Consider the following 177,837-nt stretch of genomic DNA (forward strand, 5'->3'; position numbering starts at 1 on the left):
GGACTGGAGGCCGGCCTTGACGGTCGATGCATCCGGAATCGCGGAAAACTTGACGCCGTCCACCAGTGGCCGCTTGGATCCCACCATGCCGTCGGGCTTGCCATCATTGGGCGGCGACACATAGTCGTCAAACTTGATCAAGCGGACGTACTCCCCGCGTTTCCACTCACCCCATTTAAAGGGGCCGGTGCCAATGGGGGCGATGAAGGTGCCATCCGCCGCGATGGATTTCGGACTGATGATGCCGGTGTAGCCGCATTCCGGACGAGCCATGAGGCCCAGGAAAACGGCGGAAGGTGCAGTGATCTTCATGGTCAGCGTGCGGACATCGGTTGCTTCAATACCGGTCACCTTCACCGCCCGGCTGCCGTCAAAATCGGCACGGCAGGTCCATTTGGTGTCTTCCGCCATATAGCGGTTCCAGTTCCAGACCACATCTTCAGCGGTCAGTGCAGCGCCATTGTGGAATTTGACGTTGTCGCGCAGCTTGAATGTGTAAGTGAGCCCGTCTTCCGAGACTGCTACGGACTCGGCGAGGAGCGGCTTGACATCGCCGTTTTCGGTGTAGCCCACGAGACCTTCGACGAGATGAAAGATCACGGAGTCCGTATTGCCGTCACGGTTGACGCCGGGCACATTGCTGCGGATATCGGAGCTCTGCGCGACATTGATCTCACGCGCTTCGGCAATACCGAGAGCCGTCATGACGATCGTTCCTGCGAGAAGTATTTTTTTCATGGTTCCACTCTTCTTGTTTGGTTGTTCGGAATTTCGTCGTCTCGGGGGTCGAGACGCCATTTCAGCGCGACGCCGCCGCTGCCGTTGAGATCGAGCGCCGGAATCGCCGAGAGCAGTTTGCGCGTATAGGCGTTCTTCGGATTGTCGAAGATCGTGTCGCGATCACCCTGTTCAACGATCCGGCCGTCCTGCATGACAATCACGCGGTCGGAGACCTGTTCGACCACGCCAAGATCATGGCTGATGAACAGGCAGGAGAAACCGTAACGCTTCTGCAGATTCGAAAAGAGCTCCAGCACTTGCGCCCGCACGGTGACGTCGAGGGCGGAGACCGGCTCGTCGGCAATCAGGAATTTGGGCCGGCGGGCGATCGCACGGGCGATTGCCACACGCTGGCGCTGGCCTCCGGACAACTGATGCGGATAGCGATCGGCAAAATTACCGCCGAGCCCCACTTCTTCGAGTGTATCGAGCGCGCGCTTCTTCTTTTCCGTGGCGGTAAGATCAGGAACAAGCCGCAAGGCTTCCTCCACGAGCGCGAAGATAGTCATGCGCGGATCAAGCGAGGAATAGGGGTCCTGGAACACCATCTGGCAGTTCATGCGATAGTCGAACCAGTCGCTCTTGCGGCTCTTGCCCTGGAAGAGAATTTCACCGCTGCTTTCCTGCACCAGCCCGGCGATTGTGCGCCCAAGCGTCGTTTTGCCGGAACCCGAGCCGCCAACCAGAGCGACCACTTCGCCGACGTGGATATCGACACTGACGCCATGCAATGCCCGCTTGGCCAAGCCCTTCTTGAACAGGCTTTTGCGTCCGGGAAAATCGACGATGATATCCCGGGCCGAGACCATCGGCGCCTTCACCTTGTCGATGCAACGCACATCGCCGCGGAAAGGCAGGGAAGACAGGAGCTTGCGCGTATAGGGATGTGCGGGCCTGGTGAGGATTTCCCCTGTCGTACCCTGCTCGACGACAACGCCGCGTTCCATCACGACGAAGCGGTTGGTGTAGCGGGCAACCATGGGCAGGTCGTGACTGATCAGCAGAACCGCAGTGCCTTCGGCACGGGTCAGTTCCACCATCAACTCCATGACATCGCGCTGGATTACCGCGTCAAGGGCGGTGGTTGGTTCATCCGCGATCAGCAAGGCTGGCTTCAAAAGCATGACCGACGCCAGCATGATCCGCTGCCGCATGCCGCCCGAAAACTCATGCGGATAGGCGGCCAGCGCACCAGCAGGGTCCTTGAGGCCGACACGGGTCAACATGCGAAGAATGTTCTCCCGGCGCTCGGAGGGGCCCTGCTTCTTGTGGAGGACAAGTCCTTCTTCGAGCTGCCGGCCAATTGTCATCGATGGGTTGAGCGATGTCATCGGCTCCTGGAAGACCACACCGATTTCGCCGCCGCGCAATTGACGCAGCGCTCCATCCTTGGCCTTGAGGACATCCTTTCCCTTGTAGAATATGGAGCCGCCCGCATGACGGATGCCGGGGGGAATGAGGGCAATGATGGCGCGCGTCGCCAGCGTCTTGCCCGAACCGGATTCACCGACGATCCCGACGATTTCACCCGGTGCGACGTCGAAGCTGACGTTCTTGACGACAGAGGTTCCGCTATGGGCGACGCTGAGCGAAAGATCGCGAACGCTGAGGAGCTGCTGCTTTTGATCGCTCATTTCAGACCTTTCATGCGGGGATCGAGCTTGTCACGCAGCGCATCGCCAAGCAGGTTGATGCCGAGGAGGGTCAAGGCAATGCAGAGGCCTGGAAAGAAGCCCAGCCAGGCAGCCTGCTCGATGAACGGCCGGCCCGCGGCAAGCATATTGCCCCATGTCGGCGCAGGAGGTGGTACGCCAAGGCCAAGGAAACTCAGGGCGCTTTCCGACAGGATCGCCCAGCCGAACATGGATGTGCCAAGCACGGTGATCGGCGCGAGGCAGTTGGGCAGGACATGGCGGAACATCGTGTAAAATTCGCTGTTGCCCATGATTTTCGACGCTTCGATGAATTCCTTTTCGCGCAGCGACAGCACGGCACCACGCACGATGCGTGCCATGGAGGGCGTGTAGGCGATGCCCAGTGCGAAGATGATGCCATACTGGTTTGCACCGAAAACTGCGAGAAGACCAAGCGCCAGGAGAATTCCGGGGAAGGCAAGCAGCGCATTGTTGAACGCCATGATGACGCTGTCGATCCAGCCTCGGGCATAGCCGCTGAGCAGGCCGATCAATGTGCCGGCGACAACGGCAAAGCATACCGTGGCCACGCCGATCCATACGCTGGCCCTGGCGCCCACCATGATACGGCTCAAAACGTCACGGCCGAACTCGTCGGTTCCCAGCAGATGCAACCCGCTTGGCGGCGCGAGCCTGGCTGTGAAGCTCAGCGTCATCGGGTCGAACGGCGTCCACAACAGGCCGGTGGCCGCGACCACGAACAGCAGGGCGATGATGGTGCCGCCGATGACACCGTTGAATGTGAAGCGGTTCATTCTGCTGTCACTCGCGGATCGAAGAGTGGATACAGAAGGTCGACCATCAGATTGACCAGTACATAGGCGAAGGCGACAAGCAGCAGGCAGCCTTGAATAACCGGGTAGTCCCGCTGAAAGATGCTGTCGACGAGAAGCCTGCCAAGGCCGGGGATCGAGAACACGGTCTCGATGACCGCGATGCCGCCGAGCAGATTGCCGAGGATCAGGCCGATCATCGTCCAGGTGGGACCAAATGCGTTCTTGAAGGCGTGACGCCACAGCACAGCCTGTTCGGAAAGCCCCTTGGCGCGGGCATGGGTGATATAGTCGAGCCGCAGCACTTCGAGCGTGGAGGCGCGCGCCATGCGAATGAGCACACCCATTTCATGGATGAACAGCGTCGCGACCGGCAGCGCCATGTAGATGAGCCCGGCTTTCCAGTCGGTTGTCACCGAAACATAGCCAAGGACAGGTACCCAGCCGAGCTTCAAACCGAAAAACAGCAATAGCAGCAGGCCGAGCCAGAAGGTTGGAATGGAGAGAAGCACAGTCGCGGTACCGACAAGCGCAAGATCGGTCAGGCTGTTCTGCTTCCAGGCGGCAATGACGCCGGCCGGTACGGCAACAAGGCTGGCGATAAAAACTGCAAGCACGACGATCTGGGCGCTGATTGCGAACCGCGACAGCACGAGATGCAGGACGGGCTCACCCGTGACGATCGACTTGCCGAAATCGCCTGAGAACAGATTGCCGGCCCAGATCATGAACTGGACCGGGATACTCTGATCGAGACCCAATGACGAGCGCAACGCCGCGACCTGCTGCGGCTCCGCCAGGTCACCGAGCATCAGTGCTGCCGGATCACCTGGTATGAGCCGGATAAGTGTGAAAACCGTGATTGCCACGATGACGATTGTCGGCACGGCCATCAGCATTCTGCTGAGAATGAATTTTAACACCGGGTTCCCAATCTGCTCTTTTGAACGGCGCATCTCATTGTCGTGAGCAGCGCCGCCGCTTGGCCTGTTTGAGCCCTATCTATGAGCATATGTGAGAAGATCGCGCAATATTATGAGTAAACGTCATAGGAGTATGCGCGTAGGTTCTGACAAGCGGCGCAGGGAGTGGCATCCCACGGGCCGCGTCTCGCGCCTGCCCTTATCCGTCAGGCGGTATCGTGTTCCATGGAAATCAGCATTTGTTTCAAACGCTTGATCAAAGCATCCGCTGCAATGGAGAGCGGAACACCAGCAGCCTTGGCGAGACCGAACTCCTGTGTCAGGGGCGGGTCAAAGGGCCGGACGACCACTTCAGGGTCCTTGCTGAGATTGGCAAAGAAGCTGCTGATGATCGCAACACCAAGACCATGTGCCGCAAAGGCAAAGGCTGAATTGTTGCTGTGCGTTTCGATCTTCACATTCTGCGGTACGCCCGCACGCCGGAAAACTTCATCCAGTTTCATGCGGTTTGGCCGGTTGCGACCGATAAGGATCAGGGGAACGCCACGCAAATCCTTTGGCGTGATCGTTGCGAGGTCCGCCAGAGCGTGCCATTTGGGAATGACACAGACTTTGCGTCCGCTCGCAATCTTGTCCAGTTCAACCCCGGCGCTTTGCGGACCCTCGTAACGCAGGAAGCCGAAATCGACTGTTCGCTGCTCCACCAGGCGGGTAATGCGCATGGAGGTGTCGAAAAAAGTCTCGATGCGCACCCGCGGAAAAGCCTTGTCGAAGTCGGCGAGCAGTGCCGGCGTCAGATGGTCGGCAAGGCTGTGAGGCAAGGCGATACGCACGGATTCCGGACCGACCGCCCCGCTGCGCAGGTCCTGTGCGAGGTTGCTGAAACGATCGATGCTGGCGAGGACAAGATCGGCATCATAGGCCAGTTTTTCCGCTTCCGGCGTTGGGATGAGCCGGCCCTTGTCCCGCGCGAACAATTGCAGCGACAAATCGGATTCAAGCTGCTGCAGCAGGCGGCTGACACCTGACTGGCTGAGACCCATCGCCCGTGCCGTTGCCGTCGTCGAGCCGGTGACGAGCAGGGTCCGGAGAACTTCGAGTTGTCTGAAATTCATGGGTTTCCTTTTTGATGATTGAATTTCGATCATCCACTGCAGCTTCCGAGAGCTAGCGCATTACCTCGGGAATCGAAATCGATTTTTGCAAAGGATTTTGCGGAAGCTCAAATCGCCGGTACGCTCCAAATCGCGCCCGAAGGCAGCGTCCGGCGTTATATGCGGAAAAGATTGGGCCGGGCTCGACAGTCTCCCGGAAGCAAAATATCTATAAAACATGACCGCAACGAATGAAGATACAATCGCCAGCCGCATCAGCCGCATCCTTGCTGACAGGATCGTAACCGGGCAACTGGAACCGGGGACGAAACTGCGCCAGGATCACATCGCCGAGGAGTTCGGAGCGAGCCATGTGCCCGTCCGCGAGGCGTTCCGCAAGCTTGAAGCGCAAGGGCTGGCGGTCAGCGAACCGCGCCGCGGCGTACGCGTCGCTTCCTTCGACCTGAAGCAAGTGCGGGAAGTTGCGCTCATGCGTGCGGAGCTCGAAGGACTTGCACTAAGACAGGCGGCGCCGCATTTGACGGCGTCGATTCTGGATGAGGCCGAAGAAGCAACTGTTGCCGGGGACAATTCGCGGGATGTGCGCTCCTGGGAGGACGCGAACCGGCGCTTTCACCGGTTGATCCTTGTTCCATGTGCAATGCCGCGTTTGCTTGCGGCGATCGATGATCTGCATTCGGTCAGCGCGCGCTTCCTGTTTTCGGCCTGGCGTTCCGATTGGGAAGTGCGCACGGATCACGACCATCGCGCGATCCTGGGTTTTCTGCGCCAGGGCAATATTGACAATGCCGTCGTAGTGCTCGAACGCCACGTCCAATGGATCGGGCAAAAACCTGTCAAAAGCGCCACAGGATCGACACGGGACGCTTTTGCTATCGTCGGTTGACGGCCGCCTGCGGGTGAGAAGGCCAGGTGCGGGATTATTCGCTACCCGCCCTCGCGCAATTTCCAGCACGAAGCAAGAGCCAGGATGCTGAAATCGTTTTCTTCCCACGGGTGAAAGTAAGGGCCGGCGCTGTCGGCGTCAGCCCGTTTTCCAAAGAACTTGTGCTGGTTTCGGAAAGCCGTTGGTAACACGGTTGCGTTTTCGAACGCGGCAGGTAAAGTTATAGATAATTATGGATTCTATCTATAATTGGTCGCATTCCCCCTGAAGAGCCGAGGAAATCCCCGTATGCCAGAAGCTTCAACGTTGAAATACGATGGTTCAACTCTGTCCGTTTGCGCAGAAGAGCGTTGGAATTTGTCGGATGCGAGAAAAATCTATAATTTGCCTTTCAACGATCTGCTGTTTCAGGCGCACAGCGTCCACCGCGAAGGCTTTGACCCCAACGCCGTGCAATTGAGCCGGCTTTTGTCGATCAAGACAGGGGGGTGCCCGGAGGATTGTGGGTATTGCAGCCAATCCGCGCACAATCCCACCGGCCTTAAAGCTTCCAAATTGATGGAGGTCGAGTGCGTCCTTGCCGAGGCCCGCAAGGCCAAGGAGGGCGGTGCGACACGCTATTGTATGGGTGCCGCCTGGCGCAGCCCGAAAGACCGCGACATGGAGACGATCGTCGCCATGGTCGAGGGCGTCCGGGAGCTTGGAATGGAAACCTGCATGACGCTCGGCATGCTATCGCCGGCGCAGGCGGCAAGGCTCGGCAATGCCGGCCTTGATTACTACAATCACAACATCGACACGTCGGAACGCTTCTACAGCGAAATTATCAGCACACGTACATTCGCGGACCGCCTGGAGACGCTCGCGAATGTGCGGGAGGCGGGAATCAAGGTTTGCGCGGGCGGCATCCTCGGCATGGGCGAAACCACCGATGATCATATCGCCATGCTGGTGACGCTCGCCAATCTGCCGGTTCCTCCTGAAAGCGTGCCGATCAACATGCTGATACCCATCCCCGGATCGAAGCTTGGGAATGCAACGCCGGTTGATCCACTTGAGTTTGTCCGTGCGATAGCGCTCGCTCGCATTCTCATGCCAAGAACCCATGTCCGTCTCTCGGCGGGGCGCACGGAGATGAGCGACGAGATGCAGGCGCTGTGTTTCTTTGCTGGCGCAAATTCAATCTTTGTCGGCGACACGCTGCTGACCGCGGATAACCCCGGCGAAGATCATGACGCCGGGCTGTTTCGCCGTCTCGGTCTGAAGCCGATGGCGCTGGGTGCTGCTGAATGACGACCGAACGTCTTGCCCGCTACGCAAAGACGCTGAGCGGGCTGGAGCGGAAGGGGCGGCGGCGGGCGCTCGCACCACAGGGTGGTATCGATTTCACATCGAACGACTATCTTGGTCTTGCCAACTCACCGCGTATCAATTCGGCAATTGCCGGGGCCTTGGAGCGCGGGGTTGCCGTTGGCTCGGGCGGGTCGCGTCTGTTGCGGGGCAATCACCCGGAACATGAGGCCCTGGAGGCAGATGCAGCCGCTTTTTTCGGAACCGGCCGGGCGCTCTATTTTGGCAGTGGCTATACCGCCAATGCCGCACTTTTTTCAACGCTGCCGCAGCGGGATGATCTCATCGTACACGATGCTCTGATCCACGCCAGTGCGCATGAGGGCATCGCGGCCAGCCGGGCAGGGGCAGTCGCCGCACGGCACAATGATGTTGCTGATTTCGAGGACGCGATCGCAAGGTGGCGCAAAGACGGGGGGAGGGGGCACCCCTGGATCGCCGTCGAGAGCCTCTATTCGATGGATGGTGACCGCGCGCCGCTGGCGGAGCTCCTTGGCCTGGCACAAAGGCATGACGGCTTCCTTGTAATCGACGAGGCGCATGCGACCGGCGTCTTCGGCTCCGGCGGCCGGGGCTTTGCTGCAGGCATCGAGAGCCGGGACAATGTCATCCTGCTCCACACGTGCGGGAAAGCACTTGGCGTTTCCGGTGCGCTTGTTGGCGCCAGCAGCCTGATTTGCGATTACCTCGTAAACCGCGCGCGCTCTTTCATCTACTCCACGGCTCCTTCGCCGCTGATGGCCGCAGGCGTTCGCGAAGCCCTGAAGATCCTGGTCGACGAACCGCGCCGCCGCGCGGATTTCGAGGAACTCTGGACCTTTGCCAATACCCAACTGACTGCCGTGCTTGGTGTCGAAGGCAGCGGATCGCAAATACTGCCGGTGATCATCGGCGACAATGGTCGCGCGATACGCATTGCGGAACGCATGCGTGCGGAAGGTTTCGATATCCGCGCGATTCGCCCTCCCACGGTTCCCGAAGGGACGGCGCGCTTGAGAATTGCCATAACCCTCAATGTCGACAGGCCCGCCATCATCCGCATGTTCGATACGCTCGCATCCATATCCGTCGAGGCGGCAGCATGACGCGCCGTTTTGTCATTACGGGCACAGACACCAATATCGGCAAGACAGTGTTCTCGGCGGCATTGGCCGATGCGCTGGGTGCATGCTACTGGAAGCCCGTCCAATCAGGGCTTGAAGGCGAAACGGACAGTGAGACGGTGTTGCGTCTCGGCCGGATACCATCCTCGCGCGTATTCCGCGAGGCGTGGCGGCTCCATACGCCGGCTTCGCCGCATCTTGCTGCCAGAATCGACGATGTCCGCATCGTTCCGGAAGCGCTGTCTCCGCCGCCGACGCAGTCTCCGCTCATTATCGAGGGGGCGGGCGGTGTGCTGGTCCCCTTGACCGAACGTCAGGTGTTTGCCGATGTCTTTGCCCGCTGGCAGATACCGGTCATCCTCTGCGCCCGTACCGGACTTGGAACCATCAATCATACGCTGCTGTCACTCGAGGCCTTGCGCTGCCGTTCCATTCCGGTTTTCGGTGTCGTTTTCATCGGGGATGAACAAGCGGACACGCAAGGCATCATCGCGGAACTGGGGCAGGTGAATTGTCTCGGCCGTCTGCCGTTGCTTGACCCGCTGACGCCCGGCACCCTCGCCCGGGCCTTCCACGACCATTTCGATATCTCCTGTTTTCAGAAAGCGTCGCAATGACCCGATCGCCCGTCTGGCACCCCTTTACCCAGCATGCGCTGGAACCGGCCATGAGGCGCATTGTAAGGACGGAAGGCGCCTATCTCCTCGATGAACAAGGGCACGCAATCCTCGACGCGATTTCCTCCTGGTGGGTGATCACGCATGGCCATCGGCATCCCTTGATCATGGATGCGATCCGCCGTGCGTCCGGGCTCTATGACCAGATCATCTTTGCCGAATATACCCACGAACCGGCCGAGGAACTGGCGAGAGGGCTGGTCGCCATCGCTCCGGCCGGTCTGGACCATGTATTCTACTCCGACAGCGGGTCGACCTGTGTCGAGGTAGCGCTGAAGATGGCCCTCGGTTTCTTCCACAATTCCGGTGCGCCGCGTTCCCGCATCGTCGTCATGGAGCATGGCTACCACGGCGACACGATCGGTACGATGTCGGCTGGCGAACGGGGGGTCTTCAACGCCGCCTATGAGCCGATGCTTTATGGTGTCGATCGTCTGCCTTTTCCCGTACCGGGACATGAGCAGGACACGCTCGATGCGTTCGAAAGGTTCTGCCGGAGCGGGCAGGTTGCGGCCCTGCTGATTGAACCATTGATCCTTGGGGCGGGAGGTATGCGGATGTATCCCGCGTGGCTTCTGACCGAGCTCAAGGCGATCGCAACAAGGCACGGCAGCCTGATGATCGCCGACGAGGTGATGACCGGCTGGGGCCGCACCGGCACTCTGTTCGCCTGCGAGCAGGCGAACCTCGCTCCGGATATCCTGTGCACTTCCAAGGGGCTGACCGGCGGATCGCTGCCGCTGGCGGCGACTTTGTGTTCGGCCGGGATTTTTGATGCGCATCTGTCTAGCGATCGGAGCCGCACGTTCTTTCATTCAAGCTCCTATACCGCCAATCCGATCGCCTGCGCCGCAGGGCTGGCCAATCTTGCCGTGTGGAAGACGGAGCCGGTGGGGACCCGCATCCATTCGCTTGAAGCCATGCACCGGACACGGCTGGAACGCTTCAGGACGGATCGCCGCTTTGCCAATGTGCGTCAAACAGGAACGATCGTCGCGCTTGACGTGAATGTTCCGGCTGCCGGTTATCTTTCCGAAGCGGGGCCGAAGCTCCGATCGTTCTTTCGCGCAAGGAATCTGCTGATCCGGCCACTTGGCAATGTGATCTATCTGATGACGCCCTATTGCGTGACGGCGGAAGATCTCGACCGGGCCTATGACGCGATCGACGAGGCAGCGAATTTGTTTGCAGGCGATCAATGAGCCGGGTGGCGGCAAGCCGTATCGCCGGGTTCGGCCATTATGCGCCGCAGCGCCGTATCGGCAATGCGCAGATCGAGGGCGAGCTCGGTCTCGAACCGGGCTGGATCGAGCGCCGGACAGGCATCCGATCGCGGCGTTGGGCCCTGGACGGAGAACTGCTTACCGACCTTGCAGCCAAGGCCGGTGCTGCGGCGCTTGAGGATGGCGATATCGACCACGGCGAAATCGCCTTGACTATCCTCGCCACGTCGACGCCGGATCATCTGCTGCCGCCCTCGGCTCCGTTGCTCGCCCATCGTCTTGGCCTGGCAAATTCTGGCGCCATTGATCTCGCCGGTGCCTGTTCAGGATTTATCTATGCCCTGACGCTTGCCGACGGTTTCGTCCGCAGTCAGGGACGGCCTGTTCTCGTGGTGGCTGCCAATATTCTGAGCCGGCGCATCAATCCCGCAGAACGTGCCAGCGCCGTGCTTTTTGCCGATGCGGCGGGCGCCGTCGTTCTGGTCCCGGCAGACAATACGGAACAGGGACTCCTCGGCGTGGATCTCGCGGCCGATGGAAGCCGCTACGACCTGATTTCGATTCCGGCAGGAGGTTCCAAACAACCATTTGCTGCGGGCATGGCGGCGGAGGAATGCCTGATGACCATGCGTGATGGCCGGGAGATGTTTGCCCAGGCCGTGCACATGATGACCCTTTGCGCCAGACGGGCGCTGGCAAGCGCGGAGCTTCAGCCGGCAGACGTGTCGAGGTTTGTGCCGCATCAGGCCAATGCCCGCATCTTCGACGTTGTTGGCGAGCACGTGGGGATTGAGCCCGGAAGGATCATTCGCACCATCGCTGAATACGGCAACTCCTCGGCTGCAACCATTCCGCTCTCACTGTCGCTGGCCCATGATGCACGACCGTTTGTTGCGGGGGAAAAATTGCTGCTGACCGCAGCCGGTGCCGGGTTGACCGGCGGTGCCGTGGTCTGGGGCATTTAATCAGAACTGGCGCGATTTTTGGCTCGAATATCGGGGGATTTGGCCCAAAACCGAGCGAATTTGACCAGAGTTTTTCAACCTACGCACGCATTTCAGATGTGGGCGGTAGTATCCAGGGCCTATCGCACGCAGATTGTGGATCGCGTCAAAAACCTCACTTCCCTTCCGTTATCGAGCGAGAACATGCCGCCTCGTCCCGGGACGACATCGATGATGAGATCGGTGTGCTTCCAGACCTCATGTTGGGATGCGCTCATATATACTGGTGCGCCGCCGATTTCACCCAGGCAAACATCCTGATCTCCAATGATGAAATCCCCTTGGGCGTAACACATCGGGGAAGACCCATCGCAGCAGCCCCCGGATTGGTGGAACAGGATGGGACCATATTCCGACTGCAAGGTTGCGATCAGCTCAAGGGCTGCCGGTGTGGCACTGACTTTGTCTTCCATGATGCTCTCCCTGGAGAATCCATCGATAGCGCTGTGCCGCTATCGATGGTTCGCTACGATCAAGACGTCTTAGAAGAAGCCGAGTTTCCTGGGGCTGTAGCTGACGAGCATATTCTTGGTCTGCTGGTAATGATCCAGCATTTTCAAATGGTTCTCCCGGCCGATACCGGATTGCTTGTAGCCGCCGAACGCAGCATGCGCCGGGTAGGCATGATAGCAATTGGTCCAGACGCGCCCGGCCTGAATTGCGCGGCCGAAGCGGTAGCAGGTATTGGCGTCACGGCTCCAGATCCCAGCGCCCAAGCCATATAGCGTGTCGTTGGCTATCGATAGCGCCTCGTCATTATCCTTGAAGGTCGTCACCGAAACGACTGGTCCGAAAATCTCCTCCTGGAAAATCCGCATGCGATTGTGGCCCTTGAATACTGTCGGCTGGACATAGAAGCCGCCCGCCAGATCGCCGGCAAGAACATTGCGCACACCGCCGGTCAGCACCTCGGCACCCTCCTGTTTGCCAATGTCGATATAGGAGAGGATCTTCTCCAGCTGCTCGCTTGATGCCTGCGCACCGATCATCGTTGCCGGATCCAGCGGATCGCCTTGCACGATCGCCTCAACCCGTTTCAGTGCACGCTCCATGAACCTGTCGTAAATGGCTTCATGGATGAGGGCGCGGCTTGGGCACGTACATACCTCGCCCTGATTTAACGCAAACATAACAAAGCCTTCGATCGCCTTGTCGAAAAAGTCGTCATCTTCGGCGGTCACGTCCTTGAAGAAGATATTGGGCGATTTGCCACCGAGTTCGAGCGTTACCGGTATGAGGTTTTGGCTGGCATATTGCATGATGAGGCGGCCGGTCGTCGTCTCGCCTGTGAAGGCAATCTTGGCAATGCGCGGGCTCGATGCCAGTGGCTTGCCTGCCTCCAGCCCGAAACCGTTGACAATGTTGAGCACACCCGGCGGCAGGATATCTGCGATCAGTTCGGCCAGTACCAGAATCGATGCAGGTGTCTGTTCCGCTGGTTTCAAGACGACGCAGTTGCCGGCAGCCAGCGCCGGCGCCAGTTTCCAAACGGCCATCAGGATCGGGAAATTCCACGGAATGATCTGGCCGACAACGCCAAGCGGCTCGTGAAAATGATAAGCGACCGTGTCATGGTCGATCTCGGAGATTCCACCTTCCTGGGCGCGGATCACGCCAGCGAAATAGCGAAAATGATCGATGGCCAGCGGCAGATCTGCGGCAGTTGTCTCGCGTATCGGTTTGCCATTGTCCCAGGTTTCGGCCTGGGCAAGCACGTCGAGATTGTCTTCCATCACTTGCGCGATCCTGTTGAGAATGACGCTGCGCCCGGCAGGGCTTGTGCGGCCCCAAGCGTCTTTCGCAGCATGCGCCGCATCCAGCGCCGCCTCGACATCGCTAGCGTCGGACCTGGCGATTTCACAAAGGACCTGCCCATTTACCGGCGACGTGTTCTCGAAATAGCGCCCAGCTTTCGGCTCGACGAATTCGCCGCCGATGAAATTGCCATAACGCTTCTTGAAGTTGGGCTTGATTGTTCGGTTGAATTCCACCTTGTTCACGGATTTTCCTCCCTTGCATTGCAACTTGCTCCTGCAAGCCGGCTGCGCTGAAAACACCACCTCCTGCGGTGTCGAAGGTAAGGATTGCGCTCTATGGCTCATGTGTCAGCCCAGCCAGGACAACATCGCCGGTGAACTGTCGCAGTTCTGCGACAGTTGGAAGTAGCAATCGCTGGACGAGATGCCTGATCAGGAGAGGCCAAGCCGTTTCAGTTTGCGATGCAGGGTGGCGCGGCTGATCCCCAGATTGGTCGCGGCAGCCGATACGTTTCCGCCAGTGCGCGCTAAAGCGCGCTGTATGGCGCCTCGCTCGGCGATGGCATAATCGCGCTCGGCATTGGCGTGCTGACCAAGAACATCAGAAGCCGGCACGGGTTTGCTGAGCGATTCATCGGTCAATCCAAGCATATGGCGTGCCGAGCGCGAGGCGCCGATCACAAGGTCATCCTCATCCACAGCAATCAGTGCGTGCATGGCACGTTCGCTTAGGGCGTTTTGCGCGTCTTGCGCCAAAACAATTCGCGCCTTGGGAAATGCCAACCGGAAGTTCTCGGCCTCGACCCGCCGCGCGGCATCAACCACGGCAACGGCAATAAGTTTGACGAAATCCTCGGTCAAGTCGCGGCGGGCTGAGGAAACGTCAATTGCGGCCATCAGACGGCCCCGATGATCGAAAATCGGCGCAACCGTACAGGACAGCGCGGTATTCTTGCTGCGGAAATGCTGCTCGCGGTGGATGGTAAGCGCCCTCTGTTCAGCAAGTGCGGTACCGATCCCATTGGTCCCTTCGCTTTCCTCACTCCATACGGCGCCGGTCCAGAGCCCCATCCGGTAGAAAGTTTCATCGTCAGAAGCGGAACCGCGACGGTCCACCGGAACGCCATCCTTGTCTGCCAGGAGTACACAGCAACCCGCTCCGCCAACGGCTGAATAAAGCCGGTCAAGACTGGCCTGTGCGGTGTGGATCAGGGACCCGAGGCGCTCCCGCGCCTCATTCAACTCGCGTTCGGTCAGGACGTTTGGCGGCGTGCCCTCCCCGGGATTCAAACCGTAGAGCCGCATGGATCGCCGCCATGAGGCGACGAGCGCAGACTGCGCTGCAGCACTCCCTGTCAGCGCCGATTGGATATGGTCGGCATGCAAGCCGTTATGCAGTGTTCCCACGTACTCCTCCCAGAGGCCGGGCGATCAGCCGATCAATGAGCCACCATAAGTCGGTTATGACCGCCGTCAAGCTCGTGTTGACCCTCCACCTTGCATCGCCTGAACGGTCAGCCAGGTATGACGGGTGGTCCGCTCGACTGCCGCAGGATCAATTCGACCGGCCAGACCTCATGAAGGTTTTCGACGGGTTCACCGTCAAGTATCCGGACCAGCATCTCGGCAATGCGCGTGCCCGCAGAACGTATCGACGAGCGTGTTGTCGTCATGGACGGCACCATATTGCTGGCGTTGAGATAAGGAAATACGTCGTCATGGGCGATGATCGAGACTTCCTTGCCAAGCTGATAGCCTTTTGAACGGATGGCGCGGAAGACACCAAGCGCTGTCATCATGGATCCGGCAAGGATGGCCGTCGGATGCGGTGCATAGGACAAAAGCCTTTGCGCTTCACGAAACCCGGTCTCGTCAGAAAATCGTTCATGCACGATGAAACGAGGGTCAATTGGAACGCCCCGCTCGAGAAGCGCCTCGCGATAGCCAAGCTCGCGATGTTCAGAAAATGTATGTCCTTTCAGACCATCGATCATGGCGATATGCCTGTGACCAAGATCAAGGAGGTGGGACGCAGCTTGACGGAAGGCACCGGCATTGTCGATGTCGAGCCATGCATGCGGTGCCTCGATATTTGTTCGCCCGTGCAAGACGAAAGGAAATTTGGCTTCGGTCAGCATGGCAACCCGCTCGTCCATCAGCGTGGGGCCTGTGACGATGATGGCATCCACACGTTTGCTGGAAATGAGCCGCCTATATGCCGAAATTTCATCATTGTTGATGACGGGACTCATCAGCAGGTCCATTTCATCCTGCGAAAGCCGTTCAGCCAACCCGGAAAAGAACTCGCTCGTGTGCGGACCAAAGCGTTCACTCCGGTCGTTCGGCATGAGAATGCCGATCGCACCAATCCGCCCGATGGCAAGGCGGCGGGCGTTGGCGTTGGCACTGTAACCGAATTTGAGCGCGGCTTGGCTTACACGCTCCCGTGTCGCGCTGTTGACCTCAGGATAGCCATTCAGGGCGCGACTGACGGTTGTCTGCGACAGGCCCAATTGTTCAGCCAATTCCTTGAGTTTCATAACCAGCGATCCAATATCCGATACTTTAGAATGTGAGGCCCATGTTTCAGCGACCCCCACGGGGCCAGCAAGGACATATGACTGCAAATGCTGAACATAACTATAGCATAATTTCAAAGCGCTTTGGAATATTTGCGGAAACAAGGTGATGGCGCGGGTCGGCTGCTGCGTTTCCACAATGGCCCAGAGCAGATTCTCGCTTGCGGATGCACCCTTCTAATCTATTGAAACAAAACAATATTATCACCTGCTGCGTGCTGGTCAGCTGCCAGCTCTTTATAGGCAAATAATTTTGCGGCTTGACAGTTGAAAATCGCTTTGCCATTTTCCATCCAAAGCGCTTTGAATTTCACATTCAGAGCCTGCATTCAAAGCGCTTGAGGAGGAGTTTTGAGGGCGGGGATTGCCGTTTACTACGTCAGCGGTGGGTCTGATTCCGTCGGATTTTTGGGAGGAAATCGTGAAGGCAAAATCATTTGTTGTAACCCTTTTGACCACCACTTTGCTGGCTTCCGGGGCATTTGCAGCCAACCTTTCTATCGTCTCCGGCGATACTGGCAATGGGCGGGAATTCCTGCGCAAGCAGCTTGATCGCTTTGAAAAGGAAACGGGCAACAAGGTGTCCATCGTTGCCATGCCTGCGAACAGCTCGGATAATTTCGGCCAGTACCGGTTATGGCTCGCTGCGGGCAATACCGATATCGACGTTTACCGCACGGATGTGATCTGGGCACCGCAATTGGCGGACCAGTTTCTTGATTTGAAAGAAGCCGCCAAGGACGTCATAGGCCAACATATTCCGTCGATCATTGAAAGCCAGACGGTGGGTGGCAAGCTTGTGGCGCTCCCAATGTTTACGGATGCGCCGGCGCTGTATTACCGCAAGGATCTGCTGGAGAAATACAAGAAGCCCGTACCGAAAACCTGGGATGAAATGGCGGCAACCGCCAAGGAAATCCAGGATGCAGAACGCACGGCCGGCAACAAGAGCATGTACGGCTATGTGTTTCAGGCCAACGCCTATGAAGGCCTGACATGCAATGCGCTGGAGTGGGTCAAATCTTCCGGTGGCGGTCAGATCGTCGAGCCCGATGGCACGATCTCGATCAACAATCCCGACGCAGCCACTGCTATCGACCGGGCCAAGGGTTGGGTCGATACGATCTCGCCAAAGGGCGTGCTTGCCTACACGGAAGAGGAAGCCCGCGGCATCTGGCAGACCGGCAACTCAGTGTTCATGCGCAACTGGCCCTATGCATATGCGCTTGGCGGGAGCAATGACAGCACGATCAAGGGCAAGTTTGACGTCGCTCCCTTGCCAAGCGGAAAAGAGGGCCAAAGCTCTGCCGCAACGCTTGGCGGCTGGAATCTGGCCGTTTCCAAATATTCGAAAGCTCCGGAAGAAGCTATAAAGCTGGCCCTGTTTCTTGGTTCACCCGAACAGCAGAAGGAGAGGGCGATCGCCCTGGCGAGCATGCCGACGATCAAGGCGCTATACGACGACAAGGATATTGCCGCGGCACAACCCCTGATTCCTAACTGGAAGCCGGTGTTTGAGAGTTCTGTTCCCCGCCCGTCCGCGCCGACCAAGGTAAAATACAATGAAGTGTCCAACATGTTCTGGAGTGCGGTCCACGATACATTATCGGGCAATGGCACCGCTGCCGACAATCTTGAACTTCTGGAAGCCAAGCTGACGGAACTTCAGGGAGGTAGCTGGTAGGCCCCTGCCAGCGAAGGGCACGGTGCGGATGGTGTTCAGAACCTCCCGGACACCATTCGCACCGCCTGCCTGACCGCATCTCGACCAATCCGGAAACATGATTACGGGCAGGAAACGACCATGACGCCTTCCAGCGCACGTTCAGAGCTTTTGCGCCAGCGCGCCCGTTCAGCGCGGCTATTTCTCTTTCCGATGATCCTTGCCCTGGCCATTGTTGCTGGCTGGCCCTTGCTCCGGACCATCTATTTTTCCTTCACCGATGCTTCGCTGACCAATATGGGCGCCGCGAAATGGGTGGGATTCAAGAATTACCTGTCCTGGATCCAGCTGAAAAGCGGCCGTACGATCTATTCGGGTCTGCTGGTCGATCCGACCTGGTGGAATGCCGTCTGGAATACCGTCCGTTTCAGCATTATCTCCGTGGCACTTGAAGCCTTCTTCGGCATGATCGTAGCCCTCGTCCTGAATGCAGAGTTCAAGGGCAGGGGCATCGTCCGTGCGGCAATCCTGATTCCTTGGGCGATACCGACGATCGTTTCTGCCCGGCTGTGGGGGTGGATGCTCAATGATCAGTTCGGCATCCTCAATGATCTTTTCATGCGTTTGGGCCTTATCAGTCAACCCATCGCATGGACAGCCAGCGCCGATACGGCGATGACAGCCGTGTTGATCGTCGACGTCTGGAAAACCACGCCCTTCATGGCGCTTCTGATCCTTGCTGGTCTGCAGATGGTTCCGAAAGACATCTATGAGGCAGCGCACATTGATGGCGTTCATCCGATCCGGCAATTCTTCCGCATCACACTGCCGCTGATCAAGCCAGCTCTAATGGTTGCAATCATCTTCCGCCTGCTTGATGCAATGCGCATTTTCGATCTGATCTACGTCCTGACGCCGAACAGCTCCCAGACAAAGACCATGTCGGTACTGGCGCGGGAGAATCTGATCGAATTCGACAAATTCGCCTACGGGTCGGCGCAATCGACGCTGCTGTTCCTTGTCATTGCGATGATGACTGTTGCCGCGATCTGGCTTGGGCGCGTGCGGATGGATGGAGGAGACCGCTGATGATCTGGAACCTCACCAAAAATACTGCCTTTTATGCATTGGTTGTTCTGATTGTCATTCTGGCGGTGTTTCCGTTCTACTACGCGATCATCACCAGCTTCAAATCCGGCAGCGCGCTGTTTACCGTTGAATATTGGCCAACCTCGTTCTCGCTGGATAACTACGTTTCGGTTATCAATGCTGGCAGCTTTACACGCAATCTGCTCAATTCGGTTATTGTGTCGACCCTGGTCGTCTTGCTGGCATTGCTGATAGCAGTGACAGCATCCTTCGCGCTCGCACGTGTGCGGTTTCGTGGCCGTTCCATGCTGCTGCTGACAATCCTGTCCGTTTCGATGTTTCCGCAGATTGCGGTGCTGGCAGGATTGTTTGAGGTGGTCCGCTTTCTCGGCCTCTACAATACACTCTGGAGCCTCGTCTTCTCCTATACGATATTTACGCTTCCCTTTACCGTGTGGGTGCTGACAACCTTCATGCGGGATTTGCCCGTCGAAATTGAAGAGGCGGCGATCGTGGACGGGGCAACGCCCTGGGTCATAATCACCAAGGTCTTCTTGCCGTTGATGTGGCCGGCCATGGTGACGACCGGGCTGCTTGCGTTTATCGCAGCGTGGAACGAGTTCCTCTTCGCACTTACCTTTACCTCCTCGACCGAAACGCGGACCGTGCCCGTCACCATCGCGCTGCTGTCGGGGGCAAGCTCGCATGAAATTCCATGGGGCACCATCATGGCTGCGTCCGTCATTGTCACGGTACCGCTCGTTGTTCTCGTCCTGATTTTCCAACGCAAGATCATCTCTGGCCTCACCGCTGGCGGTGTCAAAGGCTAAGGAGCTTACAAATGACGGCAATTCATCTCAACAATGTCCACAAATCCTTTGGCACCTTCGATGTAATCAAGGGTGTCGACCTTGAAATCAGTCCAAGCGAGTTCATGGTTTTCGTTGGCCCTTCCGGCTGCGGAAAATCCACGCTGCTGCGCCTGATCGCCGGGCTTGAGGACATTACCTCCGGCACGCTCGCCTTCGACGACAAGGTGGTCAATAGCCTGACGCCCTCTCAGCGTGGTATCGCCATGGTGTTCCAGTCCTATGCGCTCTATCCGCACATGACTGTTTTCGACAACATGGCTTTCGGTCTGAAACTCGCCAAAGGCGAAGCCGGCGAGATCAAGCGGCGCGTGCATGAAGCTGCGGAAATGCTGCAGATCACAACCTATCTCGATCGTCTGCCGAAACAGCTTTCCGGTGGTCAGCGCCAGCGTGTTGCCATTGGCCGGGCTATCGTTCGCGATCCGAAAGTGTTTCTTTTCGATGAACCTCTGTCCAACCTTGATGCCGCACTACGCGTACAGACTCGCCTCGAGATAGCTAAACTGCACGCGAAAATGCACGAAACGACAATGATTTATGTGACACACGATCAGGTGGAAGCCATGACGCTGGCGGACCGCATCTGTGTGTTGCGCGATGGTATTGTGGAGCAGGTCGGGACTCCGCTGGAGCTTTACGAAAAGCCGCAATCGATCTTTGTTGCAGGTTTCATCGGCTCGCCAAAAATGAACTTTCTGACTGAAAAGCATGCCCACACCTACAAAGCGCATACCCTGGGCGTGCGGCCGGAACATCTTCAAATCAAGGAAAAGGATGGCGCTTGGGACGGCAAGCTGATCCTGTCTGAAAACCTGGGTTCCGAGACATATCTCTACATCGATATCGGCGCGAAAGACCCGCTTGTCGTCAGGCAGGACGGCACGGCACGTCAACAGCCTGGCGAACGGCTCTACATTTCGCCAATCAACGACAATGTCCATCGCTTCGACCAATCCGGCAGGCCGGCGGCGGCACATTAGAAGAATTAGGCAACGAATGAGCCGGTAATTCGTTGCCCTTGAAATCCTCCCAACGGCACATGGAATGAACAGGAACAAAAAATGACTATCCGAACCCTCGTCTGGGGCGAAAATGTTCATGAGCAGATGAACAAGACCGTCGCCGAAATCTATCCCGAAGGCATGCACAATCAGATTGCCAAGCTTCTGGCGGCCGACAGCAATCTTTCCGTCAAGACCACGACCCTGCAGGAACCTGAGCACGGCCTGACCGACAAGGTACTCGAAGAGACGGATGTCCTGATCTGGTGGGGTCACCGCGCCCATGGCGATGTCGCTGATGAAATCGTCGAGCGTGTCGCAAAGCGCGTTTGGGAAGGCATGGGTCTGATCGTCCTGCATTCTGGCCACTTCTCAAAAATCTTCAAGCGTCTGATGGGGTCGCCCTGTGCGCTGCACTGGCGTGAAGCGGGCGAACGCGAACGACTGTGGGTGGTCAATCCCGGTCATCCCATTGCCAAGGACTTGCCTGCATATTTCGAGCTCGAAAACGAGGAAATGTATGGCGAACCGTTCTCGGTTCCGGAGCCGCTCGAGACCATCTTCGTATCGTGGTTTCAGGGCGGCGAGGTGTTTCGATCGGGCCTCACTTACCGCAAGGGCGCGGGCAACGTATTCTATTTCCGTCCCGGCCATGAAACCTACCCGACCTACCATGACCAGACGGTCGGGCTCGTGCTGCGCAATGCCGTGAACTGGGCATACAATGCCAACCGCTATCCTGAGCTGAACACAGCGCCCAACGTGCCGGTCGAGAAGGCAATTGAGCCAATCACCGCACGGGGCGGCAGCCTGCACGAAGCGGGCGAGGAAGGCTTTCGTTAGGCGGCCTTTTGATGCGGCTGGCGCTTGATCCCCGCCCATCAAAACCTGAAAGATCAATGCCACGCTTCGGGAGTTGCGCGGCTCTATTAATCGAGGACTGGACCAATGCGTCTTTTGATCTTGGGCACCGGCCATATGGCCAACTCGCACGCGAGGAATTTCATCGAAGTCGAGGGTGTGACCCTTGCAGGGGCAGTCGATGTCGATCCCGGCCGGGCGGAAGCATTTCGAGAGAAGTACAGCATCGAGCGCGCATTCACCTCTCTAGAGGACGCCTTGACCTGGGGTGATTTCGATGCGGTCGCCAACGTGACGCCAGATAGCGCACATCATGCGACAACGTTGAAATGTCTGATCGCCGGCAAGCATGTCTTTTGCGAAAAACCGCTGGCAACAAACTACCACGATGCCGTCGAAATGGCAGATAGGGCGGAAGCCGCCAATCTGGTCGGTATGGTGAACCTCACCTATCGCAATGTCGCGCAATTGCAGGCTGCCCGTAAACTGGTGACGAGTGGTCAGGTCGGCAAAATCAGGCATGTTGAAGCTTCTTATCTGCAGAGCTGGCTTGTCTCGAAGCAGTGGGGTGACTGGCGCACTGAAAGCCAGTGGTTATGGCGCCTGTCTAAGAAACATGGGTCCAACGGCACGCTCGGCGACGTCGGTGTGCACATTCTTGATTTCGTGGTCTACGGCACGGACACCGAAATTGACGAGGTCTTTTGCCGTCTCAAGGCCTTCGACAAAGCGGAAGGCAATCGCATCGGTGACTATGAACTCGACGCCAATGACAGTTTCACCATGACCGTAAGCTTCACCAATGGCGCGCTTGGCGTTGTCCATTCAAGCCGGTGGGCCACCGGCCATGTCAACGAACTGCGTCTGCGCGTCTACGGTGATAAGGGATCGTTCGAGGTGGTTCATCGCCATGACGGCTCAAAATTGCTGGCGTGCCTCGGGGATGACATTGAAACGGCGACGTGGAGAGAAATCGAGGTGGAGCCGGTTGCCACCAACTACCAGCGATTTGCCGAGGCTGTAGGGCAGGGCAGCACACTGGAACCTTCGTTCCGTCACGCAGCAAAGCTGCAAAAGGCGATTGATCTTGCCAATGTCACGGAAAACGATCGCAAAGAATACCCGCTCGAAGCTTGAGCAGAACGAATGCCTATCCAACCTTGTCAGTCGAGGTTTCGTAGAGGACATTGCCCGTACTTGCCTCGACGCCGACAAGGCTCACATCATAGCCCCAAAGGCGGCGGACATGCCGCAGAGTGGCATCGCGTGTGTTCTCGCCGAGAATAATGCCGTCTCGGACCGTGTGTTGCAGGCGCAATTGACGATTACCCAAAAGATCCACGTCAACCACCTGGATGTTTGGCTGGTTCATCCCGAGATCGTAGCTCCGGGCAAGGGTGCCGCGGACTTTTTCATAGCCGCGCTCATTGTGAATCGAGGCAACGCGGTAGTGGTTTTCCTTGGCATCGTCGACCAGTGCGAACAAGCGCATTTTGCGTATCAGGGCCGGGCTTAAATACTGCAGCAGGAATGACTCATCACGATGATTGGCCCATGCATCGAGCAAGGTCCCGCGCCAATCGCCATTGCCGGCAAATTCGGGAAACCAGTCGCGATCCTCGGACGTAGGCTGCGTACAGATGCGTTCAATATCCTGCATCATGGCAAAACCCAGCGCGTAGGGATTGAGGCCGGAATAGCGCGGATCGTCGAACCCCGGTTGAAAGACGACATTGGAATGGCTGTGCAGCATCTCCAGCAAATGGCCTTCGCTGATCCTGCCTTTGTCGAAAAGCATGTTCATGATCGTGTAATGGACGAACGTGGCACAGCCCTCATTCATCACTTTGGTTTGGCGCTGCGGGTAGAAATATTGCGCGACGATACGGACGATACGAAGAATTTCACGTTGCCACGGTTCGAGTATGAGGCTGGTCTTCTCGAGGAAATAAAGCAGGTTTTCTTCCGGAAGATTGAGAGACTTCTTGCGCTCCAGCGCATCCAGCTCGGCCTCGGTCGAATCTTCGCTTTGCTTGGACTGTGGCAGCGTGCGCCACAAGTCACTGAAAATGCGGTCCTCATATTCCAACCGTTCGCGCACGCGTTCCTGTTCCTTTGCGGACGAAATGCGCGGCGGCCGTCGGTAACGGAATACGGCCTGATCCATCAGGGTGTGAGCTGCATCAAGGATCGATTCAACCTCGGAAAACCCGTACCGCTCTTCGCAACGTGCGACATAACCCTTGGCAAACTCCATGTAATTCAGGATTGCACTGGCATCCGTCCATTGTTTGAACAGATAATTGTTCTTGAAAAAATGGTTGTGTCCGAAGGAAGCGTGCGCCGTCACAAGCGCTTGCAGCGCCATCGTATTCTCTTCCATCAAATAGGTAATACAAGGATTGGAATTGATGACGATTTCATAGGCCAGTCCACGCCGTCCCTTGCGGTAGAGGTAATTCTCGTAGACGAAATGCTTGCCGAAGGACCAGTGCTGATAGATCAACGGCATGCCGTTGGAGGAATAGGCGTCGAGCATTTGCTCGGATGAAATGATTTCGAGCTGGTTTGGATAGACATCGAGGCCAAGATCTCCGAGAGCTATCTCCTTGATTGCGTCATAAGTGCGGGACAGTGTATCGAAGCTCCAGTCGGAGCCATGGAACAGAAGGTCAGACGTACCCGCACCCTTGCTCATCGGTTGTGACCCTCAGCCGTTCTTCGCAGAAGTTGATTGCTTGGCAAAAAGCTGACGGAAGACTGGATAGATATCCCCGGGCTTTGCAATTCGAGTCATCTGGAAATTCCGCCAGTTTTCTCCGACCTGGCGATAGGAACGCCAGAGTGAGGTGCCATTATCTGTCGATCTGAAAATGGCACTTTCACGTTCGTCCAGAATCTCGACATAAGCGTAGTACTGGCAAAGCTTCATCAGTTCCTTGTTCAGCAGATTGACACAATGCTCGGAGTCGCCCGCAAGGTTATCGCCGTCGGATGCCTGAGCTGCATAAATGTTCCAGTCCCGGCTGGGGTAGCGGTCGAATATGATACGCTGCATTTCCTCGAGCGCGGTTGACACGACCGTTCCGCCACTCTGTGTGCTGCGAAAGAACGTCTCTTCATCGACTTCATGAGCCTGATGGGTGTGACGGATGAAGACGATGTCGATGCGGTCGTAGCGCCGTTTGAGAAAGAGATGCAGCAACACAAAGAAGCGCTTGGCGAGATCCTTCTCGCGCTCGCCCATGGAACCAGAAACGTCCATAAGGCAGAACATTACTGCATTTGCGTTCGGCAGGGGCTGCGGTTCGAAGCGATTGAAACGAATATCAACCGGATCAATATAGGCAACGACCTTGCGCCTGCGCTCCAGGATTGCCAGCTCCTCGCGCAACTCCGCAAGATGATTGAAAGCAGCAGTGCCCGGCTTCGGTTCCCTTGCCTCCAGCTTTGCGATCTCCTCCGCCAGAGCGTCCACGTGTGCCTGTTTCGGACGCTGAAGAGCAATGCGACGCCCGAAACTGTTGCGCATGGTCCGCCCAACATTGATATTGGTCGGCGATCCGGCGATCGTGAAGCCGGCCCGGCGTGGCTTGAACGCAACCGCTTCCTTTAAGCTTGACTTGACCATGTCCGGGAGCTCGAGATCTTCAAAAAACAGATCAAGAACCTCTTCGCGTGACAAAACAAACCGGAAATCGTCCTCCATCTCGCCTTCGGACGCTGCCCCCTTGCCGGCACCGGTCCCGCCCCCTTGGCCAGGCTTGGGGAGGCGGTCGCCGGAGATAAATTCCCGGTTGCCCGGCAAGACGTGTTCCCGCCGCCCGCTGCTCCGATCTGGTTGGAAGCTGGGCTCGCTGGTGCCATCTACGGGAAAAGGTACGGAGTGGCCGGCATCGACATCCACGATCTTCCCCGACTTTATTTGTTCGTGGACGGCACGTTTGAGCTCCACGCGCGCACGGCGCAGAAAGCGCTGGCGGTTGCTCAGGCTTTTGTCCTTGGGATTCAGGCGGCGATCGATGAAGCTCGGCATGCACGCACCTCTCTTCGGCGATCAGCCGGCCTTGTTAACCCGCATATACCAATCGACCAATCGACGAACCTGCCTCTCTGTATATCCGCGTTCTACCATGCGCTGGACGAATTCTGTGTGCTGCTTCTCGGTGGCGCCATCCTTTTTCGAGCCAAAGCTGATTACGGGCAACAAATCTTCGACTTGGCCGAACATGCGTTTCTCGATGACCTCACGCAGCTTTTCGTAGCTCGTCCACGAGGGGTTGCGGCCATTGTTCTTGGCCTTCGCCCGCAAGGTGAACTTCACGACCTCATTGCGGAAATCCTTGGGATTGGCAATTCCGGCCGGCTTTTCGATCTGCGACAATTCACTGTCGAGGATGCCACGGTTGAGTATCTGACCGGTATCGGGGTCCTTGTAGTCCTGATCCTCGATCCAGGCATCAGCATAAGCGATGTAGCGATCAAAGAGATTTTGTCCGTATTCACTATAGGATTCCAGGTAGGCCTTCTGAATTTCGTGGCCGATAAATTCGGCGTAACGTGTGGCAAGTTCTGATTTGATGAAGTCGAGATAGTTCGCCTCGACCTCCTGCGGGAACTGCTCGCGCTTGACGGACTGTTCCAGCACATACATCAGATGCACGGGGTCGGCTGCCACCTGCTTGGTGTCGTAGTTGAACGTTTCCGACAAAACCTTGAAAGCAAAGCGGGTGCTGATGCCATTCATGCCCTCATCCACACCGGCGGCATCGCGATATTCCTGCACCGATTTCGCTTTGGGGTCGGACTCGCGCAGGTTTTCGCCGTCGTAGACGCGCATTTTGGTGTAGAGCGGCGAATTCTCATGTTCTGCCAGACGCGTCGATACGGTGAAGCGGCTCAGAATTTCCAGCACTTCCGGTGCGCAAGGATTGTTGAGCAATTCGCTTTCACGCAACAGCTTCTCATAAATCTGCTTTTCTTCCGTGACCCGCAGACAATAGGGAACCTTGACGACCGACATGCGATCGAGGAACGCCTCATTGTTCTTGTTGTTCTTGAACTGCAGCCACTCCGATTCGTTGGAGTGGGCCAGAATAATTCCCTGGAAGGGGAATGCACCGAAGTTCTCGGTTCCGTTGTAATTGCCTTCCTGGGTGGCCGTCAGAAGCGGATGGAGCACTTTGATCGGCGCCTTGAACATCTCGACAAACTCGAGCATGCCTTGCGTTGTACGATTCAAGCCGCCACTGAACGAATAGGCGTCAGGATCGGCCTGACTGAAGTTTTCGAGCTGCCGGATATCGACTTTGCCGACAAGCGAAGAGACGTCCTGGTTGTTTTCATCACCGGGTTCCGTCTTGGCGATGCCGATCTGGCGCAAGCGGGACGGCGTAAGCTTCACCACACTGAATTTCGAAATGTCACCGGCGAATTCATCAAGCCGTTTGGAGGCCCACGGCGAGATCAAACCATTGAGACGGCGGCGCGCAATCCCGTATTTCTCTTCGAGAAGCCCTGACATGCGCTCTGGGTGGAAAAGCCCGAGCGGCGATTCAAATATCGGGCTGATCTGATTACCGGCCTTCAGTGTGTAGATGGGCCTGTGTTCCATAAGCTGCTTCAGCCGCTCGGCCAGTGAGGACTTGCCACCACCAACGGGGCCGAGCAGATAGAGTATCTGCTTTCGCTCTTCCAGGCCCTGAGCCGCATAACGGAAATAACCCACGATCCGCTCGATCGTGTCTTCCATGCCGTAAAAATCGGCAAATGCGGGATAAATCTTGATTGTCCGGTTGAGAAAGATGCGGCCGAGACGTTCATCGGTGCTGGTATCGATGAGCTTCGGCTCACCGATCGCGTCCACCATCCGTTCGGAAGCAGTAGCAAACATGCGCGGATCATTGCGGCAAGCGAGGAGATATTCCTGCAGGCTCATCTCTTCCTGCTTCTCGCTGCTGTAGATTTCAGAGAAGAGACTAAATACGTCAGACGCTTGCGTAGTCATGTCAACCTCCAGCCGCATGCAAATTCAATGAATTTGAGCCGAAGGGGCCGCCCCTCCGCTCAGAAGGATTGCATGCCGAACGCTTACAGTGTCGGGTGAGTCGCTGTACTGCGCAAGACACTGATTGCAGTATTATTGTATAGATGCAATCAAGACACGCAGTTGTGTCCTTTATTAGATGACGATCACCCTTTGTCGCCATGTCCCTCTTCACAGTATGTAGGAACCGTAAATGGCAAAGTGTATGGGTAATCAAAAAAGAATTTGCGCGTCTGGTACCCAGCGGAGCGACGCAATGCAGTTTGTGCTCCCAACTTGCTATCGATCTGTGGCAAGTCAGAAGACCGCGCGACCTATTACCCACACTCCTGCTGCGCATAGTCCAAGGCCAAACAAGCGGGAGACACGGTGGCCGTTCGCAACCAGTTTTTCCGTGAGGATGAAGATCGCGATGGCAGCAATCCACAGGATATTCATTATTCCGCCGACGAAGAGCAAACCCATCAGAGCCCAACAACACCCCACGCAGTAGAGGCCGTGGCGAAATCCAAGGCCAAGCGAGCCAAGCGGGTGACGCCGGAACCCGCCGTGCCGCTGAATGAACACGATCGGCGCCTGGCATTGCTTAAGGCAAACATCCTTAAGCGGCGTCCATTGAAACAGCCCGACAGCGATAAGCAAAATTCCGCTAAAAAATTTGCTCGCGCTCGTCATTGCGGGCGTGAGCAGCAGCATATTCTCCAAGGCCCATTGAGCAAGAGTTGCCACCAAGGAGAAAGAAGCCCAGGCGAGCAGATAGCCACCAAGGAAGAAACCGGTTGCGGCCAACGGCTTGCCCTGTAACGCACTCTGCCGGCCAACTCGCGCGTAAAGCAGGATCATCGGCGATGCAGACGGTGTCATCATACCGATCATCATGATGACCCACATCGAAAACATGACGGCGAACTCGGTCATGGTCCACGAACGCGGCTCGGGTGCCATCACCATATCATGTGAGCCAGCGCCCATTTCCATACCTGACATCGCCATGTCGCCGATATTCATGGAGCGCGCAAGCCACAGGACGTAACACCATGCCATGACCGTCAGTGCAGTCATGCAAGCTGCGATGATGAGCTTATCCTGCCGGAGCACCGCTTCGAGTGAGGTATCGGTCATGGCATTTAGTGTACAACGCCACTTTCAGTAATATGCAATCTGGCAAACTGTGCATGCGAGTCCGGAATGGACAGCTTCAGCGGGCCCCGCGTCTCAGCCCATCCGCGCCCCACTTCACACACGTCGTATTCAAAACCATTTGGCAGGTTGATACGTGCGCGGTGCGTCTCGCCGGTAACAGGATTGAGGATAGGTTCCCCATGCGCCTCGATCCATCCCGGAACGTTCAACCGCGCCGTCCGGCGATGTATGTCGACGTCGAAATCGACCTTTGCGAAAACCGGATCGTGGACTTTCTCGAATGTTGTCGAAAACACTTGAAAGAAAGTTGCACCCGGTTCGGTATCCAGTCCACTCAAGATGCGCAACAGCGCTTCGCGTTGCTCGGGCGAGGCGCGTTCATCGATGATTGGTACAGCCTGCCCCTTCCCTTCATGGATGGCCCCCGGCCACGCCACGATCATGCTGCAATTTAATCCATCAAGTTTAGTGGTGCCATGATGACCTTCTTCAATCGCAATTGCGGCTATGGCGCAGCAATTTCCCTTGGTGGGCAAAGCGTTGAACTGGCAAGGGCAGCCATATGCACAATTGCAATGCACGAATTCACGACCTACCAGTGTCCATTTGACGTCAGGCATTCTCTCCTCCTTAATTGCTTCTAATTTTTACTCCATTCCCCAATGAATATTTTACAGTGTGCTTTGAGGCGCAAATTAGTGCATTACCCTGCCACCTGTGATGCGGCAGACATCAATTCCTGTGGCGTCGGTACGCCGAACATATAGCGGCCTCCTTCGGGAACTTCGGTAAAGCTCCAGCGCACAACGCCGTCCCGGTCCAGCAGGAACTGACCGACCAGCTGACCCTCACCGGTTGCAATCATCTGCTCGTCGGCTTCGGTGACTTCATAGCCATCTGCCTCGGCGAGATAGGTTCCGGCTGCAATGGGGTCCATCGGTTCAGGTAATTCTCCCGGCAGATCGACCCGCATTGACATCACCGCATCCTTGCTGAGCTTGTAGGGCCAGTTTGTTTCAGTTTCGGTGAACTCAATGTTGGGAAGGCCAAACGCGCGGTGTGAGACCCGCTCGGGATCGGACGCTGCCAACAGATTGGGCAACGGGTGGTAACGGAAATATAAGCGGGCACGCTCAATCGGCGTATTCACCACCGTCAGGCTATCAATACCCTTCTCGCGCAATGCGCCTTCAAGTTGCGACATGGCAGCGATTTGGCGCCTGCAGAACGCGCAATGCAAACCACGGAACAGGCCGACTAATACCGGTTTGTGGCCGCGAAAGTCGTCGATCGCCACTTTGCCCTGGCGCGTGATCGCATCAAGCACGACATTGGGCGCCCGGTCACCCGGCTGTAGCGGTCCTTTGATATGAGGCTCCGACATATGTCATCCTCCTCTTGGCTAATCAAGAAACGGCAATACGACAAGCGCTTCGGGATCGAGTCCGTGCCTGGCGCAGATTTCTTGCGCCAGAGCAAAGTACCGTTCCGCCTCGGCCATATCATCGAGGTCGAGATTGAGCGTCGCCAAACCATCATAGCACGGAAACAGCAATTGTGGTTCGCCGGTTTTGCCTGCAACCTCAAGCGCTTCGTTGTAGCAATGGCGCGCCAGTTCCGGCTGGCCATGGCATTGATAGATCTGCCCGAGCACCGTCAACGGTACGGGGAGATGATCACGTTGATCCAATGCACGATCGATCTCGATGGATCTTTTGGCAGCTGGCACCCCCTCATTCGCACAGCGATCCGTGAACGTGCAGCAAGCAACCGCAAGGTTGGCGAGGAGCTGCGCCTGAAACCCGAGGTCGCCGATGCGGCACGCCATTTCAAGCCCCCGCCGGCATGTCTCGATTGCCAATTGCGGATTGACTACGGTGTAGAGCACGCCAAGGTTGGTATAGCCGCGACAGGCAACACTAAGAAGCGCCGCATCTTCCGCGACTTTAACGCTTTGCTCTACCTCGCAGACCGCCTCCCGGTTTCGCCCGAGCCGCGCCAAGGCTACGCCCTTGGTATTGAGTGCCTCAGCAATGGCTCGGGTGGCCTCGATCTCGGCTTCTGCGTCAGCATCAGACACCAGTGACTTTGCGCAGCGCAATGCTTCGTCTGCCCACCTCACGGCACCAGCATGGTCGCCCGTACGAAACGCAAGGTGGCCGCGTTCCTGCAAAAGGTGCGCGCGCTCGATCGGCGAGTCGATGCCCTCAAGCAGTGTGGCTGCTTCAGTGTAGCGTATCTCGGCCTCGTCACGTTTGCCTGAGTCCCAAAGCAGGCGCCCAAGCTTGCGCAGTATCCTTGCTGAAGCCTCGGGGTGACCTGCACTTCGAAAGACTTTCAGTACTTTCTGGTAATACGCGTTGGCCGTGTCACGTTCTCCGGCGGGTCCGCAAAGATCGGCAATTCGTTCGCACAGGAGAAGCCATTCCGTCCCTTGATCGCCAGCATCCGACAAAGCGTCCAGCGCCTGTCGATAGAGACGGATCGCATCGTCATTGGCATATGTTTTGCGGGCCCTGTCACCCGCCGTGGTCAGATAACGTGCGCCTTTCTTCCTCGCTGGGGTTTGGCTGAAATGGTGTCCCAGCAATATCAAATCTTCGAGACGTTCGGGATCGCTGCCGTACAATCGCTCCAAGGTGACACCGACCAGGCTGTGCATCTCGGTGCGCCGTTGCAGCAGCAGATTTTGGTAGATCACATCATGAAGCAACGTCTGCGTGAATCGGTACGTCCGTGACGACACCGGGCCGGCGCTGGTGACTTCCTCAATGATCTCCGCGTCACAAAGAATATCCAGCCCGACTTCCACATTGGCCTGATCACCCGCGATGGATTTCAGCAGGATTGCATCGAAGTGAGGACCGATAACGGCAGCCTCCTGGGCTAATCTGCGTGCCTCTGGCGGTAATCTGTCCATCCGTGCAAGCAACATGGCCTGTATGCTCACAGGAATTTCAACGGTTGCTTCTTTTGCCGCAATTCGCCAACGCGGGCCATCACGTTGTACGGCACCGACTTCAATAAGTCCGCGCAGGATCTCCTCAATAAACAAAGGATTGCCACTTGCACGCTCGAGAATCCGGTTGCACAGATCGGCAGGCAACCCACGCCGGCTGGGGCCAAAAAAAGCGGTGAGCAGTTGTCGGCCTTCACTGGCAGGTAGAGGGGCTAGCCGCAAAGCTGTCAGGCTGGTTCGGCTTGAATCGAGCATGTCCGTATCGAATGCCGGCCGGTGCGTCGTCACAAGCATGAAGCGGCTTCGCTCAAGCCGGTCCATCAAAAAGCGCAATGCCTCAAGTGAAGCAGTGTCAGCCCAATGCAGGTCTTCGACGACAAGCAACAGCGGTGTGCGCGCCAGGCGCCGCTCGAAAATGACACGGATCGCGTAGAAAATCTGTCGCCGCAACTGCTCAGGTTCGACATGCTTCAGCACACCGTCAGGATCGCCAATACCGAGAATGTAGAACAGGAGCGGCATCAGTTGCTCGACGTCTTCAATTGCAAGGCCGAGCCCGTTCAACCCAGTTGCAAGTAACTCCCTGGTCCTTTCGGCCGTTTCGGTCGGTGCGATTTCGTAAGCGCTGCGCAACACGGCGGCGAGTGTGCCGTAGGATTGTTCACCGAGTGGCGAACAGACGGCCCGCCGGACGACGACGTTAGTGAAACGTTCGTCGTTGCCTGCGCGAGCGAGGAACTCGTCAGTCAGGCGCGATTTCCCGATGCCCGCCTCGCCGATCAGCCTTATCAGCTGCGCTGCACCGCCGCACGCAAGATTGAGACAGCTGAGCATGCGGGTTAGTTCGGCATCGCGCCCGATCATCGGTGCACTGAGGCCAAGCGTTTCAAGTCCGCGTGCTGCGCGCGGCGCGTCAAGCGGTCCCACCAATCGATGTACCAGAACGCTGCCGATTTTACCTCGCAACGCGACGTCGCCGATGAGGTCGTATGCAAATGCATGCCGGGTAAGGCGGTAAGTCAGCGGCCCAACGAGTACTTCCCCAGGTTCTGCCATCGACTGCAGTCGCTGAGCGCTGTTGACCGTATCGCCCGTCACCGAATAGGATTTGGCATTACCTGCCCCGAACCCACCGGTAACAACTGGGCCGGTGTTGACCCCCACATGCAATACAAGAGGCACATGAACGCGTGCTTGCCAGCGCTGACCTACATCCGCCGCCCTGTCCACCATATCCAGAGCTGCGCGAAGGGCCCGTTCGGGATCATCTTCGTGTGCAACCGGGGCGCCGAACAATGCGAGCATTGCATCGCCGATGAATTTGTCGACAAATCCTCCAAAGCTCTGCACCGCTACCGTTAGCTCCTCGAACAGTTCGTTCTGAAGAGTTTGCATGACTTCCGGATCGAGCTGCTCGCTCAAAGCAGTGAAGCCGCAAAGGTCGGCAAACAACACGGTGACGGTGCGGCGGTCTGCTTCACTGGTGAGCTTGACAGGACGGAGAGTTCGTTCGGCGTTGGGAGCTGGCTTCAGGTGGCCATCTGTTTGCGGTGCACCAGGGATCCGAGTGCCGCATCTTGGACAAAACGCGAAGTCCGCAGGACACAGATATCCGCAGCCAAGGCAAGCAATCGGCTGTTTCGCGCCGCATTTCGGGCAAAACGCAAAACCGCTTGTAACGTCAAAACCGCAACTGGTGCAGTCCATCGTCAACGACCTCGCAGGAGCCGCGACTTGCGATCGTGTTTCCGGCCATATTCAAATGAGCTTGGTGCTCCGACAAATAATGGACCCGCGACAGTCGACTAGCAAGCGGCGAGGCTTGAAGCGAGATATTGGACACGACGCACGCCCCGGTATTCCACCGTCTAGACGACCGTTTCGCCGCCATCCACCACAAGTGCTTGCCCGGTGATATAGGATGAACGGTCCGAAGCCAGAAAAAGGATCGATTCAGCAATTTCATCGACGCTGGCCCAGCGTCCAAGCGGCACCTGCTGGCGGACATAGGCTTCGATCGCCTCGCGCCCGCCCATTTGGGCGATGAATGGTTCATTGAAGGGCGTATCCACCCAGCCGGGGCACAGAGCGTTCACGCGGATTCCGAACTTCGCATAATCACCGGCCATCTGCCGTGTCATGGCAATGACGGCATGCTTGGTTGTGGTATAGGCGATCATCTCGCGATCATAGAGTACGCCCGACGATGACGACGTGTTGAGAATGACGCCGCGTCCTGCAGCTTTCATCACCGGTATGACGAGACGCGCCGCCATGAAATGCGCCCGAACATTCAAGCTCCACGAGCGGTCGAACCCCTCGATTTCTACCTTCTCAAGATCGCCTGCGACCTGTGCGCCGGCATGATTGTGCAAAATGTCGATACGGCGATGCCGGGTGACGATAGAGGATATGCCCGCTGCAAGCGCACGATCGTCGGTGACATCGACGATCATCGGTTCCCCACTTCCACCTGCCTTCGTGATGTAATCTACCGTGTGCTCCGCACCTTCCGCATTTTGATCGGCGACGATTACATGGGCGCCTTCACGCGCGAGAATGGCGGCGCCGGCCTGGCCTATTCCGGAGCCAGCTCCGGTCACGATAGCAACGCGATCTCTGAGGATCATGGGTGTTTCCTGTATCAGTTTGTTGGTTTTTTCTCACGCATCAGGATGCGTGCAATCAGGATCATCATCAGCGAAGCGACAAGGACCAGCGTGGCGACTGCGTTGATTTCCGGCGTCACGCCCCTGCGGATCGAGGCGAAGACGTAGATCGGCAAGGTTGTCTTCGAGCCCGCAACGAAAAATGCGATGATGAAATCGTCGAAGGAGAAGGTGAAGGAAAGCAGAAAGCCCGCGAGCACCGAAGGAAGGATTTGCGGCAGCACGACGAGCCGGAATGTGGTGAGGGGTGTCGCATAGAGATCGCTGGAGGCCTCGACAATGTCCCTGCCAAGGCTGGCGATACGGGCCTTGACGATCATCGTCACCAGCGCCATCGAAAAGAGGCCGTGGGCGGCAATAATGGATCCATAGCCAAGGCCAAGTTGCGGTGGATTTTCGCCAGGCCATACCGAGGCCAAAACCGGATTCATGAAGGAGAACACTTCAACCAGGGCGACCAGCGTGGCAATGCCGATCACGACACCAGGTACGACGATGGCGGCGGCGAACAGGCCGTCCAGCACCGCTCGGGAGCGAGGGCGCAGCCGCTCCATGCCAAGCGCTGCCATTGTGCCGAATATGGCGGCGAGCGTTGCACTGGTCAGCGCGATGATCAGGCTGTTCTGCAGCGCGGCCACGAGGAAGGTATTACCGAGCGCCTTGCCATACCACATGGTCGAAAAGCCGGTGAACTCGCTGGCATTGCGGCCGGCATTGAAGGAAAACAGCACCACAAGCGCAATAGGTGCATAGAGGAACAGGTAGACGGCTGAAATAAAGGCACGCATCAGACGAGGTCCACCTGTCTTGTTCCGGCGATCTTCCAGGCAATCCGCATGGCGATCAAAAGCACGAAGACCACGACGACCACGAGAGTGACGGCGATCGCCGAGCCGAATGGCCAATTGCGCGATTGCAGGAAGAGATCCACAAGCGCATTGCCTATGAAGAACACCTTGCCGCCGCCAAGCAGCTGCGGGATCAGATATTCGCCGAGCAGGAGAATGGTAACGAGCGCCAGACCGGTCATAACCCCGGGCAGGGAGAGCGGCAGCGTCACGCTGAAAAAGGTGGAGACCGGTTTGGCGCCAAGATCGGCGGAGGCTTCGAGCAGGCGGCGATCCAGTTTTTCGAGGCTGACATAGATCGGCATGATCATTAGCGGCAGATAGCCATAGACGATGCCCAGAAGCACGGCGCCGGGCGTATTGAGAATACGGACGTCCTCGAAGCCGATCATGTCCAGAAGGTGAGGAATGCCGCGGGAGCCGAGGAGATACATCCACGCATAGGTGCGCACCAGCAGGCTTGTCCAGAATGGAACGACGACGAGGGATACGAGGAGCAACCGGTAACGCGGGCTGGCCCTGACCGCCAGATAATATGCGACCGGATAGGCAACGACGAGACAGACCAACGAGCCGACCGGTGCAAGAACAAGAGTGTTCCAGAAGGCAGCGGAGCGGGCCGGAAGATTGGCGAATTGAGCAAAGGTGAAGGCCGGCTGATAGCCGCCTTCAGGAGCTCGCTCGCCGACGGAAAAGACCAGCATTGCGATGAATGGCAGTACAAGAAAGATGAAAAGCCACGCCACGGCCGGCGCGACAAGCGCCGCCGTGACCATCCCTCGTTTTGTGTTTAGTGCCAATGCCATGGGGAGCTCTCTAACGATCGATGCCTTGCCTCCCCTCGCCACACCGGGGGGGAGGGGGCTGGGGTTTTTCGTCAGGCGGACTTGAAGCGCGCCATGACCTCGGCGCGTGCCGGATCGGTGAGGGTGACGGCAGCGCCGAATTCCAGCGGCGTCAGCTCAGCTTCCGGCGGATAGACGATGGTGTTGGATGTGACTTCCTTTGGCAGGAGCGAGAGCACTCGGCTGTCGGTCGTTGGCGCTCCATTGGCGATATGCTCCTTCACGGCATTGGCCGGATCCATCAGATAGTTCAGCAGAGCGTAGCCCGCTGGCTTGTTGGCCGCGCTTTTCGGAATGGCATAGAAATCAGACCAGATCTCGCCGCCATCCTTGCCAAGGACGAATTTGATCTCGGGAACGTCGCGGTTCAACTGTGCACCGTCATTGGTCCAGCACATCGTCATCCAGGCGTCCCCTGCGCGCATCCCCGGCTGGTAGTCACTGTTGATGGCGTAGAGGTGCGGCTTGACCTTGATGAGGAGCTCTTCCGCCTTGGCGAGTTCTTCGGGCTTAACCGAATTGAAGGAATAACCAAGCGAGACGAGCGCATTGCCGATCGTGGTCAGCTGATAGTCGTGTACCATGACGCGCCCGTCAGCCTCCCCCTGGGCAACCTGGAAGAAGTCCTTCCAGCTTGTGACGGGCGTCTTGATCTTCGTGGAGTTGAGAGCGATGCCAGTCGTTCCCCAGTTTTTCGGTACCGCATAGGTCGTACCGTCGACCACGCCTTCGGCGGTGAAGCGCGCCGTTTCCGTCGAGGCGTTGTAGTTGGGCACTTTTGCCATATCGAGCGGGTCGATAAGACCAAGTTTGACATAGGTAGAGATAGTGTAGTTGGTCGGCACGAACAGATCCCAGCCGGTGCCGCCGGCCTGCAGCTTGGCCAGCATTTCCTCGTTGGAACCGAAGACATTGACTTCGACGGCAACGCCGGTCGCTGCGGTGAAGGCTTCGAAGGTCGCGGGGTCATGGTAGTTCGGCCATGTGGCGATCGACATCTGCTTGCCGAGGTCTTCGGCAAAGGCGGGCGTTGAGAAAAGGCTGGTCTCATGCGCCAGTACGGCCGATGCAAGGCCAAGGCCGGTGACGCCGAGAAAATGCCGGCGCGTGACCGATCCGCGTTTGAGGCGCATCAGTTCATTTGTCAGTTGTTCGACGGAAATTGGGGCATTCTCTTTATATGACTTAGACATGAAGATGTTCCCTTTTTTTGGTTGTGTTCAAGCCGGAAAGATATGTGCAGCGCTGGGGTCGAAGTTCAGCACGACCCTTTCATTCGGTTCGACAAGCTCGCCGTCGGCGAGGTCGCTTCGGTCGGCAGTGACGAGGAAATCGCCAAGCCCCTCGACGGCAATGGAATATTCGGCGGATGATCCAAGGAAGATGCGGTGGGTGACGATGCCGGAAAACTTGCCGGACGCCGAGCCATTTTGCCGATGCAGACTGATTGCTTCCGGGCGGAGCGCCAGGATTGCGGAGCCAGGTTTGAGAGCCGATCGGCCAGGTATCGATAGCGCGCTGCCATCGGCAAGGCGCAATGTGGAACCATCTGCTTCGACGGTTGCGGCAATGCGATTGGTCTTGCCAACGAAATCCGCCACGAAGAAGTCCGTTGGGTGATCATATACGTCCCGCGGCGCTGCGAGCTGGACGATACGTCCAGCATTCATCACACAGACGAGATCGCTCATCGACAAAGCTTCCTCCTGGTCATGCGTTACCAGGACGAAGGTAATGCCGAGTTCCCGTTGGAGTGTCTGCAATTCGATCTGCATGGCGGTGCGCAATTTCTTGTCGAGCGCCGCAAGCGGTTCATCGAGGAGCAGGACGGAAGGCTTGTTCACCAGCGCACGCGCCAGCGCCACACGCTGCTGCTGGCCGCCGGACATCTCGTGGATGCGGCGCTTGCCGAAGCCACCGAGCCGGACCATCTCCAGCGCCTCATTGGCGCGTCGGGAAATTTCCCTGGCATTGATCCTGGGGCGCGCTTGCCTCAGCCCATAGGAGACGTTCTGCTCGACGTCAAAATGCGGAAAGAGTGCATATTGCTGGAACACCATATTGACGGGACGGCGATATGCCGGGACACCGTTCATAGGCTGGCCGTTGATCAAGACTTCGCCGGTTGTGGGCTGTTCGAAGCCGCCGATCATCCGCAGGCACGTGGTCTTGCCGCAACCGGATGGGCCAAGCAGCGCAACGAACGCGCCCTTTGGCACCTGAAGGTTGATGTCGGAGACGGCAGTCACAGCGCCATAGGATTTGCTGACCGACCGGAACTCGATGTCGTTCGTTGAAGCGGATATCACGTTGGTCCCCTGCGGCTTGAGTTAACAGAAGCAGTCTTCGCTGCCTTCTTGCCACCGTCGTTCTTGACAGCCTAGTCAACAAGCGGCTGCGCGGTATATACCCCGAAAGAGGTATTTCAACCGGAAAATGCCAATGTAAGGTATATGCCGGAGCGGGAAAAACATGAGCTGCAACGAGGGGGAGTTCAATGAGCGTCGACGTCGAAATGCTGTTCGATGCATTCCGCCAGTTCGTAGGCAAATCGTCGTTGGTGCCGCGGGAATTTGGCCATCTCTTCGGACAGACCATGCATGCGCTGGTGAAGTTCGACTACATCGTGGTGTTTGCCTATCGCGGCAATGAGCGTCCTATTGACCTCTACAGCACTTTTGATCCGGCGGAGCATGTAATTTTCGTTAGCCTGTATCAGGCAGGGCCTTATCTGCTCGATCCATTCTATCACACGGCGCGGGCTCCCAGGCCCGGTGTCTGGCGCATGCGCGAACTTGCGCCTGACCGGTTCTTTTCAAGCGAATATTACCGTACCTATTATGTGCAGACCGGCCTTGCCGAAGAAATCGGCTACTTCGTTCCAGTCGGAAACGACATTACGATCGTGCTGTCATTGATGCGGCGCGGCGAGACGGGACCGTTTCCGGCTCAGGAGTTTTCGCTGCTGCGCAAGGCCGATCCGCTGGTCGCAACGCTTGTGAGGCAATATTGCTCGGACATCGGCCATCTTTTCGATGCCGCCGTGGCAAAGCAAGGCCGAGGCCGGCGCAAGGTCAAGCTGAATGCGGCCGATACGGTCTGGCGCGACCTCAATCTCACCGATCGCGAAGCGGCGATCATTGAACTGGTGCTTCAAGGGCATTCATCGGAATCGATCGGGTTAAGGCTAAGTATTGCGACCGGAACGGTGAAGGTGCATCGGCGCAACGTCTATCGAAAGCTGGGTATTTCATCGCAAACACAGCTTCTATCGATCTACCTGAAACAACTGAACGAGCATTAGCGCTGTAGCACTCAAACAAGAAGCGCGGCCGTCGGATAGTTCAAGCAAGCAGGAGCGGGATGCCGAGGTCGCGGTAAGGGGCGAGCGGTTCGTCAACCATGTCCCTGGCTGCGACGATGCCGGTGAGGTTATCAACGCCCATGATCCGAAAGGGGGAGGCAAGGCCGAATTTTTCTGGCGTCGCGAGTACGTAGGTGCTGGCTGCTTGCTGGGCGATCGCATGTTTCACGGCGGCCTCCTCATAATCGCCCGTGGAAAGGCCATGCACCGGATGGATGGCCGTGATGCCAAGGAAGAAAATATCGACTCTCATCTGCGCGATGGAAGCAATCGCTGCAGCGCCGGTGGCCACCATTGAATGTTTGTAAAGCCTGCCGCCAATCAGGATTACCTCGGCGTCATGACGCTCCAGTTCGCTCGCGATTGTCGGGCTGTGTGTGATCACAGTAATGCGCATTTCCCGCGGCAGCGCTCTGGCGAGATGTGCATTTGTCGTTCCGCCATCGAGAAAGATTATCCGCCCATTCTCCACGAGGTCTGCTGCCCTACGGCCAAGGCTCTGCTTTGTTCCGTCTGAAATCTCCCGCCGCGCCGCTAAATCCGGCAGCGGCGGCGTCAATGGCAGGGCTCCACCATGAACGCGTTGAAGCAGGCCTTCGGCCGCCATCTCCCTTAAATCACGCCGGATTGTGTCTTCGGAGACGCCTAGCTCGTCAGCCAATGGCTTGGCGATGATTTGCCCATCGCGATTGAGGCGCGTGGAGATTAGGGCGCGCCGTTGAATGGTCAGCATTGAATCCTCCTTGACTCTGCACGATAATGCATGAAATATCACGAAAATCCAGAAATTTCTGGATATTTCATGCAAATGGAGGAATTTCATGCTTATTCTCATCGCGGGGCCCTATCGGTCCGGTACGGGCGACGATGCACTGAAAATGAAGGAGAACCTGACGCGGCTCGAGCGGCCGTCTTATGCGCTCTTTAGAGCTGGGCACATTCCGATTATCGGCGAGTGGGTCGCACTGCCCGTATGGAATGCAGGGGGAGGAAAGTGCGTCGGGGATGATCTTTATAACGAGGTTTTTCACCCAGTTGCTGGCCGGCTCTTGCAACTCTGCGACGCGGTGCTGCGACTGCCGGGGGCATCAAAAGGCGCGGATAATGACGTTCGTATCGCCGAGGGACGCGGTATTCCAGTCTACTATCGACTGGAGGACGTGCCTGGTTGCGCGGGGGCCGATATCCCGCTTGACAGGTAAAACGGCGGACGGGACGCCGGGGCGTCGAACGCCCCCGGCACTTCACTGCATTTGCAGCTTGCTTTTATTTTGTTATATTTATTACAAATTGTGGAAGTCTATGGCGGATATCCTCAATCGGGGTTCTGCCCCCTTTTTGGAGAGGATGACATGGTCAGCCGGAAAGCGAAGCGCATTAGGGATCTTTCTGAGGCGCTCACAGAGCGTCGTGTGCTGCATCTAAGGGACGCCGCGCTTTTGCTCAACGTGTCGGAAATGACGGTCCGGCGTGATGTTGCTGAAAATCCAGGCCAGTTTGGTTATCTCGGCGGACATATAGTCCCTGTTGCCGATATCGACGGCGACGTTCCATACGAATTGGCGAGAGCTGCGGACAGCCATGCCTCGGCAAAGCGAGAGGCGTGCGCGCGTGCTGCCAAATACATCCGGCGTGATGAAACAATATTCATCGATTGCGGCACAACGCTTCTCAGTCTGATTGACTATATTCCAGATGATTATTCAATCACTGCTGTATGTTATGCATTAAATGTCGCGGAGAAGCTGACCCGGAGAGCGAACGTCAGTGTCGTGATGCTCGGTGGGCTGTATCATCCGTCATCGGCTTCTTTTTCGGGGGCTTCCGGGCTCGATACCTTGAATTATCTCGGTATTAACACCGCCTTCATTTCCGCAGCTGGGGTAGATTTGAACCGGGGCGCGACATGCGCGCACTTCCATGAAGCTCCAGTGAAGCAGAAGGTTATATCGCTGGCACAGAAGAGCTTTCTGGTGGTGGACCGCAGCAAGCTTGGCAAGATCAAGCCGGCTTTTTTCGCTCCAATAGGAGCATTTCAGGCGGTCATCACCGAAGAGGGTGAAACAGATATTACATATCCACAGTAGCGCATTGCGCACAAAAGTCAGACGCCGGATATTTTTGTACAGACCCTTGACGGTCTGGCGTTTTGATGAAAACATAACAGAAATCTTGGTATAAATATAACAAAAATATTGCCAGTGACCGGAGATTGGCGAGAACCGGGATCCCTGGAGGAGTTTGCGTGGAGAAATTCGGTGTGAGTGCAGTGGCGATACCTGATGATACCCATCTGTTGCCGGCCGATGCCGGCGCAATGCGACGCCAAACTCTGTCAAACGGATGGCCACGCAATCCGGGGATGGAACTAGATCTGTCCTGGGTACTGGACACGCGCATCAATCTTTCTTCCGCGGAGCGGCGCGTCGCCTCCCTACCTGGGCGGCGAACGGTGAAGAAGGACGCACAGGCGGCCTGGCTTCTCAAGGCCGTGACCTGCATTGATCTGACAACCCTCAACGGTGACGATACGCCCGAACGCGTCAAGCGGCTCTGCGCCAAGGCCATGAACCCGGTGCGTCTGGATATTCTGGAAGCGCTTGGTATGAACAGGCGTGCGATTACCACGGGTGCTATCTGCGTATATCACCGCTATGTTACGACAGCCGTTGAAGCGCTTGGTGACTCGGGGATTCCTGTTGCAGCCGTTTCCACCGGTTTCCCGGCGGGCCTCAGCCCACACCATCTCAAGGTGAAAGAAATCGAAGCATCCGTCGCCGACGGTGCGAAAGAGATCGACATCGTCATCACGCGCGAGCATGTGCTTACGGGCGACTGGCTGGCGCTTTACCGGGAAATGCAGGACTATCGGGCGGCCAGCGGCGAGGCCCATGTCAAGGCGATACTTGCGACGGGCGATTTGAAGACGCTGCGCAATGTGGCGCGTGCCTCCCTGGTTTGCATGATGGCGGGTGCTGATTTCATCAAAACGTCCACCGGCAAGGAAGGTGTGAACGCTACGCTTGGCGTAACGCTCGCCATGCTACGGATGATCCGGGCCTATGAGGAGCGCACCGGTTTCAAGGTCGGCTACAAGCCGGCTGGCGGCATCTCAGCGGCTAAAGACATCCTGAACTATCAATTCCTGATGAAGGATGAGCTTGGCCGTGAATGGCTGGAGCCTGACCTTTTCCGCATCGGTGCCTCAAGCCTGCTCGCCGATATTGAACGCCAGCTGGAACACCATGTCACTGGCGCATACTCGGCGCTCAACAGACACCCGATTGGATGATGCAGATGACAGTCGCAGATTATTTTGACGAAATGTCCTATGGACCTGCACCGGAAGCCGATATCGAAGCGCGCACTTGGCTGGCACGACATGCATCGGGTTTTGGCCACTTCATCAACGGCACCTTCGTACCATCGGCATCGGGCAGGAGTTTCGATACTTTCGAGCCCGCCACCGGCAATCTCTTGGCGAGATTGGCTTCTGGCGACAAGGCCGATGTGGATAATGCGGTCGGCGCAGCCCGCAAGGCGCAGACATTGTGGGCGAAGCTGCCGGGCCATGCCCGCGCCCGTCACCTCTACGCACTCGCAAGAACGATCCAGCGGCACGCCCGCCTGATTGCCGTTGTCGAGGCCATCGACAACGGCAAGCCGATTCGCGAGACCCGTGACATTGACGTGCCGCTGGCGGCGCGCCATTTTTATCATCATGCCGGTTGGGCCCAGATTCAGGAAACGGAATTTGCCGATCATCTGCCCGTCGGCGTCGTAGGCCAGATCATTCCATGGAACTTTCCGTTCCTGATGCTCGCCTGGAAAGTGGCACCTGCGCTGGCACTCGGCAATACCGTCGTGTTGAAGCCCGCCGAATTCACTTCGCTGACTGCGCTTCTTTTCGCGGAGCTGGCCGCAACGGCCGGTCTTCCGGCGGGCGTGCTCAACATTGTTACCGGCGAGGGCGAAACCGGCGCGCACATTGTCGAGCACGGCGATGTCGACAAGATTGCCTTTACGGGATCGACGGAAGTTGGTCGGATTATTCGTGAACGGACCGCCGGCAGCGGCAAATCGCTTACGCTGGAACTCGGCGGAAAATCGCCTTTTATCGTCTTTGACGACGCGGATATCGATGGTGCGGTCGAAGGCGTCGTCGACGCAATCTGGTTTAATCAGGGCCAGGTCTGCTGTGCGGGTTCCCGATTGCTCGTGCAGGAAGGTATAGCCGACCTTTTTCACAAGCGGCTGAAACGCCGTATGCAGACGTTGCGCGTCGGGCAACCGCTGGATAAGTGCATCGACATGGGCGCGATCGTTGCTCCGGTGCAACTCGACCGTATTGAAGCGCTCGTTAAACAAGGCGTGGCGGACGGGGCTGCACTGCACCAGGCCAAAATCGAGATGCCCAAAGGTGGAAGTTTCTACCCGCCGACACTGCTCAGCGGCGTCCAGCCGACTTCCATCGTCGCCACTGAAGAGATCTTCGGCCCCGTCGCTGTTTCCATGACGTTCCGCACGCCAGAAGAAGCGATACAGCTCGCCAACCATTCGCGCTACGGGCTGGCGGCCAGTGTTTGGAGCGAAACAATAGGCTTGGCGTTGAACGTCGCGGCAAAACTTGTCGCGGGCGTGGTGTGGGTGAACGCGACCAATCTCTTCGATGCCTCAGCGGGTTTTGGTGGAAAACGCGAATCCGGATTCGGCCGGGAGGGCGGACGCGAAGGATGTTATGAGTATTTGAAGCCGAAAGCCTGGCTCGGGCGTAAGCTCCGCGCGCTGCCAAATCTGCCCGAACTGAAAGCGGTTTCCGGCGATTTTGCCTTATCCACCATCGACCGAACTGCCAAATTGTTTATCGGGGGCAAGCAGGCGCGACCGGACGGCAACTATTCGCGCGCGATTGTCTCGCCTAAGGGTAGGAAGATTGGCGAAGTCGGGGAGGGCAATCGCAAGGACATCCGCAATGCCGTCGCGGCCGCGCAAAGCGCGACCGCCTGGTCGAGCGCAACCGCTCACAATCGGGCGCAGATACTCTACTACATCGCGGAAAACCTGAGCGGCCGCGCGGATGAGTTCGCCGATCGAATTGGTACGATGAGCGGCACCTCGGCAGCCGCTGCAAAAGCGGAAGTTGACGCTTCAATCTCGCGTTTGTTCACCTACGGCGCCTGGGCAGACAAATTCGAGGGTGTGGTTCATACGCCACCGCTTCGGGGGGTCGCTCTCGCAATGCCAGAACCACTCGGCGTAGTGGGCGTTATCTGCCCGCCAGAAGCCCCATTGCTTGGCTTCATCAGTCTGGTGGCACCGCTGATTGCTACCGGCAACCGCGTCGTCGCCGTACCGAGCGAACCTTATCCGCTGGCTGCCACGGATCTCTATTCCATTCTCGAAACCTCGGATGTACCGGCCGGTGTCGTCAACATCGTCACCGGATCGGCAGGTGAACTTGCAAAGACCCTTGCCGCGCACAACGATGTGGATGCACTGTGGGCTTTCGGAACAACGGAGCTTTCGACCATGGTGGAAATGCTGTCGGCCGGCAATCTGAAACGGACTTTTGTTGATTATGGCGCGTTGACGGACTGGATGGACAGGGCGGCAGGGGAAGGCGCATTGTTTCTGCGCCGTGCCGTCGATGTCAAGAATATCTGGATCCCTTACGGCGAATAGGGGGTCTGCGCTCCCGGCCGATAAGGAACGGATGGTGGCGAAGTGGGATAAAAGGCATTTGCCAGCGGGCGACGGCTGGTGGCTTCGAGGATATTTCTCGGTGCGTTTGCCGGGGAAATGACGATCAGGGAGGACTTCTATGCTCAAGAATATTGATCCGGCTCTCAATGCGGATGTCCTGCATGCGCTGCGTTCCATGGGACATGGCGATACGCTTGTCGTATCGGACACCAATTTCCCTTCCGATGCGATCGCGCGGCAGACCCGGCTTGGCAAACTCTTGCGGATCGACAACGTGCCGGCGGCGCGCGCAATCAGGGCCATCCTGTCGGTGATGCCTCTGGATACGCCGCTGCAACCGTCCGCGGGACGCATGGAAATCATGGGCGCTCCGGGTGAAATTCCTCCGGTACAGCGGGAAGTTCAAGTGGAGATCGATGCCGCCGAAGGCAAGTCGGCGCCGATGTACGGCATTGAGCGCTTCGCCTTCTACGAGGAAGCCAAGAATGCTTATTGCGTAATCACCACTGGAGAAACCCGCTTCTATGGCTGCTTCCTGTTCACCAAGGGCGTCATACCGCCGGACTCCATTTGAGCGAGTTGCGGCATGACCCGTAACGATCCCATCAAACATGTCTTCATCTGGCCGGCACTGCTGATCGTGCTGGTTATCTCGATCTTTCCGCTGATCTATTCGCTGACAACGAGCTTTATGAGCCTGCGGCTCGTGCCGCCAATCCCGCCGCGCTTTGTCGGCTTCGGCAACTATATTGAACTCCTGCAGAATCCGCGGTTCTGGCACGTGGCGCGGACGACGTCGATTATTGCCTTTATCGCGGTCGCGTTGCAGTACATCATTGGCTTCGCCATCGCGCTGGCGCTCAACGCCAGGGTTCCCGGTGAAGGCATCTTCCGCGTTGGCTTCTTGCTGCCGATGCTGGTGGCACCGGTGGCCGTGGCTCTCATCGCCCGTCAAATTCTCAATCCGACCATGGGGCCGCTCAACGAACTCATGGCGTTGTTCGGGTTTCCTAACCTCCCGTTCCTAACGCAAACGAAATGGGCCATCGGCGCGATTATTTCTGTCGAGGTGTGGCAATGGACACCCTTCGTCATCCTGATGCTGCTCGCGGGACTTCAAACGCTGCCTGACGATGTCTATGAGGCGGCCGCCTTGGAGAATGCGAGCCCGTGGCAGCAGTTCTGGGGGATCACGTTTCCCATGATGCTGCCAATCTCCGTGGCGGTTGTGTTCATAAGATTGATCGAGAGCTACAAGATCATCGATACGGTCTTTGTCATGACCGGCGGAGGGCCCGGCATTTCCACGGAGACATTAACGCTCTTTGCCTATCAGGAAGGCTTCAAGAAGTTCAATCTTGGCTATACCTCAGCACTTTCCTTTCTGTTCCTCATCGTGATCACGATCATCGGCCTCGTTTATCTCGCCATCCTGAAGCCATATCTGGAGAAGCACAAATGAGCGTGCGCGCACTCAAAGGAAATGGCCGGTGGTGGGCTCTGGCGGGATGCCTGCTTTGGCTGACATTCACGTTCTTCCCGCTCTATTGGGTGGCGATTACATCCTTCAAGACCCCGCTTGGGGTGGTCGGCGGACCCACCTACATTCCGTTTGTCGATTTTGAACCGAGCCTGTCGGCCTGGAGCGAGCTTCTCTCGGGTCAGCGCGGCCAGTTCTACAATACCTTCATCGCATCGACGATCGTCGGCCTGTCTGCCTCACTGCTTGCGACGGTGATTGGATCTATGGCCGCCTATGCGCTGGTACGTTTCACTTTTGAAGTGAAACTGCTGTCCGCTGTGATTTTTGTCGTCATCGCTTTCGGTGGTTATCTGATCGGCTATAATTTTTTGGGCCTTCGTCAAGGACCATCGCTGATCTACGCCTTCGTGGCCGCGCTTTCGCTGGCAGTTGCGTCAAGCCGGCTGAGGCTCCCCGGACCGGTTCTGGGCAACAATGACATCGTTTTCTGGTTCGTGAGCCAACGCATGTTCCCGCCGATCGTGGCTGCCTTTGCCCTGTTCCTGATGTACACGGAAATGGGCAAGATGGGTGTGAAGCTGGTGGATACGTATGTCGGCCTGACCTTCGCCTATGTTGCCTTTTCGCTGCCGATCGTGATCTGGCTGATGCGCGACTTTTTCGAGGCATTGCCAATCGAGGTCGAAGAAGCGGCGATGGTCGACAATGTGCCGTCGTGGAGGATTTTCTTCGGCATCGTGGTGCCCATGTCCAAGCCGGGACTGATCGCTACGTTCATGATCACGCTAGCCTTCGTCTGGAACGAGTTTCTCTTTGCACTCTTCCTTACCAGTTCGAAATGGCAAACCCTTCCCATCCTGGTTGCTGGACAGAACAGCCAGCGCGGCGATGAATGGTGGGCAATATCGGCAGCCGCTTTGGTCGCGATCATACCTATGGTCATCATGGCGGGGATTTTGAGCAGGTTGATGCGGTCTGGCCTGCTTTTGGGAGCAATCAAGTGACCGTCCACGGTACACCATCATCATTTTAATCCAGGGAGGAACAGATGAGGAAATTCTTAATTGGTTCAACAGCCATGGCATTGCTCGCAATGTCCAGCGCCACATCGGCCTTAGCGTGCGATCCGGACTATACCGGCGTGACACTGTCGGCTACCACCCAAACGGGCCCGTATATTGCCTCGGCCCTGCAGCTTGCTGCCAAAGGCTGGGAACAAAAGACCTGCGGCAAGGTGAATGTTGTGGAGTTTCCCTGGTCCGAGCTCTATCCGAAGATCGTCACGACGCTCACCTCGGGCGAGGATACGTTCGACGTGATCGCCTTTGCCCCGGCCTGGGCGCCGGATTTCACCGATTATCTTTCGGAAATGCCCAAAGCCATGCAGTCGGGCCCTGACTGGGAAGACATCGCGCCCGTCTATCGCGAATCGCTGATGGTGTGGAATGGCAAGGTGCTGTCGCAGACCATGGATGGCGATGTGCACACCTATACCTATCGCATCGATCTCTTCGAAAACCCGGATAACCAGAAAGCCTTCAAGGAAAAGTATGGCTATGATCTGGCCCCGGCGAAGACCTGGAAGCAATATCTCGACATTGCCGAATTCTTCCAGCAGCCCGACAAGGGGATCTGGGGTACCGCGGAGGCTTTCCGTCGTGGCGGCCAGCAGTTCTGGTTCTTCTTCAGTCATGCGGCAGGCTATACCAACCACCCCGATCACAAGGGCTCGATGTTCTTTGATCCAGACACAATGGATGCGCAAATCAACAACCCCGGCTGGGTGCGCGGCCTTGAGGAGTATATCCGCTCGTCAAAGCTGGCGCCTCCAAATGCCCTCAACTTCTCCTTCGGCGAAGTAAATGCGGCCTTTGCCGGCGGCCAGGCGGCCGAGTCTATCGGCTGGGGCGATACTGGCGTGATTGCCGCCGATCCGAAACAATCAAAAGTCTCGGGCAATGTCGGGTCGGCCATGCTGCCCGGTTCCGATGAGATCTGGAACTACAAAACCAAGAAGTGGGACAAGTTCGACCACGTCGTCGAATCTCCCTTCATGGCGTTTGGCGGCTGGCAGGCTGCTGTTCCAGCTTCTTCCACGAAGCAGGAAGCCGCCTGGGACTATATCAAGTATCTGACCAGTCCCGAAGTTTCCGGTCAGGCAGCGATCACCGGCGGTACCGGTGTGAACCCCTACCGCATTTCGCACACCACCAATCTCGATCTGTGGTCGAAACTATTCAGCCAGCGCGAGGCCAAAGAATATCTTGGCGCTCAGAAGGATTCTGTGACGGCGAAGAACGTCGCTCTCGATATGCGTCTGCCCGGGTACTTCTCTTACACGGAAATCCTCGAAATCGAGCTTTCCAAGGCGCTTGCCGGTGAATCCACACCGCAACAGGCGCTCGACAGTGTCGCCGAGCAGTGGAACAAGCTGACAGATGAGTTTGGGCGCGACAAGCAGCTGGCAGCTTATCGGGCATCGATGGGCCTTCCACAAAAATAGGCTTCTGACGTCGTCCCGCTCCGGAAGTTTCCGGGGCGGGTCCTCAACTCTCTCGAAAAGGGCAAAGCATGTCCCAAGTGCGTTTGGAACAGGTCACCAAATCTTTTGGTGGCGTTTCGGTCATCCCACCGCTCGATCTGGCAATCGCAGACAAGGAATTCGTGGTTCTGGTTGGCCCCTCCGGCTGCGGCAAGACCACCACCTTGCGGATGATTGCTGGACTGGAGCAGGCCACATCTGGCGAAATCCGTATCGGTGACCGCGACGTTACAGCCCTTCGACCTGGCCTGCGCAATTGCTCCATGGTCTTCCAGAATTATGCACTCTATCCTCATATGACAGTTGCCGAGAATATTGGCTACGGCATGAAAGTACGTGGCACGACCAGGGCCGAAATCGACAAAGCCGTGACGGAGGCTGCCCGTATCCTCAATCTAGGTGCTTATCTTAACCGCAAGCCAAGTGCGCTCTCGGGCGGCCAGCGTCAGCGTGTTGCCATTGGCCGCGCCATTGTCCGTCAACCGGACGTATTCCTCTTCGATGAGCCGCTGTCGAACCTTGATGCCAAGCTGCGTATCGAAATGCGTACAGAAATCAAACTGTTGCATCGCAGGCTGCAGACTACCATCGTCTATGTGACGCATGACCAGGTGGAAGCCATGACCATGGCGGATCGCGTTGTGGTGATGAACCAGGGTCGTATCGAACAGGCGGCAGATCCAATTACGCTCTATGAGTTGCCAAAGAATATTTTCGTGGCGGCTTTTATCGGTGCGCCGAGTATGAATTTCATAGAGGGTTCATTGGAGCGCAGCGGGACTGCCATGGTGTTCCGTACCGCGGGCGATGTGGTGATCCCCATCCCGGAAAACCGGGTGGCCAAGCTGGCGGAAGCTACCGGCAAACCCGTTGTGCTCGGCATTCGCCCCGAGCACACGATGACCGTCGATCCCTCCTTCCCGACGATCCCATTGAAGGTCGCCGATATCGAACCGCTTGGGCCTCATACCCTGGCCATTGGCACGGCCGGCACCGCGCCTTTCACGGCTCAGGTGTCTGCGGGCTCAAGAATCGCCCACGATGATGTCATCAACGTACCGATCGAGCCTGACAAGATGCACTTCTTTCTGAAGAGCACGGGCGAGGCGATTGGCCGGTAATCCGAAGAGACCGGCCAATGGAGAATGATCCTCAGCCTGCCGGCTGTTTGGTCTTGCGCAGATAGGGCAAGACACGCTCGAATCCACCGAAACGTTGCATCGCGTCCTCATCCGAAACAGCAGCGGTAATGATGACATCCTCACCCTGTTTCCACTGGGCAGGGGTTGCGACCTGGTGCTTGGCGGTCAGCTGAATGCTGTCGATGGCACGCAGAATTTCATCGAAATTGCGACCCGTCGTCATCGGATAGGTGATGGTGAGCTTAACCTTCTTGTCGGGACCAATGACGAAAACAGAGCGTACGGTCGCGTTGTCCGCGGGCGTGCGGCCTTCTGAAGTGTCACCTGCCCCGGCCGGCAGCATGTCGTATAGCTTCGCGATTTTCAGGTCTTTGTCACCGATGAGTGGATAATCAACCTCGTGACCTGTCGCCGCCTTGATATCCGCTTTCCATTTGTCATGGCTTTCAACGGGATCAACCGAAATGCCGATGATCTTGGCATTCCGCTTGGCAAATTCTGGTGCGAGCCCAGCCATATAACCGAGTTCGGTGGTGCAGACTGGAGTAAAATTCTTTGGATGGCTGAATAGCACAGCATAGCTATCCTTGATCCAGTCATGAAAATGGATTTCGCCCTGCGTTGTTTCGGCGGTAAAATCCGGGGCAGTGTCATTGATGCGAAGGCCCATCGCTATTCTCCCATCTTTATGTGGAATGGTTGCCGAATCTGAGGGGCACGGGCCAGCTCCGCGAGCGTGGCTCCATGCTGGTCTCAGGCTTTCAGGTTATCACGAGCGTGTGCGAAAGAACATCACTGTCGCCTCAATCCCGCGCACCCAAATCGTGCAGCAAAATTTCAAGCGGTTGGGGGCGATGAAACAGAAATCCCTGGCCAAAGCCAATGCCGAGTGACCGCAAAATGGTGACAGCATCCGCATCTTCAATATGTTCGGCAACAACGTCGACCCCGAGCTCGCGCGCCACACCGCCAATGGACGCGACAACGGCCTGATTCAACCGGCTGTTGGACAATTTTTCGATAAATGCTCCGTCTATCTTGATGCTGTCCACGTTGAAGTGATGCAAGTATCCAAATGAGCTGAGACCGGCCCCAAAGTCATCGAGACTAATACGGCATCCTGCGGCCCGGGCTTTCCTGACAAACTGTTCCGCTACCTCGTAATTATTGACAGCGGTCGTCTCAGTTATCTCAAATATAAGGCGTGACGGGGCGACATTTGTTTGCTCCATTATTGACTGCAAGAATGACCAGAGGGTCGGGTCGCTGATTGTATTTGCCGACAGGTTGATTGCTATGGAGACATTGTCCATCGTCATCAACCGGTGTCCGTATGTCTCCAGCGTATGCTGGATGATCCACCTGTCGATGACCCCCATAAGTCCGAAGCGTTCCGCCGCCGGTATGAATTCGGACGGAAGGATGACGGTCCCATCATTTGTGGTCATTCTCGAAAGAATCTCGATGTATACAACATGGTCTGTTGTATCGGAGATTTCGCGGATCTGTTGACCATAAACCTCCAGCCTGCCTGCTGACAGGGCTTCCAGAATACCCGAAGCAGCCTGGATGCTCGCTAAATTCTGACGCGCCGCGCCAGTGTCGGGATCGTAGATTGCGGTTCGATTGCGACCTTCCGCCTTGGCGGCGTAACAGGCCGCGTCGGCACGCGCTATTATTTCACTGAGAGTAAGTTCCGTATCATCCAGAACAGCGATACCAATGCTGGCGCCTATCTCCTGGATCTTTCCACCCCAATCCAGGCGAATTTCGCGGATTTCGCCGATGAGTTGCGCAGCAACCTGTTCTGCATACTCAAAATCCGAGATGGGGATCAGAGCCGCAAATTCATCACCCCCAAGCCGCCCGAGAATCGCTTCATTGGGAAGAGCATTCTTCATGCTCGAAGTCGCCATTTCAGTAAAGCATCTCCAGCAGCATGACCAAGCGTGTCGTTGACCATCTTGAAGCGATCGAGATCGATGTAGAGCAATGCATGACAGGTGACACCAGGGGCCCGCTCAATCGCCGACGAAGTTGCCAATTCAAACGCCCTGCGATTGAGGAGTCCGGTAAGAGCGTCATGGGTGGCTGCATGCGAAAGTTCCCGCTGCAAATGGCGTGCGGTCGTGACGTCTTGAACGACCAGGACCGAACCGGTGACGGCGCCAGTTGCATTGAAAATGGGCGAGGCGAGGTCTCGTATGGAACGGCGCTCTCCATCGCTTCGCACCAAGAGAGCATTTTCTTCGCGGTCGACGGTCGACCTGCTTTCCATCGCCCGCCTTGTAGCCGAAGTGAGAATGTTCCCGGTCCCTTCGTCAATGAGATTGAGAATGTTGCCCACGGGCAATCCAATCAGCGATGTTGCGTCGCGCAAAAGCAATCTTTCGGCCGCAGGATTGGCGAATGTAACGCGGTCTTCAACATCGGTCGTCAGGACCGCGTCGCCAATGGACTGGAGTGTAACGCGATACAGGTCCTTTTCTCGCGCCAGCGCCTCTGCGTTGAGAACCTGCTCGGTGATGTCCCATATGCTGCCTATCAACATATGAGCGACGCTTTCCTGCCGCACGAGGCGGGCAAGGGCAAAAACATGCCGAATTTCACCGTTCGGCTTGACGATGCGGTAGCTCATCTTCATTGGCGCGCCGGTTTTGAACGTGTCTTCAATTGCCCGTTCCGCCATCGCTGCGTCGTCTGGATGCAACAGTTTGTGCCATGTAACCCTCGGCACTTCCTCCGGACCCGGGCCTATCCCAAATATCTCACGCATCCGCCGATCCCACAGGACGGTCTCGGTTTCTATGTTGAAGTGCCAAAGGCCGACTTGACCGGCATCAAGTGCGAGTTGAACGCGTTCATTCAGCAGAGTCAGATGATGCTCGGCGTTCTTTTGATCGGTAATGTCTGTTTGGACACCAATCATTCTTGTTGGCTTTCCGGCAGCGTCCCATTCGACGACACGTCCGCGGTCCAGCACCCACACCCAGTGCCCATCCTTATGCCGCAATCTGAACTCTGTTTCGATCTGGGGGGTTTCGCCGGAAATATGCCGCTCACCGCTCTCGATCGCCCGCTGCCGATCGTCGGGATGAATCAGTGTCAACCAGAGATCGCCGCGGTCACCAAGTTCATCCTCCCGGTAGCCAAGCATCTTCTTCCAAGTCGATGAATAATAGCATTGCCCGGTCACGAGGTTGGAATCCCAGACGCCAAGCCCGGCCGATTCCAGCGCAAAGCTCCACCGATTAGCCTCAGCTTTGTCGGGTGCCGTATGTGGTCTCGAGTGCAGGCGCATATTGCGAACGTCTGTCATGCCGGGAAGCTACCACGGAAAGCGGCAAAATACAGTTAATGTCTGACCGCCGGCGACCTACATATTGCGATGCAGCATTATATATTGCAATGCAGCAAGAAAGGAGTATCTTTTCAAAGGAGGAGGGACAACTGTTCACATAGGGGTGACGCAATGCTTCAAGTCGTAATTCTGATATGTTCAGCAAATCTTTCGCAGGTCGATTGTCAAACGAACACTGCACTTGATGTGATTATAGGTCCACAGGTGAGCAACGCGATGATGTGTGGGCTGCAAGGTCAAGCCTATGTCGCTAACACAGCCATCGTCGGCCGTTCTTCGAACGAATATGTGAAGATCAGATGTTCGCCTTCAAAGGCCGCAAAAGCGGCACAACGACTATAGAATTACGTCTTTGGGTTCATAGACTGCAACTCTGCAGCTGGGCCGCATAGCTATTGGCCATCTCGGCCGTGCTACGGGCGACTTTCTGCATGTTTGCGTTGCGTTGCCAATCCCCACGGGCAAAGGCAGATTGCCCAAAATAATATGCCAGATACAAATGGTATGCGTCGTCAATCGCAATGCCGTTCTTCAGGTGACTTTGCTGATGATACCAGCCGATAAAGTTCACCGCATCGGCGAAATCGTTGCGATCCGCCCCATATTTGCCTGTTTCTCGCTTGTATTGCGCCCATGTTCCGTCGAGAGCCTGTGAGAAACCATAGGCGCTTGAGGGACGCTTCCACGGAATGAAACCAAATAGTTTGGTGCGGGGAGGGCGGGAGTTTGCTTTGTAGCCGGACTCCTTGCGGATGGTCGCCATCAGGATCGGGACCGGCACTCCATATTCTCTCTCCGTTTGCTTGGCTGCGACGTACCAGTTGTCGAACCAGCCATCTTTTTGCTCAAAGACGGCACAGACGTTATTGATTTGGCCGGGCGCAGAAGCACAGCCTGCAAGAGCCAGCAACACTACGGTTACCGTGGCGAATGTTAGTCGCGTTCGCAGCATGGCCCATCGTATAATGCGCAAAGGTTAAGAGTTTTTTGCCAAATGCGCGCCGCCATCCGTGGTGCTGGTGCTCCAGCTGGATTTCAACTAGCATATTTGAAAATTGTGATACGCGACTGAACACCTGACATCTTCAAGGAAGATCGGAGGCGTGAAGTGGTCCTTTCGTTCGCTGATATTTTCCAGAACGAACTCGATGCCATCAATTACCGGCGCCGCGCAATTCAAAGTGGCGTGCTTGCGCAGACTCGCGCAAGCAATCGCACTGCAAAAGACGTTCCATCAGGCCCAGCGCCCGTCCGTCAGCCGTCTGTCACCCCGCGAAAAGACGTGTCGCTTGAGCAGGGTGTTACCTCAAACCGGGAGACTATCCGTATCTCGGGGGGCAGTGGCCTGATTGGCCTGGCATTGTCAGGCGGGGGAATCCGCTCGGCCTCATTCTCACTTGGCGTATTGCAGGCACTTGATTCACTTTCGAACCACGATGAATCCGAGGTTCTCGATGCAATTGACTACATCTCGGCCGTCTCTGGTGGTGGATATATCGGAACTTCTCTTGTCGCTGGCCTTATGCAGGAAAATGCCACGTTTCCGTTCGACAGCAGGCTCGATGAACAAGAGACTCCAGAGACTCAGCATTTGCGAGATTTTTCAAACTTTCTGGCCCCGAATGGAATGATTGACTACCTGGTGAGCGCTGCGCTCGTGTTGCGGGGCCTCCTCGTCAATGTCGTGATGGTTCTACCGGTTCTGCTTCTCCTTGCTGTCTTTACGATTGCTTCAAATCCCCTGGTAAGCAATCCTGATTTGTATAGACCGTTTCCACAGACCCTCAATCTCATCGTTGTCACAGCGGTGCTGATGTTCGGAAGCGCCATATACACATCGCTGACGTTCCGCACAGGCAGCCTCCGATCTCGAGAAAATCTCGGGCGGGTTCTCGGTTTGATGTTGATTTTGGTCGTGCTGGCTGCCCTGTTCGAAGCACAGCCATTTGTCCTCGCCGGCATGGTGACCGGTACAACCAATGCGGCAAACACCAGCATGGAGCCGGTGTCGGCGGAAAGCCTCCTTTCGCAATTTGCAAAGTTTCTTCCGGCGCTCGCGGCCTTTCTGGCGCCTCTGGCGGCGATCCTCGTCATGGTTGCTCAAAAATTGGCAAATTTGGCAAAGGCTTCATTGGGAGAAGCCACTTGGACCGCAATCGCAAAAAAGTATGCGAGCCGTGTAGCCCTCTATTTTGCAGCGGTGATTGTGCCACTGCTCCTTTGGATCGCTTATATCTATCTGAGCTTTTGGGCCATTCGAGCCGATGCCGGGGTCGGCTGCGGAGTAAAGACCCCCGGCTGGTTGCAAGAGCTGACCATGTGCGATGTGAACTGGTCCTTGCCCTCGTTGCAAGGAATAGGGCCAATAGGCACGTCATATCTCATTGCCGCAATTGTCCTCGTGGCACTAACGCTGCTGATTGGGCCGAACTCGAACTCGCTTCACCGGCTCTACCGCGATCGCCTTAGTCGAGCCTTCCTGTTCGAGCGAGCCATGATTGGTTCGCGAAACGCCGCCAGCGCCGTAGACACTTGGAAATTCTCATCGTTGAAACCTCAGGATAGCGAGACGGGCGCCTGGTTGCCCGCCACGGCCTTCGCACCTTACCTCCTCACGAATACGGCAATTAATCTTGAGGGTTCGGAGGAGTTGAACAAGCGCGGGCGGAACGCGGATACCTTCATCTTCAGTCCCCTTCATGTGGGGAGCCGCTGGACGGGCTATGTGCCGATAAGAAAGATGGAGGCGGTCGTCCCGGATCTTAGCCTGGCGACAGCAATGGCTGTATCCGGTGCTGCGGCTTCCGCGAATATGGGGCGGAGCACAATCAAGGTCCTGAGGTTTAGTCTTTCGCTGCTGAATATCCGGCTCGGGTACTGGCTGGCCAATCCGGGCAAGTTGGACGCTTTTCGCCACCGGTTAAATCGTTGGCGCGCAAACATTGGGAGCTGGTTTTTTGCAGTCGAAACGGCGGGCTTGTTGAATGAGAAGAGGCTCAATGTATACCTTACTGACGGAGGGCACATCGAAAACCTCGGCATCTACGAACTCCTTCGACGCCGTTGCAAAGTCATTATTGCCGTCGATGCGGACGCTGACCCGAACATGACATTCCCCTCACTCGTGAATCTGGAAGTGATGGCGCGTATTGACCTCGGGGTCAGAATTGAGCTGCCATGGCAGACCCTCCAGAGCGGCACTCTTGGCGTGACATCTACTGCGCTATATGGACCCGACGGGCCCCCTGGGGCGCACGGTCCGCATGCTGCAATCGGCATCATCAGGTATAATGATGATGAACGCGGCGTTCTTATATATATCAAGTCATCGCTTAGCGGCGACGAGAATGATTACGTTCTCGACTACAAGCGGCGTAACGTTGCTTTTCCGCATGAAACCACCATCGATCAGTTTTTCAGCGAAGAGCAATTTGAGGCCTATCGTTGCCTTGGCTTTCATGCAACGCATCGGCTTCTTGACGGCACCGACGATTTTGCAAAACCGGAATCGCCTCCTCCCGGTTGGAAAGAGGAGGTTACCACGGCGCTGGAATTGCTAAATATCCCACCTGCCATGAGACTTTCGATAATTGCCCATATCTCCACTCCGTCAGAAATTGACGAATGATCAATCTCGGCCTTGGCTGCGTGTCGCGGTAGGGAATCTGTTTATTGGAACCCGCCATCTTGGTTCTAATCCCTTTGGGTTAGGAGTGGCTAGGCTCATCCGAAGAGATTGCAAGTCATTCAAAGAATGTTATGATATTGGACAGTTCAGTCCGTTGTAAGACCGCATTTATTGACAGTCATGCAAGGCAAGATTTACCAGAAATACGATCTGTAATGCATAGCCGCCACCTATAAGCGAGGCTCTCTTGGGTCCGCTGTTGAGTATTTGTTGCGCCGGTGCCAGTACCGCGCGACCGGAGTGCACTTGCGATGAGGATCTACGAGGCGATCGTCAAGGGGTTGGAAAGTGCCGGTGTTGGCGCAGCATTTGGCGGCGCTGGGGAAAATGCCGCTGGTCTGATGCTGGCCCTTAAGCATTCAAAGCAGATCAGGCCAATCATCACACGCAATGAGCAGGCGGCGTCTTTTATGGCGTGTGGCTACGCGATGTATTCTGGCCATCTTGGCGTTTGCTTCGCGACAGCCGGCCCCGGTGCATTCAATCTTTTTTCGGGGTTGGCGGTCGCAATGTCCGATTCCTATCCCGTGTTGGCGATCTCCGGTTTTTCGTCACTCAATTGGAAGGGCAAGGGCGCGTTGAACGAAACATCCGGCCTCAGGCGCACGCCTGATTCCCAGACGATGTTTGCCGCGACGACAAAGAAGTCGTATCTCCTCGATGACGCTTCCGAGGTTTGCTATGTTCTGGAAGAAGCCGTCAATCTGGCTTTTGAGGGACGCCCAGGCCCTGTCCATATCCATGTTCCCGAGAACCTGACCGACCGGAGCGTTTCGGTACACAACTACCGGGATATAGACCTTCACATCAAAGCCGTGCTTCCCGAACTTGCGAGAGTCGAGGAGGTAAGCTCTCGGTTGATCAAGGCACTGTCCAAAGGCAAAAGGGTGCTGGCCCTTATTGGCTTCGGAGCAATACGCAGCAATGCGGGGCCGCAATTGCAGGCTCTTCTGGAACGCTACCAGATTCCCTTCGTCACCACACTGGACGGCAAGGGCATCATCGCGGAGCGCCATCCGCTTTCGATTGGCGTATTTTGCGACAGTGGTCACAAGGCCGCCCGGAAAGCCTTCCAGGAGGCCGATGTCATCCTTGCGGTTGGGAATTCCTTCGCCCAGCATGCAACATTCAATTTTCGCGAAGATCTTCTTAACGACAAGCAACTCATTCACATCAACATCGATGCGGGCGAGATTGATAAAGTCTACAAGTCGGATGCGGCTATCATAGCGGATGCGAGACTTGCCATAGAGGCGCTGCTGGACAGGATGTCTCCCTCACTCGATCCGCTGCCGCCGCGCGCGTTCAAGCGTTATGACTACAGCAAAGACAAAATTGTCGATCTGATCGGCAAGATCCACCCTGGCCAGATGGCGCAGGCGATCTCCAGGCGGCTCCCCGAGAATGCTATCGTGCTCGCCGATGCAGGCGCCCACTTGGCATGGCTCGGATATTATCTTGAGCTCACGCCAGATCAGCATTTCCGCAAGCCTGGCGGCTTTGGCCCCATGGCTGGCAGTGTCAATGGCGCACTTGGCGTCAAATGTGCTCATCCCGATAAACCCGTCATCGTTGGGTGCGGCGACGGGTGTTACCTGTTATCGGGTTTTGAACTCCTGACTGCCGTGCAATACGGCCTTCCCATTATCTGGATTATCTTCAACGACGGTGAGTTTAAACTCATCAAGATATATCAGATCGCGACGTATCGTGAATCCGGTCTGGTGGAGTTCAATAATCCTGACTATGTCGCTTACGCCAAAGCATGCGGTGCGATGGGTTTTCGCGTGGAGACGCTTAAGGAATTCGAGGCGGCTTTCGAGGCGGCGCTTGTCCTTAACAAACCCGTCATTATCGACGCCCATATCTCTCGCCTGGAGCTCCCCCACTACAGTTCATCGCCCGAGGGGGTGCTGGCAGGTTTGGTCGAAAGATTGGGCGAGAGGATCCATCGTGATTGAAGAGACTGTGTAGCCCGGTTCCAACCGATCGGGAGAGTTTTGATTTATGCCGGGACTACGCATTTTCAGGTCGTTGCGTAATGCAAGGGGGAAAGTGAGACAATGTCGACGTGGCGTGAAGAGTATCAAGGTGATCCCGAGGCCGAACGGGTGATGTTCGAGCGCTTGGCCCAGGACATGATGGGCGTCCAGCTCAAGACCAAGAAATACAGCAGTGCTCCCACAATTCAGCGGGCATTTCATAGCAAGGCGATCTTTGCCGCAATCGATGCCAAGCTGAAATTCCTGGAGGATCTTCCAGCCGATTTGTGTGCCGGATTCGTGAAGCCGGGGCAGTCCTATACGACCATTGTCCGTTTCTCGAATGCCAACGGATTTGGGCAAGCGGACTACAAGCCGGATATGCGTGGTGTCGCGCTTCGAATTCAGGTCTCTGAAAATGAACAGCATGATTTGCTGGCGACTAATTTCCCGGTTTCTCATGCGCGCAATGCGGAACAATTCGTGGCATTTGCGAAGGCAACAGCGGGCGGCATCTTGAGCAAAGTTGCCGGACTGGTGTGCCTGCTGTTCAAGTTCGGACCCTCCGAGGTCATACGCATGCTCCGCAACGTCACCGCGGCCCGCAAGCGCAAAGTCTCCAGTTTGGCCCTTGAGACGTATTGGAGCAGAGGGGCCATTCGCTGGGGCGAGACGCTCGCTGTGCGCTATTTGTTGCGGCCCGCTCCTGATGCGCCATCCGCACCCGAGCCATCGGACAAAGACCCCGGCTATCTGTCGAACGAATTCGCCCGTCGCCTCGATCGTGGCGATGTTCATTTCGAGCTATGCATTCAGCCCTATGTCGATCCTACCAAGACCCCGATAGAAGATACTGCCATTGAATGGACGACCACTGCCTCGCCTCCGGTCAAGGTCGCGGATCTCATGATATCGAAGCCAGGCGCAGGGATTGCTGAAGCTTTCACCGACGCGAGGCTGATTGACGAGCTCTCCTTCAATCCCTGGAATACAACCGACGAGTTCCGCCCGCTAGGCAATCTCAACCGGGCAAGGAAGGCGGTCTACGATGCGAGCTCCGCTCATCGCCATATTTATCGCTGGCGGTCCGAGTTGCCACTTCGAAACCGTGTTCTTGGCGGAGCCGCCCGGGCGGCCTTCGCCGTCGTAAATCGCTACGTTGAATGGCACAGACTGTCGTTGCGGCTTAGCCTGCTTAACCTCGACGCTTTTCGCCATGTTTTGCGCAATAGGAACCTGATCGACACCGAAATTGGTGAAGCGCCGCCGGCGGCTCGGCCCGTCCCGCCAACAGACGCCGGAGAGGACGTTCGTCAGGCGCGGACCTATGACGGCAGCTTCAACGATCTGTCACAGCCGAAGATGGGAGCGATCGGCTCGGCGTTTGGTAGAAACCTGAAACCAGACTTTGCGCCGGACCTGTTTGACACACCCAATCCTGTGACGGTGGCCCGGGAACTTCTTCATCGTGACACATTCATTCCAGCTCGTTCACTGAATATCCTTGCTGCCGCATGGATCCAGTTCCAGGTCCACGATTGGGTCAACCATGCGCGAAATCCGCTGGGCAAAGACGACGTTGTTGTCCCGTTGCCAAAAGGCATGACCTGGAAAAATTACGTTGGAGGGCCCGCCGAAGACGTCATGCGTATTGCGAGTAATGTGGCTGGGCGCGAACAGGGAGCTAATCGGCCGCCCATCTATTTCGGCAACAATGCCTCGCAATGGTGGGATGGGTCCGAGGTCTACGGCCCTGACAGTGTGAAAGCCGGATTGCTGCGCGATGGTCCAAAGCTCAAGCTGGTCGACGGGCACTTACCCGTCGACCTTAAAGGATTCGAGGTCACAGGCTTCAACGAGAGCTGGTGGTTGGGCCTCGGCGCGTTGCATACGCTATTCGCACGCGAGCACAATCTTCTGTGTGACGAACTCAGATCGAGATATCGCACCTGGGACGACGAACGCATCTACCAGACTGCGCGCCTTATTGTTTCCGCGCTTATCGCCAAGATTCACACGGTTGAATGGACGCCGGCGATTCTTGCGACGAGGGCAATAGACGTTGGTCTTTCGAGTAATTGGAATGGTCCTCCGGCGAATGACTGGCTGACAAAACTGGGCATCTGGCTGATTGACGCCCATGCCTTGACAGGAATTCCCAAGACATTGCCTGACCATCACGGAGCGCCGTACTCACTGACAGAAGACTTTGTCACCGTGTACCGCATGCATCCGCTGCTGCCGGACGACTATTGCTTTTATGACCACACAACCGGGACCAAGATCGCGGAAAGAGGTTTTCTGGATATCCAGGGTGCGGCTGCAGATGACTGCATGAGGGCGTTCGGTCTTCGGAATGCACTATATTCGTTTGGGATTGCTCATCCCGGTGCCATCACACTCCATAATTTTCCGCGTTCGCTCCTTGCGCTCGAACGCGACAACGAGATCATCGACCTTTCCGTTGTTGACCTGGTGCGAACGCGGCGCCGCGGCGTACCGCGTTACAATGACTTCCGCACCGGACTGCATCGGCCCAGGATCAAAAGCTGGGAAGAACTTACGACGAGCCCCGAAGACGTCCGCCTGCTGAAGGAGATTTATGGCAGCATCGATCGCGTCGATACGGTCGTCGGATTGTTCGCTGAGCCAGCCCCCGCCGGTTTCGGCTTTAGCGACACCGCCTTCCGCATCTTTATCCTGATGGCGTCGCGGCGGCTGCAAAGCGACCGGTTCCTGACTGTTGATTTCCGGCCCGAAATCTATTCACCGTTCGGAATGGACTGGATCGCGAGTAACAGCATGACCAGCGTCATCCTGCGTCATTGCCCCGACCTCGTCTCGGTTCTGCCCCGTACGGGCAGTGCTTTCGCGCCCTGGCGCCCGATCTTTCCGAGCAGCAAGGGAGTTCCTCCAGAAAGACCATCATGACTGACACACATGAAACTGAGGCTGCATCGGCCAACGGCTCTTCGGCAGCTTCCACCGGACACCCTGGGCTTGATGCCTTCCTTAAAAGGCCGCTGATCGATACGATCTGGCGACGTCGAACCCATCGTGTCAGCCAGGGAAGTTCGGTTTTGGCTGGCACAATGTCCTATGCGTCAATCCGGCCCCGCGAACCGCTATCAGAGTTGGAAGAGGCAGTTCTGATCGCCATGACAGGTTGCACCGGTCTGACAATGCCGGACCGCCCGTTCGAGGATCCGGAGACGCATCAGCCGATCATGGCCAAGCCGAACCTGAACATGTACGGGCGCACGGCGGGCAGCCCCGACAATGCACAAGGTACGCATTTCTTCCTGATAAACGATACCGGCACCTATTTTCTTCGCAACCTGCCTCCCCCGCAAGACGGTGAGACTGCTTTCAGTAAAGAACGGCTCATGCGGCGAGCTGGTGAAGCCAAGGTCCGAATCCTGGATCGCCGGCTGGATGTAGCTCAAGGCAAGCGCGATTTCCCGGCATATCTTGATTCCAATCGCTTCTTGTCGAACTTGCCGGGCACCACCGTGCTCCTTCCGGTGGTGGATCTGTCGCGGCAATATATCAACGGGCTGATGTACCTTCTGACTCAACCGGATGGCGCGAGGCCGGCGATCGTGGACGATCGTAACTTCTACCGTTCGGCGGGCGTGAAACGCTGGGTTAAGAAGGGTTTTCTCAACAAGGATCTGAAGGTCCCACTTGGCGCCATCGGCTCGTTGCGCACACAGATCGAGGCAGACCTTTTGCTTCAGAATCTGTTCTTGGCCGCCGATGCGATGGGGCTTGGGGGCTGGATCCATGCTTCCATCAGCCCACCAGTGCTCATCGGCGATCCCAAGTTCACAAAAGACTATGGTTCGATGCTCGGATTTGACGTTGTCACGCCGCGATGGCGCATCATGGACCTGCTACGCTGGCACGTGCCATTGCCGCGATTTTCAAACGTGCGAAGCAACCCGATTGGCCTGCGATACAAGGGAGAATACCTGATCAAAGGCATGTCACCGCCATATTACGATTCGATGGCAGATGCCGTACAGGCTGTCATCACGGACAAATTTGGAGACAAGGGTCTTTATATGGACAAATCATTGTTCTCCAGGATTTACAAGGGCAGCTACGGTGATCGTTATTTGGCCGAGGCCGCTGTCTATAGCCCGCAAGTGATCGAATGCGTGCAAGACATCTGCACATACATCTATGACACCCATGGCCGGTTCCCGGCCCACTGCGACGCTATTCACATACCTGGTGTTTGGCTGCAGGTTCATCATGTCGATATAGAATATTATGAGCGCTTCTTCCGTAACGGGCTGACGGATGCGCACTATAATCATCACCGGGACTGGCACTAGCAAACGCTATCCCCGAACATCGGATCGGCGGTTCCTGATAGCTCTGGCAAAACAAAGTCGATCAGGTTATGTTTTCATTTGTGCAGGTATAGGTCTCATGGCCCCGCTCTTTGCACGGTGCCACTGGTGCCTTTCCCGCTCCGAACGAGATTGGGAGAATTGTTCATGGCACAATTTCATGTGATAGCTGGTGCAAGTGAAACAAGCGTCTATCCTGACGTGCGCCGAATTAGTGTAGCAGATGTTTTTGCCGCGCTTCGCGAAGGGCTGGACGACTTTTGGGAAAAGCCCTCACATTATGTTTTTCTCTGCCTGATTTATCCAATTGCCGGGCTGGTTCTCGCGCGTTGGACTTCGGGAGCCAATTTATTACCGCTTTTATTTCCATTGATGTCGGGCTTTGCCCTGATAGGGCCTTTCGCTGCGCTCGGCCTTTATGAGATCAGCAGGCGGCGGGAACTCAACCTCGATACGTCGTGGAAACATGCCCTGGAAGTCAGGCAATCGCCGGCTATACCTTCCATCGTGGCCGTTGGCGTAATGCTGTTTGTATTCTTCATTGCGTGGATACTGACCGCTCAAGCACTTTATACCAATCTTTTCGGGCCGCAGGCGCCGGAATCCATCAGCGCCTTCATGGATCAGGTCTTCAACACCCCCGAAGGGCAGAGAATGATCATCCTCGGAAATGCGATTGGCTTCGTCTTCGCTGTCATCGTGCTTTGCACAACCGTCATCGCGTTTCCGCTTCTGCTCGACCGCGACGTCGGGGCGTTGGCGGCGGTCGTCACTTCAATCAAAGCCGTTCTGGTTAATCCTGTCGAAATGGCACTTTGGGGCTTGATCGTTGCTGCACTTCTGCTGGTTGGCTTTCTGACATTGTTCGTCGGTCTGGCTATCTTCATACCAGTGCTGGGACATGCGACATGGCATCTCTATCGCAAGGTTGTTGTACCTCTGCCACGCGAAGCTGCAAACCAGCCCAGGTAACCATTTGCCAGAAGATAGAATCGGCGCGGCTGCAAATGCCGCGCCGTTATGTATCTATGGAGCTGCGCCGAAGGAAGCCAACCGGGTGAAGAGCGTGTAATTCGCCTCCGAAACCATCATTGCCACGAAGACGAGCACCAATATAGGCGGCAGCAGCACGGCGTAAACAAGAGCCAGTCGTTCCCAAGCCATGTGCATGAAAATCGCAACGATTAAGCCTGCCTTCAAGACCATGAAGAGCAGTATCAATGTCCATCTGAGATAGCCCTGCACGTGGAGATAATCTACCAGATATGAAAAAAGGCTAAGAACGAACAGCAACCCCCAGACGACGAGGTAGAGCTTGATCGGATGTTGCTGATGTTCCGTGTGCGTTGCAGTTTGTGCCATAGCGTGACCTCACCACAGGTAGAAGAAAGCGAAGATGAAGACCCAGACCAGGTCGACGAAATGCCAGTAAAGGCCAGTGATTTCCACGATTTCGTAATTGCCCTTTCTGCTCGTGAAAAAGCCGCGCCTCTCCTGGTCGAAATCTCCACGCCAGACCTTGCGGGCAATGATGATCAGGAAAATGACGCCGAACGTCACATGGGTTCCATGGAATCCGGTGATCATGAAAAAGGTCGAGCCGAATTGAGCGGCGCCCCATGGGTTCTCCCAGGGGCGGACACCTTCCGAAATCAGTTTGGTCCACTCGAACGCCTGCATTCCAACGAATGTTGCGCCAAACAGAGCCGTCAACAGCATGAGCGCAGCCGTTTTGCGGCGATCGCGCCTGTAGCCAAAATTGACAGCCATCGCCATCGTCCCGCTGCTGCTGATGAGCACGAAAGTCATGATCGCAATTAGGATAAGTGGCACTTCCTGTCCGCCGATATTTAGCGCGAAGACTTCGCTTGGATTGGGCCAAGGCACCGTCGTGGACATGCGCGCGGTCATATAGGCAAGAAGAAAACATCCAAAGATGAAGGTGTCGCTGAGGAGGAATATCCACATCATGGCTTTGCCCCAGGAAACGTTCTTGAACGTCCGCTGGTCCGAGGCCCAATCTGCGGCAAAGCCACTTAATCCTGATGGCCGCGGGAGGGCAGGGGTGGCACTGGGCTTTGTTTTGGCGGATTCATGCATGGTCACACCCCTACGTTAGCAATTGCCGGCAGATATCGACAAAATCATTCGCCCAACCCGCGAACAGGGCAAAAAGGATCAGCCAGACGAGCAGCATGAAATGCCAATACATGGCACAAAGCTCGACGCTCAAGCGCACGCGGTCCGGCCGGGCGCCTTCCCATGCCTTCAGTGTCGTGCGGCTGAGAGCAACGAGACCGCCCAGAATATGAAGGCCATGCATGCCGGTAATCAGATAGAAGAAACTGTTCGCTGGATTGTCGGCAAGCACATAACCGGCCCGGGTCAATTCGCGCCACGCGAAGACCTGTCCGACGAGAAAAACCACACCTGTCACAAGGCCTGCCAGAAGAGCGATCTTCATGACCCCGGTCTGATTTTTATGGGCTTCTGTTTTCGCCCGCTGCAAAGCGATACTGCTTACCATCAACACGCCCGTATTAACCCAAAGCAGCCCGGGGATGGGAATTGCCCACCAATCCTCGACGCCCATCCGCATGAAATAAGCGCTGATGAAGAGCGTGAACAAAGCGCCGACGACGGCCAGAAAGACGCCAAGACCTATTTTGGCGGTTGCTATGGGAGATCTGTCATAGCGGGGGGCATCGCCAGCATTCCCTACCTCGAGCCAAGGTTTCGAGGTCAGGCGTTGCTGGGCCATCCACCACGTTATGACAACGGCAATCCCGGCCAAGAAAATCAGCATGGCGCTCATGACGCATTTTCCATGGATAGCCGGTCGGGGTTGGGCTGGTTCTGCGGAATGAAATCCTGCGGAGCACCGGGGACACTGTAATCATAGGCCCAGCGATAGACCACCGGAAGTTCCTTGCCCCAGTTGCCATGGGGTGGTGGGGTTGTGGGGGTCTGCCATTCAAGGGTCGTCGCTCGCCATGGATTGCCGCCCGCTTCCTTGCCGTGCCGCAGGCTCCAGACCAGATTAAACAGGAACAGCATTTGCGCTGCACCCACCGTGAGCGCCATTAGCGTGATGAATACATTCAGATCATGAGCCGATGGGGGGTTAACTGCCGACTCGCCCAGTTCATAATAACGCCGGGGTGCTCCGAGCAGACCCAGATAATGCATGGGGAAGAAGATGAGATAAGCACCAAGGAACGTGACCCAGAAATGGATCCGTCCCATGATCTCGTCCAGCATGCGTCCCGTGATCTTGGGATACCAGTGATAGATCGCACCGAATATGACCATAATTGGTGCGACGCCCATCACCATGTGAAAATGCGCGACAACAAACATCGTATCGGAAAGCGGGACGTCGACGACCACGTTGCCGAGAAACAGCCCCGTCAGGCCGCCATTGACGAAGGTAACGATGAAACCAAGGGCAAACAGCATTGGGATGGTGAGATGGATATCGCCGCGCCACAGTGTGAGCACCCAATTATAAACCTTGATAGCGGTTGGAACCGCGATGATCAGTGTCGTGGTTGCGAAGAAGAATCCGAAGTTCGGGTTCATGCCGCTGACATACATGTGATGCGCCCAGACGATGAAACTCAGCGCACCAATGATGACGATCGCCCATACCATCATGCGATAGCCAAAAATATTTTTTCGTGCGTGAGTGCTGATCAGATCGGAGACAATGCCGAAGGCCGGCAGAGCGACGATGTAGACTTCAGGATGGCCGAAGAACCAGAACAGGTGCTGGAAGAGAATTGGGCTGCCACCGCCATGCTGTAGTTGTGTGCCCATTTCAACAATCGCCGGCATGAAAAAGCTGGTACCGAGAACAAGGTCGAAGAGCATCATGACCGAGGCAACAAACAGGGCAGGGAAGGCCAATAGCGCCATGACCGTTGCGGTAAAGATGCCCCAAATCGTCAAGGGCATGCGCATCAGCGTCATCCCGCGCGCACGGCCTTGCAAGACTGTGACCACGTAGTTCAACCCGCCCATGGTAAAGCCGATAATGAACAGAATGAGTGAAACCAGCATCAGGATGATGCCCCCACTCTGACCGCCGGGCGTGCCGGAAAGTATTGCTTGAGGTGGATAGAGCGTCCAGCCGGCGCCTGTCGGGCCGCCTGGCACAAAAAAGCCCGCAGCCAGAACGAGCACTGCAAGGAGATAAAGCCAGTAACTCAGCATGTTTGCATAAGGGAACACCATGTCCCGCGCACCCAGCATCAGCGGGATCAGATAATTGCCGAAACCACCCAGAAACAGTGCAGTCAGCAGGTAAATCACCATGATCATGCCGTGCATGGTAATGAACTGGTAATAGCGGTCAGCGTCGATGAAGGTGAAATAACCAGGGAAACCCAACTGCAATCGCATCAACCATGACAACACAAGCGCCACAAGTCCGATCGATATTGCGGTTAGCGAATACTGGATGGCTATGACCTTTGCGTCCTGACTGAAGACATAGGTCGTCCACCAGCTGTGCGGGTGGTAAAGCTCGACATCTTCGACTTCCGCTGCCGGGACGGTGTCGTCAATGCTGGATGGAATGTTGACCATCAATAGCCTCCCTGTTGTCTCGATCGCTCCTCCTCCCGAGGAACGATGCCACTCAATTCGTCGTCTGCACTTCCCCCGCCATCATTTGCGTGAATGTCTGCTGTTGCTGCAGCCAATTCTGATAGTCGGCTTCCGTGTCGACGACGACGGTTCCGCGCATCTGGGGGTGGCCAACGCCGCATAGTTCTGCGCAAAGAACCTCGAAGGTCCCTGTTCGGGTCGGTGTAAACCAGAAATAGGTGACCATGCCTGGAACCATGTCCATCTTGGCTCGGAATTCAGGTACATAGAAGTCGTGCAACACATCGATGGAGCGCAGCAGCATCTTAACCGGCTTCCCGACCGGTACGTGCAGTTCGCCGCCCGATATGATGATATCATCAAGACCGGCAGCGTCATTCTTGTTCAGTCCCAAAGGATTCTCAGTGCTGACATCGCGGGTCTCTGACGTTCCCAGCTTTCCATTGGCTCCGGGAAGGCGATAGCTCCACAGCCATTGCTGCCCGACCACTTCAACCTCGGTTGCATCGCTGGGAACCGTAACAAACTGGTTCCAAACGAACAGGCCAGGCGCCAGCATGGCGACGACGCCAATGGTGGTTACCGTGGCAAGCCAGAACTCCAGTTTTCTGTTTTCCGGTTCATAATGAGCACGGTTTCCTGGCTTGTGCCGAAAGCGGAAAACACAATAGGCAACAAACAACACCACTGCGGTGAACACAAATCCGGTGATCCAGAATGTAATGATGATTGTGTTATCGATGTAATGCCAGTTTGACGCGATAGGCGTCCACCACCACGGACTCAGCAAATGAAACAGAACTGACGCAAACGCTACTAGAACCAGAATAAGTACGACAGCCATTCCTTGTCCCCTCCCTGCCGCAATCGGCTGTGGACATGAACTTGCAATCTGTAGAAACTCAAGCCTAACATTGCACGAAGAAGAAAAACAGGCAATCGGGCTGGAAGACGCATAGGATCACCTGTTATCCTCTGCAATCATCCGTTTGCAGCGCGTAAGACATCCTCTGACTGGACTTCATGCAAGGCAGTATTTGTTGCTGCTTTCAGGACATCGACAAACGCCCGCAGATTGGCAGGGACCTGCCGGCGGCTGGGATGAAACAGATAGAAGCCGGGAAAAGGAGGTGACCATTCCTGGAGCAGCGGGACAAGCCGCCCGCTCGCAATATCATCCTGCATCCATTCTTCCATCCACAGTGTGATCCCCATGCCGTCGCGCGCGGCACGAAGAGCCACGCCGCAGTCATTGACAGTGAGTGAACCTTTAACCGCAACTTCGAACCATTTTCCGTCTTTCGCGAATTCCCAGTTGTAAAGCGTCTCACGGCCTGGTTGCTTCCAGGTGATGCAAGAATGATGCTGCAAATCGCCGGGTGTCTGCGGCGCGCCATTTCTGCGAAGATAATCTGGAGTCGCGACGGCAACTTGGCGCAAATCGGGGCCGATCCGGATCGCGATCATATCTTTCTCGATATACTCGCCAAGCCTAATACCGGCATCAAACCCACGCGCAAATATGTCATCAATAGCTTCGTCGCTTATGAGCTCAAGGTTGATATCCGGGTGGAGTTCCTGGAAACGAGGCAGGATCGGTTGAATGAGGTAGTTGATGGCCATATGCTGTGCACAGATGCGGAGGGTGCCGAACGGCTTGTCACGCAGGTTACCGATCTCCTCGAGTGCAGCATCAAATTCGTCGAACAACGGCAGGATTCTGTCGAGCAAATGACTGCCGGCTTCAGTCAGTGTCACGCTGCGGGTGGTCCTGTTGAACAGCCGGACCCCGAGCCGCTTCTCGAGATCGCGAATGATCTGACTCAATGCCGATGGCGAGACACCTATATCCCTTGCCGTACCGGAAAAGCTTCGGTGTTTGGCAATCGCCGCAAATGCCTTGAGACTGGAAAACTCGCTGCCGCGCATTCTGCACCTTCTTCTTAAAGACACTTCTGAATTATAATCAATTAATTAAACTATAATCCAACTCAATACTGATAGGAAGAGAACAACGCGGCGCGGCGCGAGCTGGTGAAAAATTTACGTGGGACTATGCTTATCTTTAACGCTAAAAGTCTGTTTCATTTGCCTGGATGTAAACTCTGTGATTAATTTGTATTGGAATACTATAGTTTGTTTGAAATGCAGTGCCGAAATCCAAAGCCGTAAGAATTCGGATTGTGATTCTGGTGTCTGATTGGCGTGTGAGCGTTACTTGAAGCCGCGCGATACAAATATCGCGCCGTTTGTTGGGGGCGGGACATGGCTGAAGCAACAAGCGCACGGCGTGTGCTGGTCAAGACTACGGCAGTGATTGCTGGCCAACGCTTGGCTCCCGGTACCGCAAAAACGGCTTTCACGGCCGAACCACTTTTTAAAAGCATAGGCCATGAGGCTGCTTTGGGTCTCTCGGCCGGTGCGACATGGCACGTCCTTTCAGCACCGGACGATGATGGTACGAATCCTTGGGATATCTGCCATTCCCTGCTTTCCAGCGGACTGGGCGTGACGGGCGGTTCAGTAGAATTCGCTGAGCCGGATCTGCAGCAGCGCTGGTTGATGGGGGATGAGAAAGCCCTGGGCATCGGATTGACGGCGGGATGCGATCGGGCCAGTCCGCAAAGCTCGAACTATCCACGCGACGCAGATAATTTCTGGCTGAAGAAGCGCAGCCATTCCCAGTTTGATGATGCACTTGCAGAGGTGGGGCAGCCTGGCGATCGAAACCGGGTGCGCATCGCCCATTTGGATACCGGATACGATCCGCGGCATCGCAGTCTGCCTGCTCATATGAATTTGCGCCTCCAACGGAATTTTGTCGAGGCAGACCGGCCAAACGATGCGACAGACACCACATCGGAAACGGCCTTATCAAATCCCGGTCATGGAACGGGGACGTTGAGCATCCTTGCAGGCAAGGCTTTTGGCTCGACGTCAACTATCGGATGTGCACCGAACGCAGAGGTGGTGCCTGTGCGCGTGGCCAATAGCGTTGTCCTGTTCTCCAATAGCTCGATCGCCAAGGCAATGGATTACATTCACGGCTTATGTGCCAATCCAGCGACCCGCGTTCACGTCATTACGATGAGCATGGGAGGGCTGGCTTCGCGGGCATGGGCGGACGCCGTCAACGCTCTTTATGAACGCGGCGTGTTCATTGTTGCGGCTGCAGGCAACAACTTTGCAAACTTGCCGACGCGCAACATTGTCTATCCAGCGAGGTTCAATAGGGTCGTTGCAGCCTGTGGTGTGATGGCAAATCATGCGCCTTACGCCGATTTGCCGGCGGCTATCATGGCCGGCAATTACGGACCCGCCTCAAAGATGAAGACCGCCATCGCGGCTTGCACACCGAACACACCCTGGGCTCGAAAAGGCTGTCCCGCCATCGTCGACTTTGATGGAAATGGCACCTCATCGGCCACACCGCAGGTGGCTGCGTCTGCAGCGCTCTGGATTCAGAACAATATGACCAGACTTGCCGCGTATCGTGAGGACTGGATGCGCGCGGAAGCGGTCCGTCAGGCCTTGTTCCTATCGGCCCGGACAGGCGGAGATTTGCGCCGTCTCGGACGCGGTGAACTCCAGGCGCTCGCCGCCTTGGACATTTTGCCAGCGAGAGCATCGGATCTCGTGAAGGCGCCTGTCGATAGTGCCAGTTTCTCCATTTTGAATGTGCTGACCGGAGTGGATTTTGGGGCAACATCCGAGCCGGGCCGTCAAATGCTCGAGCTTGAGGCGCTTCAGCTGTCCCAATCAGCGGGTGTCGAGGCGGTGCTTCCTGATCCCTCCATCGATCCGCAATCGCTTAGCACAAAGGACAAGCTGAATATTGCAGAAGCACTGCTGGCGCAGCCGGGCATCTCGCAAACATTGCGCGAGACACTGGCAGGCGCGATGCGTACCTCGGCACCCGTGACGTCGCTTCCGGTCGCCGAAGATGCAGTAACCCGGTTTCACCTTAAAGCTGCCATGGATCCGGACGTGCCGGCCCCGATGCGCCGCCGCCTGCGAGTCTTTGCCTTCGATCCGTCGCTTGCAACGGACCCGGACACCGTCGCAATAAATCAGGCGACTTTGGACGTTAAGTGGGAGCCGGGCCTGAATCCTGGACCTGTGGGCGAGTATATCGAAGTTATCGATATAGACCCGGCCAGTCGCTGCGCCTACGCCCCCGTGGATCTGAACCACAAGCATCTCTTGCCGCAGGACGGGCTGGCTCCATCGGAAGGAAACCCGCAGTTTCATCAGCAGATGACCTACGCAGTCGCGATGAGGACGATCGAATATTTTGAACGCGCGCTTGGACGATCAGCCCTTTGGTCGCCGCGTTTAACAATAATGGCTGGCAGATTGCATCAGCAATATGTCCAGCGTCTGCGGATCTATCCGCATGCGACCCGCGCTCGGAATGCGTACTACAGCCCGGATCGAAAGGCCCTCCTTCTCGGCTATTTTACCGCCGCAGAGAAAACGGCGGGCCTGGGACTTCCTCACGGGGTTGTTTTCACAGCTCTGTCCCATGACGTTATTGCCCACGAGACGACGCACGCCCTGTTGGATGGTCTACATACCCGTTTTCGCGAACCAACCAATCCGGATGTGTTGGCTTTTCACGAAGCATTCGCGGATATTGTAGCTCTATTCCAGCACTTCACCTTGCCGGAGGCACTGCGTCATCAGATCAGCCGTACCCGAGGTGACCTCAGCCAAGAGAATCTGCTTGCCGAACTTGCCATTGAATTTGGCCAGGCTGTGAGTGGTGGCTACGGGGCGCTCCGGGACGCCATAGGAACACGTGACAAGGACGATAACTGGGTAGCCAGGAAACCCCAGCCCACGGATTATGATGCCAGCAAGGAACCGCACGCCCTTGGGGCGGTGTTGGTGTCTGCGGTCTTCGCTGCTTTCCTCTCGATCTACAAGGCAAGGATGACGGATCTGGTAAGGTTGGCAACACAGGGTGCCGGCGTTTTGCCGCCAGGCGATATCCCAATCGATCTTGCCAACCGCATGGCGGACGAAGCGAGTAAGGTGGCGGGGCAGGTTCTGAAAATGTGCATACGGGCACTGGATTATTGTCCGCCTGTGGACATCACCTTCGGGGATTACCTGCGGGCACTCATAACGGCCGATCGCGACCTCGTGCCAGATGATCCCCGGGGTTATCGCGTTGCCTTTGTGGCGGCCTTCCGGGACCGGGGCATCTATCCGTCCGGCGTCCGGCACCTGTCTCCAGGCAATCTTGTCTGGGAGTCGCCACCGCTTCCTCTGAGAAATCTTTCAGAGATCGTTACGCGAATGAAGCTGACTTGGAATCTGGACAGCGATCGGCGATCCGCCTACGAGGTGTCACAGAAGAATGCTGCAACTTTTCACGCTTGGCTTATTTCTTCCAAGCAGGTTTCAGATGATGAACTTGCAGTGCTCGGACTAGTGCGGCGAAGCCAGCCCATGACGATCGGAAATATCAAAGGCACCATACGGGGCATAGAGGTTCATTCCGTGCGCCCTGCACGGCGCATTGGCCCCGATGGCCAGAGCCGAACGGATCTCGTTGTAGAGATCACCCAGACTTTCAAGCCGGATGCAGACCAAGGCGGACTCTATCGTGGTGGTTGCACGCTTATCATAGATCTTGAGACGAATACTGTCCGCTATTGCATCAGGAAGCGCGTTACGAGTGCCCAGCGATTGAGCCAGCAAGCGGCATTTCGCTTGCAACAAGACTTCGGCCTGAGGCTGCAATACTTCAGTGAGTCTCCAGCGGGCAATGAACCTTTTGCATTGCTGCACGGTGCATTGGGAGGCAAGGGTGGCTAAGAGGAAGAGAATTGCCAAATCCCAAGCGTCCGGCGCGGGTAAGGATCATCGAGCTACGGTCCGCATGTACAGGCAGGGCATGGGTGACTGTTTCCTGATCACAATCCCGCGCAAGAATAAAAAGCCATTCCGAATCCTTATCGATTGCGGTGTCATTCTCGGCACCAGCGATGCGGCCGGGAAAATGATCCAGGTCGCCAAGGATGTCGCCGAGGAAGCCGAAGGGCACATTGATATTCTCCTGGCAACGCACCAGCATTGGGATCACCTCTCCGGGTTTGTCCAAGCTTTTGAAATGTTCGCGACGTTGACGGTAGATGAGGTCTGGGTTGCATGGACCGAGGATCCGGATGACGTTCTCGCCGGCGAACTGCGGCGGGAACGTGTCCAGGCAATTGCGGCTCTCAAATTGAGTGCCGCAGCAATGACGATGGCTGGCGATGAGGCTGGTGCGGGTGAGATTGGCGATCTGCTCGGATTTTTCGGTGCGGCAGGGGGTGCATCCACTCAAGATGCATTGAATGCAGTCATGAAAATGGGAAAAGTGCGCTACTGCCGTGCGACGGACGATCCCGTCCATCTTTCAGATACTGACATCAGGCTTTATATCCTGGGGCCACCCCATGATCCCAAGCAGATACGGAAAACTCTCCCATCGGCGCGCGATCCAGAGACATATGGTGTTGCCGCGCATCAACTTGGCGCAAGCGTGTCGGCGGCGCTCAACCCTGATGACAACAGCACACCGTTCAGTGATATCCGATCAATCCCTCTTTCAATCACAAAGGGAATGGATTTCTTTCGAAAGTGGTATTGGGGACCGGGTGACAGCGCGCTCGACTGGCGCAAGATCGACACGGCATGGCTTGATGGGGCTTCGGAGCTTGCCCTGGCTCTTGACAGTGCAACGAACAACACAAGTCTTGTGCTTGCGATCGAACTTTCGGACGGCGATGTCCTGTTGTTCGTAGCGGACGCGCAAGTTGGGAACTGGCTGTCATGGCGGGAACTCAGTTGGGAGGTGCAAGGCAGGAAAGTCACCGGGCCGGATCTGCTCGCGCGAACCGTTTTCTACAAGGTCGGACACCATGGAAGCCATAATGCGACGCTGCGCGCGGATGGCCTTGAGCTAATGAAGAATTTGTCGATCGCAGCCATTCCGGTCGACCATGCTATGGCTATTAAGAAGCGATGGGGCAAGATACCGCTTCCGGAATTGGTGGCAGCACTTGAACGTGCGGCCAAGGGCGGTGTTATCCGTATCGACGAAACCCCCGATCCGCCACTTCGAAATGTTACGGCGACGGATTTGTACTTCGACATTTCGTTTTGATTGCCCGCCGGAACCTGTATCATTGGCGTGAAACGCCTTGCCACAGCCAGATCGCAAGTGAACCAGCGCGCCCGCGGATGTTCGTTTCCAAGGGGCCGCTGAGCGTACCCGATTGGAATGGCGAGGAGCGGTGTCCGACCGCTTGAAGCATTTCTTCACTCAAAGCGAGTTCGGCCCCGTGACCCGCGGCGACTTCCATCAAGCGGCTCGCGACGTTCACTGTGTCACCAGTGGCTGTAATCTGCTGGCGGCTGCCGCCACCCAGCCTTGACGCTACGACAGTTCCAAAATGCGCGCCTACCTTGAAGCCGATTCGCGGCGAGATCGATGTGGGCAGCGACGCAAGCCAATCCCTGGTACTGTGGCAAAGACCCACGCAACAGCGCGCAGCATTGAAGGCGTCGTCGATGCCCGGCTCCGGTAGGCCGAAGAGGATCATTGCGCCATCGCCCATGAAGCTGGTGATGATCCCTCCGCACGCCGCAACCTCTTCGTCCACGACTTTATAGAAGCCGTTCAATAGCTCGCGTGTCGGGTTCGGCCCCAATGTCTCGCTCAACCCGGTAAATCCGGAGAGATCAATAAATACAACGGCTGCATCCTGTCGGACGGGTTGTGCCAGAAATCCGGGGTTTCGAGCGAGCCATTTGCCAAGGCCGGGCGCTTGAATCTGCTGCAAGAGCGCGCTTTGTCTGGCAAAATGCTGCGCTCGGCGTTTTCCAAGCCACAGCTGAACGGCTCCGAAGATGACCGCTGGCGGGATCGCGGCGGTCATTGGCACTGCTGCACTGAGCCAGATGCCGTTTACAAAGGCGGCCATGTTGATGGCAAGCCAGGCCAGAATGGTACATGCGATCATCACCAGACCGATGACGTTGCGTCGCCAGGCCAACAGTGCGACGAGGACCAGCGGCAGCCCCACAGCCACGCCGGCGTCCACAAGACGAACGCTCCGGTCGCGGACAATCCCGTCGCCATTCATTAAATGCGATATCGCGGTGGAAATGACCTCGACGCCGGGGAGTACCGGATCAAAGGGCGTTGGAAACACATCGCCCCCGGCAGTTACCGTTGTTCCCAGGACAACAATTTGACCCTCGATACTATCGCGGCTCAGTTTCCCGTTCAGGACATCCGCGGCGCTGAACGTCCGAATCGTGCTTCTGGTACCGTAGAAGATCAAAGGCAAGGCCTGACCGGTGTCGGTCCGGATTGTCTGTTCCCCAAGCAAGATGCGGCCCGGCTCGATGGTGGGCTCGACTCCCTTCGCCAAAGAGACAACCCGCAGCGGAAACGACGCTTCTATGTGGTCTCCGCTTTTGAACAGCATCGGAACGAGTCGAGGGGTGCCGTTGCGATCGGTCGAAACATTTACCACGCCAACCGCCGCTGCATCGACGAACGGTTTCGTTGGAAGCAGGAATCGTTGGGCACTTGGGATGCTGCTGAGAGGATCGTCCGGGTTTGTTTCAATCCGCTGTTGGCCCTCGGGAAAGACGGCGGCAGCTGCGAGCACACTGGTGCTTCGGCCGAGTGATAATGCCAACGCGTGGTCGCCGTCCTCCGGTCCTGGATCCACGAGTAGCAAATCGATCCCGATAACCTTCGGATTGAGTTCTGTGATCTTGTCGATCAGCCGGGCGAGTGTGGCCCGCGCGAGCGGATAGCTGCCCTCTTGGCGCACCACCTCGTCGTCTATTGCTACAATGGTCACGGTTCCGGGTGCCGGCTTCTGCCCGCGAATTGCGGTACGAAGATCGGTCATTGTGGCTTCGACCCGGTCGACCAACCACACGTCGCCTTGCATATGCGCAAGGCCGAGACCAGCCCCCCAAAGGCCTGCGAGTATCAATGCGATCAGCGTCTGGAACGCCCGTCGGCTCATTTGCTCTACTGACCGAAGCGCGCCATCAGTGCTGAAACGCGGGCACGCGGCCACCGCTTGACTGTCAGAGCCCCTGTTCCCCCTTCGACGTCAACGCCTTCACCGGGATTGAGCACCACCCCGGTACTCCCCGTGGTCCTCCGGACGGCAACGGCACCCCTGACAACAAACACAGATGTCTTGCCTGCCGCGACGTCCACTGCCCACTTGGTGCCTCGGACAGCGGCAATGGCTTGTGGTGTGCTTACCTGGAAACCGGCGCCAGACGATCCTGCGGAAAAATCCAGCAACAAAGCCTTGCTCTGCAGCCGGGCTGCATCCGCTTTGCCGTCCCTGTTGCGATCTACGAGAGTATAGCGGGCTCGGCTTTCGGCGACGATTGTCAGTCCGCCCTGACAGCGCAGGAGTTGACGGGAGGTGCCGCCTACGGGCTGCAACGCACAGCCGGATCTGGGAGACTGGGCGAAGGCAACGCCCATGCAGAATGCAAATGCCAGTAACGCAAGCGCCACGCCGCGGAAAATTGTGCCCATCAATGCCATGGAGTTGCTCCTTGATCATGCAACGCTTACCGCGAGCCGGTTCAATATAGCCAGATTGCGGCATCGCGTCCGTTATTTTACGGCCGAGGCGGAAGTTCAACGCATTGGGGTGCAAGCTTCAAGTTCCCTATTTGAACTAGGTCAGGACATTCGTGTTGCCTCTGAGCCTTTGCAGGTGACTGGTCCAACGTGCGCAAGGTCGGAAGGCATTTCCACATGGCGCAACTGACCCCTATCGACGTGTGGCGGTAGAATCGGGATAGAGCTTTTCGAAGAATGGCAGGCACTGCGCGCCCTTGCGATTAAGAAAATCCTGGAAAGCGCGCATCGCCGGCGAGAGGACCCGGTCGGTGCGCACGACCGAAAACCACTGCCTGCGGATTGGCATGCCGATCACATCAAGCATCACCAGCTTGCCGACCTCGAGCTCCAGGGCAATTGTGTGGGCCGAGATAAATGCAATGCCAAGCCCCGCCATGACGGCCTGCTTGATGGTTTCATTGGACGACATTTCCGTTCCGAGATCATCGAGGCGCCCCGGCAATTCACTCAGGAAAATCTCCAATGATATGCGTGTTCCGGAACCGGGCTCGCGAACGAGAAAATGCTCCTGGGCGATACGCTCCTTGCTGATGTCCCGGCATTTGGCAAGTGGATGGTCGGGTGCCGCAATCATGACGAGTGGATGATCACCAAAGACGGAAGAGCGAAGCGGAATATCCTTCGGAGGGCGGCCCATCAATGCGATATCAACCTCATGGCTCTTCAAGCTGGCAATCGTCTCGGCCCTGTTGCCGATCGCGAGCTTGATGGCTATGTCCGGATGTTCCTTCCTGAATGTCGCCATCAGTTGCGGGGCAAAATATTTGGCTGTCGAGACAACGCCCAAAGTCAGACTGCCGACGCGCAGCCCTTTGATTGCGTCGATCTCATCATCGAGCAATCGCAGCCGTTCCTCGATCATCTGCGCCGCGTCGAGAAAAGCCAGGCCGGCGACGGTCGGTCGTAGACCCTCGTTCGTTCGATCGAACAGGATGATGTTTGCGTCGTCTTCGATGAGCTTGAGCTGGATCGTTACCGCCGGTGGCGTCAGGCCCAAAGAATTGGCGGCAGCGGCAATCGTACCGTGCTTCATAATGGCCTGGACTGCCCGGAGCTGTTTCAAATTGAGATTGCGCATGGCTTAAGTTAAAATAATTTAGCCTCTCCGTAAATATAATAAATTTTACTTAGCGATCTGCAACTGCTTCCATGCCCTCGAAGTCTGACGCCAAGAGACGAGCAGGCACGGGAGGAATACCATGACAACGGCGACACTAGACGCCTTTCTCGGATCCTATGCAGAAAGCGGTGACGCGCTTCGCACCGCAGTGGCGTCCGTTGTGCGCCACCTCTCGCTAACATCCGTGAAGATCCGCAATACGATCAACCAGGGCGCGCTGGGGAAGGCTTTTTCCAGTGCCCACGGCAGCAGGAATGCCGACGGCGATTCGCAGCGAGATCTCGATGTCTTCGCCGACGATATGTTTCTTGAAGCCATGCGCCACGCGCCGGTTGCGCTTTACGGTTCCGAGGAGCTCGAACATCCAGCCCTGCTCGACCCAAACGCGGCGCTTGCTCTGGCGATTGATCCGCTGGACGGTTCCTCAAATATTGATACCAACGTCTCGATAGGGACGATCTTCTCCATCCTCCCGGTGGTTGGCCACCCGGACAGCGAGCCGAACGCTTCGTTCTTCCAAAAAGGGGAGCGTCAGCTCGCTGCCGGGTTTTTTATCTATGGACCACAACTGGCATTGGTTCTGACTGTCGGCAGTGGCACGCATGTGTTCGTTTTCTCATCGCGCCTTGGCACCTTCGTGCAAGCCTATGAGAGCATCGTCATCGCCGACCGCGCGCATGAATTTGCCATCAATGCGGCAAACTACCGGCATTGGGACGAGGCCGTGCGTCTTTATGTGGACGATTGCCTGAAAGGCACGGAAGGTCCGCGCGAACGGGACTTCAACATGCGCTGGGTCGCCTCTCTGGTGGCCGAAGCCTACCGTGTTCTCGTGCGTAGCGGTGTGTTTCTCTATCCTGGCGACAAGCGAAAAGGTTATGGCGACGGCCGGATTCGACTGGTCTACGAGGCCAATCCCATTGCCTTCATTATCGAGCAGGCGGGCGGAGCGGCAACCGACACGATGAGCCGGATTCTCGAGCTGACGCCCAGGTGCATGCATCAGCGTGTACCGCTGATATTTGGATCATCGAGAGAAGTCGCTCGTATCGGAAGATACCACACAGAACCCAGCAATATTGGTGAGCGCGCGCCGCTCTTCAGCAATCGCGGCCTGTTCAGGGCGTGATGGGAGGAGGATATCATGTCGGCAAAGCACCCCATTATTTCGATTACCGGCTCGTCCGGTGCCGGAACCACCTCGGTCAAGCGCATCTTCGAGCTGATTTTCCGCCGCGAGGAAATCGAAGCCGCCTATATCGAAGGTGATGCATTTCACAAATACGATCGCAATGCCATGAAGGCCAAGGTCGCAGAGGAAGAAAGCAAGGGTAATCCCAACTTTACGCATTTCCATGTCGATGCAAACGAACTCGAGAAGCTGGAAGCGGTCTTTGAGGAATATGGACGCAGGGGAACGGGGCAGACGCGAACCTACATTCACGATGACGCGGAAGCCGAGCTTTACGGCACGCCGGCGGGCACGTTTACCGAATGGCGCGATTTTCCGCCGAGCAGCTTGCTGTTCTATGAAGGGCTGCACGGCTGCGCGGTAGCCGAGGGGGTCAATCTCGCCCGCCACGCCGACTTGAAGATCGGTGTCGTGCCCGTCATCAATCTCGAATGGATCCAGAAGATCCATCGTGACCGCTCGACGCGCGGTTACTCCACCGAGGCGGTGATGGACGTCATCCTGCGCCGTATGCCGGATTATGTCCGCTACATCACGCCACAATTCACGCTGACAGATATCAATTTCCAGCGTGTACCGATTGTCGATACGTCCAATCCTTTCATAGCAAGGTGGATACCGACACCAGACGAATCGATGTTGGTCATTCGTTTTGCCCGGCCGCGCGGGATCGATTTTCCTTACCTGCTTTCGATGATCCACGACTCCTTCATGTCGCGGGCCAATTCGATTGTCGTGCCAGGCAACAAGCTCGACCTTGCCATGCAACTCATCCTGACGCCGCTGATCATGCAGTTGATCGAACGCAAAAACCGAGCCTCGTGAGGAGAAGACGATGAATACACAAGCTTTCCTTCAAGGGAATCCAGGCATCGAAACCGTGTCGGAACGCGATATGGCCAACGCAATTCGAGCGCTCGCGATGGACAGCGTTCAAAAGGCGAACTCCGGCCATCCCGGGATGCCGATGGGCATGGCTGATGTTGCAACAGTCCTCTTCAACCGGTTCGTCAAGCTCGACCCGCTGCACCCGCAATGGCCGGATCGCGATCGTTTTGTGCTCTCGGCCGGTCATGGTTCGATGCTGCAATATGCCCTGCATTATCTGATTGGCTATCCCGATATGCCGGTCGAGGAACTGCAGCGTTTTCGCCAACTCGGCGCGAAGACAGCAGGTCACCCTGAATATGGCCATGCGCAAGGGATTGAGACGACGACCGGACCGCTCGGCCAAGGGATCGCTACGGCCGTGGGCATGGCAATGGCTGAACGGTTGCTGAGGGAGCGTTTCGGCGACCAGATCGTTGATCACCATACTTATGTGATTGCCGGCGATGGCTGTCTGCAGGAGGGCATCAGCCATGAAGCGATCGATCTTGCGGGTCATCTGGGCTTGTCGAAACTTATCGTCTTTTGGGACAACAACGCCATCTCGATTGACGGGCCGACATCGTTATCGACGTCTATGGACCAACTGGCGCGATTCAAGGCGGCAGGTTTCGACGTGCAGGAGATCGACGGCCATGACTTCGAAGCAATCGCCGATAGCATCAGCCGGGCAAGATCGTCGAACCTGCCGTCGCTGATCTCCTGCCGGACGATCATCGGTAAGGGTGCACCAAACCTGCAGGGGTCCGAAAAGACCCACGGGGCGCCACTCGGCGACAGCGAAATCGCGGCAGCGCGGCAGGCCATCGGCTGGCCGCACCGGCCATTCGATGTTCCGGAAGCCATCGTGGAAACATGGCGTAACGTCGCGCGCCGGGGTGCCGACGAACGGCGCGAATGGTGTGTCCGGGTGGGGGCTTCGTCACGCTGCGACGATTTCAAGCAAGCGGTTCACAAGCAATTGCCAGAAGCGCTGTTCGACGAACTCAATGCGTTTCGCCGCGACCACGTTGAGAAGGCGACCAAGGTCGCAACCCGCAAGGCATCGGAAATGGTGCTCGGTGTCGTCAATAGTGCCACCGAGTTGACGATTGGCGGCTCGGCCGACCTAACCCATTCCAACCTGACAATCACGCCCGGAATGAGAGACGTTGCGCCTGGGGATTTTTCTGGTCGCTATATACACTACGGCATTCGTGAACACGCGATGGCCGCTGCCATGAATGGCATCGCGCTGCATGGCGGCTTCGTACCCTATGGCGGAACGTTCCTGGCTTTTGCTGATTATGCCCGGGGAGCCATGCGGCTGTCGGCCTTGATGGGTCAGCAGGTGATCTACGTCATGACCCACGACTCGATCGGGCTTGGCGAAGATGGGCCGACACATCAGCCTATCGAGCACCTGGCGATGCTGCGGGCAACTCCCGGCATAAACGTGTTCCGGCCGGCAGATATTATCGAGACTGCCGAATGCTGGGAACTGGCACTCAAATGTCGCGACCGGCCGAGCGTCCTCGTTCTGTCGCGCCAGAATTTGCCCATGTTGCGCCACGCGCACAGTGATGACAACCGATCGAGCCGCGGTGCCTATGTGTTGCGGGAAACTTCGGAGCCGCGGGCGATAACGCTTCTGGCAACCGGCTCCGAAGTCGAGATCGCATGTACCGCTGCAGACATCCTTCGCGGTCAATACAAAATCGCCGCTGCGGTTGTCTCCATGCCGTCATGGGAGCTGTTCGAAGCGCAGACGCCGGCCTATCGCCGCTCGGTTCTGGCCGCGGCCCCGCGCATTGGTATCGAGGCGGCGGCCCGCCTGGGCTGGGACCGTTGGATCGGCGAGAAAGGTGCTTTCATCGGCATGCAGGGCTTTGGTGCCAGCGCACCGGCTCCGGATCTTTACCGCCATTTCGGCATCACGCCCGAAAACATCGTTGCTACCGCGCGCAAGCTTATCAACTGAACTGAAAGGAGTATTGATCATGGCCCGGATTACCCTGCGACAATTGCTCGATCATGCTGCCGAACACGGCTATGGCGTTCCCGCTTTCAACATCAACAATATGGAACAGGGCCTCGCCGTGATGGAAGCGGCTGCGGCCTGCGATGCGCCAGTCATTCTCCAGGCATCGCGCGGCGCCCGGTCCTATGCCAAAGACCTGATGCTAGCGCGGATGATCGACGCGTTGGTCGATATTTATCCTTCCATCCCGGTCTGCATGCACCAGGATCATGGCAATGACGAAGCCACCTGCATGACGGCAGTACGGCATGGCTTTACTTCGGTTATGATGGACGGGTCGCTTGAAGCCGATGCGGCAACGCCAGCTTCCTATGAATACAACGTCGAGATCACCAGGCGAGTTACCACGATCGCCCATTGGGTTGGGGTCTCTGTCGAAGGGGAACTTGGTGTCCTCGGCTCTCTCGAAAGCGGCGAAGCGGAAGCGGAAGATGGCCATGGAGCAAGCGGCGTATTGAGCCATGACCAACTGCTGACCGATCCCGATCAGGCCGTCGACTTCGTCATGCGTACCAAGGTCGATGCCTTGGCCATTGCCTGCGGCACCTCCCACGGAGCCTACAAGTTCACGCGTGCGCCGGACGGCGACATTCTGGCGATGGGGGTCATCGAGGACATCCATCGCAAGCTGCCGAATACGCATCTGGTGATGCACGGTTCGTCATCCGTTCCGCAAGCCCTGCAGGATGTCATAAACCGGTTTGGCGGCGAGATGCCGCAAACCTATGGGGTTCCGGTCGAAGAGATTGAACGGGGCATTCGCCACGGCGTGCGCAAGGTCAATATCGATACGGACTGCCGCATGGCCATGAGCGGGCAGTTCCGCCGGATAGCCACGGAAAACCCGGCGGAGTTTGATCCGCGCAAATTTCTCAAACCGGCCATGGATGCCATGCGCGACCTTTGCCGCGATCGCTTTGAGCGGTTCGGAACGGCAGGGAACGCCTCAAAGATCAAGGTGATAGGCCTGGATGACATGGCAAGACGCTATGCCGCCGGGAAGCTGGATCCGCAAATCGCCGCAGCCAAGGCTGCCTGACTGAGACTGAAATTAAAGGGAAAGGACCTCACCATGTCAAACAAGTCAGAAACGGTCACAGGAAAGGACCGCTACAGGTCCGGTGTCATGGAATACAAGAAGATGGGCTATTGGGAGCCCGATTATGAGCCGAAGGACACCGATATCATCGCGTTGTTTCGCATCACGCCGCAGGATGGCGTCGATCCGATCGAAGCCGCTGCTGCAGTAGCCGGTGAATCATCGACTGCCACCTGGACGGTGGTCTGGACCGACCGCCTCACCGCAACGGAGAAGTACCGCGCCAAGGCCTATCGCGTCGACCCGGTACCGAATGGCGAGGGCCAGTACTTTGCCTACATCGCCTATGATCTCGATCTGTTCGAGCCAGGCTCCATCTCGAACCTGACAGCATCGATCATCGGCAATGTGTTTGGTTTCAAGCCATTGAAGGCGCTGCGCCTCGAGGATATGCGCCTGCCGGTCGCCTACGTTAAAACCTTCCAGGGCCCGCCAACTGGCATCGTTGTCGAACGCGAACGACTGGACAAGTTCGGCCGTCCTTTGCTGGGCGCAACCGTGAAGCCCAAGCTTGGCCTGTCCGGTCGCAACTATGGCCGCGTGGTCTATGAAGCCCTGAAGGGCGGTCTCGACTTCACCAAGGATGACGAGAACATCAACTCGCAGCCATTCATGCATTGGCGCGAACGCTTCCTTTATTGCATGGAGGCGGTCAACAAGGCGCAGGCCGCAACCGGGGAGATCAAGGGCAGCTATCTTAACGTCACGGCGGCAACGATGGAGGACATGTATGAGCGTGCCGACTTCGCCAAGGAGCTGGGCTCGAACATCGTCATGATCGATCTTGTCATCGGCTACACGGCGATCCAGTCCATGGCCAAGTGGGCGCGGCGCAATGACATGATCCTGCATCTGCATCGGGCCGGTCACTCGACCTATACGCGGCAGAAGTCCCATGGCGTGTCATTTCGCGTCATCGCCAAGTGGATGCGGCTTGCCGGGGTGGATCACATCCATGCGGGTACGGTTGTTGGCAAGCTCGAGGGCGATCCAGCAACAACGCGCGGCTACTACGACATCTGCCGCGAGGATTTCAATCCGACGAAGCTGGAGAACGGTGTCTTCTTCGACCAGCACTGGGCCTCTCTCAACAAGATGATGCCGGTGGCGTCCGGCGGCATTCATGCCGGCCAGATGCACCAGCTTCTGGACCTCCTCGGCGAAGATGTGGTGCTGCAGTTCGGCGGTGGCACAATCGGTCATCCGCTGGGCATCGCTGCCGGTGCGACAGCCAATCGCGTTGCGCTCGAATGCATGGTGCTCGCGCGCAATGAGGGCCGCGATATCGTCAACGAAGGTCCAGAAATCCTGCGCATGGCTGCGCGCAATTGCCAGCCTCTGCAGCAGGCGCTCGAGGTCTGGAAGGACGTCTCCTTCAACTACACCTCAACCGACTCGCCGGATTTCATTCCGACAGCAACAGCAGCCGAATAGGAGAAGAGATATGCGTATTACCCAGGGAGCATTCTCGTTCCTGCCTGATCTGACCGACGAGCAAATCGCCAGGCAGGCACAATATTGCATCGACAAGGGTTGGGCGGTGAGCCTTGAATTCACCGATGATCCGCACCCCCGTAACACCTATTGGGATATGTGGGGCCATCCCATGTTCGACAATCCGGATGCGGCGGCACTGATCATGGAATTGAAGGAATGCCGCAAGGTTTATGGCGATAGCTATATCCGTTTCGTCGCCTTCGACAACAGCCATGGCTGGGAGTCGGTGAAACTCTCATTCCTCGTCAACCGGCCGCCGGAGGAACCGGGATTCCACCTTGCTCGCCAGGAAGGCGAAGGTCGTGTCGTGCGCTATACGACCAGAGCCTACTCCACTGACAAGCCAGCGGGGCAGCGCTATGGCTGACGCCAGCATCACGCAGCTTGTGGATGGCAGCGCGGAGATTCCCGCTGCCATCGACCTGCGCGCCGAATACGTTGAGTCCGGGGTCAAGGATGTTCTCGACGAGCTGGACCGCGACCTGATCGGCCTGAAACCGGTCAAGCAGCGCATCAAGGAAACGGCTGCCCTGCTTCTCGTTGAACGGGCACGCAGGCGGATGGGTTTGGCGCACGAAACGCCGACGCTGCACATGAGTTTCAGCGGCAACCCCGGTACCGGCAAGACCACGGTTGCCTTGCGCATGGCGGACCTCTTGCATCGCCTCGGCTATATTCGCAAAGGTCATCTCGTCTCGGTTACGCGCGATGATCTTGTCGGCCAATATATCGGCCATACGGCGCCAAAGACCAAGGAGATCCTCAAGAAGGCCATGGGAGGTGTCCTGTTCATCGACGAAGCCTACTATCTGCACCGGCAGGAGAACGAGCGGGACTACGGGCAGGAGGCGATCGAAATCCTGCTTCAGGTGATGGAGAACCAGCGCGACGATCTGGTCGTTATCCTGGCCGGTTATGCCGATCGCATGGATAAGTTCTTTGAAAGCAACCCCGGCTTCCGCTCACGCATTGCCCATCACATCGATTTTCCGGACTATAGTTCAGACGAGCTGCTGAGCATTTCCGAAACGATGCTCGCGAAGCAGAATTATAGTTTCGATGCGGAAGGCCGCGCTATTATGGCCGATTATATCGAACGGCGCCGCCAGCAGCCGCACTTTGCCAATGCCCGCTCGATCCGCAATGCGCTGGACAGGGCGAGACTGCGCCACGCGAACCGGCTGTTCGAGGCATCCAATGGCCCGACAGATGCGGCCGAGCTATCCACCATCACCGCGGACGATATCAGGGCCAGCCGGGTATTTGCCGCATCGCCAAGGGAGGAACAAACGCCATGAACAAGAGGACACTCATTGCACCATCCGTTCTTTCGGCCGATTTTTCGCGCCTCGGCCAGGAAGTCGAAGATGTCATGACGGCTGGCGCTGATTGGGTGCATCTCGACGTCATGGACGGGCACTTCGTGCCGAACATCACCTTTGGCCCGCAAGTCATTAAATCCATCCGCAATCGCACCGCTGCGATATTCGATTGCCATTTGATGATCGCACCGACGGATGCCTACCTTGGTGCTTTTGCCGATGCGGGCTGCGATTTCATCACGGTGCATGCGGAAGCCGGCCCGCATCTCGACCGGTCGCTGCAGGCCATTCGCAATTTCGGCAAGAAGGCGGGTGTGTCACTCAACCCTTCGACTCCGGAAAATGTCATCGAATATGTGCTGGACCGGCTCGATCTGGTGCTGTTGATGACCGTCAATCCCGGCTTTGGCGGGCAGGCATTCATACCGTCGGTTGTCGAGAAAGTTCGGCGTGTGAAAGCGATGATCGGCAACCGGCCGATTCATATTGAAATTGATGGCGGCATTACCCCGGACACGGCACCGCTCGTCGCTGCTGCGGGTGCCGATGTGCTTGTGGCGGGTTCCGCCATCTTCAAGGGTAATGGCAAGACAGCCTATGCTGACAATATCGGCGCAATCCGTCATGCTGCCGACCATGCGAGGCATCAGAAAGCGGCGTGACCCAAACCGGAGGGAAGAGAAATGGCGGCGACACCACCAGTATGCGATTTCGGCTGGAAGGCCGTGGACGCCAGTCTGATCGGAACCGATGGTCAGGTTCATTCCATCCTGGCTCAGGCCGGACGCCGGGGCCTGGTGGTTGCCTTCATTTGCAACCACTGTCCCTATGTCAAGGCCGTCATCAAGCGCATTGTGCGCGATGCTCGTGACCTCAGGGAATTTGGCGTCGGTTTTGTCGCTATCAATTCTAACGACGATACTGCCTATCCCGCCGACTCTTACGAAAACATGCAGCGCTTCGCTCGTGAAAACGCGTTTCCCTTTCACTATCTGCACGATGCCGATCAGAGTGTAGCGCGGACCTATGGTGCGGCTTGTACGCCTGATTTCTTCGGCATCAATGGCGGCGGCGAACTGCAATATCGCGGCCGCCTCGATGCATCGCGCAAGGAAGAGGGGTCGCCCGATATGCGCCGTGACCTGTTTGAGGCAATGAAACAGGTCGCCAATGCGGGGCAAGGTCCACGCGAGCAGATCGCTTCAATCGGCTGTTCGATCAAGTGGCGTGAGAGTGCCTAAGGCGAGGTGCCGCCGGCACAATCAGCCGGCGGCAATTTCAGCTATTTGAACTGGTTCAGATAAGCTTCAAGATTGGTGATATCCGTGTCGTCTTTCAGACCGGCGAAGGCCATTTTTGTACCCTTCACCTTTGCCTTTGGATCGTGCAGATAATCGCGCAAACTCGCCGTATCCCAGACAAGACCAGCAGCGCCTGCCGCCTTCATTGCGGGTGAATAGGCAAAGCCTGGATGCGTGCCCGCAGTTCTGCCCATTACTTTAAACAAGGACGGTCCAACTTTGTTTTTGTCGGTATCAGCCACGTGACAAACGGCGCATTTCTTGAATACGGCTTCTCCGGCCTTGGCATCACCGGCCTCTTGGGCGCGGGCTCCAGCAACAGACAGAACCGCCGCCAACATACTTATCAGAACAGTAGAATAACGCATGGCATCTCCTCATTTTCGCCAAGGGTGCCCTGGACGAAGACCGGCGCCAATTTTCCATGCATTGGCGCCACCATCTTTTAGAACGCTTCCAGAAGGTACCGTCGGCTCCTGATAAGTCAATCGTTTGGCCGGTGAAATAACGCCGCAGGATCACGATTGCGTTTTCCTGTTCGTCACGATTGACGTGTTGAGGCGGGATCCGTACCTTAGTGATATATTTCTCATTCGGGCACCTTGAGAAAACCAATAGGACGATTGCTCCTGGAAATACCGCTCTCATTGCTGACGGTATCACAGGCGATCTGGTCGGTAGATTGGAGGTGGCCATTTGGATGTTATTGATCTCGTCCTTACGATCTGTCTTGTGTCGAACCCGTCAAACTGCCGGGAAGAACGACTGCACTTCGAGAACAAGGGCGGTATGCTCAATTGCATGTACCTTGCACCAACTGAAATCGCCAAATGGTCCGAAGAACATCCAAAGGTTCGGGTAGTCCGCTGGAAGTGCGCCTATCCGGCGACGGAGCTGACACTGTAGATCTGAGGTATGCGCAACGATCTGTCTGGGAGGGCATCGTGACAGGAATATATCAACGCCTCTTTCGCTTCTTGTTCTTGTTCATGCTGGCTTTTGGCGGCCTTGGCATCTGCGCGAGCTTTGCTGCTGAAACAATTCGGGTTGGCGTTCTCAAGTTTGGCACTGTGAACTGGGAACTCGACACGATCAAACATCATAAGCTGGATGAGAAACATGGTGTGAACATCGATATCCGTTTCTTCGCCAGTGAGGATGCGACCAACGTCGCGATGATGGCTGGTGACGTCGATATCATTGTGAGCGACTGGCTGTGGGTGTCCCGTCAGCGCGCTTCGGGCGAAGATCTGACGTTCGTCCCGTATTCCAGCTCTGTCGGTGCGTTGATGGTTCGCGACGGGTCTCCGTTGAAAGGGCTTGCCGATCTGAAGGGCAAAAAGATCGGTATTGCCGGCGGACCTCTCGATAAAAGCTGGCTGCTTTTGCAGGGGCTCGCCAAGAAACAGCTTTCAGTTGATCTGGCCACGCAAAACGAGATCGTCTATGGCGCACCGCCGCTGCTTGCCGAAAAGGCGCAGCAGGATGAACTTGATGCGGTTCTGAATTTCTGGAATTTTTGCGCAAGATTGGAGGCCAACGGCTTCCACCGATTGATCGGGACAAACGATGCTGCCAAGGCGCTAGGCGCATCGGGTACCGCATCCGCCATTGGCTATATTTTCCATGAGAAATGGGCAAAAGCGCACCCGCAAGCTATCTCCGGCTTCATCGGCGCCAGCCGGGAGGCGAAGGCGCTGCTCGCACGATCCGATGAGGACTGGCAGCGTCTGTCACCCGTCATCAAAGCTGAGGGTCGCGAACTGGACGTGTTGCGCGACCGCTACCGGGAGGGAATCCCCAAAGGTACTGCCGAGGAAGAAGAGGCTGATGCGGCGAAACTCTATGCGATTCTCGCTGAACTTGGAGGCCAACGGCTTGTCGGCCCCGCCACGACACTTGCTCCCGGCACGTTCTGGAAGGAAGAATAAATGGGGCCAGTGGCCACTGAGACCGGACAGACTCTGAACAACAGCGAGCCCGCAGACGGGGTGCGCCGATGGAATTCATCGCTGATGATCGTGCTGTCTTTTGCAGTGCTCCTCGTCGCCTGGCATGTAGCGGCGACGCTATGGCCAAGCCGGTCTTTTCCGGCACCATTGCTTGTGTTGCAGACTTTCCTCAGCGAAACTGCGAGCGGCGATCTGCCCTATCATCTGGCCATTACCCTGTGGCGTGTTGCAGCCGCCTTTTTCCTGGCAATGATTATTGGTTCGGTGATCGGTGTGCTGCTCGGCAGCCATCGGCGCGCCGATCAGTTCTTCAACCCCTGGCTTATCCTGTTTCTGAATATACCGGCGCTGGTGATTATCGTGCTCGCCTATATTTGGTTCGGCCTGAACGAGGCTGCAGCCATTGGTGCGGTTGCGGTCAACAAGATTCCCAATGTCGTCGTTACGATGCGAGAAGGAACACGAGCGCTTGATGCCCGCTATGCGGAAATGGCAAAAGTCTATCGCTTTGGTGCATTAGACCAATTGCGGCATGTTCTCCTGCCGCAATTGCAGCCATTCATCGCGGCCGCTTCCCGCTCAGGCGTTTCGCTTATCTGGAAGATCGTGCTGGTGGTGGAACTCCTCGGCCGCTCGAATGGCATAGGCTTCCAGATAAATCTGTTTTTCCAGCTTTTCGATGTCGCGGCGATCCTGGCCTATACACTGGCCTTCGTCGCCGTGATGCTTTTCATAGAACTTGTCGTGGTGCAGCCTCTTGAACACACATCCACTCGCTGGCGCCGCCGCGCGGCTTAAGGTCAATATCGAGGAAAAATCGTTTCGCTCGTCCAATGGCGCAACGATCCAGGTATTGCGTCAACTGCGTTTCGAGGTCGAGGAGAATGAATTCGCCTGCATCCTCGGTCCTTCCGGATGCGGCAAGACGACGACGCTGCGCATACTGCTTGGCCTTGATCAGGACTACCGCGGCTCTGTTCAACTGCCGGGCAAGTCGCAGGCGCGTATGGGGACCGTGTTCCAGGAACCGATGCTTCTGCCTTGGCGAACGGTCGAGCAGAATGTGCGGCTGGCGCTGCCCAAGGAATTGCGAGGCGCAAATCTTGATGCGCTCTTCGCGCAGTTGGGCTTGTCCAATATGCGCAGCTTCTACCCGGCGGAGCTCTCGCTTGGCCTTGCACGCCGGGCGGCGATCGCACGGGCGCTGGCAATTGAACCGGATATCCTTTTGCTTGATGAACCTTTTGTTTCGCTTGACGAGCCAACAGCGCAGCAGCTGAGGCATTTGCTCCTGTTTGTATGGTCCGAACGCCCGACCACGGCCTTGATGGTGACGCACAATCTGCAGGAAGCGATCATGCTGTCGGATCGCATCATTGTATTGTCGGATCGCCCGGCCCATGTTCTCGGCACCTTTGACATCCGCCTGCCGCGCCAATATCGCAACGAACAGGTCAAGGCTGATCTCCTTCGCTCGTTCAACGAGAAATTCGCAGGTATCAGGAACTTGTCATGAACAGACCGACACGGCGCAGTGTCCTTAAAACCGGAGCTTTCTTTGCGTGTTGCGGGATGTCGCATATACGGTTTGCGCAATCCCAATCCGCGCATAGCGCGGTTTTGCCCGTTACGGAGATTGCAGGTGGGGTCTTTGCCTTTGCGGGCCTGCCCGAAATGATGAATGCCGAGAATGAAGGCGAGATCTGCAACGTTGGTTTTGTGGTTGGCACTGACGCCGTTGCCGTAATCGACAGCGGGGGAAGTGTGGCCGAAGGCCGGGCGCTGATTGCAGCCATCCGTGCCGTTACAGACAGACCCGTCCGTTATCTCATCAACACACACATGCATCCCGATCATATATTCGGTAACGCTGCTTTCAGCGATGCTGAGACGGTTGTCGTCGGGCATCGCAACTTGCCGCGTGCCCTTGCGAGCCGCGGCGATTACTACCTGCAGAGCTATCGCGACAGCATGGGCGGCGCATTGATGGCCGACATTCGGATCGTGCCTCCCACCAAACTGATCACAGACGAAGAACAGCTTGATCTCGGCGGCCGCCATTTGGCCTTGAAGGCCTGGAAAACCGCCCATACGGACAACGACCTGACCGTTTTCGATCAACAGTCCGGAACGTTCTTTACCGGGGATCTTTGTTTCGTTGATCATCTCCCCACGATGGACGGGTCGCTTCGGGGTTGGATTGATCAACTCGGAGACCTGAAAGCGTTCAAGGCGAATCTCGCTGTTCCGGGACATGGGCCGGTGCCGTCAAAATGGCCGGAAGCACTCGATCGGGAAGAGCGCTACTTTGAGGTCCTGGCGCGCGACATCCGCAAGGCAATTGCCGACGGCGTGCCTATGGCAGAAGCCGTCAAAACGGCGGCACAAAGCGAGCGGGGAAGCTGGCGCCTCTTCGATGAATACAATGAGCGCAATGCCACTGCGGCTTTCGCCGAGCTTGAATGGGAATGATCGCGCAGTTTGCCAGATCAATGCGCGAAGTGATATACTTTCCGAAGGCCGGGCACCGCCAATTATCTGGTGGAGGCAACGTATATGATCGTTTCAGTAAACCGACGCAACCGGGTCATGGCGGTTGTCTTTTCAACACTGATCGCAACTGCGGTTCCCTTGGCCGCGGATGCTCAGGGCACGAGTGTTGCGGAAAGCACCGTCTGGAATAGTTTGAAGGGTGACGTTTTCGGTCAGAAGGTCATTGGGCCGGCCAATGGACTTGTCACTATTGCTGCTCCCAAGCGCGCGGAAGACGCGGCGCTCGTGCCCGTCGATTTGCGCTTCAAGACGGACGCTGCCACTGGGCGGATCAAGGCCGTAACCCTCATCGTTGATGAAAACCCATCCCCCGTCGCCGCTGTATTCAAATTTGGGAAGGATGCGGGTGTCACCCATCTCGCTACACGGCTGCGGGTCAATGCCTATTCCTATGTCAGAGCGATAGCGGAGACTGAAGACGGCAAGCTTCATATGACCGAGACTTTCGTCAAGGCATCGGGAGGATGTTCGGCACCAGCGCTGAAAAATCAGGATGAGGCGATGGCTTCGCTTGGAAAAATGAAGCTGCGCGTGTTTGCATCCAATGCGCCTGGAACTGAGCCGATGACGCGCGCAACCGAAATGCAATTGATGATACGTCATCCCAACAATTCGGGACTGCAGATGGACCAGCTTACCCGCTACTACATCCCCGCGCACTTCATTCAAGGGCTTACGGTATCGCAAGGCGATCGCCTGATCATGTCAATGGAGGGTGGAATATCGATCTCCGAAGATCCAAACTTCCGCTTCGAGTTCGACGCAAAACCCGGTGAGGACGTCAAGGTCGAGGCAGCGGATACAGAAGGCAAGAAATTTCAGGACGAATGGCCGCTGCAATCATCGAGCCTGTAAAGTCTCATCCTAGAAGCACCGGATATCCGCTTCGGCTTGGGCACGCTTCAGCTCTGTCGTGGCCGCCTTCGCCGGAGCGCTCTCCCGGAAGAGCGTACCGTTTTCTCCGGGCACCTGCCCCATTTGCTTGAACGTCTCTGCCTCCACATAATGTTCATAGGTCACGACGGATGCAATGACGTCGATCGAACACGAGCATCTTTGCAGTATGTCACGGGTTTCGCCATTGGCTTTCATGCATCCGTAGACGTATTCCGCGAGCGTCGAAGTGGGGTAATCTGACGCAGCTTTTGCAGGAGATGAGGCCGCAATTGCTGCAAATGCTAACAAGGCAGCTGTCACGATTTTTAGCGCGGTCATGAGATATCTCGCTTTGGCTCAGTTAAAATATACATTTTTTAAGTAGATAGCAAAAAATAATATTCAACGGAAAACATTAACGCAGATTCAAGTATCAAATTTTATGACAGGCGTGTTTGACAGAATATGCCAATTAAACCGATTGCTTACTGCGCTGCGATATCAGTCTATTGCAGTGCAGCAAATATAAATTCATAATCGTGCTTGCGTAATGCAAATGTTTCTCCTATCGTCCACTTGTTTCCGGCTTCAAGGACGTTACCGTCAAGGGAGTGGTGACAGTCTTCGTAGGCCAAGCGGGGTGGGCAGTAACGGTGCCCTCTGCGCGCCTGGCTTAGGTCGTGACACGCTGCCGGAAATACTTCCCATTTGCGTGAGCTAATGGAGCGGAGCCGTCTTTTAAAACGGCGCCGTCCGATGGTTCATTAAAGTGAACTTAGGGAGGACTCATAATGCGTGTACACAAGAAATTAATTGGAATTGCATTGGCTACGACGGCCATGTCGTTCTCATTGGCGGGAGGAGCTTTTGCCAATGACGACCTGCAGGGCTTGATTTCTGATTCCAAGAACTGGGCTATTCAAACTGGCGATTATGCCAACACCCGGTACTCGAAACTCAACAAGATCACCAAGGATAACGTCAAGAACCTCCAGGTCGCCTGGACGTTTTCGACAGGCGTGCTGCGCGGCCATGAAGGAGGCCCGCTCATCATAGGCGATGTAATGTATGTCCATACGCCGTATCCTAATATGGTCTATGCGCTTGATCTGAACAATGACGGCAAGATCCTCTGGAAGTATGAGCCCAAGCAGGATGCGAACGTCATTCCCATCATGTGCTGCGACACTGTCAATCGCGGCGTCGCGTATGGTGACGGGAAGATCTTCCTCTACCAGGCCGATGCCACACTTGTCGCCCTCGACGCAAAGACAGGCAAAGTTGAATGGTCTGCCAAAAACGCCGAAGCAGCTGACGGGAGCAAGGGTGAATCTGGAACCTCTGCGCCGATGGTCGTGAAAGACAAGGTCATTGTCGGCATTTCCGGCGGTGAGTTTGGCGTTCGTGGCGCGTTGACCGCTTATAACATCAAGGACGGCAAGCAGGCGTGGCGTGCATGGTCGATGGGTTCCGACAAGGAAACATTGATCGATCCGGAAAAGACCACTCACCTCGGCAAGCCGGTTGGAGCGGATTCCGGTACGAACACCTGGGAAGGTGATCAGTGGAAAACCGGTGGTGGAACAACCTGGGGTTGGTATTCGTACGATCCCAAGCTGAACCTGATCTACTACGGCACCGGCAATCCATCGACCTGGAACCCAAGTCAGCGTCCAGGAGATAACAAGTGGTCCATGACCATCATGGCCCGTGATGCCGACACAGGCATGGCGAAATGGCTCTACCAGATGACCCCGCATGACGAGTGGGACTATGACGGTATCAATGAGATGATTCTCGTGGATGGCGTTGAGGTCGATGGCAAGGCCCATGATGCCCTCGTGCACTTCGACCGTAACGGCTTTGCTTATACGATGGATCGTGCAACCGGTGAACTTCTGGTCGCGAAGAAATACGATCCGGCAGTCAACTGGGCGACGGAAGTCGACATGAACAAGGACAGCAAGACCTACGGACGTCCGAAGGTCGTGGATAAATACTCGACTCAGGTACAAGGCGAAGACGTGAACACGACGGGCATCTGCCCGGCGGCTCTTGGTACCAAGGACCAGCAGCCGGCTACCTATTCGCCAAAGACCAAGCTCTTCTATGTTCCAACAAACCATGTCTGCATGGACTATGAGCCCTACAAGGTAAGCTATACGGCCGGACAGCCTTATGTCGGCGCAACGCTTTCCATGTATCCGGCTCCCAACAGCCATGGCGGCATGGGTAACTTCATCGCCTGGGATGCCGCGAAGGGCGAAATTGTCTGGTCCAAACCGGAACAGTTCTCGGTCTGGTCAGGCGCTCTCGCAACTGACGGCGACGTGATCTTCTACGGAACGCTCGAAGGCTACCTGAAAGCGGTCGATAAGGATGGCAAGGAACTTTACAAGTTCAAGACACCGTCCGGCATCATCGGTAACGTCACGACATACGAGCATAAGGGCAAACAGTATGTTGCCGTTCTGTCAGGTGTTGGCGGATGGGCTGGTATTGGTCTTGCCGCTGGTTTGACGAAGCCGAATGAAGGCCTTGGCGCGGTCGGTGGTTATGCCGCTCTTTCCGATTACACGGCCTTGGGCGGTCAACTGACCGTATTTACCGTTCCTGATTGATAGGAACGAAGCGGACACAAGCTTGCGGATTCAAGCTTTGAAGGGAGGGCGCCCGGTTAAACCGGCCGGGCCCCTCGTGCCGCCAAAATCAGACGATTAATCACGACCGCCGAACGCGTGCTGAAAGGTGCCGGGTTGGTGAGTTGGAATATGAGGTTCCCGTATGCCTATTCGAATGACATTGCTTGCCGTTACTGCCGGTCTTGCGCTTGTTGCAAGCCTGGGAAGCGCTTACGCCGATGATAAGGCCGCTGCCGCGGTTGCTTCCGACGAGAACGGCAAATATGCCGACAAGGATGGAAATCCCACCTTCAAGATACAAGAGGACGGTACAGTCGATTGGTATACCTATAGCGGCTTTCGCCGGTTCAATTCAGATTGTTTTGTCTGTCATGGCGCCGATGGTGCGGGTTCATCCTTTGCACCGGCCCTTGCCAACTCGCTAAAGACGATGACCTACGCTGACTTTCTTTCAATCGTTGCGGAAGGCCGCAAGAACTTGAGCGCTGGCAAGGAAAACGTCATGCCGGCATTTGGCAACAACAAGAACGTCTACTGCTATATGGATGATCTTTACGTCTATCTTCGCGCGCGCGCCGTGGGCGATCTGCCGCGTGGGCGACCAGCGAAACACGAGGACAAGCCACCTGCGGCCAAAGAGGCAGAAGCTTCCTGTATGGGCGGATAAACGATGCGATATGCGCGACCATTGATGAAATGGACTGCCGGCGGCCTCATGGCGGCGGCGATCGGCGGATCGTCCGGTGCCTTTGCTCAAGGTGCAGGTCTGGGAGCTGCGGGTGAACTGGTCGATCCGGACGTCCTGCGGGTATGCGCGGACCCCTCCAATATGCCATTCTCGGACGAGAGCCGCAAAGGCTTCGAAAACAAGCTGGCCGACCTGGTGGCGGCAAAGACCGGACGCAAATCGGTAGCCTATACATGGTATCCGATGTCGACGGGATTTGTGCGCAATACGCTGCGGGCGAACCGCTGTGATGTCATCATGGGGTACGCGCAAGGCGACGAACTCGTCCAGAACACCAATGCCTATTACCGCTCGACCTACGTAATGATCTACAAGAAAAACAGTGGCCTTGATGGTGTGGACACGATCGAGGATAGCAAGTTGGCAGACAAGAAAATCGGGGTCGTCGCCGGAACGCCGCCGTCAGCCAATCTGGCCAAAGCCGGCTACATGCGCAATGTCCATCCCTATCCGCTCATGGTCGACACGCGTCTTGCGCCGTCCGTTGGGGAAGCCATGATCAAGGAACTCAAGAAGGGGGACATTGCTGTTGCCATACTTTGGGGGCCGATGGCCGGATATTACGCCAAGGAGATCGATCCGGATCTGACCGTGGTTCCTTTGGTCAAGGAAAAGACCGGGCATATGGCGTACCGCATTACCATGGGCGTGCGGCCCTCTGATCAGGAATGGAAACGCACACTGAACAAGGTCATCAGGGAGAACCAGGTGGAGATCAATAGGATATTGCTCGATTACCAGGTTCCGCTGATCGACGAGAATAACAAGCCGATTACGCAATAGCTGGGCATTTAGGACCGTGGACAGGGAGTAACGTGAGAAAACGGGTTTGGAATTGTTTTAGCACAATGGCTGTTTTGCTCGTCATGATGACGACTGCAGCGTTAGCGACTGAGACTGTGCCGGAGCCCGAAGGATACAGGACCGAGAACTACCGTGCCCCGGTTCCTGCGACGTTGAAAGGAGCGACGGTTGTCACCACAAGTGAGACTATTGCCCTTTGGAAAGACAGGTCGGCGGTGTTTGTCGATGTCCTTCCCCACGATCCTAAGCCGGCAAATCTTCCGGCCGGAACGATCTGGAAGGAAAAAATACGGGAGAATATTCCCGAAAGTATCTGGCTCCCCAATGTCGGATACGGAGTCATAAACAAGGAGACGGAAGCCTACTTCCGTAAGGGCCTGAAGTCTCGATTGGGAGACGACATGAATCGAAAGGTGCTTTTTTACTGTATGGCGAGTTGCTGGATGTCCTGGAATGCTGCCAAACGGGCCGTAGAGTGGGGATACCGGTCAGTCTTCTGGTACCCTTTGGGCACCGATGGATGGGTGGCGGCGAAGCAGCCTACACAAAGAAGTGCACCGTACTAATTCGAATCCTGCGCCAAGGTGGCGTATGATGCCGGAGAGAAAGATCAGTCGCTGATCTTTGATTGAGAAGGAGGAAAGCATGAAGAAAACATGGACAAAGCCTACCATGTGCCAGGTTGCTGCAGGGATGGAACTTTCCCGTTACCTGCCAGCCGAATTGAAAGCAAAGAAGTAACTCCAACCATCGCCCTGCGCGATCTGATTGCGTGGGGCGACTTGGATTTGATCATGACGCTGGATAATGGCTTCCGGCTTAAGGAAATTTGCCCGTAATGCGATTGAAAATCATCGGCTCCGCGGCAGGGGGTGGATTTCCACAGTGGAATTGCAATTATCGATTGAGCCGTGGCGCGAGGAGTGGCGAAGCACATGTTCGGCCCCGGACCCAATCCAGCCTTGCCGCCTGCGCAAACGGGAGTGACTGGGTGTTGTTCAATGCCTCGCCGGATATCCGCCAGCAGATCGCGGCAACGCCGGAGCTTCAACCACTGGTTGCCGGTCCGCTGCGTGGTACCCCGATCCGGGCGGTTATTTTGACCAATGCCGATGTTGATCATATCGCGGGGTTACTCAGCTTGCGCGAGCGCGAGCCGTTCGCGATCTATGCGACGCGCCGTGTGCTGCAGGTTCTCGACGCCAATTCCATATTCAACGTGCTCGACCGTTCAATCGTCCAGCGGCGTGAGCTCGTGCTCGGCGCAACGACCGATATTTTGAATGTGAATGGCGAGCCGACTGGCATCGCGGTTGAGACGTTTGCCGTTCCGGGCAAGGTTGCGCTGTTTCTTGAAGACCAGACAAAAGCCGCCGACGGTTATGGCACGCAGGAGGGTGATACGATTGGCCTGCGCATTTCCTCGCGCATCGACGAACGCGCGGCCTTCTATATTCCCGGTTGCGCCCTTATTGACCACTCCCTGAAGGAACGCCTGTCCGGTGCCGATTGCCTTCTATTCGACGGAACAGTCTTCACCGATGACGAAATGATTGCGGCGGGAGTGGGGGCGAAGACCGGAGCGCGAATGGGGCATTTGCATATTTCCGGCGAGGACGGTTCGATGGTTTCCCTCGCGGATATTGGCATCAAGCGGCGGATCTATGTGCATATCAACAATACCAACCCGATCCTCGATGAAATCTCGCCTGAACATGCGGCAGTAAATGAGGCGGGATGGGAAGTTGCCTATGATGGTATGGAGGTGCGGCTTTGAACGAATTTAGCGATGCGGCACGAGACGGGTTGTCTCCGGCGGGACTTGAGGCGGTCCTGCGTGAAGTGGGTGCTGCCCGTTACCATAACCGGCATCCATTCCATCACCAGATGATGAGTGGTGCTTTGACGAAAGCGCAGATGCAGGCCTGGGCACTCAACCGCTATTGCTACCAGTCGGTCATTCCGCGCAAGGATGCGATGATCATCGCGCGATCCGAGAACCCGGAATTTCGCGCAGAATGGCGCAAGCGGGTAGAAGATCATGATGGCAGTGATGGCTGGAGCGGCGGAATCGCCCGATGGCTGAAGCTGGCGACGGGCCTTGGCCTCGATGCCGATCTGGTCAAGAGTGAAAAGCTCGCGCTGCCCGCCACGCGTTTTGCGGTCGGTGCCTATCTATCCTTCTGTACCAATCGAACCCTGCTCGAGGCCGTCGCATCGTCACTGACGGAATTGTTCTCACCGGTTATCATCGGCGAGCGAGTTCCAGCCATGCTGGCGAAATATGATTATGTCACCAAAGATATTCTCGCCTATTTTGACAAGCGCCCCGCGCAGGCATCGCGCGATTCCGACTTTGCGCTGGCCTATGTGATGAAACATGCAGGCACGCCTGAAAAACAGCAGGCGGTGATCGATGCGTTGGTTTTCAAGTGCGACGTGCTGTGGGCCATGCTGGACGCCCTTGCGCATGCGTATGGTGAGAAGGGCAATATTCCGCCCGGTGCCTTTGACCCGGAGGCGGCATGATCGAGACAACCCGCGTTCGCACAGTTCTGTCGATGCACTCGAAGCCGGTTTTGAAGCGGCATGTGCGGCTCCAATATGATAAGGTGCGCACAGCGTGGGCGCTCTTGTCGCCAGAGCGGGTGTTCTGGCCCAATGAAGTCAGTCTCGACATTCTGCGGCTCTGCGACGGCCGGCACAGCGTGGCGCAGATGATTGTCCTGCTTGGTGACCAATATGGAGCGGACGAAGCGGAGATTGCGCCGGATGTGACCGGCTTTCTCCAGGAATGGTCCGACAAGTTTCTGGTGACGCTATGACGGAACCTGTCCTGCCTCCGATCGGCATGCTGGCTGAGTTGACACATCGCTGCCCGCTGCAATGCGCTTATTGCTCCAATCCCGTCGAACTCCTGAAAGCCAACCGGGAAATGGATACGCAAGGCTGGATTTCCCTGTTCGAGCAGGCAGCAGATCTGGGTGTCCTGCAGGTTCACCTTTCCGGCGGCGAACCAACCTTGCGAACCGATCTTGCCGAGCTGATTGCCAGTCTTGCCCGGCGCGGTGTCTATACCAATCTCATAACAGCGGGCGTTGGAATTGCCGAGGGCCGAATCGAAGCCTTCGCCGAGGCCGGGCTTGATCATGTTCAACTCAGTTTTCAGGGTGCCTTTGCCGCGACAACGGAAAAGATCGGCAATTCTCGCGGCGCGCATGAGAAAAAGCTCGATACTGCCAGGCGCATCCGGAAAGCCGGATTACCGCTGACGATCAATGCACCCATCCATCGCCACAATATGGAGGAAGTGCCGGACTTCATCGAGCTGGCGCTCTCCCTGGACGCCGAGCGGCTGGAAATCGCCAATGTGCAGTACGCGGGTTGGGCGCTCCTCAATCGCAAGGCACTGATGCCGGAGCGGGAAGCAGTCGAGCGGCAGGTTGAGATCGTCGAGGAGGCGCAGGAGCGCTTGCGCGGCATCATGACCATCGATTTCGTCACGCCCGACTATTTTGCCGTCTATCCCAAACCCTGCATGGGTGGCTGGGCACGCGATGCATTCATGGTTGCGCCGGATGGCACTGTCCTTCCGTGCCATGCGGCCGGCACGATCAAATCGCTAAGTTTTGAGCGCTTCGGCGAGTGGGATCTCAGCCGGATCTGGCATGAATCGTCAGCATTCAATGCCTTCCGTGGAACAGACTGGATGCAGGAGCCGTGCCGAAGCTGCGAACGTCAGGAGATCGATTGGGGTGGCTGCCGCTGTCAGGCCATGGCGATCGCTGGCGATGCAGCCGCCACCGATCCGGCCTGTATCAAATCTCCATTGCATGCCCGGATGGGGGCCCTGATCAAGGAAGCAATCAATACAATGGCGTCAGATGAGGCGTCAGACGCCTTCACTTACCGGCGCATCGGGCGGGTTGCCGAGCCTATTGCTTGATCATTGACTGGCCGATCGTCTTTGATAGCCCGTAGAGGCGCTGCTCGATGATCGTTGGAACTTCGCAAACATAGGTCAACGATTGTACCCGCTCTTCGAAGATGCGCGTTTCCCATTTCAGCTGCTCGTCGCGCCTGTCCAGTTCTTCCGGATCGGTATCGGGTTTCGCCCGCATGGCATCGACGGCGGAAGCTTCCTTGCGCAGGTCCGCGGCAAGGTCTCGCTGCTTGGCCGCATAGCGCGAAATCCCCGCAACAACCTGTTCGCGCTCACGGTTCAGCGTTTCGAACAGTCCCTGAAACAATTGAAAAAGCTTGTCATTCAACTGCTCCTTCGGCAGGCTTGTGGCATATTCAACGATCTGCTTCTGAGCGACGTCCAACGGGGTGCGCCGTGGCGCCAATTCTGCGACAAGCTCGTTGATTTTCGTATCGGCATTCCAGTTTTTTGCGGCCTCCGGAATGTCGGGACCGCTCCACACCTGGCCGACCGAAAGTTCAGGTACCTTGCGCTGGATGCATGGCCAGCTCGGGTCGTTGCTTGCTGCTGCAAACGTTGCGTTGGATGAAGCCAGGATAAGGGCGGCCGCAGTGCCAATGATGATGCGCAATCGTTTCAATTGTTTCCGCCCTCCTGCTTCTTGATGATGAGGCCCCTTGATGGGTCGTAGGCAATAATTGCGCCTGCGATAAAGACGAAAGTGAAGGCGCAGACCACTGCAAGCGAGGTCCATTCGATCTGTCCGTAAAAGGCAAATCGCACCAGTTCGACAGCATAGGTGAATGGATTGAGCAGGCAGATTTTGTGAAGAAGCGGGCTTGCCTCCTGCACACGCCAGAGCGGGTATAGTGCGGAAGAGGCGAAATACATCGGGAAAATAACGAAATTCATGATGCCGGCGAAGTTTTCCAGCTGCTTGATCATGGAGGACAGTAGCATACCGAGCGCACCCAGCATCATCCCTGACAGGAAGAGCGCAGGCAGTGTCAGGAAATAGCCGGACACCGGGGCCTTCACGCCCCAGAACCAGGCGATGAACAGGAATGCATAGACCTGGATAATCGAAACGGCGACCCCGGCCAGAAGCTTCGATATCAGCAGGAACCAGCGCGGGAACGGACTAACGAGCAGTGTGCGCATATTTCCCATCTCCCGGTCATAAACCATGGACAACGAAGATTGCATGCCGCTGAATAGCAGGATCATCCCGCAAAGACCGGGCGTGATATAGACCTCGTAGAGCACATAGGTTTGATAGGGCGGAATGATTGAAACGCCGAGAACCTGGCGGAATCCTGCTGCAAAGATGAAGAGCCACAGCAGTGGCCGGACCAGCGACGAGATGAAGCGCTCGCGCTGATTGAGGTAGCGCAGACCTTCGCGAACGAGAATGCCCTTGAGGCAGATGAGATATTGCATCGGGCCAAAGCGCTTGCGGGCAATTGATGGAACAATGCGGCCGGTATTGGTGATATCTGTCATGGCCTGTGTCCCGGGTTCAACGCAACAATACCGGTAAGCCGCGAAAAGGCTTCGTTGATGGTCGTGCCGCCTGCAGCCTTGACCACATCGTTCACCGAGCCGTTGGCTACCAATCTACCCCGGTCCAGCACAATGACCTGATCGGCATGATTGACCTCATCGATCAGATGGGTCGCCCAGAGAACGCTGATCCCATTGTCGTGGACCAGCTTGCGAATGTCAGCGAGGATTGTAGCGCGTGACTTGATATCGAGCCCGACGGTCGCTTCGTCGAGCAGCAGCAGCGATGGCTGATGCAACAGGGCGCGGATGATCTCGACGCGCCTGATTTGCCCGCCCGAAAGACTGCGTGCCTTCTCATGCAATCGATCGCTCATGTCGATCGATTGCAGCAGTTCGTCAATGCGCTGGTTCGCTTCCCGTGTCCCGATCCCGTGCAGCGACGCGTGATAGGACAGGTTCTGGTGCACCGACAGATCGAGGTCAAGTGTTCGTGCCTGAAATACGATGCCGAGGCGCCGCAGCGCGTCACCTGGCCTGCGGTTTATTTCATGGCCGAAAACATGGATTCGGCCCTTTCGGGTTGCAAAGAGATGGCTGATCAGTGAGAAAAGTGTCGTCTTCCCGGCGCCGTTCAATCCGAGGAGCACAGCGAACCGGCCCGGCGGGATGGAAAACGAAATGTCATCCAGCGCCTGCCGTTTGCCATAAGCATAGCTCACGGATGCAAGTTCAAGCGCCGGAATGCTGGCCTCCGGCAATGACTTGCCTTGAACGTCTTTCAATCCGGCATTTGGACTCATCGTGCTCCACCCTTGATACCTTGTACGGCCGTTGAATACCTGCGCCCTATTTGATCGTTATCTTACCCTTCATCCCCTTGTCGGCAAGGTCTGGAACCGACCAGGTATATTCGCCTGGCCTTACTGCTGTGAATTGGACATTGATCGTGCCTGGCGCGTCGAATTCGAGCCAGGCCGGGGCACCGTTCATGTGCACCTCAAGATCATTTATGACGATCTGGTTCATCCAGACATTGCGAAAGAGATCGGTGACGAACTTGTATTCCAGCCCTGCCGCGGACGTAATCTTCCAGCGGTAGCCCTGTCCGGCAACCAGCTCGAAATCCTTCTGGTTCACAGCAAAATCATCTGTCTTCGCACCGAGAATGAGTTCGGGCACATTCTTGCTGGCGCGGGTGACCGCCGGCGCTTTCGTCTGCGCTTCTGCTTTGGGCTTTGCCGTCGCCTGATCGTCATCGTCGTCGTCCGCCTGTGCAAAAGCCAATGACTGAGCGACCACGATGCTGAGAAATGCGGCCAGTGCGAATGATTTGCAGTTCGTCATATTTTTCCTCCCTTGCGGTATTTTCAGTTTAGTTGGGCGACACTGTCACACCCCACGGCAACTGCCCGACTGTGACTGACTTGACCGGTTCGTCCGTTGCTGTGTCGATGAAGGTGATGTCGTTCGACAGGCCGTTCGTGCTGATGATACTCTTGCCGTCCGGGGTGAACGCCAGCTGCCAGACGCGCTGTCCCACCAGTATGTATTTCTCCACTTCGTACGTCTCGGCGTTGACGACTGCGACACGGTTGGCGGGACCCAGGGCGACGTATGCCTTTTTGCCGTCGGCCGTGATGCGGACCCCGACCGGTTGGATCTGCTCGGCACGCAATCCCTGAATCTCGAAAGTGATCTTGTGCGTCACCTCGCGCTTCTGGTTGTCGATCACTGATACAGTTCCACCAATTTCCGCCGAGACCCAGACCTCCGACCCGTCCGGCTTGAACTGGGCAAAGCGTGGCCGGGAATCGACCAGCACATTGTTGGTGATTTCGTGGGTGGATGTATCGATGAAATGCGCCATGTTGGTTGTTTCAGAGGTGTTGACCATGGTTTTTCCATCGGGGCTGATGCCCATCCCTTCTGGTTCCACGCCCACCGGTATTTCCGCAATCACGCCTTTCGTCTCGACGTCGATCACCGTGACAAGATTGTCGTCTTCGTTGGCGATATAGAGCGTCTTCCCATCTGGCGACAGGACAAATAGCTCCGGATCGGGACCGGATGGAAGCGAGCCGACGATTTCATTCGTACTGGTGTCGATGATCTCTACGGTGTCGTCGTCACTGGCACATACATATAGCAGTTTTCCATCGTGGGAGATGGTGATCCCGCGTGGACGCTGGCCGACGCCGATTGTCTTGACCACCTCCATCGTCGTGGAATCGACGACGGTGACGGTATTGTCTTTCTCGTTGGAGACGTAGACCATATTTGCCCATGCGGGCTGTGCAAACAACGGCACCGCCACGGTCGCAGCGAGCAAGCACGAATGTCGTCGCATTTTGTTCCTCCCGATACACTGTTCATTAGTTGAGCTTGCATTTGGTCTCCGGCCGGTCGACCCCCATCGTGTCGAGCTCCGAAAATTGGTGCAGGAAGCCTTCCTGCGGCGAGGTGGATACGACGCTATGCCCGTCGCCCAGCAGGATCGGTTGTCTCAACTGCCAGTTCCAGTTTCGAAATGTCACTTTCTGGCCCTTGAAGGCTGCGATCGAAAAGTCGTCCGCCTTAATGAAGGCCTCCACCTGGACCGGGTCGTTTCCCTTGGTACGCGTAACAGCCTCGCCCAGTATCCGAACTGCCGTCCAGGCCTGCATGTCTTTCGACAGCATCCTGCGCCCGTTCGCCTTGTCAAAACGATTCTGAATCTGGGAGCCACCCCATTGTTCACTGGCGGGGTGCCAGCTTGAGGGAACAAGCCCGGCGGTTCCTGCAACGGGCCGTGGGGTCCAAGTACGGTAGGGCACATAACTGCCGAATACTTCGCTCTCGTCGGCGACGACGACCACATCATGCTCGGGCAGGTTTTGCGTAAAGACCGGCATCTGCTTCTGCACCTGGATCACGCCGGTATCGGTCCGGCGGGCGGTGCCCTTGTCCTCGTACACACGCTCCTCGACGATCGTTGCCCCGAACCGTGCCGCGGCGCGGCGAATGGCATCGGCGTAGAGCTGGTCACGTTCGTGCGAGCCATAGAGCAGCACCCATTTGCGCCATTGTTTCCAGACAAGGTATTGGGCCAGACCGTCGGCAAGCATGGTTCGTGTCGGCGCCGTATGGAACACATTCGATCGGCACTGTTCTTCTCGCAGGATGTCGTCCGTCGCGCCAACATTGAAAAGCAGGGCACCGCTATCCTTTGCGAGGTCCGCAATCGACAGCAATTGCTTGGCAGAAATATCGGTCAAAATGAAGCGATCGCCGCGAGCGAGCATTTCCTTGAAAACGGGGACGACGTCCGCATCAAATTTCGTCTCGATAACATCGAGCGCAAAACTCTGACTAAGGAACTTGCCGGTGGTATTGTTGTCGTTGATGGCGACGTTGGCACCGGCTACACCCTCATCGCGGGGAGGGATGTCGAGCACAGAAAGGGCAAGCTGCGGTTCATAGGCGCGAAGATAACCGATCCGGGTTTCGGTGACCGGTTTTGTCGTTTTATCTGTCGATGCCTGTTGCGCATGCAACTCAGACACGTTGACGAAGAGCAAAAAAAAGCCGAATAAAAACACAAGAGTGTCTGGCACCATACTCTTCATGACCATACCATTCGGATTTGCCGCCATTCGCATGATGGCGGTCGCTTAAGAACAGAGGTGCCCATAGTGTTTTTAAACAACCCCGCCATTATCTCAACCCTCAAAGTCATCTTTTCGTGGGCTTCGGGCAAAATTCTTTACCGCTGCGAAGGGGCGCGCTGATGACCAAGATGCTTGCGAGTGTGCAAAACCGGCAGGAAGCGGAAATCGTCTTCCAGAATGGTGCGGATATTATCGATCTGAAGGATCCTGCAAACGGGGCCCTGGGAGCGGTCGGACCAGACAAGCTATTGGAAGTTATCAATTTTATTTCAGGCAGGCGGCCTGTTAGTGCTGCATGTGGTGATCTTCCGATGGAGCCGGAAACCATCCGCCGCAAGGTGGAGGAAATCGCCGCGACAGGTGTGGATTATATCAAGATCGGCTTCTTCCCCTTTGGTCAATTGGCCGCCTGCATGGAGATGTTGAAGCCACTCGCCGCGCACAAAAAATTGATTGCCGTGGTCTTTGCCGACCACCGGAATGAATATGAAGAAGGCCTGGCCGAACAGTTTGCTGCTGCCGGTTTTCACGGGGTGATGATCGATACTGCCAAGAAATCGGCGGGCCGCCTGCTCGATCACATGACGCCCGACCAGATTGGCCATTTCGTCAAGGATTGCCAGTCGCACGGATTGATGTCCGGGGTCGCGGGATCGCTTGAGGCGCCGGATGTGCCGCGGTTGTTGGCCTTCAAGCCGGATTTTCTTGGATTTCGCGGCGCCTTGTGTGCCGGGTTGAGCCGCAACTCGCCGGTCGATGCGCTAGCGACGGCAAAAATACGGGCTCTGATCCCAGAAGCACTGGGGCCAGGCGCACCAACTGGGGTCGACTATAAACTCCTCGCGGCGCGCGGCTATTTCCCCGATCCGGCCGAGGCCGGGCTCGGCACCGACAAGATTTTTGTCCGTGATTTTGTTCTGCCGGTCCAGATCGGCGCCTACAGTTTCGAACATGGCAAGTCACAGAAGGTGCGGTTCGACGTCACGGTCGACGTTTTGCGGGTGACGCGCAATCCCGAGGACATGCGCCACGTCGTCTCCTACGATCTTATCATGGATGGCATTCGGGCTATTGTTGCGCAGGGACATGTCGAACTTGCCGAGACGCTGGCGGAACAGGTTGCTGCATTCGTTCTGGAAAATCCCCGTGTTACCCGGGTCGTGGTGCGGGCAGAAAAACTTGAACTTGGACCGGGCGGCGTTGGTGTCGAGATCGAACGCAAAAGTGATGCCAAGAATTTTGCGAAGTCCAGACATACTGCAGGCAAGCCAGAAGCTGTGCACGCACATGGAGGCAGGAAGGGCGCATCTTCATGAAGCCACTCGTGGTGAAACTGGGAGGAAGCACGGCGGGTCATGAGGAAATGCAGCGCTGGCTCGCCGTTCTGATGACGGCGACTTTTCCGCTCGTTATCGTACCGGGTGGTGGCCCGTTTGCCGATCGGGTCAGGGTTTCGCAGAAAAGTCTGGCCTATTCGGATAAAGCGGCGCATGCGATGGCCATCCTTGCCATGGACCAGTTCGGCATTGTCATCGCAGAGCGCAACGTGCGCCTGCAACCAGCACGATCGTTAACGGAAATTCGCGAAGTTCTGGTGGCTGGTGACATACCGGTATGGCTTCCATCATCCATGACGATCGGCGCGCCGGACATTCCCTGTTCCTGGGATGTAACATCGGATTCACTCAGCGCTTGGCTGTGCAGGCAATTGGACACGAATGCGCTGCTGCTGATCAAGCAAACCGATGAGTACGTGGCTTATTCCCGTGTGTCAGACCTCGCCGGCGCCGGCATTGTCGACGGCATGCTGCCCGCGATGCTGGGACAATATACACGCCTCCACATCGCAGGTCCGCAAGCGTTGCGTACGCTCGATTTGCCCTTGGCGACGATCCCCGGACGCAAGATCATGCAGCACAAAATGACCGCCGAAGGAATGGTTGCGCAATGATACAGCTTCATACGCCGCGATGGGCCTGGGCCCTGACCGGTTCCGGCCATTTCTTCGTAGAGAGCTTCGATTTGATCCGCACACTCGAACATTGCGATGTCTTCGTTTCGAAGGCCGCAAATGAAGTGCTGCGCATGTACGGGCTGAAACTCGACTTTCCCGAAACCATGCGGGTGCTGCATGACAAGACGGCAAGTTCCATCCCCATAGGCGGTTTCTATCATGGCGTCTATCATACGGCGGTTATTGCACCCGCCACATCGAACACCGTAGCGAAATGCGTCGTCGGGATTTCCGATTCGCTGCCGACGAATGTCTATGCGCAGGCGGGAAAGTGTCTGGTGCCGTCGATTGTCTTCGCTTGTGACACGGCACCTGAACTTGAAACCATGGCTCCGGGAGGGATGGTCAAGGTTTATCCCCGGCCCATCGATCTCGAAAATACTGCCCGGCTCAAGACTTATGAGCGTACACACGTGGTTGAATCTCTTGCCGAGTTGCAAGCGGCAATTGCCGAGCGCCAGAAAGTGATCGCCGACAATGGCTGAGCATCTGCTGTTTCTGACTGGCCATCTTGCCCGTTCGCGGGTGGAACGGGTGCTGGCCGACCTTGGGCAGACGGCGTTTTCCTATGAGATCGTGGATATCGGAGTGAAAGTCGCCGCTCTGATGACGGAAGAGATCATCTCGCGTCGGCTGAAGCAGCCTTTGACTGCCGACCGGGTTATCCTCCCCGGGCGTTACCGCGGCGATCTTGGCCGGCTAAGCGAGCGGTTCGGTGTTTCCTTCATCCGCGGTCCGGACGAAGTCTCAGATTTGCCGGTTTTTCTCGGACGTGTCGGCAAACCGATCGATCTTTCAAGACATGACATGCGTATTTTCGCAGAAATCGTCGACGCCTCGGCACTGTCGCTTGACACACTGACGCAACGTGCCTTGACGCTGGCGGCTGCCGGAGCGGATGTGATCGACCTTGGCTGTCTTCCGGAAACGCCGTTTCCGCATCTCGCCGAATCGGTTCGCAGCCTCAAGCAACAGGGTCTTTGCGTCAGCGTGGATTCAGCGAACCTTGAAGAACTCGAGACCGGTGCTGCTGCCGGTGCGGATTATCTCTTGAGCCTCACCGAAGAGACGATCGGCCTGGCAATCAAATATGGCGTTACACCAATTCTGATCCCCGCCATTCCGGGTGATCTGGACTCGCTTGGCCGTGCCATCGATGCTGCGAAGGCTGCGAACATTCCCTTCATTGCAGATCCCGTGCTCGATCCCATCCACTTCGGTTTCGCCGCCTCGCTCGGGCGGTTCATTGAGGCGCGCCGCCGCTGGCCCGATACCCCGATGATGATGGGTACTGGCAATCTGACTGAACTGACCGATGCCGATTCTTCCGGGGTGACGGCTCTCCTTGCCGGTCTTTGCTCGGAGCTTTCCATCGGCAACGTGCTGGTGGTCAATGTGAGCCCGCATACCGTACGCACCGTCGAGGAGCACGATCGCGCTCGCCGTATCATGTTTGCCGCCAAACAGGACCATGCTTTGCCGCGCGGCTATGATGCGGGCCTGTTGCAGATCCACGACCGCAAGCCGTATCCCAACAGTATTGAAGACATTGACGTTCTCGCCGCTGACGTGCGTGACGCCAATTTCCGCATCCTGACCGCCCCGGACGGTGTCCATATATTCAACGGCAAGGGCCATCACGTATCCAGCGATGCTTTTGAACTTTTCCCGCGTCTCAACGTTGAAGGCGACGGAGCGCATGCTTTCTATCTGGGTGCGGAGCTGACCAAGGCCGAAATCGCCTGGAAACTCGGCAAGCGTTATGCGCAGGACGAGCCGCTCGCCTGGGGCGCGGCAGCCCCGGAGAAGCAACAGGACCGTACGCGACTGGCCGAAGCCGGGCACACGCTGCGAACCAAGAAGGATGTGGCGCCATGACCTACATCAGGGAGACCATCATTACCACGGTCGATGCCGATGGCGCCGTCCATATCGCCCCGCTTGGAATTATCCAGGAGGCGGACGGCTGGATCATTGCGCCGTTCCGGCCCTCAAAGACGCTGGAGAACCTGGCTGCTGTTCCCTATGCCATCGCCAATTATACTGACGACATGCTGGTCTTTGCCGGATGTCTGACTGGCCATAAAGACTGGCCAACGGTTCCCGTCGAGAACTGTCCGGTACCGCGACTTCAGGCTGCGCTCAGCCATTCCGTCCTGCACGTCGAATCAATCAAGGATGATGGCTTGCGGCCGCTTCATTTCTGCAAGGTGGTCTCGGAAGCGACCCATGCGCCCTTTACCGGACTCAATCGCGCCAAGGCTGCCGTGCTGGAACTCGCGATTCTGGTGAGCCGTCTGCACATGCTTCCCCCGGAGAAGATCGATGCCGAGATCGCTTATCTGATGATCGCCATTGAAAAGACGGCTGGACCCGATGAACATCAGGCTTGGTCTTGGCTCATGCAGCGGGTCAAGGATCATCGCGATGCCGCCGATGAAAAAGGCAAGGATGCGGTCGTGCATCACCACGGGGGGCATATCTAGATGGGACTACGCGCCCTGCAGATGCATTGAACCTAGCAAAGCGACCGCTGCAGCAGGCGCTGCCTTGCTGGCGTCGTCGCGGGCCTCCTCCCTGGCAGGGATCAGCGAACCGAAATCCAGATAAGGCCGTTCGAGGCGCTTCGCGAGTTCTTTGATCTGGGGGCGCCCGATGCCTGCGCCGACCACTGGCGCCATGCGGTCCGATGAAAGATTACAAGCGACGCGGAACGCTCCATCATGGATCATGCGCAGCTGATGTTCGCTGAACCAGCGCGCGATATCGATCCATTCGTTCTCATTGAGATCGGCGCCGTCGCGTCCGACCATGCGCGCCAGCCGTGCTATCGATCCCGCCGCCGATTTCGCTTGACGGTCAGCCGACGGATATTTGTCGTCCGCTTCGTCAAGCGTGCCAAGGATTCGGCCGAGATCGGCGGTATTGGCGAAATATTCGTTCATCAGCGGTGTCATCCGCCCGCGAACGGGGACGAGACCCGCGATACCGATAAGGGCCGAGCGGGCGAAACCGGTATAGACGAGTTCGCCGGTTAATAGCCGCTCGGCATCCGAATAGCCAAGATTGGTCAGTTCGGCGTCTTTGAATGCAAGGATGTCGGTTGTCGTCGAACCCATATCGACGAACAGACCTGTGTTTGCCAGCTTTGCGCTCAGCAGGGCAGTGGCGTGCCAGTTGGCCGATGCGATATCGCTTCCAAGGCTGCGTGCGGAACCCACATCGCAGAAACCGGCGCGCCCGGCATAGATAAGTGTATTTTCTGTGCCGAATTCCTGTTGAATGAGGTCGAGCAAGCCGGCAACTCCCGCATCACGCGAAGCGAATGTGTCGGAAAGTTCGCCAGTCATGGTGAAGACATTGAAATTATTTTCGGCGCTTAGCGGGCCAAGTTCCCGCAAGGCTTCACGCAACTGATCGACGCCGAGCCAAAGCGGTGTTTTCAGGATTTTCGCCGAGACAATCTTGCCGTTGTGGCTTTGGGCCATCTTCAGGTGGGCACCGCCCAGATCCCAACCCGTTACCAGGGGCTTTCCTTCGTTGGCAAATCGGTATTTCATGGGCACATCGTTCCTTGGATTTCACTCGTGCATATCATTCCGGTACTCGACATAAAAGATGGTCTCGTGGTTCGCGCACGCATGGGCCATCGCGACAGCTATAAGCCCATTGAAACACCGCTCAGTCCGACCGCCAGCGTTCGAGATGTGGCGGATGGCCTGCGAACCGTCTATCCTTTTCCGGCATTTTATGTTGCCGATCTTGACCGTATAGAACGCCGCTGCGAGCATTCCGCCTTGAAGCAGTTGCGGCCATTGTTGCCGACCGAAAACATCTGGCTCGACGCCGGGTTCAGCGAACCGGAACAACTTGATACCGCGCTTGCAATGGACCGGATATTCCCGGTTCTTGGGTCCGAGTCACAATCCGATATTTCCGTGCTGCAAGTGTTTTGCACCAACCCGCGGTTGATCCTGTCGCTCGATTTTCGTGGCGATGAGTTTCTGGGACCGCCGTCGGTCCTTGAGAATGCGCAAAGCTGGCCGCCGCTTGTCATCGTCATGACGCTCGGCCGCATCGGCGCCAATGCAGGACCGGACTTCGACCGCCTGTCAGCGATTAAGCGCCGTGCGGGCAATCGTGCTGTCATCGCTGCTGGAGGCATCCGCGGTCTGCGGGATATTGAGCAGTTGGAGAAGCTTGGCATCTCGGCTGCGCTCGTGGCGACGGCGCTTCACAACGGTTCGCTGACACCGGAGGCGATTTCGTCTCTGATGCAAAATGACAACATCCTGAGCGGCTGAGAAGGGGAGGAAGATCGCTCCTTCTCCCCATTCTCATTACTGGAAGCCCAGAAGTTTTGCCAACCGGCGCAACAGGCCATCCGGTTCGTCAGAGGGCGTGCTCTGTGCGGGGTTGTCTCTTGTCTAGGCAGCGCCGAACGGATGCTTGACGGAGTCGCGCTGAGCAGTTGCTTCTGCCGCTGTCGGCCAGCCTGTCACCGCACGCTTGATGGCTTCCTTCGTCGCGCGGTAGTTAAAGTCCTGGATCTTGGCGTCGCTTTCGGCTTCCCAATGGATGAAGACGCCAACGCAGATGAATACATCGTCAGCTTCTTCCGCGGGAATTGTGCCATCGGCAACACTATCCTGGACTGCTTTTGCAACGGCGTGCTGTGCAGGTCCGAACATCTGGACTGCCTGTTTGGCGCCTTTGATCGTGACTTTGTTGAACAGGATCGTGTTCGGCTTGCATGCAAGATTAGGGGCGATAACAGCAAGAAGGGAGGTAAATCCGTCCTTGTTGTTCGTCAATGCATTGCAAAATGCGGTCTCTACAGCGCTGCCACGCGGCCCGATCAGAAGATCGATATGCGCAACTTCATTTCCGTCGCCAACGAGCGACTCGCCAACCATAACTTTATTGATTTTCGCCACGGCCTAATTCCTCCCTATAGCGGTCCCAAATGGTTTGTCCAAAGACGCCGTACCTCTCGAGACACGACGCTCGATGGACAGCTATCCTTGTTCGCAGCACCCTTGAGTTGGGGGTCGGTTGGCCAGATAGCAGCGGATGAAATCCGCTGGTGAAATTCAAGCATTTACCTCAACATTATGCAAGGCCAAGTTGAGTTTTAATGCAAAAAGGGTGGCGACTGTCAGGTCGGCGGAAGTCCCCGGATTGATGCCGTCGGCCTTGAGCTTGGCATCAAAAGCAAGAAGCACTTTTTCGCGTTCCTTACCCTCACTCAGGCCTTCAATTCGCTTGAGAATTTGCACGGCTTCCTTTCGCGTATTCCCGGCTACGATATTGCCATGCTTGCGGGCAACGTGGCTGTCGGGAAAGGCCGACAGAAAGTAAAGATAGACAAAAACAGTCGCCCACATTCCCTGCTCATTGCGGTCGATCGCAGCTTTGTGCGTCGAGAGACCGCCGGCGAAAATGTCGCCAAACCCGGTCACATATTGCCGGGCGATCATGTCCCGGTCGGCCGCCTCCCGCATCGCTTCGAGAAGGGGGACCTCTGGCGCCGTCGAGACATCGTGCTTGGGCGCTGAGCCCAGCCCGCCGGGCTGTGCCAGCACGATTGCCGAAAACACGTCGCGAGCATCGTCGAGTTCCAGGTTCTCAAGCGTTTCGGCAAGACTCGATTGCAAATCGGATTTGACGTTTTCGGCAGCCTTTGCGAGTGGAACGCACAAGAGCAGAATGCCGAGATTGGTGTTGGTCCCGATCCTGTTTCGCGTTGCCGTGACCCCCTCAAGAATGCGCCGGCCCATAGAAAGCACTGGATCACATACCGCATGCGACGACACTTGCGCGCTTTCAAAAAACTGCCGGGCGTTCATACGATGACCATCGGCGAATCGGTGCACATTGCCGGGCTTCAACGCTTCGATTTCCTGATAACAGGCATCGATATAGGCCCGCCTGATCTGTTCGCGCGCCGGTGTCACGCCGCGGGCCTCTCGTCCAGTCGCGGTACGATCCGCGCGGCCAGCGCATTGGCAATGCAATCGGCGATCTTGACTGGAACGACCGATTGCAGTCCGGTCCAGGCGGGCATGCTGTTGACCTCGAGCACCAGAAGCCTGCCATCGGCCGCCGGGACAATATCGATCCCAGCGAAATCCGTGCCGATTGCCGCGGACGCGGCGAGGGCAAGGCTTTCCAGTTTGAAGCGCAACGGCCCGACGACAGGCTCCGCCTTCGCGCCCTTGGCTATATTCGTGATCCAGCCCTCGGCACGACGCGTTATCATGCCCAGAACTTCACCAGCACAGGTGAAGACCCGGTAATCGCAGAAGGGCGGTCCGGAATGCGCCACATAACGCTGGAGGTAGTAGACATCATCGATTTCTTCCGATGCGGGCAGGTCGTCAATATGCCGGATCAGGCGAATACCCTTGCCTTGTGAGCCGAAGAGAGGTTTCAATACCAGAGGACCGTGCGTGAGTTCACGTTCTGCGACAGACTTGGCATTTGCGAGGCTCTCGACGGCGAAAGTCTCCGGTGTGGGCAAACCGGCCTGCGCCAGAAAGAACGTCGTGGTCGATTTGTCGACGCAACGCTCGATAGCCTTGGCTGAATTCCAAACGGGAACGTCAAGATGTGCAAAGGCATGCAATATGCCGAGACGGCGCGTGATCGCTTCGAATGTTCCCGATGAGATCGATCGCACAATCACAGCGGCGGGCAGGGCGCCGTTCATCGCCGGAATTGCAATTCCTGATGGATAACGGCTGTCGAAACCGATATCCGCCAAAGCCAGCGCCAGGACGTCAAATCCGAGCGACTTGAACGAGGATTGAAGCTGCCTTACCTGACGATCAGGCCGGTCAGATAGGATCAGTATCGTTTCTGGCATTTTTGTTTCAGCTCACCCCAAAGATTGTTCCAGCATTGCATTGTCAGCACGACCGCTGCGGAATGTATCACCGGTTTCGATCGCGGTGACGATCACCTCGGCAGGGCTGAACAGATGCGGGTCGATGGCGTAGAAATCGCCTTTGAACTTCTTGAAGATATCGGCGAACGGCTGCCCGTAATCCCGTGACGTCCGGCTTGGAAGTTGTTCCGCCAGGTCGCGTGCGTTCTGGGCGCTCCCGCGGACGTAAAGCTGAACAATCCCGCCATAGATGATCGCGTCATTGGTCCGGCCCATGGCCTGCAGAAAATCCGGATGTGGCGCAGGAATCGGCGCGCGGCCTGCACCATCGACAATCGCATCGAGCGGAAAGTTCAGGTCGTGTGCCTTGTGCAGTGCTACCTCCAGCACCCGGCCGACGATCTGCATGGAACCCGTCAGGCTCTGTGTCGGAGCATAGATGAATGTCAGCTTTTCCGGATCGAGGCCAGTCGTATTCGACACTTTCTCGACAATCGCTGCCGGCGGCGGCGTTGCGGTTTCAAGCACGATGACTGACGATTCTGCGTCCGGTTCGCGATAGGCGATCTTGTCAAAAAGCGGTTCGACACGCGCAAGGGCCCGCACCGGACCGGATCCCATGGCAAAATACTTCTCGTGCGAAAGATTCCATCCGGCATATTGGCTGCCAAGGCACGCAAGCACCGGTTGTGACGAGCGAACATCAACGCAATAGGGCCATTTGCCTGTGGCCAGAGCGGCGGACACGGTGCCCAGGCCACCCATGCAGATCTCGACGATGCGAAGGCCCGCTTCGATGCCGCCCGGACTGTTCGCGCCAGCATCGATCAGCCGTTCACCGAGACTGCCGCGGCTGTGTTCGATGCCGAGGCGGTCGGCATCCTCGATCATCGAATCGGCAATGCGTTGCGCATTTCTATTCAGATAGGCATGACCGTCCCTCATCGGAACTCCTCCCTCCAATGAACTGCTAGTTCCTTGACGCGGCTCTTGACGGCCCTCATTGCGGCGATGGCCGAATCTGCAGTGGCAAATGCAGTGCAAACGGGATCACCAGCCGCAAGAGCAGTGCCCGGCATCTGGTGATCTGCCGTCATTGCCGGCCACGCCACGTGCGGAAAGGCGCTGATGGCTCGCGCAGTATAGGCGATCGCCGATGCGGCGGAACCTCTGTAAGCTGGCACCGATATCCTGTGGCCCATGACGGCGCGCAAATGTTCGCGCAGCAGCGGCGTCTCCTTGCTGTCGAAGATATCCAGCGTCGCGCCGGGGCGTGGATTGATTTCGATGAGATGGAAGCCGCAACCGTCGTCGATGAAATCGGCGCTGCACAGGCCCGCAAGGCCAGTGCGCCGGGTCAACGCGGTGAGCCAATCGCCAATCAGCACTGATTTTGTCCTGCTGTAACGCCGCAACCGCACCGCCCCGCCATAGCGAAACGGCGCGTGTCTGGAGGGGGAAGACCATTGCCGGCTAAAGCCGACAATGTGGGCTTGGTGCCTGTCGGCGAGAAACAGCGCGGATAGGTTCTTGCCGGGAATGAAGCGCTGAAAATAGCGTTCGTGGCCGGAAGCACCGCCATTGGCTGGCTTCACATGCGACCCTCCCGCACCACCGGCGAGTTTCGTCAGCCATTCCTGTTGGTTGTCGGGCACGTCGAAACGAATGTCGGGATGCGGAATTTTCAGATCGGAACAGAGGCGGGAAAGACTGGAGGGATCCTTTACCAGCCGAATCGTCTTGGCATTGTTGCCGGCAACCGGAAATATTTTCGATATCGCGTCGATCATTTCCGGCTTTCGTTCAAATCCGGAACCAAACACGACCGCAGTGGGTGCATAGCCGCGAGCCAGATCCGTCAGCGTCTCGACGATCTGATCCTCATCGATTCCCGCCTCCAGGCTGCCCGACAGCTTCACTGCGCGGTCTGCCAGCGCGAGCGTGTCCGCATCGTTGAAAAGGTCCGCGACCAGCGGCCGGAAACCGGCCTGCTTCGCTGCTGCTGCAAGCGAGCGGCCAGAGATCGCAACGATCAGGATCTCGGGTCTATTTGGCAAGGTCGCGAGCAAGGGTGAATGCGTCCCGGAAATCAAAGATGACCGGCTTTTCGGCCTTGATCATCTGTTCGAACAAACCAGCCTGCGTCTTGTATTTGACGTTGCCAATCGAGAGCGGACCAATGCCGACAGCCTGTGTCGCATCGAGCGTCTCACCGTTTGCATTTACTTTCAGTCCTTCGATACCAGCCGGAGGCACCGCATTCACATCGGCAGCAACCAGAAGTCCGCCCGCCGAACCGAGCTGCGCTTTCGAGATCACCTGCACGCCTGCCTTTGCCGCCGCGAGGACGACCTCCGTGCCTTCCACAATGGTGCTTTTTTTGGCCTCGGTCGATCCATCAGCCGGTTCGACCGTCAATCCAAACCGCTGCATGATCGATGCCGCGACCTCCTGAACGCGCTCAATGCCGTCGTGGCCGACGATTGTTACACGCGCGCCCTCGCCGGCCGCGATTACTGCCGTGCAGTAGCCGACCACGCCCGTCGCACCAAAGACCGCCACCGAGGTCCCGTTCAATTCGCGGTCGTGGTGCTTGACCAGTGCTTTCTCGACCTTGGCGACCATCGCCGCCGCGGTCGTGAACGATCCCGCCGGATCGGCAAATACCGAGATTTCGAAGGGCGGTACCATGGATTTCTTTGCCGCGTCGAGCATGTCGAGCGCCAGCGGCGCGTCTTTGCCGGCAAGGAAAATGCCGGTCGCGACGCCTGCATCCGGCGGGCGCGAAAAGATGGCATCCTGAACAAGGTTGCTGACATCGGAAAGCTCGACATCCGTATAGGGAATAACCGCATCATAGCCCGCATCGAGCGCCATGTTGACGTCGAACGGACTCATGTGCCGGAGGGGTGTCAGCATATGAAGGATCATTTTGCGGCTCATGTTTTCCGCTCCTCTTTGACCATAGTGCCCATGGTTCAAGCTCTGGCGAGGTTCAATGCGGTATGCGTGATCTCCGCGCCCGCGTTTCTGCCCGCGACAATCTGGATGGCGGTACCGGGAGAACGTCCACCGATCTCGCCCACAATGCGTTCCGCATCGGCCTGTGAGGCGGCAAAAGCAAAGCCCGTCGGCCCCCATGAACTCTGGCCGATCCCGACAGCACCAGCCTTCACGAGGCGGTGCAATGTGGCCTCGACCAGCCTGCTGGTGAAAACGCCGCCCTGTGCCGGTGAAAAATAAGTGCCGATTTCGGTCTGAATGGCCTCCACCGCCCTGCCGAACGAGGCTAGGTCCTGCTCGACGAGAGCGGGCATGATGCTCATCAGCACATGGCGGCAGATCAGAGCCGAAGTTGCTGCCGGGAACGGCGGCAAAGTGCGGAAGGCTTCGATCTCGGCTTCGCCATGCATGCCCTGCGTTGCGGTGTCGAGGACAAGGATGATGCGCCAGGCTTCCGGAAACGGAATGCGCGAAATGACAGTCGGCGCCTGTTGCCCGAAACCTTTGCCAGCGTCGACGATCACGCCGCCTTCTTCGAATGCGGCAATGCCGATCCCCGATCGCGAGCCGCGTCCGAGCAGTACGGCATCTTGGGCAGTATCAAGCGGCAGCGCATGCAGTGTGCGCAGCCCAGCCGCCACGGCTATGGCGATCTGCGTTCCGGAACCGAGGCCAATATGGCGCGGGATGGCCCGTTGCACGCTGACCCGGTGCGGTGTCTTGATGCCAAGATGAGCGCAAAGCGTAGCGATATGCTGTGCGATGCGGGCCTGTTCCTCACCATGAATGTGTATGTCTGTTGCACGGGAAATCGTCAGGACTGTCTCAATATCCTGAATGGGCAAGCCGACGCTTCCAAACCGGTCCTGACCTGAGCGCGGTATATCGAGAAAGCCGAGATGCAGGCGAGCGGGCACTTTGATCGTGACGGATTCCGACATTTGTTTAATCTTTACACAATCTCAAAAATCGGGCCCTGCACTATGATATCGTCTTTCAAACGAGGTGCAAGCGTGATGCGCAAAGAATAGGGAGTAATGCGAATGTCGGATGAAACAAAGAAGGCCGAACCCAAGGAAAAAGTCTATTCGGAAAGCGAAATTGTCGCAAAACTGCAGAGCGATTTACCGCATTGGCGCTATGAGAACGGCTGGATTCGTCGCAAATACAAGACGCATGGGTGGAAATCGACCTTGATGGTCATCAATACGATCGGGCATCTGGCAGAAGCTGCCTGGCACCATCCAGATCTCAAGGCGTCTTACGCCTGGGTGGAGGTCCTGTTGCAGAATCATGCCGCGAAGGGCATCACCGACAAGGATTTCGAACTCGCCAGGAAGATCGAGAGCATCGTCCAGTGGCAGCCGGGCAAGGAGTCGGGATCACTGGAAGGAACGCCGCAAACCGACCAGCGCTTCGCCTACGTTAAGTACGACGATTGATCGCATGCTTTTTTGCTGGGCCGCAGGGTTCACATTCGAAAAAATTTGGTTAAGCTCAGGTTGGCACCAGAAAGTTGCGGAATATGTCGGTTGCATGGGTTGGCAGCCAGCCGGTCTCTTTGATGGATGCAATTCAGAATGCTGCGAAGCTTCTGGCATCAAGCCGCTGTCCAGTTTTTACCCTCGATACGGATGTGCATGGCACACGCAGTGCCATTGCGCTGGCTGAGAGGTTAGGCGGTGCTTATGATCATGGGCTGGGCGAGACTCTTGCCAATGAGGTTTCCCTGTTTACCAACCATGGCGGCATGTTCACAACGCCGGGCGAAGCGCGCCGGCGCTCCAGCCTGATCGTCCTCGTCGGCGAAATTCCCGCGTCGCATCATGAAATGTTGGAATCATGGGCGGCCTCGCGGCCTGATCTCGGCGATCGTAACAAACGCTTGTGGTTCCACGCCAGCGGCTCCGGGACAGTTTCGGCTGATACCAGCAAACTTGTCAGGAAATTGAAGGCTGTTTCGCTCGGCGGCGATGGCCTTTCGCTTGAAGGCGCCCTGGCCGTGCTTCGCGCTGAACTGCACGGGCGCCACGTAGCATCGCCACTGGTCAATGTTGCGCAGTTCAGACAGGCCCTGAACAAAAGCCAGTTCCCCGTCTTCGTCTTTTCCGGCACCTCCGGCGAAGCGGCAGGCCTTGTGATGCTGCAGGGGTTGATTGCGGATCTCAATAAAAATGGCCGGGCCAGCAGCGTGTTTCTGCCTGCCGACGATGATGCCTGGGGTACCGCGCTCACGTCCCTGTGGATGACCGGGTTTCCACCCCGGACAGGTTTCTCCAATAGCCTCCCAAGCTATGATCCCGTGCGGTGGGACGTCCAGCGCATGATCCGTGAAAAGGAAGCGGATCTTCATGTCTGGATGTCGACGAGGGGCGATGAAACTCCCCCCGCGCGGGGAAGGATCGCATTGATTTCGCTGAGCAAAAATGAAACGCCGACCGCTGGAGCGGCGGTCACGATTTCTGTCGGGAAAGCCGGGGTTGATCATGACGGCGTCACCTATTCCAGCAGGGTAGGTACATTCAGGGCCGTCGCCGCGTCTGCGCCGTCGCAATTGCCAAGCATCTCGAGCATCGTGCAGCAATTGGCGGAAGCCTTGCCTGGCAGGAGGGCTTTGCCATGCTGATCAGGCTCGTCGGCGGCGAGGTTATCGACCCGGTCAATAATGGACCCCGGCAGCGCGACGTCTGGATCAAGGATGGCGTGCTGATCGATCCGCCCATGGGTGAGACTGCCGATCAGACTCATGACGTTTCTGGTTGTATCGTCATGGCCGGCGCCATCGATATCCATTCGCATATCGGCGGCGGCAATGTGAATACTGCCCGGCTGCTGCTGCCAGAACACCATGCGGCTCACCAGCCGCGACCAGCCCACACTCCGCTTTCCAATGCCGGCTGGTCTACCTTCCAGACCGGCACTCTCTACGCGCAAATGGGCTTCACCACGGTGGTCGAACCCGCCATGGCACCGTACACGGCACTGCATACGCACCTTGAACTCGCCGATATTCCGATCATCGACAAGGCGACGCTGGCCATTCTTGGCAATGACGATTTCACCCTGTCGCTGCTTCGCAACGGTAAGTCCTCGGCCATGCTTGATGACTACATCGCCTGGGTCGTCGGTTCGACCCGCGCTCTTGGCGTCAAGGTCATCAATGCCGGTGCGGCCGCGGCTTTCAAGGAGAATGTCCGCTCCTTCTCGTTCGACGACGTCGTGCCCGAATATGGCGTCAGTTCGCGCAAGATCGTCAAGTCGCTGCAGGCTTCGGTGACCCGGCTTGGAATACCGCACCCGCTCCATGTACACGCCAACAATCTCGGCATCGCCGGCAGCGCCGATACGGCCGCCGACACCATTGCCGCCACCGAGGGGGTGCCGCTGCATCTCGCCCATCTGCAGTTCTATGGCTATGGCACCGAAGGCAAACGCAAGTTCTCCTCCGAGGCGGCGCGGCTGGCGGAGCTTATCAACGCTAACCCCGATGTCACCATCGATATCGGCCAGGTGATGTTCGGCCAGACCGTGACGATCTCTTCGGACGTGATGCGGCAGTTCACGGCCATCGGCAATGCCAGCCCGAAGAAGTCTGTCATCCTGGACGGAGATGGCAATGGCGGGGGAGGTATCGTGCCCTATCGCTACAAGCAAGATTATTACGGCTCGCTGCAGTGGGCGGTGGGGCTTGAGCTTTTCCTGCTCATTACCGATCCGTGGCGGGTGTTCTTCACGACCGATCATCCGAACGGTGCACCATTTACTGCCTATCCGGAATTGTTCGAGCTGCTGATGAGCAGCGGTGCCCGTGACGCGAAATCCACCGAATTGAACGCGACAGCACTGGAATTGACGACGCTCGCCTCGGTGCGCCGCGAATATACGCTTGAAGAGATAGCGATCATGACGCGCGCAGCGCCGGCACGATTGCTCGGTCTCAAGGATCGCGGCCATTTGGGGCCGGGAGCCATTGCCGATGTCGCGGTCTATCGCAAGGGCAAGGACATTGCCAGGATGTTCCGGGAGGCGGCGCTGGTGTTCAAGAATGGCGACCTCGTGGTCAAGAATGGCAAGGTTACGCACTACCGTTGGGGCAAGACGTTGCGGCTTAATCCGCCGCCGGACAAGGCGATGATCAAGCGCATGAGGGATTATCACGAAGAGCGATACGGCTTGTCGCTTGATTGGTTCACCTTCCCTGATTCCGCAATCCAAAGGGATGCGCCGTTTGCGGAGGTCTCATGCAACAGCTGACCCGCAATGGCGTCCTCATCGATGATACGTTCGCGGAAGCCTTCGGCATGCGGGCAACGGCGATCATCATCACCGCCCCGACGCTGAAATGGGCCCGGCAGGCAGCCACCACCATGACCGGTTATGCAACCTCGGTCATCGGCTGCGGCTGCGAGGCGGCGATCGATATGGACGTGCCGGAAACGAAGACGCCGGATGGCCGCCCGGGCTGCCGTGTCATGATTTTTGCGATGGGCACCGACGAGTTGCAGAAGCAGTTGAAAAGCCGGCTCGGACAATGCGTCCTGACATCGCCCGGCAGCGCCTGCTTCGCGGGGCTGGAAGGTTCGGCGCCGCTCGATCTCGGCAATTCGCTGCGTTATTTCGGCGATGGCTGGCAGATATCGAAGAAGTTCGGCGGCAGGCATTACTGGCGCGAGCCGGTCATGGATGGGGAGTTCCTGTGCGAAGCGACGACGGGGCTGACCAAGAATGCCGTGGGGGGCGGCAATCTGCTGTTTCTCGCGGCCGACAATTCCAAAGCACTGCACGCCGCAGAGCGGGCAGTGGCGGCGATCGGGAAAGTGCCGGGGGCGATCATGCCATTTCCCGGTGGCATCGTCCGCTCCGGTTCGAAAGTCGGCGGTAAATACAAAGGAATGATGGCATCCACCAATGATGCCTTTGCACCGACGCTGCGGGGTGTCGTCAACAGTGCCTTGACGCCTGATGTCAATGCGGTTCTGGAAATCGTCATCGATGGCGAGACCAGTGATGCCGTTGCGGCAGCGATGCGGGCAGGGTTGAAGGCGGTCATCGATCTTGGCCCGAAGAAGGGTGCGCTACGCGTCAGCGCCGGCAATTACGGCGGCAAGCTTGGCAAGTTTCACTATCATCTGAAGGACTTGCTGCCATGAAAGCGCTGACCTTCTCGCTCCTCGCAGAACCGGAAGAGCGTCTCGACCTTTCCGGCCTGACGCCGGCGTCGCTGGCCCGGCTCACCGAAGCTCAGATCGCCAGGCTGCGCGTGGGCACAAGCCGCAACCCTGCGTTGGTCGGTGATATCTTCAAGCTCACCGGCAAGGATGCGGAAAGCCTCGTGTTCGATGGAAGCAGTTCGCGCCTCGACAGGATCGGCGCGGGACTGAATGGCGGCGCAATACGCGTCACCGGCGATGTTGGCAGCCAGGCGGGCAGGAAAATGTCCGGTGGATCGTTGTTTGTCGAAGGCAATGTTGGGCACCATGCCGGGTCGGGCATGGCTGGCGGCAGGCTGGAGATCAAAGGTAACTCCGGCGACAATCTCGGCGGGCCACTCTCGGGCGAAATCACCGGTATGGAAGGCGGAATCCTGATCGTTCGCGGCAAGGCCGGGGACTATGCCGGAGACAGGCTGCGGCGGGGCACGGTCGCCATCCTTAAAGGGTGCGGCGACTATGCCGGCTACCGTATGATCGCCGGGACGATCATGGTTACGGGACGGGTCGGTGCAATGCCCGGGTATCTGATGAAACGGGGATCCCTCTTGTTTGATCGCCCCCCCGAAAAGCTCTCGCCGACTTTCGTTGCTTGCGGTGAACCGGACATCGCTTTTCCCGGTCTTTTCGACCGGTTTCTCATCAACGAGAAGATTCTGGACAAGCCACTGCTCGGCCAGAAACCGGGCAGATATGGCGGCGACAATGCCGTATCGGGCAAGGGCGAGATTCTGTTCCGGCGCGGTCGCCAAATGAGTTGATTCAACTACCGGAAGCGTCGAATCGCCGCCAGCGCCATTTCAGGATCGGCCTCTGGCAGATGCGATTTCGCTACCCGCTTTTCCCGCCGCGTAATGACGATCCGGGCATCTGTCTCGATTCGGTAGATCAGGCCCTGGGTCGAGATCAGTTTGAAGTGCTGCGGATCGAACGACTTGCTCACTTCCACCGTGACGGGCTTCAATTCGCTTAGCCGCTTGACGTCGGCCCGCGTAAACCGAACCTCGGCGGATCCCTTGGCACTACCCAGCTTGTTCTCGATCTTGTAGTGGGCTGGCTCGATCAGTGTCAGCGCGAAGATATCGCCCTTTTTCAGGTGCGTGCTGTCAAATATCACCCGCCTGCCTAGCCTGAGCTGCACAGACCATCCGGTCCCGGACGTTGCATGGAAGACCACGTAGCCTTTGGTCGAGACCGTTTGCCGGCTGGCGCCATGCGGGTCACCGGGACTGGCCTGGACTTTGGCAAGATCGATGGCGAGCTGGACCGCGGCCGCGTCATCGCTCACGACGATCGCCACATCCCCCGTATGCTTTCCATCCCTGCTAACCGACGCCCAATAGATTGCGGCGGTCGTGACGTGATGGACAACGCTTGTGCTGAGACCGAGTGCGCCGCTGTCAAAAACGGTTGCCTCGTACAATTGCCGATTGAGTGCTGCTGCCATCGTCTCATCCCGCATCCGGATGCGAATCTCGCTGCGCCGTGGAGCGGAAACCCGCATCGCGCCGGTAAAGTCATCTAAAGTTAAGGAGTATCGGTTTGAAATGAATGCAGCGCAATAATATAAAAGAATTTAATATTACTACGCTGCATAAAATAAAGGGTAGGCCTTTGTAACTATTGGATAATAAGGTAGCATATACTGAGAGTCGAACCGTATTATGGATTATCCGATAATCAGTTGGGGTTATATATTTAACTAACCTGCACACTCCTCCCCGCCTGCCCACCTGGGTGCGCCAGAACCGGGTCTAAACAGGGCAACCTGCGAAAAGTCCCTACATAGGTGGATGTTCGTTCCTATTGTTTAGACTTGCTGTGGTAAAATTCTTTTGCGGCGCTATACTTGCGCGCTGATAAGGTAATTCAGCGGCGGCGCGGGATGAAGCACGACTTGAAGCTTATCGACGATGAATTTATCGATCTGGTTTATGCTTCCCTGCTGGGTGAGACCAGCTGGCAGCATTTCCTTGACCGGCTGGCTGAGACGCTCCCCGATGGGAAATCGACCCTGTTCTATCACGATCAATACAAAGCCAGCGGGGCCCTGTCGCTGACATCCGGCCTGACCGAAAAGCAGATCAATCAATACGATACCTACTTCTGCCGCATCAATCCGTGGATGCCCAAGGCCTCGGTGCGGACGATTGGCCTTGGTGTTACAGCCGAGCAAATGTTGCCGTACGACCAGCTCGTAAAGACGGAATTTTATACCGACTTTCTCGTACCGGCGGGACTGAGTTCGGCAGTCGGCGTGACAATCGTTCGCAATGAAGGCCGTTCTTTCCTGCTCAGCATCCTCACGAGCGACCGGGAGAGCGAGAGAACCCATAGCGCGGCTGAGCTGCTCACGCGTCTTGCGCCCCACCTTCACCGGGTTTTCAAATACTACCAAAATCGCTCCTTCAACAGGTTCAGCAAGGAAGCGCGTGGCCTGGCCTTCGATGCAATAGATGTTGGCCTCATCATTGTGGGCGACAATTCGCGGATCAAGTCGGTGTCGGAGACGGCGCAAAAAATCATTGAGCATGGGACCTGTGTCAGAACCTCTGCGTCAGGCAAACTGCATATAGCATCCCATGAAGCCGACACGATGCTGCAGCGAATGTTGGACCGGACATCGGTTGAGCCAAAATTCGCGTCCTACATAGTCGGCGACGCGAAGGTGACGCTGATCCATGTCCAGAAGGACCGGTTTTCTTTTTTCTTCGAGGGGCCAACGGTTGTTGTGATCCTGGAGCCGCATCGCGCACAGCAGCGCATTTTTGACATCGAAGAATTCGTCAGTATGCATTCGCTCACCGCCGCTGAAGCGAGGGCGCTGAACGGACTTATTGGCGGAAGATCCGCCGATGAAATCGCGGCGGAGGCGGGTCTGTCCCGCGAAACCATCCGTTCACAAATCAAGAGTCTCTACGCCAAGACGAACGCAGGCAGCCAGATCGAACTAATTCGCATGATCGCGGGATTTGAGTCGCCTTGATCACCCGTTTCAACCAAAATGAACGTTTTTTCGGCTTCACCCTGCAGGGTGAAGCGCTTTGCGGGAAAATCGTCAACTATGGCGGTGCGTTGAGTAATTCTTTCCTGATTGTGGCAGGCAGGTAACCAACGAATAATAAACGAAGCTTGCAGGCGGCCGGATAACTTCCGCACTGAAAGTGATCCAGTTGCCACGGCCAGTAATGTCATACAACTCGAAGTTACCAGTACTGACACTTGTGTCAGTGAGTATGATTTGGGGGTAAAAAATGTCAGGAATCATGTATGAAAGAATACCGGACGCCGATCATGCCGTTTACAACCGGCATGCGGCTGCCCGCCGTGCCGAGTTCCACATTGCATCGACCGAACTCCGACCACAACGAACCCTTGCCATTATTGACGGACGTGCCCTTGCGCGGCAGCACCTTTCGTGGGGGCTTCTGGCGAATGGACTTGGCTTGCGTATGGTCACATATGGCTCCGTTGAAGATATCGAGGAATTCGAGGCAGCGGAGTTTTCAGTCATCCTCGTCTGCATCGACGATTCCAGGTTCATGGATGACTCCATTGTGCTTGAGATCGAGGGCCTTGTGCGGAGATATCCGAATATCCCCGTCATCGTTCAGGCGGAACTATGCGGATTTCAGCAGATATTAAGTGTTCTAGAACAGGGGGCGCGCGGGTACCTCCCGGGCAATGCCGGAATATCGGTTTGCATGGAAGCAATCTCCATGGCTTTGGCGGGAGGCGTTTTCGTTGCGGCGGAAAGTCTGAACGATATTCAGCGTATGCTCGGAACCCGGCGGTATCAATCCAAGCGCGGGGGGATGTTCACGCCCCGCGAGGAGGATGTCATCAGAGTTCTGCGGCTCGGAAAGGCGAACAAGACAATTGCCTACGCTCTTAAACTTGCGCCGAATACAGTGAAGGTCCATGTCCGGAATATCCTCAAGAAGCTTCGGGCGACAAACCGGGCGGAGGCAATTTACAAGATCAACGCCATGTTTGACGAAATGGCTTAGAGCGTCATTGACAAAGGACGCAGGTTTTGGGGCGACGGGGGCCGCTCCTTCTTTCCCTCCCCTTGCGGGAGGGATTTTTTTCGACCTTGCACACCACAGTGAATCTCACCCTGCGGCTTCGACAATCGGAAATGACTGCACGTATCACCGCAGGACGGGCGAGCACCGTCGCTTGTCCGGATACGCCGGACCGCAGGTCCAGGGTGGCGCGGAACCGTTGTCCTTCCGTGCAAGAAAATAATCCTGCCAACTTATCCAACACCTCCAAACCTCGTTTATTCTAACCCGGTCCTTTCCACGGGGAACTGCTTCCGGAGCCGTTCGAAGCGGGGAACGGACCCGCTGTCCGGGGACGTTCTGTCCAAGGGTTCCCCTGCCGGTACTAGGACCGGCGCGTGCTGGACGAGCACTCTAAGGGGCACGCAGGTGACGCATGGAATGCCGCAAATGGCCTTCCCCGGTGCCGAAGCCTCCCAAGGGGAACGGACGGGATGAAAAGTCGCCGGACGGGCGGTCTTCGGATCGCATTACTCCTTCTACCAAGACGCGCTTCGGCGACCGCCCGTCTTCCCCAACCACTCAATGGCCAGACTCAGAGAATGAGGGCGTGGCGGGGGAAGGAGATATGCAGAAATGAACGCCATAATTGAACCACGCCCATCCGATCTCCCACACTTCCTTAAGGTTGAAAACGTAAGTTGAATGAAGAGGTTCGCTATAGTGACTGGCATTCGGGACCGGCTCGACTATAACGGGATTCTACTAACCCCCAACCTTGCCAAAACAGGAAAGTTGATGAGGTGACAGACCGAAAATCACCACTCGCTCCGTTCAAGCACGAGACCTTCCGGACCATCTGGATCGCCAGCCTTTCCTCCAATTTCGGTTCTCTGATCCAGGCGGTCGGCGCGGCGTGGATGATGACGACCATCTCGAATTCCGTTGATATGGTTGCCCTGGTGCAGGCTTCGACCGCTTTGCCGATCATGCTTTTTTCCCTGATCTCCGGCGCATTGGCGGACAATTTCAACCGGCGCAGGGTGATGCTTGTGGCACAGTCCTTCATGCTGGGCGTCTCGGTACTGCTGACGATCTTTGCCTATTTCAGCCTCATAACGCCGTGGCTTCTTCTCACCTTCACCTTCCTCCTCGGTTGCGGAACGGCACTCAACAACCCGTCATGGCAGGCCTCGGTCGGGGATATGGTCCCGCGCGAAAATCTGCCGGAAGCCGTTGCACTCAACAGCATGGGTTTCAACCTCACCCGCAGCGTTGGTCCGGCGATCGGCGGTTTGATTGTCGCCGTGGCGGGTGCCGCCGCCGCTTTCGCAGTCAACGCGGTCAGTTACCTGCCTCTTATCTTCGCGCTGCTCCGCTGGCAGCCCCAGTACCCACCGAACCCGTTGCCACGCGAAGCGCTCGGACGAGCGGTCTCTGCAGGTTTGCGGTATGTGGCAATGTCGCCAAACATCGGCAAAGTCGTTTTTCGCGGCTTTGTGTTCGGTTTCTCGGCCAGTGCCGTGCTCGCGCTCCTGCCGCTGGTTGCGCGTGATCTTGTCGGTGGCGGACCGCTGGTCTATGGCACCATGCTCGGTTCATTCGGGATCGGTGCCATTGGTGGCGCGCTCCTTAGCGCGCGGCTGCGCGAATTCCTGACGAGCGAAGCCATCGTGCGCATTGCCTTTGCCGGATTCGCTGTCAGCGCCACGATTGCGGCACTGAGCCCAAGCGCCTGGACAACCAATGCCGGGCTCCTGTCGGCCGGTGCCTGCTGGGTGCTGGCTTTGTCATTATTCAATGTAACGGTACAGCTGTCGACGCCGCGTTGGGTGGTTGGCCGTGCCTTGTCACTATACCAGACAACGACATTCGGGGGCATTGCGGGCGGCAGCTGGTTATGGGGTGTCGCGGCAGCGGAATACGGGGCCGACAAGGCACTGCTTGCCTCAAGCGTGGTCATGCTTCTTGGTGCCGTTATAGGCCTTCGTTATGCATTGCCGGAATTCAAGACGTTGAACCTCGATCCGCTCAATCGCTTCAGCGAGCCGCTGCTGGCGTTGGATCTCAAACCGCGCAGCGGGCCGATCGTGATCATGATCGACTATGTCATTGCCGAAGAAGACGTTCCGGAGTTTCTCGCGGTTATGGCTGACCGGCGGCGCGTGCGGATTCGCGACGGGGCAGGGCACTGGGCGTTGATGCGCGATCTGGAGAATCCCGAGATCTGGACCGAGAGCTATCACACGCCGACCTGGGTCGAATATGTCCGTCACAATCAGCGCAGAACTCAGGCTGACGCGGCAATCGGCGACCGGATACGGGCGCTTCATCGCGGTGTCACCGACCCGCGTGTGCATCGCATGATCGAACGGCAGACGATCCTGCCGCACGACATAGCCGCTCACAAAACACCGATCGATATGTCGTAGGCCGCGGTGGTGCGCTTAAGGTTTCAGATCGAACGCGCCCTTGAAGCTACCATCCATATAGAAAGGGACGGAAGTGTGGACATGGGCGATACGCCATGTGCCGCCTTGCTTGATCAAACCGAGCGTCTGGCGAAACCAGAGATCGACTTGCTCCCCGTCGGTTTTGGTGCCGGTCATATGCACGAGGCTTCTGGCGAAAGCGACGTCGCTTCCGGCATTGATCTCGACATCGCGTGCTTCACCTCCAATCGGCCCTTTCCAGGTCGCAAACCATCCTTGCAAATCTTCGGCATCCTTACCCTTGTATTGCAGGGGAGGAGCCAGCGTGTACTGGACCACGTCGCCGCTCAGGTGGGACAGGACCCGCGCCGCATCCTTGTCGCCGATTGCTTTGGACCAGTCATCGATCACGGCTGCAACGGCGGCCTTTTCGCTGGTGTTCGTCATCTCGTTCTCCTTCTTTCAAAGTTTCGAGACAAGCGCTTCAAGCTGATCGGCGCAGATGCCCCAGCCCTCGTGAAAACCCATCTTCTCGTGGGCTTCGCGATCCGCAACCGTCCAATGGCGGGCGAGCGCCGTGTACCTGGTTCTGCCGCCGTGATCCTCGAAGGTAAGGATCAATGTCATGAACGGTTTTTCGGAGAGCACCCAAGCTTTTGTATAAGCGTCGGTGACGACGATCCGTTCGTTTTCGACTATTTCCAGATAGACGCCGCGATTGGGGAACTCATTGCCATCGGGCCCACGCATGACGATGAGATTGGAGCCGCCTACGCGAACATCAAGTTCCGCATGCGGGGTCGTATAGGGCAACGGTGCAAACCACTGTTTCAAAAGGTCGGCATCGGTCCATGCCTTGAAGACCTTTTCGCGCGGCGCATCGATGATGCGGGTCAGGACGAGATCGCGATCGGGATTCGGGGTGGCGTCATAGCTCATTGATGTTCTCCTTGTTTGATCAGTTCTGATCCAAGGACGAACGAGCCGCGGGCATCCCGACACGGCCGGCAAAATTCTTGTATGGAAATGACGTCAGGCCGGCAATCAGTCTCGAGCCAGACCGTCGAGGTGCATGCGGATGTGTGCCGCCTCTGCAGCAGTATTGGCCAGGGCAATGGCGCGATTGAAAGCCTCGCGGGCTTCACGGGTGCGACCGATTTTCATCAGCAAGCCGCCCTTGACACCAAAGAAGTGAAAATAGCCGGAGAGCCTATCCTCAAGGGGTTCTATCAGGGCCAACGCTTCAGCTGGCCCGCGCACCTTTTCCACGGCGACAGCGCGGTTGAGAGTGATTACCGGCGAGGGCGTCAATCGTTCGAGCGCTGTGTATAGCAGATCGATTTCGGCCCAATCGGTGTCGGCGGCGTGCACGGCTCGCGCGTGGAGGGCGGCAATGGCGGCCTGGATCTGATACGGGCCGGCGCGCCTGTGCCGCATGGCCTTGTCAAGCAGGGCAAGACCCTCATTGATCATCTTGCGGTTCCACAGACCCCTGTCCTGGTTTTCCAGCAGTATCACTGATCCGTCGGCATCAAAGCGAGCTCCGGCCCGGGCATTCTGCAGGAGCAGCAGCGCGGTCAATCCCATGATCTCCGGTTCCGTTGGGAAAATCCGCAACAGCAGCCTGGCGAGCCGGATAGCCTCCTCGCACAAGGGGAGGCGTGCTTGGCTTTCACCGCTGCCAGCCGAGTATCCTTCGTTGAAGATCAGGTAGACCATCGCCGCTACCGCGGCGAGCCGTTCCGCTCGTTCGATGGCATCCGGTGCCTCAAACGGTACCTCGCCAGCACCGATACGGCTCTTCGCGCGTGTGATGCGCTGCTCCATGGCGCTTTCGCTGATGAGGAAGGCGCGGGCGATCTGTCGCACCGAGAGGCCTGATACGATTCTGAGTGCCAATGGGATTTGCTGCGTGGCCGGAAGATCGGGATGACAGCAAATGAACAGCAGGCGCAGTATGTCGTCGCGGTAGTCCGAGCCGTCGATCTTTTCGGCGATTGCGGTTTCGGCGTCCTCAAGGTCGGACAAATGTTCTTCTGGAGGCAGCGGCTGCTGCTTTGCTTGACGCCGCACTCCGTCGATAGCGCTGTTGCGGGCGACGAATATGAGCCAGGCAGTTGGATCCCGGGGCGGCCCATTTTTTGGCCAGTTTTTCAGGGCTCGAAGGCAGGCCTCCTGAAAAGCCTCTTCCGCCGTGTCGAGATTGCGGAAATACCGCAGCAGCGCGCCGACCGCTTGCGGACGGGCGGCGGTGAGGGCGGCATCGATCCAGGCGGTGTCGCTCATGAGAAATTCGACCCTGGCCGGAAGATTGCAACGGGCCGGATTTCGTATGAACCGGTGCCGGGATTCGCCCGTGCGAGATCCCGCGCGGTGTCGATGGCTTCGTCCAGCGACGCGCAATCGATCACATAGAATCCGAGGAGTTGTTCCTTGGTTTCAGCAAACGGTCCATCAATAATGATGGGATCTTCACGGCCCTTTCTGAGCGTTGTTGCCGCCGTGGTCGGAAGCAACCGCGCCACAGGGCCAAGTCGACCCTGCTCCCTGAGTTTATCCTGAACAACCGCCAGTCGTTCCATGACTGCGTCATCCTCTTCCTTGCTCCAGGAACCGACGACATCTTCGGGGTTGTAGCACAATATGGCGTAAAGCATTCGGATCGTTCCTCCTCCTATGAAGACGATCCAGTATGGCCAATCCCGACATCAGGTCGAGAAGAATTATGAAGTTCTGGTGGGGTCTACGCGGCCGGAGATCTGGCGGCGATCGTCAGCGCTTGATGATCGTTCGGCCCAGCGCAAGAACCGGTCGACAGCGCCAGAGACGCTCGTCACGTCCGTTGTCAAGAAGGGCGGCTATCGAACGCTTTGCGTACGCATGTGCGACGGTTACTACTTTCCGATTTCGTTTTCGGCACAGCCCCGAAACTTTGCCCGCGACCAGAATGCCTGCAGTGCCATGCGCCCGGCGGGAAATGCAAAATTATACTATCATCCGGTACCGGAACAGGAATCGGACGCGATGATCGCTGTTGCCGACAAGAAGCCCTATAGCGAGCTGCCAAACGCATTCAACTATCGCACTGCGGGCGTCAAAGCAGTTCCCGGTTGCGCGTGTCATGCTGCACAAAACAATCAGATGAATGTCGTATCGGAGAAATCAATACCCAGCCTGGAAGTTGATTCCACCGCTGTGGCGGCAGAAGCGAACGGCGTCGGACCGTTGAACGTTGCCGTTGAAAGTGAAGAGCCTGCCCAGGGGGATGTTGATGAATCGGAGGCGACCCAGCGGAATGTCAGAATGGTTGGGACCGCGTTTTTGCCGGTTGAGACCGGAGCTATCGACTTCAGGTCGCCCGCATGTGAGAAGAAAGTCGAGCAAAGCCGCGCTGGCATTCTTACCCCGGGCGACATTGTCAGAACGATCACATCGGATATTCTAAGACGGATTCAATGACGTGGTCCTGGGGCCGCGCGAGCGGTTCGGGTGGAGCGATCGAACGACATGACGAAACCAGAATGGGTACCGGAACAATATCTGAAATTCGAAGATGAACGCACCCGGCCGGCGATTGACCTTCTTTCGGCGGTTCCCAATCATGATGTCAAATTTAGTGTCGATCTGGGATGCGGTCCGGGAAACTCAACCGAATTGCTCCTAAGGCGGTACCCACGGGCAATTGTTCAGGGCGTTGATTCCTCCGCGGAGATGATAGAGAAGGCGAAAGATCGATTGCCTGGCTACGACTTTCACACAGCCGATCTCGATACATGGCGGCCGCAAGGGAATGCTGACCTGCTGTACGCCAACGCTGTGATGCAGTGGCTGCCGGACCACGATCGGCTCTTTCCGAGATTGATGGGTTTCCTCAACGCTGGCGGTTCCCTGGCGATCCAGATGCCCGACAATCTGGAAGAGCCTACCCATGTAGCGATGCGGAAGGTGGCTGCGGATGAAATCTGGGCCTCCAAATTGGGGAGAGCGGATCCCTCTCGGACGAAGGTGGGAAATGCTTCATTTTATTATCAGTTATTACGGCCCCTCAGCCAGCGTGTTGAGGTTTGGCGCACGACCTACAATCATCCCCTCCAGGGATTGGACGGCATCGTCGAATGGTTCAAGGGCTCCGCGCTGCGGCCGTATCTTTCGTTGCTTGACGAGCAAGAGCGGTTGCTGTTTCTTGAAAAGTATAAAGAGTGCCTTTCTCAGTCCTACCAGCCAATGAAAGATGGTATCGTCCTCTTGCCATTCCCGCGTATTTTCATTGTAGCCACGCGTTAATCTTGCCATGTCCTTTAGCTCCTTCCGGGTTATTTGCCGTCTCCGGAAATCAATAAAATATTGAAGGTGTTTCGCAAATGAATGCGGAATGGGTGCCTAGCATCGGCGTCGCGAAAGAAGCACAATCATATCCGCGGTGGCGACACTGGAGAGCGGACCGGCATGCGGAGGAGTGTGTGTGTCGTCATCTCTTGATTGGAAATTATTGAAAATTCAATATCGGATGCCTGCACCTTAGCGCTGAGCGCTCGCGCGGCAACTGCAGACTTAGGCGTTTGCCAAGGGAGGAATTATGCTCGAAAGGCTTTTCAAGCTTAGCGACCACAATACAACGGTGCGTACGGAAGTACTGGCCGGACTGACGACATTCCTGACAATGTCGTACATCATTTTTGTCAATCCAGAGATATTGTCCTCCACGGGCATGGATCGCAATGCCATATTTGTTGCGACATGTATTGCCGCCGCACTTGGTTCGGCTGTGATGGCGATGGTGGCCAATTGGCCCATCGGCATGGCTCCCGGGATGGGTCTCAATGCCTTCTTTGCCTTCACTGTTGTGGCAGCGATGGGCTTCACCTGGCAGCAAGCACTTGGCGCCGTCTTCATTTCCGGCTGTATCTTCCTGCTACTGACGGTAACGGGAGTACGCAGCTGGCTCGTCGCAGGAATTCCCAAATCGCTGCGCAGCGCAATAGCGGCCGGTATCGGGCTATTCCTGGCATTCATTGCCTTGAAAAACTCCGGCATCATCGTGGCCAATCCTGCAACATTTGTTGGCCTTGGCCATCTTGGCGGCACTGGCACCTTGCTTGCTATCCTCGGCTTCTTTGTTATCGCTGCACTTGATGCGCTCAAGGTACGCGGATCGATCCTGATCGGCATCCTCGTCGTGACCGTGTTGTCGATGATCCTTGGTGTCAGCGAGTTCAAGGGCGTTTTCTCGGCCCCGCCGAGCCTGGCGCCTACCTTCCTGCAGCTGGATATCATGGGCGCCTTGCATACAGGACTCTTGCAAGTCATCCTGGTTTTTGTGCTGGTCGAAGTCTTTGATGCAACGGGAACCCTGATCGGCGTCAGCAAGCGCGCTGGACTCATTCAGGAAGGCAAGCCGAACAATCTTGGCCGCGCGCTGTTTGCCGATAGCACGGCGATCGTGGCGGGCTCATTGCTGGGCACCAGCAGCACCACTGCCTACGTTGAAAGTGCATCCGGGGTGCAGGCGGGTGGACGCACGGGATTGACGGCCTTGACCATTGCCGTCCTGTTCCTGGCCGCGCTGTTCATTGCACCACTGGCAGCGTCGGTCCCCGGTTATGCGACTGCCCCGGCATTGCTCTATGTGGCAGGTCTCATGATGCACGAGCTTGTCGATATCGAATGGAGCGACGTTACTGAATCGACGCCTGCCGCACTCACGGCACTGATGATCCCGTTCACCTATTCGATCGCCAATGGACTGGCCTTTGGGTTCATCAGCTATGTCGTGCTGAAGACGTTTACGGGCAAAATAAGCGTCATTCATCCGGCAACGTGGCTCGTTGCAATCCTGTTTATCATAAGGTTTGCACTGTTCCCCGCGTAAAATCTTGCGACGGTGCGGATGCGACGGTTGCGCCGCATCCGCACCGGATTTATTTCCAAAGCCTGAACCAATATGCATTGAGAAAGACAACCATGACACAGCACCCCTCAACTGCGAATGTTCTTGACGCGCTGCTTGACGCGATGGAACACCAAATCATTCCAATGACTGAAAAGGGCGTTGCTGCTGGCAACAAGATTTTCGGTGCAGCCTTGCTGCGCAAATCAGACTTTTCGGTCGTGCTCGCTGAAACCAATAATGAAACCGAAAACCCGCTCTGGCACGGCGAAGTCCATACGTTGAAGCGGTTTTATGAAGTCCATGGAAACGAACGTCCTGATCCGCGCGAATTGATCTTTCTCTCGACCCATGAACCCTGTTCGATGTGTCTTTCGGCGATCACCTGGGCCGGCTTTGACAATTTCTACTATTTTTTCAGCCACGAGGACTCGCGCGATGCCTTTGCCATCCCGCATGACCTCAGGATACTCAAGGAAGTTTTCACGCTGGAGCCCGGTGGCTACAATCGGGAGAATGCGTTCTGGAAGAGCTACTCTATCCACCAGATGATTGCAGAGCTTCCAGCATCGGAACGGGACAGGCTGCAAAGGCGCGCCACAGCGATCAGCGACAAATATTCCGAATTATCGGCGCGGTACCAGGCCGGCAAAGACAAGAACGCCATTCCGCTTAATTGACCAGGCTCAATCGATCGTTCAATTGGTTAAAGTAGGATCTGAACTATGTGAAAACAGAAAAATGGCCGCATTAAAGCGGCCATTTTCTTTGGGTTAGCGAATGAGAAATGGCTCGCGGTAGAAGTGCTCCTGCAGATTGACGCCGTCGCCTCCGCGGTCGATGACAACGAAATCCGAAACGCTCTCGAGCGGCGTCAAAATTCCGTGCCAGACATTGCGATGAATATTCACGCCCTGACCCGGCTTTGTCACAAAGGCCACCGGTTCGCTTGGGCCGTCAGGCTGCTCATGGGCCGCCACGACGAGGAATGGCTTTTGTGACAGCGGTACGAATGCCTGGCTGCCGAACGGATGCCGCTCTACCATTTCAAGTTTCAGCGGCAATTCATAGGGCTTGCCGCGCAGCAGGCTGATGAGCGTTTTCGCATTCCCGCCCGTTGTCTCGACCCTGGCCAAGTCGTGGTAACGCATACACATGCCGTGGTTGATCGGGAAGCGGTGTGCCCCTTCAGTCTCAATGACATCGCCGAAAGGCGCAAAGGCCTCCCGAGTCAACGGCTGAACGAATATCTCGCGCATCTGCTTATCCTTGATTGGTTCCGTGTTGCGATCTTCAACCGGGGAGCATGTTCTGGAGCCGCAGAAGCGCTATCCTCTCCACCTGACGGCATGCGGTTTCGAACTCGGTCTGGCGATCATTGCTAATCCGGTTCTGGAAGGCGGCAAGGATTTCGTCCTTGCTGCGACCCTTTACGGCGATGATGAATGGGAAGCCAAATGTCTCGACGTAGCGGGTGTTGAGCGTGGTGAACTGTTCGCGCTCGCTATCGGTCAGTGCATCGAGCCCGGCGGATGCCTGTTCCAGAGTAGAGCTCTCTGTAAGCCGTTTCGCTTGCGCCAACTTGCCGGCAAGATCGGGGTGCGCAATCAGAACGCCGAGGCGCTCCTCTTCGGAGGCAAATCGGAAAGCGGTCGCGAGTGCTGAATGAAGGCCAATGGCGCTATCATGCGCTGGCGAAAGTTCAGCGGCAAAAGTGCGCCTGGCAACCCAGTCGGAATGTTCGAAGATACCGCCGAAGCGCTCGACGAACGCTGCTTCATCAAGCGCTGACGGGCGGACGGCTTGCGGCACGTAGGGGTGATTTGCCGTCCAGTGCTGTGCAATGTCGATGCGACGGGCTAGCCACACTTTCTGGTGGCCTTGCACGTAATCGATGAAACGGGCGAGGGCTGCGACGCGGCCGGGCCGGCCGGCGAGGCGGCAATGCAGGCCGATGCTCATCATCTTGGGTGAGCCGGCTTCGCCTTCGGCGTAGAGCGTATCGAAGCTGTCCTTCAGATAGGCGAAGAACTGATCACCCGAGTTGAACCCCTGGGGGGTGGCAAAACGCATGTCGTTGGCGTCCAGCGTATAAGGGATGACGAGCTGATACCGACGGCCGGATTCGTGCCAGTAGGGGAGGTCATCCGCATAGGAATCGGACACGTAGTCAAAGCCACCTTCGGCGGTCACAAGATCGACAGTATTCACCGAACAACGTCCTGTGTACCAGCCACGCGGACGCGTGCCGGTCACTGCCGTGTGAATGCGGATCGCCTCCAGCATTTCCTCACGCTCGGCGTCCGGGGTGCAATCCTTGTAGTCGATCCACTTCAAACCATGGGATGCGATCTCCCAATCCGCATCCAGCATGGCGCGAACTTGCGCCGGGGAGCGCTGAAGGGCCGTCGCGACACCGTAAACTGTGACAGGCACGTTTTTCGCCGTGAGCAGACGATGCAGCCGCCAGAACCCTGCGCGGGCACCATATTCGTAGATCGACTCCATGTTCCAGTGCCGCTGGCCGGGCCAGGCCTGCGCACCGACAATCTCTGACAGGAACGCCTCGGAGGCTGCATCGCCATGCAATACGCAGTTCTCGCCGCCTTCCTCGTAATTGACGACGAACTGAACGGCAATGCGCGCATCGTCTGGCCAATTCGCTTGTGGTGCCGCAGCTCCATAACCATGCATGTCACGGGGATATCTCATGGTGCCGTCCCTCCTCGGATGCGCTCAACCCATCCCCTGAATACTCAAATAATATACGAACCATTCCCCCAGAAAATTTTGAAAGTCCTCCAAGCAAGCGCCGCCTACCCCGGGACCGGAACGGGATGCAAACTGGCGATGGAAAATCGAAAGTTCTCCTTGGGAGGGACGAACGCCTATGAGCCTACAGAACGAAGCAGCTGGACGCCTGACAACTCATGTGCTCGATACGGCTAGCGGCAAGCCTGCCGCCAAACTCCGGATCGACCTCTTCCGTATCGACGGCGATCGCCTGATGCCTTTGCACAGCACACGCACCAATGAGGACGGACGCTGCAACAAGCCGCTGCTCACCGGCGCGGATATGCGTTCGGGCGCCTACGAACTTCGCTTTCACGTCGGCGAGTATTTCGCCAGCGAACCGGTGACTGGCCAAACCCCGTTTCTCGACGTGGTTCCGGTCCGCTTCGGGATCGACGACGAAAAGGTGCACTATCACGTGCCGCTTCTCGTCGCGCCATTCGGCTACTCAACCTATCGCGGGAGCTGATGGCACATGGAAATCCAGATCCGCAACAGCATCCGGTTTCTGCTGAACGACAAAATGATCGAGCGGACAGACGTCTCCGCCACGGAAACACTTCTTGACTTTCTCCGGCTTGACCGAAAGTTGCGCGGAACCAAGGAAGGGTGCGCGGAAGGCGATTGCGGCGCGTGCACTGTGCTAGTCGGCCGACTGTTCAACGGCCAGCTCAAATATGAATCGGTAAATGCCTGCATCCGTTTTGTCGGTTCGCTCGATGGCTGTCACGTCGTCACAGTCGAGGCGCTCGCCGGAGCAGACGGGTCGCTGCATCCGGTCCAGCAGGCCATGGTCGATACCCACGCTTCCCAATGCGGCTTCTGTACGCCCGGGTTCGTCATGTCGCTCTACGGTTTGTGGATGCAGAATCCGCAACCAAATACCCAGGAGATCGAAAAGGCGCTGCAGGGTAATCTTTGCCGCTGCACTGGTTATGCGGCGATCATTCGTGCCGCCGAGAGTGTCTCGGCGGTCGGGGATTTGAAGAAGGATCCGCTGGTTGCTGAACGCGCACGCGTGACCGCACAGCTGCTGGCGTTGAAGGACAGCAAGCGCGTTGCAATTGGCGAGGGCAAGCAACAGCTTATTCTGCCCGCCAATATCGATGATTTTGCCGACGTGCTCGAGAATAATCCGGGCGCGACCATTGTCGCAGGCTCAACCGATGTCGGGCTTTGGGTGACGAAGTTCATGCGCGAGATCGGGCCGCTGATCTTCGTGTCGCATCTGGATGAGTTGCGCCAGATCAGCGAAGGCGTGGATGGGCTAACGCTCGGGGCAGGCGTCAGTTACACCGACGCCTATCCCGCCATTATTCGCCATTTCCCGCAATTGACGGAATTGTGGAACCGCATCGGCGGAGAGCAGGTTCGCAACATGGGAACGATCGGCGGAAACGTGGCCAATGGTTCGCCGATCGGTGATACGCCCCCAGCCCTGATCGGCCTGGGTGCGAAGGTTCTCCTGCGCAAGGGCAAAATCCGCCGCTCGGTTGCGATCGAGGACTACTTCATTGAATACGGCAAACAGGACCGTTCAGCCGGCGAATTCGTCGAAGCGATCCAGATCCCGTACCTCGGCGCCGATGATCTTTACGGCGTCTACAAGATTTCCAAACGCCTGGATGAAGATATTTCATCGGTCTGCGGGGCATTCCGGGTAGGTCTGGATGAACGCGGCCGCGTAGACAGTGCCGTTATTGCGTTCGGCGGCATGGCCGGGACGCCCAAGCGCGCCAAAGCCGTCGAACGAGCATTGACCGGCGCCGTCTGGGACGAAGGGACAATCGAAAAGGCAATCGCTGCTTTTTCCGACGATTTCGTGCCGCTGACAGATTGGCGAGCCTCCGCAGAGTATCGTCTGCTGGTGGCGAAGAACCTTTTGCGCCGTTTCTACCTTGAGACAGGCGGAGAGAAGAACGTGCGTTTGAACCGCTATGAAGCGGCGTTTGGGTGAGGAGCGCGCAATGAATTCAATTCAGCCGATCAGCCGTATTCGCGGTGGCGTTCATGAAAAGCAGCCGCATGAATCGGGTCACAAACATGTCTCCGGCTCGGCCGAGTACATCGATGACATACCGGAGCCGTCCGATACGTTGCACGCCTATCTCGGGCTGTCGCAACGCGCACACGCCGAAATCCTGTCTATCGACTTTGAAGAGGTCAGGGCCTGTGCCGGTGTCATCGGAGTTCTCACCGTCGAAGATATTCCCGGCCACAACGACGTGAGCCCCGCGGGCAAGCATGACGATCCGGTCTTTGCCATCGGCAAGGTCGAATTCCACGGTCAGCCCATCTTTGCCGTGATTGCTGAAACACGGCAGATTGCGCGGCAGGCAGCGACTAAAGTCAAAATCGAGTATCGCGAACTTGACCATGTCATTGACGTTCTGGAAGCGGAAAAGGCCAATTATCCGCTGGTGATCGATCCGTTAAAGCTAGAGCGCGGCGACATTGCTTCCGGGCTTGCGAGCGCCAAGAACCGTCTGAGCGGCGAGATGCGCATCGGTGGGCAGGACCACTTCTACCTGGAAGGTCACATTGCCTTCGCCATACCCGGCGAGGACGATGAGGTCACGGTGTTCTCATCGACCCAACATCCAAGTGAGACGCAGCATATGGTTGGCCACGTCCTCGGCGTTCCATCGAACGCCGTGACTGTTAACGTGCGGCGCATGGGTGGTGGTTTCGGCGGTAAGGAAACTCAAGCCAATCTCTTTGCGGCTGTCGCGGCTATCGCGGCCAAGAAATACCGCCGGGCTGTGAAAATCAGGCCAGATCGAGACGACGACATGGTTGCGACGGGCAAGCGCCACGACTTCCATGTGGCCTATGAACTCGGCTTTGATGATGCCGGCCGCATTGAGGCGGTTGATGCCACATTCTCGGCGCGCTGCGGCTTTTCTGCAGACCTGTCGGGTCCAGTGACGGACCGGGCGCTTTTCCACGCCGACAATTGCTACTTCTATCCGAATGTACGGCTGCGTTCGCGGCCTCTGAAGACCAATACCGTTTCCAATACCGCGTTTCGCGGTTTCGGCGGTCCCCAGGGCATGGTGGGCGGCGAGCGCATGATAGAGGAGATCGCCTATGCGCTTGGCAAGGATCCGCTGGAGATCCGCAAGGCAAATTTCTACGGCGGCGAGGGGCGTAACCTTACGCCGTATCATCAGACTGTCGAAGACAATATCATTCCGCAGATCATCATGGAGCTTGAAGAATCATCTGAATATGCCGCGCGGCGCGAGGCGATCCTCAACTTCAATCGTCACAGCCGGATTATCAAGCGAGGTATAGCATTGACGCCGGTGAAGTTCGGAATTTCCTTCACCAAAACCGAGTATAACCAGGCCGGTGCGCTGGTCCATGTCTATACCGACGGCTCGATTCATCTCAATCACGGTGGAACCGAAATGGGCCAGGGGCTCTACACCAAAGTGGCGCAGGTGGTAGCCGATGAATTCCAGGTCGACCTCGACCGCATAAAGGTGACGGCAACGACAACCGCGAAGGTACCCAATACTTCTGCTACTGCTGCGTCTTCCGGCTCCGATCTCAACGGCATGGCCGCAGCCAATGCGGCTCAACAGATCAAGGATCGCCTGGTCCAGTTTGCCATCGAGCAATATGGCGTCACGCGAGAACAGGTCTCCTTCGAGCCGAACATGGTTCGTGTCGGCGAGAGGTTCGTTCCATTCCCGGAATTCATCAAATCGGCCTATGGCGCCCGTGTGCAGCTCTCGGCAGCGGGCTTCTACAAGACGCCAAAAATCCATTGGAGCAGGGCAGAAGGCAGGGGCCGTCCATTCTATTATTTCGCCTACGGCGCTTCGGTGTCGGAAGTGAGCATCGATACGCTGACCGGCGAATATCAGGTCGATCGCTCCGACGTCCTGCACGATGTCGGCAAGTCATTGAACCCTGCACTTGATCTTGGTCAGGTCGAAGGCGCCTTCGTCCAGGGCATGGGCTGGCTGACAACGGAAGAACTGTGGTGGGATGCAAAGGGCCGGCTGCGCACGCATGCGCCGTCCACCTACAAGATCCCGCTCGCATCGGACCGGCCGCGCCAGTTCAACGTCAACCTTGCTAACTGGTCGGTCAACCGTGAGGAAACCATCCGTCGCTCCAAGGCTGTCGGCGAGCCGCCCTTCATGCTGGCGATTTCGGTGTTGGAAGCGATTTCCATGGCTGTTGCCAGTGTTGCCGATTATCGCATTTCCCCGCGTCTTGATGCGCCTGCGACACCCGAACGTGTGCTGATGGCGATCGAGCGATTGAGATCGGCTGGAGCAATTCCAGGAAAAGGTCCAGCCGGTTTTCCGTCCGGAATTGCGACAGCGCCATCCGGAAAGTGACGTTCCATGCCAACCAACCGCGAAGACATCAGAGATTTTCTCAACCGGCGGAAGGATGTGGTTCTCGTTGAGGTGAAAGCCGCCGACGGTTCGACGCCGCGCGAAGCTGGAGCCTGGATGCTGGTGGCGGCGGATCGCATTTTCGGCACGATCGGCGGCGGGCAGCTCGAGTACATGGCGATCGACCATGCGCGCAGGGTATTGAACAATGGAGCGGATGCGCAGGAGATAACCATCCCGCTCGGTCCGGAAATCGGCCAGTGCTGTGGTGGCCGCGTTGCGCTTGGTTTCATGTGCGTTGATCGGGGTGTAGCGATGACATTGATCGGGAAGGTCGACCTTGAGATTGCGCAGCGTCCGCATGTCTATGTTTTTGGAGCAGGCCATGTCGGCGACGCGCTGGCCATGGCACTGTCACTGGTACCGCTGCGCATCATATTGGTTGATACGCGCGAAGACGAACTTTTCGCCACCCAGGTTCCTGGTATAGAGACCTGCCTTACCGCCATGCCAGAAGCGGTTGTCCGCGATGCTCCGGAGGGAAGTGCCTTCGTGGTCCTGACACACGACCACGCACTCGACTTTCTGATCACGGCCGAAGCTTTGGCCAGGGACGATGCATCTTATGTCGGCATGATCGGATCGAAGACGAAACGCGCAACGTTCCGCAGCTGGCTGACGCGCGAGGTTGGCCGTCCCGAGATTTTTGACAGGCTTGTCTGTCCCGTGGGGGGAGCCGCTGTCAAGGACAAACGCCCAAATGTCATAGCGGCACTGGCGGCCGCTGAAATCATGACATCAGCGCTGAATTATCGCCGCAAGCCGGCGGCGGCCGTCAAGGTAGGCAAACGCGTTCCGGCATGAGCTACTCAAGCATCGCACTGACCAGGCGCTGGCAGCGTTCCGTCATGAAATCGATCATCAGCCGCACCTTCGGATCCTGAAATCGCTTGTGCGGGTAGATCGCGGCAAGTTGAATGCTGGCCGGCGGCGTATCCGTGAGGATTGCCCGCAATGTTCCTTCATTCAGATAGCTCTTAACCTCGAAGAGCGGCTTGTTGATGATGCCGCGACCCTCGAGCGCCCATTGTGTCAGCACATCGCCATCATCGGAATCGTAAGGTCCGCTGACTTCAAGCTTGCGCGTGCCTTCGGGCATCTGCAGCGTCCAGAAATACTCCTTGGAACCCGGATAGCGCAAAAGCAGGCAATCATGGTGGGCGGAGATCAGCTCGTCAGGTGTGGCAGGTGTACCCCGCCGCTCGAGGTAATTCGGGGACGCACAGATGACCCGCTCGCAATTCATGATGCCGCGCATGCGCAGATTGGAATCTTCAAGAATACCAAGCTTAAAAGCGACATCGACGCCTTCGCTCATGATGTCGATATTGTGGTCTGACAGCCTCAGCCGCACTTCAATGTCAGGGTATTTGTCGTGGAATTCAGGAATACCCGATGCAATCAAGCGGCGGCCAATGCCGAGCGGAGCGGTGATGCGGATCGCACCCTTGGGCTTTTTCGACAGGTCGGCAATTGCGGCCTCGGCCTCGTTGATAGCCTCGATGATCTTCACCGCGCCCTCGTAGAATACCCGGCCGTGTTCGGTCGGCGTCAGCTTGCGTGTCGTGCGATTGAAAAGGCGCACGCCAAGATGACGCTCGAGTTCCTTGATGCGATTGCTTGCGACGGCCGGAGAAGCGCGCTGATCGCGCCCGGCAGCAGAGAGGTTTCCAAGTTCGACGACGCGAACGAAAACACGAAGATTATCAAGGTAGGACATGGTTTTCGCTTACCCGCATACACTGTCTGATGATCTAACATTTTAAAGATTTTTTTGAAAGAGATGGGTACATTAGGGTGTTCCACATGAGCATAGGCTTTGGCACATACTCCCTGCGTTAAAAGGGAGCGCCGCATGTACGAATTCGCTATTGCCTGGGACTGGATGAACTTTGCGGTGCGCTGGTTGCATGTCATCACCGGTATCGCCTGGATCGGTTCATCCTTCTATTTCGTCGCGCTCGATCTCGGTCTTCGTCAACGCCCGGGCCTGCCTGCCGGAGCCCATGGCGAGGAGTGGCAGGTGCATGGCGGTGGCTTTTATCACATCCAGAAATATCTGGTGGCGCCCGAGCAGATGCCGGAGCACCTGACATGGTTCAAGTGGGAGTCCTATGCGACGTGGTTATCGGGCTTTGCCATGCTTTGCATCGTCTACTATGCCGGCGCCGATCTCTATTTGATCGATCCGCATGTTCTGGATGTGTCCCGTCCTGTTGCCATCGCGATTTCACTCGCCTCGATCTTCGGCGGCTGGGTCGTCTACGACACGATCTGCAAGTCGCCGCTCGGGAAGAACGATACACGTTTGATGGTTCTGCTTTACTTTGTGCTGGTCGGCATGGCGTGGGGTTATACCCAGCTCTTTACCGGGCGGGCCGCATTCCTGCATCTGGGAGCTTTCACGGCGACCATCATGTCCGCCAACGTGTTCATGATCATCATTCCCAACCAGAAGAAAGTCGTTGCGGACCTCATTGCAGGAAAGGTTCCTGATCCAATGCTTGGCAAGCAGGCCAAGCAGCGCTCCACGCACAACAACTATCTGACCCTGCCAGTGCTGTTCCTGATGCTGTCGAACCATTATCCGCTGGCGTTCGGGACGCAGTATAACTGGATCATTGCATCGCTTGTGTTCCTGATGGGGGTCACGATCCGTCATTGGTTCAATACCCGCCATGCCCGCAAGGGTGAGCCTACCTGGACCTGGCTGGTGACCGCCATCCTGTTCATCGTCATCATGTGGCTGTCCACAGTCCCGAAAATCCTTTCGGGTGAGGGGAGTGAGGAGAAGGTGTCCGCGACCCAACAGCCGTTCATCGCGGCTGAAGCCTTTCCCAAGGTGAAGGACACCATTCTTGGCCGCTGTTCGATGTGCCACGCAAAGGAGCCGGGCTGGGAAGGCATCATTGCGCCCCCGAAGGGCGTGGTGCTCGAAACCGATAGCCAGATTGCGGCGCACGCACGTGAGATTTATCTGCAGGCGGGGCGCTCGCATGCGATGCCGCCCGCCAATATCAGCGGCATTACCGAGGAGGAGCGGCGGCTGCTCGCCAGCTGGTACGAGACCACCGTTCAGGGAGGAACAATCCAATGAGCAAACTACTTTTACGCGGCCGGGTGCTGACTTTCGTCGATGAACCAAAGAGCATCGACGATCAGTCCGCCTTCAGCTATTTCGAGGATGGGGCAGTCCTGATCGACAACGGCAAAATCGTTGAAGCCGGCGAATATGCAGCGATTGCTTCGATTGCCGGTTCGCAGGCCGAGATAGTCGATCATCGCCCGCACCTGATCCTGCCGGGCTTCATCGACACCCATCTGCATTTCCCGCAGACTCAGGCGATCGCCTCCTATGGTGCCCAGCTGCTCGAATGGCTCAACACCTACATTTTTGTCGAAGAGCAGAAATTCTCGTCCACCGCCCATGCGGATTTCATTGCCGGACGGTTCATGGACGAACTGCTTCGTAATGGTACGACGTCGGCGGTTGCCTACTGCTCGGTTCACCCGGAAAGTGTCGACGCCTATTTCACCGCCGCCGAAAAGCGCAACATGCTCATGATTGGCGGTAAGGTGATGATGGATCGCAATGCACCCGATGCGCTGCGCGATACCCCGCAGTCCGGCTATGACGACACCAAGGCGCTGATCGCCAAATGGCACGGCCGTGGCCGTGCGCACTATGCCATCAGCCCGCGCTTCGCTATTACATCTACACCGGAACAGATGGACATGAGCCGCGCGTTGGTGCGCGAACATCCGGATTGCTATGTGCAGACGCATCTCTCCGAAAACAAGGACGAGATTGCCTTTGCTACATCGCTCTATCCTTCAGCGAAGGACTACACCGACATTTATGCCAATTATGACCTCCTCGGGTCAAACACGCTGCTCGGTCACTGCATCTTCCTTTCAGACCGGGAGATCTCGGCGCTTGCGGAGACGAGATCGGTCGCTGTCTTTTGCCCGACCTCCAACCTGTTCCTCGGCAGCGGGCTATTTGATCGCGATCGCTTCCGCAACTGCGGTGCCCGCATTTCGGTTGCGACCGATGTTGGTGGCGGGACCAGTTTCTCCATGCTGGAAACAATCAGCGAGGCCTATAAGGTCCTGCATGTGCAGGGACAGCATCTGTCGCCATTTGCCTCCTACTACATGATGACGCTTGGCAATGCGCGTGCCCTTGGCCTCGAAGACCGCATCGGTTCGCTGCATGCCGGTGCCGATGCCGACATTACCATTCTTGACAGCCGGGCCAAGCCGGCAATGGAATTGCGCATGAGCACTGCAACGACGCTGGCCGAAGAACTGTTCATCCTCCAGACCATGGGCGACGACCGGTCGGTCGCTGAAGTTTACGTTGCTGGCAAGCCAATGAAGAGTGGACTGGACAAGCCGGCCTTTACACATGCCCGCACACGGCAGGTAGCCGAATTGCAGACAGCCTGACGATAAGGTGGGAGCGAAATGCTCCCTCCTTATGTTTACCTATAGTTCGTCGGGTCTTCGACCCCCCATCGCCATCGTCAGTTCATCGGCGGTTTGGCGGATGACCGGCCCGAGCACGCCCAATTTATCCCTGGGCAGCCGAACTGCCGGACCGGAGATCGAAATACCGGCAATCGCTTCGCCGTGCTCGTTGAAGAGCGGCGCCGCGATACAGCGCATGCCGAGCGTGTGTTCCTCATCATCGATCGACCAGCCGCGCGTACGGATCTGTTGAATATCCTTCAACAAAGCAGGAAGTGTATCCAGAGTGTGGTCGGTGAAATGCGTCAGCGACTTGCCGCTGAGCATCTGACCTATATCAGTGTCAGACCAGGTCGAAAGAATAGCCTTGCCGATGCCTGATGCGTGAATTGGCCCGCGCCGTCCGGGACGAAAAAACGCGCGCATCGGCGCGTGGCTCTCGATCTGGGAAATGAAGACAACGTCACCTTCATCTTCAATGGCGATATTCGCCGTTTCCCCGCACTCATCCATCAGCCGCTTCAGGAACGGACGGCTGATCGATCCAAGCTTGCGGTAGCGCAGGAAGGCGTTGCCGATCTCGAAGGCGCGAACGCCGATCGTCCAGTCGCCTGATTCCGGATCGTGCGTCAGCATCCCGTGATTGGCGAGCGACGTCAGCAGCCGGTGGACTGTGGAGGGTGCCATGCCGCTATGGTCAGCGAGATCGGTCAGCGTCGAACCATCATTGTCGGCAATGATACCCAGCAGATTGAGGCTGCGATCCAAAACCTGGACGGAGGAGGGTGCCGAGTTTTCTCCAGCCTTCCGGCCTCGTTTTCCCTTCAATGATGTCGATTGCGAAGCCATGGATTCCCCGGTGTCCCGTTTCATTCAGCTCCCCTTGGCATAGCCGCCATCGTTTCATTTTACCAGTTTTGTTGAAAATGTTTATTTCCATATGGTGGGAATGATTTCCATATACTTGTTGAGCAGCACTGAAAATGGGGTATGCTCTCATCAAATCTGGAGGAATGACCATGACCAAAATGCGTGCCGTCGATGCTGCAGTTCGTATCCTGGAGAAGGAGGGAATTGATTGTGCCTTTGGCGTACCGGGTGCCGCCATCAACCCATTCTATTCGGCGCTTAAGGCCCGCGGGTCAGTTCGGCATATTCTCGCGCGTCATGTTGAAGGTGCTTCCCATATGGCGGAAGGTTATACCCGCGCTGAGCCTGGGAATATCGGTGTTTGCATTGGCACCTCTGGACCGGCTGGGACGGACATGATCACCGGTCTTTATTCTGCATCAGCAGATTCAATTCCGATCCTCTGCATCACAGGGCAAGCGCCACGTGCGCGCCTCGACAAGGAAGATTTTCAAGCCGTCGATATCGCGTCGATTGCCAAGCCCGTGACCAAATGGGCGGTGACGGTCATGGAGCCGGGACTCGTTCCCTATGTATTCCAGAAGGCCTTTCACATCATGCGCTCCGGGCGTTCGGGTCCCGTGCTGATCGATCTGCCACTCGATGTTCAATTGGCGGAAATCGAATTCGATCCCGATACTTATGAGCCACTGGAACCTTACAAGCCCGCAGCGACGAGGGCGCAGGTCGAGAAGGCGCTCACGATGCTCAATGAGGCAGAGCGGCCATTGATCGTTGCCGGCGGCGGCATCATCAATGCGGATGCTTCTGACTTGCTGGTTGAATTTGCTGAAATTACTGGCGTCCCTGTTATCCCGACTCTCATGGGTTGGGGTACAATTCCCGACGATCATCGTCTGATGGCGGGGATGTGCGGCCTGCAGACATCGCATCGCTACGGCAATGCGACCATGCTCGCGTCTGACTTCGTTCTTGGAATAGGCAATCGCTGGGCCAATCGCCACACCGGCAATGTTGCGACCTATACAGAGGGAAGAAAATTCATTCACGTGGACATTGAGCCGACACAGATCGGACGGGTGTTCTCGCCGGATTTCGGTATCGTGTCCGATGCAGGCAAGGCTTTGGAGCTTTTCCTCGACGTTGCGACCGAGTGGAAGACTGCGGGCAAGTTGCGTGACTGGTCCAAATGGGCAGGGGAATGCCGGGACCGCAAGCGGACGATGTTGCGCAAGACCCATTTCGATCAGACCCCGCTGAAGCCTCAACGCGTCTATGAGGAGATGAACAAGGTCTTCGGCCGTGAAACCTGCTACGTCACGACCATCGGTCTGAGCCAGATCGCCGGAGCGCAGTTCCTGCACGTCTACAAGCCGCGCAACTGGATCAATTGTGGTCAGGCCGGACCCCTCGGCTGGACCCTGCCCGCTGCGCTTGGTGTTCGTGCTGCCGATCCGAACCGGCCGATCGTAGCGCTTTCGGGTGACTATGATTTCCAGTTCATGATCGAGGAGCTGGCCGTGGGCGCGCAGCACAAGCTGCCCTACCTGCATGTTGTCGTGAACAACTCCTACCTGGGCCTGATCCGACAGGCGCAGCGCGGTTTTGACATGGATTTCGAGGTGAGTCTCGCCTTCGACAATATCAACGCGTCGGGCGATGCAGAAAAGGGCTACGGGGTTGATCATGTGGCCGTCGCAGAAGGACTTGGATGCAAGGCCATCCGTGTCCGCAGTCCCAACCAGTTCGCCGGCGCATTTGCAGAGGCGCAGGCTCTGATGGACGAGCACCAGGTACCGGTTGTGATCGAGTTCATCCTGGAGCGTGTTACCAACGTCTCCATGGGGGCGGATATCAACGCGGTCGTCGAGTTCGAGGACCTTGCCGAGCACAACGAGGATGTGCCGACTGCGGTCTGCGCATATCTCGACTGACAACGCAATTCAACCGGGAGGCATGCATGCCCAAGTTCGCCGCAAATTTGACGATGCTCTTCAATGAGGTCCCATTCATGGAGCGCTTTGCGCTTGCCAGTGAGGCAGGATTTGAAGCTGTCGAGTACCTCTTTCCATATGACTATAAAGTCGAGGAACTGAGGCATGAGCTGGCCGAAAACCAGCTGGTACAGGTCCTTCACAATCTGCCCGCCGGCAACTGGGGGGCAGGCGAACGCGGTATCGCGGTGTTGCCGGACCGCATTGATGAATTCCGGCGCGGTGTCGCCACAGCGATTGACTATGCAACCGCACTTGGTTGCAAACAGATCAACTGTCTCTCAGGCATTGCCCCCAATGGATTGGCGGACGATATTCTGCGCACGACCCTGGTTCACAATTTGAGGCTCGCAGCAACGGAGCTTGCCAAATATCACATCCGGCTGCTCATTGAACCTATCAACAATTACGATATTCCCGGGTTTTATCTGAATACGGTTGAGCAGGCGGCTTCGATCATCGAAGAGGTCGGCAGCGACAACCTCTTCATTCAGTATGACCTTTACCACCAGCAGCGAACCTGCGGTGAACTTGTGGCCACGTATGAGCGGCATAAACAGCTCATTGCGCACATCCAGCTTGCGGATAATCCGGGACGAAATGAGCCGGGTACGGGGGAGATCAACTATCCATTCGTGTTCGCGGCGTTGGATCACGCCGGTTACGACGGCTGGATCGGCTGCGAATACAAACCAAAAACAGAAACGCAACGCGGGCTTGGCTGGTTGAACGAACTGTCAGCGGCACGAAAGCCGGCAGATATAATCAGGATGAGGAGCTGAGCATGGCGGATATAGGGTTTATTGGGCTGGGGATCATGGGCACGCCCATGGCGCGTCATTTACAGGACGCCGGACACGACCTTTATACATCGAAATTCTTTATCGAGCCAAAGCAGGAGCTGCTGGATAACGGTCTGAAGATTGTTGAAAGCCCGAAGGCTCTGGCCGAGAAGACTGACATCATCATCCTGATGCTGCCGGATACACCAGAGGTAAAGGACGTTCTCTTTGGCGAAAACGGCGTGGTATTCGGACTGAAGCCCGGTAAGCTGGTCATCGATATGAGCTCCATCTCGCCGATCGAGACCAAGGAATTTGCCAGGAAAGTTCGCGAAACCGGCAGCGAATATATCGATGCACCGGTTTCTGGCGGCGAAGTCGGTGCCAAGAACGCCACACTAAGCATTATGGCTGGCGGTGCGCAAAGCGCCTTCGACCGTGCCTTGCCTCTGCTCAAGCTGATGGGAAAGAATATCACGCTGGTTGGCGATTGCGGCGATGGTCAGGTCACGAAGGTTGCCAACCAGATCATCGTGGCGCTGACGATCGAGGCCATCTCGGAGGCCCTCGTTCTTGCGTCGAAAGCGGGTGCCGATCCTGCCCGGGTACGCGAGGCATTGATGGGCGGATTTGCCTCCTCGCGCATTCTTGAATTGCATGGCGAGCGCATGATCAAGCGCACATTCGAGCCCGGCTTCCGGATTTCGCTGCATCAGAAGGACCTTAACCTTGCTTTGCAAAGTGCAAAGACACTTGGCGTATCGTTGCCCAATACGGCATCGACGCAGGAGCTTTTCAACAGCTGCGCTGCCAATGGAGACGGCGGACTCGATCATTCCGGTCTGGTCAAGGCACTCGAACGCATAGCCAATCATCAGGTTGCATGATCGCCTTCTCACAACCGCCAGCGACGCGGTTTCGCGTCACTGGCTCGCCTGGTTTGCGAAGAAAATGCGCACGGATGAGCGGGCGGCAATGCCGGCAGTCACGATAACGTTCGCGCCGATTGGAGGGTAGATGTTTAGACGCGATTGGCAGGCAGCTCGAACGTAGAGCTTTTTTCGTCCTGTTCGACCTTTTGAAATCCAATCACAGCGAACCAGCGATCAACGTCCGGATGTTTGCTCCAGCTTATCGAGCGGATTGGGATGTTGCCGCAAAGCTGCTGAATTTTCTGAATGTGCCGTTTGCAGAATCGGACGGACTTGGCACTGAAGAATTCTTCATCGGCCGCAAATGATGTGTAAGCAATACCGCCTTCTTCGTGCCAGGTTATAACGGCCAAGGTCTTGTTCCCATCCAGCAATGCGTGTCCACGTCCTTCTCGAAGATCCATCAGGAGCTTCTCATGGGCTTTGCTGCCGGTTTCGCCGGCCTTTGCGTGCTCTTGGCTTATTCTCTCGGCAAGGTGGTCGAAAACGTGGCTGAGATCTTGGGGAGTGGCGGTCCTGGCTTCCATCTGACTTCTCCAAAGCGTTCCCATTGACTCCTTTACTGCGGATTTGTCCATGCACGTTACTGACACTGCCGGCTTCCCCGGGAACGCGCGCCGCAAGGAGGATGGCCAGCTTGCGGGCGGCGGAAGATGTATGGCAGGGCAGGTTTCTGCGCCCCATGAGCGGCGAGAACGGCAACATCAAATTCTTGCAGAAAGGTTTGACAGACGCGCTCAACATACTTCACCATCGGGCGCGACGCCAGTTGGCGAACGGTGCGCCCTGCGCAAACGCTTTAGTCAGCGCAACCCCCGCTCTTCGGCGAGCGAAGCACGCCGCTTCAGCAGTAAGCCAGCGATCTGTCGCTGGCGCTATCTGTCCAATATGTCACGCAACCGGGCAAAGATGCCGCGCGGTCGGCCGGCAAGCGCTTTGCGGATGTGGTAGGCGGCCGTACCAGCGCTAACAGTCGCGCCGAAATGGCAATAGCAGATGACCCTGTGCAGTTGATGATCGGTGAGTTCGAAAAACTGCTTCGCTTCGCCATAACTGTCGTTTTCCAACCCGGCTGCCCGAAGGACTGGATCCTGGAATGCTACAGTGATCGGCGAGTCATCGCTGCGCATGGCTGCGCGATCCCTGGCCGGCTGATACTCGGTCTGGTTGAGTGTCGAGAGGCGGCGATCAGGGTTCTGTTCCAGGAGCTCCACCCAGCGTTCAAGGCGTTCATTGCGCGTCATTGCCGGGCGCGGGTATTCCTGATCGACCTCGGCGACGCTCTGCAGTTGCGAGAGTGCATGGTGCTTCATATTGGCCTCCTACTCTAACGAAAGTTGGTCCGCCCATTTCCCCGGTTATACCCGAGTTAAGCCTGACTCCAGCGGGTCGTTAAGTCCAATCACGATCAGGCCTGGACGTTTTCGTTCACGAAAACGTGCAGGCTTCGTCGATGCCGCGACTGTTCTTGATGTCAGTTTGGACGCGTACGTATGTCCGTTGGAGACCTCAGTCCCATTTGGGATTGCCCAAGGCATTCAACGGTATTTTGAGATAACGCTGGCCGTTGGCTTCGGCTTCGGGCAACCGTCCCCCATTCATGTTGATCTGGAGAGCGGCCAGAATGAGCTTGGGCATCGGCAGGGTCTTATCCCGCGCTTGCCTCATGGCTACAAATTCCGTCGCAGATTTGCAGCGCGAGATATGGATGTTGCTTGATTTCTGTTCGGCGACGGTGCTTTCCCACTGGGGGTCCCGGCCACCGGGCTGATAGTCATGACCGACGAACACTCTGGTCCCGTCCGGTAAGGCGAGGATGGCTTCGATCGATCGCCACAGCTGCTCTGCGCTGCCACCGGGAAAATCGGTGCGTGCGGTCCCGCCGTCAGGCATGAACATGGTGTCGTGAACGAAAGCGGCATCGCCAATCACATATGTGATCGACGCAAGAGTGTGCCCCGGGGAGAACATTACCGTCGCATCAAGCTCACCGATGTTGAATCGGTCGCCGGCCACGAAAAGCCTGTCCCACTGAGAGCCGTCGGCGCTAAATTCCGGCCAGTTGTAGAGCTTTTTCCACAAGGCCTGTACCTCAACGATGTGGCTTCCGATCGCTGTCGCCGCTCCCGTTTTTGATCGCAGATATTGAGCTGCGGAAAAGTGGTCCGCATGCGGATGCGTTTCCAGAATCCATTCGACCGTCAATCCGTTCGCGTCCACATGATGCAGGATATGATCTGCGTTGACAGTTGCAGTCGCTCCCGACTTTTCGTCGAAGTCGAGAACGGCGTCAATTATGGCGCAATGTCTGGTTTCTGGATCAGTAACGACATATTGCACGGAACTGGTCCGCTTGTCGAAAAATGCATGAACGTCCGGCTTTATGGCGGCTTCTATCACTTGCACGTCCCCCGACTTGAAAGTCTTTGCAACTTTCTCCGGTTTTGGTTCTCAATGTCAATCGGTGCGGCCGAAATCTCACCGGGCACTCATTGCCAAAGAACAGCTCAAGACGCTAACTGGGACGCTCCCTTTTTATTCCTGCCCGCGCTGCGAAAGAAAGCTTCCATCATGCCAAATCCGACAAAGCCACGAATTCTCTGTGTCGGTGCGCTGACCATGGACACGATTTTTCGTTTGGACAGGCTGCCGCCCGGACCGGGGAAATTCATTCCCGTCGAGGCTCTCCAAATCGCGGCCGGCATGGCGTCGAGTGCCGCGGCGAGCATCGCGCGGCTCGGCGGTGGTGTCTCCCTTTGGGCCTCGATCGGGGACGACGATATCGGGCGGCGGGTCGTTGAAGATCTGACAGCCGAAGGTGTGGATTGCTCTTCTGTCCGCAGAATCGATGCTGCCCGCTCGGCCTTTTCCTCGATTTTCGTCGATGCAGCGGGCGAGCGGATGATCGTACCGTTCTATGACGCGGCATTATTGACGGCGCCCCAGATCATGCCGCCCATCGCCGAGGGCGCATACGACGTGGTGATGACCGATGTGCGCTGGCCACTCGCTGCGGCGCAAGCGCTGAAAGCCGCGCGCGGAGCCGGTGTTCATGGCGTCCTCGATGCCGATACGGCCCCGCTCGAGACGCTGGAAATGCTCCTGCCGCTTGCCTCGCATATCGTTGCCTCCGAGCCGGCGGCGGAACAGGTGACCGGCGAGAGCGATCCGGAACGGGCAACCGTCGCCCTTGCAGCACTCTATGGACGTGATGGAGCATTCATTGCCGTCACCGGCGGCGACAAGGGATGTTTCTGGTACGATGCGCTTGAAGGCGAGGTCCGCAATATGCCAGCCTTCGCTGTTGATGTGGTTGATACGCTGGCGGCCGGCGATGTCTTTCACGGTGTTTTCGCCTGGGCGCTCTCGCGGGGCCATCCCACATACCAGATCATGCGTTTCGCCAGTGCTGCGGCTGCGATCAAATGCTCCCGCTTCGGCGGCAGACGCGGCGCCCCGACGAAATCCGAGCTCGAAGCTTTCCTGACCCGATAGGACACCCCCGCATTTGAATGTGAAAGGTCACTGCAAACCCATTGACATTTGACTAACATGTTAGTATGTCTTTAGTGATAAATGAGATGGAGAAGCAATTGTCTCGGGTAGATCGATTTGGACTTTCCGCCGCGCTCACCACGCCCTTCGATACGGATATGCGCGTCGATGTGTCAAAGGCGGTCAAGCATGCACGGCATTGCCTGAACAGTGGCTGCAGCAGCGTGACCCTGTTCGGCACTACGGGTGAGGGCTCTTCCATCGGCAATGAGGAGCGCGAGGTCGTTCTCAAAGAATTTCTCGATGCGGGCATCCAGCCGGCGCAGATCGTCGTCGGTGTGATGGCGAATTGCTATGTGGACGCCGCCGTGCAGTCCCGTTCCGCATTTGATGCCGGCTGCCGTGGCGTCCTGCTCGCCCCGCCGTCTTATTTCAAGAACGTCAGTGATGACGGGCTGTTCGTCTGGTTCTCGTCGGTCTTCCAGGAAGCCGGGGCATCGGCAAGGGATGTCATTCTATACAACATCCCTTCGGTGACCGCCGTCGAACTTTCGGTCGATCTGGTCACTCGCCTGCGGGAGGCCTTCCCGGATATCGTTGCGGGTGTGAAGGATTCGTCGGGCAACTGGAGCTATACGGAGAAGCTGCTTGCAAAACACAAAGACCTCGCCATCCTCATCGGTGATGAGCGCGACCTGGCTGCGGGCGTCCGCCTCGGAGGGCAGGGTGCGATCTCGGGCATGGCGAATCTCTACGCTGACCGGCTGCTGCCCATGATCAATGAGGGGCGCGAAGATCCGGCGATGATCGAAGCGGTCAATGAGCTTCTGAAGTTTCCGGTCACGCCAGCGGTCAAAGCGCTGGTTGCACATCATTCGGGCGATGCGGGCTGGCGCCGGGCGCGTGCACCGCTGCAGGCCTTGCCGGATTCCGATTTCAAGCGTCTGACCGGTATCTTCGACCGCTTGTTTGTAGCGGCCGCAGCGTAATAAAGGGAGTATTCTCAGGATTCGTCGGGAGAGCGGCATGGATGATGGTAACGAGCCCGTAAGACTGCGAGAGAAGGCCTATGCGAGCTTCACGGAGCATCTTCTTGCCCGTGATATCAATCCCGGACAGTTCGTATCACAGCGCCAGCTTGTCGCGATGACCGGAATGCCGCTTGGGGCCATTCGCGAACTGGTGCCGCGTCTGGAGGCAGAGGGGCTGGTCAAGACTATCCCGCAGCGTGGCATTCAGATTGCGCATATCGACCTGAATCTGATCCGCGAAGCCTTTCAGTTTCGTCTGTTCATGGAGAAGGAGGCGATTGCATTGTTCTGCACCTCCGCATCCGACGAATTGCTGGCCACGCTACGGAAAGAGCATGAGGATACGCTGGAGGAGGCGTTGCAGGGCAGGGAGACCCCCGAGCTTGAGCTGCGTGCGCAGACAATCGACTGGAACCTGCATGAAACGATCATCGATTCCCTCGGGAACGGGATAATTGCGAGGGCATACCGTATCAACGCGATCAAGATGCGCCTGATCAATCAGGAAAGGTTCCGCATTACCGGCCGTGTTGTCCCCGTCATGCGGGAGCATCTTGCGGTGCTGACGGCCATTGAAACCCGCGACCCGCAAGCGGCAATGGATGCAATTGCGGTGCATATCAATAATGCGAGAAATTTGGCGCTGAAACTTTAAATCATCGAAGCTGGTAATGGGAGTTGCCACTCGAATGAGTCACACGAGGAGGATACAATGAGCATGAATTTCGTTAAACCGACACGCCGCCAGTTCCTGGCCGGGTCGGCGGCACTGGGTGCCGCAAGCATCACCGGGTTGAAGCCGGCATTCGCGAATGTGGACTGGAAGAAATATGCGGGCACGACACTCGAGGTCAATCTCATCAAGAGCCCGCGCGGCGATATTCTTCAGAAGTATCAGAAGGAATTCGAAGAACTGACCGGCATCAAGGTCAATTCCGAACAGACGCCCGAGCAGCAGCAGCGGCAGAAGGCAGTCATCGAACTCACATCTGGCCAGCCAAGCTTTGATGTCATCCACATCAGCTACCATGTGCAGAAGCGGCAGTTCGAAAAAGGCGGCTGGCTCGCCGATCTGACGCCATTCCTCAAGGATCCGAGCCTGACTGATCCCTCGCTGGTAGAGAGCGATTTCGCCGAGGCTGGTCTCGCCTTTGCCAAGGACAAAAACGGGCGCTTCGGCGGCCTGCCATTCTCGGTTGACTACTGGATCGTCTACTGGAACAAGGAACTCTTTGCCGCCAAGGGCGTCGAATATCCGAAGACGTTCGATGAACTTGTCGCTGCCGCCGAAAAGCTGACCGACAAGGACAATGGCGTTTATGGTTTTGTCGCCCGCGGCATGAAAAACGCCAATACTCCGGTCTGGGCCAGCCTGATGCTCGGCTATGGCAAGAGCACGGTCGAGGACGGCAAGCTGCAGACCGATACGCCTGAGGCGATCGAGGCAGCCACGCTCTACCAGCGTCTCATGACCAAATCCGCGCCTCCCGGTGTTACCGGCTTCAACTGGGCCGAATGCCAGTCGAGCTTCCTGCAGGGCAAGGTTGCCATGTGGCTCGATGGTATCGGGTTCGCACCGCCGCTCGAAAACCCGCAGAAGTCCCGCGTCGTCGGCAAAGTCGGCTACGGCGTCATGCCAAAGGGCCCGGCCGCACAGGCGGCGCCGACGTTTGGTGACGGCATCGGCGTTACAGAAGGCTCGTCGAAGAAGGAAGCCGCCTATCTCTACTGCCAGTGGGCAATTTCGAAAGAGATGGGAGCACGTCTGTTGCAGTCGGGCTCCGGTGTTCCGTTCCGCAACTCGGTCCTCAACGATCCGGAAGTGCTGAAGGGCGTGACCATGCCGGCCGAGTGGGCGAAGGTTCTGTCGGAATCCGCGCCGATCAGCCAGCTTTGTTTGCCGGTCATCGTTCCAGTCACCGAGTTCCGCGACGTGATGGGTGTTGGATTGACCAACCTCCTTGGCGGCGCTGATCCCGCAACGGAAATGAAACGTGCGACGGAAGAATTCCGTCCCGTCCTGGCAAAAAGCGAAAGCTGAGGATCGAGTATTCCGATGACAATCACCGCCCCGACCACCCTGACCAGTGAACAACGGAAAGCCGGAATGAAAGTGGGCAAGAGCCGCTTGAAGCCAAGCTATTGGCCATTCGTCATTCCGGCTCTGGTCATCGTTGGGGCGGTGATCATTTTCCCGTGGGTGTTCACGCTGTGGATGAGCGTAAATGAATGGCATCTCGGCGGTGAGAAGAGTTTCGTCGGCCTCGCCAATTTCGCCAGGCTGGCCGGCGACCAGCGGTTCTGGGAATCGATGAGCCACACGATCCTCTATACGGTCCTGTCCGTTGTAGCTCCCCTGTTTTTCGGCACGATTGCGGCCCTTGTCTTTGACAGCAAACTGCCGATGCGCGGGTTGCTGCGAGGGATCTTCGTCATGCCGATGATGGCAACGCCCGTGGCGATTGCGCTTGTCTGGACAATGATGTTCCATCCGCAGCTCGGGGTGCTCAACTATCTGCTGTCGTTCATCGGAATTGGTCCACAGGAATGGATATTCAACCAGAATACCGTGATCCCGTCGCTCGTGCTGGTCGAGACATGGCAGTGGACGCCGCTCGTGATGCTGATTGTGTTGGGCGGGCTGGCGGCGATGCCGCGCGATCCGTTCGAGAGTGCCGAGATCGATGGCGCCAATGGCTGGCAGAAGTTCCGCTATATAACACTGCCAATGATCCTGCCTTTCATGATGGTCGCCGTGATCATTCGCTCCATCGATGCGCTGAAAAGCTTCGACATCATCTTCGCCATGACCCAGGGAGGGCCGGGCACGGCATCGGAGACAATCAACATCTATCTCTATAATGTTGCCTTCGCCTATTACGACATTGGCTACGGCTCGGCGCTGGCCGTCGTCTTCTTTATCGTCATCATCACCATGTCGCTCGCGCTGCTCTATCTGCGCCAGCGGACAAAGTGGAATAGTTGAGGAGATACGTCATGGCGCGCCGCAATTTGCTTAAATCCGTAGGGACAGCCTTCGTCGTCTTCGTGATCGTTTCACCGGCAATCTTCTTCTTTTTGTGGATGCTGTCGCTGTCGCTGAAATACGAAATCGACAACGGCGCCTATCCGCCGATCTTTATTCCGGAGAATTTCGCCTGGTCGAATTATACGGACATCTTCGCCACCAATGATTTCCTCCACTATTTCTGGAACAGCCTTCTGGTGACAGGTACCGCGACGCTGCTGGCGCTTCTGGTCGGTGTCCCGGCCGGCTATGGTATAGCCCGTCTTCGTGCCGACAAGGCGGCGATCGTCGTCATGATCGCCCGTATGACGCCGGGTCTGTCCTATCTGATCCCGCTCTTCCTGCTGTTCCAGACATTGGGCCTCCTCGGTACGCTCTGGCCGCAAATCATCATCCATCTCGTGGTAACGGTCCCGATCGTCATCTGGATCATGATCGGCTATTTCGAAACCACCCCCATGGAACTCGAGGAAGCCGCGATGATCGACGGCGCAACCTCATGGCAGGTATTCCGTATGGTTGCACTGCCGATCGCGAAACCCGGCATCGTGGTGTCGTTGATCCTTGCGGTTATCTTCTCGTGGAACAATTTCGTCTTCGGCATCGTACTCGCGAGCCGCGAAACGCGAACGCTGCCGGTCGCCGTCTATAACATGCTGTCGTTCGAACAGGTCAGTTGGGGGCCGCTTGCCGCTGCTGCGTTCGTCGTGACGTTGCCGGTGCTGCTGCTCACCGTCTTTGCACAACGCCAGATCATTGCCGGCCTTACTGCCGGTGCCGTCAAGGGCGGTTAATTAAGGTATAGAACAGGGAGGGTCGCATGGCCTCGGTCTCCATCAGGGACGTCACCAAGACTTACGGCAATGTCAACGTCATGCATGGCGTTTCGGTCGACATCGAAGACGGCGAGTTCGTCATCCTTGTCGGGCCTTCCGGCTGCGGAAAATCGACACTGCTGCGCATGATCGCCGGGCTTGAGGAAATCACCGGCGGTGAGATTGCCATCGGCAGCCGCGTGGTCAACGATCTGCCGGCGAAAGAGCGCGATATCGCCATGGTGTTCCAGAACTACGCGCTCTATCCGCACATGACTGTTGCGGACAATATGGGCTTTGCGCTCATGCTGAAGAATGCGCCGAAGCAGGAGAAGGAGAGCCGCGTTGGGCGTGCGGCAGAAATCCTTGGTCTGGAAAAGCTGCTGGACCGGTTTCCGCGACAGCTTTCCGGCGGTCAGCGCCAACGTGTCGCCATGGGGCGCGCGATCGTTCGTGACCCCCAGGTGTTCCTGTTCGACGAACCGCTGTCCAATCTCGACGCCAAGCTTCGCGTGCAGATGCGCAGCGAGATCAAAGGTTTGCATCAGCGCCTTGGCACGACGATCGTCTATGTGACGCATGACCAGATCGAAGCCATGACCATGGCCGACAAGATCGTGGTGATGAAGGATGGTCTTGTCGAACAGATCGGCACTCCGCTCGACCTTTACGATTATCCGGCCAACTTGTTCGTTGCCGGGTTTATCGGCTCGCCCGCAATGAATTTTATCAAGGGTAAGGTCGAAGGTGGTGCGTTTGTTACGCCGGACGGCATCAAATTGCCATTGCCAGCCGGCACGGGCTCACCCACGGCCGCTGAGGCGACCTATGGCATCCGCCCGGAACACATCAGGATCGCCGATAGCGGCATCCCCGTGAAGGTCGATGTGGTCGAGCCGACAGGCTCCGAGATCATGGTGGTCGGCAAGATCGGCAATCAGGAGATTTCCTGCCTGTTCCGCGATCGCCTTTCGATCAAGCCGAATGACACGCTCCACGTGGCAATTGACCCGGCGACCAGCCACCTGTTCGACACGGCGAGCGGTGCACGGATCGGCAGCAAGACGCTGCCGAATTAGACTAGACACCGTAGCGCTCGGTGCGGATGATTGCGGCCGGAACATCCGCCGCAATCAGCGCGTCGGAGGCCGCGGTGACAAAGGCATTTGATCCGCAGACAAAAACCTGATTTGGGGGCGATAGCATGCGATGCAGCAATTCCGCGACCATCGCCGGATCGATACGCCGGTCGTAATCGGCAATATGTGCCGCATGTTCGCGCGTCAGGGTCAGCACGAGATCGAAACGATTGCCTTCCTGCTTGAGGGCCAGCAGTTCCTCGCGGAAGATCAGCTCGTCCCATGTTCGAGCCGAGTAGAGCAGCAGGACGGGCGGCGAAGCGTTTTGTGCTGCGCGGTGGCGCAACATTGAAACGAGCGGCACCACGCCGGAGCCGCCGCCGATCAGCAGGATCGGCCCACCATCCTCGACGGTCCAGATGAAATGCCCGCCGATTGGACCACGCAGCTCGATCTCATCGCCGATGGTCGCGACATCATGGAAAAAAGTGGAAACTTCGCCGTCATCGAGCCGCTCGATGGCAAGCTCAATCACGCCGCCACTTTCTGGCGCTGACGCGATCGAATAACTGCGCTGCGCCTGATAGCCATCGGGGGCACTCAGGCGTACATCGACATGCTGACCCGGCCTGTAAGGGAAGATCAGGGACGGCCTGAAGAAGATACTGATAACGCGCGGTGTCTGCCTGACGAGGCCAGTGATGGCCGCCTTCTGCCATTTCGCCTGTGCGGAGACTGCCTGCTCCTGCATTCTCAATCGCCGGTGTAGCGCTGCTCGCGCCACGGATCGCCATAGGTGTGGTAGCCGCGCAGTTCCCAGAAACCGGGTTCGTCGCGTGTGGTGAATTGCAGGCCATTGATCCACTTTGCAGATTTCCAGAAGTAGAGATGCGGGACCAGCAGGCGCGCGGGACCGCCATGGTCCGGCGTCAAGGGCTTGCCATCATAATGAGTGGCGATCATCGCCTTGCCGCCGAGAAGATCTTTCGCAGGTACATTCGTCGAATAGCCGTCATAGGAATGCGCCAGCGTGAATTCCGTTGGCGGCTCTATGCCGGCTTCCGCCAGGACATCGTCAATCAATACGCCCTGCCAGCGCGTATCGAGTTTCGACCAGGCAGTGACGCAATGAATATCGCGGGTAAATTTCGTTTGCGGCAGAGTGTTGAATTCGGCCCAATCCCATTTGATGACTGGCTTGGGACCGGCCTTAAGCGTGAAGGACCAGTCTTCCGTACGGATACGCGGTGTAGGTCCGGCAGACAGGACCGGAAAATCGTCGGTCAGGGACTGGCCGGGCGGGATGCGATCTGTGATTTCCGGCGGTTGCCGCCGGCCGGTAAAGCCGCGTGTCGTCATCGGTTGTCACTCCTGATGCGATACAACCACAGTTGGCAGTCTCCGCCAAGCCCGGAACCTGGCTATCCGTGGTTGATCATGATGTGACGCACGGCCGTGTAATCCTCCAGCGCATAGGCCGACATGTCCTTGCCGTAGCCCGATTGCTTGACGCCGCCATGCGGCATTTCATTGGTCAGCATGAAGTGGGTATTGATCCAGGTGCAGCCATATTGCAGGGTGGATGCAGCTTTCATCGCCTTGGAAATATCCCGCGTCCAGACAGACGAGGCGAGGCCATAATCACTGTCATTGGCCCAGATAACTGCCTGATCATCGTCTTTGAACCGCGTTACGGAAACCACGGGACCAAACACTTCGCGGCGGACGATCTCATCCTCCTGGGTCGCGCCCGCAACCACAGTCGGCTGGAAGAAGAAGCCGTTCTTGCTGCCTGCGCCGCCACCGGTCGTTATCTCGATGTGCTTCTGCTCGGTCGCTCGTTCGACGAAGCTTGCCACGCGGTCACGCTGACGCCCCGAGATCAGCGGACCGATCTCGTTGATCGTATCGTCTTCCTCATTGTAGCGGATGGTCGAAACGGCCGAGGTCAGGTCGGCAACCAGCTTTTCGTAGATGCCATCCTGCGCATAGATGCGGCATGCTGCGGTACAGTCCTGTCCGGCATTGTAATAGCCGAAGGTGCGGATACCATTCACGACTGCTTCAAGATCCGCATCGTTATAGACGATGACGGGTGCCTTGCCGCCCAGTTCCAGATGCGTGCGTTTCACCGTCTTTGCCGCCGCCTGCAGCACCTTCTTGCCGGTGGCAATATCGCCGGTGATCGAAACCATGCCGATCTTCGGATGGTTGATCAGCGCATTGCCAACCGTTTCGCCGCGTCCGAGAATGACATTGACCACGCCCTCCGGCAGAATGTGCGCTAGCAGCCGCGCCATTTTCAACGCAGTGAGCGGTGTTTGTTCCGAAGGTTTGAACACGACGGTGTTCCCCCCGGCGATGGCAGGCGCCAGTTTCCATGCCATCATCATCAGCGGGTAGTTCCAGGGCGCGATCGAGCCGACAATGCCAATGGCATCGCGGCGGATCATCGATGTATGGCCGGGCAGATACTCGCCGGCAACCGGAGACGTGAGCGTGCGGACGGCTCCGGCGAAAAAGCGCCAGCAATCGATGATCGCAGGCAGTTCGTCATTGCGCACCGCATTGATCGGCTTGCCGCAATTCAGCGCTTCGAGCGCAGCGAAATCGTCCGCATGCTTCTCGATGGCGTCGGCGATCTTCAGAAGATATCCGGATCGCTCGGCAGGGGTCGTGCGCGACCAGCTGGCAAATGCTGCTTCCGCCGCGTCGACGGCTGCATCGATCTGGCTGTGGGAGGCCTCGGCAAGGTCAATGATCCTGGCACCGGTCTTCGGATTGAGGACATGTTCCTCGGCTTCCGTTCCGGTTTCGAACTTTGAACCAATCAGCAATTTCGTATCCATGGCATGTTCTCCCAAGATTGATTATTTGCCCGCGCCGGCAATCTGGTCGCCGTCGCGAGTAAGGTAGTAGGCTGCGAGAATGGGCAGGAAGGTCACGATCACCACGACCATCGCCACCACATTGGTTACGGGTCTCTGGCGCGGGCGGATAAGCTCCTGCAGCATCCAGATGGGCAGAGTCGACTGTTGCCCGCCGGTGAAAGTGGTCACGATGACCTCATCGAACGACAGCGCGAAGGCCAGCATGCCGCCAGCCAGCAGTGCGGTGCCGATATTCGGCAGAATGATATAACGGAAGGTCTGGAATCCGTTCGCGCCAAGATCCATCGACGCTTCCATCAGCGAACCGGAGACGCGGCGGAAGCGCGCCACGGCATTGTTGTAGACAACGACAATGCAGAAGGTCGCGTGGCCAAGAACGATGGTCCAGAACGAGAAGGGAATATCCGCCAGGCTGAACGCCGAACGCAGGGCAATGCCGGTGATAATGCCGGGGAGGGCGATGGGCAGGATGACCAGCAGCGAAATGGTCTCGCGGCCAAAGAAGCGGGTCTGGCTGACGGCTGCAGCGCAGAGTGTTCCAAGGGCAAGCGCGATGACTGTCGAAATCGAAGCCACGCGCACCGATAATGACAGGGCTTGCCACACATCGGGTCTGTCCCATGTCACCGCAAACCATTTCAACGTCAGTCCGGGCGGCGGAAACTGATAGCTCTTTTCCTCGGTGGTGAAGGCATAGAGGAAGATAAGCAGCAGTGGCAGGTGGAGGAAGAGCAGCCCGCCAGCAGCAGCCATCTTCAGACCCAGGGGTGCAGTGTTGGAGCGATCAGAGCGCATCGAAAGCCCCCATTCGTCTTGCCCCCCACAGATAGAGGCCCATGATCACGATCGGTACGACCGTGAAGGCCGCAGCCAGCGGGATGTTCCCGGCCGTCCCTTGCTGGGCATAGACCGCTTGGCCGATGAACAGCCGTGAGGAACCGATGATCTGCGGGATGATATAGTCGCCGAGGGTCAGCGAGAAAGTGAAGATGGATCCGGCCACAATGCCAGGCAGGGCCAGCGGAAACAGCACGTGCCGGAAGGTCTGTTGCGGGGTGGCGCCAAGATCGGAGGACGCTTCGATGAGGTTGGTCGGGACGCGCTCAAGCGCTGCCTGGATCGGCAGGATCATGAACGGCATCCACACATAGACGAAGACGATGAACGTGCCGGTGTAGCTCACCGAAAGGGAATTGCCGCCGATGACGGGGAGCGATAGCCAGGCGTCGAGCAGCCAGAGCAGATTGAGCTTGGTTAAGAGCCAGGTCAGGATACCTTCCTTGGCAAGGATGAGCTTCCAGGCGTAGATCTTGACGAGGTAGCTCGACCAGAGCGGCAGCATGACACCGAGATAGAAGAACACCTTCCATTTTCCCCGGGCGTAGCGGGCGGCATAATAGGCGATGGGAAAGGCAATGACAGCCGAGACCAGCGTCACGATGGCAGCCATCGACACTGTCCGCACGATGATGTCGAAATTGGCTTCGTTCAGAAGCTGTCTGTACGTCGCGAGCGTGAATTCATAGTTGATCAGCCCGGAATAGTCGTCGATTGAGAAAAAGCTCTGCAGCAGCAGTGCGAACAGCGAACCGAGATAGATGATGCCGAGCCAAAGAAGCGGCGGCGCAAGCAAAATAGTAAGAAGCACATAAGGGTGCTTCCAGAGGAAATCCGAGACGCGGCTGGTTAGGCTGCCGCGATCCGGGAGAATCGATCGTTGTTCGACGATCGCGCTCATGACGCCTGATCCATCAAATGCAAGTCGGCACGATCGAAGCTCAATGTGACTGGATTGCCTTCAGCGGGGATCGAGGCCGTTGCCGGACTCATGACGTTAATCTTCGTGCCGTTGACACTGACAAGCACGCGATTGGCGGCACCGAGGAAACTGCGCGACAGCACCGTTCCATTGAGGACGAGCTTGCCATCGCCGCCACGACCCAGCGTAATCGCCTCGGGCCGAAGGCTGGCATATTGGTTTGCAGCGCCCAGTTGTTTGACAAATTCTGGCGGCAGGACATTGGAGGAGCCGACGAAATCGGCGACAAAACGGGTTCGCGGCTGCTTGTAGACCTCTTCCGGTGTACCCAGCTGCTGAATCTTGCCGTCGTTGAACACGGCTATGCGGTCGGCCATCGACAGTGCTTCACCTTGATCATGTGTGACGAAGACAAACGTAATGCCGAGGGTTTTCTGCAGGGATTTGAGCTCTTCCTGCATCTGCTCGCGCAGTTTCAGATCGAGGGCGCCGAGCGGCTCGTCCAGAAGCAGAACTTTCGGTTTGTTGACCAATGCGCGGGCGAGCGCAACACGCTGGCGCTGGCCACCCGAAAGCTGGCCCGGGCGGCGGGTTCCGTAGCCGGGCAGCTTCACCATGGCGAGAGCGTCTTCCGCTGCCTTGCGCCGTTCTTCCCTCCCGACGCCCTTGACCATCAGGCCATAGGCGACATTGTCGAGGATACTCAAGTGCGGGAACAGCGCATAATCCTGAAAGACCGTGTTGACGCTACGGCGGTAAGGCGGCACGCCTTCCGCTGTTTCACCGAATATCTCGATGTGCCCGCCGGTTGGCTGTTCGAACCCTGCCATCAATCGAAGGCAAGTAGTCTTGCCTGAACCCGATGGACCGAGCATGGCGAAGAATTCGCCCTCGGCTATGGCAAGGTCGACTGCATCCACGGCACGCACGGCACCGAAGTGGCGCGATACATTCTCGAAGAGGACGGCGGTCATGGTTTGCTCCAGGGTGATCCGCCTCCAACCCTCCCTCTGAGGGGAGGGACGGACCGCAGGTCCGGGGAGGGGGTTGTTAAAAGTATACTAATGTCGCAAAGCCGAGCGTATTTTCAAATTGTCCCTCCCTGCTGCTTCGCAGCCCCCTCCCCACAAGGGGGGAGGGCATGGAGGGTACCCGCGAAAACTCACCGTCCGCCGATCACACCGATATAGTCCGAGACCCAGCGGTGATAGGGAACACACTCGCTTTGACTTTCGCACTTCGACACTGGGGTTCTCCAGAACTTGATCTTGTCGAAATCATTGTAGCCATTGGTTGCGCAGCCTTCATCGGTCAGGAGTTCATTGCCCTTGCAGGCTGCTCCGACCGAAGGATTAGCGCCGAACCAGGCAGAAACATCGCCCTGGACCTTCGTCGAAAGGGAATGCTCCATCCACATATAGGCGCAGTTCGGATGCGGGCTGTCGGCATGCAGCATGGTCGTATCAGCCCATCCCGTGGCGCCTTCCTCGGGGACAACCGATGCGATGGGCTTCTTCTCCGCTTTCAGCAAATTGACCTGGAACGGCCAGGAACCGGAAGCCACCACACCTTCATTCTTGAAATCGTCGATCTGGATCATGGCATCATGCCAGTAGCGTCCGGCGAGGGTCCGCTGCACACGCAGGAGATCAAGCGCCGCCTTGTATTGGTCTTCGTTGAGCTCGTACGGGTTCTTGATGCCCAGCTCCGGCTTGTGGAACATCAGGTAGTTGGCGGCGTCGGCAATGTGAATCGGGCCGTCGTAAGCCTGTATTCGCCCCTTGTTCGACTTGCCGTCCGGCAGGGTCATCTCCTCGAACACGACGTTCCAGCTGGTTGGCGCCTTATCTTTGAAGGCATCCGTATTGTACATCAGCACGTTCGGACCCCAGACATAGGGCACGCCGTAGTGCACATCCTTGACCGTATGCCAGGGCGCTTTCTGCATGCGTTCGTCGAGAGTCTTCCAGCTTGGTATGAGATCGGTGTTGATCGGTTGCACGCGTTTGCCGGCGACGAGACGGAGCGAAGCATCGCCGGATGCGGTGACAAGATCGAAGTCGCCTTCATTCATCAGCGCCACCATCTCATCCGATGTGGCAGCAGTCTTGACGCTGATCTTGCAGCCCGTCTCTTTCTCGAAACCCGTAACCCAGTCGTAAGCCTTGTCGGTGTCGCCGCGTTCGATGTAGCCGGGCCACGCGACGATGGAGAGTTCGCCTTCGCCTTTGCCGAGTTCCTTCAAAGCTTCCTGAGCGAGGACTTGTGTCGTGAAGGCGAGGGACAGCGTCAGTGCCGTGCAGGATTTCAGAATCTGCTTCATCTCAATTCTCCCGTTTTGGTCGCATTTTGCGGCCTATGTTCCCGGAGGTCAGAGTGCCTTTATTTCTCCGCATTCGCAAATTCATTTATGAGAAGGCTGATATCGGAATTTCCGATATCGCATTATTCTAACGGCCGCGGCCGCTGCGGAGAGCTTCGGCGATACCAACAAAATCACGTGCCGACTGTGGAAGACTGGAACCTTTCCGCCAGACCATGCCGACTTGCACGACAGGCAGGGCACCGGAAACATCGCGGCTCTCGATGCGGTCACCTTCAAGCGACCAAGGGCGATAAACAAGATCCGGCAGGAGCGCGATGCCAGCACCCGTGGCGACCAGGCTGCGCACGGCTTCGACCGAGCGCGTGCGGAAGGCAACATGCGGACGCGCACCAAGCGCGGTCAGTAGCTTGCCGGTATCTTCCTCGATTTCATCGACCGTCAGCATGATCAAGGGTTCACTTGCGATATCGTTGACAGAGATAATGTCAGCGCTGACCAGCGGATGACCAAGCGGCAGCCAGAGTCTGTATGGTGATGTCTCGATGATTTCCGCCTGCAGCGCCATGCGGTCACGCAAGTTCGAGATCACCATCACCGCCACATCCAGCTCACCGCCAACCAAAAGGTGCTCGAGGTAAGAGCCGTTGTCCTCAATAGCGCTTACCTCGACGCCCGGGCTGGCACGGCGAAATCGGGCCAGAAGGTCGGACAATACGTAACCGGCCACCAGCGAAGTGACACCCAGGTTGAGCTTGCCCGCCGGTTTGGGCGTTTCTGCGGAAAAAGACCGGCGGGCATCTGAAACACCAGCCAGGATCTTCGTGGCATGCCGCAGGAACTGATGGCCGTTATAGGTGATGTCAAGCCCGCGCGGATGACGCTCGAAGAGTTCAACCCCGAGATCGCTTTCAAGTTCCTTCACTGCCTCGGTGATCGACGACTGTGAAATCGACAGGTTTTGCGCGGCACGCGTAATCGAGCCTTGCTCTGCGACGGCGACGAAATATTGCAACTGCCGGAGTGTGAATGCCATGCCTGACTTAACACTGCGTCGGGCTAAATTGGCAAGCGGGCGGGTTATTCATGCAGGCAATCGAGCTTTGCACATTGTTATTGATATTATTATATTATAAATAGTGTGCAGAGGTTGGGAGGCAGGCAGGGAGGCAGAGCCGTATCGCTTCAAGCGACGGCGATTGTTGGCCGGGCTCCCCAGACATACAAGCAGATAGCAGGCAAAGAGTTGGCAGGCAACGAGCTCACCCATTACGATTTTCGCACGGCGGGCCAATCGCGGACACACCATGGCCATGTCATGCGCGATCTCGGGCTTAAGATCATCAGTGGTGCCTATCCCGAAAACAGCATTCTGCCTGGCGACGCGGAATTGCTCGAGCGATTCGGCGTATCGAGAACGGTGCTGCGCGAGGCGTTGAAAACGCTCGCGGCCAAGGGCTTGATCCAACCAAAGGCCAAGATCGGCACGCGCGTGCTGGAGCGCTCGCATTGGAACCTCTTCGATCCTGATATTCTCGTCTGGCACTTCGAAGCGGGAGCAAGCGCGCATTTTTTGTCCAGCATCGTCGAAATGCGCCTTGCGCTGGAGCCTGAAGCAGCTGGCCTCGCGGCGCTCCGGCGAACCGACGCGCAACTCGAGAAGCTGTATCATTGGGTCGCGCGTATGGGGAGCGCGCGTGAGTCCGCCCAGGAATTCGTCTATAGCGATCTGCAGTTCCACATCGGAATTGCCGATGCTTCCGGGAATCCGTTCATGCGTTCGATCAGTGCCCTGATCGAAGTGGCGCTGGTCACCACCTTCACAATCAGTTCGCCGATACCAAACTCCGAAAGCCACGTCCGCTCGGTTGCAAGGCACGCGGCAATCGCCGACGCGATCAAGGCCGGCGACGCAGAAGCGGCAAAGGAAGCCATGCGTGTCGTTATTCGCGAGGGCGCCGAACGGGTGCTGACGGCCGGCCAGGCCAGAGAAGCCTAGATCCGGCCGGCACGCGAATTCACAGGGCGGTCACTTTAACCTTCAACGGCTTTTCGACCTTGAGCGGGTTACGCAGCGGTAAGCCAAAAGCAGGCGCTTCAATCTCGAACACGTCGCCATTCTCTGCTTTCACACCATCGGCAAAAGAGAGCGTTGCGGTGCCAAACATATGGACATGAACATCGCCGGGTTGGCGGAACACTGCATATTTGAAGTGATGATGTTCGAGATTGGCGATCGTGTGGGACATGTTGTCTTCGCCCGAAAGGAAGGGCTTTTCCCAGATGGTCTTGTTCTTGCGCACGATACGGGAAGCCCCCCGGATATCGGCGGGAAGATCGCCGACGATCAATTCGGGACCAACCGAGCAGGGCCGCAGCTTTGAATGAGCGAGGTAGAGATAATTGACACGTTCCATCACGTGGTCGGAAAATTCGTTGGCGAGTGTGAAGCCGATGCGGAAGGGCGAACCATCCGGGCCGATTACATAGATACCCGCGATCTCCGGTTCTTCGCCGGCATCATCGGCAAAAGCTGGCGATAGCAACGGCTGCCCGGGGCCGGTCAACATGGACCCATTGCCCTTGTAGAACCATTCGGGCTGGACGCCGGTCTGGCCCTTCTTCGGCTTTCCGCTCTCCAGACCCATGCGGAACATCTTCATCGAATCGGTCAGGGTTTCTTCCTGGGCGTCGCCGATCTTGCGGTGCATGGCATCGCGCGTCGCCGCCGATCCGAGATGTGTCAGACCCGTACCGGTCAGATGAATGTGCGCCGGGTCGTGCGTGTCGACCGGTGGAAGCAGGCGGCCTTCCGCATAGGCAGTGGCGATATCCAGTTTCTTGCCAACTCCACGGCTTTCCACGATGTTCGCGATGCCGGTCTTCGCTTCGATCGCCGCGTGCGCCAGCTCAAGTACGGATCGTGTACGCTTCACCTGCCGGAATTCGTCACCAACACGTACGGCGACCTGCCGCTTTCCATTGGCATTCGTCAACTGAACCAGATTCAAGGCTTTCCTCCCGGATTTTTGGGTATATGAATTATCGCCCCCGCAAGCGCGAGAACCACTCTTTTCAAAAATAGTATAATAGTATTATATTGATGTAAACGGTCTTTGGCGGAAGTGGCCAAGGGCGGAACCAGCGGGCGTGGGTGATTTCCACAACGTAGCGAAAGCCCTATTCCAAAAGTCATACTTTTCGGATAGATGTTGAAGCGACCCCGCTCTGGGAGGAACTGGTTCGGTGCAGGAATATCGGTCGCAGCCGGCGATATAGCATCGGACATGATTGAAAACTGGGAGGAACAGACGTGAAAATGCTCAAACTATTTGCCGCGGGATTGATCGCACTTGGTGTGATGGGTACGCAGACCTTCGCTCAGGACAAGGGCTCCGTCGGCATTTCCATGCCGACCAAGTCGTCCGCGCGCTGGATTGCCGATGGCGATAACATGGTCAAGGCACTGAAGGAACGCGGCTACAGCACCGATCTGCAGTATGCGGAAGACGACATTCCAAATCAGCTCGCGCAGATCGAGAACATGGTCACCAAAGGTGTCAAGGTTCTGGTGATCGCCGCCATTGACGGCACGACGCTGTCGAACGTTCTGCAGCAGGCGCACGATGCCGGCATCAAGGTCATCTCCTATGATCGCCTGATCCGCGACTCTGCCAATGTCGACTACTACACCACCTTCGACAACTTCCAGGTCGGCGTCCTGCAGGCAGGTTCGCTCGTCAAGGCCCTTGGCCTTCCGGAGGCAAAGGGCCCGTTCAACATCGAACTGTTCGGCGGTTCACCTGACGATAACAACGCCTTCTTCTTCTACGATGGCGCCATGTCCGTCCTGCAGCCCCTGATCGACAGCGGCAAGCTTGTTGTCCAGTCCGGTCAGACCGGCATGGACAAGGTCGGCACGCTGCGTTGGGATGGTGCTGTTGCCCAGGCACGTATGGATAACCTCCTGTCGGCGTATTATACCGACAAGAAGGTCCATGCCGTCCTTTCGCCCTACGACGGTCTGTCGATCGGTATCCTTTCGTCGCTGCGCGGTGTCGGCTACGGCACGGCCGACCAGCCATTCCCGTTCGTTTCCGGACAGGATGCCGAGGTCCCTTCAGTCAAGTCGATCATTGCCGGTGAGCAGTACTCGACGATCTACAAGGACACGCGTGAACTGGCCAAGGTAACGGCCAACCTCATCGACAAGGTTCTCAAGGGTGAAGAGCCGGAAATCAACGACACCAAGACCTATAACAATGGTGTCAAGGTGGTTCCGTCCTACCTGCTGAAGCCCGTTGAAGTCGACAAGACCAACTGGAAAGAAATCCTGATTGGCGGCGGCTATTATACGGAAGACCAGATCAAGTAGGACTTTGATCAATGCCGAACCCTGCGTTTACCGCGCAGGGTTCGTTGCCATGTCGATAGGGGCTTGCCGGAAAATGTTTTCGGTGGCGCAAGGGCGCAGAGCCAAATATAAATTGCAGAAGGAAACGACGCCCCAGCAGGCAATATTGCTGCAGAAGCGTCGATGAGGATCTCGATGGAAACCATCCTCGAAATGCGCAACATCACCAAGACTTTTCCTGGTGTGAAAGCGCTGAACAATGTCAACCTCGATGTACGTAAAGGCGAAATTCACGCTCTGGTGGGCGAGAACGGCGCCGGAAAGTCGACCCTGATGAAAGTGCTGAGCGGCGTTTATCCGCACGGCAGCTATGAGGGCGAAATCTTCTACAACGGTCAGGAGCAGCACTTTCGCGATATTGGCGACAGTGAAAAGCAGGGCATCATCATCATTCATCAGGAGCTGGCGCTGGTTCCGCTCCTGTCCATTGCCGAGAATATCTTCCTCGGCAATGAACCCGCGAAATTCGGCGTCATTGACTGGCACGTTGCGGAAAACCGCACTCGGGAACTCCTCGCCAAAGTCGGCTTGAAAGAAGATCCGCTGACGTTGATCACCAATCTCGGTGTAGGCAAGCAGCAACTGGTGGAGATTGCCAAGGCGCTATCGAAGGAAGTCGAGCTTCTCATCCTCGATGAGCCGACGGCAAGCCTCAACGAAAAGGACAGCGACGCATTGCTGGCGCTGCTCCTCGAGTTCAAGGCCCATGGCATTTCTTCGATCCTGATTTCGCACAAGCTGAACGAAGTCGGGAAGGTTGCGGACCGCATTACGGTGCTGCGCGATGGCGCTACGATCGAAACCCTCGACAAGGACGAGATTTCGGAAGACAGGATTGTTACGTCCATGGTCGGGCGTCAGCTGGCCGACCGCTTTCCGCAGCGTGAACCCAACATTGGCGAGGTCGTGTTCGAGGTGAAGGATTGGGTGGTCCATCACCATATCCACAGCGATCGCACCGTCATCAATGGCATCAACCTCAATGTCCGCCAGGGCGAGGTTGTCGGCATCGCCGGGCTCATGGGCGCCGGGCGTACTGAATTTGCGATGAGCGTCTTTGGCAAGGCCTACGGACGCAAGATCAGCGGCGAGGTGTTCATCAAGGGTCAGAAAGCTGACGTCTCGACCATTGGCAAGGCGATCGACAACGGCATCGCCTATGTCACGGAAGATCGCAAGACCTTCGGCCTCAATCTGATCGACCATATCAAGCACAATGCCACGATCGTCAATCTTGGCGGCGTTTCGCACAATGGCGTGCTTGATGACATGGCGGAACTGAAGGTGGCGAACGAATACCGCCGCAAAACCAATATCCGTTCATCGAGCATCTATCAGAAGACCGGGAACCTTTCCGGTGGCAACCAGCAGAAGGTTGTCCTGTCGAAATGGCTGTTTGCCAATCCGGATCTGCTGATTCTTGACGAGCCGACACGCGGCATCGACGTCGGCGCAAAATACGAAATCTATACGATCATCAACCAACTGGTAAGCGAAGGCAAAAGCGTGCTGATGATCTCGTCGGAAATGCCAGAGCTGCTCGGCGTCTGCGACCGGATCTATGTGATGAACCAGGGCAGGCTTGTCGGCGAAATGCCGGCCAGCGAAGCCAGCCAGGAAAAAATCATGCGCGCCATTATCCGTGCTGAAGGGAAAGCATCATGACTATTGAAACCGCAGCAACCCAAGGGAAAAAAGACTTCAAGACGGACGGATCCGCGCTGAAAGGCAACTACCGCGAATACGGTCTGGTGCTGGCACTCATTCTGATCATGCTCTTCTTCCAGTTCACCACCAACGGTGTGTTGTTCAGGCCGGTCAACCTGACCAATCTGGTATTGCAGAACAGCTACATCATCATCATGGCTCTCGGCATGCTGCTGGTGATTGTGGCTGGGCACATTGACCTTTCGGTTGGCTCGGTGTCCGGATTCATCGGTGGGCTTGCCGCCGTCATGATGGTGCGATGGCAAATCCACTACATTCCGGCGACGATTCTTTGCCTCGTCATGGGCGGCGCCATTGGCGCGGCTCAAGGCTACTGGGTTGCCTATCACAAGATACCTTCGTTCATCGTCACCCTGGCCGGCATGCTCGTGTTCCGCGGGCTGGCGCTGTGGCTGCTGGGTGGCCAGTCCGTCGGTCCATTCCCGCCGCAATTCCAGTTGCTGAGTTCCGGCTTCATTCCCGACTTTTTCGCCTATCCCGGCTTCAATATCACCTCGATGCTCGTCGGCATCATCCTCGTGGCGCTGATGATCTATTTCAGTGTGCGCGGCCGGGCCAAGCGCGAGAAGCATGGTTATGAGGGCGAACCCTTTGCACTCTTTGTCGCCAAGAACCTGATCATCGCCGGTATCGTGCTGTTCCTCACCTATCTGCTGTCCTCCTATAAGGGGCTGCCGAATGTCCTGATCGTCATGTCGATCCTGATTGCGCTGTTCGTCTTCGTCACCAAGCGCATGACGGTCGGCCGCCGCATCTACGCGATGGGCGGCAATGAGAAGGCAGCGAAGCTTTCCGGTATCAAGACCGAACGGCTGACCTTCCTGACCTTCGTCAACATGGGTGTTCTTGCGGCGCTCGCCGGTCTGATCTTCGCAGCACGCCTGAACACCGCGACACCGAAGGCGGGCCTCGGCTTCGAACTCGACGTGATCGCGGCCGTGTTCATCGGCGGCGCGTCGGCAATGGGCGGCGTCGGCCAGGTGATGGGTGCGGTGATCGGTGCCTTCATCATGGGCGTCATGAATAACGGCATGTCGATCATGGGCGTCAATATTGACTGGCAGCAGGTGATCAAGGGCCTTGTCCTCCTCGCGGCCGTCATCTTCGACGTCTACAACAAGAACAAGGCATAGATAGCTGTCTCTTTGAACCAAGCGGCCCCGTCCCACAAAGACGGGGCCGCTTGCGTTTGTGAGTGCCGGATTGTGTTTTTTTGACACTGCGTTTGCGGAATGCATGAATACTGATGGTATGGCGGGCCCGGTGCATCGCTGGCGGCTATCTGCGGAAAGCCGTGTCGAACAGGAGTGCTCATGAAAACTTTTTACGCGCAAGAGCAGAAACACCACGATCCGAAGGGCTTCCTTTCGAGCGGGGCGCCAAAGCCCAATCCGGAAAAGCCGGAACGCACGGAGCGGTTGCTCGCCGGTGCGCGTGCTGCGGGCAGTACCGTTCATCGCCCGGACAATTATGGGCCCGGTCCGATTGCAGCGGTGCATAGTCCGGAATACCTGGAATTCCTGCAGAATATCCACCAGCGCTGGCAGCTCCTTCCTGGCGCATCCGCGGAGGTGGTTCCCAATATTCACCCGTTCACGCGCGCGGGAAGCTATCCGGCTTCTGCCGTGGGGCAGGCCGGCTACCACATGGCTGATACGTCCTGCCCGATTTCGGCGCAGACCTGGGAAAGCGCCTGCTGGAGTGCCTGGAGCGCGGTGGGGGCTGCAGAATCGGTGATGTCGGGTGCACCTGCGGCATATGCTTTGTGCCGCCCGCCCGGCCATCATGCATTCGCCGATGTCGCGGGCGGCTTTTGCTTCATCAACAATTCGGCGGTCGCAGCACAAAGATTGCGCACAAAGGCTGCACGCGTTGCAATTCTGGATGTCGATCTGCATCACGGCAATGGGACGCAGGGCATTTTCTACGCGCGTCGCGATGTACTGACCCTTTCGGTCCATGCGGATCCAGTCAATTTCTATCCCTTCTTCTGGGGCTATGCCAACGAGCGCGGCGAGGGCGCTGGCCTCGGCTACAATTGTAACCTGCCGCTCCAGCACAAGTCCGGTGACGACGTTTTTCTGGAAGCGGTCGCCGCTGCCAGCAAGCGCATTGAGGCTTTTGCGCCGGAGGCGCTGGTTGTTGCCCTCGGTCTCGACGCTTTCGCAGGCGATCCGTTCGGCGGGCTGTGTGTTTCCACACCGGGCTTTGCACGCATCGCCGAGGCGATCGCGAAACTCCGCCTGCCGACGGTGATCGTCCAGGAGGGCGGCTACCTCTGCGATGAGCTTGGTGACAATCTCACCTCATTCCTCACGGGGTTTGGTGCGGCGGCCTGATTTTCTTTTTCGCCGGCAAATCGCCGGCCGCATCGAAGGCCTGTAAAATGGGTGCTCAAGGCCCTAATCCGAAAGACTTATCCCCAGGGTATGTTGTTGAGATGGAAAAGTTTGGAAAAATTGAAAAAGGTGTGTTGACAGTTTTGTTGGGTGGGGTCTATATACCGGCACAACGAGGGCGGGGCGCCGCTGGCGGTTGCTGAATGCGCCCTAAGGTTTGCTAGGCGGGAATGCTGAGGCAGGCGGTCTTTGAGAGCTTTAGGGATTGTTGCGGAAGTGACATTCTTTTCGGTTTTTCCGGTTTTGTGTAAACCGGAAGGCTTTTGTGCCTGACCGGAAGGTTGGGTTTGTTTG

General features: G+C 57.0%; 166 protein-coding genes (1 of these 166 cut by a window edge). 92 read left to right on the forward strand and 74 right to left on the reverse strand.

The window, feature by feature from the left end; all coding sequences use genetic code 11:
* The 5 genes from CU103_RS18680 to CU103_RS18700 all read right to left on the reverse strand — a co-directional run.
* Nucleotides 1–738: the start of an ABC transporter substrate-binding protein gene (locus tag CU103_RS18680; protein ID WP_106665560.1), read on the reverse strand. The gene continues 807 nt to the left of window position 1, outside the view; only the first 738 of its 1,545 coding nucleotides appear in the window; its start codon is at nucleotides 736–738; its stop codon lies beyond the left edge, outside the window.
* Nucleotides 735–2,414 carry an ABC transporter ATP-binding protein gene (locus tag CU103_RS18685; RefSeq protein WP_106665561.1) on the reverse strand — a complete coding sequence of 560 codons (1,680 nt, stop codon included), beginning with the start codon at nucleotides 2,412–2,414 and terminating at the stop codon, nucleotides 735–737. Before CU103_RS18685 ends, CU103_RS18680 begins: the two co-directional genes overlap by 4 nt.
* On the reverse strand, nucleotides 2,411–3,229 hold the full coding sequence (locus CU103_RS18690) for an ABC transporter permease (RefSeq protein WP_106665562.1): 819 nt from the start codon (nucleotides 3,227–3,229) through the stop codon (nucleotides 2,411–2,413). Before CU103_RS18690 ends, CU103_RS18685 begins: the two co-directional genes overlap by 4 nt.
* Complete coding sequence (locus tag CU103_RS18695) at nucleotides 3,226–4,170, reverse strand: ABC transporter permease (protein WP_106665711.1); 945 nt, start codon at nucleotides 4,168–4,170, stop codon at nucleotides 3,226–3,228. Before CU103_RS18695 ends, CU103_RS18690 begins: the two co-directional genes overlap by 4 nt.
* Before the next feature lie 206 nt (nucleotides 4,171–4,376).
* On the reverse strand, nucleotides 4,377–5,285 hold the full coding sequence (locus CU103_RS18700; protein WP_106665712.1) for a LysR family transcriptional regulator: 909 nt from the start codon (nucleotides 5,283–5,285) through the stop codon (nucleotides 4,377–4,379).
* 217 nt (nucleotides 5,286–5,502) lie between these two features.
* On the opposite strand from CU103_RS18700, the gene CU103_RS18705 reads away from it, so the two are divergent.
* From CU103_RS18705 to CU103_RS18730, 6 genes are all read left to right on the forward strand, one after another.
* Nucleotides 5,503–6,171, forward strand: a complete 669-nt coding sequence (locus tag CU103_RS18705; RefSeq protein ID WP_106665563.1) for a GntR family transcriptional regulator — start codon at nucleotides 5,503–5,505, stop codon at nucleotides 6,169–6,171.
* A gap of 288 nt (nucleotides 6,172–6,459) precedes the next feature.
* Nucleotides 6,460–7,464, forward strand: coding sequence for a biotin synthase BioB (gene bioB, locus CU103_RS18710; protein ID WP_106665564.1), 1,005 nt, complete (start codon nucleotides 6,460–6,462; stop codon nucleotides 7,462–7,464).
* Nucleotides 7,461–8,606 (forward strand): 8-amino-7-oxononanoate synthase, encoded by a 1,146-nt coding sequence (locus CU103_RS18715; RefSeq protein ID WP_106665565.1) that lies wholly within the window; start codon nucleotides 7,461–7,463, stop codon nucleotides 8,604–8,606. The genes bioB and CU103_RS18715 overlap by 4 nt, the downstream gene beginning before the upstream one ends.
* Nucleotides 8,603–9,241, forward strand: a complete 639-nt coding sequence (gene bioD, locus CU103_RS18720; protein ID WP_106665566.1) for a dethiobiotin synthase — start codon at nucleotides 8,603–8,605, stop codon at nucleotides 9,239–9,241. The genes CU103_RS18715 and bioD overlap by 4 nt, the downstream gene beginning before the upstream one ends.
* Complete coding sequence (locus tag CU103_RS18725; protein ID WP_106665567.1) at nucleotides 9,238–10,503, forward strand: adenosylmethionine--8-amino-7-oxononanoate transaminase; 1,266 nt, start codon at nucleotides 9,238–9,240, stop codon at nucleotides 10,501–10,503. The genes bioD and CU103_RS18725 overlap by 4 nt, the downstream gene beginning before the upstream one ends.
* Nucleotides 10,500–11,489: a beta-ketoacyl-ACP synthase III gene (locus CU103_RS18730; RefSeq protein ID WP_106665568.1), complete on the forward strand. Its 990-nt coding sequence runs from the start codon at nucleotides 10,500–10,502 to the stop codon at nucleotides 11,487–11,489. The genes CU103_RS18725 and CU103_RS18730 overlap by 4 nt, the downstream gene beginning before the upstream one ends.
* A gap of 119 nt (nucleotides 11,490–11,608) precedes the next feature.
* Here the strand turns inward: CU103_RS18730 and CU103_RS18735 are convergent, their stop codons facing one another.
* The 5 genes from CU103_RS18735 to CU103_RS31470 form a co-directional block, all read right to left on the reverse strand.
* Nucleotides 11,609–11,941 (reverse strand): DUF779 domain-containing protein, encoded by a 333-nt coding sequence (locus CU103_RS18735; protein ID WP_106665569.1) that lies wholly within the window; start codon nucleotides 11,939–11,941, stop codon nucleotides 11,609–11,611.
* A 69-nt stretch (nucleotides 11,942–12,010) separates the two neighbouring features.
* Entirely contained in the window at nucleotides 12,011–13,528 is a 1,518-nt protein-coding gene (gene adh, locus CU103_RS18740) for an aldehyde dehydrogenase (protein ID WP_106665570.1), read from the reverse strand.
* Nucleotides 13,529–13,717: 189 nt separating this feature from the next.
* The gene (locus tag CU103_RS18745; RefSeq protein WP_106665571.1) at nucleotides 13,718–14,692 is read right to left on the reverse strand and encodes a GAF domain-containing protein; all 975 of its coding nucleotides are present in this window, start codon (nucleotides 14,690–14,692) and stop codon (nucleotides 13,718–13,720) included.
* 107 nt (nucleotides 14,693–14,799) lie between these two features.
* Nucleotides 14,800–15,825 carry a substrate-binding domain-containing protein gene (locus tag CU103_RS18750; RefSeq protein ID WP_106665572.1) on the reverse strand — a complete coding sequence of 342 codons (1,026 nt, stop codon included), beginning with the start codon at nucleotides 15,823–15,825 and terminating at the stop codon, nucleotides 14,800–14,802.
* Nucleotides 15,826–16,046: 221 nt separating this feature from the next.
* Complete coding sequence (locus tag CU103_RS31470) at nucleotides 16,047–16,193, reverse strand: hypothetical protein (RefSeq protein ID WP_170117060.1); 147 nt, start codon at nucleotides 16,191–16,193, stop codon at nucleotides 16,047–16,049.
* Nucleotides 16,194–16,285: 92 nt separating this feature from the next.
* Here CU103_RS31470 and CU103_RS18755 point away from each other — a divergent pair, with 92 nt between their 5' ends.
* From CU103_RS18755 to CU103_RS18780, 6 genes are all read left to right on the forward strand, one after another.
* On the forward strand, nucleotides 16,286–17,548 hold the full coding sequence (locus CU103_RS18755) for an ABC transporter substrate-binding protein (RefSeq protein ID WP_106665713.1): 1,263 nt from the start codon (nucleotides 16,286–16,288) through the stop codon (nucleotides 17,546–17,548).
* Between the two features lie 120 nt (nucleotides 17,549–17,668).
* A complete protein-coding gene (locus tag CU103_RS18760; RefSeq protein WP_106665573.1) occupies nucleotides 17,669–18,616 on the forward strand; it encodes a carbohydrate ABC transporter permease in 948 nt (315 codons plus the stop codon).
* Nucleotides 18,616–19,446, forward strand: a complete 831-nt coding sequence (locus CU103_RS18765) for a carbohydrate ABC transporter permease (protein WP_106665574.1) — start codon at nucleotides 18,616–18,618, stop codon at nucleotides 19,444–19,446. Before CU103_RS18760 ends, CU103_RS18765 begins: the two co-directional genes overlap by 1 nt.
* A gap of 11 nt (nucleotides 19,447–19,457) precedes the next feature.
* The gene (locus CU103_RS18770) at nucleotides 19,458–20,468 is read left to right on the forward strand and encodes an ABC transporter ATP-binding protein (RefSeq protein ID WP_106665575.1); all 1,011 of its coding nucleotides are present in this window, start codon (nucleotides 19,458–19,460) and stop codon (nucleotides 20,466–20,468) included.
* Between the two features lie 81 nt (nucleotides 20,469–20,549).
* Entirely contained in the window at nucleotides 20,550–21,332 is a 783-nt protein-coding gene (locus CU103_RS18775; protein WP_106665576.1) for a ThuA domain-containing protein, read from the forward strand.
* 105 nt (nucleotides 21,333–21,437) lie between these two features.
* On the forward strand, nucleotides 21,438–22,487 hold the full coding sequence (locus tag CU103_RS18780; RefSeq protein ID WP_106665577.1) for a Gfo/Idh/MocA family protein: 1,050 nt from the start codon (nucleotides 21,438–21,440) through the stop codon (nucleotides 22,485–22,487).
* Between the two features lie 13 nt (nucleotides 22,488–22,500).
* On the opposite strand, the gene CU103_RS18785 is transcribed toward CU103_RS18780, so the two are convergent.
* The 12 genes from CU103_RS18785 to CU103_RS18840 all read right to left on the reverse strand — a co-directional run bounded on the left by CU103_RS18785 (nucleotide 22,501) and on the right by CU103_RS18840 (nucleotide 38,169).
* Nucleotides 22,501–24,048 carry a SpoVR family protein gene (locus CU103_RS18785; RefSeq protein ID WP_106665578.1) on the reverse strand — a complete coding sequence of 516 codons (1,548 nt, stop codon included), beginning with the start codon at nucleotides 24,046–24,048 and terminating at the stop codon, nucleotides 22,501–22,503.
* 12 nt (nucleotides 24,049–24,060) lie between these two features.
* On the reverse strand, nucleotides 24,061–25,386 hold the full coding sequence (locus tag CU103_RS18790) for a YeaH/YhbH family protein (protein ID WP_106665579.1): 1,326 nt from the start codon (nucleotides 25,384–25,386) through the stop codon (nucleotides 24,061–24,063).
* 21 nt (nucleotides 25,387–25,407) lie between these two features.
* Complete coding sequence (locus CU103_RS18795; RefSeq protein ID WP_106665714.1) at nucleotides 25,408–27,357, reverse strand: PrkA family serine protein kinase; 1,950 nt, start codon at nucleotides 27,355–27,357, stop codon at nucleotides 25,408–25,410.
* 336 nt (nucleotides 27,358–27,693) lie between these two features.
* A complete protein-coding gene (locus CU103_RS18800) occupies nucleotides 27,694–28,518 on the reverse strand; it encodes a DUF2182 domain-containing protein (protein ID WP_106665580.1) in 825 nt (274 codons plus the stop codon).
* Nucleotides 28,519–28,523: 5 nt separating this feature from the next.
* Nucleotides 28,524–29,159, reverse strand: a complete 636-nt coding sequence (locus CU103_RS18805) for a DUF1326 domain-containing protein (RefSeq protein ID WP_106665581.1) — start codon at nucleotides 29,157–29,159, stop codon at nucleotides 28,524–28,526.
* Nucleotides 29,160–29,242: 83 nt separating this feature from the next.
* Complete coding sequence (locus tag CU103_RS18810) at nucleotides 29,243–29,923, reverse strand: peroxiredoxin-like family protein (protein ID WP_106665582.1); 681 nt, start codon at nucleotides 29,921–29,923, stop codon at nucleotides 29,243–29,245.
* 18 nt (nucleotides 29,924–29,941) lie between these two features.
* The gene (locus tag CU103_RS18815) at nucleotides 29,942–33,205 is read right to left on the reverse strand and encodes an adenylate/guanylate cyclase domain-containing protein (protein ID WP_106665583.1); all 3,264 of its coding nucleotides are present in this window, start codon (nucleotides 33,203–33,205) and stop codon (nucleotides 29,942–29,944) included.
* Between the two features lie 161 nt (nucleotides 33,206–33,366).
* Nucleotides 33,367–34,128 carry an SDR family NAD(P)-dependent oxidoreductase gene (locus tag CU103_RS18820; RefSeq protein WP_106665584.1) on the reverse strand — a complete coding sequence of 254 codons (762 nt, stop codon included), beginning with the start codon at nucleotides 34,126–34,128 and terminating at the stop codon, nucleotides 33,367–33,369.
* 14 nt (nucleotides 34,129–34,142) lie between these two features.
* Nucleotides 34,143–34,955: an ABC transporter permease gene (locus CU103_RS18825; RefSeq protein ID WP_106665585.1), complete on the reverse strand. Its 813-nt coding sequence runs from the start codon at nucleotides 34,953–34,955 to the stop codon at nucleotides 34,143–34,145.
* Nucleotides 34,955–35,821, reverse strand: coding sequence for an ABC transporter permease (locus CU103_RS18830; RefSeq protein ID WP_106665586.1), 867 nt, complete (start codon nucleotides 35,819–35,821; stop codon nucleotides 34,955–34,957). The genes CU103_RS18825 and CU103_RS18830 overlap by 1 nt, the downstream gene beginning before the upstream one ends.
* Before the next feature lie 71 nt (nucleotides 35,822–35,892).
* Nucleotides 35,893–37,053 (reverse strand): polyamine ABC transporter substrate-binding protein, encoded by a 1,161-nt coding sequence (locus CU103_RS18835; RefSeq protein ID WP_106665587.1) that lies wholly within the window; start codon nucleotides 37,051–37,053, stop codon nucleotides 35,893–35,895.
* Nucleotides 37,054–37,080: 27 nt separating this feature from the next.
* The gene (locus CU103_RS18840) at nucleotides 37,081–38,169 is read right to left on the reverse strand and encodes an ABC transporter ATP-binding protein (RefSeq protein WP_106665588.1); all 1,089 of its coding nucleotides are present in this window, start codon (nucleotides 38,167–38,169) and stop codon (nucleotides 37,081–37,083) included.
* A gap of 188 nt (nucleotides 38,170–38,357) precedes the next feature.
* Here CU103_RS18840 and CU103_RS18845 point away from each other — a divergent pair, with 188 nt between their 5' ends.
* On the forward strand, nucleotides 38,358–39,164 hold the full coding sequence (locus CU103_RS18845; RefSeq protein ID WP_106665589.1) for a helix-turn-helix transcriptional regulator: 807 nt from the start codon (nucleotides 38,358–38,360) through the stop codon (nucleotides 39,162–39,164).
* 40 nt (nucleotides 39,165–39,204) lie between these two features.
* Here the strand turns inward: CU103_RS18845 and CU103_RS18850 are convergent, their stop codons facing one another.
* Nucleotides 39,205–39,957, reverse strand: a complete 753-nt coding sequence (locus CU103_RS18850) for a DeoR/GlpR family DNA-binding transcription regulator (protein ID WP_106665715.1) — start codon at nucleotides 39,955–39,957, stop codon at nucleotides 39,205–39,207.
* Between the two features lie 88 nt (nucleotides 39,958–40,045).
* On the opposite strand from CU103_RS18850, the gene CU103_RS18855 reads away from it, so the two are divergent.
* From CU103_RS18855 to CU103_RS18895, 9 genes are all read left to right on the forward strand, one after another.
* Entirely contained in the window at nucleotides 40,046–40,426 is a 381-nt protein-coding gene (locus tag CU103_RS18855) for a DUF4406 domain-containing protein (protein WP_106665590.1), read from the forward strand.
* Between the two features lie 150 nt (nucleotides 40,427–40,576).
* Nucleotides 40,577–41,311: a DeoR family transcriptional regulator gene (locus tag CU103_RS18860; protein WP_106665591.1), complete on the forward strand. Its 735-nt coding sequence runs from the start codon at nucleotides 40,577–40,579 to the stop codon at nucleotides 41,309–41,311.
* Nucleotides 41,312–41,541: 230 nt separating this feature from the next.
* Complete coding sequence (deoC, locus tag CU103_RS18865; RefSeq protein WP_106665716.1) at nucleotides 41,542–42,516, forward strand: deoxyribose-phosphate aldolase; 975 nt, start codon at nucleotides 41,542–41,544, stop codon at nucleotides 42,514–42,516.
* A 5-nt stretch (nucleotides 42,517–42,521) separates the two neighbouring features.
* The gene (locus CU103_RS18870) at nucleotides 42,522–44,906 is read left to right on the forward strand and encodes an aldehyde dehydrogenase family protein (RefSeq protein WP_106665717.1); all 2,385 of its coding nucleotides are present in this window, start codon (nucleotides 42,522–42,524) and stop codon (nucleotides 44,904–44,906) included.
* 139 nt (nucleotides 44,907–45,045) lie between these two features.
* Nucleotides 45,046–45,501 (forward strand): RbsD/FucU family protein, encoded by a 456-nt coding sequence (locus CU103_RS18875; protein ID WP_106665592.1) that lies wholly within the window; start codon nucleotides 45,046–45,048, stop codon nucleotides 45,499–45,501.
* A gap of 12 nt (nucleotides 45,502–45,513) precedes the next feature.
* Complete coding sequence (locus CU103_RS18880; protein ID WP_106665593.1) at nucleotides 45,514–46,389, forward strand: carbohydrate ABC transporter permease; 876 nt, start codon at nucleotides 45,514–45,516, stop codon at nucleotides 46,387–46,389.
* Nucleotides 46,386–47,414 (forward strand): carbohydrate ABC transporter permease, encoded by a 1,029-nt coding sequence (locus CU103_RS18885; RefSeq protein WP_106665594.1) that lies wholly within the window; start codon nucleotides 46,386–46,388, stop codon nucleotides 47,412–47,414. The genes CU103_RS18880 and CU103_RS18885 overlap by 4 nt, the downstream gene beginning before the upstream one ends.
* A gap of 44 nt (nucleotides 47,415–47,458) precedes the next feature.
* Nucleotides 47,459–48,913 (forward strand): ABC transporter substrate-binding protein, encoded by a 1,455-nt coding sequence (locus CU103_RS18890; RefSeq protein ID WP_106665595.1) that lies wholly within the window; start codon nucleotides 47,459–47,461, stop codon nucleotides 48,911–48,913.
* A 68-nt stretch (nucleotides 48,914–48,981) separates the two neighbouring features.
* The gene (locus tag CU103_RS18895; protein ID WP_106665596.1) at nucleotides 48,982–50,073 is read left to right on the forward strand and encodes an ABC transporter ATP-binding protein; all 1,092 of its coding nucleotides are present in this window, start codon (nucleotides 48,982–48,984) and stop codon (nucleotides 50,071–50,073) included.
* 31 nt (nucleotides 50,074–50,104) lie between these two features.
* Here the strand turns inward: CU103_RS18895 and CU103_RS18900 are convergent, their stop codons facing one another.
* The 4 genes from CU103_RS18900 to CU103_RS18920 form a co-directional block, all read right to left on the reverse strand.
* On the reverse strand, nucleotides 50,105–50,764 hold the full coding sequence (locus CU103_RS18900; RefSeq protein WP_106665597.1) for a peroxiredoxin: 660 nt from the start codon (nucleotides 50,762–50,764) through the stop codon (nucleotides 50,105–50,107).
* 133 nt (nucleotides 50,765–50,897) lie between these two features.
* A complete protein-coding gene (locus tag CU103_RS18905; protein ID WP_170117061.1) occupies nucleotides 50,898–51,995 on the reverse strand; it encodes an EAL domain-containing protein in 1,098 nt (365 codons plus the stop codon).
* Nucleotides 51,992–53,413 carry a PAS domain-containing protein gene (locus tag CU103_RS18910; RefSeq protein WP_106665599.1) on the reverse strand — a complete coding sequence of 474 codons (1,422 nt, stop codon included), beginning with the start codon at nucleotides 53,411–53,413 and terminating at the stop codon, nucleotides 51,992–51,994. Before CU103_RS18910 ends, CU103_RS18905 begins: the two co-directional genes overlap by 4 nt.
* Nucleotides 53,414–53,813: 400 nt before the next feature.
* A complete protein-coding gene (locus tag CU103_RS18920) occupies nucleotides 53,814–54,407 on the reverse strand; it encodes a transglycosylase SLT domain-containing protein (protein WP_106665601.1) in 594 nt (197 codons plus the stop codon).
* Between the two features lie 156 nt (nucleotides 54,408–54,563).
* Here CU103_RS18920 and CU103_RS18925 point away from each other — a divergent pair, with 156 nt between their 5' ends.
* From CU103_RS18925 to CU103_RS18945, 5 genes are all read left to right on the forward strand, one after another.
* A complete protein-coding gene (locus tag CU103_RS18925; protein WP_162707166.1) occupies nucleotides 54,564–57,083 on the forward strand; it encodes a patatin-like phospholipase family protein in 2,520 nt (839 codons plus the stop codon).
* Nucleotides 57,084–57,394: 311 nt separating this feature from the next.
* Nucleotides 57,395–59,104 (forward strand): thiamine pyrophosphate-binding protein, encoded by a 1,710-nt coding sequence (locus CU103_RS18930; RefSeq protein ID WP_106665603.1) that lies wholly within the window; start codon nucleotides 57,395–57,397, stop codon nucleotides 59,102–59,104.
* Nucleotides 59,105–59,206: 102 nt separating this feature from the next.
* Nucleotides 59,207–62,056, forward strand: coding sequence for a peroxidase family protein (locus CU103_RS18935; RefSeq protein WP_106665604.1), 2,850 nt, complete (start codon nucleotides 59,207–59,209; stop codon nucleotides 62,054–62,056).
* The gene (locus CU103_RS18940) at nucleotides 62,053–63,468 is read left to right on the forward strand and encodes a hypothetical protein (RefSeq protein WP_245448882.1); all 1,416 of its coding nucleotides are present in this window, start codon (nucleotides 62,053–62,055) and stop codon (nucleotides 63,466–63,468) included. The genes CU103_RS18935 and CU103_RS18940 overlap by 4 nt, the downstream gene beginning before the upstream one ends.
* A 165-nt stretch (nucleotides 63,469–63,633) precedes the next feature.
* The gene (locus CU103_RS18945; protein ID WP_106665605.1) at nucleotides 63,634–64,458 is read left to right on the forward strand and encodes a DUF2189 domain-containing protein; all 825 of its coding nucleotides are present in this window, start codon (nucleotides 63,634–63,636) and stop codon (nucleotides 64,456–64,458) included.
* A 54-nt stretch (nucleotides 64,459–64,512) separates the two neighbouring features.
* On the opposite strand, the gene CU103_RS18950 is transcribed toward CU103_RS18945, so the two are convergent.
* The 6 genes from CU103_RS18950 to CU103_RS18975 all read right to left on the reverse strand — a co-directional run bounded on the left by CU103_RS18950 (nucleotide 64,513) and on the right by CU103_RS18975 (nucleotide 70,026).
* A complete protein-coding gene (locus tag CU103_RS18950; RefSeq protein WP_106665606.1) occupies nucleotides 64,513–64,848 on the reverse strand; it encodes a cytochrome C oxidase subunit IV family protein in 336 nt (111 codons plus the stop codon).
* A 9-nt stretch (nucleotides 64,849–64,857) separates the two neighbouring features.
* Entirely contained in the window at nucleotides 64,858–65,586 is a 729-nt protein-coding gene (locus tag CU103_RS18955; protein ID WP_106665607.1) for a heme-copper oxidase subunit III family protein, read from the reverse strand.
* A gap of 10 nt (nucleotides 65,587–65,596) precedes the next feature.
* Nucleotides 65,597–66,301, reverse strand: a complete 705-nt coding sequence (locus tag CU103_RS18960; RefSeq protein WP_106665608.1) for a cytochrome c oxidase subunit 3 — start codon at nucleotides 66,299–66,301, stop codon at nucleotides 65,597–65,599.
* Nucleotides 66,298–68,076, reverse strand: a complete 1,779-nt coding sequence (gene ctaD, locus CU103_RS18965) for a cytochrome c oxidase subunit I (protein ID WP_162707165.1) — start codon at nucleotides 68,074–68,076, stop codon at nucleotides 66,298–66,300. The genes CU103_RS18960 and ctaD overlap by 4 nt, the downstream gene beginning before the upstream one ends.
* 52 nt (nucleotides 68,077–68,128) lie before the next feature.
* Nucleotides 68,129–68,941: a cytochrome c oxidase subunit II gene (locus CU103_RS18970; RefSeq protein WP_106665610.1), complete on the reverse strand. Its 813-nt coding sequence runs from the start codon at nucleotides 68,939–68,941 to the stop codon at nucleotides 68,129–68,131.
* Nucleotides 68,942–69,078: 137 nt separating this feature from the next.
* A complete protein-coding gene (locus CU103_RS18975; protein ID WP_106665611.1) occupies nucleotides 69,079–70,026 on the reverse strand; it encodes a LysR family transcriptional regulator in 948 nt (315 codons plus the stop codon).
* Between the two features lie 336 nt (nucleotides 70,027–70,362).
* Between CU103_RS18975 and CU103_RS18980 the strand changes: the two genes are divergently transcribed.
* Together CU103_RS18980 and CU103_RS18985 are read left to right on the forward strand one after the other, a co-directional pair.
* Nucleotides 70,363–73,923: a S8 family serine peptidase gene (locus CU103_RS18980; RefSeq protein ID WP_106665612.1), complete on the forward strand. Its 3,561-nt coding sequence runs from the start codon at nucleotides 70,363–70,365 to the stop codon at nucleotides 73,921–73,923.
* Nucleotides 73,916–75,256 (forward strand): ComEC/Rec2 family competence protein, encoded by a 1,341-nt coding sequence (locus CU103_RS18985; RefSeq protein WP_146147814.1) that lies wholly within the window; start codon nucleotides 73,916–73,918, stop codon nucleotides 75,254–75,256. The genes CU103_RS18980 and CU103_RS18985 overlap by 8 nt, the downstream gene beginning before the upstream one ends.
* Nucleotides 75,257–75,275: 19 nt before the next feature.
* Here the strand turns inward: CU103_RS18985 and CU103_RS18990 are convergent, their stop codons facing one another.
* The 3 genes from CU103_RS18990 to CU103_RS19005 all read right to left on the reverse strand — a co-directional run bounded on the left by CU103_RS18990 (nucleotide 75,276) and on the right by CU103_RS19005 (nucleotide 78,863).
* A complete protein-coding gene (locus tag CU103_RS18990) occupies nucleotides 75,276–77,141 on the reverse strand; it encodes a CHASE2 domain-containing protein (RefSeq protein ID WP_106665614.1) in 1,866 nt (621 codons plus the stop codon).
* 5 nt (nucleotides 77,142–77,146) lie between these two features.
* A complete protein-coding gene (locus CU103_RS18995; RefSeq protein ID WP_106665719.1) occupies nucleotides 77,147–77,674 on the reverse strand; it encodes a FecR domain-containing protein in 528 nt (175 codons plus the stop codon).
* Nucleotides 77,675–77,915: 241 nt separating this feature from the next.
* A complete protein-coding gene (locus CU103_RS19005) occupies nucleotides 77,916–78,863 on the reverse strand; it encodes a LysR family transcriptional regulator (protein ID WP_106665616.1) in 948 nt (315 codons plus the stop codon).
* A 121-nt stretch (nucleotides 78,864–78,984) separates the two neighbouring features.
* On the opposite strand from CU103_RS19005, the gene CU103_RS19010 reads away from it, so the two are divergent.
* Genes CU103_RS19010 through CU103_RS19050 form a run of 9 tightly spaced genes read left to right on the forward strand, consistent with a single transcriptional unit; the run spans nucleotide 78,985 to nucleotide 88,164 of the window.
* Nucleotides 78,985–80,034, forward strand: a complete 1,050-nt coding sequence (locus CU103_RS19010; RefSeq protein ID WP_106665617.1) for a class 1 fructose-bisphosphatase — start codon at nucleotides 78,985–78,987, stop codon at nucleotides 80,032–80,034.
* Between the two features lie 15 nt (nucleotides 80,035–80,049).
* Complete coding sequence (locus tag CU103_RS19015; RefSeq protein WP_106665618.1) at nucleotides 80,050–80,922, forward strand: phosphoribulokinase; 873 nt, start codon at nucleotides 80,050–80,052, stop codon at nucleotides 80,920–80,922.
* Nucleotides 80,923–80,932: 10 nt separating this feature from the next.
* Nucleotides 80,933–82,945, forward strand: coding sequence for a transketolase (gene tkt / locus CU103_RS19020; RefSeq protein ID WP_106665619.1), 2,013 nt, complete (start codon nucleotides 80,933–80,935; stop codon nucleotides 82,943–82,945).
* 19 nt (nucleotides 82,946–82,964) lie between these two features.
* Nucleotides 82,965–84,044 (forward strand): class II fructose-bisphosphate aldolase, encoded by a 1,080-nt coding sequence (gene fba, locus CU103_RS19025; RefSeq protein WP_106665620.1) that lies wholly within the window; start codon nucleotides 82,965–82,967, stop codon nucleotides 84,042–84,044.
* A gap of 33 nt (nucleotides 84,045–84,077) precedes the next feature.
* Complete coding sequence (locus CU103_RS19030; RefSeq protein WP_106665621.1) at nucleotides 84,078–85,538, forward strand: form I ribulose bisphosphate carboxylase large subunit; 1,461 nt, start codon at nucleotides 84,078–84,080, stop codon at nucleotides 85,536–85,538.
* 10 nt (nucleotides 85,539–85,548) lie between these two features.
* Entirely contained in the window at nucleotides 85,549–85,968 is a 420-nt protein-coding gene (locus CU103_RS19035) for a ribulose bisphosphate carboxylase small subunit (RefSeq protein ID WP_106665622.1), read from the forward strand.
* Complete coding sequence (gene cbbX, locus CU103_RS19040; protein WP_106665623.1) at nucleotides 85,961–86,899, forward strand: CbbX protein; 939 nt, start codon at nucleotides 85,961–85,963, stop codon at nucleotides 86,897–86,899. The genes CU103_RS19035 and cbbX overlap by 8 nt, the downstream gene beginning before the upstream one ends.
* On the forward strand, nucleotides 86,896–87,585 hold the full coding sequence (rpe, locus tag CU103_RS19045) for a ribulose-phosphate 3-epimerase (protein ID WP_106665624.1): 690 nt from the start codon (nucleotides 86,896–86,898) through the stop codon (nucleotides 87,583–87,585). Before cbbX ends, rpe begins: the two co-directional genes overlap by 4 nt.
* 21 nt (nucleotides 87,586–87,606) lie before the next feature.
* Nucleotides 87,607–88,164: a thioredoxin family protein gene (locus CU103_RS19050; RefSeq protein ID WP_106665625.1), complete on the forward strand. Its 558-nt coding sequence runs from the start codon at nucleotides 87,607–87,609 to the stop codon at nucleotides 88,162–88,164.
* A 41-nt stretch (nucleotides 88,165–88,205) separates the two neighbouring features.
* Here CU103_RS19050 and CU103_RS19055 read toward each other — a convergent pair whose 3' ends face one another.
* The gene (locus CU103_RS19055) at nucleotides 88,206–88,592 is read right to left on the reverse strand and encodes a c-type cytochrome (RefSeq protein ID WP_106665626.1); all 387 of its coding nucleotides are present in this window, start codon (nucleotides 88,590–88,592) and stop codon (nucleotides 88,206–88,208) included.
* A 328-nt stretch (nucleotides 88,593–88,920) separates the two neighbouring features.
* On the opposite strand from CU103_RS19055, the gene CU103_RS19060 reads away from it, so the two are divergent.
* The 6 genes from CU103_RS19060 to CU103_RS19085 all read left to right on the forward strand — a co-directional run bounded on the left by CU103_RS19060 (nucleotide 88,921) and on the right by CU103_RS19085 (nucleotide 93,584).
* Nucleotides 88,921–89,130: a hypothetical protein gene (locus tag CU103_RS19060; RefSeq protein WP_106665627.1), complete on the forward strand. Its 210-nt coding sequence runs from the start codon at nucleotides 88,921–88,923 to the stop codon at nucleotides 89,128–89,130.
* An 83-nt stretch (nucleotides 89,131–89,213) separates the two neighbouring features.
* A complete protein-coding gene (locus tag CU103_RS19065) occupies nucleotides 89,214–90,155 on the forward strand; it encodes an ABC transporter substrate-binding protein (RefSeq protein WP_106665720.1) in 942 nt (313 codons plus the stop codon).
* Nucleotides 90,156–90,236: 81 nt separating this feature from the next.
* On the forward strand, nucleotides 90,237–90,974 hold the full coding sequence (locus CU103_RS19070) for an ABC transporter permease (RefSeq protein ID WP_245448887.1): 738 nt from the start codon (nucleotides 90,237–90,239) through the stop codon (nucleotides 90,972–90,974).
* Nucleotides 90,934–91,692: an ABC transporter ATP-binding protein gene (locus CU103_RS19075; protein WP_106665628.1), complete on the forward strand. Its 759-nt coding sequence runs from the start codon at nucleotides 90,934–90,936 to the stop codon at nucleotides 91,690–91,692. The genes CU103_RS19070 and CU103_RS19075 overlap by 41 nt, the downstream gene beginning before the upstream one ends.
* Entirely contained in the window at nucleotides 91,689–92,648 is a 960-nt protein-coding gene (locus CU103_RS19080; protein WP_106665629.1) for a quinoprotein relay system zinc metallohydrolase 2, read from the forward strand. The genes CU103_RS19075 and CU103_RS19080 overlap by 4 nt, the downstream gene beginning before the upstream one ends.
* 84 nt (nucleotides 92,649–92,732) lie before the next feature.
* The gene (locus tag CU103_RS19085; protein WP_245448883.1) at nucleotides 92,733–93,584 is read left to right on the forward strand and encodes a quinoprotein dehydrogenase-associated SoxYZ-like carrier; all 852 of its coding nucleotides are present in this window, start codon (nucleotides 92,733–92,735) and stop codon (nucleotides 93,582–93,584) included.
* 9 nt (nucleotides 93,585–93,593) lie between these two features.
* On the opposite strand, the gene CU103_RS19090 is transcribed toward CU103_RS19085, so the two are convergent.
* Nucleotides 93,594–93,944, reverse strand: coding sequence for a hypothetical protein (locus CU103_RS19090; RefSeq protein ID WP_106665630.1), 351 nt, complete (start codon nucleotides 93,942–93,944; stop codon nucleotides 93,594–93,596).
* Between the two features lie 500 nt (nucleotides 93,945–94,444).
* On the opposite strand from CU103_RS19090, the gene xoxF5 reads away from it, so the two are divergent.
* The 9 genes from xoxF5 (at nucleotide 94,445) to pqqE (ending at nucleotide 101,745) form a co-directional block, all read left to right on the forward strand.
* Nucleotides 94,445–96,226 carry a lanthanide-dependent methanol dehydrogenase XoxF5 gene (gene xoxF5 / locus CU103_RS19095; protein ID WP_162707171.1) on the forward strand — a complete coding sequence of 594 codons (1,782 nt, stop codon included), beginning with the start codon at nucleotides 94,445–94,447 and terminating at the stop codon, nucleotides 96,224–96,226.
* A 163-nt stretch (nucleotides 96,227–96,389) separates the two neighbouring features.
* Entirely contained in the window at nucleotides 96,390–96,914 is a 525-nt protein-coding gene (locus CU103_RS19100) for a c-type cytochrome, methanol metabolism-related (protein ID WP_106665632.1), read from the forward strand.
* Nucleotides 96,915–96,917: 3 nt separating this feature from the next.
* Nucleotides 96,918–97,778 carry a substrate-binding domain-containing protein gene (locus CU103_RS19105; protein ID WP_425350616.1) on the forward strand — a complete coding sequence of 287 codons (861 nt, stop codon included), beginning with the start codon at nucleotides 96,918–96,920 and terminating at the stop codon, nucleotides 97,776–97,778.
* A 65-nt stretch (nucleotides 97,779–97,843) separates the two neighbouring features.
* The gene (locus tag CU103_RS19110; RefSeq protein WP_106665634.1) at nucleotides 97,844–98,365 is read left to right on the forward strand and encodes a PQQ-dependent catabolism-associated CXXCW motif protein; all 522 of its coding nucleotides are present in this window, start codon (nucleotides 97,844–97,846) and stop codon (nucleotides 98,363–98,365) included.
* A gap of 90 nt (nucleotides 98,366–98,455) precedes the next feature.
* Nucleotides 98,456–98,638, forward strand: coding sequence for a hypothetical protein (locus tag CU103_RS31770; RefSeq protein WP_162739814.1), 183 nt, complete (start codon nucleotides 98,456–98,458; stop codon nucleotides 98,636–98,638).
* Nucleotides 98,638–99,576 (forward strand): pyrroloquinoline quinone biosynthesis protein PqqB, encoded by a 939-nt coding sequence (pqqB, locus tag CU103_RS19120; protein WP_106665635.1) that lies wholly within the window; start codon nucleotides 98,638–98,640, stop codon nucleotides 99,574–99,576. Before CU103_RS31770 ends, pqqB begins: the two co-directional genes overlap by 1 nt.
* A complete protein-coding gene (gene pqqC / locus CU103_RS19125; RefSeq protein ID WP_106665636.1) occupies nucleotides 99,573–100,328 on the forward strand; it encodes a pyrroloquinoline-quinone synthase PqqC in 756 nt (251 codons plus the stop codon). The genes pqqB and pqqC overlap by 4 nt, the downstream gene beginning before the upstream one ends.
* Nucleotides 100,325–100,624: a pyrroloquinoline quinone biosynthesis peptide chaperone PqqD gene (gene pqqD / locus CU103_RS19130; RefSeq protein WP_106665637.1), complete on the forward strand. Its 300-nt coding sequence runs from the start codon at nucleotides 100,325–100,327 to the stop codon at nucleotides 100,622–100,624. The genes pqqC and pqqD overlap by 4 nt, the downstream gene beginning before the upstream one ends.
* Nucleotides 100,621–101,745, forward strand: a complete 1,125-nt coding sequence (gene pqqE, locus CU103_RS19135) for a pyrroloquinoline quinone biosynthesis protein PqqE (protein WP_106665638.1) — start codon at nucleotides 100,621–100,623, stop codon at nucleotides 101,743–101,745. Before pqqD ends, pqqE begins: the two co-directional genes overlap by 4 nt.
* Here the strand turns inward: pqqE and CU103_RS19140 are convergent.
* The 6 genes from CU103_RS19140 to CU103_RS19165 are packed head-to-tail and all read right to left on the reverse strand — an operon-like array spanning nucleotide 101,735 to nucleotide 106,826.
* Nucleotides 101,735–102,364 carry a hypothetical protein gene (locus CU103_RS19140; RefSeq protein ID WP_106665639.1) on the reverse strand — a complete coding sequence of 210 codons (630 nt, stop codon included), beginning with the start codon at nucleotides 102,362–102,364 and terminating at the stop codon, nucleotides 101,735–101,737. The two genes, pqqE and CU103_RS19140, sit on opposite strands and share 11 nt — an antisense overlap.
* The gene (locus CU103_RS19145) at nucleotides 102,361–103,227 is read right to left on the reverse strand and encodes an ABC transporter permease (RefSeq protein WP_106665640.1); all 867 of its coding nucleotides are present in this window, start codon (nucleotides 103,225–103,227) and stop codon (nucleotides 102,361–102,363) included. The genes CU103_RS19140 and CU103_RS19145 overlap by 4 nt, the downstream gene beginning before the upstream one ends.
* The gene (locus tag CU103_RS19150) at nucleotides 103,224–104,030 is read right to left on the reverse strand and encodes an ABC transporter ATP-binding protein (protein WP_106665641.1); all 807 of its coding nucleotides are present in this window, start codon (nucleotides 104,028–104,030) and stop codon (nucleotides 103,224–103,226) included. Before CU103_RS19150 ends, CU103_RS19145 begins: the two co-directional genes overlap by 4 nt.
* Nucleotides 104,031–104,076: 46 nt before the next feature.
* On the reverse strand, nucleotides 104,077–104,574 hold the full coding sequence (locus CU103_RS19155) for a cupredoxin domain-containing protein (RefSeq protein ID WP_106665642.1): 498 nt from the start codon (nucleotides 104,572–104,574) through the stop codon (nucleotides 104,077–104,079).
* Nucleotides 104,575–104,602: 28 nt separating this feature from the next.
* The gene (locus CU103_RS19160; RefSeq protein ID WP_106665643.1) at nucleotides 104,603–105,577 is read right to left on the reverse strand and encodes a YVTN family beta-propeller repeat protein; all 975 of its coding nucleotides are present in this window, start codon (nucleotides 105,575–105,577) and stop codon (nucleotides 104,603–104,605) included.
* A 25-nt stretch (nucleotides 105,578–105,602) separates the two neighbouring features.
* Nucleotides 105,603–106,826 (reverse strand): ABC transporter substrate-binding protein, encoded by a 1,224-nt coding sequence (locus CU103_RS19165; protein ID WP_245448889.1) that lies wholly within the window; start codon nucleotides 106,824–106,826, stop codon nucleotides 105,603–105,605.
* A gap of 170 nt (nucleotides 106,827–106,996) precedes the next feature.
* Here CU103_RS19165 and CU103_RS19170 point away from each other — a divergent pair, with 170 nt between their 5' ends.
* Genes CU103_RS19170 through CU103_RS19185 form a run of 5 tightly spaced genes read left to right on the forward strand, consistent with a single transcriptional unit; the run spans nucleotide 106,997 to nucleotide 111,377 of the window.
* A complete protein-coding gene (locus CU103_RS19170) occupies nucleotides 106,997–108,193 on the forward strand; it encodes a (5-formylfuran-3-yl)methyl phosphate synthase (RefSeq protein ID WP_170117062.1) in 1,197 nt (398 codons plus the stop codon).
* Nucleotides 108,190–108,828 carry an amino acid kinase family protein gene (locus tag CU103_RS31475; protein WP_170117063.1) on the forward strand — a complete coding sequence of 213 codons (639 nt, stop codon included), beginning with the start codon at nucleotides 108,190–108,192 and terminating at the stop codon, nucleotides 108,826–108,828. The genes CU103_RS19170 and CU103_RS31475 overlap by 4 nt, the downstream gene beginning before the upstream one ends.
* On the forward strand, nucleotides 108,825–109,376 hold the full coding sequence (locus CU103_RS19175; RefSeq protein WP_106665644.1) for a flavoprotein: 552 nt from the start codon (nucleotides 108,825–108,827) through the stop codon (nucleotides 109,374–109,376). The genes CU103_RS31475 and CU103_RS19175 overlap by 4 nt, the downstream gene beginning before the upstream one ends.
* Complete coding sequence (locus tag CU103_RS19180) at nucleotides 109,369–110,769, forward strand: DUF6513 domain-containing protein (protein WP_106665645.1); 1,401 nt, start codon at nucleotides 109,369–109,371, stop codon at nucleotides 110,767–110,769. The genes CU103_RS19175 and CU103_RS19180 overlap by 8 nt, the downstream gene beginning before the upstream one ends.
* Nucleotides 110,766–111,377, forward strand: a complete 612-nt coding sequence (locus CU103_RS19185; RefSeq protein ID WP_106665646.1) for a DUF447 domain-containing protein — start codon at nucleotides 110,766–110,768, stop codon at nucleotides 111,375–111,377. Before CU103_RS19180 ends, CU103_RS19185 begins: the two co-directional genes overlap by 4 nt.
* A gap of 6 nt (nucleotides 111,378–111,383) precedes the next feature.
* On the opposite strand, the gene CU103_RS19190 is transcribed toward CU103_RS19185, so the two are convergent.
* Entirely contained in the window at nucleotides 111,384–112,451 is a 1,068-nt protein-coding gene (locus CU103_RS19190) for a hydantoinase/oxoprolinase family protein (protein ID WP_106665647.1), read from the reverse strand.
* Between the two features lie 27 nt (nucleotides 112,452–112,478).
* On the opposite strand from CU103_RS19190, the gene CU103_RS19195 reads away from it, so the two are divergent.
* On the forward strand, nucleotides 112,479–113,195 hold the full coding sequence (locus CU103_RS19195; protein ID WP_106665648.1) for a HisA/HisF-related TIM barrel protein: 717 nt from the start codon (nucleotides 112,479–112,481) through the stop codon (nucleotides 113,193–113,195).
* A 123-nt stretch (nucleotides 113,196–113,318) separates the two neighbouring features.
* Here the strand turns inward: CU103_RS19195 and fae are convergent, their stop codons facing one another.
* The 7 genes from fae to CU103_RS19230 all read right to left on the reverse strand — a co-directional run bounded on the left by fae (nucleotide 113,319) and on the right by CU103_RS19230 (nucleotide 119,724).
* The gene (gene fae, locus CU103_RS19200) at nucleotides 113,319–113,828 is read right to left on the reverse strand and encodes a formaldehyde-activating enzyme (protein ID WP_106665649.1); all 510 of its coding nucleotides are present in this window, start codon (nucleotides 113,826–113,828) and stop codon (nucleotides 113,319–113,321) included.
* A gap of 156 nt (nucleotides 113,829–113,984) precedes the next feature.
* On the reverse strand, nucleotides 113,985–114,848 hold the full coding sequence (locus tag CU103_RS19205; RefSeq protein WP_106665650.1) for a triphosphoribosyl-dephospho-CoA synthase: 864 nt from the start codon (nucleotides 114,846–114,848) through the stop codon (nucleotides 113,985–113,987).
* On the reverse strand, nucleotides 114,845–115,759 hold the full coding sequence (locus tag CU103_RS19210; protein ID WP_106665651.1) for an ATP-grasp domain-containing protein: 915 nt from the start codon (nucleotides 115,757–115,759) through the stop codon (nucleotides 114,845–114,847). The genes CU103_RS19205 and CU103_RS19210 overlap by 4 nt, the downstream gene beginning before the upstream one ends.
* A gap of 12 nt (nucleotides 115,760–115,771) precedes the next feature.
* Nucleotides 115,772–116,725, reverse strand: coding sequence for a methenyltetrahydromethanopterin cyclohydrolase (gene mch, locus CU103_RS19215; RefSeq protein WP_106665652.1), 954 nt, complete (start codon nucleotides 116,723–116,725; stop codon nucleotides 115,772–115,774).
* The gene (locus CU103_RS19220; protein WP_245448884.1) at nucleotides 116,722–117,849 is read right to left on the reverse strand and encodes an ATP-grasp domain-containing protein; all 1,128 of its coding nucleotides are present in this window, start codon (nucleotides 117,847–117,849) and stop codon (nucleotides 116,722–116,724) included. The genes mch and CU103_RS19220 overlap by 4 nt, the downstream gene beginning before the upstream one ends.
* Nucleotides 117,827–118,723 (reverse strand): NAD(P)-dependent methylenetetrahydromethanopterin dehydrogenase, encoded by an 897-nt coding sequence (locus CU103_RS19225; protein WP_106665653.1) that lies wholly within the window; start codon nucleotides 118,721–118,723, stop codon nucleotides 117,827–117,829. Before CU103_RS19225 ends, CU103_RS19220 begins: the two co-directional genes overlap by 23 nt.
* Nucleotides 118,724–118,758: 35 nt before the next feature.
* A complete protein-coding gene (locus CU103_RS19230; protein ID WP_106665654.1) occupies nucleotides 118,759–119,724 on the reverse strand; it encodes a beta-ribofuranosylaminobenzene 5'-phosphate synthase family protein in 966 nt (321 codons plus the stop codon).
* A gap of 102 nt (nucleotides 119,725–119,826) precedes the next feature.
* Between CU103_RS19230 and CU103_RS19235 the strand changes: the two genes are divergently transcribed.
* The 5 genes from CU103_RS19235 (at nucleotide 119,827) to CU103_RS19255 (ending at nucleotide 124,754) form a co-directional block, all read left to right on the forward strand.
* Nucleotides 119,827–120,225, forward strand: coding sequence for a 4a-hydroxytetrahydrobiopterin dehydratase (locus CU103_RS19235; protein ID WP_106665655.1), 399 nt, complete (start codon nucleotides 119,827–119,829; stop codon nucleotides 120,223–120,225).
* A gap of 83 nt (nucleotides 120,226–120,308) precedes the next feature.
* Nucleotides 120,309–121,409, forward strand: a complete 1,101-nt coding sequence (locus CU103_RS19240) for a molybdopterin-binding domain-containing protein (protein ID WP_106665656.1) — start codon at nucleotides 120,309–120,311, stop codon at nucleotides 121,407–121,409.
* Nucleotides 121,403–123,037: a formylmethanofuran dehydrogenase subunit A gene (locus CU103_RS19245; RefSeq protein ID WP_106665657.1), complete on the forward strand. Its 1,635-nt coding sequence runs from the start codon at nucleotides 121,403–121,405 to the stop codon at nucleotides 123,035–123,037. Before CU103_RS19240 ends, CU103_RS19245 begins: the two co-directional genes overlap by 7 nt.
* Nucleotides 123,025–123,933 carry a formylmethanofuran--tetrahydromethanopterin N-formyltransferase gene (gene fhcD, locus CU103_RS19250; RefSeq protein WP_106665658.1) on the forward strand — a complete coding sequence of 303 codons (909 nt, stop codon included), beginning with the start codon at nucleotides 123,025–123,027 and terminating at the stop codon, nucleotides 123,931–123,933. Before CU103_RS19245 ends, fhcD begins: the two co-directional genes overlap by 13 nt.
* Complete coding sequence (locus CU103_RS19255; RefSeq protein WP_106665659.1) at nucleotides 123,930–124,754, forward strand: formylmethanofuran dehydrogenase subunit C; 825 nt, start codon at nucleotides 123,930–123,932, stop codon at nucleotides 124,752–124,754. The genes fhcD and CU103_RS19255 overlap by 4 nt, the downstream gene beginning before the upstream one ends.
* Before the next feature lie 5 nt (nucleotides 124,755–124,759).
* Here the strand turns inward: CU103_RS19255 and CU103_RS19260 are convergent, their stop codons facing one another.
* The gene (locus tag CU103_RS19260) at nucleotides 124,760–125,440 is read right to left on the reverse strand and encodes a hypothetical protein (protein ID WP_106665660.1); all 681 of its coding nucleotides are present in this window, start codon (nucleotides 125,438–125,440) and stop codon (nucleotides 124,760–124,762) included.
* A 438-nt stretch (nucleotides 125,441–125,878) separates the two neighbouring features.
* Here CU103_RS19260 and CU103_RS19265 point away from each other — a divergent pair, with 438 nt between their 5' ends.
* The 3 genes from CU103_RS19265 to CU103_RS19275 all read left to right on the forward strand — a co-directional run bounded on the left by CU103_RS19265 (nucleotide 125,879) and on the right by CU103_RS19275 (nucleotide 130,432).
* The gene (locus tag CU103_RS19265; protein ID WP_106665661.1) at nucleotides 125,879–126,979 is read left to right on the forward strand and encodes a helix-turn-helix transcriptional regulator; all 1,101 of its coding nucleotides are present in this window, start codon (nucleotides 125,879–125,881) and stop codon (nucleotides 126,977–126,979) included.
* Nucleotides 126,980–127,247: 268 nt separating this feature from the next.
* Nucleotides 127,248–128,003, forward strand: a complete 756-nt coding sequence (locus tag CU103_RS19270; protein ID WP_106665662.1) for a response regulator transcription factor — start codon at nucleotides 127,248–127,250, stop codon at nucleotides 128,001–128,003.
* 800 nt (nucleotides 128,004–128,803) lie between these two features.
* Entirely contained in the window at nucleotides 128,804–130,432 is a 1,629-nt protein-coding gene (locus CU103_RS19275; protein ID WP_106665663.1) for an MFS transporter, read from the forward strand.
* Between the two features lie 15 nt (nucleotides 130,433–130,447).
* Here the strand turns inward: CU103_RS19275 and CU103_RS19280 are convergent, their stop codons facing one another.
* From CU103_RS19280 to CU103_RS19295, 4 genes are all read right to left on the reverse strand, one after another.
* Nucleotides 130,448–130,879 carry a YybH family protein gene (locus CU103_RS19280; RefSeq protein ID WP_106665664.1) on the reverse strand — a complete coding sequence of 144 codons (432 nt, stop codon included), beginning with the start codon at nucleotides 130,877–130,879 and terminating at the stop codon, nucleotides 130,448–130,450.
* Nucleotides 130,880–130,894: 15 nt separating this feature from the next.
* The gene (locus tag CU103_RS19285) at nucleotides 130,895–131,371 is read right to left on the reverse strand and encodes an SRPBCC family protein (protein ID WP_106665665.1); all 477 of its coding nucleotides are present in this window, start codon (nucleotides 131,369–131,371) and stop codon (nucleotides 130,895–130,897) included.
* 105 nt (nucleotides 131,372–131,476) lie between these two features.
* Nucleotides 131,477–132,718, reverse strand: coding sequence for an RNA polymerase sigma factor (locus CU103_RS19290; RefSeq protein ID WP_106665666.1), 1,242 nt, complete (start codon nucleotides 132,716–132,718; stop codon nucleotides 131,477–131,479).
* Nucleotides 132,715–133,089 (reverse strand): YciI family protein, encoded by a 375-nt coding sequence (locus CU103_RS19295; protein ID WP_106665667.1) that lies wholly within the window; start codon nucleotides 133,087–133,089, stop codon nucleotides 132,715–132,717. Before CU103_RS19295 ends, CU103_RS19290 begins: the two co-directional genes overlap by 4 nt.
* Nucleotides 133,090–133,108: 19 nt before the next feature.
* Between CU103_RS19295 and CU103_RS19300 the strand changes: the two genes are divergently transcribed.
* The 4 genes from CU103_RS19300 to CU103_RS19315 all read left to right on the forward strand — a co-directional run bounded on the left by CU103_RS19300 (nucleotide 133,109) and on the right by CU103_RS19315 (nucleotide 136,999).
* Nucleotides 133,109–133,891 (forward strand): DUF2865 domain-containing protein, encoded by a 783-nt coding sequence (locus CU103_RS19300; protein ID WP_106665668.1) that lies wholly within the window; start codon nucleotides 133,109–133,111, stop codon nucleotides 133,889–133,891.
* A 48-nt stretch (nucleotides 133,892–133,939) separates the two neighbouring features.
* A complete protein-coding gene (gene tam / locus CU103_RS19305; RefSeq protein WP_106665669.1) occupies nucleotides 133,940–134,716 on the forward strand; it encodes a trans-aconitate 2-methyltransferase in 777 nt (258 codons plus the stop codon).
* Between the two features lie 292 nt (nucleotides 134,717–135,008).
* The gene (locus tag CU103_RS19310) at nucleotides 135,009–136,301 is read left to right on the forward strand and encodes an NCS2 family permease (protein WP_106665670.1); all 1,293 of its coding nucleotides are present in this window, start codon (nucleotides 135,009–135,011) and stop codon (nucleotides 136,299–136,301) included.
* Nucleotides 136,302–136,393: 92 nt separating this feature from the next.
* Nucleotides 136,394–136,999: a deaminase gene (locus CU103_RS19315; protein WP_162707161.1), complete on the forward strand. Its 606-nt coding sequence runs from the start codon at nucleotides 136,394–136,396 to the stop codon at nucleotides 136,997–136,999.
* Nucleotides 137,000–137,092: 93 nt separating this feature from the next.
* Here the strand turns inward: CU103_RS19315 and CU103_RS19320 are convergent, their stop codons facing one another.
* Together CU103_RS19320 and puuE are read right to left on the reverse strand one after the other, a co-directional pair.
* A complete protein-coding gene (locus CU103_RS19320) occupies nucleotides 137,093–137,578 on the reverse strand; it encodes an ureidoglycolate lyase (protein WP_106665671.1) in 486 nt (161 codons plus the stop codon).
* Between the two features lie 34 nt (nucleotides 137,579–137,612).
* Nucleotides 137,613–139,031 (reverse strand): allantoinase PuuE, encoded by a 1,419-nt coding sequence (gene puuE, locus CU103_RS19325; protein WP_106665672.1) that lies wholly within the window; start codon nucleotides 139,029–139,031, stop codon nucleotides 137,613–137,615.
* Between the two features lie 178 nt (nucleotides 139,032–139,209).
* Between puuE and uraH the strand changes: the two genes are divergently transcribed.
* Genes uraH through xdhC form a run of 4 tightly spaced genes read left to right on the forward strand, consistent with a single transcriptional unit; the run spans nucleotide 139,210 to nucleotide 144,334 of the window.
* Complete coding sequence (gene uraH, locus CU103_RS19330; protein WP_106665673.1) at nucleotides 139,210–139,581, forward strand: hydroxyisourate hydrolase; 372 nt, start codon at nucleotides 139,210–139,212, stop codon at nucleotides 139,579–139,581.
* Nucleotides 139,582–139,587: 6 nt separating this feature from the next.
* Nucleotides 139,588–141,069, forward strand: a complete 1,482-nt coding sequence (xdhA, locus tag CU103_RS19335) for a xanthine dehydrogenase small subunit (RefSeq protein WP_106665674.1) — start codon at nucleotides 139,588–139,590, stop codon at nucleotides 141,067–141,069.
* Nucleotides 141,070–141,079: 10 nt separating this feature from the next.
* The gene (gene xdhB / locus CU103_RS19340; RefSeq protein ID WP_106665726.1) at nucleotides 141,080–143,470 is read left to right on the forward strand and encodes a xanthine dehydrogenase molybdopterin binding subunit; all 2,391 of its coding nucleotides are present in this window, start codon (nucleotides 141,080–141,082) and stop codon (nucleotides 143,468–143,470) included.
* A 6-nt stretch (nucleotides 143,471–143,476) separates the two neighbouring features.
* Nucleotides 143,477–144,334: a xanthine dehydrogenase accessory protein XdhC gene (gene xdhC, locus CU103_RS19345; RefSeq protein WP_106665675.1), complete on the forward strand. Its 858-nt coding sequence runs from the start codon at nucleotides 143,477–143,479 to the stop codon at nucleotides 144,332–144,334.
* 1 nt (nucleotide 144,335) lies between these two features.
* Here xdhC and CU103_RS19350 read toward each other — a convergent pair whose 3' ends face one another.
* Nucleotides 144,336–145,250, reverse strand: coding sequence for a LysR family transcriptional regulator (locus CU103_RS19350; RefSeq protein WP_106665676.1), 915 nt, complete (start codon nucleotides 145,248–145,250; stop codon nucleotides 144,336–144,338).
* A gap of 135 nt (nucleotides 145,251–145,385) precedes the next feature.
* Here CU103_RS19350 and CU103_RS19355 point away from each other — a divergent pair, with 135 nt between their 5' ends.
* A complete protein-coding gene (locus CU103_RS19355; RefSeq protein WP_106665677.1) occupies nucleotides 145,386–146,627 on the forward strand; it encodes a urate hydroxylase PuuD in 1,242 nt (413 codons plus the stop codon).
* Entirely contained in the window at nucleotides 146,624–147,982 is a 1,359-nt protein-coding gene (guaD, locus tag CU103_RS19360; RefSeq protein ID WP_106665678.1) for a guanine deaminase, read from the forward strand. The genes CU103_RS19355 and guaD overlap by 4 nt, the downstream gene beginning before the upstream one ends.
* A 39-nt stretch (nucleotides 147,983–148,021) precedes the next feature.
* Here guaD and CU103_RS19365 read toward each other — a convergent pair whose 3' ends face one another.
* A complete protein-coding gene (locus tag CU103_RS19365) occupies nucleotides 148,022–148,876 on the reverse strand; it encodes an IclR family transcriptional regulator (protein ID WP_106665679.1) in 855 nt (284 codons plus the stop codon).
* Nucleotides 148,877–149,022: 146 nt separating this feature from the next.
* On the opposite strand from CU103_RS19365, the gene gcl reads away from it, so the two are divergent.
* Genes gcl through CU103_RS19380 form a run of 3 tightly spaced genes read left to right on the forward strand, consistent with a single transcriptional unit; the run spans nucleotide 149,023 to nucleotide 152,536 of the window.
* A complete protein-coding gene (gene gcl / locus CU103_RS19370; RefSeq protein WP_106665680.1) occupies nucleotides 149,023–150,807 on the forward strand; it encodes a glyoxylate carboligase in 1,785 nt (594 codons plus the stop codon).
* 26 nt (nucleotides 150,808–150,833) lie between these two features.
* Complete coding sequence (gene hyi, locus CU103_RS19375; protein WP_106665681.1) at nucleotides 150,834–151,649, forward strand: hydroxypyruvate isomerase; 816 nt, start codon at nucleotides 150,834–150,836, stop codon at nucleotides 151,647–151,649.
* 2 nt (nucleotides 151,650–151,651) lie between these two features.
* Nucleotides 151,652–152,536, forward strand: a complete 885-nt coding sequence (locus CU103_RS19380) for a 2-hydroxy-3-oxopropionate reductase (RefSeq protein ID WP_106665682.1) — start codon at nucleotides 151,652–151,654, stop codon at nucleotides 152,534–152,536.
* A 134-nt stretch (nucleotides 152,537–152,670) separates the two neighbouring features.
* Here the strand turns inward: CU103_RS19380 and CU103_RS19385 are convergent, their stop codons facing one another.
* From CU103_RS19385 to CU103_RS19395, 3 genes are all read right to left on the reverse strand, one after another.
* Nucleotides 152,671–153,108 carry a hypothetical protein gene (locus CU103_RS19385; protein WP_106665683.1) on the reverse strand — a complete coding sequence of 146 codons (438 nt, stop codon included), beginning with the start codon at nucleotides 153,106–153,108 and terminating at the stop codon, nucleotides 152,671–152,673.
* A gap of 348 nt (nucleotides 153,109–153,456) precedes the next feature.
* A complete protein-coding gene (locus CU103_RS19390; RefSeq protein WP_106665684.1) occupies nucleotides 153,457–153,894 on the reverse strand; it encodes a hypothetical protein in 438 nt (145 codons plus the stop codon).
* 196 nt (nucleotides 153,895–154,090) lie between these two features.
* Complete coding sequence (locus CU103_RS19395) at nucleotides 154,091–154,981, reverse strand: MBL fold metallo-hydrolase (protein ID WP_106665685.1); 891 nt, start codon at nucleotides 154,979–154,981, stop codon at nucleotides 154,091–154,093.
* 171 nt (nucleotides 154,982–155,152) lie between these two features.
* On the opposite strand from CU103_RS19395, the gene CU103_RS19400 reads away from it, so the two are divergent.
* The 7 genes from CU103_RS19400 to CU103_RS19430 all read left to right on the forward strand — a co-directional run bounded on the left by CU103_RS19400 (nucleotide 155,153) and on the right by CU103_RS19430 (nucleotide 162,029).
* Nucleotides 155,153–156,076: a PfkB family carbohydrate kinase gene (locus CU103_RS19400; RefSeq protein WP_106665686.1), complete on the forward strand. Its 924-nt coding sequence runs from the start codon at nucleotides 155,153–155,155 to the stop codon at nucleotides 156,074–156,076.
* A gap of 86 nt (nucleotides 156,077–156,162) precedes the next feature.
* Nucleotides 156,163–157,065 carry a dihydrodipicolinate synthase family protein gene (locus CU103_RS19405; RefSeq protein WP_106665687.1) on the forward strand — a complete coding sequence of 301 codons (903 nt, stop codon included), beginning with the start codon at nucleotides 156,163–156,165 and terminating at the stop codon, nucleotides 157,063–157,065.
* Between the two features lie 37 nt (nucleotides 157,066–157,102).
* Nucleotides 157,103–157,762: a GntR family transcriptional regulator gene (locus CU103_RS19410; protein ID WP_106665688.1), complete on the forward strand. Its 660-nt coding sequence runs from the start codon at nucleotides 157,103–157,105 to the stop codon at nucleotides 157,760–157,762.
* Nucleotides 157,763–157,819: 57 nt separating this feature from the next.
* The gene (locus CU103_RS19415; RefSeq protein WP_162707160.1) at nucleotides 157,820–159,148 is read left to right on the forward strand and encodes an ABC transporter substrate-binding protein; all 1,329 of its coding nucleotides are present in this window, start codon (nucleotides 157,820–157,822) and stop codon (nucleotides 159,146–159,148) included.
* Nucleotides 159,149–159,214: 66 nt separating this feature from the next.
* Entirely contained in the window at nucleotides 159,215–160,093 is an 879-nt protein-coding gene (locus CU103_RS19420; RefSeq protein WP_245448890.1) for a carbohydrate ABC transporter permease, read from the forward strand.
* An 11-nt stretch (nucleotides 160,094–160,104) separates the two neighbouring features.
* Nucleotides 160,105–160,929, forward strand: coding sequence for a carbohydrate ABC transporter permease (locus tag CU103_RS19425; protein WP_106665690.1), 825 nt, complete (start codon nucleotides 160,105–160,107; stop codon nucleotides 160,927–160,929).
* Nucleotides 160,930–160,955: 26 nt separating this feature from the next.
* Nucleotides 160,956–162,029 carry an ABC transporter ATP-binding protein gene (locus tag CU103_RS19430; RefSeq protein ID WP_106665691.1) on the forward strand — a complete coding sequence of 358 codons (1,074 nt, stop codon included), beginning with the start codon at nucleotides 160,956–160,958 and terminating at the stop codon, nucleotides 162,027–162,029.
* A gap of 1 nt (nucleotide 162,030) precedes the next feature.
* On the opposite strand, the gene CU103_RS19435 is transcribed toward CU103_RS19430, so the two are convergent.
* From CU103_RS19435 to CU103_RS19470, 8 genes are all read right to left on the reverse strand, one after another.
* Nucleotides 162,031–162,780 (reverse strand): FAD-binding oxidoreductase, encoded by a 750-nt coding sequence (locus CU103_RS19435; protein ID WP_106665692.1) that lies wholly within the window; start codon nucleotides 162,778–162,780, stop codon nucleotides 162,031–162,033.
* A 2-nt stretch (nucleotides 162,781–162,782) separates the two neighbouring features.
* Nucleotides 162,783–163,388: a sulfite oxidase-like oxidoreductase gene (locus tag CU103_RS19440; RefSeq protein WP_106665693.1), complete on the reverse strand. Its 606-nt coding sequence runs from the start codon at nucleotides 163,386–163,388 to the stop codon at nucleotides 162,783–162,785.
* 62 nt (nucleotides 163,389–163,450) lie between these two features.
* The gene (locus CU103_RS19445; protein ID WP_106665694.1) at nucleotides 163,451–164,878 is read right to left on the reverse strand and encodes a gamma-aminobutyraldehyde dehydrogenase; all 1,428 of its coding nucleotides are present in this window, start codon (nucleotides 164,876–164,878) and stop codon (nucleotides 163,451–163,453) included.
* A gap of 21 nt (nucleotides 164,879–164,899) precedes the next feature.
* Nucleotides 164,900–165,715, reverse strand: coding sequence for an ABC transporter permease (locus CU103_RS19450; RefSeq protein WP_106665695.1), 816 nt, complete (start codon nucleotides 165,713–165,715; stop codon nucleotides 164,900–164,902).
* Nucleotides 165,705–166,658 carry an ABC transporter permease gene (locus tag CU103_RS19455; RefSeq protein ID WP_106665696.1) on the reverse strand — a complete coding sequence of 318 codons (954 nt, stop codon included), beginning with the start codon at nucleotides 166,656–166,658 and terminating at the stop codon, nucleotides 165,705–165,707. Before CU103_RS19455 ends, CU103_RS19450 begins: the two co-directional genes overlap by 11 nt.
* Nucleotides 166,655–167,653 (reverse strand): ABC transporter ATP-binding protein, encoded by a 999-nt coding sequence (locus CU103_RS19460; protein WP_106665697.1) that lies wholly within the window; start codon nucleotides 167,651–167,653, stop codon nucleotides 166,655–166,657. The genes CU103_RS19455 and CU103_RS19460 overlap by 4 nt, the downstream gene beginning before the upstream one ends.
* A 188-nt stretch (nucleotides 167,654–167,841) precedes the next feature.
* The gene (locus CU103_RS19465; RefSeq protein ID WP_106665698.1) at nucleotides 167,842–169,002 is read right to left on the reverse strand and encodes an ABC transporter substrate-binding protein; all 1,161 of its coding nucleotides are present in this window, start codon (nucleotides 169,000–169,002) and stop codon (nucleotides 167,842–167,844) included.
* 127 nt (nucleotides 169,003–169,129) lie between these two features.
* Nucleotides 169,130–170,038, reverse strand: a complete 909-nt coding sequence (locus CU103_RS19470) for a LysR family transcriptional regulator (protein ID WP_106665699.1) — start codon at nucleotides 170,036–170,038, stop codon at nucleotides 169,130–169,132.
* A 210-nt stretch (nucleotides 170,039–170,248) separates the two neighbouring features.
* Here CU103_RS19470 and CU103_RS19475 point away from each other — a divergent pair, with 210 nt between their 5' ends.
* Entirely contained in the window at nucleotides 170,249–171,001 is a 753-nt protein-coding gene (locus tag CU103_RS19475; protein ID WP_245448885.1) for a FadR/GntR family transcriptional regulator, read from the forward strand.
* A 19-nt stretch (nucleotides 171,002–171,020) separates the two neighbouring features.
* On the opposite strand, the gene araD1 is transcribed toward CU103_RS19475, so the two are convergent.
* Entirely contained in the window at nucleotides 171,021–172,013 is a 993-nt protein-coding gene (gene araD1 / locus CU103_RS19480) for an AraD1 family protein (RefSeq protein WP_106665700.1), read from the reverse strand.
* Nucleotides 172,014–172,321: 308 nt separating this feature from the next.
* Here araD1 and chvE point away from each other — a divergent pair, with 308 nt between their 5' ends.
* From chvE to CU103_RS19500, 4 genes are all read left to right on the forward strand, one after another.
* Nucleotides 172,322–173,377, forward strand: coding sequence for a multiple monosaccharide ABC transporter substrate-binding protein (chvE, locus tag CU103_RS19485; protein ID WP_106665701.1), 1,056 nt, complete (start codon nucleotides 172,322–172,324; stop codon nucleotides 173,375–173,377).
* Between the two features lie 174 nt (nucleotides 173,378–173,551).
* A complete protein-coding gene (gene mmsA / locus CU103_RS19490; protein WP_106665702.1) occupies nucleotides 173,552–175,081 on the forward strand; it encodes a multiple monosaccharide ABC transporter ATP-binding protein in 1,530 nt (509 codons plus the stop codon).
* A complete protein-coding gene (gene mmsB, locus CU103_RS19495) occupies nucleotides 175,078–176,277 on the forward strand; it encodes a multiple monosaccharide ABC transporter permease (RefSeq protein WP_106665703.1) in 1,200 nt (399 codons plus the stop codon). The genes mmsA and mmsB overlap by 4 nt, the downstream gene beginning before the upstream one ends.
* Before the next feature lie 180 nt (nucleotides 176,278–176,457).
* Complete coding sequence (locus tag CU103_RS19500) at nucleotides 176,458–177,483, forward strand: histone deacetylase family protein (protein ID WP_106665704.1); 1,026 nt, start codon at nucleotides 176,458–176,460, stop codon at nucleotides 177,481–177,483.
* A gap of 77 nt (nucleotides 177,484–177,560) precedes the next feature.
* Here the strand turns inward: CU103_RS19500 and CU103_RS31775 are convergent.
* A partial coding sequence (locus CU103_RS31775; RefSeq protein ID WP_210203795.1) for a hypothetical protein occupies nucleotides 177,561–177,837 on the reverse strand: 277 nt, incomplete at its 5' end.

This window comes from Phyllobacterium sophorae (assembly GCF_003010965.1).
GTDB lineage: Bacteria > Pseudomonadota > Alphaproteobacteria > Rhizobiales > Rhizobiaceae > Phyllobacterium > Phyllobacterium sophorae.

Bases quoted from the DNA above. Each gene is read 5' to 3' on its own strand.
- CU103_RS19055 (WP_106665626.1), bottom strand. From the start codon at position 88,592: ATGCGTTATTCTACTGTTCTGATAAGTATGTTGGCGGCGGTTCTGTCT.
- CU103_RS19235 (WP_106665655.1), top strand. From the start codon at position 119,827: ATGTCGGATGAAACAAAGAAGGCCGAACCCAAGGAAAAAGTCTATTCG.
- CU103_RS18725 (WP_106665567.1), top strand. From the start codon at position 9,238: ATGACCCGATCGCCCGTCTGGCACCCCTTTACCCAGCATGCGCTGGAA.
- CU103_RS18910 (WP_106665599.1), bottom strand. From the start codon at position 53,413: ATGACAGACGTTCGCAATATGCGCCTGCACTCGAGACCACATACGGCA.
- CU103_RS18945 (WP_106665605.1), top strand. From the start codon at position 63,634: ATGGCACAATTTCATGTGATAGCTGGTGCAAGTGAAACAAGCGTCTAT.
- CU103_RS18845 (WP_106665589.1), top strand. From the start codon at position 38,358: ATGAGCGTCGACGTCGAAATGCTGTTCGATGCATTCCGCCAGTTCGTA.
- CU103_RS19460 (WP_106665697.1), bottom strand. From the start codon at position 167,653: ATGACCGCCGTCCTCTTCGAGAATGTATCGCGCCACTTCGGTGCCGTG.
- CU103_RS19230 (WP_106665654.1), bottom strand. From the start codon at position 119,724: ATGTCGGAATCCGTCACGATCAAAGTGCCCGCTCGCCTGCATCTCGGC.
- CU103_RS19310 (WP_106665670.1), top strand. From the start codon at position 135,009: ATGCTCGAAAGGCTTTTCAAGCTTAGCGACCACAATACAACGGTGCGT.
- CU103_RS19415 (WP_162707160.1), top strand. From the start codon at position 157,820: ATGAGCATGAATTTCGTTAAACCGACACGCCGCCAGTTCCTGGCCGGG.
- deoC (WP_106665716.1), top strand. From the start codon at position 41,542: ATGCGACGCCAAACTCTGTCAAACGGATGGCCACGCAATCCGGGGATG.
- mmsA (WP_106665702.1), top strand. From the start codon at position 173,552: ATGGAAACCATCCTCGAAATGCGCAACATCACCAAGACTTTTCCTGGT.
- CU103_RS18935 (WP_106665604.1), top strand. From the start codon at position 59,207: ATGTCGACGTGGCGTGAAGAGTATCAAGGTGATCCCGAGGCCGAACGG.
- CU103_RS18860 (WP_106665591.1), top strand. From the start codon at position 40,577: ATGGTCAGCCGGAAAGCGAAGCGCATTAGGGATCTTTCTGAGGCGCTC.
- CU103_RS19265 (WP_106665661.1), top strand. From the start codon at position 125,879: ATGAAGCACGACTTGAAGCTTATCGACGATGAATTTATCGATCTGGTT.
- xdhB (WP_106665726.1), top strand. From the start codon at position 141,080: ATGAATTCAATTCAGCCGATCAGCCGTATTCGCGGTGGCGTTCATGAA.
- CU103_RS19300 (WP_106665668.1), top strand. From the start codon at position 133,109: ATGAAGACGATCCAGTATGGCCAATCCCGACATCAGGTCGAGAAGAAT.
- CU103_RS19500 (WP_106665704.1), top strand. From the start codon at position 176,458: ATGAAAACTTTTTACGCGCAAGAGCAGAAACACCACGATCCGAAGGGC.
- CU103_RS19380 (WP_106665682.1), top strand. From the start codon at position 151,652: ATGGCGGATATAGGGTTTATTGGGCTGGGGATCATGGGCACGCCCATG.
- CU103_RS18785 (WP_106665578.1), bottom strand. From the start codon at position 24,048: ATGAGCAAGGGTGCGGGTACGTCTGACCTTCTGTTCCATGGCTCCGAC.
- CU103_RS18775 (WP_106665576.1), top strand. From the start codon at position 20,550: ATGACTATCCGAACCCTCGTCTGGGGCGAAAATGTTCATGAGCAGATG.
- CU103_RS18690 (WP_106665562.1), bottom strand. From the start codon at position 3,229: ATGAACCGCTTCACATTCAACGGTGTCATCGGCGGCACCATCATCGCC.
- CU103_RS19285 (WP_106665665.1), bottom strand. From the start codon at position 131,371: ATGAGCTATGACGCCACCCCGAATCCCGATCGCGATCTCGTCCTGACC.
- CU103_RS19425 (WP_106665690.1), top strand. From the start codon at position 160,105: ATGGCGCGCCGCAATTTGCTTAAATCCGTAGGGACAGCCTTCGTCGTC.
- CU103_RS19315 (WP_162707161.1), top strand. From the start codon at position 136,394: ATGACACAGCACCCCTCAACTGCGAATGTTCTTGACGCGCTGCTTGAC.
- mch (WP_106665652.1), bottom strand. From the start codon at position 116,725: ATGAGGGACGGTCATGCCTATCTGAATAGAAATGCGCAACGCATTGCC.
- CU103_RS19290 (WP_106665666.1), bottom strand. From the start codon at position 132,718: ATGAGCGACACCGCCTGGATCGATGCCGCCCTCACCGCCGCCCGTCCG.
- CU103_RS19005 (WP_106665616.1), bottom strand. From the start codon at position 78,863: ATGCGCAATCTCAATTTGAAACAGCTCCGGGCAGTCCAGGCCATTATG.
- CU103_RS19260 (WP_106665660.1), bottom strand. From the start codon at position 125,440: ATGGCAGCAGCACTCAATCGGCAATTGTACGAGGCAACCGTTTTTGAC.
- CU103_RS18800 (WP_106665580.1), bottom strand. From the start codon at position 28,518: ATGACCGATACCTCACTCGAAGCGGTGCTCCGGCAGGATAAGCTCATC.
- hyi (WP_106665681.1), top strand. From the start codon at position 150,834: ATGCCCAAGTTCGCCGCAAATTTGACGATGCTCTTCAATGAGGTCCCA.
- CU103_RS18905 (WP_170117061.1), bottom strand. From the start codon at position 51,995: ATGAAGAATGCTCTTCCCAATGAAGCGATTCTCGGGCGGCTTGGGGGT.
- CU103_RS18995 (WP_106665719.1), bottom strand. From the start codon at position 77,674: ATGGGCACAATTTTCCGCGGCGTGGCGCTTGCGTTACTGGCATTTGCA.
- CU103_RS18895 (WP_106665596.1), top strand. From the start codon at position 48,982: ATGTCCCAAGTGCGTTTGGAACAGGTCACCAAATCTTTTGGTGGCGTT.
- CU103_RS19175 (WP_106665644.1), top strand. From the start codon at position 108,825: ATGATACAGCTTCATACGCCGCGATGGGCCTGGGCCCTGACCGGTTCC.
- CU103_RS18820 (WP_106665584.1), bottom strand. From the start codon at position 34,128: ATGATCCTCAGAGATCGCGTTGCTATCGTGACCGGAGCTGGCTCCGGA.
- CU103_RS31770 (WP_162739814.1), top strand. From the start codon at position 98,456: ATGGACAAAGCCTACCATGTGCCAGGTTGCTGCAGGGATGGAACTTTC.
- bioB (WP_106665564.1), top strand. From the start codon at position 6,460: ATGCCAGAAGCTTCAACGTTGAAATACGATGGTTCAACTCTGTCCGTT.
- CU103_RS18825 (WP_106665585.1), bottom strand. From the start codon at position 34,955: ATGCGTGCCTTTATTTCAGCCGTCTACCTGTTCCTCTATGCACCTATT.
- pqqB (WP_106665635.1), top strand. From the start codon at position 98,638: ATGCGATTGAAAATCATCGGCTCCGCGGCAGGGGGTGGATTTCCACAG.
- CU103_RS18730 (WP_106665568.1), top strand. From the start codon at position 10,500: ATGAGCCGGGTGGCGGCAAGCCGTATCGCCGGGTTCGGCCATTATGCG.
- CU103_RS19190 (WP_106665647.1), bottom strand. From the start codon at position 112,451: ATGAAATACCGATTTGCCAACGAAGGAAAGCCCCTGGTAACGGGTTGG.
- CU103_RS18880 (WP_106665593.1), top strand. From the start codon at position 45,514: ATGACCCGTAACGATCCCATCAAACATGTCTTCATCTGGCCGGCACTG.
- CU103_RS18790 (WP_106665579.1), bottom strand. From the start codon at position 25,386: ATGCCGAGCTTCATCGATCGCCGCCTGAATCCCAAGGACAAAAGCCTG.
- CU103_RS19010 (WP_106665617.1), top strand. From the start codon at position 78,985: ATGACAACGGCGACACTAGACGCCTTTCTCGGATCCTATGCAGAAAGC.
- CU103_RS18805 (WP_106665581.1), bottom strand. From the start codon at position 29,159: ATGCCTGACGTCAAATGGACACTGGTAGGTCGTGAATTCGTGCATTGC.
- CU103_RS19105 (WP_425350616.1), top strand. From the start codon at position 96,918: ATGCGATATGCGCGACCATTGATGAAATGGACTGCCGGCGGCCTCATG.
- CU103_RS19030 (WP_106665621.1), top strand. From the start codon at position 84,078: ATGTCAAACAAGTCAGAAACGGTCACAGGAAAGGACCGCTACAGGTCC.
- CU103_RS18855 (WP_106665590.1), top strand. From the start codon at position 40,046: ATGCTTATTCTCATCGCGGGGCCCTATCGGTCCGGTACGGGCGACGAT.
- CU103_RS18990 (WP_106665614.1), bottom strand. From the start codon at position 77,141: ATGAGCCGACGGGCGTTCCAGACGCTGATCGCATTGATACTCGCAGGC.
- rpe (WP_106665624.1), top strand. From the start codon at position 86,896: ATGAACAAGAGGACACTCATTGCACCATCCGTTCTTTCGGCCGATTTT.
- CU103_RS19100 (WP_106665632.1), top strand. From the start codon at position 96,390: ATGCCTATTCGAATGACATTGCTTGCCGTTACTGCCGGTCTTGCGCTT.
- CU103_RS18900 (WP_106665597.1), bottom strand. From the start codon at position 50,764: ATGGGCCTTCGCATCAATGACACTGCCCCGGATTTTACCGCCGAAACA.
- CU103_RS19155 (WP_106665642.1), bottom strand. From the start codon at position 104,574: ATGACGAACTGCAAATCATTCGCACTGGCCGCATTTCTCAGCATCGTG.
- CU103_RS18870 (WP_106665717.1), top strand. From the start codon at position 42,522: ATGACAGTCGCAGATTATTTTGACGAAATGTCCTATGGACCTGCACCG.
- CU103_RS19270 (WP_106665662.1), top strand. From the start codon at position 127,248: ATGTCAGGAATCATGTATGAAAGAATACCGGACGCCGATCATGCCGTT.
- CU103_RS18750 (WP_106665572.1), bottom strand. From the start codon at position 15,825: ATGAAACTCAAGGAATTGGCTGAACAATTGGGCCTGTCGCAGACAACC.
- CU103_RS19110 (WP_106665634.1), top strand. From the start codon at position 97,844: ATGGCTGTTTTGCTCGTCATGATGACGACTGCAGCGTTAGCGACTGAG.
- CU103_RS18700 (WP_106665712.1), bottom strand. From the start codon at position 5,285: ATGAATTTCAGACAACTCGAAGTTCTCCGGACCCTGCTCGTCACCGGC.
- CU103_RS19440 (WP_106665693.1), bottom strand. From the start codon at position 163,388: ATGACGACACGCGGCTTTACCGGCCGGCGGCAACCGCCGGAAATCACA.
- CU103_RS18715 (WP_106665565.1), top strand. From the start codon at position 7,461: ATGACGACCGAACGTCTTGCCCGCTACGCAAAGACGCTGAGCGGGCTG.
- CU103_RS19295 (WP_106665667.1), bottom strand. From the start codon at position 133,089: ATGCTTTACGCCATATTGTGCTACAACCCCGAAGATGTCGTCGGTTCC.
- pqqD (WP_106665637.1), top strand. From the start codon at position 100,325: ATGATCGAGACAACCCGCGTTCGCACAGTTCTGTCGATGCACTCGAAG.
- CU103_RS18795 (WP_106665714.1), bottom strand. From the start codon at position 27,357: ATGACTACGCAAGCGTCTGACGTATTTAGTCTCTTCTCTGAAATCTAC.
- puuE (WP_106665672.1), bottom strand. From the start codon at position 139,031: ATGAGATATCCCCGTGACATGCATGGTTATGGAGCTGCGGCACCACAA.
- CU103_RS19320 (WP_106665671.1), bottom strand. From the start codon at position 137,578: ATGCGCGAGATATTCGTTCAGCCGTTGACTCGGGAGGCCTTTGCGCCT.
- CU103_RS19150 (WP_106665641.1), bottom strand. From the start codon at position 104,030: ATGAGTCCAAATGCCGGATTGAAAGACGTTCAAGGCAAGTCATTGCCG.
- xdhA (WP_106665674.1), top strand. From the start codon at position 139,588: ATGGAAATCCAGATCCGCAACAGCATCCGGTTTCTGCTGAACGACAAA.
- tkt (WP_106665619.1), top strand. From the start codon at position 80,933: ATGAATACACAAGCTTTCCTTCAAGGGAATCCAGGCATCGAAACCGTG.
- CU103_RS19255 (WP_106665659.1), top strand. From the start codon at position 123,930: ATGAAAGCGCTGACCTTCTCGCTCCTCGCAGAACCGGAAGAGCGTCTC.
- CU103_RS18940 (WP_245448882.1), top strand. From the start codon at position 62,053: ATGACTGACACACATGAAACTGAGGCTGCATCGGCCAACGGCTCTTCG.
- CU103_RS18955 (WP_106665607.1), bottom strand. From the start codon at position 65,586: ATGCATGAATCCGCCAAAACAAAGCCCAGTGCCACCCCTGCCCTCCCG.
- xoxF5 (WP_162707171.1), top strand. From the start codon at position 94,445: ATGTCGTTCTCATTGGCGGGAGGAGCTTTTGCCAATGACGACCTGCAG.
- CU103_RS18980 (WP_106665612.1), top strand. From the start codon at position 70,363: ATGGCTGAAGCAACAAGCGCACGGCGTGTGCTGGTCAAGACTACGGCA.
- CU103_RS19240 (WP_106665656.1), top strand. From the start codon at position 120,309: ATGTCGGTTGCATGGGTTGGCAGCCAGCCGGTCTCTTTGATGGATGCA.
- CU103_RS18930 (WP_106665603.1), top strand. From the start codon at position 57,395: ATGAGGATCTACGAGGCGATCGTCAAGGGGTTGGAAAGTGCCGGTGTT.
- CU103_RS18920 (WP_106665601.1), bottom strand. From the start codon at position 54,407: ATGCTGCGAACGCGACTAACATTCGCCACGGTAACCGTAGTGTTGCTG.
- gcl (WP_106665680.1), top strand. From the start codon at position 149,023: ATGACCAAAATGCGTGCCGTCGATGCTGCAGTTCGTATCCTGGAGAAG.
- uraH (WP_106665673.1), top strand. From the start codon at position 139,210: ATGAGCCTACAGAACGAAGCAGCTGGACGCCTGACAACTCATGTGCTC.
- CU103_RS19185 (WP_106665646.1), top strand. From the start codon at position 110,766: ATGACCTACATCAGGGAGACCATCATTACCACGGTCGATGCCGATGGC.
- CU103_RS19400 (WP_106665686.1), top strand. From the start codon at position 155,153: ATGCCAAATCCGACAAAGCCACGAATTCTCTGTGTCGGTGCGCTGACC.
- CU103_RS18780 (WP_106665577.1), top strand. From the start codon at position 21,438: ATGCGTCTTTTGATCTTGGGCACCGGCCATATGGCCAACTCGCACGCG.
- CU103_RS19065 (WP_106665720.1), top strand. From the start codon at position 89,214: ATGCTGGCTTTTGGCGGCCTTGGCATCTGCGCGAGCTTTGCTGCTGAA.
- fhcD (WP_106665658.1), top strand. From the start codon at position 123,025: ATGCAACAGCTGACCCGCAATGGCGTCCTCATCGATGATACGTTCGCG.
- CU103_RS18835 (WP_106665587.1), bottom strand. From the start codon at position 37,053: ATGTCTAAGTCATATAAAGAGAATGCCCCAATTTCCGTCGAACAACTG.
- CU103_RS19160 (WP_106665643.1), bottom strand. From the start codon at position 105,577: ATGCGACGACATTCGTGCTTGCTCGCTGCGACCGTGGCGGTGCCGTTG.
- CU103_RS19165 (WP_245448889.1), bottom strand. From the start codon at position 106,826: ATGGTGCCAGACACTCTTGTGTTTTTATTCGGCTTTTTTTTGCTCTTC.
- CU103_RS18970 (WP_106665610.1), bottom strand. From the start codon at position 68,941: ATGGCTGTCGTACTTATTCTGGTTCTAGTAGCGTTTGCGTCAGTTCTG.
- CU103_RS19245 (WP_106665657.1), top strand. From the start codon at position 121,403: ATGCTGATCAGGCTCGTCGGCGGCGAGGTTATCGACCCGGTCAATAAT.
- fba (WP_106665620.1), top strand. From the start codon at position 82,965: ATGGCCCGGATTACCCTGCGACAATTGCTCGATCATGCTGCCGAACAC.
- CU103_RS18960 (WP_106665608.1), bottom strand. From the start codon at position 66,301: ATGAGCGCCATGCTGATTTTCTTGGCCGGGATTGCCGTTGTCATAACG.
- CU103_RS19170 (WP_170117062.1), top strand. From the start codon at position 106,997: ATGACCAAGATGCTTGCGAGTGTGCAAAACCGGCAGGAAGCGGAAATC.
- CU103_RS19280 (WP_106665664.1), bottom strand. From the start codon at position 130,879: ATGACGAACACCAGCGAAAAGGCCGCCGTTGCAGCCGTGATCGATGAC.
- CU103_RS18705 (WP_106665563.1), top strand. From the start codon at position 5,503: ATGACCGCAACGAATGAAGATACAATCGCCAGCCGCATCAGCCGCATC.
- bioD (WP_106665566.1), top strand. From the start codon at position 8,603: ATGACGCGCCGTTTTGTCATTACGGGCACAGACACCAATATCGGCAAG.
- CU103_RS19080 (WP_106665629.1), top strand. From the start codon at position 91,689: ATGAACAGACCGACACGGCGCAGTGTCCTTAAAACCGGAGCTTTCTTT.
- CU103_RS19420 (WP_245448890.1), top strand. From the start codon at position 159,215: ATGAAAGTGGGCAAGAGCCGCTTGAAGCCAAGCTATTGGCCATTCGTC.
- CU103_RS19465 (WP_106665698.1), bottom strand. From the start codon at position 169,002: ATGAAGCAGATTCTGAAATCCTGCACGGCACTGACGCTGTCCCTCGCC.
- CU103_RS18735 (WP_106665569.1), bottom strand. From the start codon at position 11,941: ATGGAAGACAAAGTCAGTGCCACACCGGCAGCCCTTGAGCTGATCGCA.
- CU103_RS18685 (WP_106665561.1), bottom strand. From the start codon at position 2,414: ATGAGCGATCAAAAGCAGCAGCTCCTCAGCGTTCGCGATCTTTCGCTC.
- CU103_RS19455 (WP_106665696.1), bottom strand. From the start codon at position 166,658: ATGAGCGCGATCGTCGAACAACGATCGATTCTCCCGGATCGCGGCAGC.
- CU103_RS19350 (WP_106665676.1), bottom strand. From the start codon at position 145,250: ATGTCCTACCTTGATAATCTTCGTGTTTTCGTTCGCGTCGTCGAACTT.
- CU103_RS18890 (WP_106665595.1), top strand. From the start codon at position 47,459: ATGAGGAAATTCTTAATTGGTTCAACAGCCATGGCATTGCTCGCAATG.
- chvE (WP_106665701.1), top strand. From the start codon at position 172,322: ATGCTCAAACTATTTGCCGCGGGATTGATCGCACTTGGTGTGATGGGT.
- CU103_RS18830 (WP_106665586.1), bottom strand. From the start codon at position 35,821: ATGGCATTGGCACTAAACACAAAACGAGGGATGGTCACGGCGGCGCTT.
- xdhC (WP_106665675.1), top strand. From the start codon at position 143,477: ATGCCAACCAACCGCGAAGACATCAGAGATTTTCTCAACCGGCGGAAG.
- CU103_RS18815 (WP_106665583.1), bottom strand. From the start codon at position 33,205: ATGGACTGCACCAGTTGCGGTTTTGACGTTACAAGCGGTTTTGCGTTT.
- ctaD (WP_162707165.1), bottom strand. From the start codon at position 68,076: ATGGTCAACATTCCATCCAGCATTGACGACACCGTCCCGGCAGCGGAA.
- CU103_RS19445 (WP_106665694.1), bottom strand. From the start codon at position 164,878: ATGGATACGAAATTGCTGATTGGTTCAAAGTTCGAAACCGGAACGGAA.
- CU103_RS19180 (WP_106665645.1), top strand. From the start codon at position 109,369: ATGGCTGAGCATCTGCTGTTTCTGACTGGCCATCTTGCCCGTTCGCGG.
- CU103_RS19405 (WP_106665687.1), top strand. From the start codon at position 156,163: ATGGAGAAGCAATTGTCTCGGGTAGATCGATTTGGACTTTCCGCCGCG.
- CU103_RS19355 (WP_106665677.1), top strand. From the start codon at position 145,386: ATGTACGAATTCGCTATTGCCTGGGACTGGATGAACTTTGCGGTGCGC.
- CU103_RS19090 (WP_106665630.1), bottom strand. From the start codon at position 93,944: ATGACCGCGCTAAAAATCGTGACAGCTGCCTTGTTAGCATTTGCAGCA.
- CU103_RS19225 (WP_106665653.1), bottom strand. From the start codon at position 118,723: ATGAGCCGCAAAATGATCCTTCATATGCTGACACCCCTCCGGCACATG.
- CU103_RS18760 (WP_106665573.1), top strand. From the start codon at position 17,669: ATGACGCCTTCCAGCGCACGTTCAGAGCTTTTGCGCCAGCGCGCCCGT.
- CU103_RS19145 (WP_106665640.1), bottom strand. From the start codon at position 103,227: ATGACAGATATCACCAATACCGGCCGCATTGTTCCATCAATTGCCCGC.
- CU103_RS18885 (WP_106665594.1), top strand. From the start codon at position 46,386: ATGAGCGTGCGCGCACTCAAAGGAAATGGCCGGTGGTGGGCTCTGGCG.
- pqqE (WP_106665638.1), top strand. From the start codon at position 100,621: ATGACGGAACCTGTCCTGCCTCCGATCGGCATGCTGGCTGAGTTGACA.
- CU103_RS31470 (WP_170117060.1), bottom strand. From the start codon at position 16,193: ATGCAGGCTCTGAATGTGAAATTCAAAGCGCTTTGGATGGAAAATGGC.
- CU103_RS19470 (WP_106665699.1), bottom strand. From the start codon at position 170,038: ATGGCATTCACACTCCGGCAGTTGCAATATTTCGTCGCCGTCGCAGAG.
- CU103_RS19015 (WP_106665618.1), top strand. From the start codon at position 80,050: ATGTCGGCAAAGCACCCCATTATTTCGATTACCGGCTCGTCCGGTGCC.
- CU103_RS19390 (WP_106665684.1), bottom strand. From the start codon at position 153,894: ATGAAGCACCATGCACTCTCGCAACTGCAGAGCGTCGCCGAGGTCGAT.
- CU103_RS19450 (WP_106665695.1), bottom strand. From the start codon at position 165,715: ATGCGCTCTGATCGCTCCAACACTGCACCCCTGGGTCTGAAGATGGCT.
- CU103_RS18810 (WP_106665582.1), bottom strand. From the start codon at position 29,923: ATGTCGGAGCCTCATATCAAAGGACCGCTACAGCCGGGTGACCGGGCG.
- CU103_RS18770 (WP_106665575.1), top strand. From the start codon at position 19,458: ATGACGGCAATTCATCTCAACAATGTCCACAAATCCTTTGGCACCTTC.
- CU103_RS19050 (WP_106665625.1), top strand. From the start codon at position 87,607: ATGGCGGCGACACCACCAGTATGCGATTTCGGCTGGAAGGCCGTGGAC.
- CU103_RS19385 (WP_106665683.1), bottom strand. From the start codon at position 153,108: ATGGAAGCCAGGACCGCCACTCCCCAAGATCTCAGCCACGTTTTCGAC.
- CU103_RS19430 (WP_106665691.1), top strand. From the start codon at position 160,956: ATGGCCTCGGTCTCCATCAGGGACGTCACCAAGACTTACGGCAATGTC.
- CU103_RS18765 (WP_106665574.1), top strand. From the start codon at position 18,616: ATGATCTGGAACCTCACCAAAAATACTGCCTTTTATGCATTGGTTGTT.
- CU103_RS19365 (WP_106665679.1), bottom strand. From the start codon at position 148,876: ATGAAACGGGACACCGGGGAATCCATGGCTTCGCAATCGACATCATTG.
- CU103_RS19435 (WP_106665692.1), bottom strand. From the start codon at position 162,780: ATGCAGGAGCAGGCAGTCTCCGCACAGGCGAAATGGCAGAAGGCGGCC.
- CU103_RS18875 (WP_106665592.1), top strand. From the start codon at position 45,046: ATGCTCAAGAATATTGATCCGGCTCTCAATGCGGATGTCCTGCATGCG.
- guaD (WP_106665678.1), top strand. From the start codon at position 146,624: ATGAGCAAACTACTTTTACGCGGCCGGGTGCTGACTTTCGTCGATGAA.
- CU103_RS18850 (WP_106665715.1), bottom strand. From the start codon at position 39,957: ATGCTGACCATTCAACGGCGCGCCCTAATCTCCACGCGCCTCAATCGC.
- CU103_RS18950 (WP_106665606.1), bottom strand. From the start codon at position 64,848: ATGGCACAAACTGCAACGCACACGGAACATCAGCAACATCCGATCAAG.
- tam (WP_106665669.1), top strand. From the start codon at position 133,940: ATGACGAAACCAGAATGGGTACCGGAACAATATCTGAAATTCGAAGAT.
- CU103_RS31475 (WP_170117063.1), top strand. From the start codon at position 108,190: ATGAAGCCACTCGTGGTGAAACTGGGAGGAAGCACGGCGGGTCATGAG.
- CU103_RS19410 (WP_106665688.1), top strand. From the start codon at position 157,103: ATGGATGATGGTAACGAGCCCGTAAGACTGCGAGAGAAGGCCTATGCG.
- cbbX (WP_106665623.1), top strand. From the start codon at position 85,961: ATGGCTGACGCCAGCATCACGCAGCTTGTGGATGGCAGCGCGGAGATT.
- CU103_RS19210 (WP_106665651.1), bottom strand. From the start codon at position 115,759: ATGCCAGAAACGATACTGATCCTATCTGACCGGCCTGATCGTCAGGTA.
- CU103_RS19035 (WP_106665622.1), top strand. From the start codon at position 85,549: ATGCGTATTACCCAGGGAGCATTCTCGTTCCTGCCTGATCTGACCGAC.
- CU103_RS18975 (WP_106665611.1), bottom strand. From the start codon at position 70,026: ATGCGCGGCAGCGAGTTTTCCAGTCTCAAGGCATTTGCGGCGATTGCC.
- CU103_RS19085 (WP_245448883.1), top strand. From the start codon at position 92,733: ATGATCGTTTCAGTAAACCGACGCAACCGGGTCATGGCGGTTGTCTTT.
- mmsB (WP_106665703.1), top strand. From the start codon at position 175,078: ATGACTATTGAAACCGCAGCAACCCAAGGGAAAAAAGACTTCAAGACG.